General features: G+C 50.3%; 202 protein-coding genes, 1 tRNA gene, 2 pseudogenes and 2 other annotated features (1 of these 207 cut by a window edge). Of the genes and pseudogenes, 52 read left to right on the top strand and 153 right to left on the bottom strand.

Translation table 11 applies throughout. From position 1 onward, the window contains the following. From M3194_RS22890 to M3194_RS22830, 13 genes are all read right to left on the bottom strand, one after another. Nucleotides 1-47, bottom strand: the beginning of a protein-coding gene (locus M3194_RS22890) for an urease accessory protein UreD (protein ID WP_251656401.1). 817 nt of this gene lie to the left of the window's left edge; 47 of the gene's 864 nt are visible here — the first part of the coding sequence; its start codon is at nucleotides 45-47; the stop codon falls past the left edge of the window. Between the two features lie 2 nt (nucleotides 48-49). Beyond that, nucleotides 50-763, bottom strand: coding sequence for an urease accessory protein UreG (gene ureG / locus M3194_RS22885; RefSeq protein ID WP_251656400.1), 714 nt, complete (start codon nucleotides 761-763; stop codon nucleotides 50-52). A gap of 26 nt (nucleotides 764-789) precedes the next feature. After that, a complete protein-coding gene (locus M3194_RS22880; protein ID WP_251656399.1) occupies nucleotides 790-1,482 on the bottom strand; it encodes an urease accessory protein UreF in 693 nt (230 codons plus the stop codon). Between the two features lie 18 nt (nucleotides 1,483-1,500). Then, a complete protein-coding gene (ureC, locus tag M3194_RS22875) occupies nucleotides 1,501-3,213 on the bottom strand; it encodes an urease subunit alpha (RefSeq protein WP_251656398.1) in 1,713 nt (570 codons plus the stop codon). Then, nucleotides 3,210-3,578: an urease subunit beta gene (locus tag M3194_RS22870; RefSeq protein ID WP_251656397.1), complete on the bottom strand. Its 369-nt coding sequence runs from the start codon at nucleotides 3,576-3,578 to the stop codon at nucleotides 3,210-3,212. Before M3194_RS22870 ends, ureC begins: the two co-directional genes overlap by 4 nt. A 26-nt stretch (nucleotides 3,579-3,604) precedes the next feature. Beyond that, nucleotides 3,605-3,910, bottom strand: a complete 306-nt coding sequence (locus M3194_RS22865) for an urease subunit gamma (RefSeq protein WP_251656396.1) — start codon at nucleotides 3,908-3,910, stop codon at nucleotides 3,605-3,607. 312 nt (nucleotides 3,911-4,222) lie between these two features. Further along, a complete protein-coding gene (locus M3194_RS22860; protein ID WP_251656395.1) occupies nucleotides 4,223-10,165 on the bottom strand; it encodes a discoidin domain-containing protein in 5,943 nt (1,980 codons plus the stop codon). 461 nt (nucleotides 10,166-10,626) lie between these two features. Beyond that, nucleotides 10,627-11,643, bottom strand: coding sequence for a galactose/methyl galactoside ABC transporter permease MglC (gene mglC, locus M3194_RS22855; protein ID WP_251656394.1), 1,017 nt, complete (start codon nucleotides 11,641-11,643; stop codon nucleotides 10,627-10,629). Nucleotides 11,644-11,673: 30 nt separating this feature from the next. Continuing rightward, entirely contained in the window at nucleotides 11,674-13,191 is a 1,518-nt protein-coding gene (locus tag M3194_RS22850) for a sugar ABC transporter ATP-binding protein (RefSeq protein WP_251656393.1), read from the bottom strand. 448 nt (nucleotides 13,192-13,639) lie between these two features. Beyond that, the gene (locus tag M3194_RS22845) at nucleotides 13,640-14,656 is read right to left on the bottom strand and encodes a galactose ABC transporter substrate-binding protein (protein ID WP_251656392.1); all 1,017 of its coding nucleotides are present in this window, start codon (nucleotides 14,654-14,656) and stop codon (nucleotides 13,640-13,642) included. Between the two features lie 141 nt (nucleotides 14,657-14,797). Beyond that, entirely contained in the window at nucleotides 14,798-15,781 is a 984-nt protein-coding gene (locus M3194_RS22840) for a substrate-binding domain-containing protein (RefSeq protein WP_251656391.1), read from the bottom strand. Beyond that, nucleotides 15,778-17,538, bottom strand: a complete 1,761-nt coding sequence (locus M3194_RS22835) for a cache domain-containing sensor histidine kinase (protein ID WP_251656390.1) — start codon at nucleotides 17,536-17,538, stop codon at nucleotides 15,778-15,780. The genes M3194_RS22840 and M3194_RS22835 overlap by 4 nt, the downstream gene beginning before the upstream one ends. Continuing rightward, complete coding sequence (locus tag M3194_RS22830; protein ID WP_251656389.1) at nucleotides 17,535-19,181, bottom strand: response regulator; 1,647 nt, start codon at nucleotides 19,179-19,181, stop codon at nucleotides 17,535-17,537. Before M3194_RS22830 ends, M3194_RS22835 begins: the two co-directional genes overlap by 4 nt. 243 nt (nucleotides 19,182-19,424) lie before the next feature. On the opposite strand from M3194_RS22830, the gene ilvD reads away from it, so the two are divergent. Next, entirely contained in the window at nucleotides 19,425-21,095 is a 1,671-nt protein-coding gene (ilvD, locus tag M3194_RS22825; RefSeq protein ID WP_397334375.1) for a dihydroxy-acid dehydratase, read from the top strand. Between the two features lie 365 nt (nucleotides 21,096-21,460). On the opposite strand, the gene M3194_RS22820 is transcribed toward ilvD, so the two are convergent. Further along, a complete protein-coding gene (locus M3194_RS22820; RefSeq protein ID WP_251656387.1) occupies nucleotides 21,461-22,861 on the bottom strand; it encodes a polysaccharide deacetylase family protein in 1,401 nt (466 codons plus the stop codon). A gap of 142 nt (nucleotides 22,862-23,003) precedes the next feature. Between M3194_RS22820 and M3194_RS22815 the strand changes: the two genes are divergently transcribed. Beyond that, nucleotides 23,004-24,152 (top strand): AI-2E family transporter, encoded by a 1,149-nt coding sequence (locus tag M3194_RS22815; RefSeq protein ID WP_251656386.1) that lies wholly within the window; start codon nucleotides 23,004-23,006, stop codon nucleotides 24,150-24,152. Here the strand turns inward: M3194_RS22815 and M3194_RS22810 are convergent. The 19 genes from M3194_RS22810 to cymR all read right to left on the bottom strand — a co-directional run bounded on the left by M3194_RS22810 (nucleotide 24,138) and on the right by cymR (nucleotide 44,686). Then, nucleotides 24,138-25,961, bottom strand: a complete 1,824-nt coding sequence (locus M3194_RS22810) for a peptidoglycan D,D-transpeptidase FtsI family protein (protein WP_251656385.1) — start codon at nucleotides 25,959-25,961, stop codon at nucleotides 24,138-24,140. The genes M3194_RS22815 and M3194_RS22810 overlap by 15 nt on opposite strands. A 95-nt stretch (nucleotides 25,962-26,056) precedes the next feature. Next, nucleotides 26,057-28,195 (bottom strand): methyl-accepting chemotaxis protein, encoded by a 2,139-nt coding sequence (locus tag M3194_RS22805; protein WP_251656384.1) that lies wholly within the window; start codon nucleotides 28,193-28,195, stop codon nucleotides 26,057-26,059. Between the two features lie 198 nt (nucleotides 28,196-28,393). Beyond that, nucleotides 28,394-29,437: an endolytic transglycosylase MltG gene (mltG, locus tag M3194_RS22800; protein WP_251656422.1), complete on the bottom strand. Its 1,044-nt coding sequence runs from the start codon at nucleotides 29,435-29,437 to the stop codon at nucleotides 28,394-28,396. A 374-nt stretch (nucleotides 29,438-29,811) separates the two neighbouring features. Next, nucleotides 29,812-30,126, bottom strand: a complete 315-nt coding sequence (locus tag M3194_RS22795) for a DUF1292 domain-containing protein (protein ID WP_251656383.1) — start codon at nucleotides 30,124-30,126, stop codon at nucleotides 29,812-29,814. After that, the gene (locus M3194_RS22790) at nucleotides 30,126-30,419 is read right to left on the bottom strand and encodes a DUF1292 domain-containing protein (RefSeq protein ID WP_167280116.1); all 294 of its coding nucleotides are present in this window, start codon (nucleotides 30,417-30,419) and stop codon (nucleotides 30,126-30,128) included. The genes M3194_RS22795 and M3194_RS22790 overlap by 1 nt, the downstream gene beginning before the upstream one ends. Nucleotides 30,420-30,427: 8 nt before the next feature. After that, on the bottom strand, nucleotides 30,428-30,844 hold the full coding sequence (gene ruvX, locus M3194_RS22785; RefSeq protein ID WP_251656382.1) for a Holliday junction resolvase RuvX: 417 nt from the start codon (nucleotides 30,842-30,844) through the stop codon (nucleotides 30,428-30,430). A gap of 16 nt (nucleotides 30,845-30,860) precedes the next feature. After that, the gene (locus tag M3194_RS22780) at nucleotides 30,861-31,118 is read right to left on the bottom strand and encodes an IreB family regulatory phosphoprotein (protein WP_091186345.1); all 258 of its coding nucleotides are present in this window, start codon (nucleotides 31,116-31,118) and stop codon (nucleotides 30,861-30,863) included. 59 nt (nucleotides 31,119-31,177) lie between these two features. Continuing rightward, on the bottom strand, nucleotides 31,178-33,811 hold the full coding sequence (gene alaS, locus M3194_RS22775) for an alanine--tRNA ligase (protein ID WP_251656381.1): 2,634 nt from the start codon (nucleotides 33,809-33,811) through the stop codon (nucleotides 31,178-31,180). 344 nt (nucleotides 33,812-34,155) lie between these two features. Next, nucleotides 34,156-35,226 (bottom strand): AI-2E family transporter, encoded by a 1,071-nt coding sequence (locus M3194_RS22770; protein ID WP_251656380.1) that lies wholly within the window; start codon nucleotides 35,224-35,226, stop codon nucleotides 34,156-34,158. 102 nt (nucleotides 35,227-35,328) lie between these two features. After that, nucleotides 35,329-36,114: a DeoR/GlpR family DNA-binding transcription regulator gene (locus tag M3194_RS22765; RefSeq protein ID WP_251656379.1), complete on the bottom strand. Its 786-nt coding sequence runs from the start codon at nucleotides 36,112-36,114 to the stop codon at nucleotides 35,329-35,331. 94 nt (nucleotides 36,115-36,208) lie between these two features. After that, on the bottom strand, nucleotides 36,209-37,303 hold the full coding sequence (gene phnW / locus M3194_RS22760) for a 2-aminoethylphosphonate--pyruvate transaminase (RefSeq protein WP_251656378.1): 1,095 nt from the start codon (nucleotides 37,301-37,303) through the stop codon (nucleotides 36,209-36,211). After that, nucleotides 37,300-38,097, bottom strand: coding sequence for a phosphonoacetaldehyde hydrolase (phnX, locus tag M3194_RS22755; protein WP_251656377.1), 798 nt, complete (start codon nucleotides 38,095-38,097; stop codon nucleotides 37,300-37,302). Before phnX ends, phnW begins: the two co-directional genes overlap by 4 nt. A gap of 13 nt (nucleotides 38,098-38,110) precedes the next feature. Beyond that, nucleotides 38,111-39,829 carry a putative 2-aminoethylphosphonate ABC transporter permease subunit gene (locus M3194_RS22750; protein WP_251656376.1) on the bottom strand — a complete coding sequence of 573 codons (1,719 nt, stop codon included), beginning with the start codon at nucleotides 39,827-39,829 and terminating at the stop codon, nucleotides 38,111-38,113. Beyond that, nucleotides 39,826-40,863: an ABC transporter ATP-binding protein gene (locus M3194_RS22745; RefSeq protein ID WP_251656375.1), complete on the bottom strand. Its 1,038-nt coding sequence runs from the start codon at nucleotides 40,861-40,863 to the stop codon at nucleotides 39,826-39,828. The genes M3194_RS22750 and M3194_RS22745 overlap by 4 nt, the downstream gene beginning before the upstream one ends. A gap of 29 nt (nucleotides 40,864-40,892) precedes the next feature. Beyond that, complete coding sequence (locus M3194_RS22740; protein ID WP_251656374.1) at nucleotides 40,893-41,972, bottom strand: putative 2-aminoethylphosphonate ABC transporter substrate-binding protein; 1,080 nt, start codon at nucleotides 41,970-41,972, stop codon at nucleotides 40,893-40,895. Nucleotides 41,973-42,326: 354 nt separating this feature from the next. After that, nucleotides 42,327-42,524 carry a hypothetical protein gene (locus M3194_RS22735; protein WP_251656373.1) on the bottom strand — a complete coding sequence of 66 codons (198 nt, stop codon included), beginning with the start codon at nucleotides 42,522-42,524 and terminating at the stop codon, nucleotides 42,327-42,329. 3 nt (nucleotides 42,525-42,527) lie between these two features. Next, complete coding sequence (locus tag M3194_RS22730; protein WP_251656372.1) at nucleotides 42,528-43,073, bottom strand: PRC-barrel domain-containing protein; 546 nt, start codon at nucleotides 43,071-43,073, stop codon at nucleotides 42,528-42,530. Between the two features lie 17 nt (nucleotides 43,074-43,090). Continuing rightward, nucleotides 43,091-44,254, bottom strand: coding sequence for a cysteine desulfurase family protein (locus M3194_RS22725; RefSeq protein WP_251656371.1), 1,164 nt, complete (start codon nucleotides 44,252-44,254; stop codon nucleotides 43,091-43,093). Nucleotides 44,255-44,266: 12 nt separating this feature from the next. Continuing rightward, nucleotides 44,267-44,686, bottom strand: a complete 420-nt coding sequence (gene cymR / locus M3194_RS22720; protein WP_251656370.1) for a cysteine metabolism transcriptional regulator CymR — start codon at nucleotides 44,684-44,686, stop codon at nucleotides 44,267-44,269. Between the two features lie 247 nt (nucleotides 44,687-44,933). Here cymR and mnmA point away from each other — a divergent pair, with 247 nt between their 5' ends. Beyond that, a complete protein-coding gene (gene mnmA / locus M3194_RS22715) occupies nucleotides 44,934-46,067 on the top strand; it encodes a tRNA 2-thiouridine(34) synthase MnmA (protein WP_251656369.1) in 1,134 nt (377 codons plus the stop codon). A gap of 283 nt (nucleotides 46,068-46,350) precedes the next feature. On the opposite strand, the gene M3194_RS22710 is transcribed toward mnmA, so the two are convergent. Beyond that, complete coding sequence (locus M3194_RS22710) at nucleotides 46,351-47,709, bottom strand: hemolysin family protein (protein ID WP_251656421.1); 1,359 nt, start codon at nucleotides 47,707-47,709, stop codon at nucleotides 46,351-46,353. Nucleotides 47,710-47,951: 242 nt separating this feature from the next. Between M3194_RS22710 and M3194_RS22705 the strand changes: the two genes are divergently transcribed. Then, nucleotides 47,952-48,545 carry a copper resistance CopC family protein gene (locus M3194_RS22705; protein WP_251656368.1) on the top strand — a complete coding sequence of 198 codons (594 nt, stop codon included), beginning with the start codon at nucleotides 47,952-47,954 and terminating at the stop codon, nucleotides 48,543-48,545. Next, on the top strand, nucleotides 48,542-49,627 hold the full coding sequence (locus tag M3194_RS22700; RefSeq protein ID WP_251656367.1) for a copper resistance D family protein: 1,086 nt from the start codon (nucleotides 48,542-48,544) through the stop codon (nucleotides 49,625-49,627). The genes M3194_RS22705 and M3194_RS22700 overlap by 4 nt, the downstream gene beginning before the upstream one ends. A gap of 47 nt (nucleotides 49,628-49,674) precedes the next feature. Here the strand turns inward: M3194_RS22700 and M3194_RS22695 are convergent, their stop codons facing one another. Next, on the bottom strand, nucleotides 49,675-50,691 hold the full coding sequence (locus tag M3194_RS22695; RefSeq protein ID WP_251656366.1) for an ABC transporter substrate-binding protein: 1,017 nt from the start codon (nucleotides 50,689-50,691) through the stop codon (nucleotides 49,675-49,677). Between the two features lie 187 nt (nucleotides 50,692-50,878). Here M3194_RS22695 and M3194_RS22690 point away from each other — a divergent pair, with 187 nt between their 5' ends. From M3194_RS22690 to M3194_RS22675, 4 genes are all read left to right on the top strand, one after another. Further along, a complete protein-coding gene (locus tag M3194_RS22690) occupies nucleotides 50,879-51,865 on the top strand; it encodes a FecCD family ABC transporter permease (RefSeq protein ID WP_251656365.1) in 987 nt (328 codons plus the stop codon). Continuing rightward, nucleotides 51,862-52,905, top strand: coding sequence for a FecCD family ABC transporter permease (locus M3194_RS22685; RefSeq protein ID WP_251656364.1), 1,044 nt, complete (start codon nucleotides 51,862-51,864; stop codon nucleotides 52,903-52,905). Before M3194_RS22690 ends, M3194_RS22685 begins: the two co-directional genes overlap by 4 nt. A gap of 21 nt (nucleotides 52,906-52,926) precedes the next feature. Beyond that, nucleotides 52,927-53,718: an ABC transporter ATP-binding protein gene (locus M3194_RS22680; protein ID WP_251656363.1), complete on the top strand. Its 792-nt coding sequence runs from the start codon at nucleotides 52,927-52,929 to the stop codon at nucleotides 53,716-53,718. 242 nt (nucleotides 53,719-53,960) lie between these two features. Further along, nucleotides 53,961-55,247, top strand: coding sequence for a GHKL domain-containing protein (locus M3194_RS22675; RefSeq protein WP_251656362.1), 1,287 nt, complete (start codon nucleotides 53,961-53,963; stop codon nucleotides 55,245-55,247). A 45-nt stretch (nucleotides 55,248-55,292) separates the two neighbouring features. Here M3194_RS22675 and M3194_RS22670 read toward each other — a convergent pair whose 3' ends face one another. After that, on the bottom strand, nucleotides 55,293-56,603 hold the full coding sequence (locus M3194_RS22670) for a replication-associated recombination protein A (RefSeq protein WP_251656361.1): 1,311 nt from the start codon (nucleotides 56,601-56,603) through the stop codon (nucleotides 55,293-55,295). A 276-nt stretch (nucleotides 56,604-56,879) separates the two neighbouring features. On the opposite strand from M3194_RS22670, the gene M3194_RS22665 reads away from it, so the two are divergent. The 3 genes from M3194_RS22665 (at nucleotide 56,880) to M3194_RS22655 (ending at nucleotide 62,443) form a co-directional block, all read left to right on the top strand. Continuing rightward, nucleotides 56,880-57,458, top strand: coding sequence for a GNAT family N-acetyltransferase (locus M3194_RS22665; RefSeq protein WP_251656360.1), 579 nt, complete (start codon nucleotides 56,880-56,882; stop codon nucleotides 57,456-57,458). Between the two features lie 32 nt (nucleotides 57,459-57,490). Next, nucleotides 57,491-58,978: a methyl-accepting chemotaxis protein gene (locus M3194_RS22660; protein ID WP_251656359.1), complete on the top strand. Its 1,488-nt coding sequence runs from the start codon at nucleotides 57,491-57,493 to the stop codon at nucleotides 58,976-58,978. A 180-nt stretch (nucleotides 58,979-59,158) separates the two neighbouring features. After that, nucleotides 59,159-62,443, top strand: a complete 3,285-nt coding sequence (locus M3194_RS22655) for a PAS domain S-box protein (protein ID WP_251656358.1) — start codon at nucleotides 59,159-59,161, stop codon at nucleotides 62,441-62,443. Nucleotides 62,444-62,722: 279 nt separating this feature from the next. Here M3194_RS22655 and M3194_RS22650 read toward each other — a convergent pair whose 3' ends face one another. The 17 genes from M3194_RS22650 to M3194_RS22570 form a co-directional block, all read right to left on the bottom strand. Next, on the bottom strand, nucleotides 62,723-63,478 hold the full coding sequence (locus M3194_RS22650) for a tRNA threonylcarbamoyladenosine dehydratase (RefSeq protein WP_251656357.1): 756 nt from the start codon (nucleotides 63,476-63,478) through the stop codon (nucleotides 62,723-62,725). A 24-nt stretch (nucleotides 63,479-63,502) separates the two neighbouring features. After that, a complete protein-coding gene (gene aspS / locus M3194_RS22645) occupies nucleotides 63,503-65,305 on the bottom strand; it encodes an aspartate--tRNA ligase (protein WP_251656356.1) in 1,803 nt (600 codons plus the stop codon). A gap of 23 nt (nucleotides 65,306-65,328) precedes the next feature. Then, nucleotides 65,329-66,579 (bottom strand): histidine--tRNA ligase, encoded by a 1,251-nt coding sequence (gene hisS / locus M3194_RS22640; protein WP_251656355.1) that lies wholly within the window; start codon nucleotides 66,577-66,579, stop codon nucleotides 65,329-65,331. A gap of 598 nt (nucleotides 66,580-67,177) precedes the next feature. Beyond that, nucleotides 67,178-67,345 (bottom strand): hypothetical protein, encoded by a 168-nt coding sequence (locus M3194_RS22635; RefSeq protein WP_251656354.1) that lies wholly within the window; start codon nucleotides 67,343-67,345, stop codon nucleotides 67,178-67,180. Nucleotides 67,346-67,451: 106 nt separating this feature from the next. After that, entirely contained in the window at nucleotides 67,452-67,895 is a 444-nt protein-coding gene (gene dtd / locus M3194_RS22630) for a D-aminoacyl-tRNA deacylase (protein WP_251656353.1), read from the bottom strand. 17 nt (nucleotides 67,896-67,912) lie between these two features. Beyond that, nucleotides 67,913-70,096, bottom strand: coding sequence for a RelA/SpoT family protein (locus M3194_RS22625; RefSeq protein ID WP_251656352.1), 2,184 nt, complete (start codon nucleotides 70,094-70,096; stop codon nucleotides 67,913-67,915). 120 nt (nucleotides 70,097-70,216) lie between these two features. Next, complete coding sequence (locus M3194_RS22620) at nucleotides 70,217-71,983, bottom strand: sensor histidine kinase (protein ID WP_251656351.1); 1,767 nt, start codon at nucleotides 71,981-71,983, stop codon at nucleotides 70,217-70,219. After that, entirely contained in the window at nucleotides 71,983-72,786 is an 804-nt protein-coding gene (locus M3194_RS22615; protein WP_251656350.1) for a response regulator transcription factor, read from the bottom strand. Before M3194_RS22615 ends, M3194_RS22620 begins: the two co-directional genes overlap by 1 nt. 114 nt (nucleotides 72,787-72,900) lie before the next feature. Next, a complete protein-coding gene (locus M3194_RS22610) occupies nucleotides 72,901-74,586 on the bottom strand; it encodes an extracellular solute-binding protein (protein ID WP_251656349.1) in 1,686 nt (561 codons plus the stop codon). A 124-nt stretch (nucleotides 74,587-74,710) separates the two neighbouring features. After that, the gene (locus tag M3194_RS22605) at nucleotides 74,711-75,610 is read right to left on the bottom strand and encodes a carbohydrate ABC transporter permease (RefSeq protein WP_251656348.1); all 900 of its coding nucleotides are present in this window, start codon (nucleotides 75,608-75,610) and stop codon (nucleotides 74,711-74,713) included. 47 nt (nucleotides 75,611-75,657) lie between these two features. Beyond that, entirely contained in the window at nucleotides 75,658-76,617 is a 960-nt protein-coding gene (locus tag M3194_RS22600) for an ABC transporter permease (protein WP_251656347.1), read from the bottom strand. 345 nt (nucleotides 76,618-76,962) lie between these two features. Then, nucleotides 76,963-77,475, bottom strand: coding sequence for an adenine phosphoribosyltransferase (locus M3194_RS22595; protein ID WP_091186338.1), 513 nt, complete (start codon nucleotides 77,473-77,475; stop codon nucleotides 76,963-76,965). A gap of 44 nt (nucleotides 77,476-77,519) precedes the next feature. After that, on the bottom strand, nucleotides 77,520-79,553 hold the full coding sequence (gene recJ, locus M3194_RS22590; protein ID WP_251656346.1) for a single-stranded-DNA-specific exonuclease RecJ: 2,034 nt from the start codon (nucleotides 79,551-79,553) through the stop codon (nucleotides 77,520-77,522). Between the two features lie 24 nt (nucleotides 79,554-79,577). Then, nucleotides 79,578-80,465: a cation diffusion facilitator family transporter gene (locus M3194_RS22585; RefSeq protein WP_251656345.1), complete on the bottom strand. Its 888-nt coding sequence runs from the start codon at nucleotides 80,463-80,465 to the stop codon at nucleotides 79,578-79,580. 84 nt (nucleotides 80,466-80,549) lie between these two features. Beyond that, nucleotides 80,550-81,470, bottom strand: a complete 921-nt coding sequence (gene secF / locus M3194_RS22580) for a protein translocase subunit SecF (RefSeq protein WP_251656344.1) — start codon at nucleotides 81,468-81,470, stop codon at nucleotides 80,550-80,552. Beyond that, the gene (secD, locus tag M3194_RS22575) at nucleotides 81,460-82,692 is read right to left on the bottom strand and encodes a protein translocase subunit SecD (protein WP_251656343.1); all 1,233 of its coding nucleotides are present in this window, start codon (nucleotides 82,690-82,692) and stop codon (nucleotides 81,460-81,462) included. Before secD ends, secF begins: the two co-directional genes overlap by 11 nt. A 95-nt stretch (nucleotides 82,693-82,787) precedes the next feature. Then, a complete protein-coding gene (locus tag M3194_RS22570) occupies nucleotides 82,788-83,027 on the bottom strand; it encodes a post-transcriptional regulator (RefSeq protein WP_251656342.1) in 240 nt (79 codons plus the stop codon). 243 nt (nucleotides 83,028-83,270) lie between these two features. Here M3194_RS22570 and spoVB point away from each other — a divergent pair, with 243 nt between their 5' ends. After that, a complete protein-coding gene (gene spoVB / locus M3194_RS22565) occupies nucleotides 83,271-84,833 on the top strand; it encodes a stage V sporulation protein B (protein WP_251656341.1) in 1,563 nt (520 codons plus the stop codon). 28 nt (nucleotides 84,834-84,861) lie between these two features. Here spoVB and M3194_RS22560 read toward each other — a convergent pair whose 3' ends face one another. Next, complete coding sequence (locus tag M3194_RS22560) at nucleotides 84,862-85,599, bottom strand: YetF domain-containing protein (RefSeq protein ID WP_251656340.1); 738 nt, start codon at nucleotides 85,597-85,599, stop codon at nucleotides 84,862-84,864. A gap of 116 nt (nucleotides 85,600-85,715) precedes the next feature. Continuing rightward, a complete protein-coding gene (locus M3194_RS22555; protein WP_285889465.1) occupies nucleotides 85,716-87,074 on the bottom strand; it encodes an ArsB/NhaD family transporter in 1,359 nt (452 codons plus the stop codon). A gap of 104 nt (nucleotides 87,075-87,178) precedes the next feature. Between M3194_RS22555 and M3194_RS22550 the strand changes: the two genes are divergently transcribed. Continuing rightward, nucleotides 87,179-87,571 (top strand): TIGR04086 family membrane protein, encoded by a 393-nt coding sequence (locus tag M3194_RS22550; RefSeq protein ID WP_251656339.1) that lies wholly within the window; start codon nucleotides 87,179-87,181, stop codon nucleotides 87,569-87,571. 79 nt (nucleotides 87,572-87,650) lie between these two features. On the opposite strand, the gene yajC is transcribed toward M3194_RS22550, so the two are convergent. The 36 genes and pseudogenes from yajC to M3194_RS22370 form a co-directional block, all read right to left on the bottom strand. Beyond that, nucleotides 87,651-87,965: a preprotein translocase subunit YajC gene (yajC, locus tag M3194_RS22545; RefSeq protein WP_251656338.1), complete on the bottom strand. Its 315-nt coding sequence runs from the start codon at nucleotides 87,963-87,965 to the stop codon at nucleotides 87,651-87,653. A gap of 32 nt (nucleotides 87,966-87,997) precedes the next feature. Continuing rightward, nucleotides 87,998-89,131 (bottom strand): tRNA guanosine(34) transglycosylase Tgt, encoded by a 1,134-nt coding sequence (gene tgt / locus M3194_RS22540; RefSeq protein ID WP_251656337.1) that lies wholly within the window; start codon nucleotides 89,129-89,131, stop codon nucleotides 87,998-88,000. 51 nt (nucleotides 89,132-89,182) lie between these two features. Continuing rightward, on the bottom strand, nucleotides 89,183-90,229 hold the full coding sequence (gene queA, locus M3194_RS22535; RefSeq protein WP_251656336.1) for a tRNA preQ1(34) S-adenosylmethionine ribosyltransferase-isomerase QueA: 1,047 nt from the start codon (nucleotides 90,227-90,229) through the stop codon (nucleotides 89,183-89,185). An 8-nt stretch (nucleotides 90,230-90,237) separates the two neighbouring features. Then, nucleotides 90,238-92,343 (bottom strand): SpoIID/LytB domain-containing protein, encoded by a 2,106-nt coding sequence (locus M3194_RS22530; RefSeq protein WP_251656335.1) that lies wholly within the window; start codon nucleotides 92,341-92,343, stop codon nucleotides 90,238-90,240. Continuing rightward, complete coding sequence (locus M3194_RS22525) at nucleotides 92,343-92,786, bottom strand: thiol-disulfide oxidoreductase DCC family protein (protein WP_251656334.1); 444 nt, start codon at nucleotides 92,784-92,786, stop codon at nucleotides 92,343-92,345. Before M3194_RS22525 ends, M3194_RS22530 begins: the two co-directional genes overlap by 1 nt. A gap of 5 nt (nucleotides 92,787-92,791) precedes the next feature. Continuing rightward, nucleotides 92,792-93,793 (bottom strand): Holliday junction branch migration DNA helicase RuvB, encoded by a 1,002-nt coding sequence (gene ruvB / locus M3194_RS22520; protein ID WP_251656333.1) that lies wholly within the window; start codon nucleotides 93,791-93,793, stop codon nucleotides 92,792-92,794. 21 nt (nucleotides 93,794-93,814) lie between these two features. Then, nucleotides 93,815-94,450, bottom strand: a complete 636-nt coding sequence (ruvA, locus tag M3194_RS22515) for a Holliday junction branch migration protein RuvA (RefSeq protein ID WP_251656332.1) — start codon at nucleotides 94,448-94,450, stop codon at nucleotides 93,815-93,817. After that, entirely contained in the window at nucleotides 94,447-94,947 is a 501-nt protein-coding gene (gene ruvC / locus M3194_RS22510) for a crossover junction endodeoxyribonuclease RuvC (protein ID WP_015845963.1), read from the bottom strand. Before ruvC ends, ruvA begins: the two co-directional genes overlap by 4 nt. A gap of 158 nt (nucleotides 94,948-95,105) precedes the next feature. Continuing rightward, complete coding sequence (locus tag M3194_RS22505; protein WP_251656331.1) at nucleotides 95,106-95,750, bottom strand: BofC C-terminal domain-containing protein; 645 nt, start codon at nucleotides 95,748-95,750, stop codon at nucleotides 95,106-95,108. A 131-nt stretch (nucleotides 95,751-95,881) separates the two neighbouring features. After that, the gene (locus tag M3194_RS22500) at nucleotides 95,882-98,254 is read right to left on the bottom strand and encodes a LysM peptidoglycan-binding domain-containing protein (RefSeq protein WP_251656330.1); all 2,373 of its coding nucleotides are present in this window, start codon (nucleotides 98,252-98,254) and stop codon (nucleotides 95,882-95,884) included. Between the two features lie 149 nt (nucleotides 98,255-98,403). Beyond that, the gene (gene pheA, locus M3194_RS22495) at nucleotides 98,404-99,276 is read right to left on the bottom strand and encodes a prephenate dehydratase (protein WP_251656329.1); all 873 of its coding nucleotides are present in this window, start codon (nucleotides 99,274-99,276) and stop codon (nucleotides 98,404-98,406) included. After that, entirely contained in the window at nucleotides 99,273-100,247 is a 975-nt protein-coding gene (thrB, locus tag M3194_RS22490; RefSeq protein ID WP_251656328.1) for a homoserine kinase, read from the bottom strand. Before thrB ends, pheA begins: the two co-directional genes overlap by 4 nt. Nucleotides 100,248-100,300: 53 nt before the next feature. Next, entirely contained in the window at nucleotides 100,301-101,587 is a 1,287-nt protein-coding gene (locus M3194_RS22485; RefSeq protein ID WP_251656327.1) for a homoserine dehydrogenase, read from the bottom strand. 18 nt (nucleotides 101,588-101,605) lie between these two features. Continuing rightward, nucleotides 101,606-102,043 (bottom strand): ACT domain-containing protein, encoded by a 438-nt coding sequence (locus M3194_RS22480; RefSeq protein ID WP_251656326.1) that lies wholly within the window; start codon nucleotides 102,041-102,043, stop codon nucleotides 101,606-101,608. Nucleotides 102,044-102,189: 146 nt separating this feature from the next. Then, complete coding sequence (gene obgE, locus M3194_RS22475) at nucleotides 102,190-103,509, bottom strand: GTPase ObgE (RefSeq protein ID WP_251656325.1); 1,320 nt, start codon at nucleotides 103,507-103,509, stop codon at nucleotides 102,190-102,192. A 13-nt stretch (nucleotides 103,510-103,522) separates the two neighbouring features. Continuing rightward, nucleotides 103,523-104,260, bottom strand: a complete 738-nt coding sequence (locus tag M3194_RS22470) for a Spo0B domain-containing protein (RefSeq protein WP_251656324.1) — start codon at nucleotides 104,258-104,260, stop codon at nucleotides 103,523-103,525. 124 nt (nucleotides 104,261-104,384) lie between these two features. Then, nucleotides 104,385-104,696 carry a 50S ribosomal protein L27 gene (rpmA, locus tag M3194_RS22465; RefSeq protein WP_015845972.1) on the bottom strand — a complete coding sequence of 104 codons (312 nt, stop codon included), beginning with the start codon at nucleotides 104,694-104,696 and terminating at the stop codon, nucleotides 104,385-104,387. Nucleotides 104,697-104,713: 17 nt separating this feature from the next. Next, nucleotides 104,714-105,049, bottom strand: coding sequence for a ribosomal-processing cysteine protease Prp (locus tag M3194_RS22460; protein ID WP_251656323.1), 336 nt, complete (start codon nucleotides 105,047-105,049; stop codon nucleotides 104,714-104,716). A 12-nt stretch (nucleotides 105,050-105,061) separates the two neighbouring features. Continuing rightward, nucleotides 105,062-105,373 (bottom strand): 50S ribosomal protein L21, encoded by a 312-nt coding sequence (gene rplU / locus M3194_RS22455; RefSeq protein ID WP_251656322.1) that lies wholly within the window; start codon nucleotides 105,371-105,373, stop codon nucleotides 105,062-105,064. A 13-nt stretch (nucleotides 105,374-105,386) separates the two neighbouring features. After that, nucleotides 105,387-105,470: a sequence feature (ribosomal protein L21 leader region), on the bottom strand. 67 nt (nucleotides 105,471-105,537) lie between these two features. Then, nucleotides 105,538-106,788: an Rne/Rng family ribonuclease gene (locus M3194_RS22450; protein ID WP_251656321.1), complete on the bottom strand. Its 1,251-nt coding sequence runs from the start codon at nucleotides 106,786-106,788 to the stop codon at nucleotides 105,538-105,540. An 84-nt stretch (nucleotides 106,789-106,872) separates the two neighbouring features. Continuing rightward, nucleotides 106,873-107,754 (bottom strand): M50 family metallopeptidase, encoded by an 882-nt coding sequence (locus M3194_RS22445; protein WP_251656320.1) that lies wholly within the window; start codon nucleotides 107,752-107,754, stop codon nucleotides 106,873-106,875. Then, nucleotides 107,747-108,727 (bottom strand): M23 family metallopeptidase, encoded by a 981-nt coding sequence (locus tag M3194_RS22440; RefSeq protein WP_251656319.1) that lies wholly within the window; start codon nucleotides 108,725-108,727, stop codon nucleotides 107,747-107,749. Before M3194_RS22440 ends, M3194_RS22445 begins: the two co-directional genes overlap by 8 nt. 620 nt (nucleotides 108,728-109,347) lie before the next feature. Beyond that, nucleotides 109,348-110,496 carry an FtsW/RodA/SpoVE family cell cycle protein gene (locus M3194_RS22435; protein ID WP_251656318.1) on the bottom strand — a complete coding sequence of 383 codons (1,149 nt, stop codon included), beginning with the start codon at nucleotides 110,494-110,496 and terminating at the stop codon, nucleotides 109,348-109,350. 7 nt (nucleotides 110,497-110,503) lie between these two features. Continuing rightward, nucleotides 110,504-111,295 (bottom strand): septum site-determining protein MinD, encoded by a 792-nt coding sequence (gene minD / locus M3194_RS22430; RefSeq protein WP_251656317.1) that lies wholly within the window; start codon nucleotides 111,293-111,295, stop codon nucleotides 110,504-110,506. Between the two features lie 12 nt (nucleotides 111,296-111,307). Next, nucleotides 111,308-111,964 (bottom strand): septum site-determining protein MinC, encoded by a 657-nt coding sequence (locus M3194_RS22425; protein ID WP_397334374.1) that lies wholly within the window; start codon nucleotides 111,962-111,964, stop codon nucleotides 111,308-111,310. Nucleotides 111,965-112,031: 67 nt separating this feature from the next. Continuing rightward, nucleotides 112,032-112,565, bottom strand: a complete 534-nt coding sequence (mreD, locus tag M3194_RS22420) for a rod shape-determining protein MreD (protein ID WP_251656316.1) — start codon at nucleotides 112,563-112,565, stop codon at nucleotides 112,032-112,034. Between the two features lie 2 nt (nucleotides 112,566-112,567). After that, nucleotides 112,568-113,404 carry a rod shape-determining protein MreC gene (gene mreC / locus M3194_RS22415; protein WP_285889462.1) on the bottom strand — a complete coding sequence of 279 codons (837 nt, stop codon included), beginning with the start codon at nucleotides 113,402-113,404 and terminating at the stop codon, nucleotides 112,568-112,570. Nucleotides 113,405-113,491: 87 nt separating this feature from the next. Then, nucleotides 113,492-114,520 (bottom strand): rod shape-determining protein, encoded by a 1,029-nt coding sequence (locus M3194_RS22410; RefSeq protein ID WP_251656314.1) that lies wholly within the window; start codon nucleotides 114,518-114,520, stop codon nucleotides 113,492-113,494. A 41-nt stretch (nucleotides 114,521-114,561) separates the two neighbouring features. After that, nucleotides 114,562-115,248 carry a RadC family protein gene (gene radC / locus M3194_RS22405; RefSeq protein WP_251656313.1) on the bottom strand — a complete coding sequence of 229 codons (687 nt, stop codon included), beginning with the start codon at nucleotides 115,246-115,248 and terminating at the stop codon, nucleotides 114,562-114,564. Between the two features lie 86 nt (nucleotides 115,249-115,334). Further along, nucleotides 115,335-115,983, bottom strand: a pseudogene (locus M3194_RS22400) (Maf family protein). A 30-nt stretch (nucleotides 115,984-116,013) separates the two neighbouring features. After that, nucleotides 116,014-116,256: a DUF4321 domain-containing protein gene (locus M3194_RS22395; RefSeq protein WP_132307310.1), complete on the bottom strand. Its 243-nt coding sequence runs from the start codon at nucleotides 116,254-116,256 to the stop codon at nucleotides 116,014-116,016. A gap of 62 nt (nucleotides 116,257-116,318) precedes the next feature. Then, nucleotides 116,319-117,797, bottom strand: coding sequence for a hypothetical protein (locus tag M3194_RS22390; RefSeq protein WP_251656312.1), 1,479 nt, complete (start codon nucleotides 117,795-117,797; stop codon nucleotides 116,319-116,321). A 135-nt stretch (nucleotides 117,798-117,932) separates the two neighbouring features. Then, a complete protein-coding gene (gene murC, locus M3194_RS22385) occupies nucleotides 117,933-119,321 on the bottom strand; it encodes a UDP-N-acetylmuramate--L-alanine ligase (protein WP_251656311.1) in 1,389 nt (462 codons plus the stop codon). A gap of 7 nt (nucleotides 119,322-119,328) precedes the next feature. After that, nucleotides 119,329-120,705, bottom strand: a complete 1,377-nt coding sequence (locus tag M3194_RS22380; RefSeq protein ID WP_251656310.1) for a bifunctional folylpolyglutamate synthase/dihydrofolate synthase — start codon at nucleotides 120,703-120,705, stop codon at nucleotides 119,329-119,331. 26 nt (nucleotides 120,706-120,731) lie between these two features. Continuing rightward, nucleotides 120,732-123,386, bottom strand: a complete 2,655-nt coding sequence (locus M3194_RS22375) for a valine--tRNA ligase (protein WP_251656418.1) — start codon at nucleotides 123,384-123,386, stop codon at nucleotides 120,732-120,734. A gap of 244 nt (nucleotides 123,387-123,630) precedes the next feature. Beyond that, nucleotides 123,631-123,866: a binding site (T-box leader), on the bottom strand. 72 nt (nucleotides 123,867-123,938) lie between these two features. Further along, nucleotides 123,939-125,429, bottom strand: coding sequence for an MDR family MFS transporter (locus M3194_RS22370; protein ID WP_251656309.1), 1,491 nt, complete (start codon nucleotides 125,427-125,429; stop codon nucleotides 123,939-123,941). Between the two features lie 296 nt (nucleotides 125,430-125,725). Here M3194_RS22370 and M3194_RS22365 point away from each other — a divergent pair, with 296 nt between their 5' ends. Continuing rightward, a complete protein-coding gene (locus tag M3194_RS22365; protein WP_251656308.1) occupies nucleotides 125,726-126,328 on the top strand; it encodes a TetR/AcrR family transcriptional regulator in 603 nt (200 codons plus the stop codon). A gap of 97 nt (nucleotides 126,329-126,425) precedes the next feature. Here the strand turns inward: M3194_RS22365 and M3194_RS22360 are convergent, their stop codons facing one another. The 19 genes from M3194_RS22360 to M3194_RS22270 form a co-directional block, all read right to left on the bottom strand. Then, nucleotides 126,426-127,829 carry a LysM peptidoglycan-binding domain-containing protein gene (locus M3194_RS22360; RefSeq protein ID WP_251656307.1) on the bottom strand — a complete coding sequence of 468 codons (1,404 nt, stop codon included), beginning with the start codon at nucleotides 127,827-127,829 and terminating at the stop codon, nucleotides 126,426-126,428. Nucleotides 127,830-127,934: 105 nt separating this feature from the next. Then, the gene (locus tag M3194_RS22355) at nucleotides 127,935-128,924 is read right to left on the bottom strand and encodes an RluA family pseudouridine synthase (protein WP_251656306.1); all 990 of its coding nucleotides are present in this window, start codon (nucleotides 128,922-128,924) and stop codon (nucleotides 127,935-127,937) included. Between the two features lie 238 nt (nucleotides 128,925-129,162). After that, nucleotides 129,163-130,464 carry a glutamate-1-semialdehyde 2,1-aminomutase gene (gene hemL, locus M3194_RS22350; protein ID WP_251656305.1) on the bottom strand — a complete coding sequence of 434 codons (1,302 nt, stop codon included), beginning with the start codon at nucleotides 130,462-130,464 and terminating at the stop codon, nucleotides 129,163-129,165. A gap of 6 nt (nucleotides 130,465-130,470) precedes the next feature. Beyond that, nucleotides 130,471-131,466 (bottom strand): porphobilinogen synthase, encoded by a 996-nt coding sequence (gene hemB, locus M3194_RS22345; RefSeq protein WP_251656304.1) that lies wholly within the window; start codon nucleotides 131,464-131,466, stop codon nucleotides 130,471-130,473. A gap of 55 nt (nucleotides 131,467-131,521) precedes the next feature. After that, nucleotides 131,522-133,084, bottom strand: coding sequence for a uroporphyrinogen-III C-methyltransferase (gene cobA / locus M3194_RS22340; RefSeq protein WP_251656303.1), 1,563 nt, complete (start codon nucleotides 133,082-133,084; stop codon nucleotides 131,522-131,524). Continuing rightward, nucleotides 133,081-134,058 carry a hydroxymethylbilane synthase gene (gene hemC / locus M3194_RS22335; RefSeq protein WP_251656302.1) on the bottom strand — a complete coding sequence of 326 codons (978 nt, stop codon included), beginning with the start codon at nucleotides 134,056-134,058 and terminating at the stop codon, nucleotides 133,081-133,083. The genes cobA and hemC overlap by 4 nt, the downstream gene beginning before the upstream one ends. A gap of 20 nt (nucleotides 134,059-134,078) precedes the next feature. Continuing rightward, a complete protein-coding gene (locus M3194_RS22330; RefSeq protein WP_251656301.1) occupies nucleotides 134,079-134,717 on the bottom strand; it encodes a precorrin-2 dehydrogenase/sirohydrochlorin ferrochelatase family protein in 639 nt (212 codons plus the stop codon). A 15-nt stretch (nucleotides 134,718-134,732) separates the two neighbouring features. Next, complete coding sequence (gene ccsA, locus M3194_RS22325) at nucleotides 134,733-135,548, bottom strand: cytochrome c biogenesis protein CcsA (protein WP_251656300.1); 816 nt, start codon at nucleotides 135,546-135,548, stop codon at nucleotides 134,733-134,735. A gap of 46 nt (nucleotides 135,549-135,594) precedes the next feature. Continuing rightward, entirely contained in the window at nucleotides 135,595-136,965 is a 1,371-nt protein-coding gene (hemA, locus tag M3194_RS22320; protein ID WP_251656299.1) for a glutamyl-tRNA reductase, read from the bottom strand. Nucleotides 136,966-137,157: 192 nt separating this feature from the next. Beyond that, nucleotides 137,158-137,556, bottom strand: coding sequence for an adenosylmethionine decarboxylase (gene speD, locus M3194_RS22315; protein WP_015846002.1), 399 nt, complete (start codon nucleotides 137,554-137,556; stop codon nucleotides 137,158-137,160). A 372-nt stretch (nucleotides 137,557-137,928) separates the two neighbouring features. Beyond that, the gene (locus M3194_RS22310) at nucleotides 137,929-138,519 is read right to left on the bottom strand and encodes a non-ribosomal peptide synthetase module (protein WP_251656298.1); all 591 of its coding nucleotides are present in this window, start codon (nucleotides 138,517-138,519) and stop codon (nucleotides 137,929-137,931) included. Nucleotides 138,520-138,700: 181 nt separating this feature from the next. Then, the gene (yihA, locus tag M3194_RS22305) at nucleotides 138,701-139,306 is read right to left on the bottom strand and encodes a ribosome biogenesis GTP-binding protein YihA/YsxC (RefSeq protein WP_251656297.1); all 606 of its coding nucleotides are present in this window, start codon (nucleotides 139,304-139,306) and stop codon (nucleotides 138,701-138,703) included. Then, nucleotides 139,303-141,804, bottom strand: coding sequence for an endopeptidase La (gene lon / locus M3194_RS22300; protein WP_251656296.1), 2,502 nt, complete (start codon nucleotides 141,802-141,804; stop codon nucleotides 139,303-139,305). Before lon ends, yihA begins: the two co-directional genes overlap by 4 nt. A 36-nt stretch (nucleotides 141,805-141,840) precedes the next feature. Beyond that, nucleotides 141,841-143,544 carry an ATP-dependent protease LonB gene (gene lonB, locus M3194_RS22295; protein ID WP_251656295.1) on the bottom strand — a complete coding sequence of 568 codons (1,704 nt, stop codon included), beginning with the start codon at nucleotides 143,542-143,544 and terminating at the stop codon, nucleotides 141,841-141,843. Between the two features lie 165 nt (nucleotides 143,545-143,709). Next, nucleotides 143,710-144,819 (bottom strand): flavodoxin-dependent (E)-4-hydroxy-3-methylbut-2-enyl-diphosphate synthase, encoded by a 1,110-nt coding sequence (gene ispG / locus M3194_RS22290; RefSeq protein ID WP_251656294.1) that lies wholly within the window; start codon nucleotides 144,817-144,819, stop codon nucleotides 143,710-143,712. A 90-nt stretch (nucleotides 144,820-144,909) separates the two neighbouring features. Next, nucleotides 144,910-146,166, bottom strand: a complete 1,257-nt coding sequence (gene clpX, locus M3194_RS22285; protein ID WP_251656293.1) for an ATP-dependent protease ATP-binding subunit ClpX — start codon at nucleotides 146,164-146,166, stop codon at nucleotides 144,910-144,912. 24 nt (nucleotides 146,167-146,190) lie between these two features. After that, entirely contained in the window at nucleotides 146,191-146,778 is a 588-nt protein-coding gene (gene clpP / locus M3194_RS22280; protein ID WP_251656292.1) for an ATP-dependent Clp endopeptidase proteolytic subunit ClpP, read from the bottom strand. A 219-nt stretch (nucleotides 146,779-146,997) separates the two neighbouring features. Continuing rightward, nucleotides 146,998-148,302: a trigger factor gene (gene tig / locus M3194_RS22275; RefSeq protein WP_251656291.1), complete on the bottom strand. Its 1,305-nt coding sequence runs from the start codon at nucleotides 148,300-148,302 to the stop codon at nucleotides 146,998-147,000. A gap of 87 nt (nucleotides 148,303-148,389) precedes the next feature. Next, nucleotides 148,390-149,280: a hypothetical protein gene (locus M3194_RS22270; protein ID WP_251656290.1), complete on the bottom strand. Its 891-nt coding sequence runs from the start codon at nucleotides 149,278-149,280 to the stop codon at nucleotides 148,390-148,392. A 297-nt stretch (nucleotides 149,281-149,577) separates the two neighbouring features. Between M3194_RS22270 and M3194_RS22265 the strand changes: the two genes are divergently transcribed. Next, nucleotides 149,578-149,654 (top strand) — tRNA-Arg (locus M3194_RS22265). Nucleotides 149,655-149,766: 112 nt separating this feature from the next. Here M3194_RS22265 and M3194_RS22260 read toward each other — a convergent pair. Beyond that, nucleotides 149,767-150,168: a winged helix-turn-helix transcriptional regulator gene (locus M3194_RS22260; protein ID WP_251656289.1), complete on the bottom strand. Its 402-nt coding sequence runs from the start codon at nucleotides 150,166-150,168 to the stop codon at nucleotides 149,767-149,769. A 201-nt stretch (nucleotides 150,169-150,369) separates the two neighbouring features. Between M3194_RS22260 and M3194_RS22255 the strand changes: the two genes are divergently transcribed. Then, nucleotides 150,370-151,041 (top strand): NAD(P)H-dependent oxidoreductase, encoded by a 672-nt coding sequence (locus tag M3194_RS22255; RefSeq protein ID WP_251656288.1) that lies wholly within the window; start codon nucleotides 150,370-150,372, stop codon nucleotides 151,039-151,041. 110 nt (nucleotides 151,042-151,151) lie between these two features. On the opposite strand, the gene M3194_RS22250 is transcribed toward M3194_RS22255, so the two are convergent. Together M3194_RS22250 and M3194_RS22245 are read right to left on the bottom strand one after the other, a co-directional pair. Beyond that, nucleotides 151,152-151,757 (bottom strand): P-loop nucleotide/nucleoside kinase family protein, encoded by a 606-nt coding sequence (locus tag M3194_RS22250; protein ID WP_251656287.1) that lies wholly within the window; start codon nucleotides 151,755-151,757, stop codon nucleotides 151,152-151,154. Nucleotides 151,758-151,968: 211 nt separating this feature from the next. Then, nucleotides 151,969-152,316, bottom strand: a complete 348-nt coding sequence (locus tag M3194_RS22245) for a hypothetical protein (protein WP_251656286.1) — start codon at nucleotides 152,314-152,316, stop codon at nucleotides 151,969-151,971. 132 nt (nucleotides 152,317-152,448) lie between these two features. Between M3194_RS22245 and asnB the strand changes: the two genes are divergently transcribed. Continuing rightward, entirely contained in the window at nucleotides 152,449-154,293 is a 1,845-nt protein-coding gene (asnB, locus tag M3194_RS22240) for an asparagine synthase (glutamine-hydrolyzing) (protein WP_251656285.1), read from the top strand. Nucleotides 154,294-154,367: 74 nt separating this feature from the next. Here the strand turns inward: asnB and rdgB are convergent, their stop codons facing one another. The 3 genes from rdgB to M3194_RS22225 all read right to left on the bottom strand — a co-directional run bounded on the left by rdgB (nucleotide 154,368) and on the right by M3194_RS22225 (nucleotide 156,969). Then, on the bottom strand, nucleotides 154,368-154,997 hold the full coding sequence (gene rdgB, locus M3194_RS22235; RefSeq protein WP_397334373.1) for an RdgB/HAM1 family non-canonical purine NTP pyrophosphatase: 630 nt from the start codon (nucleotides 154,995-154,997) through the stop codon (nucleotides 154,368-154,370). Nucleotides 154,998-155,002: 5 nt separating this feature from the next. Then, nucleotides 155,003-155,740 (bottom strand): ribonuclease PH, encoded by a 738-nt coding sequence (gene rph, locus M3194_RS22230; RefSeq protein ID WP_251656284.1) that lies wholly within the window; start codon nucleotides 155,738-155,740, stop codon nucleotides 155,003-155,005. Between the two features lie 164 nt (nucleotides 155,741-155,904). Further along, nucleotides 155,905-156,969 carry a GerMN domain-containing protein gene (locus tag M3194_RS22225; RefSeq protein ID WP_251656283.1) on the bottom strand — a complete coding sequence of 355 codons (1,065 nt, stop codon included), beginning with the start codon at nucleotides 156,967-156,969 and terminating at the stop codon, nucleotides 155,905-155,907. A gap of 133 nt (nucleotides 156,970-157,102) precedes the next feature. Between M3194_RS22225 and M3194_RS22220 the strand changes: the two genes are divergently transcribed. The 3 genes from M3194_RS22220 to M3194_RS22210 all read left to right on the top strand — a co-directional run bounded on the left by M3194_RS22220 (nucleotide 157,103) and on the right by M3194_RS22210 (nucleotide 159,115). Next, nucleotides 157,103-157,642, top strand: coding sequence for a phosphatidylglycerophosphatase A family protein (locus M3194_RS22220; protein ID WP_251656282.1), 540 nt, complete (start codon nucleotides 157,103-157,105; stop codon nucleotides 157,640-157,642). 130 nt (nucleotides 157,643-157,772) lie between these two features. Beyond that, nucleotides 157,773-158,399 carry an adenylyl-sulfate kinase gene (gene cysC / locus M3194_RS22215; RefSeq protein ID WP_251656281.1) on the top strand — a complete coding sequence of 209 codons (627 nt, stop codon included), beginning with the start codon at nucleotides 157,773-157,775 and terminating at the stop codon, nucleotides 158,397-158,399. Beyond that, on the top strand, nucleotides 158,396-159,115 hold the full coding sequence (locus tag M3194_RS22210; protein WP_251656280.1) for a sulfotransferase family 2 domain-containing protein: 720 nt from the start codon (nucleotides 158,396-158,398) through the stop codon (nucleotides 159,113-159,115). The genes cysC and M3194_RS22210 overlap by 4 nt, the downstream gene beginning before the upstream one ends. A gap of 38 nt (nucleotides 159,116-159,153) precedes the next feature. Here the strand turns inward: M3194_RS22210 and M3194_RS22205 are convergent, their stop codons facing one another. Continuing rightward, a complete protein-coding gene (locus tag M3194_RS22205) occupies nucleotides 159,154-160,140 on the bottom strand; it encodes an MBL fold metallo-hydrolase (RefSeq protein WP_251656279.1) in 987 nt (328 codons plus the stop codon). A gap of 110 nt (nucleotides 160,141-160,250) precedes the next feature. Beyond that, on the bottom strand, nucleotides 160,251-161,321 hold the full coding sequence (gene fni / locus M3194_RS22200) for a type 2 isopentenyl-diphosphate Delta-isomerase (protein ID WP_251656278.1): 1,071 nt from the start codon (nucleotides 161,319-161,321) through the stop codon (nucleotides 160,251-160,253). 262 nt (nucleotides 161,322-161,583) lie between these two features. On the opposite strand from fni, the gene nagB reads away from it, so the two are divergent. Further along, nucleotides 161,584-162,309 carry a glucosamine-6-phosphate deaminase gene (nagB, locus tag M3194_RS22195; RefSeq protein ID WP_251656277.1) on the top strand — a complete coding sequence of 242 codons (726 nt, stop codon included), beginning with the start codon at nucleotides 161,584-161,586 and terminating at the stop codon, nucleotides 162,307-162,309. Next, nucleotides 162,309-163,490, top strand: coding sequence for an N-acetylglucosamine-6-phosphate deacetylase (gene nagA / locus M3194_RS22190; protein WP_251656276.1), 1,182 nt, complete (start codon nucleotides 162,309-162,311; stop codon nucleotides 163,488-163,490). Before nagB ends, nagA begins: the two co-directional genes overlap by 1 nt. Before the next feature lie 47 nt (nucleotides 163,491-163,537). Here nagA and M3194_RS22185 read toward each other — a convergent pair whose 3' ends face one another. The 7 genes from M3194_RS22185 to citZ form a co-directional block, all read right to left on the bottom strand. Continuing rightward, complete coding sequence (locus M3194_RS22185; protein ID WP_251656275.1) at nucleotides 163,538-164,335, bottom strand: DeoR/GlpR family DNA-binding transcription regulator; 798 nt, start codon at nucleotides 164,333-164,335, stop codon at nucleotides 163,538-163,540. Nucleotides 164,336-164,337: 2 nt separating this feature from the next. Then, nucleotides 164,338-165,291, bottom strand: a complete 954-nt coding sequence (locus tag M3194_RS22180) for a sugar kinase (RefSeq protein WP_311291661.1) — start codon at nucleotides 165,289-165,291, stop codon at nucleotides 164,338-164,340. A 163-nt stretch (nucleotides 165,292-165,454) separates the two neighbouring features. Continuing rightward, a complete protein-coding gene (locus tag M3194_RS22175; protein ID WP_251656274.1) occupies nucleotides 165,455-165,880 on the bottom strand; it encodes a hypothetical protein in 426 nt (141 codons plus the stop codon). Between the two features lie 113 nt (nucleotides 165,881-165,993). Further along, a complete protein-coding gene (recQ, locus tag M3194_RS22170) occupies nucleotides 165,994-168,159 on the bottom strand; it encodes a DNA helicase RecQ (protein WP_251656273.1) in 2,166 nt (721 codons plus the stop codon). 94 nt (nucleotides 168,160-168,253) lie between these two features. Continuing rightward, nucleotides 168,254-169,195, bottom strand: a complete 942-nt coding sequence (gene mdh / locus M3194_RS22165) for a malate dehydrogenase (RefSeq protein ID WP_251656272.1) — start codon at nucleotides 169,193-169,195, stop codon at nucleotides 168,254-168,256. Between the two features lie 176 nt (nucleotides 169,196-169,371). After that, entirely contained in the window at nucleotides 169,372-170,667 is a 1,296-nt protein-coding gene (gene icd / locus M3194_RS22160; RefSeq protein WP_251656271.1) for an NADP-dependent isocitrate dehydrogenase, read from the bottom strand. Between the two features lie 40 nt (nucleotides 170,668-170,707). Next, the gene (gene citZ / locus M3194_RS22155) at nucleotides 170,708-171,820 is read right to left on the bottom strand and encodes a citrate synthase (RefSeq protein ID WP_251656270.1); all 1,113 of its coding nucleotides are present in this window, start codon (nucleotides 171,818-171,820) and stop codon (nucleotides 170,708-170,710) included. A 279-nt stretch (nucleotides 171,821-172,099) separates the two neighbouring features. Here citZ and M3194_RS22150 point away from each other — a divergent pair, with 279 nt between their 5' ends. Beyond that, a complete protein-coding gene (locus M3194_RS22150) occupies nucleotides 172,100-173,629 on the top strand; it encodes a Ppx/GppA phosphatase family protein (RefSeq protein ID WP_251656269.1) in 1,530 nt (509 codons plus the stop codon). On the opposite strand, the gene M3194_RS22145 is transcribed toward M3194_RS22150, so the two are convergent. The 8 genes from M3194_RS22145 to M3194_RS22110 all read right to left on the bottom strand — a co-directional run bounded on the left by M3194_RS22145 (nucleotide 173,620) and on the right by M3194_RS22110 (nucleotide 184,771). Then, nucleotides 173,620-175,683, bottom strand: a complete 2,064-nt coding sequence (locus tag M3194_RS22145; RefSeq protein ID WP_251656268.1) for an RNA degradosome polyphosphate kinase — start codon at nucleotides 175,681-175,683, stop codon at nucleotides 173,620-173,622. The genes M3194_RS22150 and M3194_RS22145 overlap by 10 nt on opposite strands. A gap of 126 nt (nucleotides 175,684-175,809) precedes the next feature. Then, nucleotides 175,810-176,277: an acyl-CoA thioesterase gene (locus M3194_RS22140; RefSeq protein ID WP_251656267.1), complete on the bottom strand. Its 468-nt coding sequence runs from the start codon at nucleotides 176,275-176,277 to the stop codon at nucleotides 175,810-175,812. 143 nt (nucleotides 176,278-176,420) lie between these two features. Next, nucleotides 176,421-178,175, bottom strand: a complete 1,755-nt coding sequence (gene pyk / locus M3194_RS22135; RefSeq protein ID WP_251656266.1) for a pyruvate kinase — start codon at nucleotides 178,173-178,175, stop codon at nucleotides 176,421-176,423. Nucleotides 178,176-178,267: 92 nt separating this feature from the next. Further along, nucleotides 178,268-179,308: an acetyl-CoA carboxylase carboxyltransferase subunit alpha gene (locus M3194_RS22130; RefSeq protein ID WP_251656265.1), complete on the bottom strand. Its 1,041-nt coding sequence runs from the start codon at nucleotides 179,306-179,308 to the stop codon at nucleotides 178,268-178,270. Next, complete coding sequence (gene accD / locus M3194_RS22125) at nucleotides 179,298-180,170, bottom strand: acetyl-CoA carboxylase, carboxyltransferase subunit beta (protein WP_251656264.1); 873 nt, start codon at nucleotides 180,168-180,170, stop codon at nucleotides 179,298-179,300. The genes M3194_RS22130 and accD overlap by 11 nt, the downstream gene beginning before the upstream one ends. A gap of 36 nt (nucleotides 180,171-180,206) precedes the next feature. Then, entirely contained in the window at nucleotides 180,207-180,395 is a 189-nt protein-coding gene (locus M3194_RS22120) for a hypothetical protein (RefSeq protein WP_015846041.1), read from the bottom strand. 96 nt (nucleotides 180,396-180,491) lie between these two features. Then, on the bottom strand, nucleotides 180,492-180,986 hold the full coding sequence (locus M3194_RS22115) for a phosphatidylglycerophosphatase A family protein (protein ID WP_251656263.1): 495 nt from the start codon (nucleotides 180,984-180,986) through the stop codon (nucleotides 180,492-180,494). 128 nt (nucleotides 180,987-181,114) lie between these two features. Beyond that, nucleotides 181,115-184,771, bottom strand: a complete 3,657-nt coding sequence (locus tag M3194_RS22110; RefSeq protein ID WP_251656262.1) for a DNA polymerase III subunit alpha — start codon at nucleotides 184,769-184,771, stop codon at nucleotides 181,115-181,117. 125 nt (nucleotides 184,772-184,896) lie between these two features. On the opposite strand from M3194_RS22110, the gene M3194_RS22105 reads away from it, so the two are divergent. From M3194_RS22105 to M3194_RS22085, 5 genes are all read left to right on the top strand, one after another. Next, nucleotides 184,897-185,223 (top strand): YtrH family sporulation protein, encoded by a 327-nt coding sequence (locus M3194_RS22105; RefSeq protein WP_251656261.1) that lies wholly within the window; start codon nucleotides 184,897-184,899, stop codon nucleotides 185,221-185,223. 3 nt (nucleotides 185,224-185,226) lie between these two features. Further along, nucleotides 185,227-185,742, top strand: coding sequence for a hypothetical protein (locus M3194_RS22100; RefSeq protein ID WP_251656260.1), 516 nt, complete (start codon nucleotides 185,227-185,229; stop codon nucleotides 185,740-185,742). 83 nt (nucleotides 185,743-185,825) lie between these two features. Further along, entirely contained in the window at nucleotides 185,826-186,122 is a 297-nt protein-coding gene (locus M3194_RS22095) for a YtpI family protein (RefSeq protein WP_251656259.1), read from the top strand. A 507-nt stretch (nucleotides 186,123-186,629) separates the two neighbouring features. Beyond that, nucleotides 186,630-187,730, top strand: coding sequence for a ribosome small subunit-dependent GTPase A (rsgA, locus tag M3194_RS22090; RefSeq protein ID WP_251656258.1), 1,101 nt, complete (start codon nucleotides 186,630-186,632; stop codon nucleotides 187,728-187,730). 152 nt (nucleotides 187,731-187,882) lie between these two features. Continuing rightward, nucleotides 187,883-188,173: an NUDIX domain-containing protein gene (locus tag M3194_RS22085; protein ID WP_397334372.1), complete on the top strand. Its 291-nt coding sequence runs from the start codon at nucleotides 187,883-187,885 to the stop codon at nucleotides 188,171-188,173. A 268-nt stretch (nucleotides 188,174-188,441) separates the two neighbouring features. On the opposite strand, the gene M3194_RS22080 is transcribed toward M3194_RS22085, so the two are convergent. After that, complete coding sequence (locus M3194_RS22080; protein ID WP_251656257.1) at nucleotides 188,442-189,779, bottom strand: DRTGG domain-containing protein; 1,338 nt, start codon at nucleotides 189,777-189,779, stop codon at nucleotides 188,442-188,444. Nucleotides 189,780-189,797: 18 nt separating this feature from the next. After that, nucleotides 189,798-190,292: a hypothetical protein gene (locus M3194_RS22075; RefSeq protein WP_251656256.1), complete on the bottom strand. Its 495-nt coding sequence runs from the start codon at nucleotides 190,290-190,292 to the stop codon at nucleotides 189,798-189,800. A 172-nt stretch (nucleotides 190,293-190,464) separates the two neighbouring features. On the opposite strand from M3194_RS22075, the gene M3194_RS22070 reads away from it, so the two are divergent. Next, entirely contained in the window at nucleotides 190,465-190,803 is a 339-nt protein-coding gene (locus M3194_RS22070) for a helix-turn-helix domain-containing protein (protein WP_251656255.1), read from the top strand. Between the two features lie 43 nt (nucleotides 190,804-190,846). Here the strand turns inward: M3194_RS22070 and M3194_RS22065 are convergent, their stop codons facing one another. After that, nucleotides 190,847-191,137, bottom strand: a complete 291-nt coding sequence (locus tag M3194_RS22065; protein WP_251656254.1) for a hypothetical protein — start codon at nucleotides 191,135-191,137, stop codon at nucleotides 190,847-190,849. 201 nt (nucleotides 191,138-191,338) lie between these two features. On the opposite strand from M3194_RS22065, the gene M3194_RS22060 reads away from it, so the two are divergent. The 5 genes from M3194_RS22060 to M3194_RS22040 are packed head-to-tail and all read left to right on the top strand — an operon-like array spanning nucleotide 191,339 to nucleotide 196,988. Beyond that, nucleotides 191,339-192,715, top strand: a complete 1,377-nt coding sequence (locus M3194_RS22060) for a YheC/YheD family endospore coat-associated protein (protein WP_251656253.1) — start codon at nucleotides 191,339-191,341, stop codon at nucleotides 192,713-192,715. 12 nt (nucleotides 192,716-192,727) lie between these two features. Further along, on the top strand, nucleotides 192,728-193,963 hold the full coding sequence (locus M3194_RS22055) for a YheC/YheD family endospore coat-associated protein (protein WP_251656252.1): 1,236 nt from the start codon (nucleotides 192,728-192,730) through the stop codon (nucleotides 193,961-193,963). After that, nucleotides 193,960-195,339 carry a YheC/YheD family endospore coat-associated protein gene (locus tag M3194_RS22050; protein ID WP_251656251.1) on the top strand — a complete coding sequence of 460 codons (1,380 nt, stop codon included), beginning with the start codon at nucleotides 193,960-193,962 and terminating at the stop codon, nucleotides 195,337-195,339. The genes M3194_RS22055 and M3194_RS22050 overlap by 4 nt, the downstream gene beginning before the upstream one ends. Then, the gene (locus M3194_RS22045; protein WP_251656250.1) at nucleotides 195,339-196,502 is read left to right on the top strand and encodes a YheC/YheD family endospore coat-associated protein; all 1,164 of its coding nucleotides are present in this window, start codon (nucleotides 195,339-195,341) and stop codon (nucleotides 196,500-196,502) included. The genes M3194_RS22050 and M3194_RS22045 overlap by 1 nt, the downstream gene beginning before the upstream one ends. Beyond that, on the top strand, nucleotides 196,503-196,988 hold the full coding sequence (locus M3194_RS22040) for a GNAT family N-acetyltransferase (protein WP_251656249.1): 486 nt from the start codon (nucleotides 196,503-196,505) through the stop codon (nucleotides 196,986-196,988). Here the strand turns inward: M3194_RS22040 and M3194_RS22035 are convergent. The 11 genes from M3194_RS22035 to M3194_RS21985 all read right to left on the bottom strand — a co-directional run bounded on the left by M3194_RS22035 (nucleotide 196,951) and on the right by M3194_RS21985 (nucleotide 209,250). Continuing rightward, nucleotides 196,951-198,165, bottom strand: coding sequence for an ABC transporter permease (locus tag M3194_RS22035; RefSeq protein ID WP_251656248.1), 1,215 nt, complete (start codon nucleotides 198,163-198,165; stop codon nucleotides 196,951-196,953). The genes M3194_RS22040 and M3194_RS22035 overlap by 38 nt on opposite strands. After that, a complete protein-coding gene (locus M3194_RS22030; RefSeq protein ID WP_251656247.1) occupies nucleotides 198,162-199,040 on the bottom strand; it encodes an ATP-binding cassette domain-containing protein in 879 nt (292 codons plus the stop codon). The genes M3194_RS22035 and M3194_RS22030 overlap by 4 nt, the downstream gene beginning before the upstream one ends. 178 nt (nucleotides 199,041-199,218) lie before the next feature. Then, a complete protein-coding gene (locus tag M3194_RS22025; RefSeq protein ID WP_251656246.1) occupies nucleotides 199,219-200,670 on the bottom strand; it encodes an S-layer homology domain-containing protein in 1,452 nt (483 codons plus the stop codon). A 128-nt stretch (nucleotides 200,671-200,798) separates the two neighbouring features. Then, nucleotides 200,799-201,491, bottom strand: coding sequence for a response regulator transcription factor (locus M3194_RS22020; RefSeq protein ID WP_251656245.1), 693 nt, complete (start codon nucleotides 201,489-201,491; stop codon nucleotides 200,799-200,801). Between the two features lie 4 nt (nucleotides 201,492-201,495). Beyond that, nucleotides 201,496-202,971 carry a sensor histidine kinase gene (locus M3194_RS22015; RefSeq protein ID WP_251656244.1) on the bottom strand — a complete coding sequence of 492 codons (1,476 nt, stop codon included), beginning with the start codon at nucleotides 202,969-202,971 and terminating at the stop codon, nucleotides 201,496-201,498. A 194-nt stretch (nucleotides 202,972-203,165) separates the two neighbouring features. Next, on the bottom strand, nucleotides 203,166-203,861 hold the full coding sequence (locus M3194_RS22010; protein ID WP_251656243.1) for a response regulator transcription factor: 696 nt from the start codon (nucleotides 203,859-203,861) through the stop codon (nucleotides 203,166-203,168). Continuing rightward, nucleotides 203,854-205,260: a HAMP domain-containing sensor histidine kinase gene (locus tag M3194_RS22005; protein WP_251656242.1), complete on the bottom strand. Its 1,407-nt coding sequence runs from the start codon at nucleotides 205,258-205,260 to the stop codon at nucleotides 203,854-203,856. The genes M3194_RS22010 and M3194_RS22005 overlap by 8 nt, the downstream gene beginning before the upstream one ends. Before the next feature lie 337 nt (nucleotides 205,261-205,597). Continuing rightward, nucleotides 205,598-206,266 (bottom strand): HAD family hydrolase, encoded by a 669-nt coding sequence (locus M3194_RS22000; protein WP_251656241.1) that lies wholly within the window; start codon nucleotides 206,264-206,266, stop codon nucleotides 205,598-205,600. 72 nt (nucleotides 206,267-206,338) lie between these two features. Further along, on the bottom strand, nucleotides 206,339-207,208 hold the full coding sequence (locus tag M3194_RS21995; protein ID WP_311291635.1) for a glycine betaine ABC transporter substrate-binding protein: 870 nt from the start codon (nucleotides 207,206-207,208) through the stop codon (nucleotides 206,339-206,341). A 12-nt stretch (nucleotides 207,209-207,220) separates the two neighbouring features. Then, nucleotides 207,221-208,054: an ABC transporter permease gene (locus M3194_RS21990; protein ID WP_251656240.1), complete on the bottom strand. Its 834-nt coding sequence runs from the start codon at nucleotides 208,052-208,054 to the stop codon at nucleotides 207,221-207,223. Beyond that, nucleotides 208,051-209,250, bottom strand: a complete 1,200-nt coding sequence (locus tag M3194_RS21985) for a quaternary amine ABC transporter ATP-binding protein (protein ID WP_251656239.1) — start codon at nucleotides 209,248-209,250, stop codon at nucleotides 208,051-208,053. The genes M3194_RS21990 and M3194_RS21985 overlap by 4 nt, the downstream gene beginning before the upstream one ends. Before the next feature lie 389 nt (nucleotides 209,251-209,639). Here M3194_RS21985 and M3194_RS21980 point away from each other — a divergent pair, with 389 nt between their 5' ends. Beyond that, nucleotides 209,640-210,200, top strand: a complete 561-nt coding sequence (locus M3194_RS21980; protein ID WP_251656238.1) for a GbsR/MarR family transcriptional regulator — start codon at nucleotides 209,640-209,642, stop codon at nucleotides 210,198-210,200. A gap of 147 nt (nucleotides 210,201-210,347) precedes the next feature. Here M3194_RS21980 and M3194_RS21975 read toward each other — a convergent pair. Continuing rightward, nucleotides 210,348-210,652 (bottom strand): annotated as a pseudogene (locus M3194_RS21975) (ABC transporter permease); the annotation flags it as partial. Between the two features lie 154 nt (nucleotides 210,653-210,806). On the opposite strand from M3194_RS21975, the gene M3194_RS21970 reads away from it, so the two are divergent. Continuing rightward, the gene (locus M3194_RS21970) at nucleotides 210,807-211,511 is read left to right on the top strand and encodes a DUF4386 domain-containing protein (protein ID WP_251656237.1); all 705 of its coding nucleotides are present in this window, start codon (nucleotides 210,807-210,809) and stop codon (nucleotides 211,509-211,511) included. Between the two features lie 21 nt (nucleotides 211,512-211,532). Here M3194_RS21970 and M3194_RS21965 read toward each other — a convergent pair whose 3' ends face one another. After that, nucleotides 211,533-212,117: a Crp/Fnr family transcriptional regulator gene (locus M3194_RS21965; protein WP_251656236.1), complete on the bottom strand. Its 585-nt coding sequence runs from the start codon at nucleotides 212,115-212,117 to the stop codon at nucleotides 211,533-211,535. Between the two features lie 456 nt (nucleotides 212,118-212,573). Between M3194_RS21965 and M3194_RS21960 the strand changes: the two genes are divergently transcribed. Continuing rightward, complete coding sequence (locus tag M3194_RS21960) at nucleotides 212,574-213,266, top strand: chloride channel protein (RefSeq protein ID WP_311291754.1); 693 nt, start codon at nucleotides 212,574-212,576, stop codon at nucleotides 213,264-213,266. A 142-nt stretch (nucleotides 213,267-213,408) separates the two neighbouring features. Here the strand turns inward: M3194_RS21960 and M3194_RS21955 are convergent, their stop codons facing one another. Next, nucleotides 213,409-213,909 carry an arsinothricin resistance N-acetyltransferase ArsN1 family A gene (locus M3194_RS21955; RefSeq protein ID WP_251656235.1) on the bottom strand — a complete coding sequence of 167 codons (501 nt, stop codon included), beginning with the start codon at nucleotides 213,907-213,909 and terminating at the stop codon, nucleotides 213,409-213,411. Next, nucleotides 213,909-215,030, bottom strand: a complete 1,122-nt coding sequence (locus M3194_RS21950; protein WP_251656234.1) for an NAD(P)-binding domain-containing protein — start codon at nucleotides 215,028-215,030, stop codon at nucleotides 213,909-213,911. Before M3194_RS21950 ends, M3194_RS21955 begins: the two co-directional genes overlap by 1 nt. 101 nt (nucleotides 215,031-215,131) lie before the next feature. On the opposite strand from M3194_RS21950, the gene M3194_RS21945 reads away from it, so the two are divergent. The 14 genes from M3194_RS21945 (at nucleotide 215,132) to M3194_RS21880 (ending at nucleotide 227,149) form a co-directional block, all read left to right on the top strand. Then, a complete protein-coding gene (locus tag M3194_RS21945; RefSeq protein ID WP_251656233.1) occupies nucleotides 215,132-215,581 on the top strand; it encodes a MarR family winged helix-turn-helix transcriptional regulator in 450 nt (149 codons plus the stop codon). A 61-nt stretch (nucleotides 215,582-215,642) separates the two neighbouring features. Continuing rightward, nucleotides 215,643-217,043, top strand: coding sequence for an NAD(P)-binding domain-containing protein (locus tag M3194_RS21940; protein WP_251656232.1), 1,401 nt, complete (start codon nucleotides 215,643-215,645; stop codon nucleotides 217,041-217,043). Nucleotides 217,044-217,231: 188 nt separating this feature from the next. After that, a complete protein-coding gene (locus tag M3194_RS21935) occupies nucleotides 217,232-217,540 on the top strand; it encodes an ArsR/SmtB family transcription factor (RefSeq protein WP_251656231.1) in 309 nt (102 codons plus the stop codon). A 13-nt stretch (nucleotides 217,541-217,553) separates the two neighbouring features. Then, nucleotides 217,554-218,846, top strand: coding sequence for an arsenic transporter (locus tag M3194_RS21930; protein ID WP_285889459.1), 1,293 nt, complete (start codon nucleotides 217,554-217,556; stop codon nucleotides 218,844-218,846). A gap of 36 nt (nucleotides 218,847-218,882) precedes the next feature. Continuing rightward, nucleotides 218,883-219,308, top strand: coding sequence for an arsenate reductase (thioredoxin) (gene arsC / locus M3194_RS21925; protein WP_251656230.1), 426 nt, complete (start codon nucleotides 218,883-218,885; stop codon nucleotides 219,306-219,308). Beyond that, entirely contained in the window at nucleotides 219,309-219,785 is a 477-nt protein-coding gene (locus tag M3194_RS21920; protein ID WP_251656229.1) for an ArsI/CadI family heavy metal resistance metalloenzyme, read from the top strand. Between the two features lie 23 nt (nucleotides 219,786-219,808). Continuing rightward, nucleotides 219,809-220,240 carry a protein-tyrosine phosphatase family protein gene (locus tag M3194_RS21915; protein WP_251656228.1) on the top strand — a complete coding sequence of 144 codons (432 nt, stop codon included), beginning with the start codon at nucleotides 219,809-219,811 and terminating at the stop codon, nucleotides 220,238-220,240. Nucleotides 220,241-220,887: 647 nt separating this feature from the next. After that, on the top strand, nucleotides 220,888-222,168 hold the full coding sequence (locus M3194_RS21910; RefSeq protein ID WP_251656227.1) for a glycosyltransferase: 1,281 nt from the start codon (nucleotides 220,888-220,890) through the stop codon (nucleotides 222,166-222,168). Nucleotides 222,169-222,220: 52 nt separating this feature from the next. Next, the gene (locus tag M3194_RS21905) at nucleotides 222,221-222,751 is read left to right on the top strand and encodes a sugar phosphate nucleotidyltransferase (RefSeq protein ID WP_251656226.1); all 531 of its coding nucleotides are present in this window, start codon (nucleotides 222,221-222,223) and stop codon (nucleotides 222,749-222,751) included. A gap of 14 nt (nucleotides 222,752-222,765) precedes the next feature. Then, nucleotides 222,766-223,311 (top strand): dTDP-4-dehydrorhamnose 3,5-epimerase, encoded by a 546-nt coding sequence (gene rfbC, locus M3194_RS21900; RefSeq protein ID WP_251656225.1) that lies wholly within the window; start codon nucleotides 222,766-222,768, stop codon nucleotides 223,309-223,311. Between the two features lie 13 nt (nucleotides 223,312-223,324). Continuing rightward, a complete protein-coding gene (rfbB, locus tag M3194_RS21895; RefSeq protein WP_251656224.1) occupies nucleotides 223,325-224,320 on the top strand; it encodes a dTDP-glucose 4,6-dehydratase in 996 nt (331 codons plus the stop codon). A 9-nt stretch (nucleotides 224,321-224,329) separates the two neighbouring features. Then, nucleotides 224,330-225,181, top strand: a complete 852-nt coding sequence (gene rfbD / locus M3194_RS21890) for a dTDP-4-dehydrorhamnose reductase (protein ID WP_251656223.1) — start codon at nucleotides 224,330-224,332, stop codon at nucleotides 225,179-225,181. A gap of 39 nt (nucleotides 225,182-225,220) precedes the next feature. Then, nucleotides 225,221-226,093: an alpha/beta fold hydrolase gene (locus M3194_RS21885; RefSeq protein WP_251656222.1), complete on the top strand. Its 873-nt coding sequence runs from the start codon at nucleotides 225,221-225,223 to the stop codon at nucleotides 226,091-226,093. Nucleotides 226,094-226,315: 222 nt separating this feature from the next. Further along, nucleotides 226,316-227,149 (top strand): MBL fold metallo-hydrolase, encoded by an 834-nt coding sequence (locus M3194_RS21880; protein ID WP_251656221.1) that lies wholly within the window; start codon nucleotides 226,316-226,318, stop codon nucleotides 227,147-227,149. Between the two features lie 1,327 nt (nucleotides 227,150-228,476). On the opposite strand, the gene M3194_RS21875 is transcribed toward M3194_RS21880, so the two are convergent. After that, on the bottom strand, nucleotides 228,477-229,745 hold the full coding sequence (locus M3194_RS21875) for a DUF4179 domain-containing protein (protein WP_251656220.1): 1,269 nt from the start codon (nucleotides 229,743-229,745) through the stop codon (nucleotides 228,477-228,479). Next, nucleotides 229,709-230,257 carry a sigma-70 family RNA polymerase sigma factor gene (locus M3194_RS21870; protein ID WP_251656219.1) on the bottom strand — a complete coding sequence of 183 codons (549 nt, stop codon included), beginning with the start codon at nucleotides 230,255-230,257 and terminating at the stop codon, nucleotides 229,709-229,711. The genes M3194_RS21875 and M3194_RS21870 overlap by 37 nt, the downstream gene beginning before the upstream one ends. Between the last annotated feature and the right edge of the window lie 429 nt (nucleotides 230,258-230,686).

The following is a 230,686-nucleotide window of genomic DNA, read 5'->3' as shown; positions in this document are numbered from 1 at the left end:
CGCAGTACAGACGTCCGTACCGCGCGCTCTTCCTGCAATCCCGCCATTCTTAATGCTTATGCGGCATCGAGCCAAGCTGCACGATATGCGAATGCGCTTCGCCCCGCGCATGCGCAAGCTCATGCTCCAGCCAGCCGACAATCTCGGCAACGCCATCGCCGCCAAACATATTGGAGAACACAAACGGACGGTCGCCGCGCATCCGCTTCGAATCCGCATCCATGACTTCCAGACTTGCCCCGACATAAGGAGCAAGGTCAATCTTATTAATGACTAGCAGATCGGAACGCATAATGCCGGGACCACCTTTGCGGGGAATTTTCTCTCCTTGGGCAACGTCAATTATATAGATGAAGAGATCCACCAGCTCCGGACTAAAAGCAGCTGCAAGATTGTCGCCGCCGCTCTCGATAAAGATCAGGTCCAGCTTCTCGAACCGCCGCTGCAGCTCTTCAATCGCTTCGAAATTCATGGACGCATCCTCCCGGATGGCCGTATGCGGACAGCCGCCGGTCTCTACTCCCAGAATGCGCTCCTCGGGAAGCACTCCCGTATTGACGAGAATCCGCGCGTCTTCCTTCGTATAAATGTCATTTGTAATGACCGCAACGCTGTATTTCTCGTGCAGCTCCCGCGACAACCGCTCAACTAAAGCCGTTTTGCCCGAACCCACCGGTCCTCCGATTCCGATCCGGATTGGACGCGATGCGTCAAACTCCGGCTTCTCCCATTCCTTATGCGTATGACCTTGTCCTTGGCACATATTCTTTCCCCGCTTTCTTCTGATGGTTATGACATAAATAAACGAGAATACAGCCCTTCATGCCGGATCATCGCAAGCTCTGCTATCGGCATATTGGAGTAAGCTTCTTCCGGCTCCATCGTTTGCGCTTCAGCAGCTGCTTCGGGCGTCAACATCGAGAGTCTCGCGATAAGCGACTGTCCCTCCGTCTGCCCGATCGACATCAGCCTGAGAGCGCTGTTCACGCAAGTAATAATACAGGTATATAAATATCCCTGGATAGCCTGCTCCTCATCAATGCCAAGTTCCCAGCAAATAAAGCCATGAACCAGCGGATGCGTAACCTGACACTCCCCGCGCCGTGAGGCTTCATGTAATGGAGACCAATCGTACTGGGGGAATACGGCCGCCGCAAGCTGCAGAAGGCGGCGCCCCATCTTTTCTATGCCAATTCTTGTTTCTGCCGCTATTCGCTGTGCATGCACGAGCCGCTCAATGGCAAATAAACGGTTCCATTCCTCCAGCGGAGCATCCCGGTACACGGCCCGAATAATCATCGCATCCGAGGTCGCCCAGCTTTGCATCATCATAACCGACGCATAATCGTACAGCTGGCCGCTATGAACAATCCGCCCCTCCTGCACCATCGTCTCGAGGCCAAACGAATGAGAAAACCCTCCTATCGGCAGGGCAGAGTCCAATAATTGCTGTATCGCCAGCCAAGCCGCAGGTTGACCCATCCGTTAACCGCCCCTTCCTCAAAATAAAAAGTAGCGCTGAGCCATCGGCAGCGACTGCGCAGGCTCGCAGGTGACATGCTCCCCGTCGACCGTTACCCGGTAGGTCTCCGGATCAACCTCGATAAGCGGGGTTGCATCATTATGGATCATGTCCTTCTTCGTGACGGACCGGCAGCCCTTTACCGGCTCAACCCGCTTCTGCAGGCCAAGCTGTTGGTCGATACCAAGGTCAAATGCGGCTTGCGAGACAAACGTAATCGAGCTGCTGAGCACCGCCTTGCCGAATGAAGCAAACATCGGCCGCCCAAACACAGGCTGAGGAGTTGGAATGGAAGCATTGGGATCCCCCATCTGAGCATAGGCAATACTGCCGCCCTTCAGCACCAAATCAGGCTTGACGCCAAAAAACATCGGCTGCCAAAGAACCAGATCGGCGAACTTCCCCACCTCAACGGACCCGACCAAATGGGAAATGCCATGCGTGATTGCAGGATTAATCGTGTATTTCGCCACATAACGCTTGATACGGAAGTTGTCGCTCACCGTGTCTGGCGATAACGGCCCGCGCTGCTGCTTCATTTTATCCGCAGTCTGCCACGTTCGAATGATGACTTCGCCAACTCTCCCCATCGCTTGGGAATCCGAGCTGATCATGCTGAAGACGCCCATATCATGCAAAATATCCTCCGCGGCAATCGTCTCCGGACGAATCCGAGAATCCGCAAACGCCACATCCTCCGGAATTCGGCTGTCCAGGTGATGGCAGACCATCAGCATATCCAGATGCTCCTCAATCGTATTAATCGTAAAAGGCCTTGTCGGATTCGTGGAGGAAGGCAGGACGTTCATCTCCCCTGCCGCGACGATAATATCGGGTGCATGACCGCCGCCGGCACCTTCCGTGTGATAAGTATGTATGGTGCGTCCGCCAATTGCGCTCAGCGTATCCTCAACAAAACCCGCTTCATTAAGCGTATCCGTATGAATGGCAACCTGAATATCGTATTGATCCGCAGCCTTTAAGCATGCATCAATCGCCGCAGGCGTTGTCCCCCAGTCTTCATGAAGCTTCAGTCCGATCGCTCCCGCTTCAATCTGCTCAATGAGCGGCGCCGTGAAAGATGCATTCCCTTTCCCCGTAAAGCCAAGGTTCATCGGAAAATGCTCCGCCGCCTCCAGCATCCTGCGCATATGCCAGGCACCGGGCGTAACCGTAGTCGCATTGGTTCCCGTTGCGGGTCCGGTGCCTCCGCCAATCATCGTAGTGACCCCGGAGGACAGTGCTGTCTCGATCTGCTGCGGACATATGAAATGGATATGGGCATCAATGCCGCCTGCCGTAACGATTTTCCCTTCGCCGGCAATCAACTCGGTACTAGCGCCAGCTATCATGCCGGGCGTCACTCCATCCATAATATCCGGATTTCCCGCTTTGCCGATGCCAACAATAGAACCGTCCTTGATGCCGATATCCGCCTTCACAATTCCCCAATGATCTATAATGACCGCATTCGTAATGAGAGTATCAAGCACCCCTTCATCGCGCAGAGCGCCGCTCGACTGCCCCATGCCGTCGCGAATGACTTTACCGCCGCCAAACTTGCATTCGTCGCCATATACGGTATAGTCCACCTCAATCTCTGCCCAAAGCCCGGTATCCGCCAGCCTTACCGCATCGCCCGTTGTTGGCCCAAACATCGCGGCATATTTTTCTCTGTCGATGACACTCATCCGTCTTCCCCTTTCCATGAAATGAGGCGTGCCCGGACTTCCTCGGACATAAGGCCCGCTTCCGCCTTCCCTTGCGAAAGTCCGTTTAACCCGTAGGACAGCTTGGCACCGCCAAGCTCAACCAGCGTAACCGGCTTTTCTTCCCCCGGCTCGAACCGGATCGCCGTACCCGCCGGTATATGAAGGCGCATGCCAAATGCCGCTTCGCGGTCAAACGATAAGGCACGATTTACTTCGAAAAAATGAAAATGAGAGCCTACCTGAATGGGCCGGTCACCTGTATTTACGACGATGGTCTTTAACGTGCGCCGCCCGGCGTTCAGCACAATGGAGCCTGGCGTAATTCTGTATTCCCCTGGAATCATACAAGCTTCCCTCCTTAGCCCGAGGCCTAACTGGAGATCGGGTGATGGATCGTAATCAGCTTTGTTCCGTCCGGAAAGGTAGCTTCCACCTGAACCTCGCGGATCATTTCCGCAATTCCGCCCATCACGTCATCGCGTTTCAACACCTTTGTTCCGTATTCCATTAATTCCGCAACGGTCTTTCCGTCTCGGGCGCCTTCCATGATCTCGGAGGTAATGAGCGCCACGCTTTCCGGATAGTTCAGCTTTAGTCCGCGGTTCAGCCGTCTTCTCGCCAAATCTGCTGCAATCGTAATAAGGAGCTTCTCCTTCTCGCGTTCAGTCAGCTGCATGCTATCACCTCTCCCAAGTGTATTAGTTACATTATAGACAGCTGTCCGTTTGAAGTAAATGGGATTATGTTAGGTAATATGACATATAAGTTTTTGTTCTTATCGAAATAGACCCGCATATTTCGACAAATGTTACTTTAATTTCACATAATGATGTCGTGTTTTTGTTTTTTTCATCGAATTAAAATGCCAACACAACATAACAAATCCTTTGCGACGACTTAGCAAGACAGAGGAGGGCGTTGTCCTGTCGAATAAATAAAGAAACAGCGGTACAGGATTATTTCCTGCACCGCTGTCTTGTTTGTGGTACTACTCGTAAACCTCTAGATCAAACAAGGAATAACCGTAATTGGTCGTGCGCTCCGTTCCGTTGATTTTGACGTATCTGGCATCGATCGGCTTGACGAACACGTTGTTAATGCCTTCGCGTCCGTTATTCGTCGAGTAGATTGTTGTCCAGCTTTTCCCGTCAACGGAAACTTCGATCGTGTAAGCTTTAGCCGCCGCGTTCTCCCAATTCAGAAGCACCCGGCGGATCGAGTGCGTGGAACCAAGATCAACCATGATCCATTGCGGATCAGCAAAAGGCGATTCCCAGCGCGTATTCTTGTCACCATCGACCGCCCGATCGGCGCTTTGCCTCGCGGGATCGGAAGTTGTCGTCGGTCTCTGCAGCGCGAGATTGACTGCGTTGCCGTTCTCGATTGGCTGCGTTGCGACCGCGTTCTCGTAACCGGAAGCTGTAATATGGATGTAGTTCGTTTGCGCTCTAATAAACAGATCGGCGCTCAACGTGAGTTTACCCTCTTCCAAGCTGTATTGATTAGGGCTCAGGGCAATTCCGTTCAATTCTACCGAGCTGATCTTGGATCTCCAAGCCGCATCATCCGCGAAAGAGATTTCGACGGGTTCTCCGATTGAATTGTTTTTCGTATCCGCTACGAGCACCGGACCTGTAAGAGGAGAGGTGTCGCCAGCGTAAACTTCGAATTCCCACAACGAGAAGCCGTAAGGGGTTCCGCGTTTCAGTCCGTTCATTTTGACGAAACGGGCTTTGACCGGCTTGAACGAAATATCGTCTGTGCCGCCATTGCCGTTGCTTGTCGAGTAAACGGTCGTCCAAGTTTCTCCGTCCAATGATACGTCAATGGTATAGGCTTTTCCGTACGCATCCTCCCAAGCCAGGAATACGCGGTTAATGGTCTCGGGAGCGCCCAGATCAACGCTCATCCATTGAGTATCGCTGAACGCCGATTCCCAGCGGCGATCGAATCTTCCGTCCACCGCATCCGCGCTGGATTTGTGGAAGTCAGGCGAAGAAGCCGTAGGTTTATGAAGTGCCAGGTTGCCTGACGGGTTATGTTCGCCCGGGTTGTCTGGCTGCTGAGGCTGATCGGCCTTCTCGGTTATGATTTGTTGAACGTTGGCCTCAAGATAACCTGCCGCTTGAACGGATACCTCGTACGTTTGAGCTTGCCCGAAGAGGCCGGCTTTTAAAGTGATTTTCCCGGGTGCAACTTGATATTGCTCATTGCCGATTGGAGTGCCGTTCGCTTTCAGGGAGCTGATTGAAGCTCTCCATGCTTCATCGTCGTCGAAAGTGATTTCGATTGGTTGTCCAACTTCATTCTTCGTCGTATCCGCCGTCAAGGTTGGCGCCACTAACAAGGTTGGAGCGTCCGATTCATTGCCGTACACTTCGAACTCAAAGAGCGAGTAACCGTAGCCCGTCGTGCGTTTAGTGCCTTCCATTCTAACGTATCTGGCTTTCTCAGGGATAAACGAGATATCATTGATGCCCGGTTTTCCAGTCGTTGTAGCGTAAACGGTTTTCCAAGACGCCCTGTCGGAGGAAACCTGAACCGAGTAGCTCTGCCCCGCTGCATTCTCCCAGTTCAGAAGCACGCGGCTAATCGTGTAATCCGCGCCAAGATCGATCGCGATGAACTGCGGATCGCTGAATGCCGATTCCCATCGCGTATCTTTCTTTCCGTCTATCGCGTTGTTGCCAGGCTGAAGCGGTTTGTCGGAAGTAAACGTCGTTTTGTTCAGCGCAAGGTTTACGTTGGAGTTCGTAATAATCAATTGCTGCACAACCGCGGTCTTGAATCCGGCTGCTTCGATGCTAATGTCGTAAATGCCGACTTCAGGGAACGCGGAAGCATCAATCGTGAGTTTGCCCGGCATCACTGCGAATTGCGATTTTTCCAATGCCGTGCCGTTGACCTTGACGCCATTAACTGCGCCAGCCCATGCCATTTCATCCGTAAACGTAATGTCGATCGGTTGACCAAGCATGTTCATAGACTTGTCGGGCGTAAGTTCGGGAGTGTCCAAGGCGCCCGCGGACGTTCCGTACACTTCAAGCTCCCACAGCGAGTAGCCGTAGTTTGTCGTTCGTTCCGTACCAACGACTTTTACGTATCTCGCGTTCACCGCAGGAAAAGTGATGTCGTCGATTCCTTCGTGCCCGCGAGTTGTTTCGTAGACCGTATCCCAAGTTTGCCCGTCCGAGGACACTTGAACGGAGTAGTTCTTACCTGCCGCATTCTCCCAATTGAGGACGACGCGGCTGATTTTGTATTCCGATTTCAAGTTGACCGCGATGTATTGAGGGTCGCTGAATGCGGACTCCCAACGCGTATCCAATTTGCCGTCAACCGCGAAGCTGCCCGGGTTGTTCGGCTTGTCGGATGTCGAAGTCGGTTTGTTCAAAGCCAGGTTAACCGTCGAGTTCGTGATGATGACTTGCTCGACGGCGGTATCCGGGTAACCGGCTGCTTGAATCGTAATGTCATAGCCGTCTTCTATCTCGAACAGAGAAGCGTCCAGCGTGATTTTGCCCGGTTTTACGATGAATTTGGAAGCTTCAGCCGCTACCCCGTTCACTTTCAGGCCGCTGATTGCTTCTCTCCATCCTAGGTTGTCTGCGAAAGTCAGGTCGATCGATTGTCCCAAGCTGTTTTTCGTCGTATCCGCATTAAGCTGCGGCGGCTTGTTGACGTTCAAATCGGTCACTTTCGTTGGGTCGACTTTGACGAGCGCTTTAGGGCCGACTGTCGCCGATCCGGTAACGCCGGCTTCGCTACGGAAAGTCACTTCGACCGGAACGTTCGTTGGGTTCCAGATCATTGCCGAGTACGCATTGCCTTTCTTGTACACGGTAGCGCTGGACCAGCCGCTTGCCCAAATGTCTTTCGTGCGCGTGCCAAGCGTTGCCATGTTATGAACGAACCAGTACGTGTTGAAAATTTCATTCTTTTGCGTATTCTCGACGGTAAACTTGTCGAGAACCGCTTGCGGATTACTGAGAGCCTCGATCGGCCACACGATGTGATACCAAGCATTCTCGGGACCGTTGTTATCCTCAACCATGCCATTGTACAGATCGGCCGCTTTTTGAGCGTCGAAGCCGTAGCTCGTCAGGTACTCGCCGGTAGGCAGCCAGTGGATCCCGTAGATGTTGACAGGGTCTCCGCTGAAGAAGGTGCCAAAGTTATAAGCGCTTCCGTATACTTGACCCGTCGCTTTGTGATTGAATTCAGGCAGCCAGTTGTCGTTGTCGTAGTTGAACCAGTATTGTTCGACAGCGGTCAACTCGGTCGTAAAGCCATAAATCGCAATATCGCGATAATCGGCATTACCGGAAAGCATACCCCACAAGTATTCGCCGACCCAGCCGAACAAGGACTCTCCGGCTGCTTCTTGGTTGTTACCGTTGTTGTTGTCACCGTATCCGCCAGCCCATGAGTGGCCTTCATACGGATCGAAGTTGCGCAAGAACGGATACATGGGATCGTCTTTGTCAGGGTTGCCGAAGTCCCGAATCAGATGCTCCACCATTTCGCCGTAATTGTCTTTGAACTCTTGGTCGTAGGTTGCGAGAACAGCGGCAGCAAACACAATGTAGCCGTAGGTGAAGTGGTGGTCGGTCAGCCCCGTGTTCGCTCCGAATTCGCTGTTTTTGTAGTACATCGTACCCCAAGTAGGATCATAGTAGAAGAAGTAGTTCGGTTCGCCCTTGGTGTACGTGAACCAATCGGTCAATATCGTCTTCAGACGGCCGAGGAATATATTCTTGTAATACGTGTCTCCGATTTGATCCGCCACAAGGACGCCCATTCCAAGCGGATGCAGCGCTTTGCCTTGCCAATAAGCGTCAGCGTTCATGTAGTTCTTGGCCGTAGACTCGTCTAAATAACCCAGCATTTCGATCAGATCTTCTTTGGAATAAGTCGGATCGTCGGGATTCGTAAATTGCGGAACGATCCCTTGGAAACGGTTGACGGTCGTGAACGAGTTGCCTTCCAGAAGCTTCAGCGTTCCGCGAATGGACGGGTAAGACAGATCCGTAAGCGGCGAAGGCGTCAGCTTCCATTGGTGAGGAAGGAGCGTCATCAGCGTCGTCGCTGCCATGTCCGCGCGTTTCTGATCGATCGAGACATCGAACTTGGTGGTTACTTCGGATGTCTCTTCGTTGAACTCCGGCGTTACCGTCGTGCTTTCAACGAAGGCGTACCCGTGTTTGTAGAAGTAGTTCAATTGATTTGCCGCCGGGATCGCGGCCAAGGACAAGTAGTTTTGTCCGCCGCCCAAGCGAATCTTGATTTTGTTGCCGACCTTCATAAAGACGGAGCCTTCCGGAGCGAACACGCCGTAGTGGCGCGTTGTTTTATTTTGCTTCGGAGAACCGTCTACGGTCGATACCGTGAAGCCGATATGATCCGTATTTAATGTAGCCCCATCGGCTGCGAGAATCGGGTTATTATTATCATCAAAAAATGCAGTGGCAGCCGGGAAATACAACTCGGGTGTCGTGGGATCGGCGAATTCCGAGTAGAGGTACGGCGAGCCTTTGACAAAGGTCGTTTCCATTTTCTTGGTTGCGTTGTCGCTTAATACGACAGTTGCGGTCCAATCGCTGTAACCGGAAACTTTATTTCCGAGACGGGACGCGCTGATGTTTCCGGCATTTAAGTAGAAGTCGGGCGCGCCGTCAGCAGCTTGCGAATTGCCGCTTTCGTTGACCCAACCGGCGCCAGGGGTCAGAATACCCAAGCCCTTCGCGGTGTACTTTGACTTCAGCGGCAACGTTACCAGGCTGTCGCTCAAGTTCTTGATCAGGACGGACTGCCACCAGTCGTTGGAAGCAATCGGCGCCTTGACATCTTCCGTTTTGTTCATCGGAGATCTTGGTTGAGGCATGTCCAGATCGTTCGTCAAGTAGCTTCCCGCGCCGACATTAACGACGGACGCGGTTGGCAATGCCGGAATCGTGTAGGCAGGCTTTGGATCTCCTTCCACGTAATCGTATACGGAGAAGCCAAACAGAGAGTATCCGTAGCTGGTCGTTCTGCTGATCCCTTTCATTCTTACGTAACGGCCCGTTGCGTACAGCTCCGTGTCCATGACTCCGTCATGTCCGTCCATCTCGCGGTAAACCGTCGTCCAGTTGGCTGCATCATTCGATACTTGAATATCGTAAATGCGTCCGGCTGCGTTTTCCCAATCCAACCGTACGCGGCCGATTGTATGAACACTGCCCAGATCGACATAGATCCACTCGTCGCTCGTGTGCTTGGAGGACCAGCGCGTCGCCTTGTCGCCGTCCACTGCGAATGCCGGAGGCAGAGCAGGCTTATCGCCGTCTTCAGGCTGATAAGAGGAGGCGACGACCGGCTGATTTTGCGCGACGTCTTTACCCAGAACAATCGGCAGAGGATTGCTGCCGCCGGTTCCGTAAACTTCGAATTCGTGGAGGGAAACCCCGTAACCGCCGGAACGTTGCAGCGATAGCATGCGGATATAACGGCCTGAACCGGTCAATTGAATCGTATCGATTCCGCCGTTGCCCTCCGTGTCCACATAGATGTCCTTCCAGTCCGACTCGTCATCGGATACTTGAATTTTGTACGACTTGGAATAAGCGTTTTCCCAGTCCAAGACGACTTTGTCAATGCTGGCGGGAGCCCCAAGATCGATGTAGATCCATTGCGGATCAGCGCTGAAGGCGCTGCCCCAACGCGTATCCCTTCTTCCGTCCACGGCTTTCTCGGGAGACAACCCGTCCCCTTCCATCGACGAAGCGTAAGCAGCTCCCTCATAAGAAAGCAAGTGGGAGGCTTCCCCTGCGGCTTTAGCCGCTTCCGTAACGGGTGCCATGTTGAACGTGCTAAGCAACATGGATAGAGCGATGGTGGCCGAAGCCATTTTGAAGCTTTTTTTCGGTATACTTGTAACAAGTAGACCCATACTTAAAATTCCCTCCTTCTGGTTGTTGGCGCCTGTTTGCGCACGAATTATGAAACTTTTTTAATCTAGTTTCAAAGCGTATTATATTCTGCAGAAAAAACAAGAACAATGGGCGTTTAAGCCTATGGAAAGGGTAAACGATGGGTCTTTGGGATGTATAAAAATACAATATTCTCGTTTTTTCCAGCTTTTTTTCACACATTATGGGAGTGTTATTTTAGAAAATAATTCCTGTCTGGTACGAAGGAAAGAGAAAAACTCGACAATTCGGATATCTAACTATCAAGTAGGTATAACAGCCTGGTTTTTGCGGTCGAAGCGGTTCTATTTTTTTGCGCATTTTGTACATATTTTTTTTGTGTAAACAAATAAAATGACAGAGGAACTTCAAAATAACGAAAAAAACCGCAGACAGTGCGCTGGATACGCGCCCGTCTGCGGGTGTGATCTTTTTTGTAATCTTACTTCTTCGCTACATATTTGCGGATATCGAAGGCTACGGCAACGACAATAATCGCGCCTTTGATAATCAGCTGCCAGTAAGGGCTGATACCGATGTAAGTCAGACCGTAGTTAATAACGGTGAAGATCAATACGCCGGCAATGACGCCTTTCACTCGGCCAACGCCGCCTGTTGTCGATACGCCGCCTACCACGCAGGCCGCAATCGCATCAAGCTCGTACATGTTGCCGTAGTTGTTTGTTGCGCCGCCCGTACGCGCTGCTTCCAGAACGCCGGCCAGACCGTACAATGCACCGGCAATACCGTAGATCCACATCAAGCATTTTGCTACATTAATACCGGATACGTGAGCAGCTTGAATGTTGCCGCCAATCGCGTACATGTTTTTGCCAAGCGTCGTTTTATTGAAAACAACCCATACGATAAAGGCAACGAAGATGGCAATCAATACGATGTATGGCAGAGACCAGTCACCGCTCCCGATGGAGCCCGTACCCAAATCACTGAAATCATCGCGAAGACCGCCGATTGGCTGCGATTGGTTGGGCGGCATATCGAAGTACAAAGAGTTCGCGCCGTAAACGGCAACCATTGTGCCCAGCGTTGCGATAAACGGCGGCACGTTAAACTTCGCCACGATAATACCGTTGATCAGGCCGACGATAAGACCAACAACGATCGCGATAATGATCGGAAGAAGCAATGGCAAATGCGGCAGATCCGGGAAAAACTTGTTGGCGTAATCCGCGCTTTGCAGCATCGATGCCGATACGACGGCCGTAAGACCAACTACGCGGCCCGCCGACAAGTCCGTTCCGGCGGTAATCAGAACAAACGCCGCACCAAGCGCGATGATAAGACGCGTCGACGATTGAACGAGCATATCCCGGAATGTCGTAATGGACAGGAAGTTCGTGTCCATGATGGTTATTGCAGCGATCAGAAGGACCAGAACGATCCAGATCGCGTTTTGCGAAAATATACTTTTAGCTCTTGAGCCTTTTGTAGCTTCCATGAGTGTTAATCCTCCTTCAAATCATCATCATTAGCCCGTCTGTGCGGCCAGCCTCATAATGCTTTGTTCTGTCGCGTCCTTGCCATCGAGAATACCCGTCGCACGGCCCTCGGACATAACCATAATCCGGTCGGACATCCCAATAAGCTCCGGCATTTCGGACGAAATCATAATGATGCTCTTCCCTTGCTTCGCCAGATCGATAATGATCTGATAAATCTCGTATTTGGCGCCGATGTCGATACCGCGTGTCGGCTCGTCCAGCAGCAGAATGTCCGGATCCGTCAGCAGCCAGCGCGCGAGAAGCACCTTCTGCTGGTTGCCGCCCGACAGGTTGCGGATCAGCTGGCTAACCGACGGCGTTTTGGTTCTGAATTTCTCAACGCCTTTTTTCGCTTCGTCGCGCATCTTCGATTCGTTGAGCAAACCAAGCGGTCCTTTGTAGAGAGGAAGGTTGGCGATGGCCGTATTTTCCGTAATGGACAATACCGGGAAGATACCGGTTACGCGGCGTTCCTCCGTCAGTAGCGCAATCTTATGTTTCTTCGCATCAATCGGTGACTTGATCGTAACCTGCTTGCCGTCTTTGTAGATCGCGCCGGATTTCACGGAACGAAGACCAAACAAGGCTTCCATCAACTCCGTACGCTGCGCGCCTACCAGGCCGCCTACACCAAGAATCTCGCCTTTGCGAAGCTCAAAGCTTACGTCTTTGAAGGATTTCGGATTGGCTGAAGTCAAGCCGTCTACTTTGAGCATGACATCTCCCGGCACGTTTGTGCGCTCAGGGTAACGTTCCGACAGATCACGGCCAACCATGCGTTGAATGATCATGTCGATCGTCAGCTCGGGAGAAGGCCAAGTACCGATGTATTTACCGTCGCGCATGATCGTTACATCATCGGAAATGCGCAGAATCTCTTCCATTTTGTGCGAAATATAAATGATGGCTACGCCGCGTGCACGCAGCTTGTTAATAATCGCAAACAATTGTTCAACTTCGTTGCCGGTGAGCGAGGAAGTCGGCTCGTCCATAACGATAATTCTCGAGTTGAACGATACGGCCTTCGCAATTTCAAGCGATTGAATTTTGGACACCGACAATTCGCCGACCAGCTGGTTCGGATCAATGTCCATGTTCAAATCTTCAAACAATTGGGCTGTATCTTTGTACATCTTTTTATGGTCTATGAACCGAACCGGGCGAACGCCCTTCATCGGAAATCTGCCAAGCCAAATGTTCTCCATCACGCTGCGCTGAGGCACCGGATGAAGCTCCTGGTGAATCATCGATACGCCATTGTTAAGGGCGTCCTTCGAGCTTTTAATGTCTGCCTTTTGTCCGTTCAGGAAAATCTCGCCCGCATCCGGATGATAAATCCCGAACAAGCATTTCATAAGTGTTGATTTGCCCGCACCGTTCTCGCCCATCAAGGCGTGCACCGTACCCGGCCGAACTTTCAGCGTTACGTTGTCAAGCGCTTTAACGCCAGGGAAGGTCTTCGTGATATTGTTCATCTCAAGCAAATAAGGATGCTGCTCTGCCATTAATATAGCCTCCTTTAATCCGGCTCCCATCCAAGAAGCAAGGTACAAAAAAACAGGGGCGACGTCGGAAGTGCGGTTGTCGCTCCCTGTATTTGTTTCGTTATTTTTATTTTTCTGTTGCTTATTTACCGAATATTCTTACTTAGCCGTTAGCGACAAAGTACTTCGTGTTCATAAACGAATTACTTTGCGCTTTAGCGACAAAGTACTTCGTGTTCATAAACGAATTACTTTGCGCTTTAGCGACAAAATCAGTTTGTATCCCTAAACTTATTTTGCGCTTTAGCGACAAAATCAGTTTGTATCCAACCAAACTTATTTTGCGCTTTAGCGACAAAATCAGTTTGTATCCAACCAAACTTATTTTGCGCTTTAGCGACAAAGTACTTCTTGTTCACAAACGAATTACTTTGCGCTTTAGCGACAAAATCAGTTTGTATCCCTAAACTTATTTTGCGCTTTCTTGCGTTACTTTCTGATAAGGAATCCAAACGTACTTGCCGTCCGTGATGTCATAACCAGTGTTTTCTTTAGTTGGAGTTTCGCCCGCTGCGAGAACCTTCATCAGCATAACCGTTGCTTTACCTTGGTTGTCCGCATCGTTCAGAACCGTACCAAGCATCGTGCCGTCTTTAAGAGCTTGCATGGCAGGGTCAGTAGCGTCAACGCCTACAACCGGCATTTTCTTGTCGCCTTTGAAGTAGCCAGCCGCTTTCAGCGCTTCGATTGCGCCAAGAGCCATGTCATCGTTGTTCGCGATAACCGCTTCGATCTTGTCGCCATGGGAACCAAGGAAGGCTGCCATTTTCTCTTGACCTTTAACGCGGTCCCACATTGCCGTATCTTCAGCCAGCTTTTGAACCTTGATGCCGGCATCTTCGATCGCTTGTACGGAGAACTTCGTGCGAAGCTCGGCATCCTGGTGACCAGGCTCGCCCTTCAGCATGACGTATTGCAGTACGCCGTCGCCGTTTTTGTCCGCTTCGGGATGCGATTTCCAGTAGTCGGCGATGATTTCGCCTTCCATTGTGCCCGACTCTTCCGCTTTCGCCCCTACGAAGAACGCTTTGTCCCATTTCGCAAGGTCGTCGGCGAGCGGCTCGCGGTTGATGAATACAACCGGAATGTCGGCTTTTTGCGCTTTGTCGATGATAACGCCCGCTGCCGTACGGTCAACCGGGTTAATCGCCATTGCTTTTACCTTTTTCGTAATAAACAGGTCCACTTTATCGTTTTGCGTCGGTTGGGAGTTTTGGCTGTCAACGATATCAACCTTAACGTTGCCTTCGGCCGCTTTGCTGATCGAGTTCCGCACACCGCTCATAAACGTGTCGTCGAATTTGTAAATCGCTACGCCGGTTTTAGGAAGGCTGCCGCCGCCCGAACCGCCGTTATCTGAGTTTGAGCAACCTGCTGCTGTAAGTGCTACTGCTCCCGCAACGAGAGCCACTGTCCATTTTTTCATCTCTGTATTACCCCCCGAGTGAATTAAGTAATGCGAGCTTGCCGTATAGCTTGCTTGCTGCATCCTTATTATGTCGAAATTTGAAATGGATTCGAATCTAATATTCTCATCTTTTTTATTAATATTCTCATCAATTTCTGATTACTGAACAACCGGGAATAGCAGCTTCTGGTTATCCTTCCAGAACATGTTCTGCTTATCGATCAGCATGCTTCTCATTTCGACCCGGGGTGGGACTTTGTGACCAAGAGCAGCGTCTACCGCATATTTGATGCCGAGATAGCCCATGCTGAACGGATTCTGCACAATAAGCTTCTGGAGCTGGTTCTCCTGCAGCATCTCCAGCAGCTCCGGCGAGCTGTCAAAGCCAATCAGCTTCACCCGCTCCCCAGCATGCTTTTTCTTCAGCTCTACAGCCGCGCCAAGCGAGGATTTCGTATTAAGCGATATAATCCCGTCCAGCGGCTGCTTATGAAGGGCTTGACCTACCGCTTCGCTGCATTGATCGCGGTCGCCGGAGCAAAATACTCGGTCAACAAGATTGATTCCGGGGTGATTGACCATTGCATCCACGATCCCCTGCTCTCTGAGCTTTCCGTTAATTCCGCCCTCGGCGTGGGCAACAATCGCTATATCCCCTTGGCCTTTCAACTGCTTCGCCAATTCATCCAGCGCTTCTTGTCCTGCCGCATAGTTATCCATTCCGATATAAGACTTCGTCTTCCCGGATGTAAGCACGCTGTCGATAGCGATAACGGGAATATGCTGGTCTGCGGCGGCTTTCAGAAACGGGGCAAAGGCTTCATCATCGCTCGCCCCGAGCACAATGGCATCGGGCTTTGTCAGAAGCGACTTCATCGCGGCCTGCATCTGACCTTCCGCATCATCCTCCTCATAGGCAGCGGTAATGTACATCGTAATTCCGAACTCCTTGACCGCCGCTTGCGCGCCTAACGCAACATTTTGCCAATATTCGCTTTCATTAGACCGCAATATGACTTGAATCGTTATATCCGAAGGCTTCTGCTTCCTCTCCAGAAATCTTGGGTTGAAGGCCGACAGGAGCAGAACAAGGGCCGTCACAGCAAGCAAAGCGCCAATAATTATTCTTTGTATCCGGTTCATTCTCCCTGATCCCTTCCTTCTGCCTGCTCCAGCTCCATTGCGGGGAATCGAATCGTAACGGTTGTTCCTTCTTCCAGCTCGCTCTCAAAATGCAAACCGTAAGGCAGGCCGTAAAATAAGCGGATCCGCTCCTGCACGTTCATCACGCCTACCCCTGAACCCTTGGAACTGGTGACTTGACCGGCTATTACCTGCTTCAGCCGTTCTTCGCTCATGCCAAGACCGTTATCCTTCACTTCTATAACAATATCCCGGCCTTCCAGCTTGGCCTTCACCCCGATGTGGCCTTTATCGACGGACGGCTCGATGCCATGGACCAGCGCATTTTCGATCAAGGGCTGAACGATCAGCTTCAAGGTAGCGTAGCTTACGACGCCATCCTCCGCCTCTATGGAAAAATCAAACTTATTCTTAAACCTCATCTGTTGAATGACGAGGTAATTCCGTGCATGCTCGAGCTCATCGGCAATGGTAATCACGCTTTTCCCTTTGCCAAGACTAATTCGGAACAGCTTCGACAAGGAAGTGATCATGGTGGTTACTTCCTCGTTCTTGTTCATCCCGACCATCCGGACCACGGAGTTCAGCGTATTGTACAGGAAATGCGGGTTAATCTGCGCCTGCAAAGCTTCCAGCTCATAGGTCCGTTTGCTTTCCTGCTCCGATACGATCTGCCGCATAAGCTTCTTGATCGTGCCGATCATCACGTTGAAGCGGTCCGCCAGCTGCTTCACCTCAAGCGGCCCTTCTCCCACGGCCGCATGCTCAAAATTTCCATGCTCCACATTTTTCATGGACAGCTCAAGCTGCTTGATTGGTCTTGATATGCGCCGAGAAACGATGCTCGACAGCAGCACGACAATGAGGATTAAAGCAAGAAGGAGCTGGAACATGGATCTGTTCAGCTCCGAGATGGACGTCATGGCTTCATTCTTGTAGGACACGCCTACCACCTTCCAGCCTACATTCCCAATGGTCTGAACACTGATGATCTTGGTAGCGTCTGCGGTGTTATCGATATAACTGCCATACGTATGTTTGAGGGCAAGCTCGACATTCTCGTCTTTCAGTCCGGCATAGATCAGCTGAAGCTGCGGGTGATACACGATGTTGCCGGCTGATTCGTCCAGAATGTAAACATAACCTTTCTCGCCAAGGCTGACCCTGTCGGACAGTTCATCAATCGTATTGAAGTTCACGTCAAGAAGCAGCACGCCCTGAATGGGCTTGCCGTTATGGTAAATCGTAATGCTCTTGCTTAAGGAGACCACCCATCTGAACTGCTCCATATACAGGTTCTGCACATGCGGCAGCGAGATCGACAAATGGCTTGGTGTATCCAGCGCGCTCTGGAACCAGCTCTCGGAGGTAACATCAAGCGAATTCTTCATCGCAACATCCGGCAGATCCATGACAAGCTGTCCCTTATCATCAAACATAGCAAGCGAAACGGTATCTGCCCGGGTAGACATCATCGTCTCGAGCTGCCGGTGCAGGACATCCGAATCGACATCGCCGCTTTGCGAGATCGTATGATACATCATGTTGAACAAATCGGAGGTCGCCTGCACGTTATTTTCCAGACTGTAGCTGACTTGATCAACGATCTGCTGCGAATTACGGAACGCATTCTCTTCTGCCGTTGCGGCAAAGCGGCCGTACAGCACCGTACTTACGACAATAATGATAAAGACCGAGAACAGAATGAAAGAGATGGACAAAATGTATTGAATGCTTTTGCTATTCCCGCGTCTCATTTGGATGGCTCCGATAAGCCGCTGCGGTATTCCTTGGCCGATACGCCAGCGTATTTCTTAAAGCAAAGACTGAAATAATTCGGGTCCGCAAACCCTACCTTATCGGCTATCTCGAAGGTCTTCAGCTCGGTCGTCCGCAAATATTCCTTGGCCGATTCCATCCGCAGCTGCAGCAGATAAGCACCGTACGTCATCTTGACTTCCTTCTTGAACAAGCTGCTGAAATAACCCGTGCTAATATGAAGATGAGCGCAGACGACGGCAATGGACAACTCGTGGTCGCTGAAACGGCTTTTCGTGAATTGGACCGCTTCCTCCACGATATGCTTGTACGAATGCTGCCTGCGGCTGGCAATCCTGCTCCGTACTTTGCCGCATAGGTCAGCGAACCACGCCTTCGTCTCATTGAGCGTATTCAGCTTCTGGTATTGATCCAGAATGCCGCTCGCAAAGATCGGGTCCGTACCGTCGTCGATCATTTTGGACAATTTGATAATGGACGTTACCATCTCAAGCAAATAATGCTCGAAGTTATGCACCGGTACCGGTGCCTGCACGCGCGTTATATCCTCAAACAACTCGTCAATAACATCCGACAGCTCCTGCTCGGTTCCCACCTTGATCGAACGAACCAGATTCTGCTCCTTCCACTCGTCAAAGACCAGCTTCTCCTGCATGCGATCTTCCATATCGTCAATGCAGATGATCTGGTTAATCCCGAGAATTCTCCGGTAATCCAGCGCTACCTCTGCCGCATTGTACGAGTATTTCAAGCTGGGGATATCCCTGGTGAACGTGCCGACGCCTATCATGACCGGAAGCTTCAGGTATCTGTCAATGCTCTGCAAAATTTCCTTCAGAGCGTCCTGGGTTGCTTCCATTACCTCTTCTTGGTTGCCGGTTGGGCTCACCGTAAAGAGCACGACCTGATCCTGATGGATAAATACTTTGCCAAGCTTATGCCGGGTCCATATCTCGCTTGCAATATTCGTAATGGAAAACAGCTTCAGATCGAGGTCTTTAATCGATGAGACCGCATGATGAGGATCCGTCTCCTCCTCCGGCTTGTCCGAATGGAGAACCGAGATGACGGATACCACATAACCTTCTCCCTCCAGCTCCATGCCGTATTTGCCCGCCTTCTCGCGGATGCTTGATAGGGACTGATGGCGGGTAATCAGCGAAGACAGGAACTTCTCCCTAACAATCGGGAGCGTCATCCGGTAATGCTCCTGAAGAAGCTCCACGTTATTCCTCATTGCCCTTTCTTCATCCATCCGCCGCTTGACCTGAAGCACCGTTTCCGTCAATTGACTCCCCGAGAATGGCTTCAGCAGGTAGTTCTCGACCTGCAAATTAATCGCTTGCTTGGCGTATTCAAATTCATCATGCCCTGTCAGAATAACAACCCTGGTGATCGGATACATTTTCTTCACCCAGTCCGCAAGCTCGAGTCCGTTCATGTAGGGCATGCTAATATCGGTAATGAGCACATCAGGCTCCATTTTTTCAACAAGCTCCATCGCTTCCTTGCCGTTACCGGCCGTCTTTACCTCGGAGAAACCGCAGCTTTCCCAGTCAATCTCCATCATCAGACCTTCCGTTACTTCCGGCTCGTCATCCACAAGCAGCAGTTTATACATGATGTCTGTTTCCTCCTTCGTCAAACCAGTACTCATTTTGCCACAAATAAACAGACGGTAACATAAAATTTGTCGAAAATTGTAGGCAGTTAAGGCGTAATGACCATAATAAGCCTAATTTACTCTGTTTTACAAGCAATTACGGCCGTTCCCGGCGCCTGCTCCGGTAGCCAATGTTTGTCCGATATGATAAACTCAAAGGTATGACATTACATGGGAGGGACTAGCATGGCGCCTAAGAAAATGAGATCAGACATGATCAAAAAAGGATTTGACCGCGCTCCTCACCGCAGCCTTCTGCGGGCGGCAGGCGTAAAAGAAGAAGATTTCGGCAAACCGTTCATCGCGGTTTGTAACTCCTACATTGATATTATTCCGGGTCACGTCCATCTGCAGGAATTCGGCAAGCTGGTTAAAGAAGCGATTCGCGAAGCGGGCGGCGTGCCGTTCGAGTTCAATACAATCGGCGTAGACGACGGAATTGCGATGGGTCACATCGGAATGCGTTATTCCCTTGCTAGCCGTGAGATTATTGCGGACTCCATAGAAACCGTAGTTAACGCTCACTGGTTCGACGGTATGGTCTGCATTCCTAACTGCGACAAAATTACGCCTGGCATGATGATGGGTGCCCTTCGCGTAAACATCCCAACCATGCTCGTAAGTGGCGGACCAATGAAAGCCGGCAGAACTGCTGACGGCCGCGCAATCTCCCTGACTAGCGTATTTGAAGGCGTTGGCCAATATATCGCTGGTACGATTGATGAAGTAGGTCTTACTGAACTAGAACAATTTGGTTGTCCGACTTGCGGATCTTGCTCCGGAATGTTCACAGCTAACTCCATGAACTGTCTTGCAGAAGGCCTTGGCCTTGCAATGCCAGGTAACGGTACGATTCTTGCTGTATCGCCTGAGCGTAAGGAGTTCGTTAAAGAATCGGCTCGCCAGCTGATGAAACTGATCGAACTTGGCATCAAACCACGTGACATTGTTACAAAAGAAACTATCGACAACGCATTTGCTCTTGATATGGCTTTGGGCGGTTCAACTAATACCGTTCTACACACGCTTGCAATTGCGCATGAAGCCGGTATCGAATACCCAATCGAACGCATCAATGAAATTGCAGAACGCGTTCCGCATCTTGCGAAAATTGCTCCAGCATCCGATTACCATATCGAAGATGTTCATGTTGCAGGCGGCGTAAGCGCCGTTCTTAATGAGCTGCTCAAAAAAGATGGCGCATTGGATGGCACGCGTATAACTGTTACTGGTAAAACACTTCGCGAGAATGTTGAAGGCTGTGAAATCTTAGATACAGACGTTCTCCGTACGATCGATAACCCGCATAGCGAACGTGGCGGCTTGGCTGTATTGTTCGGCAACCTGGCTCCAGGCGGCTCAATCGTTAAGGTCGGCGCTATTGACAAATCGGTTGGCGGCTACCATAAAGGTCCTGCAATCTGCTTTGACTCCCAAGACGATGCACTGGCTGGCATCGCCGGCGGCAAAGTGAAAGAAGGTCATGTTGTCGTAATCCGCTACGAAGGTCCTAAAGGCGGTCCTGGCATGCCAGAGATGCTTGCTCCAACTTCGCAAATCGTTGGTATGGGTCTTGGCACTAAAGTCGGCCTGATCACCGACGGTCGTTTCTCCGGCGCATCCCGCGGGATCAGTATCGGCCACGTTTCACCTGAAGCGGCAGAAGGCGGCCCGATCGCCTTCGTTCAAGACGGCGACATCATTGAGCTTGATATGAACAATCGTGGAATTAACCTGCTGATCAGCGATGAAGAAATGGAAAAACGCCGCGCCGCATGGCCTGGCTTTGAACCAAAAATCAAACGCGGCTACCTGGCTCGTTACTCCCACCTCGTTACGAATGCAAGTACGGGCGGCGTAATGAAAATGTAGTTTTTGCAGAGTGAAGATGGAAGCAGCTCCTTGGGGGCTGCTTTTTTTGCGTTTGTGGTTCGTGCAGCACAGCACTCCTCAGAAGAATATTTCTTCCGATCGCCATTGCTCGCAGATTCCTCGAATCAACTTGTCCCAAGTTGGAATCCACTCACAAAAGCGAACGTTCCACTTCTCCAGAAATATTCTTCTGCTCCGTTGGAGCATAACGAACAACACAAACTGTGCCCCCCTCCCGCTGCAGACTTCATCTGCAAAGTTGGAGGGGGAGAGTGAATAGACGGTGACTGGGTCCAGTCTACAGTCGCGAACATGAAAATGAACACGAAAAAGAAGCCGATCGGATAAACCGATCGGCTTCTTTTTTATATGATAGATGGGTTGCTGTCCAGTTCGGAGGATTCCGTTTCTGTAGGCGAGGACTTGGCAGCGGCTACCTCCTGATGCGGTTTTTTTACCGACTTGTTGAAGGAAGCATCTACGCCGTTAACCGCGAACATAAGAAGCTGCTCCAGCGGCATCAACAGCATATGAGGAGTAATGGAATCCCGTTTTGCCTTGCCTCTGGCATTACGCTGCTTGTTTGTCAGTACGCTGGTCAGAACTTTCAAGTAAATGCGCGTGGTCCGGGCGAACATGCCATCAGGCAACGGCTCGACCTGGAAGCCTAACCGGTCAGCGCCGCGATGGATCATCGTCACGCCATAAGCCGCACGAGCATCCTCGGCCTCCGGGTCCTTGGCGACCGCTCTTGCCAGCTCCGGCAAAGCCTGATCCATCTCGCGGAGCAGCTTAATACCCGTTGCAAGCGGCGAGCTTGACTGCAGGGCGATATTAGACAACATCTTGTTGTCGAAATGCATCTCCACTATTTTGTCGCCATTCTTCAAATAACCGTTATCCGCCAGCTTGATCGGTTCTCCGTGATATTTAATCACGCGGTAATGGAAGCAGGAATTCTCTCCTCCGACATGCTTGAGCCGGAAGACCACATGGAACAATTTCTCATAGAAGAGCCATGCTCCAACGATTGTTTTTTTCCATACGGACCGTTTCGGCGTTTTCTCCGTCAATTTTATCATCTCCGCTATGTCGACAAATCGGAAGCCCCGCTTCGTCGCTACTTCCAAATAAGCTTCAAGGGCAATCAGCATATTGGCCGGTGCAGTTGGATCCGCCCCCGGCGTACGGCCGCAGTCATGAAGCAGCAGCACTTCTCCGGGACGCATTTTCTTCATCATTTTCTGCTTAAGCTGTAATGCTCCAAGCTTAACATTCCAGTCGCCAAAAATAGCCGACCATAATATGATCTGCATCTTGTTCCGATTCATGAAATCAAAAACATTGACAATGCCCCAAGGAGGGCGATAAAATCCGGAACGGATTCCGGTTGCCTCCCGTATTACGTCTGAGGTACGCTCGATTTGATTGCGCACCGTCTTTGGCCTCATAAACCAGTTGGTCTTATGAACATAATTATGAATGCCAACAATATGACCTTCATCTTGCATTCTTCGCAGCAATTCCGGATGCTTCTCTGCATGCGAGCCTACAACAAAAAACGTGGCCTTCGCCTGATAACGGGCAAGCAGATCAAGAAGCTGAGGCGTATATTCATGGTCAGGACCGTCATCAAAGGTCAGAGCGATCTCGCTTGTGACTCGTCCCCTCTTGAATACGCGAAATCCGAACACACGGCTGATAAGCGCAGGAATAAAGGCATACAAGGACAAGAAGTAAAGTGCCCACAGCAGCAATTGTAACATTTTGTATTCCCCACCGTTATGATAGTAATAAACACGATACCTTTAATTGTACCATATGAGCATTAATTATAGGCATCGATTTATAAATTATAGTACAATCACAAGAGGGATTTGATTCCTAAAAACGAGAGGGGATTATTGTATGCTTCCGTTTTACAAGAAATACTGGCGTACAGCTTTCGACATAGCGCTTATTGCACTTACGGTATATCTGGTTATGTTCGCTTTCAGCTACCTGTACAAAATCGCAACGCCTATCTTTTTCGCCTTTGTTATTTATCTGTTCATCGAACCGCTTGCCAAACGCCTGAACAAAATCGGCATAAAGAAATCAATCGCCTCGGGTATATCGGTCCTGGTGTTCTCGCTTGTTATTCTTGGCATTTTTTCTGGACTAGCCTATATGATAACGAGCCAAGGCACTGACTTCATCAAGGTCAAACTGCCGCAATATCAGCAGCTCTTCAAGGAACAGGTGCAGGATGATTCCAGCCTATTCCAGCAAAAGCTGCAAGCCCTGCCGCCGGAATGGGTCGATAAAATTACGGATTACATAAACGGGGCAACCGAATACCTGCCGAAGCTGGCCAATATTATTTTCACCGGCCTTGTCGGCTATATTTCATCCTTCTCCACGTTTATTTTCAATTTCGTGATTGGCATCATTCTGGCGTACTTCCTTAGCATTGAGATCAAAGTGTGGAAAAAAACAGCTAACGAAAAAACGCCAAATACATTCAAGAAGGCATTCAGCTTCATGCGCGAGAATGTATTTAAGGGCATTGGCACATACGTGAAGGCTCAGGCGAAAATGATGAGTATCACGTTCCTCGTTATTTTCGCGACGTTACTGATCTTGCGGGTTGAAAATGCCTTTGCCATTGCCGTGACGGCCGGGATCTTCGACGTGCTGCCTCTGCTTGGCGTAAGTACATTGTTTATCCCATGGATCATCTACTTATTCCTGGTCGGCCAAACCTCCTTGGCCATCTGGCTGTCCGTGCTGCTGATTGCCGTTGTACTGACACGGCATATTGTGGAGCCAAAAATTACGGGCGACTCTCTTGGCGTATCCGCGTTTACGATGTTGTCCTGCATGATCGTATCGCTTCATTTGTTCGGCATTGCCGGCGTCATCTTGTCGCCAATTATCATTATTGTCATTAAGGCGCTGTATGAGCAAGGCTTCTTCCATCGCTGGATCCGCACGCCGCAAGGCGAATTCGACGAGCAGCCGTTCCCTGCTGCCGCGGAGGAATCCGATGGCAAACAGCCTTCAACGGGTGTATAAAGCGATGATATCCATCACGCCGCGAAAAAGCTCCGTCGCTTGGTTGCTGCTTCCGGGCGCTCGATTCTCCGCCAGCACGGCAACCGCATAGCGCGGCTTCTGGGCCGGACCGTATCCCGTGAACCATTGGTTCACGCGAGGCGCTCCGGCCTTTGTTATTTCGGCGGTGCCGGATTTCCCGGCTACTGCCCATATCCCTTGGCGGATCGACCGGCCGGTTCCATGGTCGACAACCGCCTCCATGCCGTGAAGCAGCTTATGCGCGGTGGCCGGGCGAATCCGGCCATCCTGCGCGGGAGCGCTCTTCGCGCGCAGCGACACCATCCGCTGGCCGTTGGCGTAGCGGATTTCCCGGACAAGGCGCGGCTCCATAACGCGCCCGTGGTTCAGCAGCGTGACAACCAAATTCGCCGCCTGCAGCGGCGACATCAATACATCACGCTGCCCGATAGCGGATTGCGCCATAATGCCGCCATCCGTCTTAACCTCAGCCGAAGCCGGCAATAACCTTCCGGCTTCTTCCTCCTCAAGCAGCCGGAGCGGATGATGGAACGGGCCAAAAGCCCGTTCGGAATGCCAGCCTGCCGGCCTCCCGATGCCCAATGCGGCTGCTGTCCGCTGCAGCTGCTCCGCGCTTAACCGCTCCGCAATTGTCGCAAATACAATATTGCAAGATTGCGCGAGTCCTTCCCTGAGCGTAAGCGTGCCATGCCCTCCCTCTTTCCAGCAGGACAAGCCATATTTACCGTATTCCCCATTACACGTGAAGCGTTCCTTTTCATTCGTCACGCCGGCTTCCAAAGCAGCGGCTTCCGTCACCAGCTTGAAGATCGAACCGGGAACCGCTGCCTGAATGGCGTGGTTGGCCCATTCCTTCTCGTGATCGAGCTGAAGCGGCTTCATCTGAGGTCTGGAGACCATCGCAACAATATCGCCATTCCGGGCATCCAGAACGACAACCGCTCCTTCTTTGAGCGGTTTGGCATCGATATAGGCTTCAATCCTGTTTTGCAGTTCAAGGTCAAGCGTCGTCTGAACCTGAAGCGGATAATAAGGATTGCCCGGCTCCGTGATCCGATAATCGAGCCCAAATAAAGGCTTCTTATTGCCGTCCGTGAAATAAGAGACAGAGGTAGCTCCAGCGCCATGGAGAAGATCATCCAGTGATTTCTCCAACCCTGAACCCCCAATAAGCTCGTTCTTCTTGCGCTTGCCTGACGCCAGCTCCTTCGAATAGGCCATCTCCAGATGCTCCGGATGCTGGCTGATATAACCGATGGCCTGTTTGGCCGCAAATGCCGTTAAATAACGGTTGCGATATGGCAGCGCTCTGACTCCGTTCAAATGCAGCTGTCTAAGCTCTGTCAGCTGCTGGTCGTTAAGCCTATAGGGCAGCTTGTCCTTTTCTTTATGCCAGAAGGACGGCTCCCTCAGCTCCTTCCACCAGCTCACAAGCTCCTCCTCCGGTACCTTAAGCATGACTGCCAGCCGTCGCACGTTCTGATGCCAGCTTTTTTGCTGTTCGGGATCCTCGAGCTCCATATTTACCGGAAATAAGGCAAGCGTGTAATACGTCTCGCCCGTGATTGGCTTATTGTTCCGGTCCACAAAATCTCCCCTGCCCGCGTCCAATACGAGATTTCGTTCGCGCTGCATGACCGACACCCGCTTCCAGCTGCTTCGACTCATCGCGGTGGATGCATTCTTATGCCCATATCCGGGAGTTAGCTGCAGCCAAGCGAGTCTCGCAATAAAGCCGGATAATAGCAATATAAATAATAGCCCTATTACAGCTATACGTCTCTTCATGTAAGGAGCCTCCTGTCACTAGCTACATTATCACCTTACTGAAGCACAAAAAAACCGTACAAATGGATCTTTCATCCATTTGTACGGCATCATCTTTAATCGATCTTGAATCGGGATAACGATTCCTGCAATCCGCGGGATACCGCGTCCAGCTTCTCGGACAGGCTTACGAGGCCATTACTGATGCTGAGCTGCTCGGTACTAAGCGATGCAACCTCTTCGGAGGTAGCCGAGGATTGCTGCGCAACCGCGCTTACATTCCCCATCGCTTCAGTCAAGACAACCTGCGATTGATCAAGCATGCTGATCGAATTCGTAACCGAATCCAGCTTCTGCACGAATTGTCCCATCTGACTTTGTACGGTCAGGAAGAGCTGGTTCGCTTCTTTTACCGAGCCAATCTGCTCTTGGAACAATGGATAAGCATCGGACAATACCGTTACGGTCTCCTCGATCTGCGTCATAATCGTCTCGGTAATTTGGCCAACAACGTCAATCGATTGACGGGATTGATCCGCAAGCTTCCGGATCTCGTCGGCCACCACCATAAAGCCTTTGCCAGCCGCGCCCGCGCGGGCTGCTTCAATCGTTGCGTTCAGAGACAAGATATTGGTCTGCTTCGTCAGGTTATTCAACACATCCAGGATCTTCACGATTGAGCCCGTGCTCATCTTGAGGCTGTCGACCTTCTCCACCATGGAACGCGTCATTTCTTCCGTCATGCCCGTCTTCTGGATAAGAAGTCCCATATAAGCCGTACCTTGCTGACTGGCTTTCTCCACCTCGCCAGCGGATTCCACCATATGGCCTGTCGCTTCCATAACGCTCTTCATCTGCTCGTTAATGCTACCGGTCAGATCGCTGCCTCTCTCTGCCTCGACTGCCAGGCTTGAAGCTCCGCTTGCAATCTCTTCTGTGGCTACGGAAATCTCTCTTGCCGAGATTGCCGTTTTCTTCGAGACATCCGTCAATTCGCCTGCCGTTAACAACACGTCGTCAGCAGACTGGGTTGTTTGTTTCGCAAGCGCGGTGATTTGAATCATCATCTTGTTAAAGCTGTCGCCCAGCTGTCCGATTTCATCCTGACGGTTCTTCATCGTAGAGCGGACCGTCAAGTTGCCTCGTTCGCCTTCATTCATCAGGTTGCGCATCGCCATAAGCGGCATGGCAACGGTACGGATAACCAGAAAACCAATAGCGATGGCTATGAACATAGCTACGAGCGCAATCAGCCAAGTCATTTTGTTAATAACGCCTGCGTCTTTGACAAGCTGGTCAACCGGGATCGTACCAACCAATTTCCAATCTACCGTGTCCAGCGTCTTAAATACGGAGAGAACTTCCTCGCCATCGGATGCCTTCTCTTTAAGCGAGCCTTCGGGATCGATGTTCAGCTTAACGATATTCCCTTTGCCCACCAAGCTCTCGTCCTGTGCTGCGATATACATGTTGTTGCTGTCTACTAGAGAAATCTTACTGCCCTCGCCAAGCGATACGTCTTCATATTGCGCACGGATATCCGCCAGGCTGAGCTCAAGCAGAAGCATGTAGGACGCCGCGTTGGTTGTTGTATTGTTCATCTGTCTGCTAAGGCCGATCGATGGCAGCTTGTCCGTCGTTCCAAAGCCGGTTGGCTGCGTCTCAACCCAGTTCACGCCGCCTTTGGACGTTCTGGTCTTCTCGAACCAATCCGTTTTCATCAAATCCGGAGCAACTGCGACTGAAGCAGTTCCGTATGTAATGATCGGGAGTTTATCATCTAACGGCAGCAAATACGCGCCAATAATCGCTTTGTTGCTCATTACCGCATTTTGCAGGCGGTCTCCTAAATTCTTCTCCGCTTCGAATAAATCAAAGGCTTCCGTACTCTCTTCGAGCGTAGATACAAGCGAATGGAATTCCTTGTCGATCATAATCTGCATAGACAAATCTTCGTAAGTCTTCAGAATAATGTCCAGGTTAGCCGAAGCTTGCACAATGGTCTCAAAGCTTGCGCTGGATACCTTGTCTTCTACAATATCCTTCGTCTTCGAATAGGCCATCTGACCTACAACAAATACGCATGCAATGATGCTGATAAAGATGATCAGGAAGAGCTTTGTACCTACCGACTTTAATGGGCTTGAGAAAATGGAAGTGAACGTTTGCGAGACTTGTTTCGTTGTTTGAGCGGCTACCGCCTGCGCTTTTGATTGCGCTTTCAACTTCTGCTTAGGTTTGTCCGTTTTCTTCATGCAAGACACCGCCTCTTTATACGTTATGTGTGGTTTGAAATCTGGATCGGTCTAGTTCTATTACCCTATATTGGTATGTACAGTCCTATTATTTTATATCGGTCACAACTTGTCAATTGATTAGTAGATTCGCATAACTTTTTTTTCCACAAAAAAACAAGAGAAGACATGCGTCCTCCCTTGTCGTTTTTATTCGTCTTATTTCGCAGCCGTCTGGTTGCTTGTTTCGATATTCTTCAGATGCTCTTTATAGGTTTTTGCAAAAAGATGCGTCTGCGTGCCGTCTTTTTTGGTGACGTAATAGAAGTATTCATTCTTCTCGGGATATAACGCCGCTTTGATGGAGGCCAGACTTGGACTTGCAATAGGACCAGGCGGCAATCCATCGATTTTATACGTATTATACGGACTTTCGATTTGCAGGTCCTTCTCGAACAATCGTTCTTTCGGTTTGTCCAGCAAATACTGAACAGTCGCATCAATCTGAAGAGGCATCCCGTCGGCCAGACGGTTATAGATAACGCCGGCCACAATTGGCCGCTCTTCATCTACGACAACTTCTCGCTCAATCAGCGAAGCAATCGTCAACAGCTGATGAAGATTAAGCTTGCTCTCGGCGAGCACGTCCTTCCAGTCCTCCGGCAAGGAATCCAGCTTCGTATCCAGCTCCGCCATCATTCGCCTCAGGATGTCTTCTTCCGTACTGCCCTTCGTCAGCTCATACGTTTCCGGGAACAGGTAACCTTCCAACCGGTGATGAAGCTTATCGTCGGCCGGTATGGATTTTACGGCTTCCGCTTCTTCCCAGCCTGGAGCGGAATCCGCAAGCGTCAGGAACTTGGCTTTGTCAATCAGCTTCTCTTCCGCAAGCTTATCCGCGATCTGGAGCAGCGTATAGCCTTCCGGTATAGTGAAGCGGATCATCTCTTCTGCAACCGTATCGCCGCTGTTCAGCTTGGCAATAATCGCATCGTTATCCATGCCGGGACTTAGATCGTATATACCGGCCTGGAAGTGAGAGCCCTCATTTTGGGCTTTCAAATAATATTTAAACAAAAAGGAGTTCTTGATAATGCCGTGCTCTTCCAAATTATCGGATACTTCAAACGCGGAATCGCCTTTTGCGATTTCAATCCTGACGGGTTCGCCTGCAGCTGTCGGCTTTAATCCGTTCCAAACATACAAAAAGACACTCCCCGCTCCAATGATAAGAAGCGCCAGAAGCGATAAAATGACCCACATCGCAATGCGGCCTGCGGAGGGCCCTGATCTTGAATGCTGCTGTCTTGATTGCGCCAACCTGAAGTCCTCCTAAAATGAATTATCACCCAAACAGCCAATAAAAGGCTGTTTGTGATGATTCATTGCTACGAAAGCATAAACTTTAATGAATTATCACCCAAACAGCCAATAAAAAGCTGTTTGTGATGATTCATTGCTACGTAAGCGTAAACTTTAATGAATTATCACCCTAATGGCCGTATCTGGCCATTGTGATGATTCATTGCTATATAAGCTAAAATTCCTCATTTTCATCCAGATTCAGACAATAATTTCCTTCCAAAGCCTGAGAAAAAGAGCGGTGGGAGCCGCTCTTTTTCTTCTTGCGTATGCAATTAAGGCATTTCGTCATTTGCGAACAGAAGATCGTCATAAGCTTCCGCCGCAAGCTCCCACTCATCATCGTCTTCAATCGTTTCAAGCTGGGGCTCGCCGATATCCGTCAAGATGACGCGGAACAGCTCAACCTCCTGCTCTTTCTTCATGTCAGGCGACTGCAGAGCGGCATAGACGTAAGGCCCGAGCTGGAATTCCGCCATGATCTCGAACTTGTCGAGACTTCCGTGTTCAGAGACCAGCTCGATTACATTCCCGAACACTTCCCGAAGCCGCTCTTGCGGAACCGGAATGATGCGCTCGTCATTAGCCATTAATTGTCCTCCATCTCGCCCAGAAGCGTGTTGAAGGTTTCTTCAACCATGTTCCACTCTTCTTCGTCTTCAATGGTATAAAGCTTAAGGTCGTCGCCTTCTTCTTCATAACGGAAAGCGTATACTTCATCTTCCTCGTCATTTTCGCTTGCAAGCGGCACAACCATCATATATTTCGAATCAGAGCCATCCACTTCAAACTTCATGATGACTTCGAATTCTTCTTCGTTGCCGTCTTCATCCGGAATATAAATAATTTCCGGTTCTTCGAACTGCAGGTCATCCTTTGTCATCGCAACCCTCACCTTTTCGTTTTAGAATCGAGATAATTTTGCAAAATAAGCGTTGCCGCCATTTTGTCTATTACTAGCTTTCGCTTCTTCCGGCTAACATCCGCCTCGAGTAGGGTACGCTCGGCGGATACCGTTGTCAGCCGTTCATCCCAAAGGTGAACAGGCAAGTTTAGTGTTTGCTGAAGCTGCTCTGCGAATGCCATACTAATCTCGCCGCGGGGGCCAATCGTATTGTTCATATTTTTCGGCAGTCCCACAACGATTTCTGTTACTTCATGTTCTTTCACCAGCTCGGCAAGCCGAGCTAGTTCGCTGCCGTCCCTGCGCTTCTGGACAGTCTCTATCCCCTGCGCGGTCCAGCCGAACGCGTCGCTGACCGCAACGCCAATGTTGCGGTCACCGTAATCCAAACCCATTGTCCTCATATCCGGCTCCTAATCCTTATTTCTTGTTGTTTAGATAAAACCGGACAAGCTCTTCAATGAGTTCATCACGTTCTTTCTTGCGAATCAAGCTTCTGGCGTTGTTATGCCGTGGAATGTAGGCGGGGTCTCCGGACAGCAAATACCCAACAATCTGATTGATCGGATTATACTCTTTCTCCAGAAGCGCCTCATGCACCGTTAGCAAAATGTCTTGTGAGGAAGATTCACCTTCCGCCTTCACATCAAACTTCATCGTGTTGTCCATGGAATTCATCGCCTGCACCTCGCTTTCCAACCGCATTTATTAACTAGTTTATTACATTTACACTGCTATCATATCACATTTGATTGGTTAAGAACCAGTTCTTCAGCAAGTTTCAAAGCTTCGTCCAGCTTCGAAGCATCTTTGCCGCCGGCTTGTGCCATATCCGGGCGTCCGCCGCCGCTGCCGCCGCAATGCGCAGCCGCTTCTTTGACGATCTTGCCGGCATGGAAGCCTTTCTTCACCAGATCAGCCGATACGGCGGCAACAAGGTTTACTTTGTCCTCCTGCACCGCGCCAAGGATGATAACAGCCGAAGGAAGCTTCAGCTTCAGCTCGTCTGCAATGCCGCGGAGAGCATCCATTGTAGGAGCGCTGACTTTAGCGCTCAATACCGTAACGTCGCCTACCGTCTTCGCGTTTTGCTCCAGGGAGCCCGCTTCAATACGGCTCAGCTTCGCTTGCAGCGATTCGTTCTCTCGGCCCAGCTCCTTCACTTGCGCGAACAATGCTTCAATACGCTTAGGTACATCGTTGTTGTTCGATTTGAGAAGTGCCGAAGCCTGCTTCAGGAGATCAAGCTGACCTTCCATAAAGCCGTATGCATGGCGGCCGGTTACAGCCTCAATCCGGCGAACGCCGGAACCGATGCCGCTCTCGCTGACGAGCTTGAACAGACCGATTTGGGACGTGTTTGCTACGTGGCAGCCGCCGCACAGCTCGATGCTGTACGTGCCGACTTGCACGACGCGCACAACGTCGCCGTATTTCTCGCCAAACAGCGCCATTGCGCCCATAGCTTTAGCTTCCGCAATCGGCTTGCTCTCGATAACAACGGGAGTTCCCAGCCAGATTTGCTCGTTTACCTTGCGTTCGATTTCCGTCAATTCTTCAGGCGTAATGCTTCCGAAATGCGAGAAGTCGAATCGCAGACGGTCTGCCTGCACAAGCGATCCCGCTTGGTTAACATGATCGCCGAGCACTTCTTTTAACGCTTTATGCAGCAAGTGGGTTGCCGTATGGTTCTTGATGACATCTTCGCGGACAGAGCGGATTACGATGGCTTCGACTTTCTCGCCTGCACGAACGGTACCGGAGGTGACAACGGCGTGATGTACGCTTTGGCCATGCGGTGCTTTCGTTACATCTTCAACCTGAAGCGTGAAGCCGTTGCCGACGATTGTTCCTTTGTCGCCGATTTGACCGCCGCTTTCCGCATAGAAAGGAGTCCGGTCAAGCAGGACAAGGACGCGGCTGCCTTCACCTACGAGGTCTACCAGCGAATCTTCATGGACAATAGCCGTGATTTGGGCTTCTGTTACCAGTTCATTATAGCCAACAAATTCACTTTTAACCGTAAAGTCGGCAAGCGGTCCGCCTTGCACGTTCATGCCGCCTGTTTCCTGGCGTGCTGCGCGCGCGCGTTCGCGCTGTGCTTCCATCGCTGCGTCAAAGCCGGCGCGGTCAACGGTCATTCCGTTCTCGGCTGCAAAGTCCTCCGTCAGGTCAAACGGGAAGCCATACGTGTCATACAGACGGAACGCGTCTTCGCCGCCGATCTCCGTTGTACCGGATTTGCGGGCTGCTGCTACCAAGTCGGACAACATCACGAGGCCGTCAGACAAGGTTTCGTGGAAACGCTCTTCTTCCGTGCGGATCACGCGCTCGATAAATTCGCGTTTGTCCACAACCTCCGGATAGTACACGCCCATAATCTCGCCAACAACGGAAGTCAGCTCATACAGGAAAGGACGGTCGATGCCGATGGTTTTTCCGTAGCGAACAGCGCGGCGGAGCAGACGGCGAATAATGTAGCCGCGGCCCTCGTTGGATGGCATAACGCCATCGCCTACCGCAAAGGCAACCGTACGGATATGGTCGGCGATAACTTTCAGCGCAACGTCATGCTCATCATTCACATGATATTTCACGCCTGCGATTTCGCAAGTACGTTCGATGATCGGGATGAACAGGTCCGTATCGAAGTTGGAGTCAACATCCTGCAGAATGGAAGCGAAACGCTCCAGACCCGCGCCCGTATCGATGTTCTTGTTCGGAAGCGGCGTGTAGCTGCCGTCCTTGTTATGGTTGAACTGCGAGAATACCAGGTTCCACACTTCGAGGAAGCGCTCGTTCTCGCCGCCCGGCCAGCATTCCGGATCGTTCAGATCGCCGTACTTGTCGCCGCGGTCGTAGAAGATTTCGGTACAAGGTCCGCAAGGGCCTTCGCCGATATCCCAGAAGTTCTCTTGCAGCTTGTAGATGCGCTCAGCCGGGAGTCCGATTTTCTCGTTCCAGAATTTGTACGCTTCTTCGTCCTCCGGAAATACCGTAACGGAGAGGCGGTCAGGATCAAAGCCGATCCATTCCTTGCTCGTCAGGAATTCCCACGCCCATGTGATAACTTCTTCTTTGAAGTAGTCGCCAATGGAGAAGTTGCCGAGCATTTCGAAGAACGTATGGTGGCGGCGCGTTTTGCCGACATTCTCGATATCGTTCGTACGAATGCATTTCTGCGAGTTGGTAATACGCGGATTGTCAGGGATGACGCGTCCGTCGAAATAAGGCTTGAGCGGAGCCATGCCTGCATTGATCCACAGCAGCGACGGATCGTTATGAGGAACGAGCGATGCGCTTGGCTCGATGTGATGCCGTTTGCTTTCGAAGAAGGAAAGCCATTTGGACCGAATTTCACTTGCTTTCATTGTTAATAACCTCCATTAAAATTCGAATTGAAACATAAAAAAGCCCCTGTCATAAGACAGGGACGAATTCATATCGCGGTACCACCCTGGTTATTGCCGGAACGCACGCGGCGCTCATGAGCAATCTCCTCAAACGGACGATAACGGGTCCTGCCGGTGAAGTTCATTCACACTCCGAAAGTAGCTTTCGACCATTCTTCGTCCCAAGAGCTCTTACAGCCAACGCCCTTAGGCGAAGAAGCTCTCTCTCTGATTGACGGGCTATGGCTTACTTTCTTCCATCAACGCTTTGCAAGTATTAGTTGCTGCAACTGTCTAAAGTATATCGGCCGCGGGACTGTCTGTCAAATGGTCTTTCGCCTGACATAGTAAGCAAAGATATGCTGGACGATGACCTTGAGCGCCGCAAAGATCGGCACGGCCAGAATCATCCCCACAATACCGGCAACCTCCCCGCCGACAAGCAGGGCAAAGATAATGGCCAAGGGATGCATGTGAAGCGTACGACCCACCACCTGCGGCGATACGACATTGCCCTCCAGCACCTGGCAGGACAGGTTGACGACCGCGACCAGCAGTACCATTTTGAACGAGATGGTTGATGCCACAAGCAAGGCCGGAGCGGCACCGAAGAACGGGCCAAGGTAAGGGATGATATTCGTGACGGCAACGATGCCGGCGAGCAGCAGCGGATACGGAACTCCGATAATGATATAGCCGATATAAGCAAGCATGCCCACGATAATGCAGACGATAAACTGCCCCCGGATGTAGCTGCCAAGCGCCGCGTCAATATCCTTCAGCAGCCTGACCGTATGCTTCCGGTGCGACTTCGGGACGTAGGTGATCACCGTGCGCTCGAAGAGGTCAAAGTCCTTCAGAATATAGAAGGCGAGGAACGGGATGATAAAAGCAATAAACACCGCGTTCACAACCGAACCGATATTGTTAATGAAGTGCGTTACGGTATCCGACAGCTTTTTCTCCATCTGATAAATGGCTTTATTCATCCCATCCCGTATGCTGTCCGGCAGCAAGGAAGTATTGTTGAGGTCGGTCACCAGGCTTTCCGCGCGGTAAGTCAGATCCGGAACATGACGGTTCAATTGATCCATCTGTTCTTTGAACATCGGGATCAGATTCACCAGAATCACGGCCAGCGCCGCGCAGAAGACCGCGTATATGAGCAGAACGGCAATGGTTCGCGGCACCTTCCGCTCATGCAGCAGCGTTACCACCGGATTCAGGACGTACGAAACGATCATGGCGATGAGGAACGGAGCAAGTATCGCCTTCAGAAACACATATAAGTGCACAAAAATCGGCTTGACTTGCAGCAGCAAATACAAGGCAAGAAGCCCCATAATGATGTAAACCAGCCAAATAAACAGACGGCTTTTCGTTAACCGTTCCACCGCCCTCACCCCCGCTTGTTTCATTCCCTAAGCCTAAAGATTGCCAGTACAATCTGCTTAAGTATATGTACAAGCGGTCTATTTCATCCATGAATGGCCCGTTTAGTCTGCTGTAATCCAGTTGACCTGCTGCTGTTCCAGGCTAAGCGACCATTCCGAAGGGCATTCTTCTTCGCAGACAATCACGTCAATGGCCGCAAAATCAGCTATCTTGTACAGCCTGTTTACACCGAACTTGCTGCTGTCCGTTAAGATAATGGTTTGCTCGCTCTTGTGCATCATCTTCTGCGCAAGCAAGGCGCGGTCCGAATCAAAGCTTGTAATTCCCTGTTCGGGCATTATTCCGTCAATGGATATGAATGCTTTGTTCACAAAAAAGCTTTCCATAAACTTTTCGGCGAGAGAGCCGGAAATCCGGTAATGCCTTGGATCGATTTTGCCTCCGATAAAAAAGACTTCGCCCGAGAACATCTCTTTGTTCTGGTAGTCCATAATCATATTTAATCCGGAGATAGAGTTGGTGATAATCGTCAGATTCTTCTTATAGAGCAGGTAAGGAATCATCTGCAGCGTTGTTGAGCCGTCATCAATGACGATAACATCATGATCCTGGACTAAAGCTGCCGCCGCCCGGCCGATCCGCTTCTTCTCGTCAACCCTCAGCACCTCGCGCTTGGTATGGGAAAGCTCCTCGTACACAAGGGTCATCTTTACCGCTCCGCCATACACGCGCTTCAGCCGGTTCTCGGCCTCCAGCTCTTCCAGGTAACGCCGAATCGTTTCCGAAGAAACGCGGAATCGTTTCACCAAATCATTCGTTTGGACTTTCCCCGCGTCATTAATGATGTCCAGTATCTCTCTTTTCCGCTCTTCTCCGACCAGCGACATAGCGGGTGCCCCCTTTTTTGCCATTTCTAGGCGATAACCATTTCTACTTGTTCCCCGTGAAGGAGCAAACTCCTTCTGGCTGCAGCGCAGCAGCCTACCAAAAGATCTCGTTGTTAATGACTTGCAGCAGCTTTACAATATCCTCTTTGTAAATTTCGCCGATGTTTCCGATCCGGAAGGTATCCGCCGTGCTGATCTTGCCCGGATAAATCACAAAGCCCGCTGCCTTCAATTTCTCGTAAAGGACTTCAAAGCTGAAACGATCGCTTAAAGGATAGTAGAAGGACGTAATAATGGGAGAATGCAGCTCCTTCGGAAGCAGCGCGCAGAAGCCAAGCTGCGCCATTCCTTCCGCAAGCAGCTTCTGGTTGGCCTTGTACCTCTGATAGCGGACTGTTATGCCGCCTTCGTCCTCCAGTTCGACTAACGCCTGATCAAACGCCCGCACGACATGCGTCGGGGACGTAAAACGCCATTTGCCGCCGCCCTTTTCCATGACTTCCCACTGGTCATAAAGATCCAGCGATAAGGAGCGAGCCTGCCCTTTGCAGGCAAGCAGCGCTTCCGTTCTTGCAATAACGAACCCAAAGCCCGGAACACCCTGAATACATTTGTTCGCGCTGCTGATCAGGTAATCGATGCCCAGCTCCTTGACGTCCATCGGAATACCGCCAAAGCTGCTCATCGCGTCCATGATGAAAACCTTATTGTAACGCTGGACCACTGCCGAAACGTCGGCAATCGGATTGAGCATGCCCGTTGTCGTCTCGCAATGCACCATCGCAACGTGAGTAATAGAAGGATCCGCGAGCAGCCTGTCCTCCACGGCAGCAGCCGTGACGGAATCTGTCTCGCCGAAGTTCAACACAGATGTTGAAATGCCGTATACGCTCGCCATTTGAACAATCCGGTTGCCATAAGCGCCATTCGTCAGGACCAGCAGCTTGCCATCCTTAGGGATGACCGTCCCGATCACCGACTCCACGCTGAAGCTGCCGCTTCCCTGCATAAGCACTGCCGTATATGGCTCTGGCGATGCGGTCGCGAGTCTCACAAGACGGGCGCGAATGCTCTGCACCAGCCCGTTATAATCTTTGTCCCACGTACACCAATCGCGAAGCATAGCGGCTTTAACCGTATCGGAGGTGGTAAGCGGTCCTGGCGTCAGCAGCAAGTAAGGTCTGTTCATGGACGTTCCCCTCTCCCGAGACGCGCGTTAATATGCGAAATGACATCATCCAGCTGCCCGATCCGGTCAATGACATAATGTGCGCCCGCGGCTTGAAGTCTTGCTGCGACAGCTTCCTTCCGTGCAGCCAGTTCGGATTCCCCGCATGCTGCTACTTCGGCTTCCGTCATGCCGAGCTCGCTGCTGCCCACAATAACGCCAACAGTCCAGCAGCCGGCGTTAACCCCTTCCAGCATGTCGCTGACCGTGTCGCCCGCCTTAACGATATGATGCATCGGGTAGACGCCAAGCATCTCCGCATTCCGGTAAATCATCCAAGGATACGGTCTGCCCGCAGCCGCTTCATTTGGCGTAACAAGAGTATCCGGCTCATAGCCCTGCTCCTTGGCGCCCTTGCACACAATATCCATCATCGCTCTTGTATAACCGGTCGTTGAGCCAATGGCAATCCCTTGACCGCGCAATCTGTTTGCCAGCTCTACGGCGCCGGGCACCGGTGTTGCATAGTCCTTCAGCGTGCTGAACAGCAGCGGTTCAAAGTCCGCGTACAGCTCATCGATATCCGCTTCATTCGGCTTTCTTCCGTACAGCCCTACCCAAATTTCCGCAATCCGCTCCATTTGGCACATGGCCGCGATATGGTCCCGCTTCAGCATCCCCATTGGCTCTCTTGCTTCTTCTACCGTAACCTGAACGCCTTTGCGGCCGAAAACCTCTACAAATACGTTAAGTGGCGCAAAGCAGCCGAAATCGACCATGGTGCCTGCCCAATCCAGCATGACTGCTCGAATCATCTTTCATCTCTCCTCAATGTTCTCTTGTTTGCCAAGCATGCGTTCTTTTCTTGATTTGATGGGTTATTGCTTCATAGAGAAGCCGAATCCCGATATTCGTCAGGACAATTAATGCTGACATGGCAGCGGCTGGGGCGATATCTCCCGCATCCTCCATGTTCACGATCGATACCGATGCCAACTTCAGATCGGCTGCGTACAGGAACATAACCGCCGAAACGGTGACCATCGAGTTAATGAAGAAATACATCGCCATTTCCAGCACTGCCGGAAGACACAATGGAATGGTGACCCGCAGCAGTGTCTTGTATCTAGGGACTCCGAGCGAGTCAGAGGCTGTCTCAATTTCCCGGTCCAGCTTCTTCAGCGCGCTTGTTGCGGTAACGAAGGCGACGGAATAGAAATGAGCGATATTCGCCAGAACCAAGATCCAGATGGTCCCATAGATGCCATGCATCGGATTGCTCTCTTTATTGAAAAAGAAGATATAGGATAATCCCAGAACGATACCGGGCAGCGCCAGCGGGAGGATCGATAGAAAGTAACCAGCCTGCCGGAGAACCGGGAACGTCTTGGTCTTCTCAATTAAATAAGCGCCAACAAAGGTAACCACCGTTCCGATCAGAGCCGTCCAGGCGGACATCCGCAAGCTGGTCCAAAACGGCTGCAGGCTCCCTCCCGCCACTTTGCTGAAATCATAATGCTTAAGAGAAAAAGCAAGGTTGTAAGGCCAAATCTTAATGACCGAAGCTGCGAAAACCGTCCCGATCAAAAGCAGAATCATTCCGGCCATGATCAGACATAGGCTAAGGAAAACACCGTCCCTCTTCCGGTTCGCCGTTATCCGGTACGGCACCGCTCTTGCGCTGACGGCATGCTGTCTGCTCGTTACAAACCTGTCAACAATAAAAGCGAGAATGGCCGGAAGAGTCAGAATGATGCCCACTGTTGCTCCCATCCCCATATTTTGCTGACCGATAACCTGCTTATAAATTTCGGTGGCCAGCACATTGTATCCGCCCCCTACAACCTGCGGCGCTCCAAAGTCCGTGAAGGCCAGGGTAAAGCAGACAAAGAACGAGGAGATAAGACCGTACTTCACGCTTGGGATTGTGACGGTAAGAAAGATCCGTCCCTTCCCCGCTCCCATTGTTTTGGCAGCCTCATACAGATTAAAGTCCGAGAAGCTTAAGGAAACGACTAGAATCAGGCATGCTTGAGGAAAAGTGTACAAGACTTCCGCTATGACAATTCCCGTAGGTCCGTATAGGCCAATATCCCAATGGAGCGGCAAAGCGTCAAAAAAGCCGGTTGTAATCAATCCCTGATTCCCGAACAAGTAGGTTAACCCGATCCCGACCATCATCGTTGGAGCGAAGAGCATCAGGAGCGATACCGTTTTGAAGAACATCTTCCCCGGGATATTCGTACGGGTTAAGGCGTATGCGAACAGAAAGCCCAAGAAAACGGACAGTACTGCTGTCAGGAGCGAAACGTACACCGTATGCTGCAAAGAGTTAAGTAGAGCAGGGGTAGAAAAATAATCGATAAAATTATCTAAACCGTTATATTCCCCCTGTTTGTTCGTAACTGCCTTACTAAATAGCGAGAACAACGGGAGCAGAATCATCACGCTTAACCCCGCAAGCAACAAAAGCATCGCTAAACGTTCGAATAAGCTGCCATTTCTCCGTTTAAGTGTCAAGGCTGTATGCCATTTCGCTGGTCTCATCCAACCACCTCAAGTCGCTCCGGGCGGGTTGGCCCGAAGTGAATCAAATGCTCCTCGGGCAATTGAACGTAGACACGGCGGTTTTTTTCAAGCTGATATTGTTTCACGATACTGCGGTTCACATCCGCCATGATTCCGTTTGGAAAATAGCGGCTTGACGGACCCTGCACCAGCATCGTCACCCGATAGAAGGAGCCCCGGAATTCCAGGCTTTCGATTCTTGCTTCATAGCTTCCTGGTTCGTGTATCGGACTAATCCGGACATGCTCCGGCCTGATCGCGAGAGCTTCCCTGCCATCCGAGGCTTCCAGGAAGTTTACAGCGCCAATAAAATCGGCAACAAACCGGCTGTTAGGCCGTTCATAGATGTCTTCGGGCATCCCGGACTGAATAACTTTGGCATTATTCATCACAACAACGGTATCTGCCATCGTAAGCGCTTCTTCTTGATCATGGGTAACCATGATTGTCGTCATGCCAAGCTGTTCATGCAATCTGCGAATCTCGAGGCGGAGCTTTTCTCTCACCTTCGCATCCAAGGCGGAAAGCGGTTCATCAAGCAACAGAAAATCAGGAGATAAGGCAATTGCGCGGGCTAGCGCTACCCGCTGCTGCTGTCCGCCCGACAGCTGAGCAGGGTACTTCTTCGCGGAGGATAGCAAATCAACCATGTTCAGTACTTCCTCGACCTTGCTTTGAATTTGCGGCTTGGACATTTTCTTCTCCCTCAGTCCGTAAGCAACGTTCTGGGCTACCGTCAAATTCGGGAACAAGGCATACGATTGAAACATAAATCCGACATTGCGTTTTGCGGAAGGCAAGGACGTGATATCCCTGCCTTCCACCAGCATACGCCCGATATCCGGCGTTTCGAGTCCTGCAATCATCCGGAGCAAGGTCGTCTTGCCGCAGCCGCTTGGGCCCAGCAAGCATACGAATTCATTCCTCGGAATCTCGATGTGTATAGGCTCAAGCGCCGTGAATGACCCAAATGACTTGCGGATGCCTTCAATAGATAAATAGCTCTGTGGCATAGAACCGTTCCCCTCCTTCGGATTCGTCATTATTGCTTTTCGCTTTTCGCTTCGTAACGTTTCGTCCATTCCGCAAGTGTTGCATCGCGGTTCTCCGCGGCCTTATTCAGATTAAGCTTGATAAGCTGGCTGATCGGATCCTTCGAATAACCTTCGGGAATAACCGAAGAGTCGGATTTCATCGCAAGAATCGCATAGTTCTCGTTGTATTTCTTCATGGGCTCTTCAGAGATCGCCCAGTCGAGGAAAGCTTTCGCTTCCGGCTTAATGGTATCTTTCTTGATCAGAGCGTTAGCTTCAACATCCCAGCCGGAGCCTTCTGTAGGGAATACGACTTCCACCGGTGCTCCGCCCTTTTTCTCCTGAATCGCGCGGTAACCAAACGAAATGCCAATCGGGTATTCCCCCGTGCCAGCCATCTTCGCAGGCTTGGATCCGGATTCTGTGTAGACCGCAATGTTTTGGTCCAGCTTGTCCAGGTAGCTCCATGCTTCGCTGTCACCCATCAGCTGCTGCAGACCGTTAACGGTCAGGAAGCCCGTACCGGAGGAAGCCGGATTTGGCATCACGATCATGCCTTTGTATTCCGGTTTAATAAGATCGGCGTACGATTTAGGAACTTCAAGCCCCTTTTTCTCAAGCTCTGCCGTATTAACGGCGAATGCCGTTTCCCAGGCATCGATCCCTACCCAATGCGCGGGCTCCTGCGTATCCTTGAACTCAGGCTGAATGTTCTCAATGCCCTTTGGCGAGTAGCCTTCCAGCATCTTGTTCTGATCCAGGACAAGCAGGCTTGTTGCTGCCGTGCCCCATACAACGTCAGCAACCGGATTGTCTTTTTCCGCCAGCAGCTTTGCTGTAATAACCCCTGTAGAATCGCGAACGATATTAACCTTCACATTCGGATTTGCCGCTTTGTACGATTCCAGGTACGTTTGGATTTGATCATCCTCAAGCGCCGTATAGACTGTAATTTCCGAGCTTGCCCCTGCGGGCTTATTGCCGTTAACCCCTTGTTCCCCATTTGTATTGTTGGTTTTCCCGCCGCATGCTGTTAATGCAGAGATGATAAGTACGGTTGCTAGAGCTGTTCCCATCCACTTCTTCATGATTTCTTTCTCCTCCACCTCATCGTAATGTCCCTGTTTAAGACATCCTTAGCTTATCTTTCATTTGTAAAATCAGTATTAAATCCATATTAATAAATTGTTTTTATTTGATTTTAGTTGTTTTTAGTTGTGTTTCAAATAAAAAGACTCGATTCTAACCATCATATACTGCTGCATCTGTGCTTTTGTTGTATCCTTGCTTACTTCATTCACTCTAATGCTTGACTGTTTTACCGGTATTATCACAACGTAAAATGCGTATATTTATTTGCGTTTGGTTTGTTTTTCTTGTTTTTGACAACAGCAAAAAGGACGGCTTGCGCCGTCCTGAAGTTGGTCATCTGTTTGGAACCGCTAATTGACTTGAATTTGCGGCATTTCTTCCTCAAAGAATAAATCGTCGAGCGAACTAAGCGTCCCGTCTTCTTCTACTTGATAGACCGACATCTTCTCACCGTTCACTGTCAGCTCTATGAAGCAGCCCCAGCAGTAGAACTGATGGGAACCGATTTTACCAATATCCTTCGAATTGCAATTAGGACATCTCATCATCTTTCATTTCTCCCTATTTATCGAATTGGAAGCTGCGACAGGCTCCAATTCCGCTTCACTGACAGCAGGAACGATAATCGCGTCTTCCCCGAGCAGCACGGCATCCGGATCGTCCGGGGCTTTCAGCCATTTGCGCCCTTCCATCAGATCCGATATAAAACCATCCGTAAGCTCATAGCCTACTATTTGTGTACCCTGAAACGGGTAAAAATAAACATCGGATACTCTTCCAAGCTGTAAACCATGCACCGTAATCACGGGCAATTCCTTAAGCTTCACGACACCGGAATCAAAGGAGCGCCCAATCTGTGCCGCTTTTACCGGCTTGACCGCTGATTCCTTCGATATAAATACGGCATCCTCACCGCAGGTTAATACTTCTGCCCATTCAACGGTTTTGACCGATGACGCAAACCATTTCGCGCCCTCTACAATAAGACCGATCAACCGCCAATGTTCATCGAACCAAGCGTCCCTTACGTTGCCGACATGCTTGCCGGAATGGATCACAAGCACGGGCAGCCCGATTAATTGCTGTAGTTTGATCATGGCGTGCCTCACGCCTCCTACTGATTGGTACGGATCCGCTCCACGATTGTCGCGATTGTACGCGCAGCGTCTTCCAGTTCCTCCACAGTATTCCCCAAACCAAAGCTGAATCGTACAGCCGAATTCAAACGCTCCTCGGAAAGGTTCATCGCCTTCAGCACATGGGAACGCTCTAATGAACCCGACGTGCATGCAGAGCCGCTTGAAGCAGCAATCCCCGCCATGTCGAGATTCATCAGCATCGTTTCCGTATCAATGCCGATAAAGCTGATATTCGCAATGTTCGGAAGACGATGCTCCGCATTTCCGTTAACAACGATCTCTGTACCGTTTGCGCCGGATAATGCGGCTTTCAGCTTGTCTAACCATTCCGTACGGAGCTTGCTAAGAGAAAGTTTCTTGTTCTCGCGATTGTTCACACAAATTTCAACAGCTTTAGCGAAACCGGTAATGCCGGCGACATTCTCTGTCCCTGCTCTCCGCTTTCGCTCCTGCGATCCACCGTGTGCAATTGGCTCAAATGGCGTGCCGTTCGCCAAATACAAGGCTCCTACGCCTTGCGGGCCGTTTATCTTGTGCGCGGAAAAGCTCATCAAATCAACCGGCAGCTCGGACAGCCGGTATGGGATTGTACCAAAAGACTGCACGGCATCGACATGGAACAACACGCCGTTAGCACGGGCAATCCCGCCAATCTCCTCGATTGGCTGCAGCGTGCCGACTTCATTGTTGCCATGCATAATGCTGATCAGGCCCGTATGAGGCTTAATAGCCGCGGCGAGCTCCTCGATCGAGACGCGTCCCGTATGGTCAACCGGAAGGTAGGTCACTTCATATCCTGCTTCAGCCAAAGCTTCACAGGTATGTATGACCGCATGATGTTCTGCACTTGATGTAATGATATGGGTTTTGCCCTGTTTCTTCATCGCCGCTGCAGCGCCGATAATAGCTGCATTGTCGCTTTCGGTGCCGCCGGAGGTGAAAATGAGCTCGGATGGCTTGCATCCAAGCGCTGCCGCGATTAAATCGCGTGCTTTGTTCACCTTTTGCTTGGCTTCACGCCCGAAGGCATGCATGCTGGACGGGTTGCTCGCCGGCCCCGTCATCACCTCGAGCATCGCAGCAGCTACATCCGGATGCATCGGCGTTGTAGCTGCGTGGTCAAAATAATACTTTTTCATACGAATCCCTCATTAGATATAGAACATATAGCTGTCCGCTACGCCCGGATCCTGGTAGTTCACCAGATCAGCCAAGGTTGTAGAATCAAGCACGCTTGCGATGCCGTCACGGATACGAAGCCACAAATCACGCTTGGCCGGGTCATCCTCTTCCGTGAAATCGACCGGAGAAATCGGGCCTTCCAATATGCGAATCACGTCGCCGGCCGTAATGGTTTCCGGCTCCTTGGACAAGATATAGCCGCCATAAGCGCCGCGAATACTTTTTACAAGTCCGGCATTGCGAAGCGGTGCAACCAATTGCTCCAAGTAATGCTCGGACAGCTGATTGCGCTCGGCAATGCTCTTAAGTGAAATCGGACCTTCGCCGAATTTTCCCGCAAGCTCCATCATAATGGTGAGGCCGTAACGGCCTTTCGTCGATATTTTCATATTCGGGCACCTCTCTATGTGTTAGTTGTTCCATTCGATAGCACGTATGTTGGTGTATGGTTTGTTATAATTACGGGTATTCCCATATCATATCTATGTTAACACAACCTATTGCGACTTGCGAGAAAAGGATTGACTTTTCATGAAAAAGTTTGTCGTCTATGTTACAATAGGACGAAGTCCGTTCAAGAGGCTTGAGCCTCTCGCAGCGGTCTTAGAAGTGTGAAGAACAAGGTGGTGCGTGCTGATGGTCAAATCGAAGCAAGAGACACGCGTCGTTGTCGGGATGTCCGGCGGAGTTGACTCCTCCGTAACGGCTCTGCTGCTGAAACAGCAAGGCTATGACGTGGTTGGCATATTTATGAAGAACTGGGATGACACCGATGAATTCGGTCATTGCACAGCGGAAGAGGACGCTGAGGATGTGCGCCGGGTTTGCGACCAAATCGGTATCCCTTATTATACCGTAAACTTTGAGAAGCAGTATTTCGATAAAGTATTTACTTATTTCCTCGATGAATACAAGCGCGGCCGGACGCCTAATCCGGATGTCATGTGCAACCGGGAGATAAAATTCGGCGATTTCCTCAAAAAAGCCAATGAGCTTGGCGCCGACTATCTCGCAACCGGTCATTACGCGCGGGTCGAACGTACGGAAGACGGCGAGACCAAGCTGCTCCGAGGCGTTGACGGCAATAAAGACCAAACCTACTTCTTAAGCGCGCTTAATCAGAAGCAGCTCGAGAAAGCGATGTTTCCAATCGGACATCTTCCCAAGCCGGAGGTTCGCCGGATTGCGGAGGAAGCCGGACTGTATACCGCAAAGAAAAAAGACAGCACCGGCGTTTGCTTTATCGGTGAACGCAACTTCAAAGAATTCCTGAGCGGTTACTTGCCTGCCCGCCCCGGCGATATGGTTGATATCCGTTCCGGCGAGGTAAAAGGACGCCATGACGGCCTCATGTATTACACGTTGGGCCAGCGCCAAGGTCTTGGCATCGGCGGTTCCGGCAACGGCGAGCCTTGGTTTGTAGCCGATAAGGATCTGGAGCGGAACGTTCTCTACGTGGTGCAGGGCGAATCCCATCCAAGCCTGTATTCTACGGGCCTTACCGCAAGCGGCATGAACTGGATTGCGCCGAAGAGACCGGAAGGAACCTTCCGCTGCACGGCGAAATTCCGTTACCGCCAGCCTGATCAAGGCGTCAGCGTAACGCTGCATGCTGACGGCACGGCAGAGATTCTCTTCGACAAGCCGCAAAAGGCCGTTACACCGGGTCAAGCCGTAGTATTGTACGACGGAGATGTATGTCTTGCCGGCGGCACCATCGATATCGTTCATAAAATCGATGAAGCCGCGTTTGAAGCATTGGCAAAATGATAAAATCCCCCTCGCGCCGCGCGAGGCCGCTGAAGAACTTAAGTGTTTTGTAGTTTAAGATTTTGCATTATAAAAAAATGGACCATCTACTCTTAAAATAAGGAGCAGATGGCCCATTTTTTTCATTTTTATTAGACTGTCAATTTTAGAATTCGTTTTAGATTAACCGCAAATATCGCCATAGCCCCTTGCAACTCCATGCCTAATAGACCCGACGATGTGGCTACATCATACCCGTGCCTGTGCTTGAGTTCGCTATTCTTTGCTTCAATTTTATATGCCATTATAAACCTCCCTCCGCGGAGAGCATGCCGTCCGGGCTCCCGGATGCCTTGGCCTGACCTTGGCCAGACTGCGCGGTCAGCTTCTGAACAATGATGCGGGAAATCCGCAGATGATCCGTTTCTTCGATAATAAAAGCAAATTGTCCGCCATATTCAATGATCTGCTCGTTTGTAGGCGGAATCTCGATCTGCGAATACATCCAGCCGCCAATCGTATCGTAATTATCGCAATCGATATCCACTCCGAAGAAGCTGTTGACCTCCTCAATCAGCATCATTCCGCTGATGGAATAGGCCGTATCATCCCGCTTCTCAATCTCCGCCCGCTCCTCGTCGAACTCGTCTTGAATCTCGCCTACAATCTCCTCCATAATGTCCTCCAGCGTTACAAGTCCGGACGTGCCTCCGTATTCATCAATGAGAATGGCAATCTGGGCTTTTTTCTTCTGCATCAGAATAAGCAGGTTGCTGATCTGCATGGAATCGGGCACCGTTGTAATCGCGCGCGTAATCTGCCGGATATCCGTCAAGCTGTGCGTTGTATCCTTCAGAAGGTCTTTTATATGAACGAAACCGATAATATTATCCTTGTCGTTATCGCAGACGGGGTATCTCGTATGCATTTCTTCCAGCGCAATCGTCTTGTTGTCCTCCAGAGACAGATGGACGTATAAGCAGACCATCTCCGTGCGCGGAATCATAATTTCCCTTGCGTTGGTCTCGGCAAATTCGAAGATATTATCGACCAGTGTCAGCTCCGTATTATTAATCAGTCCGCTCTTATGGCTCTCTTGCATGAGAATGCGGATCTCTTGCTCCGTATGGGCGGAATGCTGCTCGGATGCCGGCTCGATGCCGAACCGCTTCAGCAGCTGATTCGCAAGGCCGTTTAATACCCAAATAAACGGATACATAAGCTTATGGAAAATCACGAGAGGTGTTGCGGTCAGAAGTGTGACGGCCTCCGCTTTGCGGATGGCCAGGGTTTTGGGGGCGAGTTCACCGAGGACGATATGGAGAATGGTAATAAACAGAAAGGCAATAACGAAGGAGATTGAATGAATCCATACCGGATTGCCCCAGCCAAGCGCCAGAAACCAAGGCTCGATCAAATCCTTGATCGCCGGTTCCCCGATCCAGCCAAGGCCAAGCGACGCCAGAGTTATTCCCAGCTGGCACGCAGATAAATAGGCATCAAGGTTGCTCGTCATATGCGAGGCAAGCTTCGCCCGAAGATGACCCTCTGCTGCCAATGCACCAATCCGGGTACCCCGGGCTTTCACCATGGCGAATTCCGCCGCAACAAACAGACCGTTCATGAACACCAGGAACACAATAAGAGCCAGTTGCAATACCATCGGAAGCGGATCACTCAATACAGTCCCCTGCAGCCGTGCATCCCGCACAACAGCAGGTGCACCTCCTTCGAGAAGGGAATTTGCCATTCTGTAAAGATAAGGTAATCTAAGTTTATTCCGTGTAAACCTCGCATTATGCCGATTTATTGCCTTCGAATATTGTTCATAAAGGCGAAGCCGCAAGATCTGACCGATCTGTTATAATGACATCAATTAATCCAAAAACGAGGGTGAATGACCTAATGAAACGTATTCTACTAATCTGTTTAGCCGTTTTTTTCCTGTTGCCAAGCATGGCCTCGGCCCATTCGAAGGTCAGCGAATCCACGCCCGCAAAGGATGAGACCTTAACGGCTTCTCCTGCCGAGATCTCCCTTACGTTCAACACCGGCATCGAGAAGCTGAGTCAATTCAAGCTGCTGGACGAATCCGGAGAGCAGATTCCCACAGGGGATATATCCGTTAAGAATTCTACGATGAACGGAGCCGTGACGGAACCGCTTAAGAATGGGGTCTACACGGTAAAATGGACTATTATTGGCGCTGACGGCCATGCGGTAGACGGTGAATACGCCTTTACCGTTAAGGCTGCGGAAGAATCCCCGGTTGAATCCGCTTCGCCATCCCCAACTGCCGAGGTTACAGAGGCTCCAGATGCGGGTGTATCTCCGGACGTATCCGAAGAGCCGGCACCGGCGGCTTCAGCCGAGGATACGGCAGCGGATACCGATACAACGGCCTCTGAAAATCAACCGGTGAATACGATGATCTGGATAATTGCCGGCGCTGTCGTTATTGCGGCCGTCGTTATTCTCGCGCGGAGGAACCGCAAATGAGTTATGTCAGCGAGGCTCTTCTGTATCTCTGCTTCGCCATTCTGACCGGCACCTTCATCCTGCGGGTAGTACCTGAGCATAGACGCCCGCAGATACATACGCCGTCCTGGCTCTTGCTCTTGTGCACGCTGGCCATACCGGTGCTGGAATACGTGCCGATTCATGATTCCGCTGTCCTCTTCGCCAAAGACACGGAGATTCCATACGGTGAGATGGTTAAGAATATTCTGCTTGAGCTTAACAACGGCAAAGCATGGATCTGGTCGGCCGTTGCTTCGGTTGGCCTTGCTTTCCTGCTTGGCCTGCCTTCCTTCCGGAACGATAAGCATATGCCGAAGGTCGGCTTGTTCATTATGTTTCTGTTAATTCTTTGGCTCGGCTATGCCAGCCATGCGACCTCGCTGTACGGGACCAAAGGATGGTTTGTCCACTCCGCCCACTTCCTTGCCGTAACCGTCTGGATTGGCGTATTGATGATATCCAGCTGGTTCGCGTCGGGCAGCCGCAACTGGGAGGCCTTCCTCGCCTGGTTCTCGCCGGTTGCCATCGGCTGCATGCTCATTGCCTTTATTGCCGGCATCATGCTCATGACGTTCACGACACCGCAGTACGTCAACTCGTGGATGCTGCCGTACGGTCAGATGCTCCTGCTGAAGCATTTGCTGATTGCTCCACTGCTGCTATTTGCGTATACCAACGGTTTTGGTTACCGGAAGAAGCTGAAGGAAAACACCGGCTTTAATCCCCTTCCATGGCTGAAAGCGGAAAGCCTGATCGCGCTGCTGCTATTTATCGTAACCGGAGTGTTGGGTCAGCAGACTCCGCCGCATGATGTAAAGGAGACCCTGCAGACCGTGTCCCCGTCCAAGCTGTTCACGACGATCTATAACGGACACTTCAGCCCGGACCTTACTCTGAAGCTGTCGGTAAGCCTGGAGAGCATTCTGATGCTCGCAGCAGCACTTGTCATGATCTACGGGTTAATCCAGATGTACAAAGAAAACAAACTTCTTCCGGCATTTGTCATGGGGCTGATGACCAGCGTATTTGGGTACTTCGCCCTCATGTTCAGCGTTGGATAATCATAGAAAAGGCGCCACATCATCATGTGGCGCCTTTTCCCGTTCTATTATTTGGTTAGCTTGAATCCGTAGATTTCCGCAAGCTGATCAAGCATCAGGTTAGCTGATTTAATCCCGCCCGAAGTATTCCAGATCGCATCGTCCACACGGTAGACGTTGCCCGCTTTTACAGCGCTAAGGCCCTTCCAGATGGGGTCGTTTGTCCACTCCTGCTCTTGCGCGGTGCCTTTCCCGTCGCCTGTATCATAGGTGAAGTAGAAGACACGGTCCGCATCGGCCTCCGGCAGACGCTCCTTCGTGATTTCATCGGCAAAGGTTTCTTTCGAATTCAGCGTCATCTCGTTACGCGCAAGTCCGATTTGGCTCGCGATGACGCCCGTGAATGTATCCGTGTGATAGACGCGCGTCTTGCCGCCCATGAAACGGACAAACGAGACGGTTTCTTTTACTTTGTCGCCGGCTTGCGCTTTGAAGTCTTCAATGCGCGCATCAAAATCAGCGATCAGTTTATTGCCCTCTTCCGTCTTGTTAAGCGCTTCGGCATATAGCTTGAAGTTATCCTTCCATGCGCCGCGAAGCGTCTCTGCTTCTACGGTTGGGGCAATCGCCTTGAGCTGCTCATAGATTTCCTCGTGTCTCATCTTGTTCGCAATAATCAGATCAGGCTGGAGACCGGCAATAAGCTCCAGGTTTGGCTGGCCTTCTTCGCCAACTACTTCGACTCCCTCCATATCCGCGGCGATATGGTCGTACCACGGGTTACCCGTGAAGGATTTAACCGCGCCAACCGGCTTCACGCCAAGGGCCAGTACAGCTTCAGTGCCTTCGTTCGTAAGTACAACCACGCGTTTTGGAGTGCCTTTAATCTCGGTCTCGCCCATCGCATGCTTCACAACGCGAGCTTCAGTCGAAGCTGCCTGCTCCGAATTTCCAGCTTTATTATTCGATGTATCCGTTCCGGCAGTAGTATTGGAATTAGACCCGCAGCCCGCTGCCAGAACAGCGATCATAATCATGCAAATTGTCAGCCACATCATTTTCTTCCCGTTAAAACGGTTCTTCATAATCTGTCTTGCCTCCCGATGATAATATTTCTCACTTGGACAATATAAAAGAAATTGGCCTAATAGTCAATAAAAATTTGAGAACGATTCTCATATTCATTGACATGATCTGACCTCTCTATTAAACTTCTTTAGGTACATACTAATTGAAAGCCGCCATCCATGAAAAAGGAGTTCACATACAGCCATGAGACTAACAGGATTAATCCTATCCCTCCTGCTCCTTGGAGCAGCCATAATTGGCAGCATTGCATTTGGCATAACCGATATTCCGATTGCAACGGTGTTCCAAGCAATCTTTCATTATCAACCCTCTAACCAAGAGCACCTGATTATTCAGACGGCAAGAGTGCCGCGTGCTCTCATCGCTGCTGCAGCCGGTGCAAGCCTCGCCGTTGCAGGTGCGCTTATGCAGGTCGTTACACGCAACCCTATTGCTTCGCCAAGCGTATTTGGCGTTAACTCGGGGGCATCGTTTATGGTGGTCGTTGCTTCCGGCTGGCTAGGGATTAACGGCATGCAGCCGCTCACCCTCCTTGCCCTGTTAGGCGCTGCAATCAGCGGTGCTATCGTATTCGTGCTTGGCAGTATGGGGCGAGATGGCATGACACCTGTCAAAATCACGCTTGCCGGTGCTTCCATTGCCGCTTTTTTCGCTGCTCTAACGCAAGGCTTCATGCTCTCCAGCGGCAAAATGTTCGATCAGGTGCTCGTCTGGCTGGTTGGTTCCGTTGCCGGACGCGACATGCATATGCTGGTCAGCGTCTTACCTTATATGATCGCAGGCCTTCTTATTGCCTTGTCGATTTCCCGCCATTTGAATGTTCTTGGCATGGGTGACGATATCGCCCAAACGCTGGGCCAGCGAACCGCTTATGTGAAATGGATGGCGTCCGCAGCCGTTATTCTGCTCGCGGGAGCTTCGGTTGCTGTTGCCGGTCCTATAGCATTCGTAGGCATTATTATCCCTCATATTGTCCGCTATTTCGTTGGCGCGGATTATCGCTGGATCGTCCCGTATAGCGCGGTGCTTGGAGGCGTATTGCTTGTAGCGGCCGACATCGGCTCCCGATACATCGCCATGCCTAGAGAGGTTCCGGTCGGGGTCATGACAGCCGTTATCGGAGTGCCTTTCTTCGTCTATATCGCGCGGAAAGGAAGACAGACAACATGAGCAAATATAAAACCTACCGGTGGGACAAACCAAAGCTATCCTATCTGCTTGAACATAAAACCTTATGGACTGCACTTATCTTGTTCGCTCTCTGCATAGCGGGCGCTATTCTGAGCACGGGGATCGGCAGCCAGTTCATCGCGCCATTAGATGTTATCAAATCAATCATTGGCAAGGGCAGCGCAATGCACGATGTGATTGTGCTAAAGCTGCGCCTTCCCCGCATAGTAATCGCCTTGCTCGTTGGTGCTGCCTTGGCTTCAGCGGGCGCCGTCCTGCAAGGACTGATCCGTAACCCGCTGGCCTCTCCGGACGTAACGGGAATTACGGAAGGCGCTTCTCTTGGCACCGTGCTGTTTCTCTTTTTCTTGGGCGGTCATGTCTCCGTGCATTGGATGCCTGTCGCCGCCATTCTTGGAGCTTATGGCGTCACGGTCATTCTTTATTTATTGGCTTGGAAGAACGGCGCGTCACCGCTGAGGATGGTACTCATCGGCACCGGACTATCCGCTGCGTTTAAATCCATCTCATATATGTTTATTATCGCCAGTCCTTATTTTCTGGCGAACCGGGCGATGACCTTTATGACAGGAAGCATCTACGGCTCCTCTTGGGTAAAGGATGTCTATACGTTACTCCCTTGGCTGATCGTATTGCTCCCTGCAACCTGGCTGATGGCCCGCCACGTTAATGTACAGGCGCTAGGCGACGAGGTTGCCGGAAGCGCCGGCGCGAATGTCCAGAAGCATCGGCTAATTTTACTCCTACTGAGCGTATCTCTTGCCGGAGCAGCCATCGCTATTGGCGGAGCCATTGCTTTTATAGGCCTCATGGCTCCGCATATGGCACGAAAGCTAGTGGGCTCGTCCTTCGGCGGCCTGCTGCCGGTCAGCGCGCTGATTGGCGCCCTTTTGCTGCTTATATCCGATCTGGTAGCGCGGACCGTATTCGCACCGCTGGATATCCCTGCTGGCGTATTCACTGCGGCTATCGGCGCACCGTTCTTCTTATACATGCTGTACCGTCACCGCAATCAATAAATAAGCTGGAGGAAGTCAACCATGAGTATGCTTGAAGCGAAGGGAATCTCCCTTTCATATGGCGGATCACCTGTTTTTGAACATTTAAATATAGCCATTCCCGATGGCAAAATTACCGTCCTGATCGGAAGTAACGGATGCGGTAAATCTACTCTGCTTCGCGCCTTATCAAAGCTGCTGAAGCCAGCAAACGGCCAAGTTATGCTGAGCGGCAAAGATTTATCGACTATTCCTTCCAAGACGGCAGCAAAGCAGCTGTCTTTGCTGCCGCAAGGGCCTATCGCGCCGGAGGGATTAACCGTGCTCCAGCTTGTAAAGCAAGGACGTTACCCGTATCAAACATGGCTTACGCAGTGGTCGAAGGAAGACGAAGAGGCCGTACAGTCCGCCCTGCGAGCAACGGGCATTGAGGAGCTGGCGGAACGATCCGTCTCCTCGCTGTCAGGCGGCCAGCGCCAGCGGGCGTGGATCGCAATGACCCTGGCCCAGCAGACGGGCATTATATTGCTGGACGAGCCTACAACCTATTTGGATCTGACCCATCAGATCGAGGTGCTGGATCTGCTGCAGGAAATGAACGAACGCGACGGACGGACGATTGTTATGGTGCTGCACGATATTAACCTGGCCTGCCGTTACGCCGATCATATTGCCGCGGTTAAAAACGGCACGATCTACGCGCAAGGAACACCGTCGGATATTGTGGAAGCTTCCATGATCGAAGAGGTATTCCATCTGAAATGCGACGTTATCAGCGATCCCTTGTACGGGACGCCAATGATTGTTCCTCACGGACGAAAAAAAGGGAAGTAACGAGGGGAAACAACGGCGAACGCTGCGCTCTTCAGGGTTCCCATGCGCCATTCGCTTCTCATAAAAGAAGAAACAAAAGGACCTCCTGCGCGAGGTCCTTTTGCTTGTTGGAAGTTCAGCTTCGAGAAATTAAGGGTTGATGTAGATTTGAATTTGATGAATAATGAAGATCGGACGTTTTTGCAGATACAAAATATGTATTTTTATGCATACATTCTAATAATTGAAAAGGATTATTTCCAATGAATTCTCGAAGACAATTTCTTTTTTTAGTAACTTCCTTTATTATATTGAGCGTCTTAACCTGCTCAAAGCTCGTTTTAACCTACTACTCAACGGGAAAAGCAACACAAACGACGTTAGCCAAGCAGTATATTACAATTGCAAAAGATATCTCGGACGGACTGGACAAGAACGCGTATGAACAGTTTCTCCAGACCAAACAGCCGGACTCCTCCATTACTCAATATCTAGAAGAGTACCGTTCCCGAATTAATGCTTTATACGTTTATACTTTGCTGCTCGATGACACGAATGTAGCCAAGGTCATGCTGGCGGCCGTTCCAACGGCTTCCGACTTCTTGCCGATCGGTTCTCCATGCACCGTACCGCCCAAACAGGTCAATCAGGCGAAGGATGGCCTGGTCTATTATACCGACATCATTAAGGATGAGACGCATGGCGTTTATCTGTCGGTTGGCGTGCCCATTGTTACCGAATCCGGCAAACTGCTTGGCGTGATGGCCATTGATATCGACGCAAGCCAGCTGGAATCCATCGGCCAGGAAGTCATTGACAGTAACAAGGTGATTTTCACCATTGATATTCTGTTTGCCGTCATACTGCTGCTTGCCTTCTTTGTTCTGAGAAAATGGCATAAGACGCGGCTCAAGCAGGATCTTTACGAGTCGGAGCAGATTTATATTTCCGAGATGGGTAAAGTGATTAATTCCATCAAGTCCAGCCGTCATGACCGAATGAATCACCTTCAGGTGCTTCACGGCTTATTAACCCTGAAGAAATACGACAGGGCAACGGATTATCTGAAGCAGCTGGCGGCCGATTCCAGAGCTCTTGATCTATCCATGAAAATCAACAATCCGGTTATCCTTATCTTGTTCCAGAGCAAATGGGAGCTCGCGCAGTCCAAAGGCATCGAGATGCAATTCGAAACGGATACCGACGAATTCAGCAAAATCGAATCTATGGACCTGGTCAAAATATTCTCCAATTTGCTTGATAACGCCATTGAAGCAACCGAGGTTTACGAAGGCAAGCTTGCGCGGCAAATCCTTGTCACCTCCCGCTCCAAAGGCTCCAAAACCATCTATACGGTAGAGAATCCCGCGATTCTAAACCCCAAAGATCAGAAGCAACTGTTCCAAACAGACGGATATACGACCAAAGCAAATCCGAACAAGCTGCGGGGCAACGGGCTGTCCATTATTGCCAAGACGGTTCAAAAATATCATGGCGATATCCGTCTTCGTTATGAGAATGAAACCGTAATTATTCAAATTACGTTGTAACGAAACAGGACCTCCCTCCGGTCAGCCGGGGGAGGTCCTGTTTCGTTATTTTTTCCGCTGGCGAAGCTCCTGGTTCTGGCGGATTTTCGCCTCCATCCCCTGCTCGGTCGCCTTGTAGATCGTTATGCCCTGCAACGTGTCCGGCAAGTACTGCTGATTCACGTGATGGCCCGGATAATCATGCGGATACTTGTAACCCTCATGACCGAGCTGCTGGGCGCCTTTGTAATGCGTATCCCGCAGATGAAGCGGTACCTCGGCTTGCCCCGCCCCTTCTATAGCCGCCATGGCTTTGCCGATGGCAACCGCCGCTGCGTTCGACTTCGGACTTTCTACGGCAAACAAAATGGCTTGCGCAATATTGTATTTGGCTTCCGGCCAGCCGATCTTGTGATAGGCATCCATTGCGGTTACCGCCTGTACCATCGCCTGCGGATTAGCCAGACCGATATCCTCGCTGCAGGCGACGATCAGCCTGCGCAGGAAGGTCATCGGGTCCATTCCCAGCTTCTCCACCGCATACAGAAACCAGAATAACGCAGCATCGCTGGAGCCGCGGATACTCTTATGAAACGCGGACAATACATCATACTGCGTGGACATGTCCGCCCTAACGGTAGGCTTTCGGATTGACTCCTGCGCCACCTCCATCGTAATCCGCACCGAGCCGTCCGGCTCTGAAGGCGTTGTAACCGCGGCTAGCTCCAGCGCATTCAGCGCCCGCCGGATGTCTCCTCCCGCCATCGAGGCGATATGTTCAAGCGCTTCCTCCTCCGCGTGAAGGGTCATAAAGCCAAGCCCGCGGTCCTTATCTGTAATCGCGCGTTTCATCGCTTCCAGCGCGTGCTTTTCGTTCAGAGGCTCCAGCTGGAACAGAGTTGAACGGGACAGTAACGCTCCGTTCACATGATGGAACGGATTCTCCGTTGTCGCTCCGATAAAGATGATAATCCCCTGCTCAACCGCCGGCAGCAGCGCATCCTGCCTGGAGGTATTAAACCGGTGCACCTCGTCGAGGAACAGGATGGTTTTCTTGCCGTACATTAATTTGTTCGTCCGCGCCGATTCGATTACTTCGCGCACGTCCTTTACCGAAGCATCCACCGCGTTGAGCTTGACGAATTCCCCCGCTGTACGCTTCGAGATAATGTTTGCCAGCGTTGTCTTCCCGCAGCCCGGCGGGCCGTACAGCAGGATGGACGAAACCTGGTCGCCCTCGATCGCTCTTCTCAGCAGCTTGCCCGCTCCGATAATATGTTCCTGCCCGATATAGTCATCCAGCGTTTCCGGCCGCATCCGGTCGGCAAGCAATCTTGCCCGCGGCGTCTCCGCTTCCTGGTATGAGAATAAGTCCATTTCTAGTCACAACCTTTATAACCGCGTTACTACGATGATAGCATACTCGCACATACGTTCGCCACCGTTCGCAATTGGGACTGATGCCATATTTTTTTTTGAAAACCTAGTCATTTCGTAGGTATTACTATAATCTTTTACCGGTAAAAGACCGATATATTTCCATAGGAATATTTTTCCTTTGTAATATCGTGCATAACGATTTACAAGCTTTGAGAGGGATTAAACAAATATAAAAAAACATTAGACAGAGAGAGGGATAAGGAGAGTTGTATTTTGTTCAAATCTGTGAAGAGCGAGTGGGAACTAGCGGTGTTCAACAGCATTTGGGTCTCTGTATGGGAGGAAAAGGGCTATGAGCTCGAGCATGCCGGTCAGGTCATCGAACGATACCTTGCCGTATCCGAGGATGGACATTGTGTAGGCACGTCCGAGATCAAGCCTTACCTGCCAGGTCTTAACGAGATCGACACGGTCGCTCCTTTCCAGCAGCACCCCAAAGTCATCGAGGATCCAACCCGCGTAGCGGAAATTGATAAAATCGCCGTCCTGCAAAATTACAGGGGGCAGCAGCCGATATCGGATTTATTGTCCTCCGCGGTCTATTGCGCAGAAAAGTATAATTTCCGTTATTTTATATCGCTGCTTGAACCTGTCTTTTACCGCGCTTTGCGGATTACCTTCCATATTCCGATGGAGAAGGTCGGGGGCAAAAGCTTCTACAAAGGGGACGATGTAATTCCGGTCCTCTTCGACATGGAACACATTTACCGCAACAAACAGCAATACGATTGGCTGGCTTATCCGACAACACCATCTACCAGACCTGCCAGCAGAGCAATGTCTGCATTATAAAAAACCTATAAGTAAAGGTAGCGATTGCGACTATGACCAGAGATCAGATTGTACTCGACAAAAGGAACCGGTTGTTTGTAAAAATTTTATGGGGACTGCTTGCCCTGGGTCTTCTTGCCGATATCGGCGCAGGTCTTGGGACGGACATGATTTTATTGCTTGCCATCGTAGGTCTGGTTAGCTGCGGAATCGCTACCTTTATGACCTACAAACGAATTTTGGTCCAGTACATTATGTACGTGGTCCCGATCATTCTCACCGCCTTAACGGTGCTGCTGATCGTATCTGATCCGCATCCGATTATAAGCACGTATTTTCTCGTTTACGTGAATATTGCCGTTATGACGCTATATGCCGACTATAAGCCCATCATCTTCACCGGAGTTCTTGGAATGGGCGTCAGCACGTATATTTTCCTCGATCCGGATTTGCAAAAGCAGTTGTTCCCGAATGACTCTTTAGTCTACCTGTTCTTGTACCTGATCTTTGCGACAGTCGCCCTCTCCTTCTCCGCCAAGTTCAGCCAAAGGCTGCAAGCGGATGTTACCGCCGAGCGGCGTGATGCGCTTGAGTCCAAGGAGCTTGCCGAGAAGGTCGTTGAGAAGCTCAAATCCATGATTCTCATTCTTGGCGAATTCAGCAGCGAGCAGAAGGGCACGGTGGAATCCACCGGCCAAATCTCCAGGGAGGTCACGACAACCTTCGCCGAAATGTCCGCTTCGATCGAGAAGCAGACCAGCATGGTGCTTAATGTAAGTGATTCCGCCCATTCGATTGAAACGGCTGTCTCCCAGCTTCGTGAAGGCTCCGCCCAATTACAGCAATACTCCTCGGATACTGCCCTGTTGACGGTGGAGGGGAACGAATTGATCCGGACGCTAACGACAGACGTCAACAGCGTGAAAGCGATCATTGCCCAGACCGTCTCCCTGATGGAGCAGCTGATTGAACAAAACGAGAAAGTAAGCTCGATTGTTGGCTCCATTCGGGAAATCTCCGAACAGACCAATCTCTTGTCCCTGAATGCGGCAATAGAAGCCGCGCGTGCAGGCGAGCATGGCAGAGGCTTTGCCGTTGTAGCCGGCGAGGTCCGGAAGCTGGCCGACAATGCCAATCTTGCAGCCGGCGAGATTACAAGCATACTGAGCACGGTCCACACTTCGATTACGGCTGTGAGCGAGCAGGTGCATCTTGGCCAACAGGCTGTAGATACAAGCTACGTGGCATCTCAGAAGGTCGAGAGCATCATCAAGCGGATTAACAACAATACCGAGCAGGTCAAGCAGCAATCCGATACGGTTGGCGAGTCTTCCCATGAGCTGTATGAGCAGTACTCCTCCATTTCCGATGAAATGACGGGCATGGCCGCTATTACCGAACAGAACATGGCTTCCGTCGAAGAGGTATGCGCGAGCATGGAGAACCAGGACGTCAAGATTGGCCATCTTGTTGAAGGTTATGCCCAGCTGGACGTCTTGATCTCGGAGCTTAAACAGTTGGTTGAGCCTAGATCGAAATAGCGACAACGAGAACCCGCAAGCGGAATTGCCGCTTTCGGGTTTTCTTGCATAAGGATACCTGTACGATAAACGATATAACCGCGCTCACCATGAATGACTTCTCGTAGTAAATCGACAAAAAAATACAAAACTTTGATATAATAATTCAACATCATAGTTGCGGGTGGTCGAAATATCGATATGAGTTTATTTAAGCTGGATTTCTTAAAAAGAAAAAAACAAGAGAACATCCCGATCCTATCAGATTTGTTTAATCCCTCTTTGTTTGATCATCAGTCAGACATTTTTCTGCTGTTCGACAGGAACGGACGGCTGATCGAGGCTAACCAGGGCTTTTCCAACACTTTAGGCTACTCCTTTGATGAGTTCAAACAGTTGACCTACAGCTCCCTATTACCTGACAACCAAAGGCAAAGAGCAAGAAAACATTACTATAAATTACTAAACGGCGAAGTTCAAATATTCGAGCTCCGCGTTCTTCATCAATCCGGTCAATTCGTTGATTTAACCGTCACGGCTTTTCCAAGGATGGTCAATGATACAAATAACGGCTTTTATGCCGTAGCCAAAGACTTGTCGGATATCAAATTAATCGAGCAGCGTTATATCTCCCTGTTAAAAAATATGTTCAGCGCGGCATTTATCATCGATCTGCAAGGTAACATTCTTGATATCAATGAAGCGGCTGTCAAATTGACCGGGTATGACAAGCACGAGCATATTCACTTCAGTCAATTCATTAAGCCCGAAGAGCTTCATGAAGCTATGGCCTACAATCAACGAGCCCTTGAAGGCGAAACCCTCTCCTTTCAAATTTCAATTCTTCATAAAAACGGGCAAACCATTGATGTCGTTACGACCCTCTCTCCGATCTTTATGCACGAACAAATAACGGGCATCATTGGGATCAGCAAAGATATATCCGACGAGACAAGAAATAAACAATTGTTTCAGATTAACAAACAACGGTATGAATCCCTTTTTGAACAAAACCCCGATGCAATCTCTTATTTTGATTTGAACGGCAACTTTATCGATTGCAATGCCGCGTTGGAAAAAATATTAGGCTACTCCCGCGAGGAATTATTGCATTCGGATTATAGGCCTTTAATTACGGAGCCGGATTTGCAAAAAGCCCAATACTACTTTGAGCAGGCCGTGCAGGGCACTGTCCAAAGCTACGAGCTCGCGTGCTTGCACAAGAAGGGCCATCTGGTGTACATGAACATCACTAAGCTCCCTATTATCGTTGATAATCAAATAGTCGGGATCTACTCGATCGCAAAAGATATCACAACCAAAAAACATGCCGAACAAGCATTAATCGAGGCCGAATCCAAATACCGCAGCCTGGTTGAAAAATCGATTGTTGGCGTCTACATCATACAAAATAACATCATTGTTTACGCCAATCCTTATCTGATTGACATGCTAGGTTATCAAGAAGCTCTTATCGGAAAGAGCATCTGGGACGTTATTCACCCCGCAGACTACTCTTTTGTGCAGCAAAATATTCAAAAGCTGAAATCCGAAACGGACGCTATCCGGCACCCTCTCCGCGTATTAAAAGCGGATGGAGAAGTACTTGATGTTGAACTGTATTCCAACCGAATCATGTATCAAAGCTCAAATGCCGTCATTGGCAGCATCCTTGACGTAACCGAGAGAAAACGAGCAGAGGAAATGAATGCTTTCCTCGCCTACCACGACTCGTTGACCGAGCTGCCCAACCGAAGAAAATTCGAAGAGATGCTTGAGCAAACCTTGGACAAAGCCAGGTCCTCCCGTCATCATTTCGCCGTTATGTATATGGACATGGACCGTTTCAAGTATATTAACGATTCATTGGGACATGCGGTTGGCGACCAGCTGTTAATCTCGATTGCCAAGCGCTTGAAGGAACAGATCAGGGAAAACGATTTTGTAGCCAGAATGGGCGGCGACGAGTTTACCGTTATCCTCCCGCATATCCGGGACAATAACAGCGCGGTTGAGGTTGCCAAACGAATCATTGAGAACATTAGAGAGCCTTTTTACATGGAGGCCTATGAGCTGTTTATCACCACTAGCGTTGGCATCAGCATCTACCCTGATGACGGAGACGATTCTTCCACACTGATGAAAAACGCTGACTCCGCCCTTTACCGCGCTAAAGAGCTTGGGAAAAACAGCTATCAGATCTTTACATCGTCCATGAATGTGCATACCTATAAAATCTTTACGCTGGAGAAGGATCTTCGCAAGGCTATTCACCGCAATGAACTGGAAATGTATTACCAGCCAAAGGTAAACATGAATACGGGCGAAATTGTCGGCGCCGAGGCATTGATCCGGTGGAATCATCCCGAATGGGGACTAGTTTCACCAAATGAATTTATACCGCTGTCTGAAGAAACCGGATTAATCCTGTCACTGGGCAATTGGGTGAAGCAAGCGGTGTGCCGTCAAATGAAGGAGTGGCAGGCATCCGGTCTGAAGCCTATCCCTGTCTCGATTAACGTCACGGCCAAACGATTCTTATCCAAAGATATCATTGAAGCCATTCAGCAAGTGTTAACTGAAAACGAATTGGATTCCCGGTACTTGGAAATAGAAATAACGGAAAGCTCCTTGTTAGAAAATGCGGATACCGTTATGGCGACCCTTGATGCCTTAAATAAGCTTGGTGTCAAAATCTCGCTTGACGACTTTGGCACAGGCTACTCTTCCCTCTCCTATCTAAAAAGATTTAAGCAATACATTAACATCCTGAAAATGGACAAATCCTTTATTCACGACTTGCATCAAGGGAGCGATGATAACGCGATTATCAGCGCAATCATCCAGTTAGCCCAGCATATGAATATGTCCGTGGTCGCGGAAGGGGTGGAAACCGAGGAACAGCTTCGCATTCTGAAGCATCTTAAATGTGATCTGGTTCAAGGCTACTTGTTCAGCAGACCCGTGCAGGCATCCGCATTCGCTGAATTGCTTAAGCAAGGCTATCTCGCGCCATTAAACAGGAGCGATCATACGGCATTGGTGAACCGGCGGCAATATTTCAGAGTGAGCCCGCCATACCCGCTTAGCGCTCTAATGACGGTTATCGAGATAAACGGGAAAAGCATTGAGCTTGGAAAAACGGAAATCGTTATAGAGGATCTCGGAGCCGGAGGATTGCGATTCTTGTCTTCCATCCAGCTTGCCGTGCATCCCGGCATCTTGTTAGAAATAGAGACTCGTATCCTTCATCAAACTATTCAGCTCTATGGCAAGGTTGTCTGGTTAAAGGAATTAGATTCCGGCATATATCAATACGGCGTAGAGTTCCAAATCAGCGAACGGGAACGAACGTCCCTGACACGCGTCCTTCACGAGCTATCCATTCAGCTAAGAAGAGACCCTCTCGTTCCGGGCTGCCATTTCATCAAGGAAGACCGCGTCCATTATTTAAGAACGTTCACCGTCTACCGCAACATCCCATAAAATCCCTTATCCTGACGCAAGCCTATCCATGCTTGCGTTTTTTTCTCCCCCGCCCCCACAGAAGGATCTTTGGGCACTGCTTACTTTGATCGGTTGATGGAGGAGAAAAGGGAAAGTATTGTCTGGAGGAGCGAAGCGCTTGCCTTTGAAATCGTGAAATGACCTTAATTTCTAATTCAAAATATCATGATTTCAACAGCAACCGGAAGACAATACTTTTTCTTGCCCTCCGGTATATCAACCAATCGAAGAAGGCCGTCCAAAAGAACGGCCTTCTCTTTATACTTCTATACCCTGCTTCACCAAAAGATCATTCACCACAACGCTCACCATGATAAGTCCCGCTACAGGAGGCACAAAAGCGTTGCTCGCCGGCGGCTGCTTCGCTTTGCGGATCTCCGGCGCGTTCTCCGGCACGATGCGCTGCGTGACGTCCTCGCGGGGCTTCTTAGGCTTCTCCGAGGAGAAGACAACCTTTACGCCCTTCTTAATGCCTGCCTTGCGCAGCTTCGTACGCACAACGCGGGCAATCGGGTCCATATGGGTCTTCGAGATGTCCGCAACTGTGAATTTCGTCGGATCCATTTTGTTTGCGGCGCCCATGCTGGAGATAATCGGAATATCTCTCTCCAGGCACTCCTTAATCAAATGGACTTTATACACGATTGTGTCTGAAGCGTCCACGACATAATCCAGATCATAAGCGAACAGCTGCTCATACGTCTCTTCCGTGTAGAACATTCTAAGCGCGATGGCATCGCATTCCGGATTAATCAGCTTAATCCGTTCGCGCATCAGCTCGGCTTTGGGCTGTCCTACCGTTGTGGTAAGCGCATGAATCTGGCGGTTCACGTTCGTAATATCAACAACATCCTTATCGATCAGGATGATCCGGCCTACACCGGTCCGGGCAAGTGCCTCTGCTGCGATGGAGCCTACGCCGCCAATGCCAAGCACGGCGACGGTACTCCCCTTCATCACTTCGAGACCCTCCGGTCCAATTGCAAGCTCCGTACGAGAAAATTGATGCAGCATAACTAGTTGCCGCCTCCCTCATTATTAAGCTTGCTTGTTACCTGCTGCAGCCGCTTCAGGCTTTGGTTTAATAACCGTACGGATATGAAGCTGCTCAAGCTGCGAGAGCTCAACGGTCGACGGTGCATCACACAGCAGATCGGTTGCGCTTGCTGTTTTCGGGAATGCAATCGTCTCGCGCAGGTTCGTGCGGCCTGTCAGCAGCATGACCAGACGGTCAAAGCCAAAGGCAATACCGCCGTGCGGAGGCGTACCATAGTCGAACGCGTCAAGCAGGAAGCCAAACTTCTCATGCGCTTCTTCCATGTTAAAGCCAAGCGCGCCGAACATTTTCTCCTGTACATCGCGTTTGAAGATACGCATCGAACCGCCGCCTACTTCGTAGCCGTTGAGCACGATATCGTATGCTTGCGCGCGGATTTGGCCCGGGTCTGTCTCGAACAGGTGAAGGTCTTCGTCCTTCGGACGAGTGAACGGATGATGCACCGCCACAAAACGTTTTGCCTCTTCGTCCCACTCCAGCATAGGGAAGTCAACAACCCATACGAATTTGAACTTGGAATCGTCGATCAAGCCCAGTTCACGGCCGACTTTCAGACGCAGGTTGCCAAGTACGTCAGCAACAACCTTGTGCTTGTCTGCGGAGAATGTAAGCAAGTCGCCTTCTTCTACGTTCAGGCGTTCTGTCAGCGCGGCGATTTCTTCAGGCTTAAGGAATTTAACGATAGGACCTTTCCACTCGCCTTCTTTAACGGTGATCCATGCCAGGCCTTTACCGCCGTAACGGGCAGCAAACGGCTGCAGATCGTCAAGCTCCTTGCGGCTCCAATGACCGCAGCCTTTAGCGTTGAACGCCTTCACGACGCCGCCGCTTGCCGCAACGCTTGCGAATACCTTAACATCGCTTGACGCAACGATATCCGTAATGTCTTCGATTTCCATGCCGAAACGAAGGTCCGGTTTGTCAGAGCCGTATTTGTTCATCGCATCCGCATAAGTGATGCGTTGGATTGGAAGCTCAATCTCTACGTTAATTGTTTCACGGAACAAGCGGGCAATCAGCTGCTCCATCATGCCGAGCAATTGATCCTGCGTCAAGAAGGAAGTCTCGATGTCGACTTGCGTAAACTCCGGTTGACGGTCCGCACGAAGGTCTTCGTCACGGAAGCAGCGGGCGATCTGGTAGTAACGCTCGATACCGCCGACCATCAGCAATTGCTTGAAGATTTGCGGCGATTGCGGCAATGCAAAGAACTCGCCTTCGTGAACGCGGCTTGGCACCAGGTAGTCACGAGCGCCTTCCGGCGTGCTTTTCGTCAGAATCGGCGTTTCTACATCAATAAAGCCTTCACCGTCAAGGAAGTCGCGGAATACTTTCGCCGCTTTCGAACGGAGCAGCAAGGTTTTATGCATTTCCGGACGGCGCAGGTCAAGGTAACGGTATTTCAGACGAAGCGATTCGTCCACTTCAACGCCGTCTTCGATTGGGAACGGAGGCGTCTTCGCCGCGTTCATGACTTCGATCTCGGTAACGCGGATTTCAATCTCGCCTGTTGCCAGGTTTTTGTTCACGGTCTCCGCATCGCGCTCTACAACCGTACCTTTAACAGCCAGTACGTACTCGTTACGCGCGCGGTCAGCGATTGCCAGCGCTTCGCCGGAGAAATCAGGGTTAAATACCGTTTGAACGATACCTGTGCGGTCGCGCAGGTCGATAAACAGTACGCCGCCAAGGTCACGACGGCGTTGTACCCAGCCGTTCAGTGTTACTTCTTCGCCAATGTTGGCTTTCGTTAATGTGCCGCACTGATGAGTTTTCAGCATCATAATGGATGTAACTCCCCTTTGTATTAGATAGTTTTCAGTTCGGAAGCTAAGCTTGCCAGCGCTACAAGACGCTGTTCGCCTGTTGCCATTTCCTTCAAAGCAATTTCGCCGCGCGCCAGCTCATCGTCACCAAGAATAGCCGTGTATCGGGCTTGCAGGCGGTCGGCCGATTTCATCTGCGCCTTCATTTTCCGGCCCAGATAATCGCGTTCTGCACGGATGCCGGAGGTGCGAAGCTCGTAGACGAGTCTTGTCACTTCCCTCTCGGCCGCTTCACCCAGCGCAACGACGTACACATCAACCTGATGGGCATTATCGAGCTCGGCTTCTTGATGCTCAAGCAGCATAATCGTGCGCTCGAGACCCAGACCAAGACCTACGCCCGGCTGATCCGGTCCGCCAATCTCGGCTACGAGGCCGTTATAACGTCCGCCGCCACCAATCGTGTCGATGGCGCCGATGCCTTCCGCTTTGTATTCAAAAGCGGTGTGCGTGTAATAATCCAATCCGCGAACGAGTCGTGGATTAATCGTGAACGGGATGCCCATATCCGACAAGTAAGTTTTTACTTTGTCAAAGTGGATGTTGCATTCCTCGTCCAGGCTGTCCAGAATCGATGGCGCGTTTTCGAAGCGAGCCTGGTCCGTCTTGCAGTCAAGTACGCGAAGCGGATTGCGCTCCATGCGGGACTGACAGTCCTTGCAGAGCTCCTCTCGCATGGGAATAAGGAAGGCAAGCAGCTTCTCGCGGAATGCTGCGCGAACCGCAGGCGTTCCGACGGAGTTGATCTCCACGCGCACGCCTTTTAGTCCAACCTCCTTATAGAAGGTGTAACCCAGCGCGATAACCTCCGCATCAATCGCCGGATCAACAGATCCAAGCGCTTCGATGCCGAATTGGTGGAACTGACGGTAACGGCCGGCTTGCTGACGCTCATAACGGAACATGGGTCCGATATAATACAGCTTCGATACATCCGGCTCGCCGTACAGCTTGTTCTCGACAAAAGAACGGACAACGCCAGCTGTTCCTTCGGGACGAAGGGTAATGCTGCGATCGCCGCGGTCCGTGAAGGTGTACATCTCCTTCTCCACGATATCCGTTGTTTCGCCTACACCGCGTTGGAAGAGATCCGTAGCTTCAAAGATTGGCGTACGAATCTCACGAAAATTAAAGCGTCGGCAAATATCGCGAGCCTTCTGCTCTACATACTGCCAGCGCTCAACAGCTCCAGGCAATATATCTTGCGTGCCCGGCGACTTCTGAAAAGCCATTGCAAACCCTCCTCAAAAGAAACATTTAATCACGCAAAAAACTCCCGCCCCTAACGACATGCCGTTAAAGGCTAATCGTTAGGGACGAGAGTTGAACTCCCGTGGTGCCACCCATATTCCGGATAAACTATCCGCTCATTAACGGTTAACGCCCGTTACACGCAGGTCGGCTAGTAGAATGATTGTTCCTCATCCGTTCACCGTCTGTTCTCCGGAAAGTCTGTTCATCCTGCCACCATAAAGACGCTTGCAGCCTAGGCGTCTCTCTCTGGATACGTGCGCGGGATTACTTTGTTCCATCAACGAATCAAAGTTTTATATACTGAGTCCTAATTCTAACCGTGTCGACAAAATAAGTCAATAGTCAATCACATTACACTAGTATGCCTCTTTTGGGACAAAAAAAAACCTGCAACCATCGTTGCAGGTCCAATCATTATATTTTTAAAAAGGGGGTCGAGATTTATTATAGGATAGCGATGTTAAAGAACCGTTATAATCTCATTACAGTAATATTACAAAATAGTAAGCGGTTCAATTACGAACATTCGTCTTTGAAAGAAAAAGCTGCCCTTGTACAGGCAGCTTCTTGCTGTTCCTACATACGTCCGCCCGGCTCGCGCCGGTTCGAAGGGAAGGCAAGGAACTCCTCCGACGTCTCCACCTGCTCTTCCAGTCTCGACAGAAGCAGTGCTTCACGGCGGTCAGTGTGGAGCAGTCTTCTGGACGAACGCTCCATTCCTTGCTCTTTACGGGATTGATGCATGACGATAGCTCCTTCTGGCAACTGATCTCCAGACTGCTTAAGAGCTTAATGCCCGGCAGCCTGCTTATCCTTATTGTTGCCAGCCGTTATCAATCTTACCCGCTCCTTATTGCTTGCTGTCGATAATAAGCGTGACTGGGCCCGAGTTCACAAGCGCCACGTCCATCATCGCGCCAAACCGGCCGGTTGCCACGACAAGACCTGCTTCGCGAAGCAGGTCATTAAAACGGTTGTATAATGGTTCTGCTTGCTCGGGACGAGCGGCTGCCATAAAGTTTGGACGCCGTCCCTTCCTGCTGTCGCCGTACAAGGTGAACTGCGAGATCGACAGAACTTGTCCGCCGACATCAAGAACGGAGAAATTCATTTTCTCGTTCTCATCTTCAAAGATTCGAAGTCCTGCTACCTTGTCTGCCATCCAGCGGATATCTTCTTCCGAATCCTCATGCGTAAGTCCGACGAGAAGCACCAGACCGTGATCAATAGCTCCCGCTACTTCTCCGGCAATCGTAACGCTTGCTTGTTTGCTGCGTTGTACAACAACCTTCACTGCGTATAAACCTCCAACTAGCTATTCATAATGCGCTGTACGGAATAAACATCCTGCACGCGTTTGATTTTCTCCACGACGGAGGACAAATGATCAATATTACGGATAAGCACCGTCATATGGATCATGGCCATTTTGTTTTTTACCGAGCGTCCCGTTACCGCCGAAATATTCGTCTTGCTCTCCGACACGGCCTGCAGAACTTCATTAAGGAGCCCCGACCGGTCATGGCCGGTAATCTCGATGTCTACGCTGTAGTTGGATTCAATTGAATCCTCCCACTCCACCTCAATCACGCGGTCTGCCTCTTCACCATCGGAATTAAACGGAATGTTCTGGCAGTCCATCCGGTGAACCGATACCCCTCTGCCGCGGGTGATATATCCGATAATCGTATCTCCCGGTACCGGATTGCAGCAGCGGGCGAAACGAACGAGCAGATTGTCAATCCCCTTCACGGTAACGCCATTCGTCGGCCTGTTCTTGCGGTGGCCCGGAGACTTCATCTCCTTCGGCTCGCTTGTCAGCTCGATCAGATTCGATTTCTCCGCTTCCTTGCGCAGCTTCTCGGTTAGGCGCGTACAAATCTGGGCAGCTGTAATACCGCCAAAACCGATCGCGGACATCATGTCTTCAATATCATTAAAGCTAAACTTGCCTGCCGCTTCCTGCAGCTTGTCATCGCTCATCCAAGCGGACGGCTCAAGACCCATTCGCTTCAGCTCGCGCTCCAGCAGATCCCGGCCTTTGGCGACGTTCTCTTCCCGCTTCTCGCGCTTGAACCATTGGCGAATCTTGCTGCGGGCATGGGAAGATTGCGCGATCTTCACCCAGTCCTGGCTTGGGCCGTAGGAATGCTTCGAGGTTAAGATTTCAATAATATCGCCGGTCTTCAGCTTATGATCAAGCGGTACAATCCGGCCGTTCACCTTCGCGCCAATCGTCCGGTTGCCCACCTCGGTATGGATGCGGTATGCAAAATCGAGAGGCACCGAGCCGGCTGGCAGCTCGATCACTTCGCCGCTTGGCGTGAACACGAATACAAGATCGGAGAAAAAGTCCATCTTGAGCGTTTCCATAAATTCCGAGGCGTCGCGGGCTTCGTTCTGAAGCTCCATAATTTCGCGGAGCCAGGACATTTTGTCCTCGAAATTCGTATTGGGCACAACCGTGCCTTCTTTATAAGCCCAATGGGCCGCGATACCGTATTCGGAAGTACGGTGCATATCCCATGTGCGGATTTGCACTTCCGTCGGTTCGCCGTTAGGTCCAATAACCGTCGTATGCAAGGACTGGTACATGTTCGCCTTCGGCATCGCGATATAATCCTTGAACCGACCAGGCATCGGCTTCCAAAGCGTATGAATAATGCCAAGCGTTGCATAGCAGTCTTTAATATTGTCTACGATAATCCGGATAGCCATCAGATCGTAAATTTCATTAAACTGCTTATTTTTGAAGGTCATTTTCTTATAAATGCTGTAAATATGCTTCGGACGGCCCGAAATATCGCCGTCGATGCCCATTTCCTCCAGCTTTTCTTTAATCCGGCCGATAACATCGGAGATAAACAGCTCGCGCTCCGCCCGCTTCTTCTTCATCAAATTCGCGATACGGTAGTATTGCTGCGGATTCAAGTACCGCAATGCGATATCTTCCATCTCCCATTTGATGGCGGAAATACCGAGCCGGTGAGCAATCGGACAAAAGATCTCAAGCGTCTCGTAAGCGATGCGCCGCTGTGCTTCCTCAGACTGGAACTTAAGCGTGCGCATATTGTGGAGGCGGTCCGCCAGCTTGATCAGAATAACCCGGATGTCCTGTGCCATCGCAAGGAACATCTTACGGTAGTTCTCATTTTGCTGCTCTTCCTTCGATCGGAAACGAATCTTCTCCAGCTTCGTCAGTCCGTCGACGAGCATTGCGCAGGTTTCGCCAAATTTCGCACGAACGAGCTCAAGGTCCACAGTCGTATCTTCAACGACGTCATGCAGCAGCGCTGCAATAATCGACAGTACGTCCATCTGCATATCCACGATAATATCCGCAACGGCAACAGGGTGAAGAATATACGGCTCCCCTGATTTGCGCACTTGCCCGTGGTGGGCTTGGTCCGCAAATTCATAGGCTTCCCTGATGCGTACCAAATCCTGTTCTTTTATATAGGCCGACGCCTTTTCGATTAACTGCTCTATGCCCATGAATGGTCCTTTCCGAACGCTTTACTCTGATTCGCGCATTTTCCGAGTTTTCTTAATATTATGCTGGAAGTAGGCATCCGCGTCAACCTGCATGCCTCACCAAATTTCGCATGTGAAAGGCTATTGCGGTTCTGCCGGAATGCGAATATGAACCGTTGTGCCTTCCCCTGGATCGCTCTGAATCGCAACGCCAAAATCTTTACCGTAATAAAGCTGAATCCTCTCATGTACATTACGTATGCCGTAGCCGACACGTTGCATTCCTTCGCCGCTAAACAGTTGAAGAATCGTCTTCTGGGGCATTCCGTTTCCATTATCTGCAACAAGCAGATGAACGACGTCCCCTTCGCGGTATCCCATTACTTGAATATCGATCTGATCCCCGCGCCAGGCATGTTCAAGCACATTCTCGACAAAAGGCTGGACAATGAGCTTAACCGTTGTGAGTTCGACAATTTCCGGGGAAATATTATAGTCGATCCGTACCCTGTCGCCATACTTAATCTGCTGAATATCCATATAAGCCCGGACCTGCTCAATCTCCTTGCCGATCGGGATAATGGTCTGCCCTTCATTTAACGATAAACGGTAAAACTTCGCGAGATTCATCACCATCTGATGCTGCTTCTCGACTTGTCCGAATTTGGCCAGCCGGCTGATCGAGGAAAGCGTATTATATAAAAAGTGCGGATTAATCTGCGCCTGAAGCGTCTCCAGCTCCGCCTCTTTCTTTTTCAAATTCGTCGCGTAGACCTCTTCAATCAGGTTTTGCGTTCTTCTGCCAAGCTCATTCAGCGAGGATGCAATGGTCGTAAATTCATCATTGCCGCTGTAATGAATCCGCCGCTGGAAATCTCCTTGCCGGAAGGATTGAAGGACGGACATCACCTTCAATACCCGCCGGGAGAAGGTTCTCGAGACGAAGGTCGCAACGAGCAGAATCAGCACGCAGCTGGCACTGCAAATGACAAGCGTCAGCAGCTTGACCTTCTTCGTATCCTTCTCCAGCACCGATGACGGCACCATCGCCGTCAGGCTCCAGTTAAGGCCGGGAAGCGGCTGGCGTATAACCAGATAATTGCGGCCGTTCGAATCATCCCACAACTGCTCGCTGGACTGCTCGGTAGCTCCGGAAGCGTACAAAATGTTACGGCTGCCGTCGGTAATATACAAAGTGCTGCCAGCGCCGATTTTGCGATAATCCACGCTTTGAAACAGATCCGACAGGTACACGCTGATCCGCATAAAGCCGATTTCGTTCAGCCTTGCCGTTTCCAAATCTACGAGCCGGCGCAGCAGGGATATCCGGTTATATCGGCTGTCATCCTCGATCTGCTTCCATTGAAGCGTCTCTCCGTACTTTTCTGCCGGGTAGGCTTGGTACCAGGGCTTATTCGCAATCCGGTTCAAATGAAGCAAGTCAAAAAACTTCCCCTTCATGACGAGCGGATCGATGTTCTTCGTGTCGTAATAGACTTCCGGCAGCGTCTCGTTGCGCAAATAAACCGTAAGCCATAAGCTGCGGTTCGTCGATTCAATGGTCTGACGGAACTTCGGGAGCAGCAGCTCTGTTGTTGTTTCATAGCTGACCCAACCCTCTTCATAATGAAGCAGCTGCTTCGACAACGTCATGTCGTAATAGAGAAGATCCGATAATCTAACGGTATCTTCCAGCTTGTAGACCACGTTGTCTTCTATTTGCCTTAATGTTCCTTTAATCGTATTGGTTGTATTGGAACGGATCGAATCCGTCATAATGTCGCTGGCGAAGTAGCCAAACACAAAGATCGGGATAATAATAAGCATCATATAGGAAATGAGCAGTTTAATGCCAAACGGTATAAATTTGCGGGAACCCTTCGTGCCGCTGAATGGCGTATGCATCATTAGCGCTGTCTCCTGAATTCGTTCGGCGTCATGCCGAAAGTCTCTTTGAACTGCCGGCTGAAATAGGGCATGTACCGGTAACCTACCTGATCAGCCACCTCGTAAATTTTGACTTTGGGATCCTTCAGCAATTCTCCGGCCTTCTCCATCCGCATGGCAATAACAAATTCACTGAAGCCTACGCCCATCTCTTCCTTAAACATCAACCCCAAGTAATTCGGGGAAAAAGCAAACCGGTCCGCCACTTCCTTCAGCGTAAGAGAACGGTGCAGATGCTCTTTCATATAAATAATCATCTCTTGAATAAGCTTTGTATGCTTGCCTTGCTCTACGGAAGCTGATTCGGGCAGAGGCGCATGCCGGTGCGGCGCACGCCGGGCAGCCTCCTTCCACTGCCTCTCTTCCTCCTGCCTTCTTGAAGCTTCATTTAATTCCTTGATTACATGGACAAGGGCTTCAACGAGCTCCGCGTCATCCATCGGCTTCAGAACATAACTATATGCCCGAAGGGATAACGCCTGCTTGACGTAATGAAAATCCTGATAGCCGCTGACGAAGATCACTCTCAGATCGCTGCAGGCCTCCGTCTCCTGAGCCTTGCGGGCAAGCTCAAGTCCGGACATGCTGGGCATATGTACATCGGTCACGAGAATATCTATCTTCCCGTCTTTCAATACCTCATAAGCATCAAAGCCGTTGTTGACGGCGGCGACAACCTCCAGACCAAGCTCCGCCCAGGGAATAAACAACCTCATGCCTTCCAGATCAAGTACTTCGTCATCTGCAATTAACACCTTATACATGATGGCATCTTCTCCCGCCAGCAGATTGGAAACGCCGTGAAACGGCAGAACCGCCCCTAAGTTAGGGACGGCGCGACCGCATGACCAAATTATACTCCAGCGATAGCCTGGATGTTAGCCTTTCATGCTTTTTAAATTTTCTTGCCATTTCGTTGTTTTGAATGCTAGTAGCTTGTCGTAACCAATAGCCTCGGCATCCTTCTGAGCTTTGTCGAGAATCGCCAGAACTTCCTCGTCGCTCTTCGCATAAAGCGCCTTCGCTCTTGCTTCCTTATACAGCTCCTCGAAGCTTTGGGCGATAATGCCTTCCTCCGAATCCGGAGCCGGTGCGAGGTTAATATACTCCGTGGCATTCTTTTGCGTTTTCCACGTAATCGCATTTTGCCAGCGCGCTTCCCACGATTGCTGTTCTTCCGGAAGGGTAAGCTCGAATTTCATCTTGGAAGTATCAATAAAGACGGTGTTGCCGTTCCATTGGAAGTTAACCGTTGCGTCCATCATCTTCGTACGGCCTTCAACATCGGAGGTGTATGCATCCGTGAAGATTGGCGCGCCGTCAGCATCCGTGCCTTTCCAGTAGATTCCTTCCGGACCCCAGAACAATGTGCGAGTGCCTTCCGGACCCGTTAAGTAATCAAGGAACGCGAAAATCTTCTCCGGATCTTTAGCCGACTTCGTAATGACGCTGACGTTCCAGCCCAGCTGGGTATAAGTGCCCGACCAGATCTTGCTCTTGTCGAGGCCTGCCTTATGCACCGGCCAGATCATCATGTAACCCGAATTCGGATCCTTTTTCTTCAGCTCGGAATCGCCTACCGCACCGTATTCCGTTGGGCTTGCGCCGGCAAACACGGCAGCCGTTCCGTTATAGGCCTGCTCTTTTACCTGATCCTTCGTTTGCGTCAAAGCATCCGGTGACATCAGCTTCTCGCGGAACAGCTTGCTTGCGAACTGCATCGATTCCCGGAAGACCGGATCAAGGAACAAGGAAGTGAGCTTGTCGCCGCTTGGCACAGCGCGGTTAGCCACATAAGCCGGCGAGTAATCTTCGCCAAACGCGCCATAGAGGACATCGAGGCCTTGCCCATCGATAGCCAGATCCGGGTTGAACGGCGTTACGTTCGGATATTTTTCTTTAACCTGCTTCAGGTAGTTATAGAAATCGTCCGTGGTTTCAATGGCCGGGGATCCCAGCTCGGCATAAATCTTTTTATTCACGAGGTAGCCCGCGTTGCCGTTCGGCTGGGATGTATACCAGTTCGGGAACTGATAAATCTTGCCGTCCTTCGAACGAAGCATGTTGATGGCCTCTTCGCCCACCCATTTCTTAAAGTTCGGGTATTTGTCGAGGTAGTCATCAAACGGCACCAGCATGCCCGCTTCGCGCAGCTTCTCTACGTCTGCACCGCGGTCCATCCAGATCACGTCCGGAAGCTTGCCCGACGCAATCATCGTATTCAGCTTCTGGGCAGCGTTGCCGCCGGATTGAACAGGGGTAATATCGACCTTCATATTATCCTTGATCCATTTCGTGGCTTCATCCCCGCCCCACGCAGGCATCGAATACCAATCATAATGCCCGTAGAAGGAGAAGTTGATCGGCTCGCTGCCAAGCTTAAAGACAGACGGCTCACTTGCCGGCGCTTCGCTTGCAGCCGCAGTCTCGCTGTTTGTTGCCGCAGGTTCATTTGTTGCTTTATTGCCGTTGCCATTACCGTTGCCCGAACAGCCTGTCAATGCCATTACGCTAACCAACATGATTGCAAGTCCTGAATAAGCTGATTTCCGCCATGTACTCATCCTTCGTAAAACCCCTCTCTCCCTTAACTTTAATTATGTTCAGCGGAAGCGGATTTGTCGATCCATAAGATGGACAATCCGCCTCTCGTTGAAAACCGGATACTGCCTTGCTTGCGGAAACGCTTTATCCCTTCAAGGAACCAACAAGCACGCCTTTGACGAAATATTTCTGCACAAACGGATAGACCATGATGATCGGAATGGTCGCAACCATCATTGTCGCCATCGACAGCGACTTGCTGGTAATGCTCTTCATGGAAGACAAGCGGCTTTGGGAAGCCGAATCCAACTGGGAGAATTGCTCGGAAACAATATTGGAATTCAGGATTTGCTGAAGCATCGTCTGAATCGGAATAAGCTTCTCATCGGTTATGTAAAGGCTTGGATAGAACCAGTCGTTCCAATGGGATACCGCGGTAAACAAAGTCAGCGTGGCAATGACGGGACCGGACAGCGGCAGAACGATTCGGAAGAAGGTTGCCCAATAGCCGCATCCGTCGATCTGCGCCGATTCCTCAAGACCCTGGGGCAGCCCCATAAAGAACGTCCGGAAGATAATCATGTTCCATACGCTGATCAAGCCCGGGATGATAAAGACCAGGAAATTATCCATCATGCCAAGGCCGCGGATAAGAAGGAAGGTCGGAATAATCCCGCCGCTGAAGTAAAGCGTAACAATGCAGGCAATCATGTAGAACTTCCTGCCGATCAGCTCTTTCTTCGTCATGCCGTAGGCAAATATCGCGGTGAACAGGATAGATGCAACAGTGCCTATAACCGTCCGCATAACGGAGATATAGAAGCCGTTAATAATTCTCTTGTCCTGGAATACGATTTCATAATTTTCGAGCGTAAACGCTCTCGGCCAGAAGGTAACGCCGCCAAGCGCCGTATCCATGCCTTTGTTAAAGGAGACAACCGCGGCATTCCAGAACGGATAAAAGCTCACAAAGGCGATAACAGCCAGGCAGATATACACAAATACGGTTAAGCTTCGGTCGCTGAAGCTGGATTTAATACGCAATGCTGTCGGCCTCCTTTTTCACAGTGCAGTCAGGATACTCTCTGTCCTTACCATAGGCTGTTGCCCGTGCGGCGTGCCAGCAGATTGGCGAAGGCAAGAAGCCCCACGCTGATGATGGCTTTGAACAATCCTACCGCCGTCGCATAAGAGAAGCGCTGACCGGTTATGCCTGTTCGATACACGTAAGTGTCCAGAACATCCGATACATCGCGCAAAATCGGGTTAACGCCAAGCAGGAGCAGATCTTCGAAGCCTGCGCTCAGCAGATTGCCGATAGCCAGAATCATAAAGATGATAACGACCGGCATAATCGTTGGAATCGTAATGACATAGATTTGCTTGAACCGGCTGGCACCGTCGATTGAAGCGGCTTCGTACATGCTTGGGTCAATGCCGGCAATAGCCGCCAGATAGACGATCGAGCTGAAGCCTATTTCCTTCCAGACGCCGGTGGTAACGATGATCGTCCAGAAATATTCCGGTATAGAGAGAAAGCTGATCGGCTCCTTAATGAGGTTGAGAGATTGGAGCAGCATGTTCAGGCTCCCATTCTCCACCGACAGAATCGACATGGCAAAGCCCGAAACAATAACCCAGGATAAGAAATGCGGCAAATAGCTTACCGTCTGAACAAACCGCTTGAAATACATATTTTTCACTTCATTTAGCATTAACGCGAGAACGATTGGTGCAGGAAAACCTATTGCCAGCTTCAGTACGCTGATGATGATCGTATTGCGCATTACCCGTTCGAACTCCGGAGCATGGAAGAACATTTCGAAATGCTTGAATCCCACCCATGGACTGTCCAAAAACCCTTTAAAAATGTTGTAATCCTGAAAAGCGGTAAGCACGCCGTACATCGGGATATAGCTGAATACAAATATCAGCAGAAGCGCGGGAATGACCATTAGCTGCAAATCCCACTGCCGGAGGAATCGGCGAACCTTGGATTTGCTTTTCAACGCCTGCTGCTGTTTCGTGACGGCTGCTGTGATCTCTGCCATGGATGTCCCCCCTTATAAAAGAATTGCAACATGCTCTTCTATGGCAATTCCTACTTCGAAAGCACTTGCTTATGTCTATATTGTAAAAGCTTGCAGAGAGGCTTACTATTTGCCTGACCAACGAAAAATGATACTTTTCAATCAAATGATGTTATTATTCATAACACTTCTCCGATGTGAATACGGTTCCATTTTTGGACAAGCAATTTGAATCCGTTTCCAACTGACATCGATTGAAAGGTGTATGATAAAGCCGAAAACAAAAAAACTGCCCCGGAAGAACCTCAGACTGTTTCCGGTCTGCTGTTCCGCCAAGGGCAGCTCGATATGAGTATTCGTTGTATCTTAATACGTTACGAGAGAGAACACTTCTACGCCTTCCAGCTTCTCGCGGCCGGTCAAGTAAGACAGCTCAATCAGGAATGCCGCGCCAACAACTTCGCCGCCAAGCTGGCGGACAAGGTTCATCGAAGTCGCAATTGTACCGCCTGTAGCAAGCAGGTCATCCGCAATAAGCACGCGTTGTCCAGGAGAGATCGCGTCTTTATGCATCGCAAGGCTGTCATTGCCGTATTCCAGGTCATAGCTGGCTTGAATCGTCTCGCCAGGCAGCTTGCCGCTCTTGCGGATCGGCGCAAATCCAACGCCAAGCGCAGTTGCAAGCGGAGCGCCAACAACAAAGCCGCGCGCTTCCGGGCCTGCAATGATATCGATCTGCATATGCTCAACCGCTTTGCGGATATCTTCGATAGCGGCACGGTACACGTTGCCATCCTTTAGAAGAGTCGTAATATCTTTGAAGCGGATGCCTGGCTGCGGAAAATCGGGGATCACCCGGATGTAATCTTTGAAATTAATGTCGCTCATGTTCTGTTCAATCCTTTCTCTACTTACCATATCAATTATGCCATTTCTTTGTTTGGAACATACGGCGAACGCAGCCTCTCGGCTTCGCGTTTTGCCTCTTGGTATCTTTCCGATGTTCCGAGATCGCGCTTCTGCGGTGCTTCGACGACAACAAAATGAGTGCCGTCTACCGCAATAAACCCAAGCTCAAGGAATACTTCCAGCATGACCGTAATTATCTGCTCGGGCCACCGGGATTGTTCAGAGAGATACGCCTCAAGGCCTTTTACCGGAATACGCTGCTTCCGTTTTAGAAGCTGGTATACCTGGCCAAAATGCTCCCTTTCGGGAAATCTGGCGAGTGCCCCTCCAAAATAGAGATCATGAATGTGCAGCTGCGCTTTGCGCTGGCCGTTCCATTCATTAATCGACAGCTCTCCGACCACATCCACCGGCAGACCGCTTTGCAGTTGTTCCGAGAGCTCGCCTAGTCCGAATCCTACCGCGTCCAAAGCGGTACGTCCGCTTCGGAGCGACAGCTTCAAATGCCTGGATTCCTTGCCCATCGTTCTGTAGTCCGAAAGCTCCGCGGATTGCAGCAGCAGCCTCGGGGAAGGATTGCCTGCCCCAAACGGCTCCAGCAGGGCAAGCTGACCGATCGTATGGACGCTGGCATCCTCCACCGCGCAGACGAGATCAATAGCCGTCTTTGGAATCCAATCCTGTTCGGTGAGCCATTCCAGCGCCAACTCCCCAAGCTTCTCTTCAAAAGCCTGCAGATTGTCCCGGTGAAGGCTCATGCCCGCTGCCGCCTGATGCCCGCCGTAATGATCCAGCAAGTGATCGCATTCCGTCAAGGCGGCATGAAGATCATACCCGTCAATCGATCTCGCGGACCCTTTGCACATTCCGTTGTCCGCATCAATGCCAAGGACGATTACCGGCTTGTAATACCGCTCCAATATCTTGGAGGCAACAATGCCGATAACCCCAACGTTCCAGCCTTCGCCAGCCAATACGATCACGGCAGGCTCGGCTCTTCCCGCAGCTTGCGCGGCCTTCCGCTTTCTCTGCCACTGCTGCTCGGCTTCCTTAACGATGCCATCCACGATTCGCTGTCTTTCCTTGTTCAGCACATCAAGGGAAGAAGCCGCTCGGATGGCCTCATCGTAATCACCCGTCGTCAGGAGCTCAACGGCGCGCTTCGCATGATCAAGCCGTCCTGCAGCATTAATGCGCGGCGCCATGCCGAAGGCTACTGTCGTGGACGTAACCTCATCCAGTTCAATCCCGCATGCTTCCGATAAGGCCCGGAAGCCGGTATTGCCGGTATTTCGCAGCCGGGCGAGTCCTGCCCGGACAAGCACCCGGTTCTCATCCGTCAGCGGCATAATATCCGCAATCGTGCCGAGACAGACAATATCCGTCCATTCCATCGGCGGACGTTCCATAAGCGCGTGGGCCAGTTTGAAGGCTACTCCAACTCCTGCCAATCCTTTGAAAGGATAAGGACAATCCTCGCGCTTCGGATTCACAACGGCAACCGCGTCCGGAATCTGTTCCGGCGGTTCGTGATGGTCCGTGACCACCATGTCAATGCCAAGCTGCTTCGCGTATTCAACCTGCTCATACGCGCTGATGCCCGTGTCCACGGTTACGATTAGACGAACGCCGTCCGCGGCGGCCAAGTCGATCGCCCCCTTGTTCAGGCCGTAGCCTTCCAGGGCGCGATGCGGAATATAGTAATCGAAGGTATACCCCAGCTCACGGAAGACATGAATCAGCAGGGAAGTGCTGGATACGCCATCCGCGTCATAATCCCCGTAAATCCGGATGAACTCGCCGTTCTCTGCAGCCTGCTTGATCCGGGTAACGGCTTCCCTCATTCCGATCAGCTGATACGGATCATGAAGCCGTTCCTCCCCGCCCCGCAGAAAGATTTCTGCGGAGTCCTTTTCCTTATAGCCTCTCTGAACCAGAAGCTTCGCTACAAGCGGAGGAACGCCAAGCTGCTCTGACAACAGTCCCGCCTGCCGTTCATCCTCTTTATTCCAAGGCGCCAAATTCCAGCGTGTTTTTGCTTGTATCACGCCGAGTTTCAACCCCTTTCCATTCTATTGCAGAAGCGTCGGCATATGCTCCTGATTCGGATCGTGATTCGACTTATACGGATAGCCGGGATCATACGGCTCCACATGAATCGTCACATCCGTTACATGGCCGAATCGCGTAAGCAGCAGCTGCTTAACCCGCTTTGCAATTTCATGGCCTTCCAGAACGGATATACGCGGATTCACACTAATAACGATGTCTGCTACTACGTAATGACCTTGCTCCTTGGCCTGAATCGATTCAACGGTAATAACCCCTTCTACTCGCTGAATGAGCTGCATCAGAACCTCGGTGTCTTCCGCCTTGGACTCTTCTTTCGAATCTTTGCGTACAAACCCGGTAATCGTACGATAGCCGCTCAGCATCACAATAACGGCTATAACAATCGCAGCCGCAGGATCCAGATAGTAGAGAGCCGGCAAGGCTGCCGCCTTGCCTAACATCGCTCCTCCTGCACCCACGAGGGCCGCCAGCGAGCAATATAAGCTGGAGCCTCTCTCCTTCCGGGAGAAGAACAGCTCCCTTGCAACCAGACATGCAAGAATCGCGGCGAGCGCACTCCAATGCGGCGGCTCATCTACCCCTTCCGAGATGGAACGGATTGCCGATATGCCGATCTCCAGACTGGTGATAAGAAAAAATACGGCCAGGAAAACATTCGTCAAGGCTTCCGTCCGCATCGTGCCGGCCTTCTTGTTCCCGCTCTGCTTAGCGGACGACAAAGCAAAAGCGGCGGCACATTCTGCCGCCGTTCGGAAGGCATCTGCGAGCAGCGATTTGCTGCCCGCGAGTCCGCCTACTATGCCTTTAAACAACGCCAGCGCCGCAGTTCCCCATAAGCCTGCCTGTTCGGCAGGCTTTGCCTCCGCAAATCGTTGTTCGGTTGACATTTATGCCTCCAGCGTGGAATGGGGCCGCTGGCGATGGAGCAACCAAGAGCTTCCATTCCACTTTGTTTAGTAGAGTAGCTATGCTTATACCGCTTTTTTTGCCGCTGCTTTCGTAGAAGGCTTTTGCTTGCTTTTCATAACCATCCACAGCGGAGCTGCGATACAGATGGAAGAGTAAGCACCGCTCGCAAGACCAATCATCTTGGCAAGGGCAAACAGCTTGATCGACTCGCCGCCGAAGATAAAGAGACAGGTAGCGATAACGAGTACGGCAAGAACCGTATAAACGTTACGCGCCATCGTCTGCCACAAGCTTTGGTTAACAAGCTCGCCAATCTGATCGGAGCTTTTTGTTTTGGCAAAACGAAGATTTTCGCGGATCCGGTCAAAAATAACGATCTTATCGTTAATCGAATAACCAATCGTTGTCAGTACGGCCGCGATAAACGGCAGGTCAACCTGGAGACGGAAAATCGAGAAAATCGTTACGACAACAAAGGCGTCATACAAAATGGCAATATTCGCAGCAAGCGCCATGCGCCATTCAAAACGGATCATGACATAAAGCATAATGGCCACGCTCGCGATAATAACGGCATAGATAGCTTTGATGCCAAGCTCCTGCGCTATATCCGGAGATACAACGTTCACTTCCGAAGATACCTTATCGCCGTATTTCGCTTTGAAGGCATCCTCGATCGCTTTTACCTTCGGCTGATCAAGAACGTCGTCGAAACGCGCCGATACACGGTCGCCGTTCGTGCCGCCAACCGTAGGCGTAATATCGGTATAGCCCGCCTGCCCGAGAATCTCTTTGGCATCCGCTTGACTAAGCTTCTTGCCAACGAGAATATCCATATTGGTGCCGGCTTTGAAGTCAACCCCGAAGTTCATATGGAAGATGCTGACCGACAAAATACCGATAAGCGTCAAAATAACCGAGAACATGAAAAACTTGTTGCGGTGTTTAATGAAATCGAATCGAACCTTTGCATTATAGAGCACGGATTTCTGCCTCCTTCACGCCGTAGTAGCCAGGTTTAGTAAAGAGGTTACTGCGGATCAGCAAGTGAATCAGCAGGCGTGCCAAGAAGATGTTGGTCACGATACTTACGAGAATACTGAAAATCATCGTCAGGGCAAAACCGCGGATCGCACCGTTACCGATGAAGTAAAGAACCGCGCACGAAATAATATTCGTCACGTTCGCGTCCATAATGGTACGGAAAGAGTTTTTCGAACCGGCCTTCAGGGAAGACAGCAGGCTCTTGCCGCTGCGAATCTCTTCCTTGATCCGCTCGTACATAATGATATTGGCGTCAACCGCCATACCTATGCCTAGAACAAACGCAGCGATGCCCGGTAGCGTCAAGGTCGCGTTCATCAGCTCGAATACAACCACGAGCAGCCAAGTGTAGGAGATAACGGTAATGCCTGCAACGAGGCCCGGGATACGGAACAGGATGACAAGGAACAGCAGTACGATAATGGTACCGATAATACCTGCGCCAACCGTATCTTCAAGCGATTTCTGGCCAAGCTTAGCGCCGACGCTTTGCGTATAGACCTCAGTCAGCTTCAAAGGAAGCGCGCCAAGGTTAATGGTATCTTTCAGGTTATTGGCCTCGTCAAGCGTGTAATTGCCTGAAATTTGAGCCGAACCGCCTGTAATCGGATAGTTGACAGAAGGGCTGGACAGAAGTTCTTCATCTAAGTAAATGGACAAGGTTTTTCCTGTCAGTTTCGTGGTCACGTCTTCGAATTTCTTAGCGTCTTTCAATTTAATGGTGATCATCGGATTGCCCAGCTGGTCAAACTCGACTTTTGCACCGTTTTGCACGAAGTCGTCGCCTTTCAGCTCGATCGTGCCGTCTGGACCGCGGAATGTCAGATTGACAGGCTTTTTCAGCATTTCTCTGATTTCCGTTTCGTCCGTTACCCCGGGAAGCTTCACGCGGATGCGGTTGCTGCCTTCGCGGGTAATCTCGGGCTCGGTCGTGCCCGTGGAGTCAATCCGCTGCTCCAGGCTGTGAGCCGTTTCCTTGAGCGACTCAGGCGTTACCTGCTCGCCGCCTTCAAGCGGTGAAGCCTCGTACAATACCTCGAATCCGCCTTTCAAGTCAAGACCGAGCCGGATATCCTTAACAAGAGCCGGGCTTGTCCAAGCGATAGCGCCAAACATGATGACAACGACCGCAAGGAAGGCGGTTAATCTCTTCCAGTTCATACGTACATAGTCCCCCTTATGATCTCAATATTCCTATTATACTTAGGTTGCACTTGCGTGTAAAATTAACACGCAAAAAAAAGAAACCCCTTCGCTCAGAAATGGTTTCCCCGATAAGCGCTAAGCGTCATAAAATTCATAAATTTTGTCACTTTTAATGACAAGATATCGTTTACGATTTGATGAAGCTCCGGCTGACCGGTTTTATTATACTTTTCGCTAACGCATTCCCAAATCTCTCTTCCCGTTACATGTTCATATCCGATGAGATGAAATTCTTCCGCCTTGCTGTTGCACAGCTGCTCGATCACGTCGTTCAGATCCTCATCTCTCACGGTTGTCTCCTCCTTCTAGCCCTGCAAATGTCATAACAAAAGCTGTTAACTATCCTCCTATCTATTCGCTGCCGCCTCCCTCTTTTCCTGCTGAAACTTTTGAATTGATAAATTTGGATGACTCCCTTGAACTCGGAATGACTCATGATTCGGACATGCCGCGCATAAAGATGTACGGAAAGCCTGTCTTCCTGTCTTGGGGTCAATAAGAGGATGGGATTATTGTAGAGATGAGGGCGACGTATGACGAAGCAATCGTTTATCAAAGGGGCTATGATCCTGCTGGCTGCCGGAATTATTAACCGGCTTCTCGGCTTTGTGCCGCGCATAGCGCTCCCGCGCATCATCGGGGCGGAAGGCGTGGGGCTGTATCAGCTCAGCTATCCGTTTCTGACCGTTCTGCTCACGGTTATTACGGGCGGCATTCCGCTAGCGATCACCAAATGGACGGCTGAGGCCGTGTCACGCAACGATTCGGCGCGGGTCAAGCAGATTTTCCGCGTGGCGATGGGCCTTACGATAGTTCTGGCTATCTTGATGACGGCCGCGCTTCTTCTGCTCGCCAAATGGATTACCACGCATGTGCTGCCCGATGCCAGGGTTTATCAGACGTTTATCGTCATGACTCCTCTCATGCTGATCATTGGTATTTCTTCGGTCTACCGCGGATATTTCCAAGGCATGCAAAACATGATACCTTCCGCAGCGTCACAAATTATAGAGACGATTATACGGATTATCGGCTCTCTTACCTTTGCTTCGATGCTGCTCCCAAGAGGAATCGAATGGGCTGCTGCCGGGGCTATGCTTGGCGTGGTCGTTGGAGAGATTGGCGCGCTTGCCGTCCTGTTCTGGACGTATGCGAGAGAGCATCGCAAGAAGCAAAAGCCTGCAACGGAACAAGCTTCCGTTCCGGCTGGAGCCAAACGCACGCCTGTGCTTCGCCGCCTTCTTGGCTTGTCCATTCCGGTTACAGGAAGCCGGATGGTCGGCTCCTTATCTTATTTGCTGGAATCGATTCTGACCGCCCGGAGCCTTGCAGCAGCGGGTATCGCAACCGGTGTAGCCACAGCGCAATACGGTGCCCTGCAGGGAATGATTATCCCGCTCCTGCTGCTGCCAACCGCTTTGACCTTCTCGCTTGCTTCCTCCCTCGTTCCTTCTCTATCAGAGGCTGCGGCCAGAGGAGACAAAGGAACGATTCATAAAAGAATGCATCAGTCGATGCGTCTTGCGCTGGTTGCGGGAGCGCCCTTTGTGGTCGTCATGTGGCTGTTCGCCGAACCGATCTGCCGACTCATGTATAATCATGCTGACATCGCTCCGATGCTGCGCTTGATGGCTCCAATCGGAATATTCATTTATTTGCAGGCTCCTCTGCAAGCGGCTCTTCAAGCCTTGAACAAGCCCGGTACGGCACTTATGAACACCTTTATCGGAGCTGCCGTCAAGCTGATTCTTATCGTCATGCTTGCCTCAAAGCCCGAGCTTGGCATATACGGCGCTCTTATTGCGATCAACGTCAATGTAGTGCTTGTGACGGTTCTGCATGGGATAAGCGTGCTGCGCTTTATCGGATTCCATATGCAAGCGCTGGATTTTGTAAAGGTTGGATCAGCCATGCTCATCATGGGCGCTGCTGCATTGTGGATTATGAATACCAAGCCACTAACGCTGGAGTGGATTAATCTCTTGCTTGCTTGCATGATCAGTGTCGTTATCTATCTGCTGCTTATGGTCTGGATGAAAATTATCGACCGCTACGATATCGCCCGCATTCCGCTGCTTGGACAGTGGTTTAAATGATGAAAAAAGCCGTGCCTCTAGTGGTCAGCTAGAAGCGCGGCTTTTTATCGGAATCAACAAACAGCTTGCCTTTATGGTCAATGGTGCAGAGGAAGACTTCCTTGAAATCATGTACGCCCTGCTCCTGCAGCACATTTTTCAGCCAAAATCTTGTCTTATCCAGCTTCGCCAGATTCTCATCCTGCACCTTGCCGTCCATAATGAGCGGTATAGGCAGCATCTCGAATCGGAATCTTGCAGGCACTTGCGACTGCGGCTCGATTATTGGTTTCTCTTCAGCAGCTATTTTCTGCTCCTCCATCCCCTTATCGCCATCCCCTTCCTTCTCGACTACCGATAATTTCCCGGTTGTCTCCAGAATGGCAAATTCCACATCGGCAACGTTGCTGATCTTGTTTTCCCTTAATTGGAGGAGCAGATCATCCAGATTATATCTTTGCTTGCGCATCACGTCCCGGTTAAGCTTCCCTTTGGCGATAATAAAGCTTGGCTTACCGTCAAACCATAGCCTAAGCTTGCGGTTCTTCAGGGCGAGAAAGGCCATCCCGATCTGGATAAGGAGCAGAACCACCATCGGCAGAATGCCTTCCCACATTGCCCGGTCTAGATCCTCAATAACAATGACCGCTATCTCCGCAATCATAACCGATATAACCAGATCAAATACGGATAGCTTGCCAATTTCCCTTTTGCCCATAAAACGCATGATCAGAAATACGACGAAGTAAATCAATACGGTTCGGAGCAGCACGCTCCAGTATTCCATCCTAACCGCCTCCTCGTTTTTGTCATGCCTGCATCAGAACAGCACGTACAGCTATTCTGACCTTCAGCCTGACACATCATGCGATTTAGGAACTAACGAATTTATGGGTTTATAACCTATGGCAACACAATGAAGTAAATGTATAAAGTCGAAATAACTAGAGCAACAAGCGTTAATGGAGCCCCGATCTTCAAGTAATCCATATAGCTGAAGCCTTTACCTTCCCGCATGGCAAGACCCGCAACCACCACGTTTGCCGATGCGCCAATCAGCGTGCCGTTGCCGCCAAGACATGCGCCAAGCGATAAGGACCACCATAGCGGATTAAGATCATCCGGATTTGCAATATTCATTTGCACGCCAATATCCTGTACGAGCGGAATCATCGTTGCGACGTACGGAATGTTGTCAATCGTTGCGGACGCTATGCCGGATACCCAGAGGATCAGCATCGACGTTTTGGTCATATCCCCCGAAGTCAGCTGCAGCGTGAAATTGGCCAAGTTCGATATGATATTGGTCTCGATCAAACCGCCCACGAGCATAAATAGCCCTATGAAGAAGAAAATCGTCTCCCACTCCACCATATCAAAGGCAGCTTCAGCATCCTCCCGTTTCACTCCGATCAGCATGAGCAATGTAGCTCCGCCAAGAGCAATGACGGCCGCTTCAACGTTAATGACGGAATGTAAAATAAATCCGGCAATCGTCAGCAGCAGAATGCAGAGCGACTTGACCATCAGCTTGCGGTCCTTGATGTTATCCTCGGCTCTAAGTGCCATCAGCTCTTTCTTCGATTCCTCATCCACAATCAGCTTCTTGCGGTAAATCCAGACAAGCAGGGCAATTGTAACGGCCAAAATGACCAGAATAACCGGAGCCAGGTTAATGAGAAAATCATTAAACGTCAAATTCGGATTCGCCGAACCGATCATAATATTAGGCGGATCACCGATAAGCGTAGCGGTACCGCCGATATTGCAGGACAATATCTCAGCCAGCAGGAAAGGTACCGGCGTTATTTTCAAAATGCGCGTAATCGAAAATGTAATCGGCACAGTTAGCAGCACTGTGGTGACGTTATCGAGAAAAGCAGAACCGATACCCGTCAACACCGATAAAATAATAAAGATTTTGATTGGATCGCCTTTAGCAGCTTGAGCGGCCTTGACCGCAGCATACTGGAATACGCCCGTCTTGTTCGTAATCCCCACCAGGATCATCATCCCGATTAATAAGAAAATAGTCTCCCACTCGATATGCTCCGCGAAAGCCAGCTTCATATCCAACACGCCAAGCACAATCATAATAACCGCACCGAATAAAGCAATAACGGTACGGTTTATTTTCTCCGTAATAATAATGGCATATGCCGCCAGGAAGATCACTACGGCAGCCGTTACCTGCCAGGAGGCAGGATGGTACATCGGTTCCAAATCAACAACTCCTTTTTGAATCCAGTAAATAAAGCACATTATACAAAAAAGATATAAATAACGTCCAGCCCCGCAAACGGCTGGTCTAATCCGCCCAGCTTGACCATAAGGTGTACTAATAGTCTTGTACAAGGGGGGATAAGATGAATTCGGTCAAACCTATTGTCCGGCCACCGCGCATCGCTGCTCCACTGCTAGCAGGTGTCATATATTCGATCATTTGGCTTGCCATAGGGGCGCTTCTGCTCTCGTTCCTGCTGTATTTCAGCAGCATGAAGGAGAATAACCTGCCTCAGTATTCGCTTGCTGTCCATGGCTTCTCCGCACTTGCCGGCGGCTTCGTATCGGGCAAACGCTCGGGTATGAAGGGCTGGTATTACGGCGCCTTGCTTGGGCTTATCTATGGCATTACCGTATTGACCATTGGTTTTCTAGCCGCCAACAGCGGACTCTCCGGGAAAAGCGCCGTTATGCTGCTTGCTGCTATGTTTGCCGGCGCATTCGGCGGAATGATTGGCGTTAATCTTAAGAAATAATCCTTATGTAAGCTGCACATACTACATACAAGCAAAAAAGAAGCTGACTACATCATAGTCAGCTTCTTCCCATTTGGAATTATTCCGTTGCTGCGGGCGCGCTGTTCAGTACGGAGCTGATTGCGCTGCGATCAAACGTCATCTTGGTCGTGTCGTTCACGCGAAGCACAACCGTGTCGTCCGTCAGTTCAACGATGGTGCCTTGAAGACCGCCGATCGTTTGGATTTTATCACCCTTCTTCAGCTGGCTGAGAAGTGAGTTGCGCTGTTTGGTTTTCTTCTGTTGCGGACGAATAAGCAAGAAATAGAAGACCGCAAACATCAGAATGAAAGGCCAGATCATTTGAAAAATGTTCGAGCTGCCTGCAGCATCTGCTGCCAATAGAGTAGACATGGAAATTCCCCCCCTTCCCTAAAATCTAATTCTTAAAAGCCCTTGTCGTTATCAAACAGTCCATACTTCGTGAAGAAATCATCCCGGAAATCAAGAAGACGGTCTTCCATAATTGCCTGACGTACATCACGCATGAGCTGTAAAAGGAAATGTAAGTTGTGATAAGTCGTCAACCGGATGCCAAATGTCTCGTCTGCCTTGAGCAAATGGCGAATATAAGCCCGCGAGTAGTTCTGGCAGGTGTAGCACGAGCACTCCGGATCAAGCGGACCAAAGTCCTCCGCAAACTTCGCGTTGCGAACAACAAGACGGCCTTGGCTTGTCATCGTTGTCCCATTCCGTGCAATACGCGTCGGCAATACGCAGTCGAACATATCTACGCCGCGAATTGAGCCTTCGATCAGTGCGTCTGGAGAACCAACGCCCATCAGATATCTTGGCTTGCCCGTCGGCAGCTCCGGAACGGTGTAATCAAGCACATCATACATTAAGTGCTTAGGCTCGCCTACACTTAATCCACCAATAGCATACCCCGGGAAATCCATGGAAGTCAAATCCTTGGCGCTCTGGATACGCAGGTCTTTGTACATGCCTCCCTGTACAATTGCAAAGAGACCTTGGTCATGCTTGCGGGCATGGGAATTCAGGCAGCGCTCCGCCCAGCGCGTCGTACGCTCCAGCGATTGCTTCACGTAATCGTACTCGGCTGGATAAGGCGGGCATTCATCAAATGCCATCATAATGTCAGAACCTAACGCATTCTGAATCTCCATCGCTTTTTCCGGGGAAAGAAACAGCTTGTCCCCGTTCAGATGCGAGCGGAATTGAACGCCTTCTTCCGTAATCTTGCGCATATCGCTTAAGCTGAATACTTGGAAGCCGCCGCTGTCCGTCAGAATCGGACGGTCCCAGTTCATGAATTTGTGTAGTCCGCCCGCGCGGCCAACAATGTCATGTCCGGGACGAAGGAATAAGTGATACGTGTTGCTCAAAATAATTTGGGCATCCATCGTTTTTAACTCTTCCGGGCTCATCGTCTTTACCGTAGCTTGGGTTCCTACCGGCATAAAAGCAGGCGTCTCAATGACGCCGTGGGGCGTGTGAACCCGGCCAAGACGCGCGCCGGACTGCTTGCAAACTTTAATTAATTCATATTTTACAGCCACTGTTCATTCTTCCTGTCTACATTAGGATTATCGTGCTAGTACAAGTTGGTGTTAATAGATAAACATAGCGTCGCCAAAGCTGAAGAACCGGTACTCCTCACGAACGGCTTCTTCATAAGCCTTCATGATCGCATCCCGTCCAGCCAATGCGCTAACGAGCATCACGAGCGTCGACTTCGGCAAATGGAAGTTCGTCAGCAAGGCGTCTACCAGCTTAAAGGAGTATCCCGGGAAGATGAAAATATCTGTCCAGCCGCTGCAGGCCTCGATGGGGCCGCCCTCGAAACGGGCTGCTACCGTCTCAAGCGTTCTCGAAGACGTTGTGCCTACAGCTACTATACGGGCTTCCGACGATTTGGCTTCATTTATTATTGAAGCATTTTGTTCATCCAGCTCGTAATACTCCGAATGCATTTCATGCTCTTCTACCTTATCCACTGACATCGGCCGGAATGTGCCTAGTCCAACATGGAGCGTCACATAAGCAAGCTTAACTCCTTTATCAACCAGCTGCTGCAGAAACTCCTTCGTAAAATGCAGTCCCGCCGTAGGCGCGGCAGCCGATCCTTCATGCTTGGCATATACGGTCTGGTAACGCTCCCGTTCCTCCAGCCTTTCCTTAATATAAGGAGGCAGGGGCATTTCGCCAAGCCGGTCAAGCAGCTCCTGGAATATGCCTTCATATTGAAAACGAATCGTCCGCGAACCCATATCGCCTTCATCTTCAACCACTGCACGGAGAAGCGGTTCTCCGCTGCCGTTATCGCCAAACCACAGCTCAGCGCCAACCTTCATGCGCTTGGCTGGCTTGGCGAGTGCTTCCCAGCGGTCTCCCTCCAGCTGTTTAAGAAGCAGCAGTTCGATTTTGGCGCCTGTTTCCGCCTTTACTCCAGTCAGTCGTGCTGGGATGACGCGCGTGTTATTCAGAACAAGTACATCTCCCGCCTGCAAATAGTCGGCCAGATCGGTAAAAGTACGGTGCGCAATGTCACCCGTCTGCTTATTAAGAGTTAATAGTCTTGATGCTGTGCGGTCTGCAAGCGGAGTCTGGGCAATCAAACGCTCCGGCAGCTCGAAGTCAAACCATTCTACATTCATTGAATCAATCATTCCTTAGCGATGGTTACATCTTTATAGTAGTATTGCAAGATATAAGAGTAGTCATACCCTTGCTGTGCCAAGCCAAGCGCTCCATATTGGGATAATCCGATCCCGTGGCCGTTCCCTGATCCGACAAATCGGAAGGAAGGGTCTTTGGTCGTTGCGCGGATTTGGCTGTCCCTGTTCATTACGATTAGATTACTGTCTGCCTGCGACACTTTGCCGCCGGCCTGAATCATGTACACCGGTTGAGCGGCGGAAGTCTTGGTACGAGTAGAGCCGTTTGCTCCCAGCATCGTCACCTTTGCTGTCTCGTCTACCGTAAACAGCGTACTAGGCAAACCGCCAAGGGCAGAACGAAGCACATCTGGATATTTTACATTGTAAGACTGTCCGTTGACAAGCAATTGTGTAACACGGCCGGATGGACCTGTTTTCCCGACCTGAAGGGAAGTAATCGGACCTGTTACACTCGCCTGCTTCGTCATCGTCGCAAGAAGCTCCGAAGACGTAAACGGCCCTTTCACCCAGGACATGGCATTATTCTCAACCGCCTTGTCCAATACGGCGACTATCGTTCCTTTGTTTGCTTGTCCAACCAACGGAACGGCATCCTCCACTTTCGGATTCTTCCGGACCTTGGAGCTGTCCGTATTCACGGTCATCAGCTTTACGCCGGCCGCATTCGTCTGACCGGAATCCGTAAGCAGATCTTCGCGGATATAACCCGTTTGATTGTTTGGAAGGACAACCCGGTACCAGGTGTACAGACCCTTCTCGGAAGAGCTGTCCGTCGGACTGGATACGCTCTTCAGGTAGGCAACGGAATTCCCCCAAATCTCGGAAGCATCTGCCGTTTTGCCGCCGCCGTTCGACGAGAACAGCGCCTCGATCAGCTTGCCGTTATTCAGCATTACTTCGCCGGCCGTCTCGTCTACCGCTTGAATGGTCGAGGGCTTCTCCGTTGTTGTGCCTTGATATTCCTGGCTGCTCACGCTGTCAACCACGTTGGCAATCTGGAAGCCAAAGCCTTGATACAGGGCATACGTGCGTGCCGCTACCGCCTGTGCCTTCAATGCTTCGAGCGGCCATGACGCGATCATCTCTCCGCCTACCACGGAGTACAAATATTGCTCGAACGGCAGTTCATTAACAACCGCCAGCTTGCCGTTAAATTCACTTACCTCGAATTGTCCGCGGTATGTCCGGCTGCTGCGCTCCGTCAGCTTGATCGGTTTGTCGCTAGCCGGGATAATCCGAACCTTTGCATTGTTAGTTGGAAAAGCGTACAACGTAACCGAGCTGTCCGCTTTACCGGTTAACGTATGATCGTTACGTTCCAAGAGATAGGCCGAATCGTCAGCTGTCTTAAGGCCGCTGCCAGCTGCGCCGGCTGCCGTCTTCACGACATTCAGTTCTGCGGAGCTCGCAGCAGCGCCAACAAAGACGGAGTAACGTGCATTGGCGCTGCCGTCAGCCTTGCGAACGCCAACATAGGCATCCACTCCCGCTGCACTAAAGGCTTCGGAGGCTTTAACCGCCTCTGCTTCAGAGGCATAGGAGGTGCCGCTTTCCAGATGGAAAGGCCCTTGAACGACCGCTTTGGCGCCGCCCATCAGCTTGCTCAGCGTGCTGTCCGCGCTCCACTTGGTGATGGCGGCCGTTGCGTCTGCCGCATTGCCGTATGTACCTTCGGTTACTTGATAGACGGTCTTGCCCTTCTTCTTAAGGGAGGTAATAAAACCGCTGCCCGACAAAGCCTGAAGCCGCTTGTAGGCGGAAAGCGCCGTGTCAAAGCTTTCGGTTTCGATTACTCTTGCTTTGTAATCGTCCTTAGCAATCCGGGACGGCTCATTTGCTTTGATATTTAACCACGGGACAACACCCGCAGGATCGCTCATTCCTATTGATAATCCGCCGGCAGATGCAAAAGTAGCGGCTGCCGTATTCACTTGATACTTGCCTGGCAATTGTAGATAGATGGCAACGCGAATCGTATCGAGCTGAGGGACGGCTCCCAAAGAAGGCTTGGCCCACAAGGTCGATACAAACAACAGTCCGGCGATCGTAAGCAGCGATAACCGCTTGAACGACCATCGTTGAAATTTCATCAAGGATTCCCCTTTCCCTTCTCATGCTGCGGCGGCAAGGTGCAGCCATTCACGGAGCAGCTTTGCTCCGTTTGTCCAAACCAGTCATATCTGCGTTTCGCAATGTAGCGGTACATAAAATCGCCAACCCGGCTCATGCCGGGCAGACGGTAAAGTGCCGCAAGCAGACGAAAGCCCTTGATCGTGCGCATGATCCGGATAACGCCGTCGGCTCCGGCGTACAACCGTCCCTTTTCGTCTGCTACATGCATCTTCTCGTACAATTCCGTCTCTCTCACCTGTTCAATCCCCGGAACCTTGTTCCCCGGCTCCGAGAGAGATTGTGCCGGCACAAAGATCAGCTCCGCGTTTGAGCGGAGCTCTTTCAGCTTGCTTACCGTCCCTATGCATAGTTTGCAAGTTCCGTCATAGACGACATACAGCTTCTCGCTCGCAATTTTCATGAGGCTTACCTTTCCGGCAGAGGCATTCCCAGATGCCGGTATGCCTGATCCGTTGCAATACGCCCGCGAGGCGTCCGCTGCAGGAAGCCGATCTGCATCAAATACGGCTCATAGACATCCTCAATCGTCTGGCTTTCTTCGCCGATGGAGGCGGCTATCGTATCCAGACCAACAGGCCGTCCGCCAAAAGTGGTCATCATAGCCAGCAGCATCTTGTGATCGATGCTGTCCAGTCCCATCGGATCCACCTGCTGCAATTCCAGCGCTGACTTAGCAATATCATGCGTAATAATACCGTCTCCGCGTACCTGCGCATAATCGCGCACCCGCTTCAGGAGGCGGTTGGCGATACGGGGCGTTCCCCTCGAGCGCATCGCGATCTCTTCCGACGCTTCTCCGATAATGGCAATGTCGAAGATTTCCGCAGAACGGGAAACGATGTAAGCCAGCTCATCCACCGTATAAAACTCCAAGCGGCTGATCACGCCAAACCGGTCACGCAATGGAGCAGACAGCAGGCCCGCCCTTGTCGTAGCCCCAATAAGCGTGAATGGCGGCAGGTCCAGACGCACGGACCGGGCGCTTGGACCTTTGCCTATCATAATATCCAGCGCGAAGTCCTCCATTGCCGGATACAGCACCTCTTCCACCGTCCGGTGAAGACGGTGAATCTCGTCGATGAACAGCACATCGCCTTCCTGCAAATTGGTCAGCAAGGCGGCAAGATCGCCCGGACGCTCGATTGCGGGCCCCGACGTTGTGCGCAGATTAACGCCAAGCTCATTGGCGATAATATTCGACAGCGTTGTTTTCCCGAGTCCGGGAGGCCCATACAATAGCACGTGATCCAACGCCTCTTTGCGCATCTTGGCTGCATCTATATAAATCTTGAGATTTTCCTTCGCCTTCGACTGCCCGATATATTCAGCCAGATACCGGGGGCGCAGGCTTAATTCCATTGCCTGCTCATCCATCATCAGGTTAGCGGATATAATCCGATCTTCCACCCTCGCTCAGCTCCTTTTCCGTTACCCTTTAAACAGCTGCTGCAAGGCACGTTTCATTAATGAATCCACCGTTTCCTCCGCCGTTGCCGACGCTGACAGCACGCTCCATGCCTTATCCAGCTCGGCTGCCGTATAACCTAGCACGGCAAGCCCCTCGCGCGCTTCTTCCCATGCCGTTCCGGTTCCTTGCGCTCCGCCTTTTGCCGGAGACAAATCGGGAGCAAGTCCTACCGCTGCCAGCAGACCCGCATCCGTAGCAAAGCCGGCAAGCTTATCCTTCAGATCAAGAATCATCCGCTGAGCGGTCTTTTTGCCGATGCCCGGGAGTCTCGTCAGGAACGCAATATTCTCCTGCTGAATCGCGCCGATTACCGCATCCGGACGTCCGCCCGCCAGAATGCCAAGCGCTACTCTTGGACCGATGCCCGATACTTCCAGCAGCTTGCGGAACAAGGTCTGTTCCTCCCTGGACTCGAAGCCGTACAAGAGAATCGCATCCTCGCGGACATGATGGTGAATATAAATGGTGACGGCTTCCTCTTTTCCCGCAAACGCATACGGGTTAGGCGTGAACACCCGGTAACCGACATCTCTGACATCTAGTACGACATATTCGTTCTCAACATGATTAATAAGTCCGCGTAAAAAATCGATCATCGAAGCACCTCGTTAATTTTTTGCGACAATCCGGATGAATGGGCATGACAGATCGCTACCGCGAGCGCATCCGCTACGTCGTCCGGCTTCGGTATGGCCGACAGCTTAAGAAACATCTTAACCATCTCCTGCACCTGGCGCTTCTCTGCTTTACCATAACCTACTACCGCCTGCTTTACCTGGAGAGGAGTGTATTCCGCAACCGGCAGCCCCCGCTGGGCAGCCGCCAGAATAATGACCCCTCTTGCCTGCCCTACGGCAAATGCCGTGGTTACGTTTCGGTTGAAGAACAGCTTCTCTACCGCGACAGTATCCGGCTTATACTTATCCATCAGTGCAACAGCCGAGTCATAAATCTGTACCAGCCTCTCTTCCTGAGGCGTATGGGCAGCCGTCTGAATACAGCCGTATTGAACAGGCTTCAGCTTATGCCCGTCTTTATCAATGAATCCAAATCCCGCGATCGCAATGCCGGGGTCTATACCAAGAACGCGCAATCCGCCAACTCCTTTGCGGCAGTCATTACCGCTTCTTATCCGTCCATTATAGCAAAAGTTGGTCCGTATGAGAACACGCGTTTGAGATTGCCGCCTAGAAACCGCTTTGCTAGACCTGCAAAAAAACCTTCCGCGCAAGGCGGAAGGTCGGCATCCTATCAGTATGTCGGCTTCATCACTTTTTGGTTAGCGGGCATTGCAAAATCGCTGTAGGTCGACAGGACGCTGTTATATTCGTCCATATCGGAAATCTTAATGCCTTCTGACAGACGATCCACCTTATCCTGCGGCAGGCTGCTCTCCATATATCTGACATCAAGCTGGAAGAAGGTTTTTACCACCTTCTCTTTCTTTGGAGCACCTTCAAAGAGAGACAGGTACCCCTGCTTGTCCAATCCGATATACACATTGCCTTTGCAGGATTGCGAGAAATCCTCAATCTTCTCCTCCAGCAGCACCGTTTGGCCATCCTGCGACAGCATGGCGGTCCACTCCGGGTGGGACATCAGGATCCGAATAACCTCTGCGGAAGTCATTTGGCCAAACGGCTTTGTTTCTTCCCCGCAAATATACCGGCGATGCAATTGAACCGCCAGAGGCTCTTCATGCTCCTGCAAGATCCTGATCAAACCGGGATTCCCTTCTCCCGGCTCGCTTACGGCGCCAACTCCCGAAGCTGCGGCAGGCGTGCTATGCAAAACTGCCGCGAGTCCAATTAGGAACGACCCTAACGTCCACATCGGACGCCTTCCTCTTCGCAGCCGCTTCTTTAGTTGCTTCCACAAGCTGAACTTCATCATCATAATAAAGGCCCCTTGTTTTCATTTTTTGCCTAGTTTAACTCAATGCTTCCGTAAATATGTACGGATAGGCAAAATAAAACAATAAACAGCCTCCTGCCATAAATAAGGCAAGAGGCTGACTGTTATCCGCATTAGCGATTAATCCAAGGTTTGTTGCTCCTGTTTGTTTTTTTGGATTTAGGCGCAGCGCTGCGGATTTTTGCTGTTTTGCGCGGTTTTGCTTTCTTGCTTACCGTTTCTGTTTCTCCTTCAAACGGCTCTTCTTCATCTATGCGTTTGCCATTACAGCCGCATGGATCATCCTGTGCGCCCGCTGTTTGACCCGGCCAGTAGGAATATGGAGTGAACTGAGCGCCTGCTACCGGATGGCCGTAGCCGTAACCTCCATAGCCGCCTGGAGCGAAGCTTGCCGGCGATACATTAGAGAAAGGTGCAGCATTGGGACCAAGCGCCAATGGCGATACGTTTGAACCTAATGACATTGGTGCAACATTAGAGCCAAGGGCTTCCGGGGAAAAATTCGAGCCTAGCGCTGCTGGTGCTGCGTTGGAGCCAAGAGCCGATGGCGATACGTTTGAACCTAATGCCATTGGTGCAACATTAGAGCCCAGCGCTTCCGGGGAAACATTTGGCCCCATCATAGCCGGAGAGACCATTCCCGGATGGTCGTGGCCATAACCAAAATCAGGGCCGACATTAGCCGGAGATACAGCCGATGGGCCATAACCATAACCAAAGTCAGGACCTGTGCCAACAGGAGACACCCAGCCTGGGCCGTAGCCATATCCGCCGGCAGGACCTGTCATTTCAGGGCTGACGCCAGTAGGAGCAGCATTCTCTCCAAATGCAGCCGGGGAAACATTCTCGGGGCCAAAGCTCGCAGGAGACACAGCACCTGGCCAGCCATAACCAAAGTCACTTGCTGGAGACACAGCCGATGGACCATAGCCGTAACCAAAGTCAGTTGCTGGAGATACAGCCGATGGGCCATAGCCATACCCGAAGTCTGGGCCGACGTTAGCCGGAGATACTGCTGTTGGGCCGTAGCCATAACCATGGCCGGTCTCTGCCGGAGACACTGCCGTTGAACCGTAGCCATAGCCATGGCCGGTCTCTGCCGGAGACACTGCCGTTGGACCGTAGCCATAGCCAAAGTCTGGGCCAACATTGGCTGGCGATACTGCTGTTGGGCCGTAACCATAACCAAAGTCAGGACCAACATTTGCAGGTGACACCGCAGTTGGGCCATAGCCGTAGCCATGCTCAGGTCCAATATTTTCTGGCGATACGAAGCCGTAGCCATGCGCCGGGCCGACCGCTGCAGGACTTACGTTAGGCGCTGCATTGCCGAAAGCCGCCGGGCTAACGTTAGGCGCTGCATTGCCGAAAGCCGCCGGGCTAACGTTAGGCGCTGCATTGCCGAAAGCCGCCGGGCTTACATTTTCTGCTCCAAGAACAGGGGATGCATTTTCCGAACCAAATACAGCAGGAGATACATGACCCGCTCCATAACCGTAACCAGGGCCAGCCGCGATCGGCATTGTGCCTGGCGGGCACCATGGTCCTTCGTTTACCGGGCTAACATGGGATCCCGGCCAGCCGCCGTAACCAAAGCCAGGACCAACTTGCAGAGGGGATACCATTGGTGCCATATTGGCTCCGTAACCGCCATGGTGATGATGCTGGGATGCCGCTTCAACCGCAGGAATACCATGCTGTTTGAACAAGTCAACGCTTGGCTGCAGGCTAGGCTCCGCATTGGACATGATTGGTGCTACATTCGGTTTCATTTTCGGCTGAACGTTGGCTTCCATCGAAGGCTTCACGTTCGGCTTCACGTTAGCTGCTTCTTCGGCGTGTTTCGCTTTTTTGTCCGGCGATTTTTGAACAGGCAGCGCTTTTTTCGCCGGCTCTTTCGCAGCTGGGGCAACCGGCGTAACAATTGGGGCCGTTGGCGTTTTTGCTGCTGGCGCTACCGGTGTTGCCGGAGCGATTGGAGCCGTCGGCGTTTTTTGAACCGGTGCTTGCACGGCCGGCATTTGTCCTGTCGGCTTTTTGCCAACCCAGTTCTGCACGCCGTGCATAAGCGACATTGGATGAAGCGGATGATGCGAATTACCTGTACCTTGCGCTGTTACGCCATGGCTTGGAACTTCTGTTGGGGTAGCTGTTTTTGGAATGTTGACAATTTCGCCGGTCAGCAGCACATTCGGATTTTTAAGCTGCGGATTCGCTTTAATCATGTCGGCAAGCGGTACACCCCATGCCTTCGACAATTTCCAAAGCGTATCCCCTTGCTTCACCACATGCTGATGCATAATGTCCAGTCCTCCTGTTCCGCCGCCAACCTCATGAGCCGATGGAACTTTCAGCTTCATCCCGACATCCAGCAGATCCGGGTTCGTAATGGAAGGGTTCAGTTTTAGAATGTCTTCAATCGATACATTATGTTTCTGAGCAATGAAATACAATGTATCGCCTTTCTTTACAACGTGAATTTTCACTACCAAAAAACCTCCTGTCACGTACTTTGTATAACGGCACGGCGAATGCCTGCTATCAATCATTACATCCTATGCAGAACGTAGGCTGGTGTCTCCACCTTCACGCAAAAAAAATAGCGCTGCCCATGAAGGACAACGCTAATTCATTATTAGATAAGCTGTTCGTAAGTAAAGCTCGGGTAACTGCCAAGAATGCGGACCTGGCATCCAAGCGCCTCAATCTCTTCAAGCGCCGAAGGCAGGAGTACCGTATCCAGCGCCATATCGATATCGATATAAAAATAATAATTGCCCAGCTTTTTCTTCGTCGGGCGTGACTCAATCTTCGACAAGTTGATCTTCCGCCATGCAAACGCGGCAAGCACTTGATGAAGCGCGCCCGGATAGTCCTCCGGCAGCGTAATTAGGATGCTTGTTTTTTGCTTGTCGGATTGACGTGCCGTGAATGGCTCGCGGCCTACAAGCAGGAACCGGGTAAAGTTGTTATCGTGATCCGTAATCCCTTGCCCTAATACATCGAGACCGTTATTGCCGGCTGCGGTCATCGTACCAATCGCCGCCCAGCCTTCGCCGGGATTCTCCTTCACGATCTTAACGCCTTCCGATGTGCTTCCCGCCGTTTCAATCTCGGCGTGCGGAAGCTCGCTGCGCAGGAACTGGAGGCACTGCGCAATAGCAACGGGATGGCTAATCACTTTCTTGATCTTGCTGAAATCAATCGTACCGTCTTCTCCGGCTGCTTCCGAGCTTCGGCCTATTAAATTCTGAATGGAAGGGTAAACCCATTCTGCCTGAATCGGCAATTCCACTTCATGAACTAGCCAGTCCACATGAAGATTAACGGAACCTTCAATGGTATTCTCAATAGGGACAACGCTATAATCGCTGACACCGTTAACGGTCGACATAAATACGTCGGCGATCAGACGGTGATGCTTCCAATTCATTGGTTCTCCGGCGAACAGCCGCTTGACCGCTTCATCCGAGACGGAGCCCGCAGGCAATACTGCAATTGTCTTCATCGTACAACTTCTCCTTTTATCCGCTCCATAAGGCCGAGAGCAGGGCTTGCCGCATCCTCCACCGTAATGACCGGACCTTCAGCGCTTGGCTTCAACCACATGGTCTCCGCTTCGATGCCTTCCTGCTTCAGGGTCGCAAGCAAAAATTGCTCCAGCTCCGGCTTATTCTTGCCGTCCGCATCAACAAACGCAATAAGGGTAGGGCCCGCTCCGCTCAATGCGGCACCAAGCGCTCCGTAATCCGCGGCATTCTCCAAAATGGTGGACATGCCCGGAATAAGCGGCGCACGGTACGGCTGATGCAGCCGGTCGCGCATCGCATGGCGGATAAGTCCAAGCTCGCCGCTCGCCAGTGCTGCCACTAGCAGAGAACTGCACCCTACGTTAAAGACCGCGTCAGCCATGCTGATCTGCGAAGGCAGCGCATGGCGCGCCTTTTCCGTCGACAGCTGGAAAGCCGGGATCGCCACAAGCGTCTCGAGCTTCGCATGCGGCTCAAGGCGAACATAGTCTGCACGCTCGCCATCCCAGGCGGACACAACGATACCGCCGTACAAGGAGGCGCCAACATTGTCAGGATGCCCTTCCAGCTTGGTAGCAAGCTGGAACAGCTTATGATCGGTCAGCGGGCTGCCAATCAGCGCATTCGCGGACACCAGCGCTCCAACGATAGCAGAAGCACTGCTGCCAAGACCTCTTGTTAGAGGAATATCGCTGTACATCGCAATGTCCAGCTCCGGAATGCTTACCCCCGCTTCTTCGAAAACAAGCTGGGCAACTTCGTAGAGCAGATTCGATTTATCAGTTGGAATGCCTTGCATCTGATCGCCGTACAAACGGAATGTCGTGGTTTCCGCTGCCGACATCTCGATCCAGGCGTATAACGAAAGCGCCATCCCAAGCGTATCGAAGCCAGGACCCAGATTTGCGGTGCTGGCCGGCACTTTCACAATTACTCGACGATTATTCATGACGGATAAAGCTCCTTTATTTGCTTTTGCAATCATTCAAGCTCGAGGTCAGATTATCCTTCTACGCGGTAGACGCTCTTCACCTTGCGGATAACGTCCAGCGAACCGAATTTCTGCAGCACCTTCTGGATAGCAGCTTTATTCGCATCATGGGTAATAACGATAATTTCAGCATCCGGATTGTTCGGATTAGGCTGCTGCAGCACCGATTCAAGACTAACTTCGTATTCGGCGAAGATTTGCGTAATCTGAGCGAGCACGCCGGCGCGGTCATCTACATGCAGCAGCAGGAAATATTTCGAAGAGATCTGCTCGTCTGTCTTGAGCTTCTTCTCTTTGTATGTCAATACGCTTTGCTTGCCGTTAACGCCAAGCTTAAGGTTTTTTACAACCGCTACAAGGTCGGAAACAATGGAAGTCGCTGTAGGCAGTTCACCCGCGCCAGGACCGTAGAACATCGTCTCGCCTACTGCTTCGCCATACACGTAGACGGCATTGTACACACCGTTAACGGATGCAATCGGATGCGATTTCTTCACCATGGTTGGTTGAACGCTGATGCTGAACTGGTCATCCTGACGTTCCGCGATACCCAGCAGCTTCACTTCATAGCCCAGACGCTTAGCGTACAGGATATCTTCTTTCGATACCTTGGACATGCCCTGCACGGAGACATCTTCAAGCGCAACCTTTGCACGGAAGCCAAGCGTTGCGAGAATCGTCATCTTGCGTGCGGCGTCAAGGCCCTCCACATCGGAAGTCGGATCCGATTCCGCGTAGCCAAGCTCTTGCGCTTCCTTCAATACATCATCATAAGATGCGCCTTCCAGACTCATCTTCGACAGAATGTAGTTCGTCGTGCCGTTCACGATCCCCATGATCTTCGTGATGCGGTCGGAAGAGAAGCCTTCCACCAGTGTACGGATAATCGGGATGCCGCCCGCGACGCTGGCTTCATAGTACACATCGCAGCCATGCTCCTGCGCCTTCGCCAGAATTTCCGGGCCATGGAGCGCCATCAAGTCCTTGTTCGCGGTAACGACATGCTTGCCGCGGGAGAGTGCCTCCATAATATATTCCTTCGTCGATCCGATTCCGCCCATGACTTCAACGATCACATCGATATCCGGATTGCTGATGATCTCCCACGGATCTTCCGTCAGCTTGGACGAATCGATCGAAATGCTGCGGGATTTCGCTTTATTTTGAACAAGAATTTTCTCAATGACGATCGGGGATCCGACCTGGCTTTGCAAATCTTCCTGGTGTCCTTCCACAATACGCACTACACCAGTCCCGACAGTACCGAGACCAAGCAAACCTACCTTCACTGGCTTCATACAATTCCCTCCATCTAATCAACCTTGTCCGATAACGGCAGCTTTGCGCACGCCTTCCTGGCTGCGAATAACTTCAATAAGCGTTGTCAGTTCTTCATTCAGCTGTGATATATCCACAGATATGACCACATTGGCAAAACCCTGCAGCGGAATCGTCTGGTTCATGGTCAGCACATTCCCCTCTAGGCTTGCCACAAGACTCAATACCTTAGATAATACACCGGATCGATGCTCCAAATCCATCGAAATGGTTACGATCCGTTCACGTTCCAGCTCATGAAGGCCGTATACGCCGTCTTTATACTTGTAAAAAGCGCTTCGGCTAAGCCCTACTTTCTCTACCGCCTCATGCACCGTCGACGCCTCGCCGCGTGAAAGCATCTCTTTCACCTGGATGGTCTTCAGGATCGCCTCCGGGAGCATATCCTCACGAACGACATAATAACGTTGCGTCACTATTTCGTCCTCCCTACAAAGACAGTTGTTCTTCTATAATGGACATTATATCGGAATATGCTGGATGCGGCAATAGGTAACTGCGATGCTTTCTATGTAAAAAAGACGGCCAAAGGCCGCCTTTACCGTCTATTTGCTCTATTTCATTAACCGTTATAATCGCTGCCTTCGAAGAATTCGAACGTGAAGTCGGCAATTTGAACCGTATCCCCGTCTCTAGCGCCTTCACGGCGGAGAGCGGCATCAACGCCCATCTTCCGCATGAGCTGCGCAAAGCGCATAATCGCATCGTACGAATTCATGTTCATACGCTTCAGATAGTTCTCGATTCTCGTGCCCTTCACGATGAAGATCTCGTCTTCGCGGTGAATCGTGAAGCTGTCATCCTCGCGTTTCTCGAACGTGAATACTTTCCGCTCCGCGACATCCTTCACTTCTTCAATCGATACTTCCTCCGGAACGGAGTCAAGCGTATCGGCCGCTTTATAGAGAAGCTCCTGAACGCCTTGCTTCGTGAGCGACGAAATCGGAACAATGATGTATTCCCGGTCTCCGCGCACCTCTTCCAGCTGCTGCTTGAACAGTTCCAGATTATCGGCCGCCTCCGGCATATCCATCTTGTTGGCTGCGATGATCTGCGGACGCTCCGCAAGCTTCTCGTTGTATTTCACGAGCTCATCGTTGATTTTGACCCAATCCTCGAACGGATCGCGGCCTTCCGTTCCCGCGATATCCAGCACATGGACGATAACTCTCGTCCGCTCAACATGCCGCAAGAATTCATGGCCAAGTCCAACGCCTTCATGAGCCCCTTCGATCAAGCCGGGAAGGTCAGCCATTACGAAGCTGCGTCCGTCGCCGACGTCAACAACGCCGAGGTTAGGAGTAATCGTCGTAAAGTGATAAGCGCCAATCTTTGGCTTAGCGCCGGACACAACCGACAGAAGCGTCGACTTGCCTACGCTAGGGAAGCCGACAAGACCAACGTCCGCCATGACTTTAAGCTCCAGAGTAACCCAGCGCTCTTCGCCTTCTTCACCGTTCTCGCAAATATCCGGAGCAGGATTATTGATCGTAGCGAACCGGATGTTGCCACGGCCGCCTCGGCCGCCGCGCGCAACGACTACTTCTTGCCCGTGTCGCGTCATATCGGCGATAATCTCCTGAGAATCGTCGTCCACAATCACGGTTCCTGGCGGAATGCGAACGATCATATCGTCAGCACTCGCGCCATGCATCGATTTCACCTTGCCGCGCTCGCCCGCCGGTCCTTTGAAATGCTTTTGATAACGGAAATCCATAAGCGTCCTCAGGCCTTCGTCCACCCGGAAAATAACGTCACCGCCATTTCCGCCGTCGCCGCCGGCTGGTCCGCCCTCCGGCACGTATTTCTCGCGGCGGTAGGAGACGATCCCGTTGCCTCCGTTGCCGCCTTTTACAAATATCTTCGCTTTATCGACAAACATGTTTTGCCCCCGTTCAAGCGCGCCATTCCGCTTTTAACACCAATTCCCGCTGCGGATGCTCCACATCGACCGGCAATAGAGACGCGCCTTCCAACTGCTGTTTTATTTTATCCGCAAGCTGCTGCTCGCTGGTTAAGTCGCCCTCGTAATAAAAAGCTACAATCAGCATCTCCTCATCTCTGGAGAGCTTTAACGTAAGTGAAGCCGGATCGCCGTACCCTGTCTTCACGGAGAATCTGTAGGCATTGATCAGGCTGATGATCGATTCCGCGATAGCCCGTCCGCCATCCTCCAGCTCGTTCAAGTGGATGCTGTCATCCATCTTTACCTGAAGCTGCATGGCATTGGTCAAGGTGCGGAAAGATTGAATATAGCTGATCAGTGAAGGGACGCCAAGCTTTGCAATCTGGCTCTCCTCCGTCATTCTAACCCTTATCTTCTCCACGTATTCCACGGTTTTATCCAGCTTGTTCATCCGTATGTAGCCGAACAATACTTGAAGATCATTCATCCAGTCATGCCGATGATGATTTAGTGTCTTGATGCTTGCTGTCTGCAGCATCTGCACGGTCCGCGCCAGCCGCTGCTCCTGCTCTTTGCGTTCCGTCTTGATCCATAATACCGCAACTGCTACTGTCCATAAGAGAAAAAGTGCAACCAGCCATACCGAAGAAGGCCAAATGAGCACAGCCGCACCTGGCAGCACAACGGAAGCCGCTGCCGACTGTCTCGCCATTCTAATGCGATCCATCCTGATCGTTCCCACTTTCTGCTTGTTTCCTAGCTAAACCAGTATAGCATGCGATTGCGGCAGCCGAAAGGTCTAAACAAACAAAAACCCCGGCCTGTTCATCAGGCCGGGGCACTTGTTGCTATTAAGCTTCTACTGCTGCGGCTACCGGAGCCAGATCAACAGGGTACACGCTCACTTTTTTGCGATCGCGTCCCAAACGTTCGAACTTAACAACGCCTTCAACCAGTGCGAAAAGCGTGTCGTCTTTACCGATACCCACGTTTGTACCTGGGTGAATCTTAGTACCGCGTTGGCGGAACAAGATGCTGCCAGCGGATACGACTTGACCGTCAGCGCGTTTAGCGCCAAGACGTTTCGAATGGCTGTCGCGGCCGTTCTTTGTAGAACCTACACCTTTCTTCGATGCGAAAAGCTGAAGATCTAATTTCAACATGGTGTTTCCCTCCTTCTTTAAAGAAGTTGTTCATGAATTACGACGTATTTACCGTAAGTTTTTGAGATTGTACCGAGCATAACGACCATCGATTCGAGCAACAGCTGTACCTTGTCGTCCGTTTCCTTATCCGGCTGCTCCGGAATGTCTGACGAAAGCCATCCATTCTTCATCGAAGCCGGCAGTACCACGTTCGACAACGCTTCGATAGCATTGACGGTTCCGACCGAAACGGCCGATACCCCGGCGCAGATGATATCCTTGCCGCGGTCTGCATATTTAGCGTGTCCGGAGATCGCAAATGATACAATCCGTCTGTCAGCGGCTCTACGTTCGACTGTAACAGTTATCATAAGAAAGTCCTCTTACGCTTGGATTTTCTCGATTGTTACTTTCGTGAACGGTTGACGATGGCCTTGCTTGCGGCGGTAGTTCTTTTTGGCTTTGTATTTGTAAACGATGATCTTTTGGCCTTTACCTTGTTTCTCGATTTTGCCAGAAACAGTAGCGCCGGAAACAACTGGAGTACCAGTTACGAGACCTTCGCCGTTAGATACTGCCAATACACGATCAAACGTTACGCTTTCGCCTTCGTTTGCGTTCAGTTTTTCGATGTAGATTACATCGCCCTCTTGAACTTTGTATTGCTTGCCGCCAGTTTCGATAATTGCGAACATGAGTTGCACCTCCTTATTGTCGAAGACTCGCCTAATCCAGGTGGCCGCAGCCAAAAGCTGCTGCTCTTAAACCCGATTGGAGCGGTTCATGCATGTCCACACAGTTATAGGATGAGACATACTAGAACATTCTATCACACGCAGCCCAATCAATCAACTATAACCTACAGATGTATGGAAGATTTTTTCCCTGTGCCACCGCATGCCGGGCAGCGCCCGCTTAATTGCCGTGCCGCGTTGTCCCTTGCTTTCCGTCTTGTCAGTTCAAGCAGGCCAAGCCTTGTCCAACCAAATACGGTGCATTTGGTCCGGTCCTTCTTCGCCCAATCCGATAGACGGGCCATGACCCTCTCGCGGTTGGACTCGTTCTCCATATCAATAAAATCAATAATGATGATGCCGCCAACATCGCGAATCCGCAGCAACCTGGCAATCTCGTCCGCCGCTTCCATATTCGTTCGGAACACCGTGTCTTCGAGGCCGATCGCGCCCGTATATTTAGCCGTATTTACGTCAATGACCGTCAGCGCCTCCGTTTCATCCCATACGAGAGAGCCTCCGCTCTCCAGACGGATGCGGGTCTGAAAAGCCGCTTCAATCTGTTCGGTCACCCGGAAACGGTCGAATAAAGAAACCTTTTCCTTCCGCGCATCAAACAGCTTCAGCCGTCCCGCCAGATGAGGGGTCATTTCTTTCAGCAGGGATACCGCTTCGCTCGAACGGGAAGCATCATCCAGCCATACCTCGTCGATATCGTCAGTCAGCGTATCCCTTACCGCGCGCCGCAGCAGGCCAGCCTCGCGATGAAGCTCTGCCGGGGCTTTCGCGGTAACTGAACGCTGCATGACGCTTGTCCAAAGCTGGCGCAGCTGATCAACGTCCGTCCCCAGCGACTCTTGCGATTCGCCTTCCGCCGCAGTGCGCATGATGATCCCTTCCTCGCCCTGCCGCAGCTGTTCCCCAATCATCCGGATCCGCGAGCGTTCGCTTTCGGCCATTATCTTTTTGGATACTCCGACGTATCCGGCTATCGGCATAAACACAAGCCACCGGCCAGGCAGAGTGAAATGCGTGGTCACACGCGCTCCTTTGCTGCCCATGGGCTCCTTCATGACTTGCACAACCAATTCCTGTCCTGGCTTCACTAGCTCCGTGATAGAGGGCTTTTGCTCGGGCTGTTTCTCCAAATGCGGATGCAGCAGATCATCTATGTATAGAAACGCATTTTTACCCAGACCAATATCTACAAAAGCGGCCTGCATGCCCGGCAGTACATTAACAACTCGTCCCTTGTATACATTGCCGACTAATCCGCTGCTCTCCGACTGTTCCATATAAAAATCGATTAACCGCCCGTTCAATAACACGGCGGTCTGCAGCAGCTCGCCATGTCCGTGCATTAACATCCGCTTCATTCCCGAATATCAACCGCCTTACTTTTTGTCATCACTCTATTCTACCACCAAGGTGCCTGCTCGAAAAAGTGGTCTATTTTACCTCTATTGAAAAAGCTCGATGACAGCGCGATTGGGATCGCGCTCCGTTAAATAGCGGTCCACGACTTCTTTCTCGGGAACAACCTTGACGATCCGGCCTTCCAGCTCCATCAAATAAATCAGATGGTACTGTTCACGCCATAATAGACGGACAACACCAATAATTGGTTGCTTTAAATTTACAATTATTGGTCGGGCGAGGGCGCCCCGTGCAATGGTACGGACAGCAACGCGGTCCCTGTGCATCAGGAAACGTACAAATAAATACGGAATGTTCCGGTAATACGTCCAATTCGTCAGAAGCAGGAACAAGCCTACAACGAGCAGATTAAGCTGGATGCCGGCATCCGGGCGGAACGCGGTGGATAAAGCGTAACCGATCATAAGGAAACTAAGAACAATGCTGATCCGGGATGTCCATTTCATCATGGAATAATAATTAAAGCCGTAGCTGAAGGCAGCCTGCAGCAGCTTGCCTCCATCCAGGGGATAAATAGGCAATAGGTTAAATAAGGCAATCATGAGATTTGCCTGCCAGACATAAGCGGCCCATTCCGGATCCCACCAGCCAAGCTGCCCGCAGCCCCAGGCGGCAAGACCCATCCACACATTCTGAAGGGGGCCGGCAATGGCGATAAGCGCATCCTGTCCCGCGGGAATGCTGCCCGCATCTTCAATCTCTGCAACCCCGCCAAAGGGAAGAAGCTTCACCTCGCGTACCGTCAGGTCAAAGCTTCTCGCGACAACTACATGTCCAATCTCATGGACCAGGACGATTAGAAACAACGTGAAGAGCTCGGCGAAATAGCCGGTCATAACAGAGCCAATCATGACAAGCACAAACAGCGGATGAACCGACCAGCGGATGCCCTTCCATTTAATCAATCGGAATCACGCCCACAGGATCGACGTATTGGTTATTTTGCCTTACGGCAAAGTATAAAAGGCTTGGCTCCTCACCTGTTGTCTCTCGCAGAGCCCCTATCGCGTCGCCCGCTTCAACCCAGTCCTCCGGTTTCACGGTTGCTGCGCCAAGCTTGCCATAGACAGATGAGCGGCCGTTCGCATGCTCTATGACCACCGTAAAGCCGTTGCCGTTCTCAGCTTCAGATACGACGAGAACTCTTCCCGTCTCAATAGCTGACACTTCCTCTTTCGACGAACCAGCCAGCTCAATGCCGTTCAGCAGCTCAGCGTATGTACGGACAATGGCGCCGTCAGGCAGAGGAGATACAACGGGCAGCTCTACCGAACCGTTAGCCGATTGCGCTTCCTTTGGGTCGTTATTAAATATCGGAATAAAGGAAGGGGCGCCGGCAAACGTTTCCTTGTACCAGGTCGCAACAGCCGTAAAATCCATTTCGTCGGTCAAGGCGTTCTTGACGACGGTTTGTCCCTTCTGCGCAAGCGGCGACTCATTATGAAAGACGCCCCAGATGGCGGCGAACAGAACGGCGGCAATAACGGCTTTCCATTTGAATTCATTGCGGAAAAATGGCCTGCGGCCGCTGCCTCCGTCTTCCGGCTCGTATATCGAGGCATATTCCGGCCTGAATCTCCCGTTCTTCCCGTCACCCGATTCCCAGCCGAGCCACGGATGAGGGTTTGTTTTCCACAGCTTTTCCGGATCCAGCTCATCCCCGCCCGCATCCATCGGATAAGGTGCAGGAAACAGCATGTCCTCTTCATACCGCTGGCTTTGCTTCTCCTTTATCGGACGAACCTTAGACGGCATTCCTTGCTTCTGCTCCAGCAAACGCTCCTGCTGCTGCCATATCTTTGCCTGCTTCTCCTGCTGCTCCATCAGCTGTCTGATCTTCTCCTGACGCCGCTCCTTAACACCATCTTTTTTACTCATCGAATAGCCTCCCTCTCGCAAGACAAGCCGGCCGCCTAAGCACAGCCCTAGATCTTCTTCTACATAAATATGTGGCCAAGCCGACAAGTATGCGGGGGGCGGCATAATCCAAAATGGCCCGAGCTGAAAGAATCAAAAATGTCACAAGCTGTGTCATTGCGCATTCGAATGTTCTTCCAATCGCTGTTGTTCCCGGATTCCTTTAATAAAAAAGTTTAATGTTGGAATCCGGCGAACAAAGGCGAACGCTACCGCTTTTCCGGAATCATTCGAGCTGCTCCATTTCGGCTTTAGCCTAGAATCGGACGAAAAAAAGCCGAGCAGGTTTTTATCTGCTCGGGCATTGTGGTCTCCTTCGAGCTGGGCGGATGGCTTCAGCTCTTTTTGAGATGCAGGTTAAAGGCAAGTGCGGAGCATCAAATGATTCTGTAGAAGAAAAGATTATGCTTACGAAGTAGCTTTCTTTCCGAATGCTTTTAATGCTCGCTTTTGCAAGGGGATTCCAATCCATTGGAATTGTTCCGAAGGAATCTCCGAGCAATGGCGATCGGAAGAATAAGAACATTTGATGCGCAGTTCGCGGCCTATTAACCTACCACCGCATATGAAAAAAAGCTGGCCTACTCGGCCAGCTCGTACTTCTCTTGGTGGGCGTTAATACTGAACAATATGCCGATACACAGCATGTTCAGCATAAGCGATGTACCGCCGTAACTGATGAACGGCAGCGTAATACCGGTGATCGGCATAAGACCAATCATCATTCCGATATTCTGGAAGATCTGAAAGACATACATGGATGCAATCCCGATGACGATAAACGCTGCCCGGTTATCGTAACATCGGAAAGCGATGAGTATCATCCTGTATATCAGTAAGAAATACAGGAGCAGCAGAACCGCTGAGCCCTGGAAGCCAAATTCCTCCCCGATGACGACAAAGATGGAGTCGGAATAAGGGTAAGGAATAAACTTCCCGTTAATCATGTCGCCATTCAAATAACCATCACCGCTGAGACCGCCGGAGCCAATCGCAATCTTCGCATTTTCGGATTGGTGCTTGTCATCGCTTGATGCCTGGCTCGGATCCAGGAACGTGTTGATCCGCTTGTACCAGTGCTCCTTGTTATGATCCTTCAAATAGGTCTCGATTTCGGTATTGAACATGGTAAACAAGGAGACGAACAGCACAATGGCTGCAACTACCGTCGTCAGGCCAACCAGAACATGCGTATACTTCACGTTGCCAATCCACAGCATGCCAAGGACGATAACGATATAAATAATCGCGTTGCCAAGGTCAGGCTGAATCATAACAAGCAGAAACGGCAGGAAAGCAAAGGCCGCAATCGGAAGCAGATCCTCAATAAAGGTCAACCGATCGCCTTGGCGTCTGCCCATTATATAGGCTATGCCGATAATAATGATAATCTTCATGATCTCGGCAGGCTGAAACAAGAAGCCGCCCGGCAGCTTGAACCAGCCGGACGCGCCGTTAATGTTCGCCCCAAAGAAGAAGACGGCTATAAGCAGTGCAACGCCGATACCGTACAAGACATACCAGCTTTTCAGCAATATGCGATAATCGAATACCGTTGCCAGGATGGCTATAATAAAACCGACTATATAAAAGACGACTGTTTTCAGATCATAGTTGGGATAAAGCGGGTTGTTATGCGTAGCGCTTCTGACCAGAATGGTACTGATGCCCATCAGGCAGATGAGGATCGCTACGATTCCCCAGTCTATCTTTTTCAGTTTGTTAAGCACAAGGCAATCATCCTATTCCAAGAAACTTGCGGAAACGTTTGAAGGCACCAGCCTTCTCATCTAGCAGCATAAGCGGCACCATATCGCCAAGAATTCGGCGGGCAATATTGCGATAAGCAATCGCGGCGCGCGAAGAAGGATCCATAACGGTTGGTTCGCCTGCATTCGCAGCCTTGATGACCTTCTCGTCATCCGGCACGATACCAACCAAATCAACTGCGAGCACCTGACATATCTCATCAATATCCAGCATTTCACCGTTCTTCACCATGTTCTGGCGAATCCGGTTAATGATAATTTTGGACGGAATCTGCTCTTTCTCCAGTAATCCGATAACGCGGTCAGCATCGCGAACCGCCGCGTTCTCAGGCGTTGTAACAACGATTGCCCGGTCTGCGCCTGCAATGGCATTACGGAAGCCATGCTCGATGCCTGCTGGGCAATCAATAATGACGTAATCAAAATCTTTCTTAAGCTCAAGAACCATATCCCGAACTTGCTCCGGCGACACATCCTGCTTATCCTTGGTCTGGGCAGCAGGCAGCATGTACAGTTCTTCAAAGCGCTTGTCTTTAATCAAAGCCTGATTCAAACGGCAGCGACCTTCGGCTACATCGATCAGGTCATAAATAATGCGATTCTCAAGTCCCATTACAACATCCAAATTACGCAATCCGATGTCGGTATCAACCATACAAACCTTTTTGCCAAGCAAAGCAAGTGCCGTACCTAAATTAGCCGAGGTAGTCGTTTTGCCGACTCCGCCTTTGCCCGATGTTACAACAATCGCCTCTCCCATGCATAACACTCCCTATACCTTAATCGGATTATTGCGTAAACGGAATAATTGCGTCATCTTGTCAATCTGCATGTTTCCCTCATACAAATAAGCGAATTCCATGGCTGCGTCACCGGACATCCATTCTTCCGGAGGACGGCTGATGACATCGGCAATTCGAAGCTGGGTAGGACGCATAAGCGAAGCGGCGATAATGACATCCGTCCGGCCGTTTACGCCTGCATGGGCGACACCTCTCAATGCGCCCATTACGTATATATCTCCGCTGCACAAGATTGTGCCGCCCGGATTCAAATCCCCTGCCAGCAGCAGGTCGCCGTCATGCTCGACCGTTTGACCGGAACGAACAATTCCGGTAATGACATGAGGGCCGGCTGGAGCAGCATGAGCTCCATCCATTATTGAAAAAGACGACTCAATCGACTGTACCATCAAATTGCCCTGCGAGCGGATAACCGATTTAATCCGTTCTTTATCATCCTCGCCAAGCTGCCTCTCCCCCAGCTTCACATGCACGTGAACCAAAGGGCCGGTCAGCAGCTGCTGATGCGTTTTCTCCAGCTTATACTGCAGCTCGTCCAATAAAACGGCGAATTCGCACTTATCGTCGAGAAGGAACACGAGACCTTCCTTGACACCTTTAATCATTATATGCTGCTTCTCGGTCACGTCTGCCCCTCCCCAACGTAATCCATTCTTTTCGCGGTGTGCGAATTCCTGCTTTCTGCCTATAAAATTATTCTTCCTCCGTCTCCGGATTCAGCTTCAAATGGCTTTCATAGAGACGCCTTGCCGGTACGTATACGGCAAGCGCGAATACCAGCTGAAGGAACAAGCTAGGCAAAATATGGTCCATCAGCGCCCAGGCATACGATTCATTCGTAATCCGGAATACCATATTTACGAAATACACAATCGTATCATACAGGATGGAGCCGAGTCCGACGACCGATAAAGCGGTAAGCAGCGTACTGCGCCGGCGTTCCAGCAGCACGCCGGTATAATATCCGATTAGTCCCATAGCGAATGCGTTAACGCCCATCAAATGTCCGAAATACACGATATCCTGCAAGAAGCCGAAGCTGATTCCGAAAAACAATGCCCGGTGCCGGCCGCTGTAAAGGGCTGCGAATATGACAAATACGAACAAGAAATGAGGAACGATTCTCCCGGTCAGCTCCGCCGGAATAAGCCATGGCATAATGGTGCCTTCCACAATAAAGAGCAGGAGCATGACGAGAATGAGACGGTTAATGCCTCTGTCGCCCATCGTTATTCATCTCCCGAATCCGGTACTTGGACGACGAATACTTCTGTCAAATGATCGAATTTGGCTGCCATCTTAATCGTGGCTGTGTGCGTAAGGCCAAAATCGCCGACCTGCCTTGTCTCTACCGTACCTATTACGAGACCGCGCGGATAAACATTGCCAAGTCCCGATGTGATGACCACGTCATCTACGATCATTTTGTCGCTCTCGGCGATTTTTGTCATGATCAAGCGGTCTGTTTCTTTGTCATAGCTGCCGACAATGCCAAAGGACGAGTCTTCTCTGCCAAGGACCGTGGCCGCTATGGAGTTCGACGTTGGAGAAGTATCATCCAGCTCCGTAATCGGCGTTACGGTAGCCGTATAAGGACGAACATTGCTGACCAGGCCAACAAGCCCGTCAACCGTCGTTACAGCCATATTGGGTTTAATTCCGTTCTTGGAGCCAAGGTTAATCACCATCGTATGATTGTAAGGATCGTTATCGATTGCAATAACTTGAGCAATGACATACTTATAGTTATTCATATTTTTCTGCCGATCCGTGAAGTGAAGCAGTTCCTTGTAGCGCTCATTTTCCTTCTGGATGAAGTTATAATTAATCTTGTCCCGCGCATAGGCGGCAGCTGTCAATTTCAGCTGTTCATTCTCTTCATGGAGCGTCTTTAGTTCGCGAATGTCCTCAAAGAAGCCCGCTACTAATCCAGCGGGCTTGTAGAACCATTGCTGCGCGAATCCAACAGAATCTCCGAGAAACTTTTCGGGCCAAGTCAGCTCCTTGCGGTCACTTAGAGAGAAACCGATAACCGCAATGAACAGGATTAATCCGATCATAAGCATAAATAACCGCTTATTTCTTAGCAGCTTAAACAGTTTTAATCACCTGCCCGTTCCATATCCAGTTCCGTTACCGCTCTGGTTCAATAATTATCGTTTAGAGCGGGAAGATCCGCCTTTTTTGAACAAATGAATATGGTCAAGCGAACGGCCTGTACCAATAGCCACGCAGTCAAGCGGATTGTCCGCGACAATGACAGGCATACCGGTCTCGCGTGCCAGCAGCTTGTCCAGATTACGAAGCAATGCTCCGCCGCCAGTCAGCACAATACCGCGGTCCATAATGTCTGCGGACAATTCCGGCGGACATTTCTCGAGCGTAATTTTCACAGCATCAACAATCGAATTCACCGTGTCCATCAGCGCTTCCGTAACTTCTTCCGAAGTAATAGGCAAAGTCTTAGGCAGGCCCGTTACAAGGTCGCGGCCACGGATTTCGATCGATTCCGAACGTTCCAGCGGAAGCGCCGTGCCAATTTCCATTTTCAATTGCTCGGCCGTTCTTTCACCGATCATAAGGTTATAGAAACGTTTAATATATTGGATAATCGCTTCATCCATTTCGTCGCCTGCTACACGGATCGAACGGCTTGTAACAATGCCGCCAAGCGAAATTACAGCAACTTCGGTCGTACCGCCGCCGATATCAACAACCATGCTGCCCGTTGGCTCCCATACCGGAAGATCCGCACCGATTGCAGCCGCAAACGGCTCCTCGATCGTGTACGCTTCGCGGGCGCCGGCTTGCTTCGCTGCGTCTTCTACCGCGCGTTTCTCTACTGCCGTAATACCGGACGGTACGCATACCATTACGTTAGGATGCTTAGGAAACAGCGATTTTTGCTTTTGAGCAGAGCGGATGAAATATTTAATCATTGTTGCGGTAGTTTCAAAGTCGGCGATAACGCCGTCTTTCATAGGACGAACAGCGCGGATATTGCCCGGCGTTCTGCCGATCATTTTTTTCGCTTGTTCACCAACCGCTTCAATCGTTTTTGTATCAGTTCGCAGGGCTACAACAGACGGCTCTCTTACGACAATCCCTTTACCTTTTACAAATACGAGCGTGTTTGCAGTACCCAAATCAATTCCCAAATCTTTCGAAAAACCACCAAACATGTTAATGCTCCCTTCTAATTGCGACAATCCTTCATATTATATTACATGTAACCATGTTCCTTCAAACTGATAAACCTTCCATCCCCGATGACCAGATGATCCAGCACTTCAATGCCCATCAGCTCACCGGCCTCCACAAGACGCTTCGTTAATGCTATGTCCTCCGGGCTTGGCATAGGGTCTCCGCTCGGATGATTATGAACACAAATAATCGAAGCACTCCCGGCTTTTACGGCCGCTCGAAAAACCTCTCTTGGATGAACAAGCGACGCATTAAGCGTACCAACCGATAGTGTTTCCCGGGCAATAATATGGTTCTTCGTATTCAGAAACAGGCAGACGAAGTGCTCCTTCTTCAAATATCGCAGCTCTTCCATCACATAATTCGCAGCGTCCTGCGGTTTACGTACCGTCACGAGCTCACCTTGCCCGCTCCTTACGATACGGCGTCCAAGCTCGATACCGGCCCGCAGCTGGACCGCTTTCGCCGGTCCAATGCCTCTAATTGCAGTCAGCTCGCTCATACTCATATCAAGCAAATTTCGCAAGCTTCCACATTCTTTCAATATTTTACCAGCCAAATGCACGGCTGATTCCCGCTTCGTACCCGTACGCAGCAGAATCGCAAGCAATTCCGTATGGCTAAGCGCTTCAGCCCCATATTGCATCATGCGTTCTCTTGGTCGCTCTTCATGGGGGACATTTCGTAATAGATTGCCTTGCTCCATGTCCGTCCGTGCCTTCCCTTCCGGGTAAATAAAATGGCATTACTTGGTGTTATGTCCAATTCAAAGTCACTTCATGAAAAATAATGCTAGAAAACATAAATCTCATATTGAGCAAGCATGTCCGATAACAACGATACCGGCAAGCCAACGACGTTAAAGTAACAGCCATCAATCTTCTCGACTAAAGTCGCACCAAGCCCCTGAATGCCGTACGCACCCGCTTTATCGTCAGGTTCACCGGTTGCGATATACCGTTTCAGCACCTCATCCGACATCGGCTTCATATACACCTTCGTCATGCGGTGCGCGGCTGCGGCATCGCCGGAATCGGCAACAACGCAGGCTACTCCCGTATAGACTTCATGCTCCCTGCCTTGCAGACTGCGCAGCATAGACAAGGCATCGTCATGGTCCTTGGGCTTGCCTAACACCTGACCGTCTACAACAACAATAGTGTCCGCTCCAACTACAAGAGAAGACTTCTCTTCCTGCCGCTCTCTCAGAATAGCAGCGGTTGCATTTGCTTTGCGGAGGGCCAGCTGTTCAACAATCTGGGCAGGTGCCCAATCGGAAGGAACCGACTCGCCTACATCCGAAGACAAAAATATAAACCGGCAAGGAAAGGCCCAGCGATGCGACCAGTTCCTTCCGGCGCGGTGACGACGATGCCAGCACAAGCTGGCTGATCGTATTAGCCCATTCATTCTTGCTCAAACGTTCCACTTGCTCCTTCATTTCCCGCATCTAGCAGGTCCGGTTTACAATTTACAATTTACGATATAACCATATAGCGGCTAAAGCGCCAATAATGCTGAATAAACTAATTTGAACATGTACATTCAGATCCAGGCTGAGTACGTACAAGTCAACGGCAGGAGACCAAGTTGTATCTATTGTTTTGGTCAAGAATGAAATTCCCGATACCGGCTCCAGCCAGCGCGCAACCAGTGCACCCGCCAATAAGCCAAGCACGAGAAAAAGCAATAAAATCCAGCCGTTTTTCTTCATTATTCAACGCCTCTCGCCATTTATTGACACCTGTTTTCTATTATACTTAGGTTCCATTTCGTTTACAATGCGTTGATGGACTCATACCATTCTTTTTGCGTGACGACCGCGTCCATCAATGCGTCCTGAACAGCCCACAAATGCGATTGTGACGGCTTTTTATCGTATTCCTCGAGCGATTTGGCAGCTGTATTGATAGATTGAATTAATTTTATGAGAAATGCTTTTCCGGCTTCATCCGTAACGCCCGTCTGCATGGCTTTAACGCTCTCCGTCCACTTCTGATGCTCCGCCTGCCAGGCATCTGCTGCGGCTGGACCAAGCGGAGATAGAATTGGCTGCTCCAGCTGTGTCAAGGCAAGCTCATCCAGCATGCTGATCAGGCTTATTGTATTGTTCATAAAGGCGCTTGCAGCTTTGGTATCTCCTGCGAAAGGAAATTGCCCGGGAACTTGAACATCGATTTGTTTGATATAAACAGGAACGTCTTCTCCAATATCGTTGCTGAGCGCAATAGCCCGGCCGCGGTCGATAGCCATGCCGGCATATACACGGTAATCATCTGCCGTCGCAAGCCCCGCAGCGGCAAGTCCCTTATCTGTCAGCTCTTTCATTGCGGCGTCTCTGCCTTCCGTATTGCTGAATACTCCGTATTGGAGCAGTTGATACGATTGTAGCGGAATTTCCAGCTTCACATGACCGGCAGCCTGATTAGCCGGCGGGCTGGAAGCCCCGTTGTTTGTATTCGTCTTCCCCCCGCTTGGTGATGCGCTTGGGCTTGTGACAGAGCCATTAACCGGATTGGCCAGATTACCATTGGTTCCTGAGGTTTGATCGGTAGAACTCGTAAATAAAGAGAGCAGTAAATAACCGAATAATGCCCCGGTTGCGAGCGCTCCGGCTACTGACAGAAACACTTTGATCCAAGACGGCGGGGTGGAGTATCTCTGGGCGGGCCGTGACCAACGATTGGACGCCTGGCCGTTATCCAGCTCAAGCTCCGGATAATGCGGAAGTTCCCCCCAAGGATCCTCCTCTGGCTGCTTAGCTGCCGTATTCAGTTCAGGATGAACGGGAGGCTTTTTCTCGGATTGCGGCTTCGACGTCTGCTCTTGTACCGGTACAGGCTGTTGTACCCGCTGGCGCGGATGCCATTGATCCGTTTGCCGCGACTTCTCTGCTGTTTGGTTGAATTCCGCCTGCTGATTCCGGTTTATAGGCTTAGATGCAAGCTCTGGCTGTACAGCCAGCCCCATTGCGGGCTGAAGATGTTCCTTCTGCGGTGCTGCAGCCGGTTTCTCCTCGGTGTCGCGGATCAGATCCTCCAGCGCCCCAACATCCTCCTGAAAAGGGCTCATCCAAGGGCTGAAGGGACTATCCCCATTCTCATATTCGGTATTGGAGTAGAGCGGTACAATATTGGAAGGCACAATATTAGAAGTTTTACCCTGCTGGGGTTTGGCATGCTCCTTGCGGCTTTTATCTTCTATCGTCTGGCCTGTACGGTCAAATCGGTAAGTGATCCGGTTATTCTTGTTCATGTCATTCTCTCCTTGTCCCATTCTTCTGTTTCTACTCTATGAGATTCGGAAGAGAATTATGATAGATTTGCCCAATATAAAAACGCCCTAAAAAACCTCGCTCGAGGTTTTTCAGGGCGTTCTTCGCCATCGTTGTTATACTTTTGCCTTCAGCGTTTTCGCAAGCGCATCCGCCGTTTTCCAAATGTCGCCCGCTCCCATTGTAATCACGAGATCGCCTGGAACAACCTTTGCGGTCAAATGCTCCAGCACCTCTTCCTTGGTCGGGATATATAACGTATTCGCATTGCTGTTCGTCTTGATCATCTCAACCAGCTTCCGGGAATGGACGCCTTCGATCTGCTGCTCGCCAGCCGGCGAATAAATATCGGTAATAATGACTTCATCCGCTTCCGGGAATGCCCGGCTGAACTGCTCGAGCAGGAAGAAGGTACGCGTGTAGCGCTGAGGCTGGAATACCGCAATAATACGTTTGCCCGTTGCCTTGGCCGCGCTGATCGTTGCCTGTATCTCGGTCGGATGATGCGCGTAGTCATCAATAACCAAAATATCATTTACCTCGCCTAGCACCTGGAACCGGCGTTTGGCACCGATAAATTCATGAATGGCTTCCGCGATATTCGCGAAGGACAGTCCTGCTTCCAGACAAGTAATAACTGTCGCCATGGCGTTATACACATTGTGCTGGCCCGGAACGGACAACTCAATCGTGCCGAGCAACGTACCACGGTGCGTCATCGTAAACGTTACCTTGCGGTCGCCAAGACTAATATTCTCGGCTTTGTACTCAGCCTCGCTGTGAATTCCGTAAGTAATCAGCTTGGCAGCCGTGTCCGCATCAAGCTTTGGCAGCAGCTCGGTGATCGTCTCATCATCCGCACATACAATGGCTTTTCCATCTTCCTTAACCTGAGAAAGGAATTTCACGTAAGCGTCTTTCAGCTTGCCGAAATCTCCGTCATAGTTCTCCAGATGGTCCGGCTCAATGTTTGTTACGATTGCAATGCTTGGGTGATACTGCAAAAATGAACCGTCGCTTTCATCCGCTTCCGCTACGACATATTCGCCTTTGCCGGCTTTTGCATTCGTTCCCACATTAACGATCTCGCCGCCGATAATATAAGTTGGATCCGCTTCGCATTTTTCCATTACGAGTGCGATCATGGAAGAAGTCGTTGTCTTCCCATGTGCCCCGGCTACCGCCACGCCTTTGCCGGCATTCATAAGCCGGGCAAGCATTTGGGCACGGTGCAGCACCGGAATATTCAGCTCTTCCGCAGCCTTCCGCTCTACATTGTCCTTCGAGAGCGCTGTCGAATACACGACAAGATCGGCACCCTTTACATGCTCCGCCTCATGGCCGATATAGATTTGCGCGCCTTTTGCCGCAAGCTTCTCCGTCAATTCCTGACGGGCTACATCGGAACCGGTAATTTTATACCCCATCTCAAGCATAACGCGGGCGATCGCGCTCATGCCGTAACCGCCGATCCCGATGAAATGAACATGTTCTGCCGTATTCAAAGACGGTTCACCAACCTTTTTCAGAATCCGAGTTGTACAATATGCGGGAGCGAACGTCACCTATTAAATAAAGCGTACCAGTGACCACCCCAAGGTCTGCTTCCCCGGTCATTTGTTGCAATTTGCGGAGTCCTTCGCGCCAATCCTTCTCCACGATAAGCTCAAAGGAAGATTCCACGGGCTTCACTTCGCGGACAAGATCGGCAAGAAGTTCCGCACTCTGTTTGTTGCGGAAATCAGGCTCGGTCACGATAAGCGTATCCACTATTGGTAGTATATGCTTTAGAACATCGCGATGATTCTTATTCTCCATCATCCCCATCATTACATGAAGCTTGTCATAACGGTAGGTTGTGCGAAGCGCCTGGACAAGCGACTCCGCTCCTTCCGGATTATGCGCGCCGTCAATGAGTAGACGCGGCGAACGGGATACCATCTCCAGCCGTCCCGGCCAGCGGGCTTCTCGAAGTCCCTCCGCAAGAGCATCGTCTTCTACGATCAAAGCGTAGTATTGACGAAGGACTTCCAGCGTCATAACCGCCACCGCAGCATTCGTCCGCTGATGTGCGCCGTTAAGCGTGATGGAAAGCGGATCAATCGCGCGGAACATGCCCTCAAATCGGAAGGACTGCTCATCTTCCTTGCTTGACAGTTCTTTGATGTTGAACTGCTCACCCAAGAGATAAAGCGTGCTCTTCTTCTCCTCGGCCGTCCTTTTCACCACTTCGATCACTCCCGGCTGGTCAACCGCGCTGACAACCGGAACACCCGGCTTGATAATACCGGCTTTTTCACCGGCAACAGCTTCCAAGGTATCGCCGAGACGGTCCATATGGTCATGGCCGACGTTCGTGATAACAGAAATGACCGGCGTTACGATATTCGTAACATCCAGTCGGCCGCCAAGACCCGTTTCCCATACCACATAATCGGGATAAGTGACCGTTGCGTAGAAGAGAATCGCAAGCACCGTGGAAACTTCAAACATCGTTGGCGATCCAAGCTCCGTCTCCGCGATTGCTTCTACATGCGGCTTAAGTACGTTAGCCAGACGAAGAAGAGTCTCCTCTTCGATATCCTGACCGTTATATTGGAAGCGGTTTGTGAACTTTGTAATATAAGGCGACGTAAACGTCCCTACATCGTAACCGCATTTGAGCAATACGCTCGTTAAGTAAGCGCAGGTTGAACCTTTGCCGTTTGTACCTGCGATATGAATAAATTTGAGCCTGCGTTGCGGATTATGAAGACGCTCCAACAAATGCTCAACACGATCGAGACCCGGACGAATTCCGAACGGAATAAGCCCGTTAATCCAATCGACCGCTTCGCTATAGGAACGAAGCGCATCGCTTCGTTCCATCTCTATCCCGTTATCGACCATCGTAATGTCCTTCTTCCATCAGATCATTAACTGCGCAGCTCTTCGATGCGTGCAAGCACCTTATCGCGTTTGCCGGCGTAGTCTGTCATTTTTGCGCGTTCTTCTTCAATAACTTTTGCCGGAGCCTTCGCAACAAAGCCAACGTTACCAAGCTTCTTCTCTACTCGTTCCACTTCGGAAATGAGAGTGGCGAGTTCCTTCTCCAGACGTGCGATCTCCTGCGAAATATCAATCAGGCCTGCAAGCGGCAGATAAAGCTCCGCCCCGGTTACGATAGCCGTCATTGCTTTGTCCGGAGCCGCAAGGCCAAGGCCGGTTTCCAGCATCGAAGTGCCGCAGAAACGTCTGATAAATTCTTCATTGCGGCTGACAATAGCCGCTTCAGCCTCGGCGGAAGGTTTGATTAGAAGCTCAACCTTCTTGCTCATCGGCACATTTACTTCCGCGCGAACGTTACGAACCGCACGGATGATATCCATCAAGAGCTCCATTTCTTTTACCGCTTCAGGCGCTTCGAGCGCTTCATCGTATTCCGGCCAAGCCGCTAATGTAATGGATTCGCCCTCATGCGGCAGATGCTGCCAAATCTCTTCGCTGATATAAGGCATAAACGGATGGATCAGACGCTGCGTGCGGTCAAGCACATAGGCCAATACCGATTGTGTAGCCCGTTTTGCCTGCTCATCGGTGCCATACAGATTCAGCTTCGCAAACTCGATGTACCAGTCACACAGATCATCCCAGATAAAGTTATACAGAATGCGGCCGGTTTCGCCGAATTCATAGCTGTCAATCAGGCGAGTGGCTTCGCGTACCGTTTCGTTAAGACGGTGCAGAATCCAGCGTTCAGCCGTACCCAGATTGCTCTTGATATCAATATCCGCAGCCGTGAATCCTTCCAGGTTCATGAGAGCAAAGCGGGAAGCATTCCAGATCTTGTTCGCAAAGTTGCGGGCTTGTTCTACCTTCTCGATGCGGAAGCGCAGATCCTGACCCGGCGTGCTGCTGGTCGAAATCATGTAACGCATCGCATCCGCGCCGTAGTTCTCGATGACGTCAAGCGGATCAACGCCGTTGCCAAGCGACTTGGACATTTTACGACCTTCCGCGTCGCGAACGAGACCATGCATCAAAACGTCCTTGAACGGAATCTGATCCGTGAATTCAAGAGCCGTAAAGATCATTCGAGCAACCCAGAAGTAGACGATATCGTAACCCGTTACAAGCACATTCGTCGGGTAGTAGCGTTTGAAATCTTCGGTTTCTTCCGGCCAGCCAAGTGTCGAGAACGGCCACAGCGCGGAGCTGAACCATGTATCCAGAACGTCTTCGTCTTGACGAAGCGAAGTGCTGCCGCAAGCCGCGCAGGCGGTTACGTCCTCGCGGGCAACATGCATCTCGCCGCAGGATTCGCAGTACCAGGCCGGGATACGGTGGCCCCACCACAGCTGACGGGAAATACACCAGTCGCGGACATTCTCGATCCAGTTCAAATAAATTTTCTCGAAGCGGTCCGGAACGAAGTTAACGCCGTTGCCGGATTTCTGTGCTTCGATGGCGCGCTCGGCGAGCGGCTTCATCGCAACGAACCACTGCGTCGACAGGTAAGGCTCTACAACCGCGCCGCTGCGCTCGCTGTGACCCACCTGATGAACATGGTCCTCAATGCGGATGCATATGCCTTGCTCCTGCAGGTCCTTCACAAGCTGCTTGCGGCAATCCGCACGGTCAAGACCTTGATAAGGGCCGGCAAACTCGTTCATTGTACCCGTCTCGTCCATCACGATGATCTGAGGCAGATCATGGCGAAGACCTACTTCGAAGTCGTTCGGATCATGCGCCGGCGTAATTTTTACCGCACCGGAACCAAATTCCTTCTCAACGTATTCATCGGCAATAATCGGAATTTCGCGGCCAACAACCGGCAATACGATCATTTGGCCGATCAGATGCTTGTAACGTTCGTCTTCCGGATGAACCGCTACGGCCGTATCGCCTAGCATGGTCTCCGGACGCGTTGTTGCAACGGTAATATGCCCGCTGCCGTTCTTGAGCGGATATTGGAGATGGTACAGGTGGCCGTTCAGCTCTTTGTACTCAACTTCAATGTCGGACAAAGCGGTGCGCGCAGCCGGATCCCAGTTAATGATTTTTTTGCCGCGGTAGATAAGGCCCTTCTCATGCAAACGAACGAATACTTCACGAACCGCCTTGGACAAACCTTCATCCAATGTAAAACGTTCGCGGGAATAGTCCAGAGAGAGTCCCATTTTGCCCCATTGCTCGCGAATGGTGGCTGCATACAGCTCTTTCCAGTCCCATACCTGCTCAAGGAACTTCTCGCGGCCAAGGTCATAACGGCTCAGACCCTGCTCGCGCAGCTTCTGCTCCACCTTCGTCTGAGTCGCGATTCCCGCGTGGTCCGTACCGGGCAGCCACAGCGTATCAAAGCCCTGCATGCGTTTTGTACGGATAATAATATCTTGAAGGGTGAAATCGAGCGCATGCCCGATATGAAGCATCCCCGTAACGTTCGGCGGCGGGATTACGATAGTGAAAGGCTTCGCGTCCGGGCGTTGGCCCGCCTTGAAAAATTGCCCCTGCTGCCAGAAATCGTACCATTTCTGCTCAGCTGCCTTCGGATCATAAGTCGTCGGCATCGTTGTTGTCTTGTCTGACATCATTACATCCTCCTAAAATGAATTGCTAAACTAGGTTGTTTATACAACCGTTTGTAGTGATTCATGCTTCGAAAGCATAAACCGAATGAATTGCCATACTAAAGGTAAACCATTAAACCATTGTGGTAATTCATGCTTCGAAAGCATTTGCTCTAAAACAATTGTGAATACAATTTTCCCTTGCAAGCATTACCATTCTTGTAATTGCATGGATAGAAATACAAAAAAACCTTCCGCCCTTATAGCAAAGGACGAAAGGTTATCTTCCGTGGTACCACCTTTGTTCCGCGCTCCGAATATGGAAAGCACGGCACTCAAACAGATAACGGCTGCGGCCGGCCTGAAATAACGGATAAACCCGCTTCATTCAAGCAACTCCGGGGCGACTAGCGTAGCAGTAATTTCCTGCGGTACCTTTCAGCGTTACAGTCCCGCTCTCTGAAGGCTTGGCTGCTTACTCTTCCCCTTCAACGTCAACATATGTTGAAAAAAATCAGATATAGCATATTTTATCCAAGATGCCCTCGAAAGTCAACTTGAGACTGTGCCTAATTAGTGACCCATCATCATTGGCACTTCCGCTTTTTCTGCGTTTGCGCCCTCCGCGCGTTTCGGTTTCGACAGCAGGAAGCCTACCAGCGTACCAACTACGCCAATAATCGTCAAAATCAGGAACGTATCCCCGTAAGAGGAAGCCGCTACATGTGAAGCAATCGCCGGTGTTATATCCGCCGGATTCGCAATGCCTTCCAAAGCCATGTAATGCTCCGTACGTCTAGCGAGAATGGTAGCAAGACCCGCTACAGCAAATGAGGTCATAACCTGCTGGGCTGCGTTCGTAAGCGACGTAACGCGGCTTACCAGCTCAGGCGGAGCCGATTGAATAATATGCGTATTCAGCGGCATCATCGACAGACCCATACCAGCGCCTAGCAGAATCAGCGGCAGAATATAAGAGCCAACCGTTGCGTCGGACGAGATGTTGGACAAAAGGAATGCGCCAATCGTCACAATAGCCAGACCGCTCATAACAAGCGGGCGCGCGCCAATCTTGTCAAACAGTTTGCCGCCGATCGGCATGCAGATTGCGGCTGCCAAAGCTTGCGGAAGCAGGATCAAGCCTGTATCAAGAGCAGAATAGCCTTTGGCTGTCTGAAGGAAGAGCGGGAAGAGGAACAACGTGCCAAAGAGCGCAATTTGGGATACCCATTGAACAACAATCCCTTTGGAGAAGTCTGCCGACTTGAATACGCGAAGCTCCAGAAGCGGCTGCTTGCGGTTCAATTCCACAATGATGAAGATAATGAGCGAAACGCCGCCTACGATAAGACCAGTCAAGGTTTTGGCAGAGCCCCAGTCCGTACCGCCTTCGCTTACGCCGTAAGCAAGACCGGCAAAAGCCAGCGGAGCAAAGATCATGCCAAGCACGTCAAGCTGCGGAACGGTTTGGCGTGCCAGAGCGGGCAAAGTACGAATGCCAAGGAAGACAGCTACTACGCCAACAGGAATATTGATAATAAAGATCCAGTGCCAAGTCACGTAGTCAACCAGCCAGCCCGCAAGCACAGGACCAAGAGCCGGCGCAAGAAGCATCGGAATACCGATCATCCCCATTACCGCGCCTTGTTTGCCCGGAGGGCTTAAACGGTAAGTGAAGGCCATTGCAATCGGGGCAACCATACCGCCGCCAAGACCTTGAATAATACGGTAAATAATCAATTGCTCGGCCGTCGTCGCAAAAGCGCAAAGGGCAGAGCCGATCGTAAACAGAACGATCGAAGTCAAGTAGATTTGCTTAGCTCCGAAACGGTCGGACAACCATCCGGCAAGCGGAATAACGGCAGCCTGCGCAAGCGCGTAGCCGGTAACCGTCCATTGGATAAGCGACAGGGTAGCTCCCCCGAAATCTTCACGCAGCTTCGGAATCGCCACGTTCATCGCCGTACCGTCGAGAATAACCATGAACATCCCCACAATGATTGCCAAGAGCGGCACCATGATGGATTTGATAGACATGGAGTTGTTGTTTGTTGCTTCAGTCATGCTTTTCTCTCCTCCTAAAAAGAATTACGAAGTAATTCTTGCTTCGTAAGCATATCCGTCACCCTCATGCCCATGTCTAACCGGCCATCGCGATGATTCTTGCTTCGTAAGCAAGTTACTCTCTCTATTTTTCTAATCTGCTGACGCCTTGACCTGTGAATGATCCAGCAGTAAAATTGGTAAGGCGTAGAACGACTGCGGACAATTGTCCGCTAACGTATGATACCGGACAATTGTCCGTATGTCAATACAACCAGGCTTTATTTATTTTTCATGAAGAAATGGAGGGTGCGCGCATGGCCGATAAAAAGAAGGACTCGCAAGAGGTAAGCAAGCAAATTCTGCAAGCCGCCAGGTCCCTATTCGCCGAGCACGGTGTTGAGGCAGTCAGCATGCACCAAATAGCCAAATCGATTCAAATCGGACAAGGTACCCTGTACCGGCGTTATGCAAATAAATCGGATTTATGTATGGATTTGATGAATGACACCTTCGACAGCCTGATGGAGGAGATTCGCCAGCTTCTCGAGCCATTGGCCGACAAGCCTGTTCAGATCAGGCTGGTTACTGTTTTCCGGCGTCTGATTTATTTCTCGAATGATCAGCTGGAATGGCTGAATGTGATTAAGATCAGCAGGCCGTGCAGACCGGAAGATATGGACTTCTTCGAAAGTCCGAATTACAGAAAATTAAACAATGTTATTCTATCGCTTCTTAATGAAGCACGGGAAAAAGACGAAATTATTGCTCTCGTTCCCGAATTCACCGCTCATTTGCTAATAAGTGCCATGGCACCGGAATCTCTTATTTATTATTCCAAAGTACTGGGCTATACCATTGAACAGATCGCCGACAACTTCTGCAGCACCATGGTCGATCCGCTGTTTAAGCATAATTAAAAAAGCTCCACCGTCAGCCGCGAAGCTAACGGAGGAGCTTTTTTAATCATAAGATACAGATTAGATTTCTCCTTGACTGCGTGGCCGTTACGCCTGGTTATGGAATATAGAGCAATTGGCCTTCCGCAACGGAAGATTCGTTCAAGCCGTTATACAGCAGAATCTCGCGGGGGTTCAGGCTGTACCTGACCGCAATGGATTCCAGCGTCTCGTCTCTTTGCACGATGCAGACGCGTATTTTGCGGAATTCGTTCTCATCGGACTGCTTGCCAAGGAAAAGCGTCTTCCACTCGATCTCATCACCGGATGAGCGGGTTTTCGCCTGTTCGGCCTGCTTGGCCGCGACCTCTTCGGCAGCCTGACGGGCAGCCTGCTCCCGTTTGCTCGTCTGCAGCAGCGTCAGCAGTCCGACGTTAGGAGCCTGCTCCGGACTTGTCTCCGGCTGCTTGCTGCCTACGCCGATCCGAATCTCCTGCTTATCATTGTCCGGTGCGCGTGGCGATTCGGATTGGATCTGCTGCCATTCCGCTTCGCTTGCCGACTCTCCTCCAAAGGAAACAAAAGCTTCCTGGCTTGGCTCGGCCTGCTCGGCAAATGATTCATCCTGCCAATCCTCATCTTTGCTTTCCTGTTCGGCAGCATAAGTATTTTCCCTTTGCGACGGCGGAGGCGCCTGAGGCGGAGCAGAAGGCTGGAATGCCTGCGGATTGGGCTGGAACGAATTCGCATTCGGCTGGTTCACAGGTTGATTTACAGGCTGACTGGACTGGAACCACTGCGAAGCTGACCATCCGCTGTCCCGTGGAGAAGCCGAAATCGTAACCGAAGCATCTGCTTCGTCCACTTCATTCTCCTCTTCTTCCTCCTGCTCGAATTCCTCGTAGGCTTCGATTTCCTCTTCCTCTTCTTCCTCAGAGGATTCCTCTTGAGCTCGCTGCGCTCCCGGCAGTTGACCCGCAAAGCCCGTAAAATAAGGCTGCTGCGTTACAGAATGCCAGGTGTCGTTACCTTGAGCCTCGGCAATCGCATCCGCTTGCGATTCTGCTTCGGCTTCAAAGTCGTCACTCGAAGCCTCGCGCTCGTGTACGACCGTAATGGGCTCCTCCCGCCACGCTTCTTCCGCATCCGGCAGAGGTTCAACCAAGATCCCCCTGAGCGATAACACGCCCGTCACGTTCAGCGTCCGGGAGGACAATAAATCGACATCAAAATTGTCAATTTCCACTGAAATATCATCGAGTCTGGATACCCGGTTAAGCGGCAGTGTAATCTCAACCGGAATCCAGTGTTCAAGCGTCTGCAGGCTTCCTCCGTCCGATTGGCCGCGATAAACGCCATTTAAGAGCAGCTGCCCCTTCAATACCGCATGATCCCCCTGCTCGACCACCTGAATGCGAGGGGTTAGCTCAATTTCCTCCAGTTCATCAATCGCCGCTACTTCATCCGGCAGATGAATACGCTCATACAAATCAAATCGCAAGCCCTTGGATTGATCCGTCACGCTGTTCTCCCTCCCTATACCATAAATGGAAAGCAAATGCCTAAAGCTTGGGCTAAAGTTACATTCACTACTATCTATATGGCGGGGTAATAAGGAGCATGACTATCAATTTGTCCGTTCGTTCAGCTTGTCCAGCAAAGCGGCGAGCCAGTCGGGCTGAGGAGAAGCCGCTTCCACCATCTCTCCAGACCATGGATGAGGGAAAAGCAGCCTTTCGCCGTGCAGAGCCTGATGCGGCAGCAGCCTCGAGTCACCGCCGTAAAGCTTGTCTCCAACAAGCGGATGGCCGATATGACTCATATGCACCCGGATTTGATGTGTCCTGCCGGTTTCCAGCTGCAAACGGACTAGCGAAGCATTTGGAAACGTGCGGACCGTCTCGTAATGCGTTACGGCTGCGTCGCCGCTTGGCGTTACGCGGCGCCGTGTTGAATGATGACGGTCTTTGCCGATTGGGGCATTGACGGTGCCGGCAGGTTTCTTCACGCGACCCGATACGACAGCCAGATAACGACGGTCAATCCGTTTTTCGCGCATCGCTTCATCCAGTACCCACTGGGCAAGGTCGTTCTTCGCATAAAGCACGGGACCCGAAGTATCGTCATCCAGGCGGTGGATATGCCGGACCGGCAGCGGATCGTCTTTCCCGAGCTGTAAACGCGCGGCTGCTTCATCCAGCGTTCCGGTCTGTCCGGCATACGATTCATGCACCGGCATACCTGCGGGCTTGTTAAGGACAAGGCAGAAATCATCCTCATACAGCACTTTTGGTTCTTGCACGGAATGACGGTTGTTAATTACTTTGCGGTATAACGGATCCACAGCAGGGTCAACAGGCGGGAAGGCTAGCAGACGAATCAACTCGCCTTCCCACTTGATGCCTCCTACCGAGAACAGCCGGTTAATCCATTTTGCCGGAAATAAAGAACGGGCCAGCAGCCACTGCCGCACAAGATGCGGGTGACTGCCGGCCTCCGGGATGGTAAGCTGCTCCGTATGCTGATTGGAATCCGTATCCTTGGCTGGAGCTTCTGCCAAATCTGCCGGCAGAAGCTCCAGCCATTGCCCATTACGCCGATAAGGACGTTTTTGCATGGATGGAACCCTCCTAAAAAGAATTGACACACAAATAGCCTAAACCAGGCTATTCGTGCAATTCTTGCTTCGTAAGCATTAGCTTAAGAATTGACACACAAATAGCCTAAACCAGGCTATTCGTGCAATTCTTGCTTCGTAAGCATTAGCTAAAGAATTGACACACAAATAGCCTAAACCAGGCCATTCGTGCAATTCTTGCTTCGTAAGCATTAGCTTAAGAATCGCTTTATCGTTCTTATAAACTGCCAAGCGCCTGATCATGAGCGGCAATGGTGGCATCAATATCTTCATCCGAATGGACGGCGGATACGAACATCCCCTCAAACTGCGAAGGTGCGATGCTGACGCCAAGATCGAGCATAGCAGAGAAATAAGCTTTGAACCGTTCAAGATTCGATGTTTTAGCCGTATCGAAGTTAATGACATGAGTTTCGGTAAAGAACGGGCATACCATCGAGCCAACGCGGTTAATCGTTGCCGCGATACCGTGTTTAGCTGCATTTTTCTCAAAACCAAGATGAAGCCGGATCGCCTGGCGCTCCAGAAGCTCATAGGTTTCTTTTGTCAGCAGCTTGAGTGTCGTATAACCGGCTGCCATAGCAAGCGGGTTGCCTGACAAAGTACCCGCCTGGTAGATTGGACCGCTCGGAGCGATCATCTCCATGATCTCTCGTTTGCCGCCGTAAGCGCCAACCGGCAGGCCGCCGCCGATTACTTTACCGAAGCAGGTCAAGTCCGGCGTTACGCCGTAACGGCCTTGCGCACAGTTGTAATGAACGCGGAAGCCGGTCATGACTTCATCGAAGATTAACAGGCTGCCGTATTGCTCTGTCAGCTCGCGCAGACCTTCCAGGAACCTCGGCAGCGGAGGGACAACGCCCATATTGCCCGCTACGGGCTCGACAATGATACACGCAATCTCCTCGCCAAACTTCTCGAAGGCATGCTTAGCCGACTCCAGATCATTGTAAGGCACGGTAATCGTTTGAGAAGCCACGCCTTCCGGGACGCCGGGACTATCCGGCAAGCCAAGCGTAGCTACACCCGAGCCGGCTTTGATAAGCAGGCTGTCCGCATGACCATGATAGGAGCCTTCAAATTTCAAAATCTTGCTCCGCTTCGTATAACCGCGTGCCAAACGAAGCGCACTCATCGTCGCTTCCGTACCGGAGTTAACCATGCGGACAATATCAACCGAAGCAACACGCTCTACAACCAGCTCGGCCATGAGGGTCTCCAGCTCGGTTGGTGCGCCAAAGCTGGTGCCTTTTTCAGCTGTCTTCTTAATCGCTTCGATGACTTCCGGATGAGCATGCCCCATGATAAGCGGTCCCCAAGAGCCAACATAATCAATGTAGCTGTTGCCATCGATATCATAGACGCGGCTGCCTTTGCCATGATCCATATAGACCGGGTTCAGACCTACCGATTTGAAAGCACGCACAGGGCTGTTAACACCACCGGGAAGCACTTGCTTCGCACGGGCAAAAGCCTCTCTGGAACGGTTATCTCTTCTGTTGCCTATGGATTTGCTCATCTGACGTTACTCTCCTCTCAGCCAGCGCGAAGCATCCTTCGCATGGTAAGTTATGATTAGATCCGCACCGGCACGCTTCATGCTGATCAGCTTCTCGAGCACGATCGCTCGCTCATCAATCCAGCCGTTAGCTGCGGCGGCTTTGACCATCGCATATTCACCGCTTACGTTGTATGCCACAATCGGCAGATCAAAGCTGTCACGCAGCTGGCGAACGATATCCAGATACGAAAGCGCTGGCTTAACCATCAGCATATCCGCGCCTTCAAACACATCGGAGTCCGCTTCACGCAAAGCTTCGCGGGCATTCGCGGGATCCATTTGATACGTCTTGCGGTCACCGAACTGCGGCGCAGATTTGGCCGCGTCACGGAAAGGACCGTAGAAGGCGGAAGCATATTTGACGGAATAAGACAAAATCGGAACATGACTGAAGCCTGCTTCGTCAAGCCCTTCGCGAATTGCCGAGACGAATCCGTCCATCATGTTGGACGGAGCAATAACATCAGCGCCAGCTTCCGCTTGGGAAACCGCCGTACGAACAAGCAAGGAAAGCGACGGATCATTGTCAACAACAGCCGTTCCCGTTACTTCATCCTGATGCACCATGCCGCAATGGCCGTGGTCGGTAAATTGGCACAGGCAGGTGTCCGCCATCACAATCAGCTCAGGTGCCCACTTCTTGATAAGTCGCGTAGCTTCCTGAACAATACCGTTTGGATCATAAGCCGAAGTGCCTTCCGCATCCTTATGATCCGGCAGACCAAACAGCATAATCGCCTGAATGCCAAGCGAGGTAATCTCACGGATTTCCGTTTCCAGAAGATCAAGGGAGAAGCGGTATACGCCTGGCATGGAGCTGATCTCTTCTTTGATGTTAGTGCCGTATTTGACATAGATCGGATATATAAAATCATTTGCTGTCAGCACGGTTTCGCGTACCAGGTTACGCATGGACGCCGATTGGCGTAGTCTGCGGTGTCTCACAATGGGAAATGCCATCTCAATTCCTCCTCATTCTTGCTTCCGATAGAAATGCAATAATTCCTGAATATGATTAATGACGATCGACATTCAGGCGTTTCGTCATTTGATGTTGAACAAGCGCTTCAAGCAGAGCTTCAATAGTCGCTTCTTCGGGCTCAATGGTTACCTCAAGTCCTGCTTCCGCGGCTGTTTTTGACGTCACAGGCCCAATACTCGCGACATCAATGCCAGCCAACTGGGCAGCAGGATCTTCGCTTCCATTCTTCCGGAGCAGCTCCAGCAGGTTCGTAACCGTCGAGGAGCTGGTGAACGTAATGGCGTGAATCTCCCGATTGCGAACCCACTCCAATGCCTGCTCATCTTGCGAATCAGCAAGCACCGTCTCGTATACATCCAGCTCAACCGGCAGCAGTCCTTTTGCCGACAGTTCACGCGGCAAAATCTCGCGGGCAAGATCACCGCGCGGCAGAAGCACCTTCTCGCCAGGCTTTAGCTGGCCCTCCAGCTGCTCCAATAGGCCTTCCGCCTGGAATTTGGCAGGGAGCTGCTCGGCAATAAGCCCGCGCTGGCGCAGAGCCTCCGCGGTCCGTGGACCAACAGCGGCGATACGTGCCGCATGGAAACGCCGTATATCCAAGTTAAACCGCTCGAGCCAGTTGAAGAAGTATTCAACGCCGTTCACGCTGGTGAACATCAGCCAGTTGTACGATTCCGCTTCCGCAAGAGCGGCGCGTATCGCTTGAACGGCAGTTTCATCCTTCGGTTCCCGGGTTTCGATCACGGGCAGCTCGCAAGGCTCGCCGCCAAGCTCCTCGATCCGGTCAGCCAAATCGCTTGCCTGGGCTCTTGCCCGCGTTACAAGCACGCGCACGCCAAAGAGCGGCTTTTGCTCATACCATTTCAGCTTATCCCGCTGCAGGACTACTTCGCCCACGATAATAACAGCGGGGGGCTGGAAGTTCGCTTCTTTCACAATCCGCTCGATCGACTCCAGCGTACCAACGATGGTTTGCTGCTCCACGCGGGTTCCCCAGCGAACCAAGGCTACCGGTGTATGAGCAGGCTTGCCGTGCCGGATCAGCTGCTCGGCAATATAGCCAATCTTGGCCACCCCCATCAGGAAGATAAGCGTGCCCGTTGCATTCGTAACCTTGTCCCAATGGATGGAACGATCGAGCTTATCCGGGCTTTCATGCCCCGTAATAATAGATAAAGAAGATGCCAGGTCACGATGGGTAACCGGAATGCCCGCGTAAGCAGGAACCGCAATTGCCGAGGTAATACCCGGAACAATCTCAAAGGTAATGCCATTCTCCTGCAGCAGCTCAGCCTCTTCGCCTACACGGCCGAAGATCGTTGGATCCCCGCCTTTCAGCCTCGTCACCGTATGGCCTTCCAAGGCAAGATCAACCAGCAGCTGGTTGATCTCCTCCTGCTTCATCGTATGGCGGTCCGGCAGCTTGCCTACATAGATTTTGCGGGCGCCTTCCTTCACATGACGCAGAAGCCGTGGACTTGCAAGCCGGTCATAGACGACCACATCGCTTCGCTTCAGGCATTCCAGGCCGCGCACCGTGATCAGCTTCGGATCACCCGGTCCGGCGCCTACCAGATAGACAACTCCTTTATTCATACCTTATCCCCGATTTCCGCCAAAATGCGATCCGCACCTCTAGCTACCAATGCCGCCGCAACATCACGTCCAAGCTGCTCGGGATCGGTTCCTTTCCGGATTTCCTTCAGCATAACTATGCCATCAGGAGAGCCTACCATTCCGGTCAGCTCCAGCTCAGCGTTGTCGAAGCTGTCTTCCATCGTCTTCCGTACCACGGCAAAAGCGCCGATCGGGATCTGGCAGCCGCCGTTTAAAGCGCCAAGGAAGCTTCTCTCCGCTCTTACGGCAAGGGAGGTTTCCGTATCATTAAACAAATCAAGCAGTTCGCGAACTGCTGCATCCTCCGCGCGGCATTCAATGCCGAGCGCACCTTGTCCAACAGCAGGAATAGACAGATCAACCGGGATATACGCAGATATCCGGTCTTGCCACCCCATGCGGGTAAGGCCGGCGGCAGCCAGAACGACGGCATCAAAGCCTTCCGTTTCCAGCTTGCGGATCCGCGAGTCAATATTGCCCCTAATCGAATCCAGCTGAAGATCGGGACGCATATTTTTAAGCTGGCTGGAACGGCGCAGGCTGCTTGTCCCGACACGAGCCCCTTCCGGCAATTCTTCAATTGAAGCGCCTTGCTTCATAATAAGGCAGTCGCGGGGATCGACGCGCTTTGGAATAGCGCCGTTCATCAATCCTTCCGGAAGCTCATACGGCATATCCTTCATGCTATGAACAGCCATATCGATCTCGCCGTCCATCAATGCCTGCTCGATCTCCTTGACAAATAAGCCTTTGCCTCCGACCTTGGATAAAGTGACATCCAGAATGCGGTCGCCCTTCGTCACAATTTTCCGAATTTCAAAATTGTAATCAAATCCTTGCTTCTCGCTAATTCGTTTCAACTCATCAATGACTTGCCCGGTTTGCGTCAGAGCAAGTGCACTCTGGCGTGTCCCCACCACGATTGTACGCGGTCCATTACTTGCAGCTCCCATTTATGATCATCCTCCCGTCGTCAATCCAAGGGCCGTTTCGCCCGAAGTTGTTTAATCCAAGCTGTTATATCGACCTCTGTCTCTCCCTTAAACGGCACCTCTTCGGCAGCCAGTCTCAGCAGCGCTTCGCGCTCGCCCGGTTCAAATCCAGAGACTTTCATATAATCGCGCAGCCTTCGAAGCTGCCCTGCACTATAGCCGTACTCTTCACCGTATTGCTGTTCCAGCTCCCGCTTCAGCCTGATGGACAAAGCGGGGCTTGCTCCCGTTGCAGATACGGCAATAAGTAAATCTCCGCGCCGTACAACCGAAGGATTGAGAAACCCTCTTCCTTCCGCTTCATCAACCGTATTCACCCAAGCCCCTGCACGTCTGCCGTCTTCCGCAATACGCCGGTTAAGCTTCGGATCATCCGTTGCGCCAAACAGCAGCCGGGCACCTTCGGCATCTGAAGGCTGATATATCCGGCATTGCCAATGAAGGGAACCGCTTGCGGCAAGCTCCTGCAGACGCGGAGTGATCCGCGGGCTGACTAAGGTGATGTTATCCGCACCAGCCTCAAGCAGTCCTTGCAATTTACGCTCGGCAATACGCCCGCCCCCTATAATGACACAGCGTTCGCCGCGAAGCTGAAGCATTACCGGATAATAACCGTTCATGCGCATCCCCTTTTCCTAATGAAAGGTCGACAAATAACTGGATAACAGGTTAATGATCAGCATAACGAATGCAATCAGATGGAGTCTTGCCAGCTGCGTGCCCGGACGTCTCAGCATCGCCCTTTGAATAATATAATTGACATAGAAAATCAAAGTTGCAAACGAAGTCAGCACCTTCCAGTCGAGCAGGAGCCTCGGCCGGCCTTCCGCCAATAACACGGTAGCCGCGACCGACAAGGACATCGCAAGCAGCGGTACGCCAATAATGATTGCCCGGTCCGAGAACCGTTCGATCCTATCCAGGCTTGGCAGCCTCCGCGTAAAAGGGTTCCATCTTTTCGCTTTCAGCTGCTTGTGCAGGAATAAGTACATCCCCGCAAAGATCGAACCAATCGTAAGCGAAGCATATGCGCATAACACGAGACTAATATGTACAAGAAGCAAGTCGCGCATCGCCTGCGACACGCCAAACTGTTCATCCATCCCTGGCCTGCTGTACAAGTTAAGCGCAAGGACGGAGAAGCCGATGATATTGACTAAGAAAACCAAAAACTCGATTTTGAAAAATTGGCTGATCACAAGCGAAGCCGTAACCAAGAGCCAAGAGAAACCAAGCCAATATTCAAACGAAGAGATGGATGTTATTTCAAAATGAGTCACAAGGCGGCTCACCAATATGACCGTCTGCAATATCCACACAAAAATAAGGAGCCCTGTTCCAATCCGCTTCGCTCTCCGGTTCGCATCCATGAAATCGGAGAAGTAAAACAGAAGGCTCAGGGCGTAAATATAAAGTATCGCGTCGTAAAGCCACTTTTGCGTTAAAAACATAAGCTTCCACCTTGCCGCCCTTCGCGATTATTCGGGTAGCGCGCTCTTATCGAAGGATGGACGCCAGTGCCGAAGCAGCCTGCCGTGCCGGCATGTTTTTCTTTTTCGCCGCAGCCGCCGTTTCTTCTTCCGCTTCTTTCGACTGGGCCAGCTCATCTTCAAGCGCAAACAACTTGACGAACATATCCATTGCTTCTTCGGAATGCTTCTCCCCAGCCATCTCTTTGATTCGGAGGATAGGATCTTGCATCATCTGGTTCACAATGCTTTTCGTCAGCTTGCGGATAACCTTCAGTTCGTGCTCGTCCAGATCTGGCAGCTTGTTTGTCAGGCTGTTAAGCGTCTCTTCATGAATATGGGCAGCCTTCGTCTGCAAGGCACGGATTAAAGGCACAACACCAAGCGTCTTGTACCATTGCTCGAATAATTCAACCTCTTGTTCAATCATCGTCTCAATCTTCTCCGCTTCCTTCCGGCGCTGCTGGATATTGCTCGCAACAATGCCTTCCAAATCGTCAATATCGTATAGGAATACGTTCTCGACCGCTGCAATCCCCGGATCGAGGTCACGCGGAACGGCGATATCAATCATGAACAACGGCTTCGACTTCCGGCGCTTCATCGCTTCGGCTACCGTTTGGCGGGTCAATACATAACCTTCCGCTCCTGTCGAGCTGATAACAATGTCGGCTTCATGAAGCTTGCTTGCAGCCTCTTCCATCGAGCAGGCGATACCGTTAAACTTCTCCGCCAATTGCGCGGCCCGGTCATACGTCCGGTTCACGACAATGACGCGGTCAGCGCCATTTGCGTACAAATGCTTCGCTGTCAGCTCTCCGGTCTCCCCTGCGCCTATAACCATAACGGTCTTCTTGCTGAACTGGCCGAAAATCCGCTTGCCCAGTTCAACAGCCGCGTAACTGACCGACACGGCGGATTCTCCAATCGTTGTCTCCGAATGAGCACGCTTGGCCATCGTAACCGCTTGTTTAAACAGCATATTAAACAGGGTACCTGTCGTCTTCTGCTGCTGCGCAAGCGCAAATGCATCCTTCACTTGCCCGAGAATTTGCGTCTCGCCGATCACCATCGAATCCAGACCGCTCGTTACCCGGTGCAAATGCTCGATCGCCTTGTCATCCTCATACATATATAAATGGTTAGTGAACTGCTCTCTAGGCAGCTTGAACCACTGCTCCATAAAGCTGCGGATATAATGTCCGCACAAATGATGCCTGTCCACTACCGCATATAGTTCGGTACGATTGCAGGTCGCAACAATAACACATTCCATAATACTGTTTGTGTTCATAAGTTGTCTGATTGCTTCCGGCAATTCTTTGTCTGCTATAGCAAACCGTTCTCTCACTTCAACGGGAGCTGTCCGGTAGTTCAAACCGACTACGATAATGTGCATGCGCGTTCACCTGCCTTTCCTTTAATAACTTTAGAATGATTATAACATAGTTCGACAAGCTGTATGGCTTCATATTGGCTTCATTTATGAATAATGTTTGAAAACCCTCTTTGCCATTATTCCCTGTTTATACAAAGAAAATAACCATGGACCGAAGTCTATGGTTATCTCTATATCTTTTCAATTAGGAGCTTAAACAAGCTCAACTTGTTGCATTTTCGGTTCTTCTACCTTAAGCTCACCCATGCCGCGCACTAGCTTCTTCGCATGAGTGGTTGTTGGCTTCAGTACTGCGATCATGTAATCAATCGCAAGCTGTGGATCCACGGTTTCACCGCAAGTGTAGCAGTCGAGAGCGGCAAATCCTTTCTCAGGATACGTGTGAATAGAGAGATGACTCTCCGACAGCAATACAAGCACTGTTGCTCCTTGAGGCTCAAATTGTTTCGATTGCACCGATAATACAGTAGCGCCGCATGCTTCAGCAGCCTCCACCATTTGGGCTTGCAAAAATTCAGCGTTGTTCAGCAGATCAAAATCTACTCCCCAAGTATCAACAGCAACGTGTCTTCCGAAAGTTGAATATTCCATCTTCCGGTTCCCCCTTCCTAGGAATAAAATGTTTAAAAAAATTTCATCCGCTAGGACCTACGTCATTCACTTCCCGAGGGAATAATCTCTCGCAACATCTCCATGTCCTGAGTGAATCCTGGTTCCTATTTTGTTTAGACCAATGTTTTCAACGAGATTAAAAATAACATCTATTGGTGAGAATTGCAACTCTTTTTTTTCAGGAGAAACGAAAAGTTTTTTCCGCTTCAATCCCGTATACAACGTATGTATCTGGAGCGGTTTAGGTACCACGCACAGCGTCCATTCCTATATCATTTTTTTGTGAACATTTATGAACAAATGAAAAAAGAAGCCGCGGTCAGCGGCTTCACTAAGTACTGATTATGACGGTCAGGCTTCCAGAACAAACAGCTTCCTTGTCAGCATCGCAAGTCTTTCGTCGATGCCCGTAATTTGCAGGCGTTCCTTCGCTTGATTCCGCAGGTCAAGCAGTTCATTAATGGCATTGTTGACCAGCTCGATTTCACGTTCGATCAAGCGGCTCTGGAACACACGCTCCAATTGGCCGACCGTATCCTTGTATTCGAATACGACCCGTGTGCCCGAAGACGTGCTTTCAACGATTTTGCGGACGCTGCCGTTTGTATAATGATAGATCATCGTATAATGGCTGTAGATACGATTAACAACTGCGTCTCCATGGAAAGTCGTTACGGCCTTGCGCATGGCGTTGGTCAGCTTGGGGTGAATCAGGCGGCAAGAGAGTTCACATACATAGTGGTCCTGCTGACGTTCAAACGTCAGTGTGACCTCTTCCTTCCCTGCTACGTCTTCGAGAACCAGCTCCTGGTTTCCGTTATCGAGGACCTTGATATTCATGCATACCTGCTGGTCATCGAAAAACCGGATAAATTGCTTCATCTCATCGCTCGTCAATTGCAGTTTGGCACTTACATACTCTGTGGCTAGCCGCTGAGCCATAAAAATCTCCTCAATTCTTTAAACTTGCGCTTTTGTTCTTAATGTCTAAGTATATTATACGTGATCAGAACTTTTTATTCCTGCCGTCCAGCCTCGATATTCTCGCATATTTCTGAAAAATCCGGTAGATTTCACGAGGAACGCTGTGTTTCTTGCTGTATCCTCTGCATTATAGAGGAAGTTATTGATCTATCTCCGTTATGTGCCCGATCGCGCCGTTAATGACCTCCCAGAGCTTGTCGCGGCCAAGCCCGGTCTCGGAAGAAAACATGACCAGCTTATCGCGCGGATCTGCCTCAAGCGTTTCCTTGATAACCTTTACATGCTTGTCCCACTTGCCTTTCGGGATTTTGTCCGCTTTGGTGCAGACGATGCAGGTAGGCACGTTATAATGCTTCAGCCAATGATACATAAGCACGTCGTCCTTCGACGGAGCATGCCGCATATCAATAACAAGAAGCTGAAGTTTCAGCTCTTCGCGGTCGCGAATATAAGTCTCGATCATTTGCCCGAACAGCTCTCGCTGCGTTTTGGATACTTTGGCATAGCCATAGCCGGGAAAGTCGACAAAATAGACCATGTCGTTCACGCGATAATAGTTAAGCTGCTGCGTCTTTCCGGGCTGCGAGCTTGTTCTTGCCAGGTTTTTGCGCAAGATCAATTTGTTAATGAGCGACGATTTGCCGACATTGGAACGCCCTGCCAGAGCAATCTCTGGCAAGGCGTCTACTGGATATTGCGAAGGTCTTACTGCGCTTATAATAAATTCTGATTGGGTAATTTTCATCCGATTACTGTTCCTGCTTTCTCTTCTGTGTTGACCGGCAGCAATGCGTGCTGCAGTACTTCGTCCATATGGCTGACAGGAACAAAGGTCATATCGCTGCGGATGCTGTCCGGAATATCGCTTAAGTCACGTTCATTATCCTTCGGCAGGAGCACCTTCCGGATGCCCGCCCGGTGAGCGGCCAGCGATTTTTCCTTGAGACCGCCGATTGGAAGCACGCGCCCGCGGAGGGTAATCTCTCCGGTCATCGCCACTTCCTTCGATACGTAACGATTCGTCAGGGCGGAGATAAGTGCGGTTGCCATCGTAATACCGGCAGACGGTCCGTCCTTTGGAATCGCGCCTTCGGGAATATGAATATGGATATCCTTGTTTACATGGAACTCAGGGTCGATGCCCAGCTCAAGAGCCTTCGAGCGCGTATAGCTGAACGCGGCCTGCGCCGATTCCTTCATGACGTCGCCAAGCTTGCCGGTTAGGGTCAGCTTGCCGCTTCCCGGCATCACCGTTACTTCGATGACGAGCGTATCGCCGCCAACCTCCGTCCAAGCAAGACCCGTAACGGCTCCTATCTGGTTCTCCACCTCAGCCGTACCATGACGGAACTTCGCAGGTCCAAGCCATTCCTTTAGAAGCTCAGGTGTAACGGTCAAGGTTACCGGAGCTGCCGACTCGGCCTGCTTCCGCGCCTCATCCGCGTCCGAACCAAAGGCCGCCTCCAGCGCATTCAGCTCAGGGGCTTCATATGGCGTATCCGCCAGATCCCCGTTGGCTTCCTCTATGCTGTCCGGTTGAGTCTTGGAGCCGGCAGCTGCAACTATATGCTTTGCTGCCTTCCGGCAAAGCGCGGCAATTTGCTGCTCGAGGTTCCTCACACCGGATTCTCGCGTATATTCCCTGATAACCTGCAGTACAACCTCGTCTTCAACGGCGAGCTGATCTTCGGTCAGACCATGCTCTCTGCGCTGCTTCGGCAGCAGATAACGCTCCGCGATCTGCTGCTTCTCGAGTTCCGTGTAACCCGGAATATACAGGACTTCCATACGGTCCAGCAGCGGCCGCGGAATATTGTGCATCGAGTTCGCGGTTGTTACGAACATGACGTTGGACAAATCAAACGGCACTTCGATAAAGTGATCGCTGAACGTATTGTTTTGCTCCGGATCGAGCACCTCAAGCAAAGCAGACGAAGGATCGCCGCGGAAATCGCTGGCCATCTTATCGATCTCATCGAGCAGGAAGACTGGATTATAGGAACCCGCCGTCTTCATTCCCTGGATAATCCGTCCCGGCATTGCGCCAACATACGTACGGCGGTGGCCGCGGATCTCGGCTTCATCACGAACGCCGCCAAGCGAGATTCTTACAAACTTGCGGTCAAGCGACTTGGCGATTGAACGCGCAAGGGAAGTTTTGCCGACGCCCGGAGGGCCTACAAGACAAAGGATCGGCCCTTTCATCTTCTTCACCAGCTGCTGTACCGCCAAATACTCAAGCACACGCTCCTTCGGCTTCTCAAGGCCGTAGTGATCATTGTTCAGGATTTCCTCCGCCTTGCTTAAGGAGAGATCGTCCTCCGTATGCTTGCTCCAAGGCAATGCTAATAACCAATCGATATAATTGCGGATAACGCCGCCCTCGGCGGAAGTAGCCGGCATTTTCTCCAGACGGTCGATTTCCTTTTCAACCTTCTCTTTAACGAGATCTGGCACTCCTGCTTCAGCCAGCTGATTGCGAAGCTCTTCGACCTCGCCCGCACGGCCTTCCTTCTCGCCAAGCTCCTTCTGGATCGCCTTCATCTGCTCGCGCAAATAATATTCCTTCTGCGTCTTCTCCATCTGCTTCTTGACGCGTTGGTTGATTTTGCGCTCGAGCTCCAGCACTTCACGTTCGTTGTTCAGGATATCAAGCAGACGCTCGAGCCGCTCCCGGACATCGATGGTCTCCAGAATGTCCTGCTTATCCTTGATCTTGAGCGTTAAGTGGCTCGTAATCACATCCGCCAGCCTGCCCGGCTCATCGATATCCGATACGGCAGCAAGAGTCTCCGGCGTCACTTTCTTCGAAAGTGAAATATAATGCTCAAATTGGCTGAGTACCGACCGCATAAGAGCATCTACTTCAGGATCGTCGGTCTCGGGCTCGGGAAGCTCCAAGACCGTAACCTCGTAGAACTGGTCGTTTGGCACATAATCCACAACCTCAGCTCTTACAACGCCCTCCACGAGCACTCGGATCGTGCCGTTTGGCAGCTTGAGCATCTGTCTGACCTTCGCAATGGTGCCGACGCGGTAAATATCGTCTTCTGTAGGCTCTTCAATATTGACTTCGGACTGCGAGCACAGAAGAATCATATGATCGTCGATCATTGATTTCTCCAGCGCCCGCACCGATTTGTCTCTTCCCACATCAAGGTGGAGCACCATGCTGGGATATACAAGCAGCCCCCTTAAAGGAAGCAGGGGAAGCCGCCGGCCTTTCGTTTTTCCGGATCCCACACCAGCACCTCCAATTGTTTCGAATACCCTATTTTATCATTCCACGGAATCCGCCTGCAAATAGGGAACCCCCGGAGCGATAAAAAGATCGGATCCGACAGGTTTTTCGACCTCTGCGACAACGGTTTCTCCAATTGGAAAGACATATCTGAACACTTCGTCAACCCGGTCTACCGGTATGACCTTCAGACCTTCCAGGTTGGCAAAAATCGCCTGCCAGTTCTCGCGCGGAATAATGACCGTATCCGCGCCGGCCTGGAACGCGGCCTCTACCTTCGCAAGCACGCCGCCAACCGGCTTCACGTTGCCGTGAATGCCAACCTCGCCCGTCATCGCCAGCTTGTTGTCGATCGGCACCTCTTTTATCGCGGAGGCAATTGCCGTTGCCATCGCAATGCCTGCGGACGGCCCGTCGATTGGCGTGCCTCCAGGGAAGTTAATATGCAAGTCGAAATCCTGCGGATTAAGCCCATAACGGCGGAGCATGGTCAGCACGTTCTCAACCGAGCCCTTCGCCATGCTTTTCCGTCTAAGCGTCCGGGAGCCGCCTCCCAGCTCTTCCTCGTCAACAACGCCGGTAATCGTATACTGTCCTTTGCCGGCAGCCGCCGGAATCGCGCTGACTTCAATCTCAAGCAACGTCCCCATATTAGGTCCATACACAGCCAGGCCGTTTACGAAACCGATCTGAGGAGCATCCGGCACCTTACGGTCAGGACGCGGCGGAATTTGACTGCTGTTCACTACCCATTCCACATCTGCTGCCGTTATCGAATCCCGCTTCTCCGACAAGGCAATGCCTGCAGCCAGCTGAATGACGTTAACAGCCTCGCGGCCATTCGTCGCATATTTCTTAACGACATCAACGGCATCCGGGCATGGCCCAAAACCGATTTTCTTAATCGCATTTTCGGCAATGGATGCAATCTCGCTTGCCAAAAGCGGCCGGAAATAGATTTCCATGCAGCGCGAACGAATGGCTGGCGGCAAATCCTGCGGCGAGCGAGTTGTCGCACCAACAAGACGGAAGTCGGCAGGAAGACCGTTCTGGAATATGTCGTGGATATACATCGGAATATTCGCATCCTCCGAATTATAATAAGCGCTCTCCAGAAACACCTTGCGGTCTTCCAGTACTTTTAACAGCTTATTCATTTGAATAGGATGCAATTCACCGATTTCATCGATAAACAGAATGCCGCCATGCGCCTTGGTCACCGCACCAGGCTTCGGCTGAGGAATACCGGCCACGCCCATAGCCCCTGCCCCTTGATAAATCGGATCATGAACGGAACCAATCAGCGGATCGGCAATTCCCCGTTCATCGAACCGTGCCGTAGTGGCATCAATCTCGGTAAATTTCGCTTCGTTCAGGAACGGGGAAGAAGGATTCTTCTTCGCTTCTTCCAATACGACGCGGGCTGCCGCCGTCTTCCCGACGCCCGGCGGTCCATAAATAATAACATGCTGAGGATTAGCACTGCACAGCGCCGCCTTCAGCGCTCGCAGACCGTCTACTTGACCCACAATATCCTGCATCGCTTGCGGACGCGTTTTCTCCGCCAAAGGCTTCGTCAGCGAGACGGAGCGAAGCTTGCGCAGCTTATCCATCTCCTTGCGCGATTCACGATCGACCGCCGAGCGGTTGGTCTTCTGATTACGCAGCAAATTCCAGAAATACAAACCAATAACCACAGCAAAAAAGACTTGAATTAACATCAATACCATACTTAAACTCATTCATATCTTCTCCTCTCAAAGCAAATCATTCCGGCAAAAGAGTACGTAATTGGTAGTATTGCCCCTTGCCGCAGGGAATAATCGCTTTGAGAAGAAAAAAGAGGCATTCTCAGGCAACCTGCGAAGCAGGATACTGTAAGAATGCCTCATTCGTATCATGATAAATTATGCATGCGCATGATTGCTGCGTCCCGGAATTTCGCCAGTCGCTTCGAATACGCGTACGATCTCGTCAATTTCTTTCTTCAGCTCGTTAAGAAGCTCCGCTTCCGGCACTTTGCGGATCATCTCTCCGTAACGGAACAGCAGGCCTTCGCCGCGGGCACCGGCAATACCGATATCCGCCTCGCGTGCCTCGCCAGGGCCGTTAACAGCACAGCCGAGAACGGAAACCTTAATCGGCACCTTCACCTTCGAGATATATTCTTCCACCTCGTTAGCGATCGAGAACAAGTCGATATCCAGACGTCCGCAAGTCGGGCAGGAGATAAGAGTAGCCGCGTTCGTGATCAGACCAAAGGTCTTCAGCAGCTCGCGGGCTACCTTCACTTCCTCTACCGGATCCGCGCTGAGGCTAATCCGTACCGTGTTGCCAATGCCCAGCGCAAGCAAAGCGCCGATACCGGCCGAGCTCTTGATTGTACCGGAATGAAGGGTACCCGCTTCCGTGATGCCAAGATGCAGCGGATATTTGATTTTCTCCGCCGCCATGCTGTAAGCCGCAATCGCCATCGGCACGTCGGAAGCCTTCAGCGATACGATAATATCATGGAAGTCCAGCTCCTCCAGAATGCCGATATGGAAGAGCGCGCTCTCCACCATCGCTTCCGGTGTCGGATAACCGTACTTCTCCAGCAGATGATTCTCAAGGGAGCCGGCGTTAACGCCGATCCGGATTGGAATACCGCGTTCCTTGCAGGCCTTCACAACAGCTTCAACCTTCTCGCGGCGTCCGATATTGCCCGGATTGATCCGTACTTTATCGATGCCGTTCTCAATCGCCTGCAGAGCAAGGCGGTAGTCGAAGTGAATATCAGCAACAAGCGGGATGTTGATCCGCTTCTTGATTTCCTTGATCGCATCAGCAGCTTCCTTATTGTTGACGGTAACCCGAACAATCTGGCAGCCCGCCTCTTCCAGACGCAAAATCTCGGCTACTGTAGCCTCTACATCAGCCGTCTTCGTTGTACACATACTCTGAATGATGACTTCATTGCTGCCGCCAATCGTCAGGTTGCCGACTTTGACCGGCACAGTATCCTTGCGCAAATACATAAAATGATCTCTCCCATGAACGTCAAATTCCACCCTTTGACAAGCGAAAATATCCGCGGCCAAAGGGTGGATGCGATGACGGTAATGAACTTAGGCGCTTTCTTCCTTCTTCTTGCCCTTCTTGGCAGTAAGCTCCGGCATGATTTTGTCTTTTACGTTTTTCTCCGTAATGAGACAAGTGCTCACGTCGTCGCGCGATGGAACTTCGTACATCACTTCGAGCATAATGCCCTCGATAATGGCACGCAAGCCGCGGGCGCCCGTGTTCCGTTTAATCGCTTCTTTCGCGATTGCTTCCAGAGCAGCAGGTTCAAAGTCCAGCTTCACGTTATCCATCTCAAGAAGCTTCTGGTATTGCTTCACCAAAGCGTTCTTTGGCTCGGACAAAATACGCATCAGGGCTTCTTCATCAAGCGGCTCCAAAGTCGAAATAACCGGCAAACGGCCTACGAACTCTGGAATCAAGCCAAATTTAAGAAGATCTTCCGGCAGAACCATCGACAGGTATTCGCCCGGCTTCAGGTCCTTCTGAACCTCGCCAGTCGAGCTGAAACCGATCACTTTTTTGCCGATACGGCGTTTGATCAGCGATTCGAGGCCGTCAAATGCACCGCCGCAAATGAACAGGATGTTCGTTGTATCGATTTGAATAAACTCTTGGTGCGGGTGCTTGCGTCCGCCTTGCGGCGGTACGGATGCAACCGTGCCTTCGAGAATTTTAAGCAGGGCTTGCTGAACGCCTTCGCCGGATACATCGCGCGTAATCGACGGATTCTCGGACTTGCGAGCTACCTTATCAATCTCATCGATATAGATAATGCCGCGTTCAGCCTTCTCTACATCATAATCCGCAGCTTGAATCAGCTTCAGCAAAATATTCTCAACGTCTTCACCGACATAGCCGGCTTCCGTCAGCGAGGTTGCATCCGCGATCGCAAACGGCACGTTCAGGATTTTTGCCATGGTTTGAGCAAGCAAAGTTTTACCCGAGCCTGTAGGACCTACAAGCAGGATGTTGGACTTTTGAAGCTCAACGTCTTCAATCTTGCTTTGCGAGTTGATCCGTTTGTAGTGGTTGTATACCGCAACGGAAAGGGATTTCTTCGCAAATTCTTGTCCGATAACGTACGAATCAAGAATACCGCGAATATCCTTTGGTTTCGGAATATCCTTCAGATCAAGCTCTTCTTCATGCCCAAGCTCCTCTTCCACGATTTCCGTGCAGAGCTCAATGCATTCATCACATATATAAACGCCGGGACCGGCAACCAGTTTACGTACTTGCTCCTGGGATTTACCGCAGAACGAGCATTTCAGCTGGCCTTTTTCATCATTGAATTTAAACATGCTATCACCCCTTCGATTAAATCCTTAGGATACCGGAGTTGTTATTACTCTGTCAATCAAACCGTAATTCAGAGCATCTTCCGCGCTCATGAAATTATCGCGGTCCGTATCGCGGTCGATCTTCTCATAAGGCTGACCGGTACGCTCCACATAGATTTGATTCAGTTTTTGCTTGGTCTTCAGGATCCAGTCCGCGTGAATTTTAATGTCCGACGCCTGACCACGCACGCCGCCAAGCGGCTGATGAATCATCACTTCCGCATTCGGAAGGGCGAAACGTTTGCCTTTCGCACCTGCTGTAAGGAGGAGCGAGCCCATGCTTGCTGCCATACCCATACAAATCGTAGATACATCAGGCTTAATATATTGCATTGTATCATAAATCGCCATGCCGGCCGTTACCGAGCCGCCTGGGGAATTTATATACAAATGGATGTCTTTCTCCGGGTCGTCGGCCGCCAGAAAAAGCAGCTGAGCGATAACTGAGTTTGCTACATCATCATCGATAGCGCTCCCGAGAAAAATGATTCTGTCCTTAAGCAAGCGCGAGTAGATATCGTAAGACCGTTCTCCGCGATTCGTTTGTTCAACTACGATAGGTACCAGATTCATGCGACCAACCTCTTTTCTTTTTAAGACTTTATGTTCATGTTTTCTATTGTATCACGTCAAATGAGCAATGTCATTTTTCCATAATACAGTATACGGTGAGCAGCGCTCGATATGTACTGAAGATCATTCTTCAGGCCGAACCAGTTCGTTATGTAGGGTGAAAAGAAGGCACGTATCTGACGATGACGTGCCTTTTCTTCTATTTATTCAATTGGACTGTTATGCTCCAGCTACTTCAGCTGTTTTGCTGTTTTCAACGAGGAATTCAATCGTTTTGCGAAGCTCGATGTCTTCTTTCAAGCTGTCGAACTGACCGTTTTTCTCGAACACGTCACGAAGCTCAGCCGCAGGGCGGTTGTAAGCTTTCGACAGCGATTCGAGTTCTTCGTTCACGTCTTCTTCGGAAACTTGAATGTTCTCGGCTTTTGCGATTGCATTCAGAACCAGGTTGTTGCGAACGCGTTTCTCAGCGTCGCTTGTCATTTGTTCGCGCAGAACTTCTTCGCTTTGACCCGAGAATTGGTAGTACAGGTCGATGTTCATGCCTTGCATGCGAAGACGGTTCTCGAAATCGCGGAGCATAAAGTCAACTTCTGTAGCGATCATTGGTTGCGGAACTTCTACTTCAGCAGCTTCAGCCGCTTTTTCGATAACGGCGTTTTGCAGGTTGCGTTCTGCTTCGCCCTCTTTTGTTTCTTTCAGCTTGGAGACAAGATCCTGCTTGTACTCTTCAAGCGTGTCGAATTCGCTGATGTCTTTAGCGAACTCGTCGTCAAGAGCCGGCAGGTTTTTGCGTTTGATTTCATGCAGTTTTACTTTGAACACAGCCGGTTTACCAGCCAGGTTCTCAGCATGGTAGGATTCAGGGAATGTTACTTCAACATCCTTGAAGTCACCTGTTTGCATGCCAACCACTTGTTCTTCAAAGCCCGGGATGAACGAGTTGGAACCCAGTTCAAGAGAGTAGCTTTCCGCTTTGCCGCCGTCGAATGCTTCGCCGTCTACATAGCCGTCAAAGTCGATTACAGCGATGTCGCCGTTTTGAGCAGCGCCTTCTTCAAGGACAGTCAGCTCAGCGTGACGCTGTTGCAGGCGCTCCAGCTCAGCTGTAACTTCTTCGTCGCTTACCGTAGCTTCAAAGGATGGAATTTCCAGGCCTTTGTACTCGCCAAGCGTAACTTCTGGACGAACGATTACTTTTGCTTTGAATTTGAACGTTTGGCCTTTGCCAAATTGTTCAACGTCAATTTCCGGACGGTCAACAGGACGTTGCTCCGTTACTTTTACCGCTTCTTCGTAAGCTTGCGGCAGCAGGATGTCGATTGCATCCTGGTACAGGCTTTCCACGCCGAAACGGGATTCGAACATTGCACGCGGCACTTTACCTTTACGGAAGCCAGGTACGTTTACCTTTTGCACGACTTTCTTGAATGCTTGATCAAGTGCTGCAGCGACTTTCTCAGCATCAACCTCAACGTCGATCGACACGAGGTTCTTGTCTATTTTTTCCCAAGTTGCTTTCATTTTATGCTTTCCCCTCCAAAATACGCATCACGCCAATTAGTATTCGCTTCATAAACCACTCTATTATAATCAACCTTGGCCATCATTTCAAGGCTGATGATCATCTTCAGTAGATTGCTGCATCGCAGCCACCTGCCGAAGAGTCCTGCAAGCCTGCTCATATCGGAATCTGAGCGGCTCGGTTATGCCGTAGGCTTCCCGGATATCATCATCGTTGGCAGAGCCGTAAACCGTGAGCAGCAAGGTCAAATGGAGCGCGGCAGCGTAGCTGTCTACCGTCTCGTCATCCTCTCTTTGCATCCACTGGTATGCCGATGTGCCATACAGAAATTGGAGACTTTCCTTCCAAAGCTCTCTGGCAAAATGAGGAAGAGTCGGGTCATCTGCTTCCGTTACCGTCTCGACACGTTCCAGAATTCGGATGACGGGCTGAGGAAAATCATCCAGCGCGAGCGGAGTCGCCTCGATATCGAGCTCTACCTTCTCCCCCATCCGGTCAAGCAGCAGCTGTCCGGATATTTCCCGCTTCCGCAGGCATTGCAGGGCCTTGAATTGCACAACCGGATGAATCGGCTGGCCGCTCGACAGCCAGTCCAGCATGACCTGATCCACTTCCGGAGATTGTATGTATGCTGCGCGCTCCAGCGCCAGAATCTGCTGGTCGATCATTGGATGATGCTCCATAATATAGAGCACTTGCTTGATGTAAGCCTCATCCTGCTCGGGCGGGTTCAGAAGCTGCTCCCGGAAGCTCTCTTCGTTGTCTTCCGCTTCCTCCGCCTGGCCGGAGGTTATGCCGCCGGTCTCTTCCGAGTTCGGAAACGCCATTTCCAGCCAATTGAGAAGACTGCCCCATTCCTCGTAATGCCGTTCATCCTCACCGCGGCACTGAAGCAGGAAGCGGAGCAAATTTTTGGCCTCGCCGTACTGCTCGGATTCCAGCATACGGGTGAGCTGAATTTGATAGTGATCCAGCATCTTCGGAAATAAATATACGTTATCTGGTGTAGTTATGGTATCACCCCTTGCCCTTCAAACCGCATCATTCGTCTGCCTATTGCTTGCGTTCGATTATATCATGGAACCTGCTAATATAAAAACTACCCGTCCCCAGTCTTGATTTCTCCGAGGCGTATATGCTATATTTACCAAGCGAATTTTATTCGCGCATGAAGTTCAACGGTAACCAGGGTTCGATTTTCTCCAGCCGCCTCAAACTTTTTCAAATTCCCTATTGCCAAGTACAACAATCGCATGCTATACTCATTCTTACGTGTCCCAGTAGCTCAGCCGGATAGAGCACACGCCTTCTAAGCGTGCGGTCGGGGGTTCGAATCCCTCCTGGGACGCCATTCCCATAACAATGAATAACCCGCAAAGCCTTGTCTGACAAGGATTTGCGGGTTTTTTTCTTTCCTTTTCGGTTACATCCCCTAAGAAGTCCCCTCGGGCTATAATCTGACGTTATGCTTCAATCCCGCAATTGCTAATTGATGCGCTGTTCCTCGCCATCACGTTATTGGTTTCACGATTTGTCAGAACGGTCTTCTCATGAGTCACGCCCCAGTCCCTCATAAAAATGATAAGAGGCCTTAACGTTTCGCCAAAATCGGTAAGCGAGTATTCCACCCTTGGCGGGATCTCCTTGTATATCTCCCTATGGATGACGCCGTCGCTTTCCAATTCCCTTAATTGCAGCGTAAGCATGCGCTGCGTAATCCGGGGAAATAGTCTCCGCAGCTCATTAAAGCGTTTAGGCCCCTCCGTCAAATGATACAAAATAACGCCTTTCCACTTCCCGCCTATGACATCCACCGTAACGGTCACCGGGCACCCAAAATTGACTATATCCGTTTTGTTATCCATGTTTAAGAGGACTCCTTTGCATTGAGACTGTAAACGGCTCTTGTCCTTTGCCCGTTCATTGGTATCTTTTTTAATACTATAACACAATATTGATATTATCCTACAAAATTGTGCGTACTTGTTGTAATGCATTTATGAATGTAAGATCTAATTTATCAACGCGTTGATTAATATTCGATACTTGAAAGGATAACAACTACAATGAATAACGCTCAAAAAAAGAAAGAAGTCCTGGATGCATTCGCCTTTCGTCACGCCACAAAAGAATTCGATCCAAATCGAAAAGTTTCCGATGAGGATTTTCAATTTATTCTGGAAACGGGAAGACTCTCCCCAAGTTCAGTCGGTTTTGAGGCTTGGAAATTTCTCGTCGTTCAAAACCAAGAAATCAGAATGAAAATCCGTGAGGTTGCATTCGGCGGACAAGGACAACTTCCGACGGCAAGCCACTTGATTATTCTTCTTGCCCGCAAAGACGTTAGATACGATTCCGAGTATGTAGAATACATCTACAAGAACATTAAGGGCTTGTCGGATGAGGCTTTTAAGACAATACCGGTCGTATACAAAGATTTTCAGGAAAATGATCTTCATATCCTCGACAATGAAAGAACGTTGATTGATTGGTCCTCCAAACAAACGTATATCCCGCTTGCAAACATGATGACGGCAGCCGCCCAAATCGGCATCGATTCCTGCCCAATGGAAGGATTCAATAAAGAAAAGGTTACAAGGATCTTGAAAGATGCTGGTGTCTTGAATGATGAATTGTATGAGTTGTCGGTAATGGTTGCTTTCGGATATCGTGTTTCCGAGCCCAGATTCCCGCAAGTTCGCCGTCCGATGGATGAAGTCGTAGAGTGGATTCATTAAGAAGCAAACCCGCTGAACTTTGAATATCAAAGATTCGCGGGTTTTTTTGATGTTTCTAATGAAGGTGCATAAAAAAACGAAGCCCTTATCCAGGCTCCGTCAAAATCCGCTTATACGGCTGTAAAAGCTTTTTCCGCTACGAATTGATACAGCTTCTCTACCTGCTCTTCGCTCATTTCGCCGCTGTTATCATAAATTAAAATAGATGATTGCGGGATATCCCAGTTAATCTCGGGTACAAACGCGATGCGTTTCTCGAATTGCGACCAGTGCTCGAGCTTCCATTGGTCACGTTCCGTCTGGCGTCCGATAATGCGGTTCTTCTGCAGCTCGATATTGTCCAAGGTAACAACGATTACCTTAACATCCACCTGCGCTTTTGTCAGACCTGCAGCCGTAATGACTTCCTCAATCCAAGCTTTATTTTTAAGCTCTGCCGTAAAAGGAGAGATCATAAAGACGTTTTGACCGGCTGCCAGATTCTCGATGCAAATATCTTTGGTTGTGTCGTATTCCAGATCGCGAAGATTTTGTTTGTAGAAATCCGAATCACGGTCGTTCTTGTCGAGTCCGTTACGCTCCAGCAGAGCCTCAACAAACCGTCCGCCTACCGTATCGCGATCCAAAAAAGCAGCCGGAATCCGCGCCGCCAGCTTTTGAGCCACGGTTGTCTTGCCCGTACCCGCCACACCTACGAAAAACACTAACTTTTGCAATGCTTGATGCCTCCACTATAATACTAGTTTTATCCTCCTATTGTACCACTCCTCGCCTAATAAAGGTATCATAAAGGTAACAAAATCCGTTAGTTTCAAAGAATCTGCCTTACAAAAAAAGGATAATGCCCTCCCGGTTAAAGCCATACGAAGCGTGGCTGCTTCGAAAGCTTTCGCTTTGCGCGTCAAGAGTGTTCATTATCCTTGGATGTTATCCTTGTAGTCTGCCTGGATCCAGTATGCCCATCGACTCTACATGCTTGCGGGTGCCTTCTGTCCCATGCTCATGTATAAACAAATAGATATCACGAAGAATGGCATCATAGCCTGCATTCATGCGTTTGTCTGTAGTTTCATCCTGCAGGGTGCCGACCGCGTAATTGTAATGCCCCGTTATCGCTTCGTCCATGCTCGATAAATCCTCGAACATCACCTGCAGCTGATTGAATTCCTCATCGTTAGCCGTAATCTCCAGCTCATAGGAAGCCGCTCCCTGATCCTGCAAAATTTGTCCGGCCTGGACCGATACATAATATTTTTTGCGCTCATCGCCTGACATCGATTAATTCTCAGCTCCTTTTTACAAACATGCGCTCTTAGCATCCCCCTGCGGACAGACATTTTATCCCTTTTTTCAGCATATAACGGATATTATCGCTACAGGAGTCCAGCAGAAGAGAGGAATGAGAATATGTGTGGAATAACCGGCTGGATCGATTGGACCCGGGATTTAACCCAAGACAGCAGCAGCCTGGTCAAAATGACAGAGACATTATCGCTGCGCGGTCCTGATGCGTCGGGTACATGGATATCGCCAAATTGCGCGCTTGGTCACCGCAGACTCAGCGTAATTGATCCCGAGAATGGCGCTCAGCCGATGATTCGGCGCTCGGGCGATGACACATATGTCGTTGTCTATAACGGCGAGCTTTACAATGCGCTTGAATTAAGGAAGGAACTGGAGGACCGGGGCAGAACCTTTACCACGCACTGCGACACGGAAGTGCTGCTTGTGTCTTTCATGGAATGGGGTAAAGCCTGCGTCGAACGGTTTAACGGCATCTTCGCTTTTGCTATCTGGGATGTTACCGAGCAGGAGCTGTTTCTGGCCCGCGACAGACTTGGCGTAAAACCGCTGTTCATCAGCTTCGCGGATGGACTTTTTATTTTTGGTTCGGAGCCTAAAGCCATCCTGGCACATCCGGCTGTCAAAGCCGAGGTAGGAGCGGAAGGCTTGGCGGAAATCTTTATTATGGGTCCCGCGCGTACGCCTGGCCAAGGGGTCTACAAGGATATTACCGAGCTATTGCCGGGTCAATGCATGACGGTGAACCGCTCCGGCAGCCGCAAAACCAAATATTGGAGCCTTGAAAGCATTCCTCATGAAGAGGATGTGGATGCTACGGCCGAACATGTCCGCGAGCTCCTGAAAGATACAACAGAGCGCCAGCTTGTATCGGACGTGCCGGTTGGAACGCTGCTCTCCGGCGGTCTTGACTCCAGCGCGTTAACAACGCTTGCCGTGCGCTATTATGAGCAAACCGGTCAAGGCAATGTTCATACGTATTCCGTCGACTATAGGGATAATGACAAGCATTTCAAAGCGCATGCCTTCCAGCCGAACAGCGACGCCCCTTGGATTGAGCGGATGACCAGTCATCTGAATACGATTCATCATCCGATACAGTTCGATACGCCAGAGCTTGTTGGCGCGCTTCGAGACGCTACCCTCGCCCGTGATTTGCCGGGCATGGCGGACGTGGATGCCTCCCTCCTGCTGTTCTGCCGCGAGATCAAAAAAGGGGCGACGGTTGCGATCTCCGGCGAAGCGGCCGATGAGATCTTCGGCGGTTATCCTTGGTTCCATCGCGAGGAAGCGTTAAGCGCCAACACGTTCCCGTGGTCCCTGGCTTCTTCCATGCGTGCCGAGCTGCTCGCACCGGATGTTGCAGCCTGGATCAAGCCCCTTGATTACATCGGCGACCGTTATGCGCAGGCTATTGCCGAAGTGCCGCATCTGGATGGGGAATCCGAGACGGTACGCAAAATGCGCAAAATGTCTTATTTGAACATTACGCGCTTTATGCCTACTCTACTCGACCGGAAGGATAGGATGAGCATGGCCGCCGGCCTTGAAGTTCGCGTCCCGTTCTGCGATCACCGCCTGGTGCAGTACGTATGGAATATCCCTTGGGAGATCAAGACAGCCGGCGACCGCGAGAAGGGCATTCTTCGCCGGGCGTTGAAGGGCGTGCTTCCCGACGATGTGGTCACCCGCAAGAAAAGCCCGTATCCGAAGACGCATAACCCGAACTACCTTGCAGCCGTAAAAGGCCTGTTCCTCGACATCCTAAACGATCCGTCCTCTCCGCTGCTTCCGCTCATTAATGTAAGCAAGCTTAGAGAGCTGGCGGAATCCGATTCGGCGAAGTCGAATATTCCTTGGTTCGGACAATTGATGTCCGGTCCGCAGCTGTTCGCCTATTTGTATCAGGTGAATACTTGGCTGAAGGAGTACGGAGTAAGCGTAAAGTAACGCTCGCTGCACAATGTTAAAAAGAGAAAAAACGTCACCGGAGCAATCCGGTGACGTTTTCGTGCTGGCCTTATTTAGTTGGCAAGCATCTCGATCAGCTTCGCGAGAGCATTGCCGCGATGGCTGATCGCCTGCTTCTCTTCCTTGGTCAACTCCGCCATCGAGCGGTCAAGCTGCGGAAGCCAGAATAACGGATCATAGCCAAATCCGCCTTCGCCGCGCGGACGCTCGGCAATAAAGCCGTCGACCGTGCCTTCTGTCTCGACAATCTTTCCGGTTGCCGGGTCATACAAGGCGAGCACGCAAACAAACTGAGCAGGACTTAGCAGCCTTGTACCGTCCGCAAGCGGCTCTGCCGCATCCGGGGCGTTCAGGCGCCTCAGCTCCTCTAGCAGCTTTGCATTGTTAGACGCGTCAGTCGCGCCTTCGCCGGAGTAACGGGCTGAATAGACCCCGGGGGCTCCGCCGAGCGCAGTGACGCGAAGGCCGGAATCATCAGCGAGCACTGGCACCTGGAACGCATCGCCTGCCGCCTTTGCTTTAATGCGGGCATTGGCTGAGAACGTATCGCCGTTTTCCACAATATCGGGAAAAGCCGGATACTCGTTCAAGCTGGCAACCGTTCTGCCAAGCTTGGCAAAGGCATGAGCGAATTCCTTTACTTTGCCCTCATTTTTGGTCGCGATCAATATTGGCTGTGTCACTTCGATTATCCCCCGATTCGCTCCGCAATCTCTCCTAATGCCGCACGCTGCTTCTCGATCAGTTCCTCAATCCCGCCTTCCGCCAATTCCAGAAGCTGGTTTAATTCCTCCCGCGAGAACGGGGCATCTTCACCGGTACCCTGCAGCTCAACAAATTTGCCGCCTCCGGTCATCACCACGTTCATGTCGACCTTTGCCTTGGAGTCCTCGTCGTAATTCAAGTCAAGCAATGCGCGCTCCTGAATAACGCCTACGCTGACCGAAGCAAGAAAATCGGTAATCGGGTATTTTGCAAACTGCGTTGTTTTCGACAGCTTGTTCACCGCAAGACACAACGCCACAAACGCGCCCGTAATGGACGTTGTGCGCGTACCGCCGTCTGCCTGGATGACATCGCAGTCGAGTGTAATGGTCCGTTCGCCAAGCGCCTGCAAATCTACGACTGAGCGAAGCGCGCGTCCGATCAGACGCTGAATTTCCATCGTCCGTCCGGACAGCTTGCCCTTGGCCGCTTCCCGCTGGTTGCGGGAATGCGTAGCCCGCGGCAGCATGGCATACTCGGCGTTAATCCAGCCCTTGCCCTGTCCCTTCATGAATGGCGGCACCCGCTCCTCAACGCTGGCCGTACAAATCACCTTTGTCTCGCCAACTTCGATAAGAACGGAGCCCTCCGCATATTTATTAACGCCTGTCGTTATCGTAACCGGCCGAAGCTGGCTTGGTTGCCGACCGTCTGTTCGCATCCTTATGTTCCTCCTGCATCTTTCGCTTTAACTAGTATGTAGTGGCTTTGCAATCTTTCCTATTTTACCAAAGTGACTTGTGAAAAGCATCTTTTATGTGAAAAAGCAGCTCCGCAAGGTCACTTGGACCAAACGGAGCTGCTTTTTTTGCCGATAAAGCCGCCTTAGCTCTTAATCGCGTTTACATGATGCGGACGGGATACTGGCGTGCTGTAATCCACATTGTTCTCATCCGTCACCTTTTGGCCGTTCAAGGTAATTTGAACTTTGGCTGCGCCAGTGTTTTCGGTGATTGACAGAACGATCGCTTCCAGCATTTCCGCAGGAGCAGGAAGACCTTGTTCAAACGCCTGGTCTTTCAGATCCACCGTTACCGTGTCATCCTTTTGATTGATGCTTGTCACTTCCACATCATTGGTCAGAACCGCCGTCAGATTCTTGGCGTTCAGCGGGCCGGTGATCAGCTGTTCCAAAGCAGCCTGCGCGGCGGACTCCTCTGTACGGTTAATCAAACGGGTAACCGGTACATAATATTGTTCATCGCTCGAAGTTTGGGACGAGAAGTACAGGGTAACCGGCGTCGAGTTCAAATAGTTGACGCCATCGGCAGCTTCAAGATTGATCCCTACGGAACGTGTCAGCGGCTCATCAAGCGGGAAGCCGTCCTGCGGCATTTCCGGCAGTTTGGCGCCTTCATACCACAGCTCCACGCCTTTTGCGCCCATGGCCGTAATCGTCCAAGTGATGGCCTCTACGATCGTGCGCTCGTCCGTTGCCGGATAATCGCTGAAGGTTCCGCCAAATTCAATGGTTGCGAGCTGCGTTTTGGGATCGATGTGAAGCGACTTAACTTCGGTACCTTTTGGAAGAACCGCCCGGAAATCCTCCGGCAGCTGGTTGGCGAAGCTTCCGCCGTCCACCATGATTTCAAGCGCCTTTTTGCCGGCTTCATCAACCGCATTTTCGGTAAGTGCTGTTTTCAGTGATACCGGTGCGAGATACCCGTTGGGATCCTCGAGGTAGACGGTCAGATTGGAATCGTCGTCTTGTCCAGGCTGTACAGCCTGTCCGGTGTTTGTGCCGTCTACAGCACCTGTTGATTCCGTTTGCTGCGGCGGGTCGATCTCCCCTTTTGTATCCTGCGAGATCAAGCCGCATCCTGTTGCCAGGATGGGAAATACCAGCACACCGCAAATTGCTGCACGGCGGATCCATTTTGTTTGAGTCATTACTTTTTCCTCCCCAAATTTTGGTATTGCCTGTTCGGCGGCTTTGTACATTTGTTAATTTGTAGTACTATGTATACGAGCCCTTCCCTTTTTTAGACCAGTTTTGTCCACAAAATCTGAGGGGGTAATCAAATTGTTTAATCAAGTCACTTACAGCTTGAACAGCCGAGAGGTTGCGGACGCAACAAACGAATGGCTCGAGAAACGAGGCGTGTCCAAAACTTCCATTGCGCAGCTCGTTCATTTTCTGCAGAAGGATTATTATCCTGAACTGACACTGGACGATTGCATCGATCACGTCGAGTCCGTCCTGTCTAAAAGAGAAGTGCAGAATGCCGTATTGACCGGCATCCAGCTTGATCTTTTGGCGGAGGAAGGCAAGCTGATGGCACCGCTTCAAGAAATGGTCAGAAATGACGAAAGCCTATACGGCTGCGATGAAATATTAGCCCTGTCCATTGTTAATGTTTACGGCAGTATTGGATTTACGAATTTTGGCTATATCGACAAGCTGAAGCCCGGCATCTTGAAGAAGCTTAATGACAAGAACGATGGTCAGATCCATACCTTCCTGGATGACATCGTTGGAGCCATCGCAGCTTCCGCGGCAAGTCGACTTGCCCATCGCAAGCAAGCTGGACGCGAAGAAGAAGCAGAACGATTAAAGGAATAGAAACTGGCAGAAAAGCTGTCCTACACCTGTAGGGCAGCTTTTTCTTTTGCCCGCTTTTCTCTCTGAACCTTTTCTATTTTATTGGAATAATTTAGTAGTGAGCGAATGAGAGAGGAGTGACCAGAGAAGGATGAGCGAGAATCATATCGTTAAGCATGACTTCGGGATAACGCGGGAAGATAGACAGCTTCTCAATGGTCATCAAAGCTGCATCCTGTGGTTAACCGGACTATCGGGCTCCGGCAAATCCACCTTAGCGGCAGCCATAGAGCAAGAGCTGGTTAATCTCAATTGCCGGAGTTATATTCTGGACGGCGATAATCTCCGTTACGGGCTGAATCGGGATCTAGGCTTTCGGCCGGAGGACCGGTCAGAGAATATCCGCAGAATCGGAGAAACCGCCAAGCTGTTTGTTGATGCGGGGATCATCACGATTGTGGCGGCGATCTCTCCTTACAGGCAGGACCGCGACAAGGTGCGAGCGTCCATCCGCCCGGTTGATTTTATCGAAGTATATGTGCAATGCACCGTTGAGGAATGCGAAAAGAGGGATCCCAAAGGGCTGTACAAAAAAGCCCGATCCGGAGAAATCGCGCATTTCACCGGCGTTTCCGCGCCATACGAGGCGCCTCTTCAACCGGAGCTTGTTCTCGAGACTAACAAACAAACGGTGTCTGATTCCGTTAACGAGATTATGGCTTATATCCGGCGTTGCGGGATCATTTATTCCAACAAGGAAGAAGGGGAGACAAAGTGACCGACAAGCTGCTTCTTTACTTGCATCTTCCGAAAACGGGGGGATCTTCTTTTACCCAGGCTATTAACGAGAATTGCCCGAATACGGTGCACTTCTATACCATGTCAAACGGTATTCAGCTTAGTGAACGGCTTATACACGCAGATGCCTTATGCGGACATTTCATCTATGGCATTCACCACTTCACGGACCGTCCCTTTCAATACGTGACGATGCTGCGCAATCCCCTTGAACGAACGCTTTCCTACTTTTATTTCAAATACAAAAATCCTAAATATGTCATTTCTTATAATAAGGAGCTAACTTTCGAGGAGTATGCGCTTGACCCCTTCTATGATCTTGAATACTGCAATCTGCAGTCCAGAATGATCACCGGCGAGCTCAACAATCCCTATCCGAATTACAAAAAAGCCCGGGATCTTCTTGCTAATGAATTTGCCTTTGTCGGCATTACGGAGCAGTATGACATGTCTTTATATTTGTTTATGCGCATGATGAACTGGGAGCCGAAGCATTATCCCAAAGTAAATGTTACACCGGGGCGTCATTCAGATCTTAAGCTATCCGGCCAAGCGGTCAAAAGTATTCTGCAAAAAAACGAAATCGACCAAAAGCTGTACGAATATGCGTACAGGCAATTTAATGAACGTATATTCGATCTGTCCTATGAACAGGAAAAAAAGCTCAAGGCTTATTTAAGAGAAGCGAGAAAATAAGAAAAAGGCCCCACCTCCGTGAAGCCTTCGCTCATTCCTTATTCAGCCGTACGAAACATAACGGTATCCGTTGTTCCGGTCCGAACGACCTTTCCCCGCTTCTCCAAATAATGAAGATGGGCGATCGTCTCCGACATCGCAAAGCGCAAGTTATGGGGATTCGTCCGCAGATGACCGCCAAACAAATGCTCGCAAAGCTCAAAAGCGCTGCTGGGCACTCGCAATATTTCCCAGATCTTGTTCAGGCGCCGGCCATGATGCTGCTTGATTTCAATAATCCGGTTGGCAAAATCGGTGAACGGCTCGCGGTGACCCGGAAAGGCCAGCTCCACCTTATAGTCGTATAGCTCGTCCAGGCTTTTCAGGAAGCAGCCTAGCGGATCCTCTTCCTCTCCGGGATTAAACGCAATATTAGGCGTGATATGCGGCAGCACCTGGTCACCGCAAAGCATGTATTTGTTGTCCGGCTGATAGAAGCACAGCTGTCCAAAGGCATGGCCCGGCGCGTCAATCATCTGCCATTCCAATCCGCCAAGCTGAAACGTATCGCCAGGGTTCAAATAAGTGACTTGAGGCTGAGGAGACACCTTCCGGACAAACCCGTCAAGGTTATTCTTGATCTCAAGCGTTAACTCCTCCGGCATCCCATGGATAGCGAAGTGCGCACGGAGCTCATCCGCGTAAGTGCTGCTCTCTCCCCATAGCCGTCTCGTATACCCGTGAGAGCGTTCCGAGATAAAGACCGGCGAGCCCGTCCGTTCCTGAAAGTACCCCGCCAGGCCATAATGATCCGGATGCTGATGCGTAAGCACAATACGGGTAATTTGCTCCATTATAACGCCATGATTCAGGAAGGCCTCTTCCCAGGCTGCAAGAGCTTCGTCCGTATGCAATCCAGGATCAACGAGGGTATAGCTCCCCCCGCTCTCCGGAATCAAATAACTATTAACCCACTTTAACGTAAAAGGAAGCGGAATCTTTACCTGAATCCATCCGCCGTCCCATACCTTTGTCTCCACGGTCATGGATGCTGTGCCCTCCCTTACTAAATCCTAGCCGAAGCTACTCCTACCACTCGACCAGCGCAATGATTCCCGACAGTCTAGTATTCGCTTAACTTGCCGGGCTTACTTGATTAACGCGCTGGAATAAGACGGCTTGTATGTTGAAGTTCGGTAATCGTTGCAGCGCCTATGCCGAACATTGCCGCACGCAGCTCGAATTCAATACGCTCGAATTGCTCAATTAACTGTTCAACCGATACCTTTGTATCATCGTTTGCGGCCCGAGGAAGAAGGGCGCGGCCAAAGCCCGCTATATCCGCTCCAAGCGCAATGGATTTGGCTGCATCTACCCCGTGCTGCAATCCGCCGCTTGCAACAACCGGGATATGCGGCAGCCGCTCTTTCACCTCCATAATGCTCTGCGCGGTCGGAATTCCCCAGCCGGCAAAAGCTTCCGCCGCCAATCTGCGCATCGGATCATTCTGCCGGTACTTCTCGACCTGGCTCCAGGACGTGCCTCCTGCCCCTGCCACATCAATAAAGGCTGCACCCGCCGAAGCGAGAGCCGCAGCCGTATCGGCGTCAATTCCCCAGCCAACTTCCTTAATGCCAACCGGTACTGACAGAGACCGGCATACTTCCTCAATCCGAGGCAGCAAATCACGGAAGTTGGTATCGCCTTCCGGCTGGAATACTTCCTGCATGCTGTTTAAATGAAGCACCAGCGCATCGGCTTCCGCGATTTCCACCGCTCTTCGGCATGCCTCCACGCCATATCCGTAATTAAGCTGAACAGCTCCGAGATTAGCGATCACAGGCACGGATGGAGCAATATCTCTTATATAAAAGGAAGCCGCCAATTCCTCTTGTTCAATTGCGGCGCGCATCGAACCAAGTCCAATCGCCCAGCCTTGGGTTTCTGCCGCCTCTGCCAAGCGCCTGTTAATCGCGCCGGCTTCGCTTGTGCCTCCTGTCATCGAACTGACGAGCAGCGGCGTACGCATTTGCCGACCCAGCCACTCGGTATCCAGCAGCACGTCGTCAAACGCAATTTCCGGAAGAGCATTATGGCGGAAGCGCAGTTGCTCAAACCCCGTATCGATCCCTTCCCCGGCCACGTTCTCCTGCAGGCATATGCGGATATGCTCGCTTTTGCGTTTCGATGTGGAAGCGCTTGCCCCCGATATTTGCTCTACTGTCATATAGGGCAATCCTCCTATTTGTATAGCCAACCTTTCCTGCTTATATGCCGATGCTTTGGGCATCTTAACATAAGCTTCAAGCTTTGCGAAAATACTTTTGTTCATCATAACCCAGCGGTCTGGAGTGGAGCAAGGACGGAACATCCATAGATCGTAATTTTGACGTTTACAATCATTAAAATGAAATTTACAATCAATTTTGTTGTTAAAATGAATATAATAAATTAGAATAGAATCAAATGCGATTGAGGGGGCATCTTCCATGAACGTACGAATTTTTGATACACAATTAGAACTGGACGCCTTTGCGGCCGATCTTTTTATCGATACCGTCAAAGCAAAGAGTAATGCCGTACTAGGACTTGCAACAGGATCGACACCCGTAGGCATTTATGCCAAAATGGTAGAGAAATACCGGAAGGGCGAAGTTTCCTTCGCGGATGTTACAACATTTAATCTTGACGAATATGTCGGTCTTAAACCTTATAATAATCAAAGCTACGCTTATTACATGAACAAGCATCTATTCGCTCATATTGATATTCCGGATACGCATACCTTTCTCCCGAACGGCATGGCCGAAGATTTGGATGCCGAATGCGCAAATTACGACCGCATGCTGCTGGAGGGGCAAGTTGATGTTCAACTGCTTGGTCTTGGCCATAACGGTCATATCGGCTTTAATGAACCTGATCATGCTTTATCGGGCGGCACCCATGTCGTGAAGCTGAAAGAAGCGACTCGCGAAGCTAATGCGAGATTCTTCGAGAGCATGGACGAAGTACCGGAATACGCAATCACCATGGGCGTCGGCTCAATCTTGAAAGCAAATTCGATTGTTCTTGTGGTACGCGGCGCGGATAAAGCGGATATTGTCAAACAAGCATTAACAGGACCTATTACAACGGAGGTACCGGCATCCCTGTTGCAGACACATCCGCGCGTAACCGTGCTTCTTGACCGCGAGGCAGGAAGGATGTTGGGGTAATGGGACAACACGACGGCAAATCGCTGCTCATCCATAATGTAAAAGTTGTTTTGGAAGACCGGGTAACCAATGGCAGCGTGCTGATTAACGACGGCAGGATTATCCGTATTATCGAAGAGAAGGAAGAAGAGACCTATGGCGCGGATCATGTCCTGAACGGACAAGGCGCCTGGCTGCTTCCCGGCTTTATCGACGTTCACGTGCATGGCGGATTCGGCGGCGACTTTATGGATGCCAGCGAGGAAAGCTACGATACGATAACGAAGTTCCACGCTTCACAAGGCACGACAGGAATGCTCGCCACGACGGTAACGGCTTCCCGGGAAGCCATCGAAGCTGTATTTCAAGCGACCCGTTCTTATATGAATAAAGAGATGCGTTACGCAGAGCTGCTTGGGATCCATCTCGAAGGGCCGTTCATCAGCCTGAAATGGATCGGCGCCCAGAATCCCGCTTTCCTCTCCCCTCCGCGACTTGACTGGCTGCAGGATTGGACAGAGCGCTACCCGGGCATTCTGAAGCTCCTGACCCTAGCCCCGGAGAATGAAGGCGCCATCGACGCGATCAAATGGCTGTCCAGCCATAACATTGTGGTGGCATGCGGTCATACCGACGCGACATTCGAGGTCATGACGCAGGCAGCGGAAGCCGGGCTTACGCATGCCGTTCACACTTATAACGCGATGCGCCCTCTTCATCACCGCGAGCCGGGTACCGTAGGAGCCGTTCTGACCGATGACCGGATTTACGCAGAGCTTATTGCCGACGGCCATCATGTCCATCCGGGGGCCATCAGGCTGCTTGCCTCCTCCAAGCCATCAGACAAGCTTATTCTGATCACGGACGCCATCTCGGCGGCAGGCAGACCGGACGGTCTGTACGATCTGGGAGGATTGCCCGTCATTGTAGAAGGCGGAGTAGCAAGGCTGCAGGAAGGCAATTTGGCCGGAAGCAGCTTAACCATGATCAACGCTTTCCGGTATATGGCAGAACATTCCGGGCTCACCGTGAATGAGATCAGCCGTTATGCCAGCGCCAATCCGGCCAGACAGCTTGGATTGTTCGGGCATACGGGCTCAATCGCGGTAGGCAAACGAGCCGACCTCGTGCTCGCCGCACCGGATTTCAGCAAGGTGCTGTCGACTTGGGTAAATGGCAGTCAGGTTTATTCGGCGGAATAATAGAAGAGCGGTTGAAAGGGAAATTCTCCCCTTCAACCGCTCTTCTTTCATTCCGGCTTGTCCGCTACATGGACAACGATATGATGCTGCTCGGCTTTATCCGCCAGATCTCCGGTTAGCGGAAGATCTGTAATAAAAGCTTGCAGCTCGGGTAAAGCCGCGATCGAGAACAGCGAAGTTTTGCCGACCTTCGTCTGGTCGAAAACGGCATACGTCGTATGTGACCGCTTGATAAGCGCCTTCGCAATCTGAGCTTCCTGTTCGGAGTAAGTCGTAATGCCTCCCGAGGCCGACACGCCGTCAACGCCGATAAACATTTTTCCGATATTCAGATGTGCGACCATCCCCTCGCCGAGGGGGCCGCAAAGCTCAAAGCTGTTATGGCGCATAATGCCGCCCGTCACTACAACCTGGACACTGCTGCCCGCTAGCTCCATCGCAATATTGACGGCATTGGTCACAACGGTAATCCCGCTTCTCAGCTTAAGCAGCTTGGCAAGAAGGTAATTCGTCGTTCCGCCCGACAAGCCAATGACATCGCCGTCTTCGACCAGCGAAGCCGCTTTGGCAGCGATACGCTCCTTCTCCAAGTACGACAGCCCTTCCCGCTCCGCAAACGCCGTGTCACGGACCGTATTCATGCCGTCATACATTGCGCCGCCGATAGTCCGGATAATCGGATATGCGGCTTCCATCTGCTCCAGGTCGCGTCTTGCCGTTGCCTCCGAGCAATCAAAGCGTTCCACCAGCTCTTGAATCGTAATGCGTCCTTGCTGCTTGAGCAGCTGCAGTATCGCTTCCCGGCGGCGCTGCCCCTTGGACCCGGAAACGTTCGAATCAACCATTGTTATCGCTCCACCCACGCTTTAGCGGACATGCGCTGTTCGACTGCCGTCCACTCCGGAAGCGCCTCCCAGTCGCCGCGCATTTGTACGACCAGCGAACCGTTGATGCTGGCAAGCCCAACAGCCTCCACCGGTGTCATGCCTTTCATCAAGCCAGCCAGGAAGCCGGCACAGAAGCCGTCCCCTGCTCCAACCGTGTCAACAACTTTCTCTGCCGGATAGAACGGAACGCTGACTTCCTCTTCGTTTTCCAGCACAACCGTTGTATCCCCAAGTCCTTTTATAACGGTCACGGCTTTCAGCTGCTGCAGCTTCGCCTTTACTTCCTCGTAATCATCCGTCTGGTACAACAGCTTCAGCTCATCCCAGCCAGGAAGGAAGTAGTCCGCTGCTTCGGCCAGCGGCAGAAGCACCTCGCGCGCTTCTTCAATCGACCATAGCTTAAGCCGCAGATTCGGGTCAAAACAGATCTTCACGCCTGCCTCTTTGGCGATCTGAACCGCACGAAGCACCGTTTGCTTGGCGCTCTCGCTAAGAGCCGTAGTAATGCCCGTAACATGAAGCAGCTTTGCCCCGCGGATATACTCCTCATCCAGCTCCTCAGGGGCCATGCGGCTTGCTGCCGAATGTTTGCGGTAATAGTGGACGGCAAGGCGGCCGGCTACCTGCTCGCGGAACATCATCCCTGTCGAAGCCTCGTCGCTATGCTTGACGCGCGAGACGTCGACGCCTTCTCCTCGAAGCGTTTTCACGATCATGCGGCCGAACGGATCATTACCAAGCGCCCCGAACCAGCCAACCGAGCAGCCTAGTCTTGCCAGCCCGATTGCAACATTACTTTCCGCGCCGCCGAAGCCTTGCTCGAGCGTTGTTGCCCGTTCCAGCGATTTGTGCTCCTGCGGCATAAACAATGCCATTGCTTCCCCGAAGGTTACCACGTCTGGTGATTGATGCACGTTCTTCTCCCCCTAAAAGATTTATCACGAATGTGATAAATCTTGCTTCGTAAGCATTAACCTAAGATTTATCACGAATGTGATAAATCTTACTTCGTAAGCATTAACCTAAGATTTATCACGAATGTGATAAATCTTGCTTCGTAAGCATTAACCTAAAGAATTATTCGTACATAGGGAATGCCATGAAATAGATGACAACTACATACAGAATCAATACGATCAAGCTGAATATGCGGGCTTTGGCGATATGGCCCGTTGCGCTTTGTCCATCCTGGATCGACGACACGATGCGTTTCAGCGGCTTCGACATAATGCCGGAGATCGCTGCGATAGCCAGGAACAACACCGTGATGATAATCATCCAGGCAACCGAATAATCGGCCTGCGACATCATGTACCCGCCCGTGAGCAGCTGGATAATAAGCGCATACTGCACAATACGGTTTGCCGATACAAGACCGTCAGCCAATCCGCCTTGGCCAAGGCCGGCAAGCTTTGTCGCTTTTCCGATCATAATCGGAAGAACGATATAAAAGCCCATTCCAACTGCCCCTAGCAAGTGTAAAAAGAAAAACACATCATTCATTAAAAAAACCTCCTGCATATGCGTAATCTACCAATAAGTATACTAAATGCCTGTCTGAAACACAAAGCACAACCCTTGAGTTTCCGGCATTTCAAAAGCATTTCCGGCAATGTTCAAGATTTCGTCTTAAAGCCGTGCTTGGCAATTACGCCATGAATTGCGAAATAGTCTACTTCTTCTGGCAAAGCATCCTTAATAGGGCGCAGCTTGTCCGACCCAATCTCCTGGATGACCTGCACGATCTGATCCTCATATTGCTCCGGGATAACACGGCTCCAATCGAGCTCATGCCCTTCCTCCGCGCAGCGGATCAGGTGGCCCTCTATCGTTACCCGGCTAAGTCCGCGCTCTTCGGCAATAGCGGCCGTCTCCAAGCCGGCATTAAACCGCTCCAGCGTCATCACGTGGCTTGGCGTCTCCTCTGAAGATGCCGGCGGACGTACTGCAGGCCGTCTGGTCACGGCGCTGATATTGGCCGCGGGACTACTGCCGCCGCTTCCGGCATGCGACTGAATTATCGCAAGCACTTCTTCTCCGTACTTGCTTGCCTTAGCCGCGCCGATCCCTTTTGTCTGCATCAGCTGCTCTTCCGTCACTGGCCGGACATCGGCCAGCTCCTTCAGCGTGGCGTCAAAGAACAGCATAAACGGAGGAACGTTTTCTCTTGCCGCAGCTTCTTTGCGCCATTGCTTGAGCGCATCGAACAATGGCGAAGAAGCAGCACCCGCATCCCCTGAAGCACTTCTGCGAACAACGGTGCGCAGACGCTGCATGACCGTCTCTTTGCCCTCCAGTACCGGCAGGGCACTGGCTGTAAGGGATACGGTCGGATATTGCCCTTCGCTCATCCGGAGGTACCCCTCCGCCACAAGCCAGTACAGCCAATCAGCGATCTCCTTCTCCGGCCAGTTGTTGAACAACCCGTAAGTCGTGAGACGATCCAGTCCAAATTCGAGAAGACGTTTGTCTCTGGACCCCTTAAGCACCTTCGCTGCCATCGTGACGCCAAATCGCCCTTTCATCCTGCCGACGCAGGAGAGCGCCTTCTGAGCTTCCGCCGTTCGGTCAACCAGCTCGCTCTTATCGAGGCAGTTACTGCATTTCCCGCATGGCTCTACCCCCTTCTCGCCGAAATAATCAACGATATATTGCTGGAGGCAGCGCTGTGTACGGCTGTAATTCATCATGTTATGAAGCTTGGACAGCTGCACCGATTTTCGGTACTCGTCCCCCATGCCCTGCTCGATCAGGAATCGCTGCACCTGCACGTCCTGCGGCTCAAACAACAGCACGCATTCGCTTTCCTCGCCGTCACGTCCGGCACGCCCTGCTTCCTGGTAGTAAGACTCGATATCTCCCGGCATCTGCCAATGGATGACATACCGTACATTGGGCTTATCGATGCCCATTCCGAAGGCATTAGTCGCTACCATGATTCGGATATCGTCAAACCTGAAGCGTTCCTGCGTATCCGCGCGCTCCGTATCGGATAACCCGCCATGATATTTACCCGCAGTAATGCCTTTCCGAACCAGCAGCTCCTGAACCTGCTCCGCTTCTTTTCTGGTAGCTGTATAGATAATGCCGGATTGATCCTCGCGCTCGCGCAGGAACTGCTGCAGGAAGTTTTTCTTGTCACCGCCGCTTACAACAGAGAGGGACAGATTTGGTCTTGCAAAACCGGTAACAAACACATTGGGCTCGCGCAGACCAAGCATGGCTGTAATATCCGCGGCTACCTCCTGAGTAGCCGTCGCCGTAAAGGCAGCAACAAGGGGACGGTTAGGCATCTTCCCGATCCAGCCCGCCAGCTGCCGGTAGCTTGGACGGAAGTCATGACCCCATTGCGATACGCAGTGAGCCTCGTCGATAGCAATCATCGGAATATGAAGCTGCTCGGACAAGGTTGTAAACATCGGAGCATCAAGCCGCTCCGGCGCCACATACAGCATCTTGTATTCGCCCCTTAGCGCATTTCGCAGCACGGTCCGGTACTCCTCCGCTCCAAGAGAGCTGTTCAGAAAAGCCGCCGGCACGCCAAGCCGGTTGAGCGTATCAACCTGATCCTTCATTAGCGAGATTAATGGAGATATAACGATTGAGGTTCCCGGCATGATCAGCGACGGAACCTGAAAACAGATGGACTTCCCTCCGCCGGTCGGCAAAATCGCAAGCGTATCGCGTCCATCCAATATGCCTTCAATAATATCCTCTTGTCCGGGACGGAACGTATCATACCCGTATACTCTTTTCAGTTCGCTTCGTGCTTGCTGCAGCACGTGTATTCCCCCTTCCTCAAATCAAAATGAGGACCCTGGCAGCTGAGTGTCAGGGTCCTCCCAAACGAATCTTTATTAGACTTAAGGCTGTTGATCAGCCTGTTACTACCTTAATCACATTTTGAACGGATTCTGCGGATTTGTCCAGCGCCGCTTTTTCTTCCGCCGTCAGCTCAAGCTCAATGACCTTCTCAATGCCGTCGCCGCCGATTATGGTAGGCACGCCCATGAACAGATTGCTGTATCCATACTCGCCTTCAAGGAGAGCAATGACTGGCAGGATCCGTTTCTTATCCTTCAGAATCGCTTCCGTCATTTGAACAAGCGAAGCTGCCGGTGCGTAATAAGCGGAGCCATTGCCAAGCAGATTAACAATCTCGCCGCCGCCGACACGGGAACGCTGCACGATTGCTTCGATTCGGTCAGCCGGAATAAGCTTCTCGATCGGAATACCGCCAACGTTCGAATAACGCACAAGCGGAACCATATCGTCGCCATGTCCGCCAAGCACAAAGCCTCGCACATCTTCAACCGAAACATTCAGCTCTTGGGCAATGAAGGTACAATACCGGGCGGTATCCAGCACGCCGGATTGGCCGATCACGCGATTTTTCGGGAAGCCAAGCGTCTGATAGGCCACATAAGTCATGGCATCTACAGGGTTGGAGAGAATGATGACATAGGCATTGGGGCTTGTCGCCTTTACGTTCTCACATACGGACTTTACGATTCCTGCATTCGTATTGACCAGATCGTCACGGCTCATCCCCGGCTTGCGGGCAATGCCGGCCGTGATAATCACAACGTCGGAATCCTTCGTATCCTCATAGCTGGACGTACCCGTGATGTTAACGTCCAACCCTTGGACCGGAGTTGATTCCAGCATATCCAGCGCTTTGCCTTTTGTCGGGTTCTCCAGTTGGGGAATGTCAACAAGAACAATGTCGCCGAGTTCCTTTTGTGCTGCCATCAGCGCCGCAGTCGCGCCGGTAAAGCCAGCCCCCACAACCGTAATTTTTCTTCGTTTGATAGCCATTGATAATAACCTCCCAAAAACGTTTAGTTCTTTAATTTTAAAAGAAGTTCATTTCTTGACTTGTATTAACATCTGCAATATTGGCAAAAGTCATCCAAATAAGATAGAAGATAAAAACCCAAGAGATTAATTTTATGGACAAAAAAGAGGGGCATAATGCCCCCCTGTTTTTATAACTACATGTTTTTGATTACTTCGTCAGCAAACGCCGAGCATTTAACTTCAGTTGCGCCATCCATCAGGCGTGCGAAGTCGTAAGTAACGGTTTTGTTGTTGATCGAAGCTTCCATGCCTTTGTAGATCAGGTCAGCCGCTTCTTGCCAGCCCAGATGCTCAAGCATCATAACGCCGGACAGGATAACCGAACCTGGGTTAACTACGTCTTTGTCTGCATATTTAGGAGCTGTACCATGAGTAGCTTCGAAGATAGCATGGCCAGTCAGGTAGTTGATGTTTGCGCCCGGAGCAATACCGATACCGCCAACTTGTGCAGCCAGAGCGTCGGACAGATAGTCGCCGTTCAGGTTCAAAGTTGCGATAACGTCAAAGTCAGTAGGACGAGTCAGAACTTGTTGCAAAGCGATGTCGGCAATCGCGTCTTTTACGACGATTTTGCCAGCTGCTTCAGCTTCGGCTTGTGCTTTGTTAGCAGCGTCTGTGCCTTCTGCTTCTTTAATGCGGTCGTATTGACCCCAAGTGAAAGTTTTGTCCGCGAACTCTTGCTCAGCCACTTCGTAGCCCCAGTTCTTGAACGCGCCTTCTGTATATTTCATGATGTTGCCTTTATGAACGAGCGTAACAGTTTTCTTGCCATGCTTGATCGCGTATTCGATTGCAGCGCGAGCAAGACGTTGGGAGCCTTCTTTGGATACTGGCTTAATGCCGATACCGGAAGTTTCAGGGAAACGGATTTTGTTAACGCCCATTTCGTTTTGCAGGAATGCGATTACTTTCTTAACTTGCTCGGAGCCTTCTTGGTACTCGATGCCAGCATAGATGTCTTCTGTGTTCTCACGGAAGATAACCATGTCAACCAGCTCAGGACGTTTTACCGGGGAAGGTACGCCAGCAAAGTAACGAACAGGACGAAGACATGTGTACAGGTCAAGCTCTTGGCGAAGCGCAACGTTCAGGGAACGGATACCGCCGCCGATTGGCGTAGTCAAAGGACCTTTAATAGCAACAATGTATTCACGGATTGCAGTCAGCGTGTCAGCTGGCAGCCATTCGCCGTATTCGTTAAATGCTTTTTCGCCTGCGAACACTTCGTACCAAGCGATTTTTTTGCTGCCGCCGTATGCTTTATCTACAGCTGCGTCAAGAACGCGTTTCGATGCGCGCCAGATGTCGCGGCCAGTACCGTCGCCTTCGATGAAAGGAATGATCGGGTTGTTAGGAACTTGCAGTACACCGTTATCAATTGTAATTTGTTCGCCTTCTGTTGGAAGAGCGTATTTCTCGAATTGTGCCATTAGAATAAATCCTCCTTAAGGGTATGTAAGCCGCGCTGTATTAGCGCTGCTCGATTGGAATATATTTCGCGTTAACCGGGCCGACATAATCAGCACGAGGGCGAATCAGGCGGTTATCTTGGTATTGCTCAAGGATATGCGCACTCCATCCGGATACACGGCTGATCGCAAAGATCGGAGTGAACAGGTCGCGTGGAATACCCAATGTAGTGTAAACGGATGCGGAGTAGAAATCAACATTTGGTTTCAAACCTTTTTGGCCGGTAACCATATCTTCGATTTTTACGGACATCTCATACAGTTCCATATTGCCTGTCAGTTTGCCCAGCTCGCGGGACATGTGCTGCAGGTGCTTCGCGCGAGGGTCGCCGTCTTTGTATACGCGGTGGCCAAAGCCCATGATTTTTTGTTTGTTCGCAAGCGCGTTGTTGATGTAGCCTTCAACGTTAGCCATCGAACCGATTTGCTCAAGCATTACCATAACCGCTTCGTTAGCGCCGCCATGCAGAGGGCCCTTCAAAGCGCCGATCGCGGAAGTTACGCCGGAATAGATATCGGACAGCGTAGCAACGGTTACGCGCGCAGCGAACGTGGATGCGTTAAGCTCATGGTCGGCATGCAGGACAAGAGCTTGATCCAGCGCTTTAACGGCAACTTCAGCCGGCTCTTCGCCAGTCAGCATGTACAGGAAGTTGTAAGCAATCGATACGCCTTTTTTCGGTGCAACCGGCTCTTTGCCGTCACGAATGCGTCCGAAAGCGGCAACAACCGTCGGCAGCTGAGCTTGCAGCTTGATTGCTTTCAGCTGGTTCGCTTCAGGCGACATGTCGTTTGCGGATTCGTCATATAGTGCCAGACTCGAGATCGCCGTGCGAAGCGCCGCCATCGAGTTCGTGCCTTTAGGATATAACTTAATTTGTTCAATCACTTGAGTTGGGATAGCCGCGTATTGATCCAGCTTTTGCTGCAGGCCGTCAAGCTCAGAACGATTAGGAAGCTTACCGTACCACAGCAGGTAGGCAACCTCTTCAAATGTCGCATTTTCTGCAAGATCATCAATATTGATACCGCGATATGTCAAGACTCCATCAATAATGGAGCTGATCGACGAAGAAGCGGCCACAATTCCTTCAAGACCTTTCGTTGCTGTCATCGTTCTCTCTCCTCTAACTTGAAAATTTTTCGCCAAAAATAGTAAACAAATCTTTCTCGTCGCTATTAATCATAAATGATTTTACCAGCGAAGTGAACAAAACCGGACATAGAAATGCTTTATCAGCGCTATAAAGTTTTTTTTCATTCCCTTTCTTCCGCATTTTTCGCATATATTGCTCCAGCTGCATTTTTCCCTAATATGCGCAAAAATACTCGCTTTCCGCAATCATATTTCAATGTGATAGAATAGAAGAAATAACTTGCTGGAGGAACAGCGATGACGGAACAACGAATCGGCATTATTGACATAGGCTCCAACTCGGTCCGCCTCGTCGTGTACGAGCGGACCGCAAGCGGCGCGCACCGGGTCATTGACGGCGGCAAGCGCCCTGCCCGTCTGGCCGAGCGGGTCGACGACAACGGTTTTCTGGCGGAGGAAGCGGTAACCGAGCTTCTTGGCACGCTTAACCATTTTACCATGATCTGCGCGCATAACAGAACCGGACATATCCGGGCGGTAGCAACGGCTGCCATCCGCAATGCGGCTAATCAATCGGCTATTCTCGAGACCATTAAATCGGAGACCGGTCTCACCATCGAATTGTTAAGCGGCGAGGACGAGGCCTCTTACGGCTTCCTTGGCATGATTAACGCGATGGATGTACAGGACGGCTTTCTTGTCGACATCGGCGGAGGAAGCACGGAGGTATCGCTATTCCGCGGACGCCAGCTTGTCCATTCCGTATCCTTCCCGTTTGGCTGCGTCAGCTTGAACCGGAAATACGCGGTGAAGGGAATGCTCAGCGACGAAGGCCTGAAGAGCATTGAAGCGCTTGTCACCGAGGCGATCAAAAGCGAGCCCTGGCTGACCAAATCGCCTTCGCTGCCGCTTATCGGCGTAGGCGGGACGGCCCGCGCCATGGGCAAAATCCATCAGGCCGTTACCAAGTATCCTTTTACCCAAACTCATAATTATCCGATGACCGGAAGCGACGCGGACGCCTTATTCATGGAATTGTTACTGACGCCAATGGATAAGCGCAAGAAAATCCCCGGGTTGTCCAAGGACCGAGTGGACGTCATCGTTCCGGGCATTGCCGTGTTTCGCACCATATTCCGTCTGCTAAAAACATCGCATTACCGCATTTGCGGCGCCGGTCTTCGCGACGGCCTGTTCTACGCGACCCGTTTCCCGGGCCGATCCATCCATCAGGATGTGCTCGCCTTCAGCCTACAGAACGTCAGCGCTCTGCATCCTGCCGCCCCCAAGCAGCATGTGATGCAGGTGAACCGTCTGGCGCTCCAGCTTTACGATGTGCTGAGACCCGTCCATCTGCTTCAGAACCGCGCGAAGGTGCTGCTGGACGCAGCCTCGACCCTGTTCCGGATCGGCGCATCCATAGACTACTATGAATACGCGAAGCATACGTTCTACCTGATCGTGAACTCTCACCTGAACGGACTCGCTCACCGGGAGACTTTAATGATTGCGGCTATCGCTTCCTATAAAAGCAAAAACCGGACCCGTCAGCAGCTCCTCGAATACAAGGAACTGCTGAGCGAATCCGATTATGATACCATCTATAAGCTAGGCATTCTGCTTCAGCTCGCGGCAGCGCTTGACCGCAGCGAGACTCAGGCGATCGGCAGGCTTGAAGCCGTTCAATCCGGCGGTCTGCTTCACCTCTATCCCGTGCGTTCCGAAGGCACGTTAGCCGTCGAAGCCCGCGAAGTAGAGGAGCTGTCATCCGATTTCAAGAAATTGTGGGGACTTATTCCGGAGCTGATTCAGCCCGATTATACGTAATTTTTCCACTGCGGGATGGATCTTGCTTCGAACTGGCTGCGGAACGGCATCATTTCGTTTCTCACATGAACGTAGGTGCCGTTTGGCTGCAGTTCTCTTGCCTTCACATTATCGTCCAGATTCAGCTGCAGCATATTAATTAACGTTTTGCGAAGGCTCTCGTCAAATACAGGACTCATCAGCTCGATCCGGCGCGTCAAATTTCGCGTCATCCAATCCGCGCTTGACAAATAAACCTCTTCTTCTTCCCCGTTATAGAAGTACATCACTCTCGCATGCTCGAGGAAACGGTCCACGATACTGATTACGCGAATGTTATCGCTGCGTCCGACAACACCCGGCCGCAAGCAGCATACTCCACGTACAATCAACTCAATCTTGACTCCCGCTTGAGAGGCTTCATACAGCTTATCGATCATTTCCTGGTTGGACAGCGAGTTCATCTTCGCGATAATACGCGCATGCTTGCCCTGCCTTGCGTTGGCAATCTCCCGGTCAATCAGCCGGAAGAGCTTCTCCTTCAGATCGGTAGGAGCTACGCCAAAGGCTTTCCATTCATACGGTGAAGAATAGCCGGTCACCTCATTAAATAAAGCCGAGGCGTCGCTGCCGATTACCGGGTGAGACGTAAAGAGGCCGATATCGGTATATAAAGTGGCTGTGCTGTCATTATAATTCCCCGTGCCTACATGAACATAACGGCGGAGCGTGCCCGATTCCCTGCGGACAACAAGCAAAATCTTTGCATGAGTCTTGAGGCCAACAAGGCCGTAGACGACATGACAGCCCGATTTCTCCAGCTGGCGTGCCCAAGCAATATTCCGTTCCTCGTCAAACCTGGCCTTAAGCTCCACAACAACCGTTACCTGTTTGCCTGCTTCAGCCGCCTTCGAGAGTGCCTGCACAAGCGCAGATTGGCCGCTGACGCGGTACAAGGTCATCTTGATTGCCAGTACATCCGGATCCTCCGCAGCCTGATCGATGAAATCATTCACCGCCTCAAACGACTCATACGGGTGATACATCAGCACATCACGCTGGCGGATGACCTCGAACATGTCATCCGTCTCGTCGAATTCAAGCGGATATACAGGCTCAAGCCGGCTGTAGCGCAGATTATCATAGCCGGGAAGCGAGTGTACGAACTTCATTAAAAAACTGAGATCAAGAGGACCATCGATTTCGATGAGATTATCCTCAATCTCCAGCTCCTCCTTCAGTATCTCCAGTGCAATGGGATGCATGCCCCGCGTGACCTCTAGCCGCACCGGAATCCCCCAGCGTCTTCTGCGAAGCTCCTTCTCAATCTCCTCCAGAAGATCCTCCGCCCCGTCTTCATTTAAAGTAAGATCGGCGTTTCGCGTAAGACGGAAAGGATTTACCGCGTATGGCGTGTACCCGTTAAACAACGTAGTAATATGATTTTCAATAAGATCTTCCAGCAGAACAAACTCCATCTTCTTGCTGTTTGTTCGTCCCGGAATCGGTACAAACCTCGGAAGGATCGAAGGAACCTGTACAATGGCAAATAACGGTTCGTCTTCCTTGTCCATTTTGTCCTGCTGGAGAAGCACGGCCAAATACAGCTCTTTGGTATGCACCAGCGGAAACGGACGGCTTTGGTCAACGGCCATCGGTGTCAGTACAGGGAATACGATTTCCTGAAAATATTGAGATACCGCCTTGGATTGAGTGGCATTCAGCTCCTCGACGGATGTAATGATAATGCCTTCCCGTCCAAGACTGCGAAATACTTCCCGGTAGGTTTTATATTGATCATAGACCATTTGGGTTGTCCGCTTGATCAGTCTTTTCCAGAGTCCGGCAGGCGTATAACCCGTGAAATCCATTTTCGTATAGCCTGCGCGAATCTGATCCTGAATACCGGCTACCCTTACGCTCATAAACTCATCCAAATTGCTGGATACAATGGATAAAAATTTGGCGCGTTCAAGCAGAGGATTATTCGAATCCTGTGCTTCTTGGAGCACTCTGCGATTAAACTCTATCCAGCTTAAATCCCGGTTCACATAGTGGGACAATTGTCTTGTCATTCCTCACGCCTCCCCAATTATGCCCCTATTATGACAGATTACTATTATTGGAATATTAACGATTTGTAAAGAGTAAGTTAACGTGATCTCCGGTTGTTTCGGTCGAATGCACCTTGCGGTTTGTCGTTATGCCATGGACTTCAACAAGTCGTACAGTTCCGGCAGTCCTTTATCCAGTCTGGCCGGACGCCATTTCTCGTTCACCCATACATGCTTTGTTCCACCAGCAACCAGTCGCTCTCCGGGAAGGTCCTCATATTGTTCTACAATGGCAGGATGGAACTGCTCCAGACATACTTTGCGAATTTCCGACTCGAAGGAAAGACGTACCGGGGAAAAATCCGAAATGCGCGTACCGATTAGGACCGTATCATCATATCGTGCAGGAAGCTCATAACGGCATTGCAAGTCCACAACGGGAAGCAGCAAGCCTTGCTGTTCGATTGTTTTGTAATCATAGCCTGCAGAGCGGATCAGCTCCGTTCGGCCAATCTCAAACCAAGTTATGTAATTGCCATGAAAGACAACCCCCATTTGATCCGTTTCCTGATAACGAACTCTCAGCGGATGCAGGAACCACTTCTGTGACGGCATCTTGAAGCTACCCCCTATATTATTACGAAGTTGAGGCTCAAAAAATTAACCCGAATTTTCCTATATTTGAAACAAAAGCGACGGTGAATAGCTCACCCTCGCTTCTGTTTTTCTCTAATGGCTAGAGATCTATGAGATTGTTATTACAGGACTTTAGCTTGTCCGGAGTATACAACGCCTGTTTCGCCGTAGACCGTTACTTCCGTACCGTCCATGAGCAATTCAGTTGCATTCGAAATACCCAGAATAACCGGGATACCCAGGTTAATGCCGCATACGGCTGCATGGCTGGTGATACCGCCTTGCTCCGTGATAACAGCTGCCGCTTTCTCGAAAGCAGGCATATATTCTTTGTCCGTCGATACCGTTACAAGGATCGAACCGGAAGTTACCCGAGCATTAGCTTCTTCAGGCGTACGGGCTACAACGATGCGGCCAGTAGCTGTTTGGCTGCCGATGCCTTGGCCTTGTGCCAGAAGCTCGCCAACATGATGGATCTTGATCAGGTTGGTAGTGCCTGCGCGGCCAACCGGAACGCCTGCTGTAATAACGATCGTGTCGCCAAGGCTGATCAGGCCAGTGCTTCTAGCACCTGCAACAGCGTTCTCGAACATTGCGTCCGTTGTTTCGGCGATTTCGCCAAGAACCGGTTTAACGCCCCAGATCAGAGCCAGACGGCGCATAACCTTCTCGTCGTTCGTTACCGCGATGATTGGCGCTTTCGGACGGTATTTGGCAACCATGCGCGCTGTGAAGCCGCTTTGTGTCGATGTAACGATAGCCGCAGCGTTCAGATCCAGTGCGGATACCGCAACTGCTTGGCTGATTGCTTCCGTTACGGAAGTTTGTTGGGCGTTAGCTTGTTTAGTGAAGATCTCGCGGTATTCCAGAGCCGCTTCCGCACGCTCAGCAATGCGGGACATTGTCATTACCGCTTCAACCGGGTATTTGCCGGCAGCTGTTTCGCCGGAGAGCATGATTGCATCCGTACCGTCGAAGATCGCGTTGGCTACGTCACTTGCTTCTGCGCGGGTAGGGCGCGGGTTGCGCTGCATCGAATCCAGCATTTGAGTAGCTGTAATAACCGGTTTGCCTGCGCGATTACATTTTTCAATCATTGTTTTTTGTACCAAAGGTACTTCTTCAGCCGGAATCTCAACGCCGAGGTCGCCGCGGGCAACCATCAGGCCGTCGGATACTTCCAGAATCTCATCGAGGTTGTCAACGCCTTGTTGGTTCTCGATCTTGGAGATGATTTGGATGTGGCTTGCATTGTGGCGCTCAAGCAGTTCGCGGATTTCAAGCACGTCGCTTGCTTTACGAACAAACGAAGCTGCTACGAAGTCGATGCCCATCTCGATACCGAAGATGATATCGTTAGCGTCTTTTTCCGTGATGCCGGGAAGGGAGATTGCAACGCCAGGAACGTTTACGCCCTTCTTGCTCTTGATTTGACCGCTGTTAACGATACGGCAAACAATTTCAGTGCCTTTTACTTCTTCAACAGTCAGGCCGATCAAGCCGTCGTCGATCAGAATGGTCGAACCGATGGAAACGTCCTTCGGCAGATCCGTATAAGTAATAGGCACGCGATTGATGTCGCCCAGAATTTCTTCCGTTGTCAGCGTCACTTGCTCGCCTTGCACCAGTTCGATTGGCTCTTCTTTCAATTTGCCGAGACGAATCTCAGGGCCTTTCGTATCGAGCAGAATCGCTACGTTCGAACCAAGCTCTTTGTTCGCGATGCCGATGTTTTTAATCCGGTTGCCGTGCTCTTCAAAGTCGCCGTGCGAGAAGTTCAGACGGGCAACGTTCATACCCGCTTTAATCAATTTCTTCGTGTTTTCCAACGATTCGCTGGAAGGTCCGATCGTACATACAATTTTCGCTTTACGCATGTCTAGTTATCCTCCGTTTAGTGCCTGCTATAGTCATTATTAACAATAATCAAAATCTTGAGCCGCAGCTTGTACCACAGTTGAAGATTTTTTTATACCTTTGCCGACTCCGTCATTTCGGAAGCTTCCGCCTCTTGATGGGCTTGAGGGGCAGCTTCCCGGGAAGCGGCTTCAGCCATTTGGAATTGGCCAATCTTGCGGAATTTATGGTAACGGTCTTCAATGAGTTGCTCAGGTGTCATCGGCAGAAGTTCCACCAAATGCTTCCACAATTTCTCCTTCAGCCGTTCCGCTGTGAACGCCAGATCGCGATGCGCGCCGCCTTGCGGCTCTTCTATGATGTCCTCGATCACTTCGAACTCGAGCAAATCCTTCGCCGTAATTTTCATGGCTTCAGCCGCAATATCCGCTTTGGATGCATCCTTCCATAAAATAGAAGCCGCACCGTTAGGCGATATTGCGGAATAAATCGCATTTTCAAGCATCAGAACCCGGTTGCCGACGCCAAGGGCAAGAGCCCCTCCGCTGCCGCCTTCACCAATTACGATGCAGACGATCGGCACGCCAAATCCGGCCATCTCTCTTAAGTTGCGCGCAATCGCTTCGGATTGGCCGCGCTCCTCGGCCGTGTTGCCCGGATAAGCGCCCTTCGTATCAATTAACGTGATAATCGGGCGGTTAAATTTATTTGCCTGCTGCATAAGACGCAGCGCTTTCCGGAATCCTTCCGGATGAGGACTGCCAAAGAAACGGGCAATGTTATCCTTCGTATCCTTGCCGCGCTGGTGACCGATAACCGTTACCGGCAGACCGTTCAGCTTGGCCAGACCGCCGACAATCGCCAAATCGTCCGCAAACAATCGGTCGCCGTGCAGCTCAATGAAATCCGTGAAGACCGCCTGAATGAAATCAAGCGAGGTCGGACGCTGGTGAAGACGTGCGATATGCATCTTCTGCGCCGGAGTCATTTCGTTGTACAGCTCTTCCTCCATTTGCTTGCACTTCTCTTCAAGACGCGCAATCTCTTCGGAAAAGTCCATGCCGTTGCTCTCGGCCAGCGTCTTCAGCGTTGCAATCTTCTCCCGCAATTCACTGATCGGCTTCTCGAACGGAAGCATCTGTTCAGCCGCCATGGGATAATCCCTCCCTTACGGTATGCATATCAAGCAGCTTGCCAATCGTTCCCTTCATATCCTTGCGGTGAACAACCAGGTCAAGCTGACCGTGCTGCATGTTGAACTCTGCCGTCTGGAAGTTGTCCGGCAGCTTCTGGCGAATCGTCTGCTCGATTACGATACGGCCCGCAAAGCCGACAAGCGCGCCGGGCTCGGCCAAATTGTAATCGCCAAGACTCGCAAAGCTGGCGGAAACCCCGCCCATCGTAGGATCTGTAAACACCGAAATGAACAAGCCTCCAGCCCCTTGAAACATGGAAAGAGCGGCGCTTGTCTTCGCCATTTGCATTAAGCTAAGTATACTTTCCTGCATACGGGCGCCGCCCGACGTCGAGAAAATTAGCAGCGGCAGCTTCTTCTCATGCGCCGCTTCGATTGCCCGCGTTATTTTCTCGCCAACGACCGATCCCATGCTGCCGCTGAAGAAATCAAAGCTCATGACCGCAACTACCACCGGGTGGCCGTTAATGGTGCCTTCGCCTGTTACAACGGCTTCGCGCAGACTTGGGTTCTTCTGCCGTTGCTGATCAAGCTTCCCTTTGTACCCCGGGAATTCCAGCGGATCGACAGATTCCATGTCAGCATCGTATTCAATCAAACGCCCGTCATCAAGCGTCATTCCAATCCGTTCCCAAGCACTCAAACGGTAATGATGCCCGCAAGACGAGCATACCTTCAAGTTCTTATCCAATTCTTTGCTGTACTGAATGGTGCCGCATTTGGAGCACTTATTCATTAGACCTTCCGGTATGTCGCGTTTAGGCCGCTCAGAAGGGATGGTCGCATACTTCTTCTTTGAAAATAAGTCCTTAATTTGCAATGTGTGACACCTCTCAAGGCGCAATAGTATAAGGTTTTACGGCTGCATAATGGAGTTGAATACTTCCTGTACTTCCTCCAACTCACCCGATGGAACCAAAATCTCATATTGCTGTTTAGACAGATTAACTGGACGGACTTTTACGAGAAAGCCTTCTTCCGTAAGCCGCTTCTTGATGTTGTCCGCGATTCTAGCGGTTGGAGCGATGTAAATGACCGTCCACATTATGGTACCTCCTGAAAACTTTGCCCGGGGCAAAGTTCGCATCTTCAAACAAGTCAATCCCGTTAAAGGCCATATGATGTCATAATGATACCACAGTCATGGCGAATCGGGCAAATGGTATCGGATGGCTTTTGGGTCCTGATGCGCGATTCTTGCTGATGCCGCCGCCGCCAGTCCTGCTACAAGGTCATCGAGAAATACGTGAATTTTCTCGCCTTTCAGGTTGAGCTGACGAATGATGCCGGGCTTTACTTTATCCAAATATCCGAAACTCGTCAAGCCAATCATGCCATAAACATTCGTAATTCCTAGCGCTAAAGTCTCATCCACGCCGTACAGGGATTCATCGGTTTCCATGATGGCCTGCAGCGGTTCCGGCAGCAAACGGCGTTCCGCCAGTTCATCCAAAGCGATTCCGGTGTAAAGAACATACTGCACCTCGCGCTTCTCCAGCACGGCTCTTACGCTCTCTTCACATTCAGCAATGGTCAAATCCGCATTGTAGGGACGCTGCAGCGTATATACAATCTCTGCAATATCATCAACACTTACTCCACGCTTTTGCAACCAATTTTCGATTCCGGACGTCATGTCCATCCCTCCCGCATATGCTTGTACGTCTTCATGCAACGTAAGCCGGGAAAAATAGCGGCAGTTGCTCCGCTTAATCCCACTTGTAACACTAAATGTATGCGGGAGGTGATAGAGTTGTGCATAAATTATCTGACAATTACCGCTCCTTGACCAAGAAGCTGCTCTATTGCGCCGAATAATTGCGGAGAAGGCTTCGTGCGGTAAGTCTCGCTCAGTGCAAGCGAGCGCTGCTCCCGTTCGTAGAACAGCACCGTATCGAGCTGTCCGTGATGGGCGGCAAGCAGCTTCTTCAGCTGCTCCAGAACATCCGGATGCTCACTGGAAGCGGCAATCTTGATATAGATTCGCTGCCGCTTCTTCTCCGCTGCTGCTGCGCTAGGCCGCTCGGAGGACTCCTGAGATCGGGAGGCAGGCTGCGTCTTTCTTGCCGAAGCTGCTGCCGGCTGGGCCGGCGGCCGAGGCGCGGCGCCTTGCGGCTGCGAAGCCGGCTGCTGGTAACCGCCTCCTGCCGCTCTTGCTGCGCGGGCGCTGGCCTGCTTCCGCATACGCCGGACATGCTCAGCCAGCTGTTCCGTTGATGCGGTGCCTTCCTGAATCGGAACAACATCCTCCAAGATTAGCTTGAAGTCTTCATCCTGATGCTGGACCGTAGCCTGGACAAGGGCAAGTCCGCCTTTAACAAGCAGATCCCCGCATCTCTTCCATACAGCCGGGAAGACAACCCCCTCAGCACGCATGACTCTATCTTCTACTTCAAGAAAGCCCATCGCATTTCCTTTTTTATTCGTAAACGGCTTGAGCGAAACAATTCTGGCGCCTATTACGGCAGGTGCGCCGTCAGCAACTTCGCCAAGCTCCACAAGCCGGTCCAGCCCCAGCACCTCCAGCTGTTCCTCGACGGCATCGAGGGGATGACCGGACAGATACAAGCCAAGCAGCTCCCGTTCCAGCTCCAGCTGCTCGCCCGTTGAATATGGCCTTATGTCCGGCAGCTCGACATCCCAGTTTTGCACCTCGTCAAAGCCAAACAGTTCAATCTGCAGTTCTTCGCGTTCCTTGCGCCATTTCAGCGCGGCTTCCACTGTTTCTTCCAATGCCGCAAGCTGCTGCGCCCGGTGGCCGGGCAGCGATTCAAGCGCGCCGGCCTGAATAAGCGACTCCAGAACCCGCTTGTTCACGACCCTCAGATCTACGCGGCGGCATAGATCAAGCAGGCTGTCGAAAGGCCGCTCACGGCGTTCCTTCTCGAGTGCCTCTATGGCCTGCGTGCCCACGTTTTTGACAGCGGCAAGGCCAAAGCGGACAGCCCCTTCGACGGGCGTAAAAGTAACTCCGCTCTCGTTCACGTCAGGCGGCAGCACACCGATCCCCATGCGTCGGCATTCATCCACGTATTCGGCAGTCTTCCGCTGATTTCCCGTAACGGAAGCCAGCATGGAAGCCATAAACGGTATCGGGTAATGCGCCTTCAGCCATGCCGTCTGAAACGCCAGCACGCCATAGGCGGCAGCATGGGCGCGCGGGAAGCCGTAATCGGCGAACCGGACGATCATATCGTATACCCGGTTAGCGTCTTCGCTCGTATAGCCTTCGCTTATACTGCCTTTTACGAAATGCGAGCGCTGTTCATCCAGCACTTCCCGCTTCTTCTTCGAGACGGCGCGCCGCAGCAAATCCGCTTCGCCAAGCGAGAAGCCCGCCATGACAGAGGCAATCTGCATAATCTGCTCCTGGTAGACGATAATGCCGTACGTATCCGAGAGAATCGGCTCGAGAGAAGGATGCGGATATTCAACGGGAGCAAGACCATGCTTGCCCTGAATGTACTTTGGAATAAACTCCATCGGGCCCGGACGATACAAAGCGAGCACCGAGATAATATCTTCGAATACGGAAGGCTTCATGTCCTTAAGCACTCGCCTGACCCCGGATGACTCCAGCTGGAATATCCCCATCGTCTCGCCGCGTCCAAGCATGGCGTAGGTAGCCGGATCGTTATCCGGTACTTGACGGAAATCAACGTCCTTGCCGTACTGTTCTTTCACCCAGGAAAGGGAGCGCTCGACAATGGATAACGTCCGGAGACCGAGAAAATCCATTTTCAGCAGTCCAACTGCTTCCAAATGCTCCATTGAATATTGGGTGAGCGCCGTCCGTTCGCTTCCCGCCTGCAGCGGTACGTAATCGGTCAGCGGTCCGCCTGAAATAATGACGCCCGCGGCATGAGTCGAAGCGTGGCGGGGCATCCCTTCGACCTTCAGCGCCATCTTGATCATGGCATCGGTCTTCGGCTGGCGTTCGCAGGCTTCGCGCAGCCCGTCGCTCTGCCGCAGTGCCTCCTCCAGCGTAATGCCCAGCTGATTCGGAATAAGCTTCGCCGCCCGGTCGACTTCCGCGAACGGCACATTCATCGCGCGCCCGACGTCGCGGACAGCGGCCTTGGCCGCCATCGTGCCAAACGTAATAATCTGCGCTACATGCTCTTCGCCGTATTTGGCGGAGACATAGGCGATAACCTCGTCGCGGCGCTCATCATTAAAGTCGATATCAATATCCGGCATCGTAATCCGTTCCGGATTCAGGAACCGTTCGAAGAGAAGCTTGTACTTCAGCGGATCCACATCGGTAATCCGGAGGACATAAGCGACAATACTGCCAGCCGAAGATCCCCGTCCCGGACCGGTCCGGATCCCCTGTTCATGGGCAAAACGGATAAAATCCCATACGATAAGGAAATAATCGCTGAAGCCCATATTTTCGATAACGGACAGCTCGTAAGCAAGCCTTGCTTCAGCCCGCTCCCGGAATGCCGGATCTTCTGCCCATTGCGGCAAACCCGAATAGCGCGAAGCCAAGCCGTTACGGCAAAGATCGGCCAAATAAGCCGCAGACGACATGCCGCCCGGCACCGGCCGGAATACCGGCAGAGCCGCCCGGCCAAAGGTAAGCTCAAGCGAGCATTTGTCCGCAATCTCGGCGGTATGAAGAATCGCTTCCGGTACATGGCGGAACAGAAGCGCCATCTCTTCTCCGCTTTTCATATATAACTGATCCGTCTGCATCTTCATCCGGTCCGTATCGTCTACCGACTTGCCGGTGCCGATACAAATGAGAACATCCTGCACGGCCGCGTCTTCCGTCGTCAGGTAATGAACATCATTCGTAGCCGTCAGCTTAATGCCTGTTTCTCTCGCCAATTCAATCATGGCGGAGGCTACTTTTTTCTGATCCAGCATGCCATGATCCTGCAGCTCCAGATAGAAATCGTCTCCGAAAATCCGCTTATACCGAAGCGCTGCCGCTACTGCTTCCTCCCGGCGGTCATGAAGAAGATGCTGCGAGATTTCTCCGTGCAGACATGAGCTTAGACAGATCAGCCCTTCCGAATGAGCCTCCAGCACTTCCGGGTCGATACGCGGCTTGTAGTGAAAGCCTTCCAGATGGCCTATCGAGTTCAGCTTCATCAAATTGCGGTAGCCGGTCTCGTTCTTGGCCAGAAGAATCAAATGATAAATCGGATTCTCCTTGCGGTTTCCCTTCTCGAAACGGGATCCGGCCGTAAAATACATCTCGCAGCCAATAATCGGCTTGATGCCCTGCGCCAGGCATGCTCTATAAAAAGGAATTGCTCCGTACATCACTCCGTGATCGGTGAGGGCGAGCGCCTTCATCCCAAGCTCTGCGGCTCTTGCCACCAAGTCGCGGATCCGGGCGGCGCCGTCGAGCAAGCTGTATTCGCTATGTACGTGCAAATGCACAAACGAGGATTCATTGCTGTTCATCCGTTGGCTCCCTCTTTCCGTTCTTGTTCCCTCTATTTTATCATAATAGGCAATGCACCGCCCATAGAATGATAGTAAGGCAGCCGGACAGGCTGAATTATGCATTAAAAAGGCAGGTGTACCTGGTGAATGTCATTTTATCGAAAGCCGGTCTGGACTTCTTTATCGCCTTTGGCGTCGTAATTGGCGGTTCGATGCTGGCCGGGATAGGCTCGGTCTTTTTGCTTCTGCCTCCTACCTCCATGATGCTGACAACAGCCGCAAACCTGAAAATATGGGCGATTGTCGCTGCTGTAGGAGGATCTATCGATCCCATGCGGGTAATAGAAAGCAATATCGTGGAGGGGCATCTATCGCCCGTTGTCCTTCAGATTGCTTATATCGCGATTGCTTTTCTTGGTGCCCATATGGGAACCGAATTGGTTAAGCTGGTATGCAAAGGAGCTACCTAAAGCATGCGGATCCCCCAATTCGAGCGATATGTAAAAGGAATGCAGATGGCTGGGGTGCTGCTGATCGGCATGCTGCTTGGAGCAGTTGTTTATAATTCCATTTACCATACGCAGTTCGAGGCGCTCGTTAATCTGAAGAGTGATCTGGAGGTCAAGCTGGAGCAATATGAAACGGATATAGAAAGCTTAACGAAATTTAAAGATCAGCATACCGTCATCAAGAGCGTCTTGCCTCGAATAGAAGAGGAAGCCGGGCAAAACAACGGTCGGCCGAAGATCGATAAAGTGACCGAAGCGGAGTTAATCAAGCGGATCAAAGCGGATCTGTCCGTCTTTCTCGGGCAAAGCATCTATGAAATCGATACGGACGCCATGCTTGCCCGGAGACTTTTAAGCAACAAGATTTATACCAACGTCCTTGAAAAAGACTACTCTATAGACATCACGACAATTCTGGTTGCGGATAATAAACTGCAGGTATGGGTGAAAGTAAGGCTGTACGCAAGGCCTCCTTCTTAAATCGCATTTATTTCCGGTTTTGGGCGAATCCATGCTACAATAGCGCCAATGAAACGAAAACAAAAGGAGCTGTCGTCACTACCATGGATTCACTCCTGCAATGGGTGTTCGCGCCGGGCATTATGATCACCTTGGCACTTACCGTCTTCTTCAGCTTTAAATCACGCCGTTCCACGGACACGCGGACACGCGGTCTGCACGCCTCGCGGATGAACATCAGCATGGGCTTTATGCTCATGTTTATCGCGGGCGTACAGCTGTTTCTCTCCGGCACTTCCACGGCGCGAATCGTAATCGGGGCGATCTTCCTCGTGATCGGATTTTTTAATTTGTTTGCGGGGCTGCGCAACCACAGTATTTTTCGGACGATGCAGCAGTAGAGCGCGTTATGAAAATGGATGGCACTGCGTGGGGCGAATATATTTTCGATCGCTGTTGGTTCCGGATTCCTCTCATTAGACGTAGGACAAGGCAGGAATCCGGGAACCAAAGGCGACCGCTCCGCTTCTCAGAAACATTCGCCCACTCCGTGCTCTCATTTTCATAGCCGACCGGTGCTTTTAGCCGGTCGGCTTTCTTTATTTTCGCGCGTCATCGCCGATAACGGATTTTTTTCTTTTAATTAAAGTTTACCTGGAGAAAAGGCGCTCTTTTACATATAATAAGCTCATCTTACAAACTACAGGAGGCTGATGTGAAATGAAAAACCTATTAATTGTCTGTTCACCCCATCTCTCTCGGCCTATACGGACCGCCTTCTAGCTTTTAGAGACGCGCCGCGGGACCGAGAGGTCCTTGCGGCTTTTTTTGTACCTACCGCAGGGGATCCCTGCGGTTTTTTTGTTATTCAGAAATTCAAACCAAACATGTAAAGAGGAGCATTCGATTTGAAAAATACCGAAATAGAGCAACAAAATCAACATTTAGCCTATGGCTGGAACAGCGATTGGGAAGATAAGCTGGCGTTATTGCCGGCCAGCTCGCGCCATCTCTCTCCTGCACGCGTGATCGCCCAGCATTCCCACTCTTATCAAATTATGACGCCGGAAGGCGAGCATACGGCTACCGTCACCGGCAAATACGAATTTAACGCCATGCTAAAAAGCGATTTTCCAGCCGTTGGCGATTGGGTCATGGCCGAGAAGCTGCCGGGCGAAACGCGTTCCGTCATCCATTCCTTGCTGCCGCGCCAAAGCGCGATGATCCGCAAAGCGGCCGGAAGCGCGGTAGACGACCAGGTTGTTGGAGCCAATATGGATTATTTGTTCCTAACGAACGCGCTTAACCAGGATTTTAATGTCCGGAAAATGGAGCGCTACCTGATTGCGGCCTGGGAAAGCGGCGCTGCTCCGGTTATCCTGCTGACAAAGGCCGACTTATGCGATGATCCTGAGGCATTCGCCGATCAGATGCAAAGCGCCGCTCCTGGCGTGCCTGTCCATTTGATTAGCGCCTTGCAGGACCAAGGCAAAGAGCAGCTTCTCCCTTACTTGCAGCCCGGCAAAACCATTGCCGTCACAGGATCATCCGGCGTCGGAAAGTCAACCCTGCTGAACTGGCTTGCGGGCGACAACATGATGGCGACGCAAGGCATCCGAGAAGATGATGCCCGCGGCCGCCACACTACAACACACCGGGAGCTGTTCCTGCTGCCGGGCGGAACGCTCGTGATGGATACGCCAGGTATGCGCGAGCTGCAGTTATGGGATGCGCATGAAGGATTAGAGCAGACTTTCTCCGATATCGAGGAGCTGGCTTCCTTATGCCGGTACCGGGATTGCAGCCATGATTCCGATCCCGGCTGCGCTGTGCTACAGGCTATCGATAACGGAACGCTTGAAGCCAAACGCCTTCATAACTATAAAAAGACAGCCAGAGAGCTCTCCCATATCGCCCGCAAAGAAAACAGCATTGCGAAAAAAGCCAAGAAAGCTTCCTCCCGCAAAAACGAGCGCAAAAGCAAAGCCGGCGCTTGGGATTACGACTAATCGAAGATATTCAGCGCCTTCTCCTATTCCGGTGAAGGCGCTGTTTTTTTATAGTAATAAACTTCCATGCGTATGGTTTCATATGTCCATTAACAACCTGATTCGTAAGGCTTATATTGCTAATTACAAATGAAAAGCAAAGGAGCTTCTTAATGAACGAAAAACCTAATTATATAAAGTGGATAAGAGACAAGGCCGGGCAGGATTTGATATTCCTCAACTTTGCTGGAGGCCTCGTTTGCAATGAGCGTAACGAGATCTTGTTGCAAAGACGCGGCTACAGCAGCTCCTGGGGGTTACCCGGAGGGGCTGTGGAGTTAGGGGAGTCCGCCACCTCTTCAAGGGAAGCTAGTTTCAGAAGGCAAAGAAACGTTGGAATTACGATACTTTCCAAAAGACAAGCTTCCCCCTCTATTCTCCAAGCAGCACCAAGATGCTGTTGATGATTGGCTATCAGGCAATAGCGGAATATGCCGCTAATTAATTCGTCACGCAAAAGGGCTGCCAAGCAAATGGCAGCCCTTTAACTGGTCCCTTATAAAATGATTGATTCGTTTAAGTCGAAGTAGCTTTCCTTCAGAAAGCTTTAAGCGCCTGCCTTTGTGAATCGTGAAATCACGCATAGCGAGTTAATTCAAAATTTCACGATCACAACAGCAGCCGAAGGAGATGCGTTTCTGTAATCCCGAACAGGCACTCCCCACACGCGATCTAATACGAATCAATCATCTGCGCCGTCATCATAGCCTTCGCCGCCAGCCCCGTCTGATCAATCAGCTCGATCTCGAGCTTCGTCGCTTTGCGGCTCATCTCCAGTGCGCGGGGGACGATGGTGATCTGGCTGTCGATCTGAACAGGCTTGACGAAGAACGCGGTCATCCCGTCAATAAGATAATCCCGCTTGCCGGCATCGCGTATCATCCGCCTGCCGGCCTGGGTCATTAAGGTGACAAGGATCCCCTCGGACACCATGCCTAGAGAACCGGACATCTGGGGCGTAATGGCCCCCTTGTAGACAGGCGTGCCGTCCACTTCCTCCGCTTCGAAGCCAGCCCAGATCAAATCATCAAAGGTCTCCCCGATCTCCTGCTGCTTCCCGGCAAACCGGAGCGCCTCCAGCAGCTGTTGGCGCGTAACCACGCCAAGAAGCTTCCGGTGACGGTCCACGATCGGAAGCAGGTCAATGCCTTCGGCTGCCATCGTATGTGCAGCCGACGTTACGGCAATGTTAGGGGCTGCCGTAATGGGATGCCTTGTCATAATCTTGTCGATTGGACAATCATCCGGCGAGCCGCCCACATCCTTCGACGTAATCATGCCCGCGACTCTGCCGCGGTCATCAATGACCGGGAAGCGGTAGTTGCCGGTCTCGCGGCTCAGCTTGTGAAAGTCGAGCAGCGTGCTTCCGGTTCGCAGCACGTCAGCCGGTTTGCTGAAAGTCATCAAATCCTCGATAAGCATGATTTTCCGTTTGATCAGCCGGTCGTACATTGCCCGGTTAATCATCGATGCGACCGTAAAAGTATCGTGCCGGGATGAAATAATGGGCAGGCCGTTCTCATCGGCCAGCGCCTTCACTTCCTGGCTTGGCTCAAAGCCGCCCGTAATCAATACGCCCGCGCCCTGCTCCAGGGCACAGCGGTGCGCACCTACCCGGTTGCCTACAATGAGCAGGCTTCCTTCATCAATATATCGGAGCATGGCATCGATCTCCATGGCGCCGATAACGAATTTATGAAGCGACTTATTAAGGCCGGAAGCCCCGCCGAACAAGTGCCCCTCCACAATCTCCGCCACTTCGCCAAAGGTCAGCTGGTCAAGAGCCTCGCGTCTTCTCCGGTCAATCCGGACCGTTCCGATTCTCTCCTTCGTACTGACTAGACCCGATGCTTCCGCTTCTTTAATTGCCTTATATGCCGTTCCTTCGCTTACGCCAAGTGCCCTGGCGATTGCCCGGACCGAGATTTTCTCGCCGATATCCAGCGTTTCTATATATTGCAGTATTTGTTCGCGCTTCGTGCTCGTATCCATTCCGGAAACGGATGCCACCGGCACCGCCCTCCCCTATTAAACCTTTGTCCGTCTCACCCCATTATACCAGTCGATCGATACGCCTGCGACTTTTAGTCCTGCGTCGACCTCTTCGCCGTCAGAGCCGGTACAACGATATTTGTCGAACACCTGCTGGAGGGACTGCACCGTAAATGCTTCTTGCGTTCCTTTAAATATGAACGAGTACCAATCATAATTAATAGGTACGGGATACCGCAGCTTCAAGATCGGATAATCCTCAATGACAACGGACTGGGGAGGGATTTCCGGATATTGGCTGGAAAACAAAAAGGATCCCTTCTCGCTGAATGGCCTTGCGATAATCTCGGATTTCAAGCTCATATGATATTCCACATGCTGCGTGCGCGGATTCACCCTGCAGTTAAAGCTGCCGTACGCTTTCGCTGATTTATTCGTCTTATGTAAAATGCGGTACGTGAACTGCACCTGAAACCGCATATGCTGATAGTAAGCTTGTACGTTTCGGAAAAACTCAAACTCATCAACCATAAGCGCTGCTCCTTGTTAAAAAGTTCCTGTTTAGGAAATCATGTTAATTATTACACAATTATAATAAAAAGGATAACTTTTGGTCAATGACTATAGGCACTATTTTTAATAAGGACTATAAGACGTTGTTGCCGGGATAGGAAAGTTCTATCTTAAGGCTGAGGTGACGAATGTGAACGAAATCAGCCGAAATATCGGCGAAAATATACGGGCAATACGCAAGCAAAAGGGTTTCAGCCAAGAGCAGCTGGCTCTGCGCGCCGAAATTAACGGCTCTTATATGGGACAGGTGGAACGCGGCGAGAAAAGCCCTACGATCGATGTCTTGAGCAAAATCGCCCATGCGCTCCAATGCCCGCTTGAGCAGCTCGTCCATGTGGACGGAGCTCTTCCCGAAGAAATCAGCTACGCCGATAAGATCGCTTATCAGCTGCAGGGCTTAACCGTCAAGGAACAAGAAGCGGTTTACAAATTCGTGAAGCAGCTTGTTCAGTTCAAAGAGCTTGATTGACAACAAAAAAGCCCCTCTCGGGGGCACAGGCGCATGTCTTTCCTTAACCTCTCGCGCGCCGGTTTGAACGCCTGTCCACAGCCTGCTGCAGCCTGCGCTCCCACGTATTTCTCTTCATCTGCTTAATGCGCGCCAGCTCCTTCTTTTTCTGCTCGTTCATCCAGAGAAGGGCATTTAAGTGAGCGGCAATAACGATCAGCGCAAACAACGTCCACACGACCCCAAATATGGTCACGGCATTCCATGGACCATTAAGCTCCAATTTTGACACCCCGAAGAACAGCATCGCCAAAGCTACGGTCAAATAGATAATATGCTTAGCTTTTCCTTTCATTCCTCTCAACTCCCGCTTCCGATTTGCTTGTCCGCACCACTATCCTATGAAGACAAACAGCCGAATATGACCCCTTTCACTTATTTCTTTGGCCAATCACCAAGGGATAGATGTCCTCATATGATGAAGTAATTCGTGTAAAACACCTATGGGCCTTTATCCGCTTTTCGTCATCCTCCTGCTTGGAAGGAGATTTACACAATGCTCAAATCGAAAGTAGCCGTCCAGCTCATAAGCTCCGGCATGCTTCCGGAAGATACGATAATGCTCGGTGAGGCCTATCTGAAGCAATGGCATATTTCTCACAGCGTGTCGATCGTATTGCGGTTCGGGACATTCCGGAAGACGGTGAAGATTATCCCGGTTCCTAAGTATGATGGAATGCGTATCAACCAGTCGCTTGCCAGACAAATGGGAATTCTAAGCAGCACCGCCCTCCGCCTTCAATATGAATCTGCTTCCCAGACTCTTAGACTTGGACCGCTGATCGGCGTTCTTATCAGCCGTGACTATCCGAGTACGCCTGACAAACCGTTCGGAACAATTACGATGTTCTGCAAGGAACTCGTGGACGGCTGTGCCAATCAGGGAGCGCATGTTTACTTTTTCACCACCAACCATATCTCCGGAAGCAGCGACAAGCAAATCGAGGGCTGGACCTTTGCGAACGGCTGGAAAAAAACAAAGCTCCCGCTGCCGGATGTGGTCAACAACCGCTTGACCTCAAGGAAGCTGGAAAGCCGCTCGAACGTGCAGCAGTTCTTCAAAGAGATGAAGACTTCCCATCACGCCAGCGTGTTCAACGAAAAGTTTCTGGACAAAATGGAAGTCTTCGACGCGTTAAAGAAAGACGCCAGTGTCGGCCGTTACTTGCCGGAATCGCATTTCCTGCGCAATTACACCACCCTTAAGTCCATGTGCTCCCGATATAGCAATGTATTCCTCAAGCCTTCCAAAGGCAGTCTCGGCAAAGGTATCATTCGCGTCTCCAGACTCGAGGGAGAATCCTATCAAGCCTTGTTTACGACCGGTACGGGAACAAGGCGGCAGGTGTATCCGAACCTTGTGAAGCTGTTCTCAAACATTTCAACCAAGATGAAGACGATCCGTTATCAAATCCAGCAAGGACTGACTTTGATTGAAATCCAGAAACGTCCCGTAGATTTCCGGGCTGTCGTCCAGAAGAACGCAACGGGCAAATGGACGCTGACTTCCGTCGTGGCGCGCACAGCGAGCAGCCAGCACTTCGTCTCGAACCTGGCACGCGGGGGAACGCTCAGCACGGTTAGCGAAGCCGTCTCGCGCTCCAATATATTTGCAGGCAAGGAAGGCGCGGCGAAGCGCCTGCGAGCGGCAGCTCTCACGATCGCCGAAGGCATCGATAAGCATATTCCTGCGCATTTCGGCGAGCTGGGTATTGATCTGGCGCTGGACACCAATGGACGCGTATGGCTGCTGGAGGTCAACTCCAAACCATCGAAGAGCGACAATACGCCGCTTAATCAGGAAAATGACAACAAGATCCGGCCGTCGGTAAGGAATGTCATCCAATACTCCCGGTTCTTATCGGGATTCTGACCGGAGGCCCTTATGAAGAAGGCAATGCTTGTGAGAGTAGGGATGTTTGTCGCGGCAATAGAGTCGGGTGCCGAAGCCGAGGATCATGGAGGCATCAAGCTGCCGGAGCCAGCCCTCGCCCGCTTGTTAAGCGATGCGGCAGGTCCTCTTGGCATTGATCTATTCGTCTTCTCGCCGGCAGGGTACGAGGAACGAACCGGCCGGTTAACCGGCTTCCGGCTCCGGAACGGGAGATGGCTCGAGGAGCCGTGCCCGGTACCTGATATCATCTATGACCGCTGCTTCTATCGGAATGCCGAAGAACGTACCAGCTGCAGATCCGCTCTTGCGGCGATGCGGGAACGGCATCCCTCCCCCATTCCGACGTTAAACGGCGGCTTGCCCGGCAAATGGGAGGTCTACCATACGCTCCGCCAGGATCCATCGCTGGCTCGGCTCCTCCCTGAAACCTCCAGCCTGGAGCGTCCCGAGACACTCCCGCAGCTGTTAAGGAACCATAATAAAGACCTATTTCTGAAACCATCGGCGGGCATGCAAGGAAGAGGGGCCATCCGCCTCAGCTGCTCTCCCTTAACCGGGCAATGGACTGTCGCAGGTCGCACAAGAAAGAACCTCTCCTTCAGCCGCCGCTTTAACGATTATCCCGCGATGGCACAATGGATCGGCCGATTCATGAACCATGCTTCCTATATCGCACAGCCTTATCTGCAGCTGCTTGATCCGGACGGCAATCCCTTTGATCTGCGGGTACTCGTGCAGAAGACCGGCAAGGGGCGCTGGGGGATTACCGGCTCCGCCATCCGGACCGGCAGCTCCGGCTCCGTAACCTCTAATCTGCACGGAGGCGGAACCGCTAAGCATGCATCGGAATATCTTATCGGCATATATGGAGCTGCAAAAGCAGAACGCATGATGAATACAATACAGCAGGCATGCTTAAAGGCAGCCGAAAGGCTGGAGAACAATTACGGACGGTTAGCCGAGCTTGGCATTGACTTCGGAATTGAGCCAGACGGGCAGATATGGCTGCTGGAGGTAAACGCCAAGCCGGGACGCTCCTCCTTCCGGCAGTTTGGCGACCGCCGGACGGAACAGCTGTCGGCAGAGCTGCCGCTCTCGTATGCCCGGCTGCTCACGCAGCGGCACCAGAAACCCTTGATCACAAACGACTCCGCAACAGGCCGGTTCCAGAGCTGTCGAACAGACAGGGGGATCCGCCCTGATAACGTTCAGGAGGTTCATCCATGAGCTTGACAACATGTAACGTTCATTTCTCGCAACAATCGGATAAGGTCATTTACTTATCCAACACGCTTTTGAAAGAACTGAAGCTGTCCGGCAAAAAAACCGTTCACCTTAAGTTCGGCAAAGAAGTGATAACAACAGCCGTCAGGCCAGTCAGGCGCCAAGGCAATCATCTTTACTTGTCCGCCGGGGTCCGGCAATACATCCGGGTGCCCAAAACGGGCAGCATCTTCGTCCATACAAACGGAGACAACGAGGTACAAATCGGTCCTCTTATTGGCGTCTTGAGCGATGCGGGCTATTCCCATTCCGAAAGCCTGCCCTTTGGCATGAGAACCAGCTTCATCAAGCAGATCATCCGCTCAGGCGACAAGAAAGCGTTCCTGTTTGGCTTTACTCCGCAGGATATTAACTGGTCGCAGGAAACCGTACATGGCTATTTCCTCAATTCGCAGGGCGGCTGGTACCGCAAGACGGTCCCGCTCCCCGATGTGATCTACAACCGCTTGCGGAGCCGGAAGGCAGAGACGTCGAACTATATCGGTTCGCTCCGCGAAAGACTGCTTCGCAAGAAGATTCCATTCTTCAACTGGGGCTTCTTTAATAAATCGGATGTATATAAACTGCTGGACAACGATCCGGAGGCTCTGCATCACCTGCCGGAATCGATATCCGGTCCCACAAGCGAGAAGCTCAAGCAGCTTCTAGAAAAGCATCATTTTGTCTATTTCAAACCAACGGCGGGAAGTCTCGGCGTAGGCATCTACCGGCTGACGTACCATCCGAAACGCGGCTACTTCGCCCGCTACCGGAGGAACGGGCGCAATGTGCTGCTGCGCTTCTCTTCCTTCAACAGTTTGTTCAAAATGCTTCAGTCCCGCCACGGGGCAACACTTAGCAATTATGTCGCCCAGCAAGGGATTAGGCTGGTTGAGATTGACGGCTGCCCGCTCGACTTCCGCTTCCATATGCACAAGAACGGCAAAAACGAATGGGTGCCCGCAGGCATCGGCGCGAAGAAAGCAGGCAAAGGCAGCGTAACGACCCACGTGAAAAACGGCGGTTCGCTGATGACGCCGGAACAGGCATTGGGCCGTGCTTTTGGCAGTACAAAAGGCAAAGAAATTCTGGAGAATGCGAAGAAGGTCTCCATCAAGATGGCCGAGGCCATTGAGCGTAATTATCCGCATCGGCTAGGTGAGCTTGGCCTTGATATCGGCATCGACAAAGACAACGAAATCTGGATGTTCGAAGCCAACGCCAAGCCGGGACGCTCTATCTTCAAGCACCCTTCCCTTGAGGCGGAAGGCCGCGCTTCTGTAGAATGCATAGTGGATCATTGCTTGTACCTCAGCAAGTTTCAAGGAGGGAACAGCTAATGGAGCTTAGAACGGCGAAGAAAGAAGAGGTGCATGATCGGCCGGCTGGACGCCCGGTACTTGCCATATTGACCATTGAAAATGATGAACAGTTTTTCCGGGGGAATCGCAATAACTTCGCGGACATTATCAAAATGGGCGAGGACAAAGGGTTTCTTGTATATGTACTCACGGCGAAAAACCTCATATTAGGCCGTTCCAGCCTGCAGGGTTTCGTCTACATCGAGCAAAAGGATACATGGCAGCAGCGCTTGCTGCCTTTCCCGGACATCATTTACAACCGGATACCGCAGCGCGAGGACGAGATGCTTCCCGCCGTCCGGAACAAGATTGCCGCTTGCATGCGGGATCCGCGCGTCAAATTGTTCAATCCGTCCTTCTTCAACAAATGGTATTTGTTCGAATGGCTGCGCGGAAGCAAGCTGACAAAGCCCTATATTCCGACCACCCGCAAGCTTCTTACGGCAGCAAGGCTGGAGAGAATGCTGCAGAAGCATCCCTTCCTCTATCTGAAGCCGGAAAGCGGCAAAGCGGGCAAAGGCATTATGACGGTAAGGGTACAGCCCGATAAGCCGCTCCCCTATCTGCTTAAGGTGCAGGAGAACAAAAAAAGCTCCACCTTCAGCTGCGCGGATTTCCAGAAGCTGTGGAACCGCATCAAGAAGGAATGCGCCGGAGAACCGTATATCGCCCAGCAGGGGATTCAGCTTGCTTCCTTTAATGACAGAAGATTCGATCTCAGGGCTCTCGTGCAAAAAAATGAACGGGGCAAATGGGATTTGACCGGCATTGGCGCCCGGGTTGCGGGCTCCTCCAGCATCACGACCCATGTGCCAAGGGGCGGCTCCATCGAGGATCCGGAGAAGCTGCTGAAGAGCTCCTTCAACGCCGATCAGGCAAGGCGGATTCTGATTAAGGCCAAGAAAACATCCATCATGATCGCAAGGCAGATTGAGAAGGGCTCCGGCTTTATGCTTGGCGAAATGTCCATGGATTTGGGTATCGACAGCGAAGGCCATATCTGGTTCTTCGAAGCGAACTCCAAACCAATGAAATTTGACGAGCCGCATATCCGCCAGAAGTCGCTGGAACGAATTTTTCAATACAGCACCTACCTGGCAAGAATGAGAAATGAGAGAGTCAAGCAGGAGGCGACGAGATAGATGGAACTGCAGCTGCTTACCCCCGAACAATGGATGTCGGAACGCAAGAGACTGGTTGATTTTGCCGTCCGCTTCGGGGAGAAGCGGCTGACGGTTGCAGCTATCCATTCCCTTCGGAGCTTTGCTCCCGATCTGCTGGCTTGCGGCGACAGCCATACGGTCATTGCCGTTGCGCGGCATGGCAAGCGGATTGTCGGGCTAGGTTATGCTGCGGAAGCCGGCGAGAAGAGCTGCATCATCGTTACCCACCCCGAGGCGCGCGGCCTCGGGATCGGGTTCGCGGTGATGGAAGCCATTATGAAGAAGCTCGGGAGGTTGACCTGCCAGGTTGCCCTCGACAACGCGCCAAGCCTAAAGCTTTTCTTCCGCCTGGGCATGAAGGCGGTTTCTATGTCGACCGGTCCAACCGGCAAGCCAACGCTGCGCTTTGAATGGACGAAGGAAGAGTCTATGCAACCGAGCGCTTCCTCTGTGCAGCATAAGTGAACAGTACGGCGGCAAGAGCAAGCACGAATCCAACCACGCAAGCTGCAATACGATAAGACAGAGGCAGTCCGAACCAATTATAAGCCTTGGGCTGGCCAAAGATGACATTAACCATAGCCAGGGAGCCAAAGTTGAAGTCCACGACCGGCCATATAAGCTTCTTGATTTCGCTGCTGAAATAATTGGACATCGAGCCTGCCAGAAGAATAACCATGCCGATGCCAAATGCGGCGCTTTGGCTTTTGAGCTTGGAAGAGATATAAGCAAGCGCCAGACTAAACAAGACCGCCGAGAAAATGAGCCATAACGTTCCAAGCAGCGCGGCTCCGCCAATGGAGAGTGGAAGCAGGGAAGACTCAAACCCTTCCAGGCTGCGCAGCGGTGCGCCAAACCCGCTCATATCGCCGTACCCAAGCCAGGTGCCCGCAAATGAAGCCGCCAAATAAACGATTGTCACAACGGCAGCCGTCAGCCCGGCGCTCAGCAGCTTGGCGGTTACGATCTCCCTCCTCCCTTTTACCGTGCTGAGCACGATACTGTCCATTTCCGTTCTTACCTCCTGCGTAAACAAGGGGGAGATGAAATAGGTTAATACCAGCAGGAGCAAAAAGACGATCATAAATCCGTCAAACCGGATAAAGAAGAAATTCCAGAAGACGGTGTTCTCAAATACCGGCTCGCCGATTGAAAGCTCGGCATCCAGCCTGCTTGAATACTTTCGGTATTCGAAATGGTTTGTCTGACCAGCCGCCTCGAGCTCCTTCAGCTTATCCCGAAGCGGATAAATCCCCTTTATATCGTCTTTGCTCTGTTCAGCCGGTCCGTTCCAATAATCATTTACTTTCTTGCCAAATCCGGCATATTGGACATGAAATTTCAGCTCAGGGTCCCGGTTAATCCTCACCATAAGCCCCTCGCCCGCTCCGAACTTGGCAATAGCGGCGTCACGAATGTTCTGCGACCGGACAAGCTGTTCCTGATCCAGCTTACCGCTATGCTCTGCAATCAGATTGGTATAAAGGCTGGTCGCCTTCTTCCCTTCGGCACCGCTTAGTTCAAATACGCCTTTCGCTGAGACCCAGGCTACAAGCATATAAAGAATAAACAGAACGGCAAGCAGGATAATCCTGTTGCGGTTAATGAACAGCTTTTTCAGTTCATATTGGAACAATCTCATCGCAAGCTCCCCTCCCCGGAATGGAATTCGTACAGATAAGCGTCTTCAAGCGTGGGGGCAGCCTGAATGGCATCCGGAAAAGGCTTGTCCTCGCTGACGATGCGTACCTCCATGCCGTCGCCGGCCGGAAGAACATGGCTGATCAGATGATCATTCTGGTATTCGACGAGCTCGTCCACGGGCATGCGGTAGAGCCATACCTTGTTCTCCATATCTTTAATAAAGCTTTGATTGCTCTGCATATTCCCCACCATGCCGGCTTTGATCATAACGGTCTCTTTCGCTATAGATTCGATATCCGAAACGATATGGGTAGACAGAAGCACCGTTCGGTCGCGGGAGATAAGCGAGATCAGATTGCGGAATTTGATTCGCTCATACGGATCAAGTCCGGCCGTGGGCTCATCCAGTATAACGACCTCCGGATCGTTCAGCAGGCTTTGGGCGATTCCGAGACGCCGCTTCATGCCTCCGGAGTAATGAACGCATTTGCGGTGCAAATCTCCCGTCAGACGCACCTGTTCCGCCAGCTCTGTTATTTTCCGCTCAGCCGCCGCTCCCTTTAATCCTTTGAGAGCCGCAATATACCGCAAATAGTCCAGCCCCGTGAACTCCGGGTAAAAATCCAGGGACTGCGGCAAATAACCCAGCTTCATGCGATACTCTCGCTCCCGTTTCCTCCGGTTCACTCCATTGACCAGAATTTCTCCTTCACTTGCCTCCATCACACCGGCCAATATGCGGATTAACGAGGATTTGCCTGCCCCATTTGGGCCAAGCAAACCGTATACCCCGTTTTCCATTTCAAAGCTGACGCCGGTAAGCGCCTGTTTTTTGCCGTAATGCTTGCTTATACGGTCAACTGTCAGTTTCACGGTTATGCCTCCAATGCCTTTTGATTACCTAAACCCATTGTAATCGGGAGTGCTAAATAACCAGAGGAGAAAAGATAAACGATTTCTAAACGAAAACAAGCTAAGACCTTCTAATATGGGAAGCAAAAAAACCATGCGGATTAGATGATTAGATCCGCATGGTTTTTGGATACATCATTTATTTCGAGCTCAGCTTCACGTTGTCCGCGGTCGCCCAGCTGCCTACAGGCACAATGTCATATTGCGCGCCTGCTTGAAGCTTGCCGTTGTTTTGAAGCTCAAATACGCCAACCGCTCCTTTGCGGGTCTGCACTTTGTATTGCGCCGTTAAAGTCGTTCCGTCAGTTCCTTTAAGCTGGATAGAGCGGTAAGCAAAGAACTCGTCTCCCGGATCAGCCGTAAGGGTAACATTCAGGGTTGTTTCATTTACTTGATCAACTGCGGCGATCTCAAGCGGTTCGAAGCTTTGGCCGGTAAATGCAGGATTAGCCAGCGCGAACCAGTCGGAGGTTACCGTATACTTCATGCCCGGCTGCAAGGTCTTGCCGGCAGGCAGACGGAATTTAGGCTCCTGTTTGCCATCCGTGGATTGCGTATAGCCCACATAATTAACCGTCAGCTGCTCGCCTGTCTCGGATGTGAGTACGGCTTGTCTTGTCGCAAGAGACGAAATAATCTGCATCGGCTGACCATTCAGCTTATTATTCTCGTCCAGCACAACCGCATTGTCACCGCGGCCGCCGGCATAGGCCGAGATCAGGTAGCCGTAATCGATGACGCCGTCCGAGCGGAAGGATTCTACTTCAAACGTATCGGAAGTGACTTGGCGAACGTTTTTGAGCTGGATCAACTCATCGCTTGCCGCAACCGTAAAGTCCTGCTTGCCTTTATATTTCAAGGAGTAGGTTGTGCCGGGCTTCATCGTTTGCACAGGAATGATATAAGTCGCAATAGCTCCCGTTTTGAGGCGCGGCTGATTCACCAGCTTTAATCCGTCGCTAAATGCGAAATTGCTGTTTGCCTGATCCGTTGTTTCGTCTTCGATCGTAAGCGGCGCAGTGAACGTAACCTCGAAGGTCATTTTATTCAGCGCCTTAATGGATACAACCTCAGCGTTTGACGAGCGGATGGCTTGCTCCGAATACACAAGCAGTCTTGCCGCATCGCCCCGCGAAAGCTGTTTGCCTTCTATTCTCAGACCCGTCATCCAATATTGCACGGATTTCGCGTCGCGCTGCAGTGCCTTTGCGATCAACTGAGCAGCATCGCTGCCCAAAGCCGGCTTATTAGGCTGGAAGCTTTGCGAGCTTTCGATCAGTCCAGCCGTAACGGCCGCATTGACATAAGGGGTATACCATTTATCTTTCCCGGGCACCGTGCCTTCCGGCTTCAAATCAAGCGCCAGCACAATCATCTTAATCAGTTCGGCATTCGTAATCTTGTTCTCGGCGCGCATGGAACCGTCTTGATAGCCGTTAAGCGCCTTTTGGCTGACAAGCTGCTGAATGACTTGCTCCAACGGCTGATCAAAGCTGGCTGCTTTAACGGATTGAACCGGCAAGAGCGCCCCTCCGCCAATAAGTACGGTTAGTGCCGCGACAGCTGCTTTTTGCTGCATCTTCTTCCTCATATTTCATCGTTCCTTCCGGTATAGAGTGATTGCCCGTTCCTGAATCTATCTTAGGCGACCGCTCTAAATTCGCTGAAAAGAAAGTATAAACAAAATATAAAGAGTTCGATAACTTTTCACAAAATGACCTAGACGGTAAAGCGGTATCCCGCTCCCCAGACCGTCTCAATAAACTGCGGGTTGGAGGGATCCGCCTCAAGCTTCTCCCTTATTCGCGAAATATGAACGGTCACGGTCGCAATATCGCCGTTCGAATCCAGTCCCCATATTTTCTCGAACAGCTGATCCTTGCTGAACACCCGGTTAGGGTGAGTCGCCATAAAGACCAGCACTTCAAATTCCTTAGCCGTGAGGAACACCTCCTCATCATGCACAAACACGCGATGAGAGGACGGATTGATCGTCAGCTCGCGAATATGCAGACTTTCGTCGGGGCTGCTCTTCTGCCCGCTCTTGAAACGTTCATACCTTGCCAGATGAGCCTTCGCTCTGGCAACCAGCTCGTTAGGACTAAAGGGCTTGGTGACAAAATCATCCGCGCCAAAACCAAAGCCGCGAATCTTATCGAGCTCTTCATTCTTCGCCGACACAATAAGAATCGGTACATCAAGCCGTTCCCTGACTGTCTTGCAAATATCGAATCCGTTCATGCCCGGAAGCTGAATATCCAGAATGATCAAGTCATAATGGCCGCTTAACGCTTGGCTAAGGCCAGCCTGTCCTTCATGGCATATCTCAACCTCGTACCCGTGCAGCGCAAAATAGTCCTTTTGCAAATCCGCGATATAAGGATCGTCTTCAACAATTAATATCCGTGTCATGCCGTCACCGCCTGTTGTCGTATAGTTTGAGCGTAAAGGAAATGCTGGTTCCGCGGCCAAGCCCGCTGTTGGCCGTGATTCTGCCGCCATGTCCCTCTACAATTTGCTGGGCAATCGCAAGTCCCAGCCCGCTTCCTCCGGCCACCGATTGATTGCGCGAAGACTCCGCCCTGTAGAAGCGTTCAAAAATATGAGGCAGCGCCTCCTCCGGGATGCCTGGCCCGTTATCCTTAACGGTAATGACCGCGTAGTCCTCTTGGCGCTGAATGGCAATCGTAATCTGCTTGGGCGGCTCGGACATGTATTTGAGACAATTATCAAGCAAATTCATAATGACCCGCTTGAGCTTCTCACGGTCTGCAAGTACGTAGAAAGGCTGCTCAGGCATGTTCTCCCATACGACTTCAACAAACTGGTTATGAAATTCAATCGACATCTCATCCGCTGCATTATACAGAAAGGGGATTAGATCTAATTTCTGAAAGGAGAACGGCTCCTTCTTCAAATCCAGCTTGGAGAAAAAGAGAAGCTCGTTCACAAGCCGTTCCATATCCGATGCCCGGGTATAAATGGCGGCTACGTATTTGTTCAGCTTTTCCTCCGTATTCGTTACCCCGTCCCGGATCCCCTCCGCATACCCTTTAATGGTTGTAATCGGGGTCCTCAAATCATGCGAAATGTTGGAGAGCAGCTGTTTGCGGTTTTCCTCATAATGCAGCTGGAGCTGAATGGAATCATGCAGCCTTTGGCGCATTTGATCAAAGGTCTGAACCAATTGTCCGACCTCATCCCTCGACGCGGCCTTAAGCTCAAACGTCAAATTCCCATCCTTAATATGCTCGGCAGAGCGTCTGAGCTGATCCAGCGGCTTAATGATCTTCCGGGTCACATAACGATACAGCAGGAAGCCGGTTAACAATAAAATGATGACAAACACGGTAATCAGAATCGGTAGCAGCCTGCGGATAACCTGGGCGAACGGACTCCTCTCGTGAATGACGAAGATACTGCCCTTCTCCTTCTTGTCAGCCGAGAAATAAAAATCGAATTTGGAGTATGAGAAAAACCGGCTTCCGGCATTAAGCGTATTGCGGATAACGTTATTGCCCATATCGTACTCAGGCAGAATCGCCGAGAAATCTACCTCGTCAAGCGAAGGGGCCGCATACAGGATCGAAGCATTATCGCGGACAACAAGAGCAGCCTTTTCCATCTTCAGATCGGTATTGTATTTCTCCAGCAGCTGCTTGTTCTTTAATTGCTCCGGATCATTCTTGGCCAGATACTTGAGGTCAAGAAAAAGACTCTCCTCTTCTTCCGACAGCGGATGGAGCGAATAATGGATTTTGTAAAAATTGTTGAAGCTGCGAACATCCCCGGTCACGGCAACGGAAAGCAAATAAGACGCTAACACAAACAAGATGACCGACATAATAACGACAGAGGTAAAGGATAGCAGCAATCTGAAACGCAAGGACAATTTATCATCACCGCACTTGTTTTATTTGGCTAAGTGTGAGCTAATTCCGCAGAACCTACTCGTTTGTCAAGAAACGATGCCCCTTAAAGGATACCAGAAAGGTGTAACAAGTCCTCAAACAACATATTAACAATTTATAAAATCAAACAAAAAAACCATGCGGCTTGTTGCTCCGCATGGTTTATCTTTTCCTCTTATCGGTTCAGCCTGTACCCGGCTCCCCAGATTGTCTCGATAATATCCGGCTTGGAAGGATCATTCTCAATCTTCTCGCGAATACGGTTAATATGGACCGTCACGGTTGCGCTGTCGCCCGAATAATCATAGCCCCAGATTTTCTCGAACAGCATATCCTTGGAGAACACGATATTCGGATGCTCGGCCAAAAATAAAAGAAGCTCGAATTCGCGGTTCGGGAACCGGATTTCCTGCCCCGCTTTATAGACCTTCCAGCTTTTCCGCTTGATTACTAAATCCGCAACCGCAATTTCATCCTCCTGATTTGCCTTTCGGGCAGAACCGGCCAGCCGCTCATAACGGCTTAAATGAGCCTTAACCCTTGCTACAAGCTCGGCGGGATCAAACGGCTTCGCAATATAATCATCCGCCCCAAGTCCAAGCCCGCGAATCTTGTCCATCGACTCCGTCCGTGCCGTTACCATGAGAATCGGAACATCGGTCTTATCCCGCACTTCACGGCAGATATCATAGCCGTTCTGACCGGGGAGCATCACATCAAGCAAGATCAGATCATAGGAGCGTTCCAGGATCGCAAGAACCGCCTGCTTGCCATCCGCTACGATCTCCGTCTCAAAGCCGTTAATTTCCAAATAGTCCTTCTCCAGCATCGCTATGTCGGCATCATCTTCGATGATTAATATCTTAGGCATCGTTATTCTCCAATCCGCTTGGCAATACCAATTCGATCTGCAGCCCTTTATCGTTCCTAACGGTTACCGTCCCGCCATGCCGCTCCACTATATACTTCACGATATAGAGCCCTAGTCCGCTGCTATCGCCCTTTAATTGCGTTCTGGCCTGGTCCCCTCTCCAAAACTGCTCAAATAAATGGGGCAGCTGTTCCTCGGGTACGCCCATGCCATTGTCGGCAAACAGCAAATGCTCCCGCCCGTTCTCTTGCCATACGGAAATGCGCAGCTGGAGCGGACTTGCCTCGGCATATTTGATCGCATTATCGGTAAGATTCGCCATGACGCGGTTCATCTGTTCTGTATCTATCCGTACAGGATGACTGCCGGGCGCAAGCTCTAGGGTTAGCGCGATCCTACTATGCTCCAGCTCCTCCCGTGCAGAATCTGCGTAATCGCGGACAAAAGCTCCTAAATCCCCTTCAGCCAGCAATAGCGGCAAATTGCCCGTTTCGAGGCTTGAGAAGTCAAACAGCTTTTGAAGAAGCTTGTCCATCTCCGAGGATTTCCGATAAGCAATCTGCAGATACTGCTCTCTTTTCTCCGGTGTGCCCGCCACACCGTCCCGCAGGCCTTTGATATAACCTTTTATTGAAGTAAGAGGCGTGCGGAGGTCATGGGAAATGCCGGCAACAAGATCAATGCGGGCTTTCTCGTAAGCCGCATTCTTCTGCCGCTCTTCCAGGAGATGCTCCTGCATGTGGTTAAAAGCCGCACATACGGCGGCAAACTCGTCCTTGCCCATATAAAGAACAGGCCGAGACAAATCACCGCTCTTAACTCGTTCCGCCCCTTCCGTTAAGGCATTAAGCGGCAGAAGAATCCGGTATGCCATCTTCCGCGTAAACAGCTGGCTGAGCAGCACGATCACCACAATAACGGCAACAAGGACAAGGATGGCCGGCTGCAAAATGGAAGCCAGATTACTGCCGGCGCCGTCCTCGGCTTCCGCCTTCACGGCATACAGGGAATACCCGTCGCTTGACATCGCAACAAAGGTTGCCGCCTGCAATCTCCCGGCTATTCCGTCATTGCTTAACTTTATATTAGTAAGACTGTTGATCATTTCAGCTTTCGGATGCGTCAGCGAATTATATACGATGCCGTTATTCTGCATGACAAGCAGCTCATAGCCATATCCGGCAAGCCGCTCGCCTAGCTGATCCCATTCGTTCGCGGAGGGATCAAAGCTGTTCAACTGTTCTTCAGCCTGGAAAATGCGAGGATCGAGCATTTCCTTTCCTCCGTCGCCGTCCATCGTACTCACGTACAGAAAGATCCCGGCCACAACCAGCATGGAGACAAGCGAAAGGACCACTAACATAGCACTCGAGACCATTATCCGGTTAATCACTTTCATACCGACACTTCTCTTTCAGAGGTGATATTCCTTGTTAGTGTATATTAACAGATTGATGTAAACAACAAAGAGGAAAGAGATAAACATTTCCTAAACTGCGTTACTACGCAACCTGCGCATTCGAATGTTCTTCCGACCGCTGTTGCTTGAGAATTCCCTGAATTTAGTTATGTACAAGGCAGGAATTCTCAAGCATAGGCGGACACTTCGTTTCTTCAGAATCATTCGAAATGCTCCGGCAAACGCTCCGTAAAAAAGTTTAAGTAAATGCATAAAAGAGAGACCCGCAAAAAAGCGTCACAGCATAACTCCCTGCGACGCCTTGTCTTATTGAATCTTATTTAAGCAGAGCGAGAAGCTCCGGCATTTCCTGGATGCACGCATCGGCTTCGGCAAGCTCGGAGTCGCGTCCGTACCCGGCATAGGCGCAGCCGATGGCCACAAGATTGTTGCCTTTCGCCGCTTCCACATCCGAGGAACGGTCTCCCACCATCCAGGCTGTCTTTATCTGATGATCGGCAAGCAGCTTCGCCACGAGATCAACCTTGCTTGCCGTCTGGAATTCGCCGGCACTATACAAGCCGTCGAACAGCTCGGCAATGCCCTTATATCGGGCAACCTCCTTCACATACGCTTCTAGTCCGTTGCTCGCGACAAACAGCTTAATGCCTTGCTCCTTCAAGCGCTGCAGCGTTTCCGCGGTTTGAGGATACAATGTGCCTCTGCCCGCTTCCAGCTCCTCCAGCTCATATTGCACCATTAACTCATCGGCACGAAGGCGTGCTTCCTCCGAGCTGCCCGGCATCAGCTTGCGCCAAATATCGTCCAGCAGCATGCCCAAGCAGCCAAGCAAATCATCAAACGGAGGCGTCTGATCATAGAGCCCTTCCTCGCGCAAGGTGCGGAACAGCCGCTCATGTACCGTTTCCAGCAAGGTAGCCGTTTCGAACAACGTACCGTCCATATCAAAGATGACCGCTTCCGGCCGCTCAAATTGTATCGCCATGACGTTTTCCCCCTTTAAAGTCTGCCATTATCATAATGGATAGGGGGGCATGCCGCAACCTTACAACCCGATTTATTGGATTCCTTCCAGCCACTTCTCGACCTGCTCCTGATGGCCGTCTACCCAGGCTTTAGCCGCATCCTCCGGGGATTTCCCCTCTTGAACGGCAACCATCACTTCGGCCATGTCTTCAGGTGTCCAAGTAAACTGGTCTAGGAAGGCATAAGCTTCCGACTTATCCGACTTCAGATCTTTGCGGACGACGGTATGGATGCTTTCAGCACCGCCATAGACTCCTTTAGGATCCTCCAAATATTTCAGATCCATGCTCGCAAACATCCAATGCGGTGTCCAGCCTGTAATGATGATCGGCTTTTTCGCTTCATAAGCCTTTTGCAGCTCCGTTGCCATGGCGGCCGAAGAGCTTTCAATCAGATTCCATTTGCCGTCCAATCCGTAGTCCTTCAGCGCCTTGTCCGTTGACTGCATGATGCCGGCCCCTGGCTCGATCCCGATAATCTCATAATTAACCGACTTGCCCGTGGCTTCGTTATTTAAATCCTCAATAGAGTTTTCCTTCATATAAGAGGGAATAACAAGCCCTGTCTTTGTCCCTTCCAGGTTAGGACCAAGATCGTCCACGCTGTTTCCGTATTTCTCCAAGTAATCGGCATGCGTGGTTGGAAGCCATGCGGCTACCATAGCATCTGCGCTTCCATCCGCGATGCCTGCCCACATCGGGCCTGCGTCAACCTGCAGAAGCTCGACGGAATAGTCCAGTTTGGATTCCAAAACGTATTTCACGACATTAGTGCTTGCGATTTCCGAATCCCAAGCCACGTAGGCCAATTTGATTTTCTTCGTGTCATTTGCAGCCGAACAGCCCGCAAGAGCTGTGGCGAGCACCATGGCCGATAAGACTAATCCCCATTTTTTCTTCAACGTGCTTCACCTCTAGCGTTTATTTTTTTTCACGATTTGGTTAGACATCCGGTCTAAAAGAATAGCCAACACAACAATGGCGATACCCGCCTCAAAGCCGGTACCTGTCTTGGTCTGCGTAACCGCACGGTATACGTCTGCCCCCAGACCTTGCGCCCCAATCATGGAAGAGATAACAACCATGGACAACGACAGCATAATTGTCTGATTAATGCCGGCCATCATCGTAGGCAGCGCCATGGGAAGCTGCAGCTTGAACAGCTTCTGATTTGGCGTTGAGCCAAAAGCGTCAGCTGCTTCAACAAGCTCTGAAGGAACCTGCCGGATCCCGAGGTTCGTCAGGCGAATCGTCGGCGGCACCGCAAAGATAATGGATGCGATAACCCCGGGCACCACGCCAAGAGAAAAGAAGGATACCGCGGGCAGCAAATAGACGAAGGCAGGCATCGTCTGCATCAAATCAAGCAGAGGAGTAATAATGCCTTGCAATAATGAGCTTCTCGCGCATAAAATACCTGTCGGTACGCCAATAATAATTGATAATAGGGAGGCTGTAAGCACGATCGCCAACGTTTCCATGGCATGCTCCCAATAACCAAGATTATCTATAAGCAATAATCCGATTAAGGCAAATGCGGCAACCTTCCATTTCCCAAGGAACCAGGCTAGCGCCGTAATAATCAGAACCATAATGATCGAAGGACTGAAGAGAAGAACATTTTGGAGAAAATCAACGATGGAGCCTATAATCAGGCGTATGAAGTCAAACAACGGGGACAAATGATTTTCTAACCAGCTTTCTAGCGTTTCAATCCAGTTACCGATTGGAAGCTTTGGTATGTTCATCCTACGCCACCTGCCTCCGGTATGGTATTTCCGGCAAGTGCGGCAAAGACAGCCCCTCGAATGACGATGCCGAGCAGCCGATTCGTTTCATCGGTTACTGCCAGCGGAATTTTAGAGGCAGCCATGGGTTCAAATAATTCATTTAACGGAGTTGAAGCCGAAATGACCGGCAGGTCCTTGATTAGGATATCTCCTAATGACAAGCCTTCTTTCAGTGCGGCGGAAGCCAGCTCTGCCGTAACGATGCCTAGGAGCTTCTTACCCTTATCCGTTACATACAAGCTCGATACCCCTTGCTCCTTCATAATCTGAAGAGCAACGCGCGGGCCGCGTTCGAGCATAATCGTTGCAGGCTTGCGCATCACGTGCGCTGCGGTCAGCACCTTGGAAAGATCAACATCCTCTATAAATTTCTCAACGTACGGGTTAGCCGGATTAATCAATATTTCGTCGGGAGTCCCAATCTGAACGATAACGCCATCTTTCATTAACGCGATCTTATCCCCTATGCGAAGCGCTTCGTCAAGATCATGGGTAATAAAGATGATCGTCTTCTTCATGTTGGCTTGCAGCTGCAACAGCTCATCTTGCATGTCTTTGCGGATCAGAGGATCCAGCGCGCTAAACGCTTCGTCCATAAGCAGAATGTCCGGGTCATTGGCCAGCCCTCTGGCCAATCCAACACGCTGCTGCATGCCTCCGCTCAATTGATCCGGATAGCTGCTCTCCCATCCTTTGAGGCCCACCAGCTCGAGCGATTGCTCAGCCATTTGTTTGCGTGCCTGCTTCTCGATCCCTTGAATCTCGAGACCGTATTCTACATTTTGAAGAACCGTCCGGTGAGGAAACAGAGCAAACTTTTGAAACACCATTCCCATTTTCTTTCTCCGGAATTGTCTTAATTCTGAAGAACTCATCTGTACGATATCCCGCCCTTCAAACAAGAGCTGACCAGATGTAGGTTCAATCAATCGATTCAACAAGCGGATCAGAGTGGATTTTCCGCTTCCGGATAAACCCATGATGACGAAGATTTGACCGGCTTCAATTGTAAAGCTAGCCTGGTTTACCCCTACTGTCATTCTTGTTTCTTTTAGAATTCTCTCCTTCGTCCACCCTTGCTTGAGGAACTGCATCGCTTGTTCCGGATGGTTTCCGAATATTTTGGTCAGTTGTTTGGCTTCGATGATGGACATTTCTTCCCTCCTAAAAAAATTGCGAAGCAATTTTTGCTTCGTAAGCATTTGCTTAAAAAATTGCGAAGCAATTTTTGCTTCGTAAGCATTTGCTTAAAAAATTGCGAAGCAATTTTTGCTTCGTAAGCATTTGCTTAAAAATTGCGAAGCAATTTTTGCTTCCTAAGCTTGAGCCGTTTGATGCACTGACGACAGTTTAGGTTAAAATCCCTTTTTTAGTCAACACTAATATCCGTACGTAATTTACATACAGTTCAAACTGTACGATATGAATACTCTAGATCCCTCCCATTTCCTCCTAAATGCATATGGAAATGAATGCTTTACATTTAATTTCAGATCGGCTTACAATATCTATGAAGTGTTACAAGGTGACCCAGGAGGCAACTATGGATGAAAATTTAGGCGGTTTAACGCCCGAGCAGTCACGATCTCTGGATGCGTCGCGCAAGCGCGTGATTGACTCGATCGGAAAAAATATGGATCTATACGGCATAACATTATCAATCGGTCATCTATACGGGCAAATGTATTTTCAGAATGAACCCATCACCTTGGATCAAATGAGCCAACAGATGGGGATGAGCAAAACATCCATGAGTACGGGCATGCGGACGCTATTGGATTTGAAAATGATCGATAAGGTTTGGGGAAAAGGCTCGCGGAAAGACTTTTACGAGGTGGTTCCGGACTGGCACCAGAACTTTATTGATTTCTTTTCTATTAAATGGCGGAAAGCTGTAGAGAGTAACATGACCTCTCTCGAGAGATCATTAAAGGAAATTCGGGTGCTGCAGGCATCCGATCCAGATAACGACACCTTGCGGGAAATCACTTCTATTGATGAACAAAAAATCGTGGATGCGCTCAACTATTATCGCTGGCTTCATCGTTTAATTGATGCTTTTGAGTCGGGCAAAATCTTTGAATTTATCCCTAAAGAAGAATAGTATTTCGATCACCCCTTAGAAAGCGTCGGATCCGATGCCGGTCTAAGGGGTTTGTTTTTTCCAAACAAAAAGAAACCCCTGCCGTCTGGCATGAGTTTCTGCTCGGAGCTTTTAGTGGCATTCGCATAAATTATCCCCTTCTTTTATCGATACAAGCGAAGTCAGCACATGCCCCCACAGCAAAGCGGAGCATGATATCGGCATCGTGTGAAACCGCTCGAAATACCCCTTTGTACATCGGTGAACAACCGGAAGGCCGTATAGGATATGCCGCTGGCAATCGCCATAAGAAGGATGCCGGGCAGCAGGTAATTCACGTAATTATCCGTGCCGGACTGAATGGCACCTCCGAATACATAGACGAATAGCAGCATCATGGCGATAGGCGTGGTGGTAACCGTGATGATCGTATCCATGCTGCGGACAATATGACGCATGGATCGTCCAAGCATGACGCTAATATTGGGCTCGGACCGTTCCGTTAGAAAGACCGACCTCCACAGCAAGTTCTACTTGTTTCCAGACGAGTTCATTGACTTAAGTCAATGAACCTAAAAACCCTCCCAGTTACAATGGAGTCACCACGTATAACTAGGAGGGTCTTTGATGATTGTCCATGGAAGAGAGCAATCCGATCAGCGAAAGTCGGCTCTAACCACCGGTATAGCACTCATGATCATGACGCTTGCCGCACTTTTTTCATATGGCTTTGTGCATGCTAAAATCCTGAGCCAGGGAGATACAAACGCCGTACTCCAGCACATTATTACGTATAACCATCTTTTCAAAGCTGAAATCTTGGGCTGGATTATCATTCTACTATGCGATATTATTGTGGCTTGGTCTTGCTATGTATTCCTAAAGCCAACAAATAAAAATCTAGCGTTGCTCGGTGCATGGTTCCGTCTTGTTTATTCCTCCCTATTGGGAATAGCGATCATAAATTTAATATTCGTGCTGCTGCTTACAAACGGGGACGAATATTTATTAAGTCTTACCTCAAATCAACTTGGTGCACAAGTGATGTTACATTTACGAGCCTTTGATTCCATTTGGTCAGTTGGTTTGATCGTCTTTGGCGCACATCTGCTGATTTTGGGCATATTGGCTCTCCGGTCAGACATTGTACCGCGATGGATTGGCATCCTACTGCTGTTAGCTTCGATAGGCTACATTCTCATTCACTTGAGTAAGCTATTTTTTGCGGATGACGTGGAAATGAGGAAGATACTTGAATTGGTTTTTACAGTACCTATGACAGCGGGAGAACTAGGCTTTGGAATATGGTTGCTATTCAGGGGAGGGAAATAGATATATGCACCTGATGTACAGCTATTTAAGTTCTCGATTCATTCTCTTCTTTATTCTACTTAAGGACTCCGGGGTAATGCCGAGAAAACTCGCCAATTGATGTTGAGGAACCCGGTCGATTAAAGAAGGTCGGTTCATTAGCAGGGCCTTAAAGCGTTCTTCAGGCGAAGAAGCGATAAAAGCAGCGAATTCCGCCTGTACATGACCAAAGTTTTCTTCAATCATCTTGCGAGTCATCGACTCCAACTGCGTGTATTTGGTATACATGTCCTTTTCCGCATCCAGGTCGCCAACGACCAACACAGAATCTTCAACGCACGCGATGGCGTAGTCAGATGACTTGTCTAGCTTATGGTGAATAAAAAACGCGATGGCTTGCTCTTCGGTATAAAAGTTCGAGGTAACCTCATTTCCCTCTTCATCGATCGAGTACTGCCTGATGCATCCATTCAGAACGAAATAACATTTCGTGGGAACCTCTCCTTGTCTAAGGAGGACGGTTCCCTTCTTATATTCTTCTATAGGTATCTCGTTTACGATCATTTGCTGTTCTTCTTCACTTAGGGAGGTCAATCTCGACATATAGTTAAATAAAATATTGTTCATATTTACCACTCTCACTCTTCTTCTAAAATGACGGTGGGTGTTTTGAATTCAGGAAAAACCTGATCCAAAACAGCTTGAGATTGCAGTTTCAGCTGAATGCAGAGACCTCGTATGAATGGTTCTACAAAGAAGATTTTGAGCAGCACACAATGCGTCGGTCTATATGGGACTGGAGGCTTTCCACTCTTCTTCTTAAAGAGCCTTGAGGAAGAAGCAGATAAACAGCAGCCTAGCTATTTGTCTTGTTTAAATTCAAGTATAGCAGTATTTTCTCAACCTTTTAATAAAAAATGTTGACTCAATATGCTTGTGGTTAAAGGTTAAAGTATCCATTGACAAATTGCCTTGACTGATAGCTTAACGAGATGCATCGATAATAGTATAATACTATTTTCTAAAAGGCGGGATTTCTTTGAACGCGATGTTCGCTGTTTCAGGTAGTAGGAGCTAGATTATATTACGATCCATTACCAGATCGGCGAGATACCAAGCCTTACAGTAATGATTGTATTAAAGGTGGTCATCGCTTCCGTTCTATTTGGATTAGCAAGCATTATGTTTAGCGAACTAACCCACTGGTTGAGAAAAATGTTTGCCAACGTTTTTAAAAACCCTGTAATTAAGACTTTCATTGGCGGGGTTATCGTTATCTTACTCGTCTATATATTGGGCACGAGAGACTATCTTGGATTGAGCGTTCCACTCCTGCAGGAGTCATTTGAACACCCGGTTTCTCCATTAGCTTTCCTCTGGAAAACCATATTAACAGCTGTGACTCTTGGGGCCGGCTATCAAGGTGGAGAAGTGACCCCCCTCTTTGTAATTGGAGGTACGCTAGGAAATTCTCTTGCCGGCGTATTGCATATTTCAGCACCTTTTTTAGCTGGCTTAGGTTTTATTGCCGTTTTCAGCGGCGCAACAAATACCCCAATTGCTTGCTTTATTATGGGGGTTGAGCTCTTTGGAGCTGAAGGCGCGCTATATATGTTTATGGCATGTATCATCAGCTACATGTTCTCAGGGCATACAGGTATTTATGCTTCCCAGCAAATCGGTGTATCAAAGTCTAAACTTCATTTGATTCCGGAGAACTCAACATTAAGTTCTATCAAGTTAAATAAAGTTAAGGATGCACAGAGAAACGATTAATTGGTCCATGTGCTTGCTTATGGAAATATAAATTATAAATTGAAAGCTGAAATTCAGACAGACAGGTACGGGTTGCTGCTGATACTGTATTAAAAAGCCGTAATCAAATGATCACGGCTTTAGTTACTTCGATTCAGTTTGTTTATATTCCTAATAACTTTTCCATAGCCATAACATCGACAAATTTGCTGTCTATAATCCCCTGTTTAGTAAAGAGGCCAACTTCACGGTATCCATGTTTACGATATAATCCCTGGCCTAATCCATTGAATGGAAAAGTATAAAGAACAATCTTATAAAAACCATTCTGCACGGCAGCGACTTCAAGTGCAGCAAGCAAAATACTTCCAATCCCCTGGCCTCGGTGATCTCTTTCAATGTAGATCGACAAATCAGCCACTCCGTCATACGCGGATCGTGAAGAATACTTGTTTAAGGACGCCCAGCCTACGATGACATCACCTTTAACTGCAACAAGAACTGAGTATCGCTCACTGTGCCCGCTGTACCAACTTTCCATATAGTCCATATCTTTTGGTTCAACTTCAAGCGTAGCTATACGATCTTCAATTCCTTGATTATATATGGATAATGCATCTTTTAAATCCATTGAAGTTGCATGTCTCACGAGTATGTCTGGCATTAGCTCTCCTCCTGTGTTGTTATCGAGCGGATAATTGTTTTTGAAGCTTTGTCTAATCCAAGTATAAATCGAAATGTAGGACCATGACTATGCGCTGATAACGGCCCTGCGAAGAACAGCCCCTTAAGATTGCTTTCAAAGTTCTGATTTAGCTTTGGAAATGCTGCACTCTCTTCTTCTCTAACAATTTGGTTTTTTAGAAGATCTTCAACAAAAGTCAACTTATCTAAATGGATTTTGAACCCGGATGCAACGATAACGTAATCAGCATATATTTCTTCACCATTAGTTAATTTCAGTTGTACTTTGTTATTCACTACGCTAACCTGATTTATCGTTCTATTTGCAAACCTAGGCACTTTCTCTTCAACTAATGGTTTTAAAAAGTGTGCGATAGGTACGGTTACTGAACCCGCAGTCCGTAACAGCTTTTTTAAGGGGCGAGGGAGCTTGTAAAAAATATCTCCTGTCTTTATTAAGATCAATTCGGCTACTCTACTTCCGCCGTATACGTGCTTCTTCTTTCGATACAGCAGCTTAACCTTTGACCGAGCCTGGTGTAACAAAGCTGCTGCCTCCCAAGCACTCTGTCCGCTCCCAACAACGATAACATCTTTTCCGCGAAACTTATCAAAACTGGTAATACCTAAAGTATGGGATACATGTGACCGAGGCAGATCAGAGTATAGGGACGGTATATATTGAAAATCTTTAACCCCTGTAGCTATAACCACATTTTTAGCCTCCACCTTATCACCTGACTCTGCCGTAATCGTATAATACTGGCCATTGTGGCTTAAGTTACGAACAAGCTCTGTAGTGAACTGGATTCCAGCTCTTTCAGCAAACCAAAAGGCATAGCGTACAAACACTGTTCGTGGCAAGGGAGATTCGAGTATGGTTCGTGTTTCTTCTGCAAATTGTTGAATGGTGTAGTTCCCCTCAGGATAGGAAAAGCTGACCAGATCATGCGGTGTTCGAATGTACATGTTTTGTGGCATCTGATTTGTCCAAAAATCCATGGGATATCCAAACAGTTTGTAGCTTAGTTTCTTCGCGACAGCATGTGCGGCTATCGATATTCCATACGGTCCAGCCCCAATAATAATGACATCCAACATTCCAAGACTCCTCCTGCTTTTGGTATTTTTAAGAACGATTATACATAAATACTTGCAGTTTGCAAATATAAATGTTATAACTGTCTCAGGAGGTCATGCAAATGGAAAATGTGAGGAATATGTTTCAGATCTTGTCCAGAAATTTTGGTTTGTTAAGCGAACAATGCTGTGATTCTTGTTGCGGCCAAGAGGTATCACTTGTACAAAGTCATATCCTATATGAGATAAATCGTCAGCATAATCCCTCTATGCAGGATATTGCAGGAGCACTCGGGATAGACATCACCACGTTTAGCAGACAGGTTAAAACACTAACAGATAAGGGATTCGTAAAGAAAACGCCTCACCCTTCTGATCAACGAATCAATATATTATCTCTAACACCGGAAGGATTAACGGTTGAGAATGCGATTAACCTTACCGTAAACACTCAACTGAATAGTGTCCTTTCGACCATGAGTGAATTTGAACGAGAAACGGTACTTCGCTCTATTCAATTGTTTAATGATGCTATGACAAAATCAGCAGCATGTTGTGTGCCTCCAAAATAATGGAGGTATACCTTTTATCATATACTTGCAATTTGCAAATAAAATCTGAGGGGGAAGTAAAATGAAGACACAATTACCAACAGCTATTATCGGTGGCGGACCAGTAGCATTAGCTGCTGCAGCACAGCTTGTAAAGAGAAATATGCCCTTTATTTTATTTGAAAGAGGCACTCATATCGCATCCTCTGTACTTAGTTGGAAGCACGTAAGGATGTTCTCCCCCTGGGAATTCAACATAGATACAGCCGCTAAGGAGCTCCTGACGCAAACCGGGTGGCAAGCTCCAGCTAAAGATCACATGCCTACAGGGTTAGAATTAGTGAATAGGTACCTTTTACCATTATCACACCTAAATCAATTACAGCCCTTTATTCATCTTCAATCGACGGTTAAAGCCGTCTATCGAAAAGGATTCGATAAAATGAAGACAGCTGGCCGGGAACTAGCTTCCTTTATAATTGAATATGAGCACAATGGTATGTTATTGCGTAAAGAGGCTTCAGCAGTTATTGACGCAACAGGAACATGGCTCACACCAAACCCGATGAGCACAAGTGGTCATCCTGCTGAAGGCGAGAAGAATAATAAAGATCACATTCAGTATGGTATTCCGGATATTTTGGGTGCTGATAAAGAACGTTATGCGGGGAAAAACATCGTTGTTGTTGGCAGTGGTCATTCGGCCATTCAATCACTCACCTTATTGAATGAGTTAAAAATGAATATCCCGGAAACCACAATCCACTGGGTATTAAGAAAGCAAAGGGTTACGGATGCATTCGGAGGCGGAGAAAATGATGGTTTACCGGCACGAGGAGCACTAGGCACTCGGGCTAACCAATATGTGCAGCAAGGCAATGTGCAAGTTCACACCCCATTTCTTATTGATCAAATTAAACAAGAAACAGATACCTTATCTCTACATGGTTCTAAATTAGATAAGGCTTACTCTATTGCTAAGATCGATGAGGTTATTGTAGCAACGGGAGCAAGACCTGATTTCTCCTTCCATACTGAATTGCGGTACGCAGCTGATACCGCTGTGGAGTCCGTCCCACAGCTTGCTGACTTGATTGATCCCAATATTCACAGCTGCGGCACCGTACGCCCTCATGGTGAAGCGGAACTTCGTCAGCCGGAAAAGGACTTTTATATCGTGGGATCAAAAAGTTACGGTCGAGCTCCAACGTTCCTGCTGGCTACGGGCTACGAACAAGTACGTAGTGTTGTTGCTGCATTAGCAGGTGATTTTAAAGCAGCTCGTGAAGTGCAGCTTCATCTACCGGAAACTGGTGTTTGCTCAGTGTCCAGATCAACAGAAATAAGTGATAACAGCAACAGCTGCTGCGCTTCTACCCCAATGAGGATACCTATTCGGCCAATCGCTGTAACAAGGATTAGTAGTGGCTGCTGCAGTTCGAATAATGCGTCTTCATCATGTGAAACGGATACAGGATGTTAATAAATTCGAGAAGCTTCTGCTAAACGGCAGAAGCTTTTTATTATACCTCTCATTTGTTATCTGTACGTTAATCTTTGTTAACCCAGTGTTAAATAAGTGATTAATGATATAATCATTTACTTATATAATTGATCGCGTATATAATTACCCTGTAGTTAGCAAGCTAGTTACAGAAAGGAGGCACGAATTTGCAATCCATTGAGGAAATGTCCGATGAACTTAAGCTTCTCTCCGATAAAACCAGACTGACAATAATGGCGCTTCTGCGGCACCAAGAGATGTGTGTCTGTGATATCGTTGAAATTTTAGAAACCACCCAACCGAACGTTAGCCAACACCTAAAAAAACTAAGAATGGGTGGTCTCATTAACGAGGAGCGCCGTAGTCAGTGGATCTACTATTCATTGAACTTACATGACAAAGATTATTTGAAACAGCTAATTGATCAGCTTCCATCCATGCAAGAGAAAATCAATGCAGTTAAAGGCTGTACGTAACCCAGGAGGCATTATGCTGGCACTTGCATCAATCATTTTTTTAGTTACGTTAGTATTCGTCATTTGGCAGCCGAAGGGGCTTAACATCGGTTGGTCCGCTTGTGGCGGTGCTGTAATCGCACTCATCTTTGGTGTCGTTAATTTTCACGATGTGTGGGACGTAACCCAAATCGTTTGGAACGCTACTCTTGCGTTCGTTGCGGTTATTCTAATATCACTCATTCTTGATGAGATTGGTTTCTTTGAATGGGCAGCTCTTCATATGGCTAGAGCCGCCAAAGGAAACGGTCATTTAATGTTCGTGTACGTCATTTTACTGGGTGCGGCAGTTGCTGCTTTTTTCGCAAACGACGGTGCGGCTCTTATCTTAACGCCTATTGTTCTGGCTATGGTCCGGGCGTTGAAGTTTGATGAACGTATGATTCTTCCTTTTATTATGGCGAGTGGATTTATATCCGACACGGCTTCCCTCCCGCTTGTCGTAAGTAACTTGGTGAATATCGTGTCATCAGACTTTTTCGGTGTAGGATTCGCCGAATACGCTAGCCGCATGATTGTTCCAACTCTCTTCTCTGTTGCCGCAAGCTTACTTGTGCTCTTTCTCTTCTACCGGAAAAGCATACCTAAACAATACGACCTGGCACAACTGAAGAAGCCGGTCGATGCGATTAAAGATATGCGGTTATTTAAGATCTCCTGGATTATCCTTGCCGTTCTACTAATCGCCTATTTAACAAGTGAGTTCATCAACGTACCGGTGTCAATCATCGCTGGTGTGGCAGCTATTATCTTCTTGTTGCTTGCCCGTCAGAGCCGGGAGATTCATACCTGGAAGCTTGTAAAAGGCGCGCCATGGGCAGTTGTCACCTTCTCCATTGGCATGTACGTCGTTGTTTATGGACTTAGGAATGTTGGACTGACGGATGAACTTGGCGAAGTATTTAAATGGGTCGGTAATCACGGCTTATTCATTGCCACAGTAGGTTCCGGATTCATTGCTGCTATTCTCTCTTCGATTATGAATAACATGCCGACCGTCATGATCAATGCGCTTGCTATTGATAATACGAATTCTACGGGAATCATTCAGGAAGCTTTCGTATATGCCAATGTAATTGGATCTGACTTAGGCCCCAAAATCACCCCTATCGGTTCACTCGCTACTTTGCTTTGGCTGCATGTGTTATCCACTAAGGGCGTCAAGATTTCCTGGGGAGCGTACTTTAAAACGGGCATTATTCTAACGGTTCCCGTCTTGTTTATTACCTTATGCGGACTTTATTTATGGCTAAAAGTTGTAGGCTGACGATCAATAAAATGACAATTCAAAGGAGTTTTTTTAATGTCTAACAAACCACTTGTTTATTTTCTTTGCACAGGGAATTCATGCCGCAGCCAGATCGCTGATGGCTTTTTGAACGCAATCGGTGGAGATAAGTACGAAGTAAAAAGCGCTGGTCTAGAGGCACATGGTTTGAATCCTAGAGCCGTTCAAGTCATGAAAGAAGCAGGGGTAGATATTAGCGGTAACAGCTCTGATGTTATTGATCCCGAGATCTTGAATCGCGCTACTTATGTGATTACTCTGTGCGGACATGCTGATGAGCACTGCCCTGTCATTATGAATCCTAATGTTATCAAATGGCACTGGGGTTTTGATGATCCAGCCAAAGCGACAGGCACAGAAGAAGAAATCATGGAGCAATTCCGTACGGTCAGAGACTCCATAAAGTCTCGAATTGAACAGTTCGTAAGAGATGGTGAGTAAATGTCTGCTTCGATTAATAGAATGCATGTAGCAGTCAATTGTTCTGATCTTGGAAAATCGATTGCCTTCTATCGGAGTTTCTTTGGAGCTGAGCCATCGAAGATCAAAGACAACTACGCTAAGTTTGAATTGGATAATCCGGCCTTACATTTCTCTTTAAACGTACGTCCTTTTGAGAAGAATGGCGTATTAAACCACCTTGGCTTTCAGGTTAATGATACGGAAGAAGTGTTGGCAATGGGAGAAAGACTCCGTGAGTCGAGCTTGCTGTTAATTGACGAAATGAATACAACCTGCTGTTATGCTGTGCAAGATAAAGTATGGGTATATGATCCGGATGGAAACGCATGGGAGATCTTCTACACAAAAGAAGATTCTGAATTTGAATCAGCTGGTGAAACGCGTGATCTTTCGCTTTGCTGCGCTCCTCCCTCTTCACCTGTTTCAGTATCATTTACAAGCTTTAGAAAAAAATAAAAAAGCATCGGAGTGTTAACACCATGGAAAAGAACTATCACTCTCTTCATGAAGGTAAAATCTTTATGGGCGGAGCCGCAGACGTAGAAGCAATGGAGAAAAACGAAAATATCGATGTGATCGTTGACTTGCGCGGTGAGGCAGATGGTGTTGCTTATACAGAATCTAAGGCAAAGTATGTACCCATCTCGCTTGGTGATAATTCACCAGAAAACCAGCATGTTGCGTTCAAGCAAGCAATAGACGAGGTAGTAAATGCTTATCGAAATGGCAAGAAAGTTGCTTTCCACTGCGGTGCGGGAAAAGGACGTACGGGTACAGTGGCAGCTGGTACACTACTGGAATTAGGCATTGCCGAAAACGTAGAGGATGCTATCTCAAAAGCAAAACAAATTCGCTCAATTATTGATGTTAAGCCAATACAGAAAGAAGCCTTGGAAAAGATATTTGGATAATGAAAAGGAAATGTTCCAACGGGACATTTCCTTTTTTTATATGGTACTTATCAAATGGCTTAATCCGCTAAACAGCTCGTTCGTATTAGGAGGTCGCCAGATCTTTCTGGTCGACCTCTTTTTTGTAGTGTCGTAAGATTGCAGTAGCCGGGGATCGAACGTAACTGCCCGTGGGACTCGGATCCCGTAAGCTATTCTTTTCGTCTCCCCTACTTGTTAAACCATGTTAAGGCCGTTGTCGGTTAACGATTTATCCAAGAGGAAATGTAACTTGTTGAAGAATGGGCTTGGTATAACCAAGTTCATTCTTATTTTTGTTTAATAGTAACAATAATGGATTATTTTATGTTGTAAAAGTAGTTCCAATAACAGAAATTCGTTTCAAATTGAAAGGGAAAATAATAAAATTTTAAGTTTTCTTTAGAAAGTTGACAAAAGGCAGAAGGAATTTGTATTATGAGAACGATCGATCTCAATACTGCGCAGGTGAATATCAACGAAGAAAATGTCTAAGCTCCTCACCGCATTCCGCATACCTTTAAGTTAAAGTTCAAAAAGACTCGATTCTTAGTTCTAAGTGCATATCCAATACGGCTTCCAATTAACGCTTAAACGTTTGTTTAAGTGCAAAAGAAAGAGGTTTAATTATGTCAAAAATTATCATTCCCATTACGCCTGTATATGGACATGTCGCTCCTATGCTGTCCATAGCAAAAGACCTTATTCGGCGCGGTCATGAGGTGACTATTATAACAGGGTCTATCTTCAAGGAAGCCGTCGAAAGGACAGGCGCCGCATTTGTTTCATTTACGGGTGCAGCCGATTGGAAACCTGAGGAATTATTGGACCCCGAGCGACTCGCCTTCGAAGGGCCAGCCCAGGTTAACTATGACCTGCAGCGCTATTTCGTTAGCGCTATTCCGAACCAACATTCGGCGTTGCAACAAGAACTGGAGAAGTATGGTGATGACCAAGCGATTGTGATGGCTGAATCATTCGGCTTCGCAATCTCTCCAGCGTTGCACGGTGCCCCTGGTGTGCGTGCGAAGGGATATATTGTCGTAGGCGTTATACCACTTGCGATTTCTAGCATAGACGCCGCTCCATTTGGCATGGGACTCGAACCGGACAGCTCAGAAGAGGGGCGTGCACGAAACCTCGAGCTTAATAGCTTAATGAGAAATACAATATTCGGGGATGCACAGAAGCTCTATGAGAAGGTGTTGACGGATCTGGGAGCAGTCGGGGAAATTCCATACCTTCTTGATAGCTGCGTATATGCGGACCGCTACCTTCAGCTGTCTGTGGAGGAGCTGAGTTATAAGCGATCAGATCTGCCAGACAGTGTCCGCTTCATCGGAGCGCTTCCTACTCCGCCTTCTGTGGAGGCTAAATTGCCGGTATGGTGGCCTGAAGTGTTAGAAGCCGAACAAGTTGTCGTTGTAACACAGGGAACAGTAGCAAACGGTGACTTCAGTCATCTCATTGAGCCAACGTTAGAAGCGCTGGCTGATCTGCCGATTCTAGTTATTGCTGCGACAGGCAGCAAGGAAGAAGTCAAAAACATACCGGCCAATGCGCGCGTTGCGGAATTCATTCCTTTCGTCGACCTCCTTCCGCATACCAATGTTCTTGTCACAAACGGTGGATTTGGCGGGACGCAGCAGGCGTTAAGCTTCGGAGTGCCGATGGTATTGGCTGGCATTTCCGAAGATAAGATTGAGGGTAACGCACGTACGGCCCATACCGGTGCAGCCATCAATCTCAAAACTCAAACACCGACTCCAGCGGCAATTCGGGAGGCGGTTCTTAACGTACTTAATAAAACGGAATTCATAGCGAACGCTCAAAGATTGAAAGCGGAGTATGCTTCCCTAGATCCGTACACGTCCATCGCGAATGCGATCGCCGAGTTAGAAGCCAAATAACGGAAATCCTTATCATCTTCCTATTGATGAACGAGAGGTAAGGGGGATATTAATGAAGGGAATTATTCTCGCAGGCGGAACGGGATCCAGATTGTTTCCACTAACCAAAGTGACGAATAAACACTTATTGCCCGTCGGTAAATATCCCATGATATTCTATCCGGTCTTTAAATTAAAACAAGCTGGCATCACTGAAATTCTTATCGTTACTGGAAAAGAGGATCTAGGGGATGTTGTTAATCTGCTCGGGAGTGGCCGAGAGATGAACGTCACATTCACTTATAAAGTTCAAGAAGATAAAATCGTATCCATTGAGGAGAAGCTTCAATATCCGAAAAGCAATTATGCCGTCACGGGGATTTATCTGTTCGACAACACCGTGTTTGATATCGTAAAAACCTTGAAGCCATCTGATCGCGGCGAATTGGAAATTACGGATGTAAATAATGCGTATATCGAAAGAAACGAACTAACATTTGATATCCTGAATGGTTGGTGGACGGATGCGGGAACGCATGAATCGTTAGTACGCGCTAATGAACTAGCCAAGGATTTACATCTTGAGGATAATTATTGGAATTAAAAGGTTAGGTGCTAATGAATTTCATTCCTACAAGGTTAGAAGGATTATATGTAATAGAGCCGGAAGTACATGGTGATTCCCGAGGCTTCTTCATGGAGAGTTACAGTCAGAGGAAATTTGCTGAGCACGGCATCGATACTGCTTTTGTCCAGGATAATCATTCTTTGTCCGTTCAGAGCGGGGTTATAAGAGGTTTGCATTATCAATTGAATCCCCATGCTCAAACCAAACTAGTTCGTGCAGCCACAGGAGCAATTTATGATGTTGCGGTTGATATACGCACACATTCTGCTACTTTCGGCCATTGGGCAGGGGTTATCCTGAGTGAGACTAATAAACGGCAGCTTTTAATCCCACGAGGCTTTGCGCATGGCTTTTGCACCCTTGTTCCCAATACGCAAGTTCTATATAAGGCCGATGCCTTTTATTCTCCGGAACTGGATCGGGGGATACTTTGGAGTGACCCAGCATTAGGTATCGATTGGCCTACAGCAAATCCTATATTATCGGATAAAGATCGGGAGCATCCGCTGCTTGTTCATGCGGAACTAAATTTCTAGGAGCAATAAGGTCATGAAGATACTAGTCACTGGAGGAGCTGGATTTATTGGCAGCAACTTCATTCATTATATGCTGGATCGCTATCCGGATTATGAACTCATTAATTTGGATACATTAACATACGCCGGGAATCTAACAAATTTGTCTACCATTCCCAGAAGCGCTAAGTATTCCTTTATAAAAGGCGATATAACAGACAGAGAACAAATGAACCGTTTGTTTGGTAAGGGTATTGATATCGTTGTTCATTTTGCGGCGGAATCTCATGTGGACCGAAGTATCGTGGACCCCGCCATTTTTACAAAGACCAATGTATTCGGGACACAAGTCTTACTTGATGCCGCTGTAAAAGTTGGAGTTAAGAAGTTTGTTCATGTCTCTACGGATGAGGTGTATGGATCGCTTGGCGAAACAGGGCTGTTTACCGAGCAGTCACCACTACATCCTAACAGTCCTTACGCGGCAAGTAAAGCAGGATCCGATCTGCTTGTACGTGCGTATCATGAGACATTTGGTTTGCCCGTTAACATTACACGATGTTCGAATAACTATGGACCTTATCAATTTCCCGAGAAATTAATCCCGCTCATGCTTGTAAATGCATGGAACAATCGTCCTCTTCCTATTTATGGAGACGGCTTGTATATCCGTGACTGGTTGTATGTAGAGGATCATTGCCAGGCCATTGATCTTGTGCTGCATCAAGGCAAGAACGGGGAAATTTATAACATTGGCGGGAGTAACGAGCAGACGAATATTCAGATTGTACAGACGATTCTAAAGGAGCTTGGAAAGCCGGAATCATTAGTACAGCATGTTCCTGATCGTTTAGGACATGATCGCCGTTATGGGATTGATGCGACCAAGATTATCAATGAATTGGGATGGCATCCGAAGCATCCTTTTGAGACAGGTATTTTAGAGACCATTCAATGGTACTTGGATCATCAAGACTGGTGGATGACCATTCTCGCTGGCCGCTCTTCAGAGCCAAGCCATCAAGGTTAGGGGCGTGCCATGAAGATATTGGTGACAGGTGCGAATGGTCAGTTAGGTCATGATGTTGTCAAACTTTTTTCGGTTAGTCATGAAGTTTTAGGACTTGGCAGAGAGCAGCTTGATGTTTCGAATGAGACACAGTGTGTAGTGGTATTTGAAGCTTATAAACCAGATGTCGCTATCCATTGCGCTGCTTTCACGGGTGTAGATTTGGCCGAATCCGAAGAAGAGCTAGCTTTCAGAATGAATGAAATTGGCACTTGGAATGTAGCAAAAGCTTCTGCAAGTGTAGGGGCAAAGCTATGTTATATCAGCACGGATTATGTCTTCGACGGTGAGGCAACTAAACCATATGAGGAATATGCGCCTACCAATCCACAAAGCGTTTATGGAAAGTCGAAGCGAGCCGGAGAGCAAGCTGTCCAAATGTTATCCTCTCGTTATTTTATCGTAAGGACCTCTTGGTTATTTGGGCAAAACGGGGATAATTTCGTTAAAACCATGCTGAAGTTGGCTCAGGAACGAGAGAGCTTAGAGGTAGTCAATGATCAATTCGGATCCCCCACCTATGCTGCGGATCTTGCCTATTTTTTATTACAACTTATCCATTCGGAGAAATATGGCATCTATCACGCATCAAACACGGGGATCTGTTCCTGGTATGATCTTGCTGTTGCGATTATGGAGGAGAGTGGATTCAAAGTGGAAATTAAGCCATGTTCCACAAAAGACTTTCCACGACCTGCGCCTCGTCCGCGCTATTCGGCAATGGCGCATACCGCAATTCTTGCTAATGGATTTGAAGACTTTCGCCCATGGCGTAAAGCATTAGAGGAATTTTTGAGGTCGTTCGGCTTTAATGGCAAGTGACTTGCCATTCAAATTAACCAAGAAAGCAGGAATTTAACAATGAATCAATCTCATCCGCTGGCAGTTGGAGAACATGAAGTATTCATCGATGGTGTGCGGCAAGTTTATCACGTAGCTGGCAACGGCCCGGTTTGTTTAGTTCACTCGGGCGGACCCGGGTTTCACTGGAAGTATCTTCAGATGCCAGAGCTGGAGAAAACAATGACAATGGTGTATTTAGAACCGGTAGGTACAGGTAAATCAGATATGCTTCCGGACGGAAACTATAGTATGCCTCGGTATGCGTTTTTCGCACATAAAGTAGCCGAGCATATCGGAGCTCAAAAGTATTATTTCCTGGGTCATGCTCATGGCGGCGGCGTAGGCATTCAATACGCTCTGGATTACCCGGGCGAACTTAGCGGCTTGATTCTCCAATCCAGTGCTCCTACAATGGGCATGGATCTATATATGGAGCAATTCAAACAAATCGAGAGCTTTGCTCAGCGTTGGCCGGATAACGCGGAAGCGCAAGATGCAAAGCAAGCAATGATGGATTCGAAAAACGTAAGAGACAAAGAGTCGGCGTTGGCTGTTCTCCACCGCTTATTGCCTGCATACTTCGGCAATTACTGGAAGGTTAAGGAAAAAGTAGGTGAATGGAAGGTTGTTCTCGATTTCTTCGGAGACCCTAACCGCCTGCCATATGAGTGGGATGTGCGGGATATCCTGCATACGATCACCACGCCAACCCTCATTCTAGTCGGCGAATATGACGTCAACTGCGGGCCAAGGTGGTCCAAAGAATTGGCAGAAAAGATTCCTGGATCTCGTCTCGTCATATTCGAGGAGGGTGGTCATATGGAGCATGTTGAGCATACTGAGCAATTTACGCAAGCCGTTAATGAATTTGTTGCACAAACAAAGTTATAAGACTATTGCGTAACTTAAGCCGTGTGTGAGTGACAAAAGGTCAACCGAAGTGATCATAACCCAGTCAACTATATCTCTATAAAAAATACACGTCTTCTTTAAGCTGCGACCGTTTCACGGTATTCTACCGGGGAACGGTCGTTTAACTCTCTCTTCCCCATATTGCAGTTTATAGGGGCAGCGTTTAAGTATTTGCAAACATTAAATTAAAGGATGGTTAATATGAGAAGCTTACAATTCGCAGAACTATGCGTAAAACGTGACAGCCTTACAAGAAACCTGCCAGAAGGAAAAGAAGAACTTCAATGGGTTTCCAATACCTCAACTCTTATTTATGGAGAAAAAGATGCTGTATTAGTCGATACTTTCATTACTGTTGAACAAAATCAGAAATTGATTGATTGGATAAAGTCTTTTAACCGTAACTTAACATACATTTATGTTACGCATGGCCATGGAGATCATTTCTTTGGAATCAAACAAATAAAAGAAGCTTTTCCCCATGTTAAAGCAATAGCAACGGAAGGAACGGTTAAAGAAAGTTATAAACAAGGAGGTCTTATTGAAAGCTTTTGGGATAAACTATTCCCTAATCAAATTCCTGAGCCCCAAGTTTTTCCTGATGTTATCGATGCAATCTCGTTTGAACTTGAAGGCCATAGGCTGGAAATCATTGAAGCCGGGTTTACGGATACCGCAAATACAACATCGTTATGGATTCCAGATCTTGAATTACTAGTGGCAGGAGATGTTGTTTATAACGACATCCATCAATATTTAGCTGAAACAACGTTGAGTACTCGACAGGAATGGATCCAAACCATTGATCGATTGATAAAGCTAAACTCTAAATTTGTTATTGCGGGGCACAAAATCCCTGAAAATGATAATGATCCAAAAATTTTGGTTGAAACTAAACAATATCTGTTAGACTTTAATCGTTTGGATAAAGAAACAGACACCGCATTAGATTTATTCCATGCCATGCTCAAGCTTTACCCAAACCGAGTAAACCCTGGATCTCTTTGGGGATCCGCAAATGCTGCCAAAGCTTAAACCTCATGAATAGCAACGGAAAAAAGCTGCCGGTTTAAAATATCGGCAGCTTTTTTCCGTTAAGCAGAGTAGGCAATGAATCAAACCCATTAATTGTAAGGTTATTCCTATTTGTTGAAGAAGAATGTTGTCGCATGAACATAAGCTGCTGTACTCATACAGGTTTGCAAAGGGACCGTTATAATTTTGAGGCTTTGGGAAATTATATTCCATGTAAAAATAATAAGTCATAAACTACGCGACTAATCGTTATGGAACTTGCAAGGAATGAAAACAGAGTCCACCGGTGAAGCAGCCGGCTCGCCGAGGAAGCGGGATAAGTACACTGATTAGAATATTATCTCCCTCTTTATCAGCGCCACCTGCTAACACAAACGCAACGTCATTAATCTCACGGCGATCCCAGCAACCGGTCAGCAAGAGAAGCACTGCCACACCTATAACAATCATACGGCTTAAAGTGCTTATCTTCATTACTGTGCGAACCTTCCTCCCTTTTATCCTATCCCATCAAAATTCTTATATTGAAGCATGCCATGCTCAATAACGTTTTACAGACTACTCCCCTTTAGCCATCCATGCAGCGCAAAAACAGCGCTGCACCACAGAGGATGAAAATGTTTAGAATCTGTCAATACTTGTAACGGGGCTGGGAGACCTTCCGCCCGCCCAAGTGCTAGTTTCCCAGCATCCGGCGTTCCATCTAATAGAGACTACTTAATCATTAGCTCGCACTCTTCGCCATGCTTCCCACAGTACGTCCATTCGGTATACCTTGTCGTATAAAGCGTGAAATCTGCGCTTTTTGTTTTCCTTTGTGCAGGGGAGGGTCTCCCCAGTTCACCGCATCCTCTTTCATACCATGCCGATCCCTCTACGCCGGAGGATTCTTCGCTGTTGTTCCAAGTTCTATACAGCTTCCATGGCCTTCGCCCAATTAAGCGAGACTCGGCTTCCTCTTTACCCTCTTGCGAGGCCTTTTTGACGACGCGGCAGGATTCACTTTATGTTACGGCCTGGTATGTCGCTCGCCCTGTCTCTGACAGGTACTTTCGTCGATACGCTTCTACGCAAAGATTTCGCCTTACGCAGGTATCCTAGCTACGAAGGTGGCTTGGCCCCTCCTTCGGTTGGACTTTCACCAACTAGAGAATGCGTGCCTCTGGGCACGCCTTAATAAAAAATAGAGCAGCTGCCGTGTGGCAATCTGCTCCATTATTCGCTGAAATATCGTTCCCATATAGCAAAATTATAAATTCCCCTTTTTCGGTCGCTGCCGTTTCAATATTTGTTGGAATCACATTCTATTGTTACGTTGCCACCTTCATTATTTGCTAATATCGACTGTAATCGTCAGGTCATCAATATAATCTCTCGGATGGAATTGCTCCGTGCCGATGATGACGTCATCGTTCGGATTGGTCGAGGTAAATACAGCTTGATATTGATTCACCGTTCCTTCCACCCGTTGAGGGTATTGAAGAACGTCATATCCTACACCATATTGATTTTCTAGCCACACATACCTTGTCCGATCACTGGTAAGCTCGCCCTCTACTTCGAACGTCATCGTAAATGTATTATTATTTTGTTCAATATGCTCAATCCGAACGGAACCGGCTTCCCCTTGAGACAGCTCGAGGCTCTTTCCCTCCCATCGTTTTGTTTCCAAACCCGTCATACCGCTTCCCAGATACGGCTTAATGGTCAGCGACTTCGGAATGGGATCCATACGTTCGAAATTCAATTGAGAAGAGTACACATAGTGACCGTCTTCAGTCGGTGTGTCTTTCCCATTATGACTGAATATTTGCAGAACGCGTCCCTTGTCATCGAAAATTTGATAGTTCATGACTGAAGGGAGCTCCCTTTTTTCATTACTGAACCAACGGATGGAAAGTGTTACGGAAGATGAATTAAAAACAGTTTTATCGTAAAGCATCGTCATATCCTGCCACACTCTGGCGTCATTAATGAGGTAAGCATGCTCGTCTCCTTGTAATTTCATAGAAATCGCGACATGCCACGATCGGTCATCCAATGAGCTTAATTCAAGTGTAAAAGATTCCGGAATTTCTTGATCTGGGTGAATCGTATAGATACCGGCGAAGCTTCCATCCGCCAACGTTCTGCTGCCGCTTAAATCCGCGTTATAGCTCGTCAGACGTTTACCGTCTATCGATATTTGAGTATGGTTCCAAAATTCAAAGTTGCCAGTATCGTTGATAAAACCGATATGAATGCTCGATCCGTCGTAAAGACTTTCCGTGAAGGTGACGGTTTTACCGTCAATGACCACCTGTTGTCCAAGTGGACTCACTAGCCCGTCTTGACTGGCTTTCCGTTCCCCGACATTCCCTACGAGCTCAAAAATCGATCCGATCACCGGAATTGAACGTATGGTTTCCGCGAAAACTGGAGCTCTTGCGCCGAACAGGATAACTACCGCCAATACCGCCGCCGGGAGTGCGTAGTACATTTTCCGCTTGCGTGCTTGTCGAGGAAGCTGATTAAGAGTGTGCATGATTCGATCCTCCAGTTCGCTTGGTACGGATGGATTCACCGTTTGTTTAATTGCTTCTTCCCATTGCTCCACTGTCGCTCCTCCTCCGCTAACCATATTTCTTTTGCTTTTTCACGTGCTCTGCGCAATCTCGTCTTGATTGTACTTTCAGGCACTTCAAAAATAGCCGCCAAGTCTTGTACGGAAATATCCTCGATATGGAACAGCTTCAGAAGCGCGCTTTGATCCTCTGGCAAACTTTCGAGTAGTTGATCGACCTCGATCCGTGCAAATGCGTCGTCGTTGGAAACGGGCTCGTCACGCAGCTCAAGCGCAATTATATTTTCACGTTGTCGGTACAATTGTTTGCATTCATTGATGAGGATGCGCAGTAACCAGCTTTTAAAGTATCTCGGTTCCTTCAAGCTACGTATGTTTTGGTACGCTTTCAGGATCGCATCCTGGATAGCGTCAGCACAATCTTCATCGCGTTGAAGCATCGTTTTCGCCATACGATACATGACCGTTCTGTGAGAGAAGATCAAACCTTCGAATGCTTTCTTGTCTCCGCGCTGCGCTTTTTTCACTTCCGATACGGCATCCATCGACAATCTCCTTTCTGGTTGCAACCATACGTTAGATACATAAGAGGATCGTTAGGTTTCACGTTATCAAAAAAATGTTTTCCGAATGCTAATTGAGCTTAAACGCCCGTTAGCTAAATAAAAAAAGAGCAGCTGCCACTGGCAAACTGCTCTACTCTAAGAATCGTTGATATGCTAAAGATCCGATGCGGTTGGGTAACAAGTGGCGCACTAAGAATATCACATGGACAATACGAATGCGACATTTTCATCTGAACCGAACCGTCGTTTGGAGATTATTCCGCGAGTAGCATTAAAATAATCTCCCTCTATGGAGAATCGTTATTCTCTTAAATTCGCTTGTTTTCGTAGGTTTTGAACCTTTTTCTTTCGTGACAGACAACCGCTGAATGGAATAAGGTTGTAGAAGATGTAGAATATGGGGCGAAG

This window comes from Paenibacillus glycanilyticus, assembly GCF_023715145.1.
GTDB lineage: Bacteria > Bacillota > Bacilli > Paenibacillales > Paenibacillaceae > Pristimantibacillus > Pristimantibacillus glycanilyticus_A.
This window is presented reverse-complemented; position numbering and strand designations above follow the sequence as displayed.

Excerpts from the sequence above, each read along its gene's own strand:
- tig (WP_251656291.1), bottom strand. The coding sequence starts at position 148,302 with ATGAAAGCAACTTGGGAAAAAATAGACAAGAACCTCGTGTCGATCGAC.
- M3194_RS22600 (WP_251656347.1), bottom strand. The coding sequence starts at position 76,617 with ATGGCAGAGATCACAGCAGCCGTCACGAAACAGCAGCAGGCGTTGAAA.
- hemB (WP_251656304.1), bottom strand. The coding sequence starts at position 131,466 with ATGGCATTTCCCATTGTGAGACACCGCAGACTACGCCAATCGGCGTCC.
- M3194_RS22175 (WP_251656274.1), bottom strand. The coding sequence starts at position 165,880 with ATGAATGATGTGTTTTTCTTTTTACACTTGCTAGGGGCAGTTGGAATG.
- cymR (WP_251656370.1), bottom strand. The coding sequence starts at position 44,686 with ATGAAAATATCGACGAAAGGCCGTTACGGCCTCACCATTATGATGGAG.
- M3194_RS21885 (WP_251656222.1), top strand. The coding sequence starts at position 225,221 with ATGAATCAATCTCATCCGCTGGCAGTTGGAGAACATGAAGTATTCATC.
- rph (WP_251656284.1), bottom strand. The coding sequence starts at position 155,740 with ATGCGAACAGACGGTCGGCAACCAAGCCAGCTTCGGCCGGTTACGATA.
- M3194_RS22525 (WP_251656334.1), bottom strand. The coding sequence starts at position 92,786 with ATGAAAATTGCGAGCGAGAAGCTGTATGTCGTCTATGACGGAACTTGC.
- phnW (WP_251656378.1), bottom strand. The coding sequence starts at position 37,303 with ATGAACAGACCTTACTTGCTGCTGACGCCAGGACCGCTTACCACCTCC.
- hisS (WP_251656355.1), bottom strand. The coding sequence starts at position 66,579 with ATGGCTTTTCAGAAGTCGCCGGGCACGCAAGATATATTGCCTGGAGCT.
- M3194_RS22730 (WP_251656372.1), bottom strand. The coding sequence starts at position 43,073 with ATGATCAAACTACAGCAATTAATCGGGCTGCCCGTGCTTGTGATCCAT.
- M3194_RS22310 (WP_251656298.1), bottom strand. The coding sequence starts at position 138,519 with ATGGCTCAGCGGCTAGCCACAGAGTATGTAAGTGCCAAACTGCAATTG.
- M3194_RS22390 (WP_251656312.1), bottom strand. The coding sequence starts at position 117,797 with ATGAACAAGAATAACCGGATCACTTACCGATTTGACCGTACAGGCCAG.
- radC (WP_251656313.1), bottom strand. The coding sequence starts at position 115,248 with ATGGAGCAAGGCAATCTATTACGAAATGTCCCCCATGAAGAGCGACCA.
- M3194_RS22610 (WP_251656349.1), bottom strand. The coding sequence starts at position 74,586 with ATGAGTACATGGCGGAAATCAGCTTATTCAGGACTTGCAATCATGTTG.
- M3194_RS22460 (WP_251656323.1), bottom strand. The coding sequence starts at position 105,049 with ATGATAACTGTTACAGTCGAACGTAGAGCCGCTGACAGACGGATTGTA.
- M3194_RS22620 (WP_251656351.1), bottom strand. The coding sequence starts at position 71,983 with ATGATGCATACGCCATTCAGCGGCACGAAGGGTTCCCGCAAATTTATA.
- M3194_RS22005 (WP_251656242.1), bottom strand. The coding sequence starts at position 205,260 with ATGAAAGTGATTAACCGGATAATGGTCTCGAGTGCTATGTTAGTGGTC.
- fni (WP_251656278.1), bottom strand. The coding sequence starts at position 161,321 with ATGACAGTAGAGCAAATATCGGGGGCAAGCGCTTCCACATCGAAACGC.
- M3194_RS21880 (WP_251656221.1), top strand. The coding sequence starts at position 226,316 with ATGAGAAGCTTACAATTCGCAGAACTATGCGTAAAACGTGACAGCCTT.
- M3194_RS22655 (WP_251656358.1), top strand. The coding sequence starts at position 59,159 with ATGAGTTTATTTAAGCTGGATTTCTTAAAAAGAAAAAAACAAGAGAAC.
- M3194_RS21970 (WP_251656237.1), top strand. The coding sequence starts at position 210,807 with ATGATTGTCCATGGAAGAGAGCAATCCGATCAGCGAAAGTCGGCTCTA.
- M3194_RS22010 (WP_251656243.1), bottom strand. The coding sequence starts at position 203,861 with ATGCCTAAGATATTAATCATCGAAGATGATGCCGACATAGCGATGCTG.
- rfbC (WP_251656225.1), top strand. The coding sequence starts at position 222,766 with ATGAATTTCATTCCTACAAGGTTAGAAGGATTATATGTAATAGAGCCG.
- ureG (WP_251656400.1), bottom strand. The coding sequence starts at position 763 with ATGTGCCAAGGACAAGGTCATACGCATAAGGAATGGGAGAAGCCGGAG.
- thrB (WP_251656328.1), bottom strand. The coding sequence starts at position 100,247 with ATGAATAATCGTCGAGTAATTGTGAAAGTGCCGGCCAGCACCGCAAAT.
- M3194_RS22245 (WP_251656286.1), bottom strand. The coding sequence starts at position 152,316 with ATGTCAGGCGATGAGCGCAAAAAATATTATGTATCGGTCCAGGCCGGA.
- M3194_RS21990 (WP_251656240.1), bottom strand. The coding sequence starts at position 208,054 with ATGAACATACCAAAGCTTCCAATCGGTAACTGGATTGAAACGCTAGAA.
- asnB (WP_251656285.1), top strand. The coding sequence starts at position 152,449 with ATGTGTGGAATAACCGGCTGGATCGATTGGACCCGGGATTTAACCCAA.
- M3194_RS22450 (WP_251656321.1), bottom strand. The coding sequence starts at position 106,788 with ATGAAGCGGATGTTAATGCACGGACATGGCGAGCTGCTGCAGACCGCC.
- M3194_RS22845 (WP_251656392.1), bottom strand. The coding sequence starts at position 14,656 with ATGAAAAAATGGACAGTGGCTCTCGTTGCGGGAGCAGTAGCACTTACA.
- M3194_RS22690 (WP_251656365.1), top strand. The coding sequence starts at position 50,879 with ATGAGACTAACAGGATTAATCCTATCCCTCCTGCTCCTTGGAGCAGCC.
- M3194_RS22830 (WP_251656389.1), bottom strand. The coding sequence starts at position 19,181 with ATGTATAAACTGCTGCTTGTGGATGACGAGCCGGAAGTAACGGAAGGT.
- M3194_RS22100 (WP_251656260.1), top strand. The coding sequence starts at position 185,227 with ATGCGGATCCCCCAATTCGAGCGATATGTAAAAGGAATGCAGATGGCT.
- M3194_RS22765 (WP_251656379.1), bottom strand. The coding sequence starts at position 36,114 with ATGTCGCTGGTCGGAGAAGAGCGGAAAAGAGAGATACTGGACATCATT.
- spoVB (WP_251656341.1), top strand. The coding sequence starts at position 83,271 with ATGACGAAGCAATCGTTTATCAAAGGGGCTATGATCCTGCTGGCTGCC.
- icd (WP_251656271.1), bottom strand. The coding sequence starts at position 170,667 with ATGGCACAATTCGAGAAATACGCTCTTCCAACAGAAGGCGAACAAATT.
- rfbB (WP_251656224.1), top strand. The coding sequence starts at position 223,325 with ATGAAGATACTAGTCACTGGAGGAGCTGGATTTATTGGCAGCAACTTC.
- M3194_RS22485 (WP_251656327.1), bottom strand. The coding sequence starts at position 101,587 with ATGAAGCCAGTGAAGGTAGGTTTGCTTGGTCTCGGTACTGTCGGGACT.
- M3194_RS22735 (WP_251656373.1), bottom strand. The coding sequence starts at position 42,524 with ATGATGAGATGTCCTAATTGCAATTCGAAGGATATTGGTAAAATCGGT.
- M3194_RS21965 (WP_251656236.1), bottom strand. The coding sequence starts at position 212,117 with ATGAACAATATTTTATTTAACTATATGTCGAGATTGACCTCCCTAAGT.
- M3194_RS22050 (WP_251656251.1), top strand. The coding sequence starts at position 193,960 with ATGAGCTTGACAACATGTAACGTTCATTTCTCGCAACAATCGGATAAG.
- M3194_RS22780 (WP_091186345.1), bottom strand. The coding sequence starts at position 31,118 with ATGAATTCCATGGACAACACGATGAAGTTTGATGTGAAGGCGGAAGGT.
- M3194_RS22225 (WP_251656283.1), bottom strand. The coding sequence starts at position 156,969 with ATGACTCAAACAAAATGGATCCGCCGTGCAGCAATTTGCGGTGTGCTG.
- rpmA (WP_015845972.1), bottom strand. The coding sequence starts at position 104,696 with ATGTTGAAATTAGATCTTCAGCTTTTCGCATCGAAGAAAGGTGTAGGT.
- M3194_RS22660 (WP_251656359.1), top strand. The coding sequence starts at position 57,491 with ATGACCAGAGATCAGATTGTACTCGACAAAAGGAACCGGTTGTTTGTA.
- cysC (WP_251656281.1), top strand. The coding sequence starts at position 157,773 with ATGAGCGAGAATCATATCGTTAAGCATGACTTCGGGATAACGCGGGAA.
- M3194_RS22270 (WP_251656290.1), bottom strand. The coding sequence starts at position 149,280 with ATGCTGGATCACTATCAAATTCAGCTCACCCGTATGCTGGAATCCGAG.
- M3194_RS22750 (WP_251656376.1), bottom strand. The coding sequence starts at position 39,829 with ATGAGACCAGCGAAATGGCATACAGCCTTGACACTTAAACGGAGAAAT.
- M3194_RS21905 (WP_251656226.1), top strand. The coding sequence starts at position 222,221 with ATGAAGGGAATTATTCTCGCAGGCGGAACGGGATCCAGATTGTTTCCA.
- M3194_RS22395 (WP_132307310.1), bottom strand. The coding sequence starts at position 116,256 with ATGAAGAAAAACGGCTGGATTTTATTGCTTTTTCTCGTGCTTGGCTTA.
- ruvX (WP_251656382.1), bottom strand. The coding sequence starts at position 30,844 with ATGAGGACAATGGGTTTGGATTACGGTGACCGCAACATTGGCGTTGCG.
- M3194_RS22860 (WP_251656395.1), bottom strand. The coding sequence starts at position 10,165 with ATGGGTCTACTTGTTACAAGTATACCGAAAAAAAGCTTCAAAATGGCT.
- M3194_RS21955 (WP_251656235.1), bottom strand. The coding sequence starts at position 213,909 with ATGCCAGACATACTCGTGAGACATGCAACTTCAATGGATTTAAAAGAT.
- arsC (WP_251656230.1), top strand. The coding sequence starts at position 218,883 with ATGTCTAACAAACCACTTGTTTATTTTCTTTGCACAGGGAATTCATGC.
- ispG (WP_251656294.1), bottom strand. The coding sequence starts at position 144,819 with ATGTATTTGCGCAAGGATACTGTGCCGGTCAAAGTCGGCAACCTGACG.
- ilvD (WP_397334375.1), top strand. The coding sequence starts at position 19,425 with ATGAGATCAGACATGATCAAAAAAGGATTTGACCGCGCTCCTCACCGC.
- M3194_RS22470 (WP_251656324.1), bottom strand. The coding sequence starts at position 104,260 with ATGGATCGCATTAGAATGGCGAGACAGTCGGCAGCGGCTTCCGTTGTG.
- M3194_RS22065 (WP_251656254.1), bottom strand. The coding sequence starts at position 191,137 with ATGAAAGGAAAAGCTAAGCATATTATCTATTTGACCGTAGCTTTGGCG.
- M3194_RS22870 (WP_251656397.1), bottom strand. The coding sequence starts at position 3,578 with ATGATTCCAGGGGAATACAGAATTACGCCAGGCTCCATTGTGCTGAAC.
- M3194_RS22370 (WP_251656309.1), bottom strand. The coding sequence starts at position 125,429 with ATGACTGAAGCAACAAACAACAACTCCATGTCTATCAAATCCATCATG.
- M3194_RS21915 (WP_251656228.1), top strand. The coding sequence starts at position 219,809 with ATGGAAAAGAACTATCACTCTCTTCATGAAGGTAAAATCTTTATGGGC.
- M3194_RS22550 (WP_251656339.1), top strand. The coding sequence starts at position 87,179 with ATGAATTCGGTCAAACCTATTGTCCGGCCACCGCGCATCGCTGCTCCA.
- M3194_RS22790 (WP_167280116.1), bottom strand. The coding sequence starts at position 30,419 with ATGACAAAGGATGACCTGCAGTTCGAAGAACCGGAAATTATTTATATT.
- lonB (WP_251656295.1), bottom strand. The coding sequence starts at position 143,544 with ATGAGTTTAAGTATGGTATTGATGTTAATTCAAGTCTTTTTTGCTGTG.
- M3194_RS22330 (WP_251656301.1), bottom strand. The coding sequence starts at position 134,717 with ATGAACGGTTATTATCCGGTAATGCTTCAGCTTCGCGGCGAACGCTGT.
- M3194_RS22505 (WP_251656331.1), bottom strand. The coding sequence starts at position 95,750 with ATGATGATGAAGTTCAGCTTGTGGAAGCAACTAAAGAAGCGGCTGCGA.
- pheA (WP_251656329.1), bottom strand. The coding sequence starts at position 99,276 with ATGAAGACAATTGCAGTATTGCCTGCGGGCTCCGTCTCGGATGAAGCG.
- M3194_RS22380 (WP_251656310.1), bottom strand. The coding sequence starts at position 120,705 with ATGGTCGATAACGGGATAGAGATGGAACGAAGCGATGCGCTTCGTTCC.
- M3194_RS22025 (WP_251656246.1), bottom strand. The coding sequence starts at position 200,670 with ATGAGGAAGAAGATGCAGCAAAAAGCAGCTGTCGCGGCACTAACCGTA.
- mltG (WP_251656422.1), bottom strand. The coding sequence starts at position 29,437 with ATGTGGGTCATTTTATCGCTTCTGGCGCTTCTTATCATTGGAGCGGGG.
- minD (WP_251656317.1), bottom strand. The coding sequence starts at position 111,295 with ATGGGAGAGGCGATTGTTGTAACATCGGGCAAAGGCGGAGTCGGCAAA.
- M3194_RS22000 (WP_251656241.1), bottom strand. The coding sequence starts at position 206,266 with ATGGCGATACAATTTGAGCGGCCGGAAGCGGTCATCTTTGATATGGAC.
- secD (WP_251656343.1), bottom strand. The coding sequence starts at position 82,692 with ATGAACTGGAAGAGATTAACCGCCTTCCTTGCGGTCGTTGTCATCATG.
- M3194_RS22055 (WP_251656252.1), top strand. The coding sequence starts at position 192,728 with ATGAAGAAGGCAATGCTTGTGAGAGTAGGGATGTTTGTCGCGGCAATA.
- M3194_RS22880 (WP_251656399.1), bottom strand. The coding sequence starts at position 1,482 with ATGGGTCAACCTGCGGCTTGGCTGGCGATACAGCAATTATTGGACTCT.
- M3194_RS22530 (WP_251656335.1), bottom strand. The coding sequence starts at position 92,343 with ATGAAATTTCAACGATGGTCGTTCAAGCGGTTATCGCTGCTTACGATC.
- hemC (WP_251656302.1), bottom strand. The coding sequence starts at position 134,058 with ATGGGAGCTGCAAGTAATGGACCGCGTACAATCGTGGTGGGGACACGC.
- M3194_RS21945 (WP_251656233.1), top strand. The coding sequence starts at position 215,132 with ATGGAAAATGTGAGGAATATGTTTCAGATCTTGTCCAGAAATTTTGGT.
- M3194_RS22555 (WP_285889465.1), bottom strand. The coding sequence starts at position 87,074 with ATGTGCTTTATTTACTGGATTCAAAAAGGAGTTGTTGATTTGGAACCG.
- M3194_RS22020 (WP_251656245.1), bottom strand. The coding sequence starts at position 201,491 with ATGACACGGATATTAATTGTTGAAGACGATCCTTATATCGCGGATTTG.
- M3194_RS22695 (WP_251656366.1), bottom strand. The coding sequence starts at position 50,691 with ATGAAGAACCGTTTTAACGGGAAGAAAATGATGTGGCTGACAATTTGC.
- hemL (WP_251656305.1), bottom strand. The coding sequence starts at position 130,464 with ATGAGCAAATCCATAGGCAACAGAAGAGATAACCGTTCCAGAGAGGCT.
- yajC (WP_251656338.1), bottom strand. The coding sequence starts at position 87,965 with ATGTCTACTCTATTGGCAGCAGATGCTGCAGGCAGCTCGAACATTTTT.
- M3194_RS22705 (WP_251656368.1), top strand. The coding sequence starts at position 47,952 with ATGAAACGTATTCTACTAATCTGTTTAGCCGTTTTTTTCCTGTTGCCA.
- M3194_RS22085 (WP_397334372.1), top strand. The coding sequence starts at position 187,883 with ATGAACGAAAAACCTAATTATATAAAGTGGATAAGAGACAAGGCCGGG.
- hemA (WP_251656299.1), bottom strand. The coding sequence starts at position 136,965 with ATGCACATTATCGTAGTCGGTTTGAACTACCGGACAGCTCCCGTTGAA.
- M3194_RS22035 (WP_251656248.1), bottom strand. The coding sequence starts at position 198,165 with ATGAGATTGTTCCAATATGAACTGAAAAAGCTGTTCATTAACCGCAAC.
- speD (WP_015846002.1), bottom strand. The coding sequence starts at position 137,556 with ATGGAATATTCAACTTTCGGAAGACACGTTGCTGTTGATACTTGGGGA.
- M3194_RS22805 (WP_251656384.1), bottom strand. The coding sequence starts at position 28,195 with ATGAAGAAAACGGACAAACCTAAGCAGAAGTTGAAAGCGCAATCAAAA.
- M3194_RS21950 (WP_251656234.1), bottom strand. The coding sequence starts at position 215,030 with ATGTTGGATGTCATTATTATTGGGGCTGGACCGTATGGAATATCGATA.
- M3194_RS22850 (WP_251656393.1), bottom strand. The coding sequence starts at position 13,191 with ATGGCAGAGCAGCATCCTTATTTGCTTGAGATGAACAATATCACGAAG.
- M3194_RS22745 (WP_251656375.1), bottom strand. The coding sequence starts at position 40,863 with ATGCCACAGAGCTATTTATCTATTGAAGGCATCCGCAAGTCATTTGGG.
- M3194_RS22710 (WP_251656421.1), bottom strand. The coding sequence starts at position 47,709 with ATGGTATTGCAACTGGCTCTTATTGTGTTCCTGGTGTTCATGAACGGT.
- ccsA (WP_251656300.1), bottom strand. The coding sequence starts at position 135,548 with ATGTTTTTAACGCAAAAGTGGCTTTACGACGCGATACTTTATATTTAC.
- nagA (WP_251656276.1), top strand. The coding sequence starts at position 162,309 with ATGGGACAACACGACGGCAAATCGCTGCTCATCCATAATGTAAAAGTT.
- M3194_RS22865 (WP_251656396.1), bottom strand. The coding sequence starts at position 3,910 with ATGCAGCTGACTGAACGCGAGAAGGAGAAGCTCCTTATTACGATTGCA.
- mglC (WP_251656394.1), bottom strand. The coding sequence starts at position 11,643 with ATGGAAGCTACAAAAGGCTCAAGAGCTAAAAGTATATTTTCGCAAAAC.
- M3194_RS22045 (WP_251656250.1), top strand. The coding sequence starts at position 195,339 with ATGGAGCTTAGAACGGCGAAGAAAGAAGAGGTGCATGATCGGCCGGCT.
- M3194_RS22205 (WP_251656279.1), bottom strand. The coding sequence starts at position 160,140 with ATGACCGTGGAGACAAAGGTATGGGACGGCGGATGGATTCAGGTAAAG.
- M3194_RS21920 (WP_251656229.1), top strand. The coding sequence starts at position 219,309 with ATGTCTGCTTCGATTAATAGAATGCATGTAGCAGTCAATTGTTCTGAT.
- M3194_RS22625 (WP_251656352.1), bottom strand. The coding sequence starts at position 70,096 with ATGGGCATAGAGCAGTTAATCGAAAAGGCGTCGGCCTATATAAAAGAA.
- rplU (WP_251656322.1), bottom strand. The coding sequence starts at position 105,373 with ATGTTCGCAATTATCGAAACTGGCGGCAAGCAATACAAAGTTCAAGAG.
- rfbD (WP_251656223.1), top strand. The coding sequence starts at position 224,330 with ATGAAGATATTGGTGACAGGTGCGAATGGTCAGTTAGGTCATGATGTT.
- aspS (WP_251656356.1), bottom strand. The coding sequence starts at position 65,305 with ATGATGCTGAAAACTCATCAGTGCGGCACATTAACGAAAGCCAACATT.
- M3194_RS22650 (WP_251656357.1), bottom strand. The coding sequence starts at position 63,478 with ATGCTGCATCAATTTTCTCGTACGGAGCTTGCAATTGGACCGGAGGGT.
- M3194_RS22130 (WP_251656265.1), bottom strand. The coding sequence starts at position 179,308 with ATGGCGGCTGAACAGATGCTTCCGTTCGAGAAGCCGATCAGTGAATTG.
- M3194_RS22375 (WP_251656418.1), bottom strand. The coding sequence starts at position 123,386 with ATGTCAGACAAGACAACAACGATGCCGACGACTTATGATCCGAAGGCA.
- M3194_RS22670 (WP_251656361.1), bottom strand. The coding sequence starts at position 56,603 with ATGGACTTATTCTCATACCAGGAAGCGGAGACGCCGCGGGCAAGATTG.
- M3194_RS22110 (WP_251656262.1), bottom strand. The coding sequence starts at position 184,771 with ATGAACAGCAATGAATCCTCGTTTGTGCATTTGCACGTACATAGCGAA.
- M3194_RS21985 (WP_251656239.1), bottom strand. The coding sequence starts at position 209,250 with ATGTCCATCATCGAAGCCAAACAACTGACCAAAATATTCGGAAACCAT.
- M3194_RS22615 (WP_251656350.1), bottom strand. The coding sequence starts at position 72,786 with ATGTATAAGGTGTTAATTGCAGATGACGAAGTACTTGATCTGGAAGGC.
- M3194_RS21980 (WP_251656238.1), top strand. The coding sequence starts at position 209,640 with ATGGATGAAAATTTAGGCGGTTTAACGCCCGAGCAGTCACGATCTCTG.
- M3194_RS22820 (WP_251656387.1), bottom strand. The coding sequence starts at position 22,861 with ATGTTACAATTGCTGCTGTGGGCACTTTACTTCTTGTCCTTGTATGCC.
- M3194_RS22560 (WP_251656340.1), bottom strand. The coding sequence starts at position 85,599 with ATGGAATACTGGAGCGTGCTGCTCCGAACCGTATTGATTTACTTCGTC.
- obgE (WP_251656325.1), bottom strand. The coding sequence starts at position 103,509 with ATGTTTGTCGATAAAGCGAAGATATTTGTAAAAGGCGGCAACGGAGGC.
- mnmA (WP_251656369.1), top strand. The coding sequence starts at position 44,934 with ATGGTCAAATCGAAGCAAGAGACACGCGTCGTTGTCGGGATGTCCGGC.
- M3194_RS22365 (WP_251656308.1), top strand. The coding sequence starts at position 125,726 with ATGGCCGATAAAAAGAAGGACTCGCAAGAGGTAAGCAAGCAAATTCTG.
- M3194_RS22815 (WP_251656386.1), top strand. The coding sequence starts at position 23,004 with ATGCTTCCGTTTTACAAGAAATACTGGCGTACAGCTTTCGACATAGCG.
- M3194_RS22185 (WP_251656275.1), bottom strand. The coding sequence starts at position 164,335 with ATGGTTGATTCGAACGTTTCCGGGTCCAAGGGGCAGCGCCGCCGGGAA.
- ruvA (WP_251656332.1), bottom strand. The coding sequence starts at position 94,450 with ATGATCGATTTTTTACGCGGACTTATTAATCATGTTGAGAACGAATAT.
- M3194_RS22145 (WP_251656268.1), bottom strand. The coding sequence starts at position 175,683 with ATGACAAGACAATTGTCCCACTATGTGAACCGGGATTTAAGCTGGATA.
- M3194_RS22060 (WP_251656253.1), top strand. The coding sequence starts at position 191,339 with ATGCTCAAATCGAAAGTAGCCGTCCAGCTCATAAGCTCCGGCATGCTT.
- M3194_RS22075 (WP_251656256.1), bottom strand. The coding sequence starts at position 190,292 with ATGGTTGATGAGTTTGAGTTTTTCCGAAACGTACAAGCTTACTATCAG.
- M3194_RS22685 (WP_251656364.1), top strand. The coding sequence starts at position 51,862 with ATGAGCAAATATAAAACCTACCGGTGGGACAAACCAAAGCTATCCTAT.
- clpP (WP_251656292.1), bottom strand. The coding sequence starts at position 146,778 with ATGAATCTGGTACCTATCGTAGTTGAACAAACGAATCGCGGAGAACGG.
- M3194_RS21910 (WP_251656227.1), top strand. The coding sequence starts at position 220,888 with ATGTCAAAAATTATCATTCCCATTACGCCTGTATATGGACATGTCGCT.
- ureC (WP_251656398.1), bottom strand. The coding sequence starts at position 3,213 with ATGAGTGTCATCGACAGAGAAAAATATGCCGCGATGTTTGGGCCAACA.
- M3194_RS21940 (WP_251656232.1), top strand. The coding sequence starts at position 215,643 with ATGAAGACACAATTACCAACAGCTATTATCGGTGGCGGACCAGTAGCA.
- M3194_RS22140 (WP_251656267.1), bottom strand. The coding sequence starts at position 176,277 with ATGCCGTCACAGAAGTGGTTCCTGCATCCGCTGAGAGTTCGTTATCAG.
- M3194_RS22410 (WP_251656314.1), bottom strand. The coding sequence starts at position 114,520 with ATGTTTGGTGGTTTTTCGAAAGATTTGGGAATTGATTTGGGTACTGCA.
- M3194_RS22795 (WP_251656383.1), bottom strand. The coding sequence starts at position 30,126 with ATGGCTAATGACGAGCGCATCATTCCGGTTCCGCAAGAGCGGCTTCGG.
- M3194_RS22040 (WP_251656249.1), top strand. The coding sequence starts at position 196,503 with ATGGAACTGCAGCTGCTTACCCCCGAACAATGGATGTCGGAACGCAAG.
- M3194_RS22740 (WP_251656374.1), bottom strand. The coding sequence starts at position 41,972 with ATGAAGAAGTGGATGGGAACAGCTCTAGCAACCGTACTTATCATCTCT.
- nagB (WP_251656277.1), top strand. The coding sequence starts at position 161,584 with ATGAACGTACGAATTTTTGATACACAATTAGAACTGGACGCCTTTGCG.
- M3194_RS22120 (WP_015846041.1), bottom strand. The coding sequence starts at position 180,395 with ATGTGGACGGTCATTTACATCGCTCCAACCGCTAGAATCGCGGACAAC.
- M3194_RS22840 (WP_251656391.1), bottom strand. The coding sequence starts at position 15,781 with ATGAACCGGATACAAAGAATAATTATTGGCGCTTTGCTTGCTGTGACG.
- M3194_RS22260 (WP_251656289.1), bottom strand. The coding sequence starts at position 150,168 with ATGGATAACAAAACGGATATAGTCAATTTTGGGTGCCCGGTGACCGTT.
- M3194_RS22355 (WP_251656306.1), bottom strand. The coding sequence starts at position 128,924 with ATGCAAAAACGTCCTTATCGGCGTAATGGGCAATGGCTGGAGCTTCTG.
- phnX (WP_251656377.1), bottom strand. The coding sequence starts at position 38,097 with ATGATTCGAGCAGTCATGCTGGATTGGGCAGGCACCATGGTCGATTTC.
- M3194_RS21870 (WP_251656219.1), bottom strand. The coding sequence starts at position 230,257 with ATGGATGCCGTATCGGAAGTGAAAAAAGCGCAGCGCGGAGACAAGAAA.
- M3194_RS22635 (WP_251656354.1), bottom strand. The coding sequence starts at position 67,345 with ATGCATCAATCCCGTAAAGAGCAAGGAATGGAGCGTTCGTCCAGAAGA.
- alaS (WP_251656381.1), bottom strand. The coding sequence starts at position 33,811 with ATGAAAGCAAGTGAAATTCGGTCCAAATGGCTTTCCTTCTTCGAAAGC.
- M3194_RS22255 (WP_251656288.1), top strand. The coding sequence starts at position 150,370 with ATGAATAACGCTCAAAAAAAGAAAGAAGTCCTGGATGCATTCGCCTTT.
- M3194_RS22585 (WP_251656345.1), bottom strand. The coding sequence starts at position 80,465 with ATGTCAACCGAACAACGATTTGCGGAGGCAAAGCCTGCCGAACAGGCA.
- clpX (WP_251656293.1), bottom strand. The coding sequence starts at position 146,166 with ATGTTTAAATTCAATGATGAAAAAGGCCAGCTGAAATGCTCGTTCTGC.
- M3194_RS22810 (WP_251656385.1), bottom strand. The coding sequence starts at position 25,961 with ATGAAGAGACGTATAGCTGTAATAGGGCTATTATTTATATTGCTATTA.
- pyk (WP_251656266.1), bottom strand. The coding sequence starts at position 178,175 with ATGCGTAAAGCGAAAATTGTATGTACGATCGGACCTTCCAGCGAATCG.
- M3194_RS22095 (WP_251656259.1), top strand. The coding sequence starts at position 185,826 with ATGGATTCACTCCTGCAATGGGTGTTCGCGCCGGGCATTATGATCACC.
- M3194_RS22675 (WP_251656362.1), top strand. The coding sequence starts at position 53,961 with ATGAATTCTCGAAGACAATTTCTTTTTTTAGTAACTTCCTTTATTATA.
- citZ (WP_251656270.1), bottom strand. The coding sequence starts at position 171,820 with ATGACAGCAACGAAAGGTCTTGAAGGAATTGTGGCCGCTTCTTCGTCG.
- M3194_RS22680 (WP_251656363.1), top strand. The coding sequence starts at position 52,927 with ATGAGTATGCTTGAAGCGAAGGGAATCTCCCTTTCATATGGCGGATCA.
- queA (WP_251656336.1), bottom strand. The coding sequence starts at position 90,229 with ATGAATGTAGAATGGTTTGACTTCGAGCTGCCGGAGCGTTTGATTGCC.
- mdh (WP_251656272.1), bottom strand. The coding sequence starts at position 169,195 with ATGGCTATCAAACGAAGAAAAATTACGGTTGTGGGGGCTGGCTTTACC.
- M3194_RS22115 (WP_251656263.1), bottom strand. The coding sequence starts at position 180,986 with ATGACGTCCGGAATCGAAAATTGGTTGCAAAAGCGTGGAGTAAGTGTT.
- cobA (WP_251656303.1), bottom strand. The coding sequence starts at position 133,084 with ATGAATAAAGGAGTTGTCTATCTGGTAGGCGCCGGACCGGGTGATCCG.
- M3194_RS22835 (WP_251656390.1), bottom strand. The coding sequence starts at position 17,538 with ATGAGACGCGGGAATAGCAAAAGCATTCAATACATTTTGTCCATCTCT.
- M3194_RS22725 (WP_251656371.1), bottom strand. The coding sequence starts at position 44,254 with ATGAAAAAGTATTATTTTGACCACGCAGCTACAACGCCGATGCATCCG.
- M3194_RS21930 (WP_285889459.1), top strand. The coding sequence starts at position 217,554 with ATGCTGGCACTTGCATCAATCATTTTTTTAGTTACGTTAGTATTCGTC.
- mreD (WP_251656316.1), bottom strand. The coding sequence starts at position 112,565 with ATGGGCGACAGAGGCATTAACCGTCTCATTCTCGTCATGCTCCTGCTC.
- yihA (WP_251656297.1), bottom strand. The coding sequence starts at position 139,306 with ATGAAAATTACCCAATCAGAATTTATTATAAGCGCAGTAAGACCTTCG.
- M3194_RS22700 (WP_251656367.1), top strand. The coding sequence starts at position 48,542 with ATGAGTTATGTCAGCGAGGCTCTTCTGTATCTCTGCTTCGCCATTCTG.
- mreC (WP_285889462.1), bottom strand. The coding sequence starts at position 113,404 with ATGCTTATGATCGGATTAATCCTGTTCATTGCGGTTATCGGTTTCTCT.
- M3194_RS22440 (WP_251656319.1), bottom strand. The coding sequence starts at position 108,727 with ATGAGTAAAAAAGATGGTGTTAAGGAGCGGCGTCAGGAGAAGATCAGA.
- M3194_RS22150 (WP_251656269.1), top strand. The coding sequence starts at position 172,100 with ATGACGGAACAACGAATCGGCATTATTGACATAGGCTCCAACTCGGTC.